This is a genomic window from Streptomyces sp. NPDC001339, from assembly GCF_042895955.1.
Lineage (GTDB): Bacteria > Actinomycetota > Actinomycetes > Streptomycetales > Streptomycetaceae > Streptomyces.
Genome location: NZ_JBIAWT010000004.1, coordinates 171,453 through 395,394, shown reverse-complemented (window position 1 = coordinate 395,394; position 223,942 = coordinate 171,453). Strand labels below are relative to the sequence as shown.

Sequence of the window (223,942 nt, the reverse complement as noted above, 5' to 3'; positions counted from 1 at the left end):
GCAACGGTTCAAGTTCGAAGAACTCCGAGGCGTAGGTGGCCGTACCGAGCGCGATCAATCCCAGGCAGAGGGCGCGGGCGAGCCCCAGTGCCTGCAGCCGGCCCAGCACGGTCCGCGCAGTGCTTCCGCCCATCGGCCGCCTCCCCTTGAGGAATTCACACGTGATTCACCTGCAAATGCGCGCACTCCCCCATATGCCCATATGCCATATGCCTGTACTTACCATCTGACGCACGGCAGTCTTTGTCAACTACACGGAATTTACACCCCAAAACGCCCAAATTGCCGCCCGATAACTTCTGAGGAACGTTCAGGTGAAGGGTTCTCGGATATCGGGGGCGCGCGGAAAGTGGGTGCGGGGTGGTGGGTGCCGGGGAGGGGGTGGAGGGAGGGGCGGGTGCCGGAATTCGGTAGTCGGTATCCGGTAATCGGCCATCGGCCATCGGGTATCGACCATCGGCAATCAGTAATCGGCAATCGGTAACATCGAAAACCGTTATCAGTGGCAATTCCGGGTGCGCGGTCCGAGTGAGGGGAAAGGGGGTCTCTGGAGGAATTCACACCTGGGCGGAGTGGTGCCGCCGGGCATAGGCGACGAGATCGGCCCTGGTGGCGAGGCCCAGCCGGGCGCGGAGAGCGGCTCGGACGCTCTCGACCGTACGGACGCTGACCGCCAGCCGCTTTGCCACCTCACGATTGGTGTGGCCGTCGGCCAGCAGACCGAGAACCTGCCGTTCCCGCAAGGGGAGTTCCTTCTCCTGCCGTACCGCGTGCGCCAGGCCGACTCCCAGTGACGGCTGTACATACTTCCCGCCGGTCGCCACCGTCCTGGCCGCCGCGATGAGTTCGGCAACCGGCGTGCTCTTCAGCAGGTAGCCCGATGCGCCCGCGGACAATGCCGCGCGGACGAGTGCGGGTTCCGCGTACATGCTCTGCACCAGAATCCGTACCCCGGGCGCGGCCGACAGGAGGTCGGGAATCGCATCGAGCGCTGATCCGGATTCCAGCCTCATGTCCAGCATCAGCAGATCGGGGTGCTGATGGGCCGCGACGACGACCGCGGTACGTGCGCAGGCGGCTTCTCCCACTACGACGAAGCCCTCCGGCTCCAGGAGCGTCCGGGTCCCGGCGCGTACGGTCGGATGGTCGTCGACCAGGACCACGCGTAGGGGGCGTAGTGGTTCGTCCATCGCCAGTGCCTCTCCAGAAGTCGCGGGAAAACGCGACTGCCCGTCACCCCCTCACAGGGGTGATCACCATCCGACGGCCCGGCCGGTTTTGTCAACCAAGGGCAACGAAGGGAACCGGCGTTATCCGCACGGTAAATCAAATTTCAACCGTCTGCGGATAACCCGCAACAACGTTGCGGACTTGTGCGGATGCACCGCATCAACCCTCCCGGACAAGATCAGTTCGTCAGCAAAGCGCTGCAAATCCCGGTAGCCGGCCGGTGACTTCCGGTGCTCACTCAGAAAGAAAGGTGTCCGGAGATGCTTTCCAGCCTCCTCCAGCTCGCATCCACCCTCCTGTCCGACCTCGTCAAGTGGGGCATCAGCTAAGTCCTGAACGCGACGGGGACCGGCCCGGCGCCGGCAGTCAAGTCCCCGCACTCGTAAGGGAATGCGCAGGGAACTGGTGACGGAAGGAGGTGTGCGGACGTGGACAAGTGGGTCAACCTTGCGGTGACGCTGTTCGGCGACACCCTCAAGTGGTTTCTGAGCTGATGTCTCGCACAGCGGGAACGTGACGGACGGCAGGGAACACGCGGCAACTCGGGAACTCAGTACCTCGGGTGGGGCGGTTCCCTGCCCTGCCGTGGAATGTCTGCCGCATCGGTGCCGTCGCCTCCGTCCTCCTCGCGGCGAGCAGGTGGTCCGCGTCAGGCCGTGGTCCCGCCGCCGTGTTCGCCGGAGTCCCGGTCGGACTGCTGAGGTCCGGTTCCGGTATCGGGAGCGGCGCCCTGGCTGCCGTCGACGGCGCTCAGCCGGCGTTCGCCGACCTCGGTGGGGGCCGGCGGTTCGACCAGCCAGTCGGGATTGGCCTGCTTGTCCCACCACTTCCAGGCGGCGACCGCCCCGCCGGCCAGGACACCCAGGACCGCGAGGCGCTTGGCGAGCTTGCCGCACTTGGCCCGGCGGCAGTGTTTCTTGTGGAGCTTGTCGATCTCGGCGGTCGTCACCTGACCGCGGAGGGCTGCGAGCGCGGCGCTGCCACGGGCGAGCGCTTCCTCGCGTACCGGCTCGGCCGCGGCCCGGGCGCTGCTCACCGCGTGCTCCAGCCTGGGTGCGGTGTACTCGGCCGCGTGCCGGGCCGCGCTGCGGGTACGGCAGGCCGCCCGGGTCGCCGCGGCGTCGACCTTGGGCGGCAGTGCGCCACGGGCGTGCTCGATACGCGGCTGCAGATGCGCGTCGTACTGCGCGCGGGCCTGATGGGCGGCCTCGGCCACCTTCGGCGCCATGCGACTACGGGCCTCGTGGGCGTAGTGCACGGCGGTGTCCCTGGCCGTACCGGCATACGGAGCCACCACCTCCGCGGCGTGCCGCACGCTGTCCTTGGCCGTACCGGTCGCGGCGCGCACGCTGTCCTTGCGGGTCACGGGATCCTCCTCCTCGGTGGCGTGTCCGGGGCCTGGGGGCCTGGTGGCACAGGTGTGCTGTGCCGCCTGTCCACCCGTTTGGAGATCATGCCCGGTCGCGGCGCGTACGGCATGCGTGGGCAGGCATATGGGTCATCAGGGATATACCGGGATATTTACCCGACTTGAGCTTCCTCTGGACGACACGGCCGGAAGACGAGGCCAGAAATCAGTGCGAAGGTTCCGGTGGCGGTGGTGGCCGGGCGACGGCCAGAGGAGTCCATGCGAGGATCGGGGATCGTCAGCGAAGACTTATGGAAGGTTGATCGTGGCTGAGCAGCTCTACGCCACCCTGAAGACGAACCAGGGCGACATCGAGATTCGGCTTCTGCCGAACCACGCACCGACGACGGTGAAGAACTTCGTCGAGCTCGCCAAGGGCGAGCGCGAGTGGACCCACCCGGCGACCGGTAAGAAGTCCACGGACAAGCTGTACGACGGCACGGTCTTCCACCGTGTGATCAGCGGCTTCATGATCCAGGGCGGTGACCCGCTGGGCAACGGCACCGGCGGCCCGGGCTACGAGTTCAAGGACGAGTTCCACCCGGACCTGGCCTTCAACAAGCCGTACCTGCTGGCCATGGCCAACGCCGGCCCGGGCACCAACGGCTCGCAGTTCTTCATCACCGTCTCGCCGACCGCGTGGCTGACCGGCAAGCACACCATCTTCGGTGAGGTCACCAACGACGCGGGCAAGAAGGTCGTGGACGCCATCGCCGCCACCCAGACCAACCCGCGCACCGACCGTCCGGTGAACGACGTCGTCATCGAGTCGGTGGTCATCGAGACCCGCGAAGGCTGAGCGGCCTCTTTCCCCGGAGGGCTCCGGGGAACCTTTGCGCCCCGCCCGGTCGTATAGCCAAGGCGGGGCGCGAAGCTCGTTGAGGGGCGTTGGCCGGGAGACGGGCGGCAGCGGACGTCCGACGTCCGGACGCTGATGAGGACGAGGGGATCGATGGACGACCAGGTGCCAGGAAGCCCGCAGGAGCCGCGGAACGTGCGGGGCGGGGACGGCCCGCCGGGCTGTTACCGCCACCCCGACCAGCGGACCGGCATCAGCTGCACACGCTGCGACCGGCCGATCTGCCCCGAGTGCATGGTGAGCGCCTCGGTCGGCTTCCAGTGCCCGGACTGCGTACGCGGCGGCAGCGGCACCGGTCATGCGCCGCGGGCGACGGCGCCGCGCACGATCGCCGGCGGCGCCATCGCGGCCGATCCCCGGCTGGTCACCAAGATCCTGCTGGGTATCAACGCCGCCGTCTTCGTCGCCGTCCTGGCGACCGGTGCGAGCACCAGCCCGCTGATCAGCCACCTCGACATGCTGGGGCGCGCGTTCGACCCCGGCAGCCTGCAGCTGGTCGGGGTCGCCGAGGGCGAGTGGTACCGCCTGGTGACCGCGATGTTCCTGCACTCGGAGATCCCGCATATCGCGTTCAACATGCTCTCGCTGTGGTGGCTGGGGCCGCCCCTGGAGGCGGCGCTCGGCCGGGCGCGGTTCATCGCGCTGTACATGCTCGCCGGTCTGGGCGGCAGCGCCCTGTCGTACCTGCTCGCCGCACAGAACCAGCCCTCGCTGGGCGCCTCCGGCGCGATCTTCGGGCTGCTGGGCGCCACCGCGGTGCTGCTGCGGCGGATGAACTACGACATGAAGCCGGTGCTGATCCTGCTCGGCCTCAACCTGGCCTTCACCTTCCTGTGGCCGCACATCGCCTGGCAGGCACATGTCGGCGGGCTCGTCGTGGGCGCCGCGGTGGCGTTCGGGATGGTGCACGCGCCGCGTGACCGCCGGGCGCTGGTGCAGACCGCCACCTGCGCGGTGGCGCTGCTCGCGATCGGTGCGGTGGTGTGGGTACGGACCCTTCAGCTGCTGGGCTGAAGGGCCCGTCCGGTCGTCCGGTCAGAGACGCATTCCGGCCGGGCCGAGGGCCCGTCCCCGTGCGGTGAGGGCCCTTCCCGGTGCGGTGAGGGCCCGTCCCGTCACGTTGTCCACAGTGCGTGGCCGATCTTGTGCATGCTGTGCGGAACTCCCCGCCAGGACGGTTCCGACCGGCGTTTCCGCTGTTTCCGCTGGAAGGGCAGGGGAGGAGGAGTGCTGCGAGTGGGTGCAGCCGGTCACACCGGCGTCAACCTCCGGAAGGTTATCCACAGATCTTCTGAAGTTTTCCCCGACTGTGGATAACTGTGTGGATGGTCTTGGGCAAGGCTTGCCCTCCGCCCACCAGGTGCCCTACCTCGACTGAGTCGGGTGCCCTATTTCCACTGAGTGGAGACGCCGAAGCCGACCGCGATGAAGCCGAAGCCGCAGACGATGTTCCAGTTGCCCAGGGCCGAGATCGGAAGATCGCCCTCCGACACGTAGAACATCACGATCCACACGAGCCCGATCAGGAACATCGCCAGCATCAGCGGTGCCACCCAGCCACGGCCTGTGCTCATCTTCAGGTTGGTGGTCTTCGCCGGCGGCGGCGTGAAGTCGTCCTTCTTGCGGATCCGTGACTTCGGCACGAGGAACTCTCCTGTCGATGTGCTGCTCCCACCCTCGACGTCGCGCGCGGCCGGGGGGTCCGGCCGCTCGGGGGGAGGTACGAGGTGCGCCCCGGCTGCGGACGCGGTGGGGAGCGGACTCCTTACCCGGGCGTCCGTTAGCGTAGTCCTTCCGCGGCGTCGTAAGGAGCAAGGGTACGTTGAGCAATTCCGCTGACTCCCCCGGCCGCAGACTCCGCGCCCGTCTGCGGCCCGCACGGCTCCTCACTCTGACCGTCTTCGCGCTCGCCGGGATGCTGTTCTGGGTCAGCTTCAACACCGCGCGCGGCACCAACCTGCGCTCCGACGACTCCATGCTCCGGCTCTCCGACCTCATCCAGGAGCGCAGCCAGAAGAACGGTGCCCAGAACGACCGCAACGCCACCCTGCGCGAGGAGGTCGACGCCCTCGCGCAGCGCGACAACCGCGGCACCAAGGCCGAGGAGGCCAAGCTCAAGGCTCTGGAGAAGAGCGCCGGTACCGAGCCGCTGTCCGGCCAGGGCGTGACGGTCACGCTCACCGACGCCCCGCCGAACGCCACCGCCAAGATCCCCGGGGTGCCCGAGCCGCAGCCCAACGACCTGGTCATCCACCAGCAGGACCTCCAGGCCGTGGTGAACGCCCTGTGGCAGGGCGGCGCCAAAGGCATCATGGTCATGGACCAGCGGCTGATCTCCACCAGCGCGGTGCGCTGCGTCGGCAACACCCTGATCCTCCAGGGCCGGGTCTACTCCCCGCCGTACAAGGTCACCGCGGTCGGCAACCGAGACACCCTGAACCGCGCGCTCACCGCCTCCCCCGCGATCCAGAACTATCTGCAGTACGTGAACGCCTACGGACTGGGCTGGAAAGTCGACCAGCACGAGGCGGTGACTCTTCCCGGCTACTCCGGCACAGTGGACCTCCACGACGCACAGCCTGTCCGGCGGCCTTAGCTCCTGCCGCGGGGCGGCGGGAGGGCGGGGCGGATGTCGCTGCTGAGCCGGAGGCCGTCGCGGAGGCGGATGGCGCCGCCGGGCCGGGCGACGGTGCGGTGGATCGTACGGACGCTCAGTGAGGTCTGTGTCACCACCGGCGCGCTGCTGCTCCTCTTCGTCGGCTATCTCGTCTTCTGGACCGGCCTGCGGGCCGACAGCGCCATGGACGGCGAGATCGACCGGCTCCAGCAGCGGTGGTCGGCCGGGCCGGCCGCCGCCCCCGATGGGGAGCCGGCCCCGGACAGCGGGCCCGCCCCTGGCGACAGCACCCCGTCTCCCGCGTCTCCCGAATCTCCCGGGGCGTATCCCTCTTCTCCTTCTTCTGCGCCTTCCGCCCCGCCCCGCCGCTATGAACCCGGCGCCTCCTTCGCCGTCATGTACATCCCCCGGTTCGGGGCGGACTGGGCCAAGCCCGTCCTGGAAGGCACCGGAACCGATCTCCTCAAGCGGGGCCTCGGGCACTACGACCGCACCGCGCGGCTCGGCGGGACCGGCAACTTCGCCGTAGCCGGCCACCGCCGCACCTACGGCGACCCGTTCAAGGACTTCCCGCGCCTCCGCCCGGGCGATGCCGTGGTGCTGACCGACGGGACGACCTGGTTCACGTACCGCATAGACAACCGGCCCTATACCACGCTTCCGGGTGATATCGGGGTGATCGACCCGATACCGAGGAAATCCGGCTTCCGCGGCCCGGGACGCTATCTCACCCTGACCACATGCGAGCCGGAGTGGGGTCACAGTCACCGGCTGATCGTCTGGGCACACCTCGACGCCACCCAACCCGTGTCACAGGGAAGGCCACTGGCTTTGACCGGCTGACCCACCGTGCCCGCCCTCGCCCCGTACTCTGGTGTCGCAATCGACATCGTCATCGGCATCGGCAAGGGGACAGCGACAGCATGTACGGCTGGATCTGGCGGCATCTGCCGGGCAACACGTGGGTGAAGACGCTGATTTCCGTGGTGCTGGTGCTGGCGGTGGTCTTCGTACTCTTCCAGTACGTCTTTCCGTGGGCGGAGCCGCTGCTCCCCTTCAATGACGTCACGGTCGACCAAGGGATGGCAGCTCTCCGATGACCGCACGCATTCTCGTCGTCGACAACTACGACAGCTTCGTCTTCAACCTCGTCCAGTACCTGTACCAGCTGGGTGCCGAGTGTGAGGTGCTGCGCAACGACGAGGTCGCGCCGCGGCACGCTCAGGACGGTTTCGACGGGGTGCTTCTTTCGCCCGGCCCCGGGACGCCCGAGCAGGCCGGTGTCTGCGTCGACATGGTCCGGCACTGCGCGGACACCGGCGTCCCGGTCTTCGGTGTGTGCCTGGGCATGCAGTCGATGGCGGTGGCGTACGGCGGAGTGGTGGACCGGGCGCCCGAGCTGCTGCACGGCAAGACCTCGCTGGTCGACCATGAGGGCGCCGGGGTCTTCGCCGGTCTGCCCTCGCCCTTCACCGCCACCCGGTACCACTCCCTGGCCGTCGAGCCGGACACCGTCCCCGACGAACTGGCCGTCACCGCCTGGACGGAGGCCGAGGACGCTCCCGGCGGGCGGATCGTCATGGGCCTGCGGCACCGTGAACTCCCCGTCGAGGGCGTGCAGTTCCACCCCGAGTCGGTGCTGACGGAGTGGGGGCACCGGATGCTGGCCAACTGGCTCGTCGAATGCGGCGACAAGGGAGCTGTGGAGCGTTCGACGGGGCTTGCCCCGGTGGTCGGCAAGGCCGGCGCATGACTGCCCTGCGTCCTGAGCGTGGGGGGAGACCCTACGACCCGTACGAGCCGGGACGGCAGCACGGGTCCCAGGGGCCGTACGGTCCACCGGACCCGTATGCCCAGCCCGATGCGTTCGAAGCCGCGGTGGAGCAGCTCGACGACCCGCTGAACGATCCCCTGCCGGGCCAGGCGGCGCCGGCGGCCGGACGGCCCAACCGGCCCTCGCATCGACGCCCCGACCGCCCCGCACATCGTCCGCTCGACCGGCCCCTCGACCGTCCGGCGGCCGGCCCGCCCGCCCGGCCGGTGACCAGCCCGCTCGACGAACCGGGCCGCGGCCGCCGACGGGGAAAACCGGCCGACGAGGGCCTGACCCATGGCTCGCCGTGGTTCCGCCCGCGCCAGGAGCCGGAGCGGCCCGCCCCGGCCCGTCAGGTCCCCCCGGGACACCGGCCGGTATCGCCTCCCGCTGTCTCGTCGGTCCCCCCACCCACCGTCTCCTCCGCGGCCCCGGTCGAGTCGAAGCCCGCGCTCTCAGCACCCTCCGTGCCCTCCGTGCCCGCGCCCTGGCCGGACGATGACGAGACCATGGCGCTGCGGCAGGCCGAGAAGCGGCGCGCAGATGCTGTTTCACGTGAAACACGGGCAACCGGCGTGGCTGTTTCACGTGAAACCACCGCGGCTGACGCGGCCGTTTCACGTGAAACAGTGCCCGTCCTACCGGCTCCGGCGACCGGGGGCCGTGCGGAGCGCCGTAAGGCCGCTCAGGGGGCCGCCAGGCGCGGCGGGCGGCGCGCACGTCACGGTGGCGCGGCCGGTATCTCCGCGTCCGCTGCCACGGCTTCCCAGCCGGTGTCCGCCACCCTGTCCCGTGTGGAGGCCCGGAAGGCCGCACGCGCCGCCAAAGACAGCCCCAGCCTGATCGTCAGCCGGGCGCTGGGCGAGGTGTTCATCACCCTCGGTGTCCTGATGCTGTTGTTCGTCACGTACCAGCTGTGGTGGACGAACGTACGCGCCGAGCAGGAGGCGGGTGGCGCCGCCAACACCCTCCAGCACGAGTGGGACAAGGGCGGCGGCGAGAAGAAGGACCTCGCGGCCGGTGAGCGCTTCGGGATCATGTACATCCCGAAGCTGGACGTCAAGGCACCCATCGCCGAAGGCATCGCCAAGAAATCGGTGCTGGACCACGGCATGATCGGGCACTACGACGAGGCCAGCGGGCTCAAGACGGCGATGCCCTGGGACAAGAAGGGCAACTTCGCGGTCGCGGGCCATCGCAACACCCATGGCGAGCCGTTCCGCTACATCAACCGGCTTGCCAAGGGCGACAAGATCATCGTTGAGACGCAGAGCGCGTACTACACGTACGAGATGGAGAGCATCCTCCCGCAGACGTCGCCCGGCAACGTCAGCGTGATCGATCCCGTACCGCGCGGCTCGGGATTCACCGGCCCGGGCCGTTACCTCACCCTGACCACCTGCACGCCGGAGTTCACCAGTACCTTTCGGATGATCGTCTGGGGCAAGATGGTCGACGAGCGGCCGCGGAGCAAGGGCAAACCGGAAGCGCTCGGCGGCTGAGTACAAGACAAGAGGGGTGCTACGCGGTGACAGCAACCGGAACCGAAGGGGAAAGCGACCGGTCCGCGCCGCCCCCCACACCGCGCCGGGTACGCAGGGCCATTGCCTCCGTCGTCAGCGTCATCGGTGAGCTGCTGATCACGGCGGGCCTGATCATGGGCCTCTTCGTCGCCTACTCGCTGTGGTGGACCAACGTCCTCGCCGACCGCGCGGCGCACCGGCAGGGCGACGAGATCCGCAAGCACTGGGCGAGCAGCAAGCCGGACAAGAAGCCGGAGGAGTTCGACAGCAAGGACGGCATCGGCTTCCTGCACGTACCGGCGATGACCAGCGGTGAGGTGCTGGTCAAGAAGGGCACCGACGCAGGGGTCCTCAACGAGGGGGTGGCCGGCTACTACACCAAGCCGGTCAAGTCGGCGCTGCCGAACGACAAGAAGGGCAACTTCTCGCTGGCCGCGCACCGCGACGGCCACGGCGCCAAGTTCCACAACATCGACAAACTCAAGGACGGCGATCCGGTCGTCTTCGAGACCAAGGACACCTGGTACGTCTACAAGGTCTTCGCGAAGCTGCCGGAGACCTCGAAGTTCAATGTGGGCGTCCTCGACGAGGTCCCCGAGGGCTCCGGCAAGGACCAGGCCGGCCGCTACATCACCCTGACCACCTGCACCCCGGTCTACACCTCCACCTACCGCTACATCGTCTGGGGCGAACTGGTCCGCACCGAGAAGGTCGACGCGGACCGCACCCCGCCGAAGGAACTGCGCTAGGCCCCTGTCCCCCCCCGTACGCCTCCGGCAGGACCCGCACACACGACGGAGCCCCGGCCACCCTCCCAAGGGCGGCCGGGGCTCCGTCATGCCGTGCCGTCAGTGTCCGAACGGTCCGCCGATGAAGCCGCCGTTGCCTCCGTTGTCACCGTTACCACCGATGGTGGTGAGCGTCACGGTGGTGGCCTTGGGGTCGGCCGGGGTGTTCGGCGCCGGGTCCTGGGTGACCACCCGGGCGTTGTCGTCCGGCGAACTGCCGGCCGCGAACTGGATGTTGGTGAAGCCGGCCTGCTGCAGCGCCTGCTTCGCCTCCTTGACCGTCCGGCCCATCACACCCGGCACCGGCGTCTGAGCCGCCGCCTTGCCGACCGTGAGGTTCACCGTGGAACCGGTCTCGGCCTCGGAGCTGGCCCCAGGGTTCTGCTCGGTCACCTTGCCGACCTGATTCGGGTCGGAGGTCTCCTTCTCGGTCCTGGTGACCTTGAAGCCCAGGTCGGTCAGCTGCTTGTTCGCCGCGTTGAAGTCCTGTCCCACGACGGGCGGGACGGTGACCTTCGGGCTCGCCTGGGCCACGGTCAGCGTGATCTTCGCGTCCTTGGCGGCCTTGCCGTCGGGGTTCTGGCGAATGACGATGCCCGCCTTGCGGTCGGACTCCTCCAGCTTCTGCTCGACGTTGGTGAAGCCCTTGCTCTCGAGCTCCTTGCGGGCGTCCTCGAACGGGATGCCCGTGACGTCGGGGATCGTGATCTGGACCGCGCCCGTACAGACCGTGACGTCGACCTTCTCGTTCTTGCCGATCTCGGTACCGGCCTCCGGAGCCTGCCCGGAGATCTGGCCCTTCTTGACGTTGTCGCAGGCCTTGCGGTCGCTCACGTTGACCGTGAAGCCGCCGTTCACCCCGGACTGCTTGGCATCCGCCACCGTCTTGCCGACGAGGTTGGGGACCGCCGACTTGCCGCCCGTCTTGTTGCCGCTGAACATCGCCTTGCCGATGAAGATCGCACCGACCAGGACCAGTGCCGCCGCGGCGACCAGCAGGATCGTCGAGGTGTGGCTCTTCTTCCGGGCGCCGCCGCCCCGCCGGTCGGCGCGCTCGTCGTAGCCGTAGCCGCCGTCGTCCGGGTTCACCGGGGGGAGCAGGGAGGTCTGGCCCGCCGGATCCTGTGCCCGCAGCATCGTGGTGGGCTGGTCCTGGTCGTAACCGGCCGCGCCCAGGGCGGCGGCTGCCGCGACCGGCTGGCCGTCCAGTGCCGCCTCGATGTCGGCACGCATCTCGTCGGCCGACTGGTAGCGGTAGTCCGGGTCCTTGACCAGCGCCTTCAGGACGATCGCGTCCATCTCCGGCGTGATCTCGGAGTCGAAGGTGCTGGGCTGCTGCGGCTCCTCGCGGACATGCTGATAGGCCACCGCCACCGGCGAGTCACCGACGAACGGCGGCCGGACGGTGAGCAGCTCGTAGAGCAGGCAGCCGGTGGAGTACAGGTCGGAGCGGGCGTCGACCTGCTCGCCCTTGGCCTGCTCCGGTGAGAGGTACTGCGCGGTGCCGATGACCGCCGCGGTCTGCGTCATCGTCATACCGGCGTCGCCCATCGCCCGGGCGATACCGAAGTCCATGACCTTGACCTGGCCGGTGCGCGTCAGCATGACGTTCGCGGGCTTGATGTCGCGGTGGACGATGCCGGCCCGGTGGGAGTACTCCAGCGCCTGGAGCACGCCGATGGTCATCTCCAGCGAGCGCTCGGGCAGCAGTTTCCGCCCGGAGTGCAGCAGCTCCCGCAGCGTGGAGCCGTCCACGTACTCCATGACGATGTACGGGATCGAGACCCCGTCGACGTAGTCCTCGCCGGTGTCGTAGACCGCGACGATCGACGGATGGTTCAGCGAGGCGGCCGACTGGGCCTCACGGCGGAACCGGGCCTGGAAGGACGGGTCACGGGCGAGGTCCGCCCGGAGCGTCTTCACGGCGACGGTGCGGCCCAGGCGGGTGTCATGTGCGAGGTACACCTCGGCCATGCCACCGCGGCCGAGCACCGAGCCCAGCTCGTACCGGCCGCCGAGGCGACGCGGCTCTTCCATAAGCTTCTCCAGCCCTCTCCGTCAGTCCCGACCGCACCCGTGTGTGGTCCGGCGGTGTGCTGTCCGGGCTACCGTACCCGGGACGCCGTGGTGGACCGGGCCGGAGCCGCAACCTGATACATGACCGGTATGGGCATGACCCGGGTCACTTTCCGCTTTCGAGTACCGCCTGCATGACGCCCTTCGCGATCGGGGCGGCGAGCTTGCCGCCGGCGATGTCGTCGCGCAGAGTGTCGGAGCCCTCGATGACCACGGCGACCGCGACCGGGGAGCCCTTGTCCGTCTTCGCGTAGGAGATGAACCAGGCGTACGGGTTGTCCTTGTTGTTCTCGCCGTGCTGAGCCGTACCCGTCTTACCGCCGACCGTGACGTCCGGGATCTGGGCGTTGGTTCCCGTGCCCTTCTCGACCACGGTCTCCATGATGCTCTGGACCTTCTGCGCGTTCTCCGGCGAGAGCGGGCGGCTCATCTCCTGCGGAGTGTGCTGCTGGACCACGTTGAGGTTCGGCGCGACCAGCTGCTCGACCATGTACGGCTTCATCAGCTTGCCGTTGTTGGCGACCGCCGAGGCGACCATGGCCATCTGCAGCGGGGTGGCGCGGTTGGAGGCCTGGCCGATGCCGGCCTGCGCGTTCTGCGGGCGGTTGTCCTTGGGGAAGATGCTCGCCGAGGCCCGGACCGGGGTGTCGATCTTCGAGTCGTTGAAGCCGAACTTCTCCGCCTCGGCCTTCATCTTCTTGTTGCCGAGGTCCGCGCTGACCTTGCCGAACACGGTGTTGCAGGACCAGCGCAGCGCCTCGCGCAGGCTGGCGTTCTCGCAGGGGATGTTGCCCTCGTTCTTCAGCTCGCGGGTGGTGTCCGGGAGCGTCCAGGGCAGCGGGGAGTTCGTCTTGGCGTCGACGTCCGTGTAGAGACCGTTCTCCAGCGCCGCCGCGGCCGTGACGACCTTGAACGTGGAGCCGGGCGGGTAGGTCTGCCGCAGTGCCCTGTTGAGCATCGGATCGTCGGCGTTGTTCTTCTTCTGCAGCGCGTTGTACGCCTTGGCGTCCTTGTCGCTCATCCCGGCGAAGCTGGACGGGTCGTAGGACGGGGTGCTGGCCAGGGCCAGGATCGCACCGGTCTCCGGGTTGATCGCGGCGACCGCGCCCTTGTTGTTCCCCAGCCCCTTGAACGCGGCCTGCTGGGCCTTGGCGTTCAGCGTGGTGACGACGTTGCCGCCCTTCTGCTTGGTGCCGGTGAACATATCGACCGTGCGGCTGAAGAAGAGCCGGTCGTCGGTGCCGGTGAGGATGCCGTCGTTGAGCTTCTCCAGCTGGTTGGCGTCGAAGGCCTGGGAGGCGAAGCCGGTGACCGGCGCCCACATCGTGCCGTTCTTGTATGTGCGCTTGTACTTGAAGTCGCCGCTGTCGGTGGTGGTGGAGCCGGTGACGGCCTTGCCGCCGACGATGATGTTGCCGCGCGGGATGCTGTAGCGCGCGATGGCCACCCGGCGGTTGTTCGGATCGTTCTTGAGCTTGTCACCGTCGACGAACTGCACCCAGTTGACGCGGACCAGCAGGGCGAGGACGAGCAGGCCGCAGAAGATCGCGACCCGGCGCAGCGGCTTGTTCACGGGCGGACCACCTGGGTCATCTCGGCGTCGGTGGACGGGGCGGGGCTGGGCGCCGGGCGGCGCGCGGTGTCGCTGATCCGGAGCAGGAGCGCGACCAGCGCCCAGTTGGCGATCACGGAGGAGCCGCCCTGGGCGAGGAACGGCATGGTCATACCGGTCAGCGGGATCAGACCGGTCACACCGCCGGCGACGACGAAGACCTGGAGGGCGAAGGCGCCGGAGAGGCCGACGGCCAGCAGCTTGCCGAACGGGTCACGGGCGGCCAGCGCCGTACGGATACCGCGCTCGATCAGCAGGCCGTACAGCAGCAGGATGGCCATCAGGCCGGCCAGCCCGATCTCCTCGCCGACGGTGGCGAGGATGTAGTCGCTCTTGGGGGCGATACCGCCGATGAGCCGGGAGTAGCCCTGCCCCAGACCGGAGCCGAGGATGCCGCCGGAGCCGAAGGAGTACATGGCCTGGGCGGTCTCGGTGACACCGCCGTTGGACGCCAGCTCCAGCGGGTTGAGCCAGTTGTGGACACGGGTCTGGACGTGCGACTCGAAGGTGGCCACGCCCACCGCGCCGGCGGCGCTGAGCAGCAGGCCGAAGGCGATCCAGCTGGTGCGCTCGGTGGCCACGTACAGCATGATCACGAAGAGGCCGAAGAAGAGCAGCGAGGTGCCCAGGTCGGTCTCGAAGACCAGGATCATCAGGCTGAGCGCCCAGATGACCAGGATTGGGCCGAGGTCCCGGCCGCGCGGCAGGTACAGGCCCATGAAGCGGCGGCTGGCCAGCGCGAGCGCGTCCCGCTTCACCATCAGGTACCCGGCGAAGAAGATCGCGATGATGATCTTCGCGAACTCACCGGGCTGCAGCGAGCCGACACCGGGGATGGTGATCCAGATGCGCGCGCCGAACTTCGCCGGGAAGAAGACCGGCGCGATCAGCAGGACCAGCGCCACGACCATCGAGATGTAGGTGTAGCGCTGGAGGACTCGGTGGTCCTTGAGGAAGATCAGTACGCCGAGGAAGAGCGCGACACCGAGCGTCGACCACATCAGCTGGCCCGGTGCCATCGGCCCGCCCAGGATCTTGGTGGTGATCTGCGGCTCCTGGTCCAGACGCCAGATGAACACCAGCCCCAGGCCGTTGAGCAGGGTGGCGATCGGCAGCATCAGCGGGTCCGCGTACGGGGCCCACTTGCGCACGATGAGGTGCGTCACGCCCGCCAGCAGGCTCAGCCCGCCCGCGTAGCCGAGCACACCGGCGGGGACGGTCTCCTCCTTGGCGAGCCCGACGTTGATGTAGGCGAACACCGGAATGACCACCGCGAAGAAGAGCAGCGCGAGCTCGGTGTTGCGGCGGCTCGGGGCTCCGATGGTGCCGATTGTGGTGGTGTTGGTGGTACTGCTCATGAGTTGTCCGGCCCCCTACGCCCTCACTGCTGGGTGCTGCAATTCTTTTCCAGCTTCAGCTGGTCCTCGGAGGGGGCCTGGCTGGGAGTGGGTGTGGGAGTCGGGGTCGCGGTCGCCGCGAGGGCTCCGGCCGTGCCCGCCGCGTCGGTGCCACCGGGCTTCGCGCCGGGTGTACCGGGCTTGGGCGGCGAGCCCACCTGCCCCTTGCCCTTGTTGCGCGCCGCCTCGCGCTCGGCGGCCTCGCGCTGCTCCTTGCTGCGGCAGGCGGTGGCCTGCAGGCTCAGCGCGGTGACCCGCTCCACGGCCTCCGTACGGCTGTCGGCGGGGATGGTCGCCTTGATCTGCTTCTGCTGGTACGAGGGCAGGTACTTGAGTTCGATCTCGGGGTGGTCCTGGTCCACGTTGTTCAGCTTGAACCAGGCGAGGTCCTGGCTGATGCCCCGGTAGAGCGCGACGTGGTCGTCCTTGGCGCCGACGAAGTACTGGGTCTGCGTCCAGCGGTAGCCGCCGTAGGCGCCGCCGCCGATCAGGCCGAGCGCCAGCACGATGAGCAGCGACCGCTTGAGCCACGTGCCGCGCCGCCGGGGCTTGACGAAGTCCTCGTCCACGAACGCCCCGAAGGAGCCCTGCGGCGGACCGCCGACCTCCGGGTCACCGCTTCCGGGCGGGCCGAACGCGCCGCCGGGAGCGGCCTGCTGCGGCCCGCCGGGCCGGCCGAGCTCGGCGGCCCGGGCGGCCGGCGTCTGCATCGTGCTGGGGTCGTTGAGCTGGTGCTGGTTCTCCGCGACCGCGCCGACGATCACCGGGGTGTCGTTGAACTGCCCGGCCATCGTGTCGTTGCCGTCCACGTCCAGGACGTCGGCGACGATGCAGGTGATGTTGTCGGGCCCGCCGCCGCGCAGCGCGAGCTGGATCAGCTCCTGGACCGTCTCGTGCGGCCCGTGGTAGCTGGCGAGGGTCTCCTCCAGCGTCTGGTGGCTGACGACCCCGGACAGCCCGTCCGAGCAGATCAGATACCGGTCGCCGGCCCGCACCTCGCGGATCGACAGATCCGGCTCGACATGATCACCACTCCCGAGCGCCCGCATCAGCAGCGACCGCTGCGGATGCGTGGTGGCCTCCTCCTCGGTGATCCGGCCCTCGTCGACCAGCCGCTGCACCCAGGTGTGGTCCTGGGTGATCTGCGTCAGCACACCGTCGCGCAGCAGATAGGCGCGCGAGTCACCGACATGGACGAGCCCGAGCCGCTGCCCGGTCCACAGCAGGGCGGTCAGGGTCGTGCCCATGCCCTCCAGCTGGGGGTCCTCCTCGACCATCACCCGCAGCTGGTCGTTGGCGCGCTGTACGGCGTTGCCGAGCGAGGTCAGGATGTCCGAGCCCGGAACGTCGTCGTCGAGCTGAACGAGCGTGGAGATCACCTCGGAGGAGGCGACCTCACCGGCGGCCTGGCCGCCCATACCGTCGGCGATGGCGAGCAACCGGGGCCCGGCGTAGCCGGAGTCCTCGTTGCCCTCGCGGATCATGCCTTTGTGCGATCCGGCGGCGAAGCGCAGGGACAGACTCATGCGCACCTCACCCGTCGGCTCGGGGTACAGCCGGTCTCGTCGAGCCACACTGCCCACCCTCCGGTCGGGAGCATGCCCCGGTCCGCCGAGTGGACCGCTGCGGCTCGCTCGCTCCGCTCGCTCATTCTCGTACTACTTCCGCAGCTCGATAACGGTCTTGCCGATGCGGATCGGGGCTCCCAGCGGGATCGGTGTCGGGGTCGTCAGTCGGGTCCGGTCCAGGTACGTGCCGTTGGTGGAACCGAGGTCCTCGACGATCCACTGGCCGTCACGGTCCGGGTAGATCCTGGCATGCCTGCTGGACGCGTAGTCGTCGTCCAGCACGATCGTGGAGTCGTGGGCACGGCCCAGTGAGATCGTCTGGCCCTGGAGGGCGACGGTGGTGCCGGTCAGCGAACCCTCCGTGACCACCAGCTTCGTGGGGGCACCACGGCGCTGACGCCCGCCCCGGCCGCTGTCCTGACGGCGCTCCTGGCGACGCTGCTGCTGTTGCGGGGGCGCGGCGGCCTGGCGCTGGGTACGCGCTTCCTGCCCGCCGCGCCGGGCGGCACCGCGCTGAGTGACGCGGGTGCCGAACAGATCGCTGCGGATGACCTGAACGGCCACGATGACGAACAGCCACAGTACGGCGAGGAAACCCAACCGCATGACCGTGAGGGTCAGCTCTGACATTGCCCCCGCTTCACCCTTCGGCTTGCCGGTAAATGATGGTGGTACTGCCCACGAGGATCCGCGAGCCGTCGCGGAGACTAGCGTGGGTGGTGTGCTGCCCGTCCACCACGATGCCGTTGGTGGACCCCAGATCCTGGATCGTGGAGGGCGTTCCGACCCGGATCTCGCAGTGACGCCGGGAGACCCCCGGGTCGTCGATCCGTACGTCAGCGTCGGTGCTGCGGCCCAGCACGAGCGTGGGGCGCGAGATCTGGTGGCGGGTGCCGTTGATCTCGACCCAGCGCCTGGTCTGTGCGTAGGGCTGCGGCCCTGCACCGGACGGTGCCGTACGGGGTGCGGGCTGTGCGCCGCCGGGGGGCGGGGAGGACGGCATCGGGGGCGCGCTCACATGACCGCCGCCCGCCCGGCCGCCGTGCGGCACGGCGGACGCGCGCTGGGCCGCCCCCTGGCCGGGCTGCTCCTGCGAGGTGCTCGAGGCGAGCGTACGGCTGCGCACCCGGTACAGGCCGGTGTCGAGGTCCTCGGCCTTCTCCAGATGGACCTTGATCGGCCCCATGAAGGTGTAGCGCTGCTGCTTCGCGTAGTCGCGGACCATGCCCGAGAGCTCGTCGCCGAGCTGCCCGCTGTACGGGCTCAGGCGCTCGTAGTCCGGAGTGCTCAGCTCGACGATGAAGTCGTTGGGGACGACCGTGCGGTCGCGGTTCCAGATGGTGGCGTTGTTGTCGCACTCGCGCTGCAGTGCGCCGGCGATCTCAACGGGCTGTACCTCTGACTTGAACACCTTGGCGAAGGTGCCGTTGACGAGACCTTCGAGACGCTGCTCGAAGCGCTTCAGTACTCCCACGGGGCACCTCCTTCCCCAGTCCTCGTCCGGGTCGTCCTGCTCGGGCCGGCCTGGTACCGGTCCTGGTACCCGTCCTGATACTGCTTACTGATCGTATCCACGCGTCGGGAAATCGGCTGGTTCCCCTTTCCCGCCTTGAGGACGAGTGTCGCCCCTCACAAGGTTGCCCGGTGCCTGCTTGCTCCTTGTCACTGCTGTTTGCGCACGGTGCCGCCGGTGCGCCCTCCGCGCACTCCGCTGCCCGTGCTCCGCACACTCCACGGCTTCGTTTGCTTCGTTGCACTGCGATCGTAGATGTGCCCCGGTGACAGTGTCCCGCAACTGACGACCGTGCGGACCGCTCGGGGGCCGGAGTCGGACACGGTACGGCCCGCTGCCGCCACCCACGGACGGAGCGGCACCGCACGGTACGGGGCCCGCCGCACGGTACGGGGCCCGCCGCCCGGTCCCGGGTGCCGATGACCGGGCGCCGGGGAAAGGGCGTGTGAACCCACCCCTGCCAGCGTGCTAATGTTCTGGATGTCGGAAGGCGCTCGCACCGGACCGGACAGAACAGCCCGGATCCTGTGAAAGAATCAACCGACAGCACCCATGCGCGGGTGGCGGAATAGGCAGACGCGCTGGATTCAGGTTCCAGTGCCCGAAAGGGCGTGGGGGTTCAACTCCCCCCTCGCGCACAGATGAGGCCCCCGGCTTCCGGAGAAATCCGGAAGCCGGGGGCCTTTTGTTGTGAGGCATTTGTTGACACCTGTGTTGTGGTGTTCACCCGTGTTGTTGCGTTCGTCACGAGCGGGCCGGGGTCGCGCCGGAGCCTCACCCCGGTGAGGTATCCCGGGGTGAGGCTGCGGGCTCTGGCTTCGGCTCCGGCTCTGGCTCTGGCTCAGGCGGCGGCGAGGCGCTCGGCCAGGGCCTTGGCCTTGGCCGCCGCGTCCGCGTGGGCCTTCTCGCGGGACGCCTCGTACATCGGGACGAGCTCGGCCATCGCCGGGTTCTGGGGCGCCATGGTCAGCTCGGGAACGATGAAGTCGACCTCAAGGCCCATACCGCCGTTGAGGACGGCCTCCAGGTAGTTCTGTACGTACTCGAAGGACTCACGGGGCGTGCCTGGCGCGTACGAACCGCCGCGGCTGGCGACGACGATGGCGGGTGTGCCCTTGGCGGACGGCTCCTCGCCCGCGGTGCGACCCATGATGATCACCTGGTCGAGCCACGCCTTGAGCGTCGAGGGGATCGTGAAGTTGTACATCGGAGCGGCTATGACGACCGCGTCGGCCTGCTCCAGCTCCTCGGCGAGCCGGACGCGCAGCGCGAAGGCGGTCTGCTGCTCGGGGGTGTGGGTGGCCGGGTCGGCGAAGCCGGCGGAGGCAGCGACTCCGTCGAGGTGCGGCAGCGGGTCGGCGGCCAGGTCGCGGTGGATGACCGTGCCGTCGGGGTGCTGCTCCTCCCAGGCCTGGCGGAAGGCGGCGGTGACCGAACGGGAGGCGGAGCCGCCTTCGGGGAAGACAGAGGAGTCGATGAGCAGAAGCGTGGCCATGGGGCGGTCCTTCGCTGCGTGGCCGGGCGGTGCCCCGACCGTTGGTTGAATTCCGTACGTTGCTATTGATAGCACAGTAACTTACTTTTCTTCAGTAGCAAACGGGAGGGCGGTACTCTGGGTGTATGGCGGACCACAGTGAGGCGACGTGCAGGCAGGTCGACACGGGCATGGCGCGCGTCTTCGAGCTGTTCGGGAAGCGCTGGACGGGGTTGATCGTCGCCACCCTGATGCCGGGCCCGGTGCACTTCGCCGATCTGCGGCGGGCCATCCCCGGGATCAGTGAGCGGATGCTCTCCGACCGCCTCATGGAACTGGCTGCGGTCGGTCTGCTGCTGCGCGAGGTGGACGCCGGGCCGCCGCTGCGCGTCTCGTACCGGCTGACGGAGGCGGGCCTGGCGATGGAGCCGGCGCTCAAGGAGCTGGGGCGCTGGGCGGAGAGGTATCTCGCCGATGGCGGGCAGTGCCCGGAGCGGTTTCGTAAATAACGCGAGCGGTTCCGGGAATGGTGGGGGCCGCTACGGGAGTTGGGGAGTTACGGAGCGGCTACGGGGGGCCACGGAGCGGCTGCGGGGGTGGCGCGAATGGCTACGGGCGCGAGTGGTTACGGGAGTTGCTGCTGCGCGGCGTTGTAGCGCCGTAGATACGTCGCGAAGCGCTGGAGGTCCTCCTCGTCCCAATCGGCAAGCCGCTCATGGAAGGCCTGGCGGCGGCTGGCGCCGGCGCTGGCGAGCGCCTGGGAGCCCTTCTCGGTGGGGTGGAGGACCTGGACGCGGTGGTCGTCCGGGTCGACGCGGCGTTCGACGAAGCCGAGTTTCTCCAGCGCGGCGATCTGCCGGCTGACCGTGGACTTGTCCAGGAGGTAGTGCGCCGCGAGGTCCATGGCGCGGCATCCGCGCTGGTCATCGAGGTGTGCGAGCAGCGTGTAGGAGACCAGGGACAGTTCGGGGTGCATCCTGGCGGCGGTCGCGCGGGCTCGCCGGGCGAATGCCGTCATCTCCTGCTGGATGGTCTCGACGGAGTCGTCGCGATGAGCCATGGCTTGCCTTCCGTAGGGATGGTTGTATAGTACAACGTTAGTGCGAGGTTGTATTGCGCAACCCTTCGACTCCGCTGGGAAAGCTCCGCACTGGGAAGCTCCACCGAATGGTGTGGCGCTGAGCGCTGCACTGTGAGTTGCATTTGCCAACTGTCGGCTTTCACGGCCGCAGCCGGCACCAGCTGAGCCGACGAACCGAGCGACGTAGCGACGAGCTGAGAAGGCCTGCCCCATGAGTACGGTCCGAGATCCCGACGACCACCGAGGCGCCCAGGGCGCGCCGAGCACAGACCGTTCCGTGCGCTCTGCGCGCGCTGCACGAACGGAACGAACAGCACGAACAGTACGATCTGCCCGCTCGGCGCACTCCGCCCGCTCCGCCCGCTCCACCCACTCCGCCCATTCCGTGCGCTCCATGCGCTCCATGCGTTCCGCGCACTCCGCGGGGCTGCGGCACGTCCTCGCGCACCTCCTCACCCCGCTCCTGATGTGCGTCGGCATGGGACTGGCCTACCTGGGCGCGTTCGCGCACCCCGCGCCGCACCACCTGCCCGTCGCGGTCGTCGGACCGACCCGGAGCGCACAGCTGCTCGCCCAGTCGATCAACGACAAGACGCATGGTGACCTCGAAGTACGGACCGTCGGCGACCGGTCGGCGGCGGTGGAGCAGCTCAAGCGACAGGACATCTTCGGCGCGTATGTGATCGACGCGAAGACGCAGGGGGCGAAGGAGGCTCAGGGCGCGAAGGAGACGCCAGGGGCAAAGGGGACACCGGGGGCGAAGGACGCGCCCGGCAGTACGGCCGGTACGGGCAAGGAGGCGGCCGGTCCCGCCGCGCGGCCCGCGCCCGAACTGCTGGTGGCGACCGCGGGTTCCGACACCAGCGCCTCCGCCGTGCAGAAGGTCTTCACCCCCGTCGCCGCGCGGCAGGGCGCCCCGCTGAAGATCACCGACGTGGTGCCCACCACCGAGGGGGACCCGACCGGCCAGGGCCTTTTCTTCCTCCTGGTGGCGATCAGCATCGGCTCGTACGCCTCGGTCGCGGTGATCGGCGGTGCCGGTGCCGTGCTCCCGCTCCGGCTGCGCGTGGCGCTGGCGAGTGGTACGTCCTTCGTGGTCAGCCTGATCGGCGCGGCATTCGCCGGTCCGGTCTTCCATCTCGTCGACCGTGGCCTGCCGGGTGTGTGGGGGATGGCCTGGCTCTACTCCGCCGGCATTCTGCTGATCGGCACCGGGCTGCACACCTTCCTCAAGCGCTGGACGACGCTCGGCGTGATGGCCCTCTTCGTGATGCTCAACTTCACGTCCTCCGGCGGGGTCTTCCGCCCCGAGCTGCAGAACGGATTCTTCGCGGCGCTGCACTCCTTCTGGAACGGTGCGGGCTTTCTGGAGGGCGCCCGTAGCCATGTCTACTTCGACGGCTACGGCCTGTCCGGACACGTCTGGACGCTGGCGCTGTGGCTGGTCGCCGGTCTGGTGATGGCCGGGGTGGCAGCGGTGGCCGAGAAGCGGCGACGTACCGCGGAGGCGGAGACGGCAGCCCACCTGCCGGGGCAGGTTCCGTCGCGGTCATACAAGTGCACGGGCCCTGTGGACGCGGACGCGGAAACGGACGAGGAGACGGAGGAAGAACTGGAAGAGGCGGTAGGGGTGTAACGACCGGAGCCCCCCGGCGCATCAGGCGATCGGCGGCTCGGCATACGGCCGTTCATGGAGTTGTCCACAGGCCGTGCGGACCGTGACGGGGTGTCGGTAACGTCATGGCTCATCGGCAGGCCGGGACGGCTCGGCAGGCCGAGAGCCGACCGGCACGCCATGAACGATGCGCGGCGGCACGACGAACGGACGCACCAAGGTGCGCAACAGACGCAGGTCGTGAAGGGGGAGGTGGCTCGCCATGTCGCGTGTGCCGTACGTACCGGGGTTCGCGAAGGCCGATGCGCAGGGGCCGTCGGGGCCGTCGCCCAAGGCCGTGGGCCGGGCGCTGCGGGAGCGCTTTCCCCGTGCCGGGCAAGCCGCGCTGTCGATCACGGCCGGGCGGCCGGACGCGGTCGCGGCGGTCGAGGAGTCCAACGCTGGCCGACTGCCCGAGCTGACGCCGATACGGGTCGGCCGGATGGCCGCGAGCCCCTTCGCTTTTCTCCGCGGGTCGGCGGGGCTGATGGCGTACGACCTGATGGGCGGTCCCGTCACCGGTATCGGAACGCAGATCTGCGGGGACGCGCACGCCGCCAACTTCGGTCTTTACGGGGATGCCCGGGGCGGTCTCGTCATCGACCTCAACGACTTCGACGAGACCCTCCACGGGCCGTGGGAGTGGGACGTGAAGCGGCTGGCGACGTCGATGGTGCTGGCGGGCCGAGAGGCGGGGGCCGGTGAGGACGAGTGCCGTAAAGCGGCGCAGGACGTGACGGGCGCGTACCGGCGCACGATGCGGCTCCTGGCGAAGCTGCCGGTGACCGAGGCGTGGAACGCCATCGCGGACGAGGAACTGGTCTCGCACACGGACGCCCGGGATCTGCTGGGGACGCTGGAGCAGGTGTCGGCCAAGGCGCGCAAGAACACCAGCGCGCGGTTCGCCGCGAAGGCGACGGAACAGACGGAGGACGGCGGACGCCGGTTCGTGGATGCGCCGCCGGTGCTGCGGCGGGTGCCGGACGGGGAAGCGGCGGCCGTGGTGGCCTCCCTGGCCACGTATCTGGAGACTCTCCCCGAGGACCGGCTGCCCCTGCTGGCTCGCTATGCGGTGCACGACGTGGCCTTCCGAGTGGTCGGCACCGGCAGTGTGGGCCTGCGGTCGTACGTGGTGCTGTTGCTGGATCACCGGGGCGAGCCGCTCGTCCTCCAGGTGAAGGAGGCACGGGGCTCGGTGCTGGCTCCGTATGTGGAGAAGGCCGGCTTCCCGATGCCGTCGGTGGCGCACGAGGGGCGCCGGGTGGTGCTCGGGCAGCGCCGGATGCAGGTCGTCAGCGACATCCTGCTGGGCTGGACGACGGTGCAGGATACGGATACGGCGCCGCGTGGTTCCGGCGTCGACGCCCGCTACGGCACCGGCGGCGGACTTCCCTTCCAGGTACGCCAGTTCAGAAACCGCAAGGGCAGCGTGGACCCGGCGCAGCTGACCGGCGAGCAGCTGGACGACTACGCCCGAATGACCGGCGCACTCCTGGCCCGGGCCCACGCACACGGTGCCGACCCGCGCCTGGTGGCCGGCTACTGCGGCAAGAACGAGGAACTGGACGAGGCGATAGCCGCGTTCGCGGTCTCCTACGCCAACCGCACAGAGGCCGACCACGCGGCCCTGACAGCGGCCGTCAAGAGTGGACGCATAGCAGCGGAAATGGGGGTGTGAGGGGCCGACGTGGCCGGCGTGCCCAGCGTGGTCGACGTTTCCGACACGGCCGGTGTTCTCGGCGTGTCTGGCGTGGTCGACGTTCCCGACACGGCCGGTGTTCTCGGCGTGCCCAGCGTGGTCGACGTTCCCGACACCGCCGGTGTGCTCGGCTGTGCCTGGCGTGGCCGGGCTGACGGGGAGGGGAGGGGCGGGGGGGGGAGGGGCCCCAGAGGAGAGGGGAAGGCGGCGGAGGGCCACGGCTCCCCATGGCCGTACGCTGGCCAGGTGACGAACTCGCACGCGGAGAACGCGCAGGACGGCCGGCACGGAACGGGCGCACCACAGGGCACATCGGGTGCCCCGGGTGAGCCGGGTGGTGCAGCGGATGAGAGCGGGGCGCACGAGGAGGCGACGCGGCGGTTGGCGAAGGCGGTGCTGGCCGCGGAGCAGGCGCTGATCGAGTTCGAGATCGCCGTCGAAACCTTCCGGGTCGAGGTGGAGAACTTCTCCCGGCTGCATCATCAGCGGCTCGGTCCCATGTACGCGCGGCTGGACGAGCTGGACGCGCAGATCGCCGAGGCCGTGGCGGCGCGTACCGGCGACCCCGAGGACATCCGTAAGGCGCAGGAAGCGCGGGCGTCGGTGCTGCCGATGCCGGGGGTCGAGGAGCTGTTCCACGGCTGGATGGGCTCGGATGGGCTGTTCGACGAGGCACAGGCGATGCTCACCGAGCAGTCGGTGCAGCCGCCGCAGAAGGTGCGGCCCGGCGAGGAGGCTCGCAAGGTCTACCGCGACCTGGTGCGCAAGGCCCATCCTGACCTGGCACGGGACGATGCGGAGCGGGCACGGCGGGATGCCTTCATCGCCCGGGTCAACGCGGCGTACGCCCGGGGTGACGAAGCGGCGTTGCGGGAGTTGGCCCGCGAGTGGGAGTCCGGTCCCGCCCCGGCCGAGGCGCGGCCCAGCGAGAGCGAGGAGCTGTACGCCCGGCTGGAGTGGCTGGCCGCGCGGAAGGAGATGCTGGCCGCCACCGCCGCCGAGCTGGAGGACAGCGCGATCGGCGCGATGATCAAGATGGCGCCGGATGACCCCGATGCGCTGCTGAACGAGATCGCCGAGAAGCTGCTCGCCGATGTCGCAGAGCGTGAGGCGTACCTCGCGCAGCTGGTCGGGTAGCGTCGTCGGTATGCATTTTGGTTCTATGCCCGCGGTCGGTGTGGAGGAGCTCACGTCCGAGGACTTCCTCCTGGACGTGCGCGAGGACGACGAGTGGGAGGCGGGGCATGCCGAAGGCGCGCTGCACATCCCGATGAGCGAGTTCGTCGGCCGCTACGGGGAACTGACCGAGAAGGCGCCCGAGGGCGGCAAGGTGTATGTGCTGTGCCGGGTCGGTGGGCGCTCGGCCCAGGTGGTGCAGTATCTGCTCCAGCGGGGCATTGACGCGGTGAATGTCGCGGGCGGCATGCAGGCGTGGGAGGCCACCGGTCGTCCGGTGTCGGACGGCAAGGGCGGCACCGGCGCGATCATCTAGCGATTCGTGATCGCTGAGGTGCTGCCGCGGCCTCGGCGTCTGTGATCTGTGACGCAGCGGGGACTCTGCCTTCCCCGCGCTCCCTTCATCGCAGCTCAGCTCGCCTCCACCTCACCCCGCCTCACCCCAGCGCGTGTGCCGCCAGCAGGTCGCCGAGGGCTTCTTCGTGGGCGGCCGCGGGGCCGAGGGAGAGTTCGAGCTGTTTGGCCCAGGCGTGGTAGCGGTGCAGGGAGTAGTCGGTGTCGGCGCCGAAGCCGCCGTGCAGATGCTGGGCGGTCTGGACGACGCGGCGTATGCCCTCCGAGGCCCAGATCTTGGCGACCGCGACATCTCCCGCGGGCGGCAGAGAGCCGGGTGCGCCGGTGGTGAGGCGCCAGGCTGCCTGCCAGAGCGTGGCCTCCATGGCGCGGAGATCGATGAAACGGTCGGCGGCCTGGACGGCGACGGCTTGGAACGTGGCCACCGGGAACCCGAACTGTTCGCGTTTGCTGGTGTAGTCGCTGGTCATTTCCAGTACGCGTGTGCCGATGCCCAGGGCGAGGGCGCAGACGCCGGTGGTCAGGAGGTTGCGCAGCGACTCCCAGGCCGCAGGGTCGGTGATCGCCTCCCGGGTGCTGATGTGTACGGAGTCCAGCCGGACCTCGGCGTGCCGCTCCCCGCTGGTGGAGATCTGGTCTTCGAGCGTGACGCCGGGGCGGGCGCGGGGGACGAGGGCGAGTACGGCGTGACCGTCGGAGGTGTGGGCGGGCAGCAGAATCCGGTCCGCCGTCTGGGCCCAGGGGACGGCGGTCTGGGTGCCGTCGAGGATCCAGTCGGGGCCGTCCTGGTGGGCATCCACGGCGCTTTCTGCCGGTTCGTGCCCGGTGCGGCCGGCGGCTGCGACGGTCACGACGAGGTCCCCGGTGGCGATCCTGGGCAGGACCTCCGTACGGAGCTCGTCCGCCGCATGGTTCTGGAGCGTGTGCGCGGCGGCGCCGGATTCCAGCAGCGGCACGCGCGCCAGCACCTTGGCCGACTCGCGCAGTACGAGGCAGAGCGCGAGGGCGTCCAGGCCCGTGCCGCCGTGCTCGGGTGCGATGGGCAGGCCGAGCAGGTCGGCGTCGGCGAGCTTGCGCCACAGGGCACGGTCGAAGTCGTCGGCGACCGCGCCGGGGGTGAGCGCGGGGCTGGGCACACCGTCCGGCGTGACCTTCGCGAAGACGGCCTTGGCCGCTTCGACGGCGGCCTGTTGCTCCTCGGTGAAGGTGAAGTCCACTGGTCCGTCCTCCCGCGCCGCGCCATGACCTGACGAGGCGTCAAGGTAGAACAGGTTTCAGGAATTGGGAATGGCGGCGAGGGCGGAATCGGCCTGCGGGCCGGTTCGGCGGTGGTGGGGCCGGTGCAGAGAGCACGGGGCCGGTTCAGCCGGCCGCGGAGCCGGTGCAGCGATCACGGAGCCGTTCAGCGGTCGAAGTCCAGCTCCACTTTCTCCGTGACCGGGTGGGACTGGCAGGCCAGTACGTAGCCGGCGTCGACCTCATCGGATTCCAGGGCGAAGTTGCGGTCCATACGGATCTCGCCGGAGACCAGGAAGGCCCGGCAGGTGCCGCAGACGCCGCCCTTGCAGGCGTACGGGGCGTCCGCGCGGTTGCGGAGTACCGCGTCGAGCAGGGATTCGCCGTCGTGGACCGGCCAGGTGCCGGAGCGGCCGTCGAGGGTGGCGGTGACGGCGCTGTGCGCGGGTGTGGCGGCGGCGGGGGCGGTCGGGGTGCCGTTGTCTATGTGAAAGATCTCTTCGTGGATGTGGGTGCAGGGCACGCCGAGGGCACGCAGTGCGCGCTCGGCGCCCTGGACCAGGCCGTAGGGCCCGCAGAGGTACCAGCCGTCGATGGCGTCGATCTTCAGGAGGGCGGGCAGCAGGGAGCGGAGCCGGGTTTCGTCCAGCCGGCCGGATGGCAGCCCGGCTTGCTGCTCCTCGCGGGAGAGGGACTGGATGAGCTGGAAGCGCTCGGGGTAGCGGTCCTTGAGGTCGGCCACCTCCTCCAGGAACATCGTCGACGCCGCCGTGCGGTCGCTGCGGAGGAGGCAGAACCGGGCGTCCGGCTGCTGTGCCAGCAGGGTGCCGGCGATGGAGAGCACAGGGGTGATGCCGCTGCCGCCGACGATCCCGACGAAGTGGCCGGGGCGCGGGGCGAGGGTGAACCGGCCGGCGGGGGCCATGACCTCCACCGTGTCGCCCACCGCCAGCTCCTTGAGCGCGTAGGTCGAGAAGGCGCCGTCCTCGACCAGGCGGATGCCCACGCGCAGTACGGGCTCGTCGGTGGCGGGGGTGCAGATGGAGTACGTGCGGCGGATCTCCTGTCCGTCGGCCGTCCTGCGCAGTGCGATGTGCTGCCCGGGAGTGTGCCGGAACGTCGTACGCAGCTCGGGCGGGACCGCGAAGGTGACGGCCACCGCGTCGTCCGTGAGCCGCTCGATCTCCTTGACCTGGAGCGGGTGGAACATCACAACTCCTTGAAGTGGTCGAAGGGTTCGCGGCAGGACTCGCAGCGCCGCAGCGCCTTGCACGCCGTGGCGGAGAACCGGCTCAGCAGAGTGGTGTCGGTCGATCCGCAGTGCGGGCAGCGGATGGTGAGATCGACGGTGACCGGTCCGCCGGCCGGGCCCGTCGGGCGGGGTGGTGCGATTCCGAACTCGGCCAGCTTGCGGCGGCCTTCGGCGGTGATGGCGTCGGTGGTCCACGGCGGGCTGAGGACCGTACGGACGTCGACCTCGGCCATGCCGTGGTCGCGCAGGACCCGCTCGATGTCGGCGGACATCGCCTCGATGGCGGGGCAGCCGGTGTACGTCGGGGTGAGCCGGACCTCGACGCGGTCCGGGGCCGTCAGCCGGACATCGCGCAGTATGCCGAGCTCGGCGAGGGTGAGGACGGGCAGCTCGGGGTCGGGAACGGAGCCGGCGAGCGCCAGCAGTTCCTGTTCGAGGGCGGTGGTGGTCACCATGTCGCTCCCGGGTGGCTGCGGTGGAGGTGCTGCATCTCGGCGAGCAGGCGTCCGAACGGTTCGGTGTGCAGGCCCTGGCGGCCCGCGCCGGCCGTCCAGGCACCCCGTTGGGGGCCTTCGGGGACGGTGAGGGTGGCCCGGGCGAGGATGTCGCCGAGGCGTGCGGTCCAGGCGTCGCGGAGGGCCGGCCAGGGCACTGCCTCCAGCCCCTTCACCGGCTCGAACAGTTCGCCGGTGAAGCGCCACAAGGCATCCAGGGCGCGCTGCATCCGGGTGTGGCTCTCGTCCGTGCCGTCGCCCAGCCGCAGGGTCCACTGCTCGGCGTGGTCGCGGTGGTAGGCGACCTCCTTGACGGCCTTCGCGGCCAGTGGCGCCAACTCGCCGTCGCCTGCGGCGAGATGCTCGTACAGCAGCTCCTGGTAGGTGGAGAAGTACAGCTGGCGGGCGACGGTGTGGGCGAAGTCGCCGTTGGGCTGCTCGACGAGCTGGAGGTTGCGGAACTCCCGCTCCTCGCGCAGAAACGCCAGCTCGTCCTCGTTGCCGGCGAGCGACAACAGCACCCGGGCCTGGCCGAGCAGATCCAGCGCGATATTGGCCAGGGCGACCTCCTCCTCCAGGGCCGGGGCGTTGCCGGCCCACTCGCCCAGGCGGTGGGAGAGGATCAGGGCGTCGTCCCCGAGGGGCAGGGCGGGGGTGGCCGTGACGTCCGGCGAAGGCGATGCCGTCACAGGTGATGCACCCCCTCCGGGATCTCGTAGAAGGTCGGGTGGCGGTAGGGCTTGTCGCCGGCCGGTTCGAAGAAGGCGTCCTTCTCGTCCGGTGAGGACGCGGTGATCTGGGCCGACGGCACCACCCAGATGGAGACGCCTTCCGAGCGGCGGGTGTACAGGTCGCGGGCGTTGCGGAGGGCCATCTCGGCGTCCGGTGCGTGGAGGCTGCCGGCGTGGCTGTGCGAGAGGCCGCGGCGGCTGCGTACGAAGACCTCCCACAGGGGCCAGTCGGTGGCCCCGGCGCCCGGTGCCGCGGAGCCCGCGGGGGTGTCGGCGGGGTGTGCTGTGGTCATCGGCCGGCCTCTCCGTGCTTGGCCGCGTGTGCGGCGGCCGCCTCGCGCACCCAGGCGCCTTCCTCGTGTGCCCTCCGGCGGCGGTTGATCCGTTGTTCGTTGCAGGGGCCGTTGCCCTTGAGGACCTCTCGGAACTCGGCCCAGTCGATCGGGCCGAAGTCCCAGTGGCCGCGTTCCTCGTTCCACACCAGGTCGGGGTCGGGGAGAGTGAGACCGAGGGCCTCGGCCTGGGGGACGCAGATGTCCACGAAGCGCTGGCGCAGTTCGTCGTTGGAGTGCCGCTTGATCTTCCAGGCCATGGACTGCGCGGAGTGCGCGGACTCGTCGTCCGGTGGGCCGAACATCATCAGCGACGGCCACCACCACCGGTCGACCGCGTCCTGCGCCATGTCGTGCTGCGCCGGTGTACCGCGGCTGAGGTGCAGCAGGAGTTCGTAACCCTGGCGCTGGTGGAAGGACTCCTCCTTGCAGATGCGGACCATCGCGCGGGCGTACGGGCCGTACGAGCAGCGGCACAGCGGGACTTGGTTCGTGATCGCCGCGCCGTCCACCAGCCAGCCGATGGCTCCGACGTCGGCCCAGGTCAGGGTGGGGTAGTTGAAGATCGAGGAGTACTTCTGGCGGCCGGAGTGCAGTTTGTCGAGCAGTTCGTCGCGGCTGGTGCCCAGGGTCTCGGCGGCGCTGTAGAGATACAGGCCGTGTCCGGCCTCGTCCTGGACCTTCGCGATCAGGATCGCCTTGCGCCGCAGCGACGGCGCGCGGGTGATCCAGTTGGCCTCCGGCTGCATGCCGATGATCTCGGAGTGGGCGTGCTGCGCAATCTGCCGTACGAGCGTCGAGCGATAGGCGTCCGGCATCCAGTCCCGCGGTTCGACGCGTTCTTCCGCCGCCACGGTGGCGTCGAACGCCGCCTCGTGAGCCGTCTCCTCCGGCGCGATCGTCGTCATGTGGTGCCCCCTCGCTCCCGACCGACCGATCGTTCGGTTCAATGGTGAGTGGGTGGGACCGCGGGTGTCAAGCCTGTGGATAAGTTGGGGGAGGGTGTGCCTGATGCGGTGGCATAGGTACGGTTCCGGAGCGGAGCCGACCGCACGGAATCTGGGAACGGGGCGGGAATGGAGTCATACGGGGACGGAACGCGACCACTGGCCGCGCTCTCGCTGCCCTCGCGGATCGTCATAGGCGTGGCGGCCTGTGCCGTCGCTATCGTCGCCGCGATACATCTGGCGATGATGTTCCTGCACGTGGCGCCGTCGAACACGCTCAGCAAGCAGCAGGGCGCCCTGATCAGCGACTACGTCTACCCCGAGTACGAACAGAACTGGAAGCTGTTCGCACCCAACCCGCTCCAGCAGAACATCGCCGTGCAGGTCCGCGCCCAGGTGCGGACCAAGGACGGCGCCATGCGGACCACCGGCTGGACCGATCTGACCGCACGCGACGGCAGGGCGATACGCCACAACCCGATGCCCAGCCACACCCAGCAGAACCAGCTGCGCCGCGGCTGGGAGCTCTTCCGCGGCAGCCATGACGCGCAGAACCGGCCGATCGGCACACGCGGCGAGCTGTCCGAGCGCTACCTCCGGCGGATCGTGATGCTCCGGATGGGTGCGGAGTGGACCAGGGGCGGCGCCCGGGTCGAGCAGATCCAGGCCCGTTCGCAGACCACGGCGGTCAGCCCGCCGCCGTGGAGCTCCGAGAAGATCAGTGACAAGCCCGCATACCGCGTGACGTCGTGGTGGCCGGTCACCGCAGCCGACCTGCCCGAGGGGGCGAAGAACCAGTGACGTCACCGACGCCTCCCGCCGATGCCTACCGGGAGACCCGGATCGAGCGCGCCCTGGGTCGCGGGTTCGCGCACCTCACCGGCCGGGCGCTGGCCCCGTACCAGACCGCCGTGATCCGGATCGGCTTCGCGGCCACCTGGCTGTTCTTCCTCCTGCGCGAGTGGCCCCACCGCCGGACCCTCTACGGTCCCGACGGCCCCTGGAGCCTGGACATGGCGCGCGGGCTGCTGGACGGCAACCACGCCTTCTCCGTGCTGGTCTGGTCCGACGGGCGCGGCTGGTTCGAGTTCGTCTACGTCCTGGCGATCGCGGCCGCCGCGGCGCTGATGGTGGGCTGGCACACCCGCACCATGTCGGTGCTCTTCATGCTCGGTGTGATCTCGCTGCAGAACCGCAGCGTCTTCGTGGGGGACGGCGGCGACAACGTCATCCACCTGATGTCGATGTACCTCGTGCTGACCCGGTGCGGGCAGGTCTGGTCGCTCGACGCCCGCCGCGCCCGGCGCCGGGAGCCCGCCGAGGGGGTTCCGTCGCCCCGGGATCCGACCGGCATCGTGCTGTGGGCCGTGCTCGGCCTCGGGCTGGCGGTCGCGCAGCTGAACGGCGCCTACGGCCTGCGCTGGTTCGAGAACGGCCCGTTCCCGCACATCGGCTGGAGCCTCGCCCTGTGGGGCCTGTGGCTGGCGCACGGCCTGTGGTGGGTGGTGCGGCGGTACGCCCCCGGGGAGCCGCGCACCGTCCTGGACACCCTCGCCAAGCTCGCCCACAACGGCGCACTGCTGGTGATCGTGGTCGAGGTCTGCCTGATCTACGCCACGGCCGGCTGGTACAAGATCCAGGGAAGCCGCTGGCAGGACGGCACCGCCGTCTACTACCCGATGCACCTGGACTACTTCTCGCCGTGGCCCGCGCTGTCCCAGCTGCTCACCGGCAGCGGCCTGGTGATCATGCTGATCACCTACGGCACGGTGATCGCCCAGGTCGCCTTCCCGTTCACGGTCTTCAACCGCCGCCTGAAGAACGTGCTGCTGGTCGTGATGATCTGCGAGCACCTCTCGATCGCGTTCCTGCTGGGGCTGCCGTTCTTCTCGCTCGCGATGATCACCGCGGACGCGGTCTTCCTGCCGACCAACTTCCTCACCTGGCTCTCCGCACGCCTCTCCGGCCTGCGCGAACGGCTGTTTCCGCGCCGCGGCACACCGGGGCCGGCGGACCGGTCGGCAGGCGGTGGGCCGGAGGTCCATACCGAGCACGGCGGCGGGGGCCATACGCTCGTGGGGTGAGCAGTGAGAAAACCGTCCCCGCCGAGGCCCTCCAGTACGACGAGGGCTACGGGCCCCGGATCGGTGTCGGTCCGCACCCGGAGCCCTGGCCCCAGGGCGACCGTTACGACCCCGAGCTGCTCGCGCACGGCGACCGCCGCAATGTCGTCGACCGCTACCGCTACTGGACGCGCGAGGCGATCGTCGCCGACCTCGACACCCGCCGGCACGATTTCCATGTGGCCGTCGAGAACTGGAGCCATGACTTCAACATCGGCTCGGTCGTCCGGACCGCGAACGCGTTCCTGGCCAGGGAAGTCCATATCGTCGGGCAGCGCCGCTGGAACCGCCGCGGCGCGATGGTCACCGACCGCTACCAGCACCTCCGCCACCACCCGGACACCGCCGATCTCACGGCCTGGGCCGTGGCCGAGGGACTGCCGATCATCGGGATCGACAATCTCCCCGGCTCCGTGCCGCTGGAGACGACCGAGCTGCCGCGCCGCTGTGTGCTGCTCTTCGGCCAGGAGGGGCCGGGGCTGACCGAGGAGGCGCGCCGGCATGCCTCGATGGTCTGCTCGATCGCGCAGTTCGGCTCGACCCGCTCCATCAACGCGGGCGCCGCGGCCGCCATCGCGATGCACGCCTGGATCGGCCGCCATGCCCGGATCGACGAGCCGGGCGCCGTCTGAGCGCTGTCCGACGGACCCCTGGTCCGTCCGTTGGTCCGTTCGTTGGTCTGTCTGTAAGGGGCCGCGGGCCCGGGTAGCGCACCCCGGGCCCGGTGTCCCCCCCTTCTGCTCTGCGCTACGCCGGTCGCCGCACCTCCACCGTCCGGAAGCGGTTCGCGACGAACGCGCTGTCGCACAGCACCGCGTTGGCCGCCGGATTGCCGCCCGAGCCATGGAAGTCCGAGAAGGCGGCGGTCTGGTTCACATAGACCCCGCCGGTCAGATTCAGCGACAGCTGGGCGCACTCCTCCAGGCAGGCCTGCTCCACCAGCTGCTCGACCTCGGGCGAGGTGGTGTACGCGCCGACCGTCATGGCGCCCTTCTCACGGACCGTGCGCCGCAGCAGATCCACGGCGTCGGCCGCGGAGTCGACGGCCACCGCGAACGACACCGGGCCGAAGCACTCCGACAGATACGCCGCCTCGGAGTCCGGCTTGGCGCCGTCCAGCTTGACGATCACCGGTGTACGGACCGTCGCCCCCGGGAAGTCGGGGTGGGTCACCTCACGGGAGGCCAGCGCCACCTCGCCCAGCCGGCCGGCGGTTGCGATCCGCTCCTCGACCTGTGGATTGACGATCGCGCCCAGCAGGGCGTTGGCCCGTGCGTCATCGCCCAGCAGGCCGCTCACCGCGCCGGCGAGATCGCTGACCACCTCGTCGTACGACTTCGGTCCGGCGTCCGTGGCGATGCCCTCGCGGGGGATCAGCAGATTCTGCGGGGTGGTGCACATCTGGCCGCTGTACAGCGACAGCGAGAAGGCGAGGTTGCTCAGCATGCCCTTGTAGTCATCGGTGGATTCGATGACGACGGTGTTGACGCCGGCCTTCTCGGTGTAGACCTGCGCCTGCCGGGCGTGCGTCTCCAGCCAGTCGCCGAAGGCGGTCGAGCCGGTGTAGTCGATGACCCGGATCTCGGGGCGCACGGCCAGGGTCTTGGCCAGGCCTTCGTCGGGCTTGTCCACGGCCAGGCACACCAGGTCGGCGGGGAAACCGGCGTCGTCGAGCACCTCACGGGCCACCTTGACGGTGAGCGCCAGCGGCAGGACGGCCCGCGGATGCGGCTTGACCAGCACCGGGTTGCCGGTGGCCAGGGAGGCGAACAGGCCCGGGTAGCCGTTCCATGTCGGGAAGGTGTTGCAGCCGATCACCAGGGCGACGCCGCGCGGCACGGCCGTGAAGCTCTTGGCCAGCTCCAGCGGCTCGCGCTTGCCCTGCGGCTTGGACCAGGCCGCCTGCTCGGGGACGCGGACCTGCTCGGCGTACGCGTACGCCACCGCCTCCATGCCGCGGTCCTGGGCGTGCGGCCCGCCCGCCTGGAACGCCATCATGAAGGCCTGCCCGCTGGTGTGCATCACGGCCTGCGCGAACTCATGGGTGCGGGCGCTGATCCGGGCGAGGATCTCCAGGCACACCGCCGCGCGCACCTCGGGGCCTGCGTCCCGCCAGACGGGGAGCGTGGCGCGCATCGCCGGCAGCAGCACATCGACATCCGGATGCGGGTAGCTGATGCCCAACTCCGGCCCGTAGGGCGAGACTTCCTGCCCCGTCCAGTCGTCCGTGCCGGGCTGGTCGAGCTCGAAGCGCTTGCCGTGCAGCGCCTCGAACGCGGCCAGGCCGTCGGACGCGGCGCTCTCGCCGTACGCCTTCGGATGCTCGGGGTGCGGGGACCAGTACGCGCGGGTGCGGATCGCCTCCAGCGCCTGATCGAGGGTCGGGCGGTGCTTCTCGATCAACTGCGCTGCGGTCATTTCGGCGGCCATCGATGACCAACTCCTCGTCGAGCTGCGCGGAGAGTGGATGGAGAGTCGGTGAGTAAGGCTGGTGGACAAAGCTGGGTGCGGAAACGTCGACGGAGCTAGAGTAACCGAACGATCGGTCGGGGCAAGGGGGCCCGGCCGCCCTGTGGAAAAGTCGGTCGGAGAGGATCAGCTCGCATGACGGCAATCGGGACCAACAGCACCGTGGCAGTGGTGGGCACCGGCACCATGGGACAGGGCATCGCGCAGGTGGCGCTGGTGGCCGGCCATCGCGTACGGCTCTACGACAGCGCCCCCGGGCGCGCGGAAGAGGCCGCCGGGGCGATCATGCGGCGACTCGACCGGCTCGTGGAAAAAGGCCGGATCCCCGCGCATGACCGTGCTGCCGCCGGTGAGCGCCTCTCCCCCGCCACCTCCCTCGCGGAACTGGCCGACGCGGCGCTCGTCATCGAGGCGATCCTGGAGCAACTGCCCGCCAAACAGGAGCTGTTCGCCGCCCTGGAGGACATCGTGGCGGACGGCTGCCTCCTGGCCACCAACACCTCCTCGCTGTCCGTGACCGCCGTCGCCGGCCGGCTGCGCCGTCCCGGCCGCTGCGTGGGCATGCACTTCTTCAACCCCGCGCCGCTGCTCCCGCTGGTCGAGGTGGTCAGCGGCTTCGCCACCGACGAGGCGGCCGCCACCGCCGCGTACGAGACCGCGGGGGCCTGGGGCAAGAAGCCGGTGCGCTGCGCCGACACCCCCGGCTTCCTCGTCAACCGCATCGCCCGCCCGTTCTACGCGGAAGCGCTGCGCGCCTACGAGGAGCGGGTCGCCGATCCGGCCACCATCGACGCGGTGCTGCGTGAGGGCGCCGGCTTCAAGATGGGGCCGTTCGAACTGACCGACCTCATCGGGCAGGACGTGAACGAGGCGGTCACGCACTCCGTGTGGCAGGCCTTCTTCCAGGACCCGAAGTTCGCGCCCTCTCTGGCGCAGCGGCGACTGGTGGAATCGGGGCTGCACGGCCGCAAGACGGGGCGCGGCTGGTTCGACTACTCCGAGGGCGCCGCTCTGCCCGAGCCGCGTACCGAGGGGCCCCGGCCCGCCCCGGAGGCGGTCGCCGTGCACGCCGCGCTGCCCGGGCCGGCAGCGGTGCTCCGCGAGATGGTCGAAGAGGCGGGCATCAAGATCACCCGTGACCGCACACCAGGGGAGTCGGAGGGCTTCATCAGGCTCCCCGGAGGGGCGTGCCTGGCGCTGACCCACGGCTACCCGGCGACGAGCATCGTCTACGACCGGTACATCCGCTTCGACCTCTCGCTCGACTACCGGGCCGCCGCCCGCATCGCCCTCGCCGCCTCGCAGTCCTGCTCCGAGGCGGACCTCGCGGAGGCCGTCGGGCTGTTCCAGGCGCTGGGCAAACACGTCAGCGTGATCGAGGACGTGCCGGGGATGATCGTCGCCCGGACGATCGCGATGATCGTCGACTTCGCCGTGGACGCCGCGGCCCGCGGGGTGGCGACGCCCGAGGACATCGACACGGCCATGCGGCTGGGCGTGAACTACCCCGGAGGCCCCCTGGAGTGGGCCGAGCGACTCGGTGCCCAATGGGTGTGGGACCTGCTGGATTCGATGTACCACCACAACGCGGGCGGACGCTACGCACCGTCCTGGGCCCTGCGGCGCCGTGCGGACCTCGAGGAATGGGTGCTCTAATCATGACCATGGCCAAGCGCGACACCTATACGCCCGATTCGCTGCTCGCGGTCTCCGTCGAGGTGTTCAACGAGCGCGGCTACGACGGCACGTCCATGGAGCACCTCTCCAAGGCGGCCGGTATCTCGAAATCGTCGATCTACCACCATGTGCGCAGCAAGGAAGAGCTGCTCCGCCGGGCCATAAGCCGCGCCCTGGACGGACTCTTCGGCGTGCTGGACGAGCCGGGCGCACTCCAGGGGAGGGCGATCGAGCGGCTGGAGCACGTCACCAGGCGCGTGGCCGAGGTCCTGATGGACGAACTCCCCTACGTGACGCTGCTGTTGCGGGTGCGTGGCAATACGGACACCGAGCGGTGGGCGATGGAGCGCCGGCGGGAGTTCGACCACCGGGTCGCCGATCTGCTGAAACGGGCCGCCGCCGACGGTGACCTACGGGACGATGTGGACGTCCGGCTCGCCACCCGGCTGCTGTTCGGCATGATCAACTCGATTGTGGAGTGGTACCGGCCGGGCCGGGGCGGCGCCGCAAGCCGCGATGAGGTCGCCGAGGCCGTGGTCCGCACGGCGTTCGCGGGGCTGCGGAAGGCCTGACCGGGCGGCCGGGTGCGGGGTTCCTGTCCGGGGTTCCTATCCGGGCTGCTCCCCCTCGGGACCCAGGTCGGTCTCCTCGAAGACCAGGAGGGTGCGGGTGCTGAGGACCTCCGGGATGGACTGGATGCGGGTGAGGACCAGCTCCCGTAGTTCCCGGTTGTCCTTGGCGTGTACCAGGAGCAGGACATCGAAATCGCCGCTGACCAGAGCGATGTGGGCGGCCCCGGGCAGCGCCGTGAGCTGGGTGCGGACGGTGCGCCAGGAGTTCTGGACGATCTTCAGGGTGATGTACGCGGAGGCGCCCTGACCTGCGCGCTCCTGGTCGATGAGGGCGCTGAAGCCGCGGATCACCCCGTCGTCCAGCAAGCGGTTGATCCGGGCGTAGGCGTTGGCGCGCGACACGTGCACCCGCTCGGCGACGGAGCGTATCGAGGCCCGGCCGTCGGTCTGCAGCATGCGCAGGATCGCGCGGTCGATGTTGTCCAGCGGGCGTGCGGGTGGTGAGGGCGGCGGTGCGGCAGATGACTGTCCGACGGAGTTGGCCATCTGTTCGTCCGGCATATGGTCCCGCCTCCCCTTGGTGGACGCCCTGTCTTCATCTCAAGCTGTGGAGAACCGTTTGTCCACAGGCTTGACCCGCCTGTAGCCAAAATGCATCAGCGACCGAACAATCGGTAGGGAAGGGCGCACCCGCCCCGACCGATTCCATCCTGCCCACCCGCCGTCCGCCCGCCACCCATCTGAGGCGCCATCGCGCCACCCCTTCCCTTACGAGGAGGTGCTCGACATGACGGTCCTTGAGCAGCCCGGCAGCAGCAGGAACAAGAGCAGCCTGGCCGGCCCGCCGCCCGCATGGCGGCCGCGCGTCGATCCCGCGCCCCTCCTGCCGGACTCGGCGCCGTACCGCGTCCTGGGGACGGACGCCGCGGCCCGGATCGACTCCGGGCTGCTGACCCGGCTGTACGCCCAGCTGGTGCGTGGCCGCCGCTACAACGCGCAGGCCACGGCTCTGACCCGGCAGGGACGGCTGGCGGTCTACCCCTCCTCCACCGGACAGGAGGCCTGCCAGGTCGCCGCCGCGCTGGCCCTCGAGGACCGCGACTGGCTCTTCCCCAGCTACCGCGACACCCTCGCCGCCGTCGTCCGTGGCCTCGGCCCGGTAGCGGCGCTCACCCTCCTGCGCGGCGACTGGCACAACGGCTACGACCCGCACGAGTACCGTGTCGCCCCGCTGTGCACCCCGCTCGCCACCCAGCTCCCGCACGCCGTGGGCCTGGCGCACGCCGCCCGCCTCAAGGGCGACGACGTGGTCGCACTGGCCATGGTGGGCGACGGCGGCACGAGCGAGGGCGACTTCCATGAGGCGCTGAACTTCGCGGCGCTCTGGCAGGCCCCGGTCGTCTTCCTCGTCCAGAACAACGGCTTCGCGATCTCCGTCCCGCTGGCCAAGCAGACCGCCGCGCCGTCCCTCGCCCACAAGGCGGTCGGATACGGCATGCCGGGCCGCCTGGTGGACGGCAACGACGCGCCCGCGATGCACGAGGTCCTCACCGAGGCCGTGCGGCGCGCCCGCGACGGCGGCGGCCCCACCCTGATCGAGGCCGTCACCTACCGCATCGAGGCGCACACCAACGCCGATGACGCCACCCGCTACCGCAGCGACGCCGAGGTCGAGACCTGGCGGGCGCACGACCCGATAGCCCTGCTGGAGCGGGAGATGGCGGCACGTCAGCTGCTGACCGACGCATTCGTCGCCGCCACCCGGGAGAGCGCCGAGCAGCTGGCGGCCGACCTGCGGGACGGGCTGAACGCCGACCCGGAGCTGGACCCGATGGACCTGTTCGACCACGTATTCGCCGAGCAGACCGGTCAACTGCGCGCCCAGGCCGCACAGTTGCGCGCCGAGCTGGATGCCGAGGCCGCCGGACACACCGAGGACACCGCGGGCACCGCCGGGCCCGCCGAGGAGGCCAGGCCATGACGACCACCGCTCCGGCGACCGCGCGCAAGCCCGCCACGATGGCGCAGGCGCTGACCCGCGCGCTGCACGACGCCATGGCCGAGGACCCGTCCGTCCATGTCATGGGCGAGGACGTCGGCACCCTGGGCGGCGTGTTCCGGGTCACCGACGGCCTGGCCAGGGAGTTCGGCGAGGACCGCTGTACGGACACCGCACTGGCCGAGGCCGGCATCCTGGGCACCGCCGTCGGCATGGCGATGTACGGGCTGCGGCCGGTCGTCGAGATGCAGTTCGACGCATTCGCCTACCCGGCGTTCGAGCAGCTGGTCAGTCACGTCTCCCGGATGCGCAACCGCACCCGGGGCGCAGTGCCGATGCCGCTGACCATCCGGATCCCCTACGGGGGCGGGATCGGCGGCGTCGAGCACCACAGCGACTCCTCCGAGGCGTACTACCTGGCCACCCCGGGACTCCAGATCGTCACCCCGGCGACCGTCGAGGACGCGTACGGGCTGCTGAGGGCCGCCATCGCCACCGACGACCCGGTCGTCTTCCTGGAGCCCAAGCGGCTCTACTGGTCCAAGGCCGACTGGTCTCCCGACGCGCCCACGCCGGTCGCGCCCCTGGGGCGGGCGATGGTCCGGCGCCGCGGCAGCAGCGCCACGCTGATCACCTACGGCCCGTCGCTCCCGGCCTGTCTGGAAGCCGCCGAGGCCGCGCGCGCCGAGGGCTGGGACCTGGAAGTGGTCGATCTGCGCTCCCTGGTGCCGTTCGACGACGAAACCGTCTGCGCGTCGGTGCGGCGCACCGGACGGGCCGTGATCGTCCATGAGTCCAGTGGCTTCGGCGGTCCGGGAGGGGAGATCGCCGCACGGATCACCGAGCGCTGCTTCCACCACCTGGAGGCGCCGGTGCTGCGCGTCGCCGGTTTCGACATCCCGTATCCGCCGCCGATGCTGGAGCGGCACCATCTGCCCGGCGTGGACCGGATTCTGGACACCGTCGCCCGCCTCCAGTGGGAGTCGGAGTGGGCCGAGGGGCGTGGTGAGTGATGGCTGTGGTCCGCGAATTCACCCTGCCCGACCTGGGGGAGGGGCTCACCGAGGCGACGATCGTGCAGTGGCTGGTCGAGGTCGGTCAGGTCGTGGCCATCGACCAGCCGGTGGTGGAGGTCGAGACCGCCAAGGCGATGGTGGAGGTGCCCTGCCCGTACGGCGGCGTGGTGACCGCCCGCTTCGGTGAGGAGGGGGACGAGGTCCCCGTGGGCTCCCCCTTGGTGACGGTCGCGGTGGGCGCGCCTGCCGTGGAGGACCCGGCGGACCCGGTGGGCGGGCCGGATACGGGGGATTCCGGATCCGGGAACGTGCTCGTCGGGTACGGCACGGGCGCGGCGGCGGCGCGGCGGCGACGGATCCGGCCCGGCGGCGGCGTGGGGCCCACGACAGGCGGTTCCGGCGTGGTCGGTTCCGGCATGGTTGGTTCCGCCGTGGTCGGTTCCGCTGCGGTCGGTTCGGTCGTGGTCGGTGAGACGACGGACGGCGCCGGTGCGGTCGCCGCCAGGCGGACGGTCGCCGTCATCTCCCCGCTGGTGCGCCGGATGGCACGTGAGAACGGTGTGGATCTAAGGGAGTTGACGGGGTCCGGGCGGGATGGGCTGATTCTCCGCAGGGATGTCGAGTCCGCGATCCGGGCACGCCAGGAGCATGAGCGCGTCGGTGCCGGTACCTCGACGCCCGCCGGGCCCGGTGCCGTGCCCGGTGAGGAGCGCATTCCGCTCAAAGGGATGCTCGGTGCGGCGGCTGAGAAGTTCAGCCGGAGCCGCCGGGAGATCCCGGAGGCGACCTGCTGGGTGGACGCCGATGCCACCGAACTCCTCGCCGCCCGTGAGGCGATGAACATCCCGGGCGCTCCCAAGGTGTCGCTGCTCGCACTGCTGGCCCGGATCGCCACGGCAGCGCTGACGCGATACCCCCAGCTCAACGCGACCGTCGACACCGCGACCCAGGAGATCGTCCGGCTGCCCGCCGTCCATCTGGGCTTCGCGGCGCAGACCGACCGCGGCTTGGTGGTGCCGGTCGTACGGGATGCGCAGGCCCGTACGGTCGAGGGGCTGTCCGCCGAGATCGCCCGGCTCACGGACGCCGCCAGGTCGGGCGGACTGTCCCTGGCCGAGCTGACGCACGGCACCTTCACCCTCAACAACTACGGCGTTTTCGGTGTCGACGGATCCACGCCGATCATCAACCACCCCGAGGCGGCGATGCTCGGCATCGGCCGGATAGCCGCCAAACCTTGGGTATACGGAGGGGAGTTGGCCGTCCGCCAGGTCGTCCAGCTCTCGCTCACCTTCGATCACCGGGTGTGTGACGGTGGTACCGCCGGCGGCTTCCTGCGGTACGTGGCCGACTGCGTGGAGCGGCCCGCGCTCCTGCTGCGAGGTCTGTGATCCTTGCCGTGAGGACCCTTGCTGCGCGGCCGACCTGACGTGCGAGGACTGTGACAGCAGGTCCGGCGGCCGGTGATACTCAAGGGGTGAGCGAGTACACCGACCATGACGCCATCGTTCATGACGCCATCGTCCTGGCAGGGGGCGCGGCCCGGCGGCTCGGCGGGGCGGACAAACCCGCCCTCTCCGTCGGCGGCCGCCCCCTGCTGGACCGGGTGCTCGCCGCCTGCCCCGATGCGGCGATCACGGTCGTTGTCGGCCCCGGGCGCCCGGCCGCCCGTGCCGTCGTGCACGCCCTGGAGGACCCGCCCGGCGGTGGCCCGCTCGCCGCGCTCGACGCCGGTATCCGGCACACCACCGCCCCGACGGTGCTCGTCCTCTCCGCCGATCTGCCGTTCCTGACCGTCACGACGGTACGGAACCTTCTGGAGACGGCGGTGCGCACCGCGGCCCGTGACGGTGCGATGCTCCAGGACGCCTCCGGGCGGGACCAGCCGCTGGTGGCCGCCTACCGGGCCGCCGCGCTGCGCCGCGAACTGGCCCGCGTACGGGCCGCCCGCGGCACGCTGACCGGTCTGCCGCTGCGCGCCGTATTGGCCGGGTTGCGGCTCGAGCGGGTCCCGGACGCCGTCTCCGCGGACTCCTTCGACTGCGACACCTGGGAGGACGTCAGCGCGGCACGTGCCCGGATCAGGGAGCATGGACACGTGTTGGACGAATGGATCACCGCAGTCAAGGCCGAACTGGGCATCGAGCTCGATGTCGACACGGCGGCGCTTCTCGATGTCGCACGGGACGCGGCGCACGGGGTGACGCGTCCCGCCGCGCCGCTGACGACCTTCCTGATCGGCTATGCGGCGGGACGGCAGGGCCGGGACGTCAAGGAGCTGGCGGACCGGGCCGCGGCGCTGGCCAACCGCTGGGCCGCGGAGGCGGCGGAGTCCGCGGGTGCCGCCGGTTCCGGTGGCGGCACGGGCGGCGAAGTGAAGCCCGCCGAATGACCGACGGACAGGTCGACGGACCGTCCGGAGAGCTCAACAGGCCGTCCGGGGAGCCGGACGGGCTGTTCGGGGAGCCGGACGGACCGTTCCGCCGGCTCGACGGACCGTCCGGGGACCCGATGAGCGCGGCACAGGACGAGGCCGGTCTGCCGGACGATCCCTTCGCCGATGCGCTGGCGCTGGTCAATCACGCCCGCGATGCCGTGCCGGCCCGTGATGCCGTACCGGCCGACGTACGGGCCACCGGCGGTGGTGGCGGTCGGCCGCCCGCCGACCGTGCGGCCGGATCATCCCTCCCGGATGACCACGCCGCGTCCGGTGCCACCCCGGACGGCCACGCCCTGCCCGGCCCCGCCCCCTCCGGGCCCGGCGTCCCGTGCCACTTCGCCGCCCCCCAAGGGCCCACGGACCCCGGCACCCACCCCGTCGCCGTCCCCTGGCCGACCGCTCGCCGCATCGCCGAGCAGGCCGTACCCGGCCCGCCCCCGCCCGTGACCGAGGCGCTGGGCGAGGCGCTCGGCCGGACGCTCGCCGCGCCGCTCACCGCGCTCACCGATCTGCCGTCGTTCGACACCTCGGCGATGGACGGCTGGGCGGTCGCCGGTCCCGGGCCCTGGCGTCTCGACCACCCCGCCGACGCGCCGGCGGCCGCTGAGTCCCCCGGCATCCTCGCCGGTCACGCCCCCACCGAGGCGCTCCCCGACGGTCATGCGATCCCGATCGCGACCGGTGCGCGCATCCCGGCCGGTGCCACCGCCGTGCTGCGCAGCGAGCGCGGCGAGGTCCGGGTGCTGAGCGACGGCGGGCGGCGGCTGCACGCCCCGCGGCCCGCCCCGCCCGGCCAGGACATCCGCCCTCGCGGCCAGGAGTGCCGGCGCGGTGACCACCTCTTGCCGGCCGGCGTCCTGGTGACCCCGGCCGTGCTCGGCCTGGCCGCCGCGTCCGGTTACGACGAGCTGTCCGTCCATCCCCGGCCGCGGGCCGAAGTGCTCGTTCTGGGCGATGAGTTGCTGGACCGCGGGCTGCCCCGGGAGGGCCGGATCCGGGATGCGCTGGGCCCGATGCTCGGCCCCTGGCTGCGTGCGCTGGGCGTCGAGGCGTCCGCCCCGCGCCGTCTCGCCGACGACGCCGACACGTTGTACGCGGCCCTCGCGGACTCCACCGCCGAAGTGGTGATCACCACCGGGGGCACCGCGTCGGGTCCGGTCGACCATGTGCACCCCACCTTGCGCCGCCTGGGTGCGCAGGTGCTGGTGGACGGCGTGGCGGTACGCCCCGGGCACCCCATGCTGCTCGCCCGGCTCGCCCCGCGCCGGCATCTCGTCGGCCTGCCCGGCAATCCTCTGGCCGCCGTCTCCGGGATGTGCACGCTCGCCGAGCCGCTGCTCCGTACGCTCGCGGCTCGCGGCCCGGCGGCCCCCTTCCGTACGCCGCTGGCCGCCGCCGTCCGCGGGCATCCGCAGGACACCCGGCTCGTTCCGGTGGCCTACCGCGACGACGAACGGCACGGCCTGATCGCGGCGCCGCTGCGGTTCCACGGGCCCGCCATGCTGCGCGGAATCGCCGCGGCCGATGCGCTCGCCGTCGTCCCGCCCGGCGGCGCGGACGCCGGTGCCGAGCTTGAGATGCTGGAACTCCCCTGGTCGGCGGGGCAGTCGATGGGCTGGACCGACCCCGGGACCCGGTATGAACCCACCGGAGGGCTCGCGTGAAGCTCCCGTCCCATGACGCCGCGGCACGCGAGGTGCCGGAGGACCGCTCCCACCGGGTGCTGCTGCCGCGCCGGGCCCCCAAGGGGCCGCTGCGGCAGGTCGGCCGACGGCTGCTGATGGCGCTGCTGGTTCTGCTCGCGACGGTCCTCATCGTCTGGATCGACCGCGACGAGTACCACGACAACGCCGACGGGAAGGTCGATCTCCTCGACTGCTTCTACTACGCGACGGTCACGCTCTCCACCACGGGCTATGGCGACATCGTCCCGTACGGCGACGGCGCACGGTTGCTGAACATCCTGCTCGTCACGCCGCTCAGGGTGGTTTTCCTGATCATCCTGGTCGGCACCACACTGGAAGTACTGACCGAGCGCACCCGTGAGCAGTGGCAACTGAAACGCTGGAGTCAACACTTTGCCGAATGGACCACAAGCGCTCAGGTAGTCCCCTCGCTCGCCACGGCTCGCTGAATGGTGATGAGCCGGTCGGTGAGCTGGAGCGTTGCGGCCTCGGGATGGGTGTAGTCCAGCACCCTGTGCCCCCGTACGACGGCTACGACCAGGTCATCGCACTCACGGGGGGAACGGCCGGCCTCGGACTTGGTCACCGGACGCTCGTTGAGGTCCAGTCCGCTGCCGTGCGTCATGAGGTCTTCCAAGACTGTGCTCGCGTTCGGGCTGGCCATCGACATACCGAGCAGGCGGCCAGCTGAGCTGGAGCTCGTGATGACGGTGTCGGCTCCGCTCTGCTTCAACAAGGGAACGTTCTCGTCTTCCCGGACCGCCACCACGATGGACGCGCGCTTGTTGAGCTGACGCGCCGTGAGGGTCACCAGGGCTGCGGTGTCGTCTCGCTGGGGCGCAATGACGATCTTCAGAGCGCGCTGCAACTCCGCCTTGAGAAGGGTCTCGGAGCGGGTCGCATCCCCGAGGACGCCCACCAGCCCGTCGGCGGTGGCGGCGTCTACCGCCTTCTGCTGCGGGTCGACCACAACGATCTGTTCCCTGGGAACGCCCTGGCTGATCAAGGTCTCGGCAGTGTGTCGGCCCTTGGTGCCGTACCCAATGACAACGACGTGATCTCGCATACGGGACCTCCAGCGGTGAATGCGTACTTGCTGCCGAGTGCGTTCGGTGAGCACTTCGAGCGTGGTGCCGACCAGGATGATCAGGAACAGAATGCGCAGCGGGGTGACCATGAGAATGTTGATCAGCCGTGCGCCATCGCTGACGGGCGTGATGTCGCCGTAGCCCGTGGTGGAGAGGGTGACCGTTGCGTAGTACGCAGCGTCGAGGAGATCGACCTTCCCGTCGGCGTTGTCGTGGTACTCGGCCCGGTCGATCCACACGATAAATGTCGTGAGCGCCAGCACCACGAGGGCCATGACAAGTCGCCGGAGGACTTGTTGAAGCGGGGGCTTCACGCCTTTTGCGGGCAGGCGGATAGTCCGGATGGCCTCGGCGCTTTCCTCGACATGAGGGCGTGAACGTGACCAGACGGAGCGGAGAGCGGAGATCCTTCCGGTGCCGCGGGGCGGCCGCTGCTCTTCCCTCATCTGGCCGGCCTCGCTGGTGCGGCCTGTGCTGTGGAAGTCCGTGCGTGGGGCATGTGGCAATCCTCGGTGATCGGCTGCCTCTATGCCCTGTTCAGAGGGTGTCGCGCTGCACCTGCATCCCGCCGGAGTGCCTGCGCGTGCGGACGGCCCCGGCTCTCTCGGGGGTGAGAAGCCGGGGCTTAACGGTTGCCGGTCCCACGTCCGCTCTGTCGTAACACTGATGGCCCACCGTCCTCCGGGCCTCAACGCTGCCCTGTCGGGGCCGGAGCGGAGTACGTCTTGGTGGACGGCACTTGTGCTACACCGCCGAGCGAGGCGTCACCCGCTTGAAAACCTGGAAGATCTTCCAGCGCACGCGATGCAGCCATCTCTGGCTCACGTCAGTGGCCAGGGCAATCCTCACTCTGGACCGCTACCGCTGAAAAGCTCACTGTGTCAGCAGTTCTGAGCTGACGTACCTGCATAGAATAAAGGACAGCGGACCACCAGTACAAAGCAGCTCCCCAGATCGCCAACGCCCACCCAAATACCTGTGCAACCTCAGCGAAGATTCCATTGCTCTGAGTGAGCAGGAGTAGCGGAAAGGCGTACATCAAATTGAAGGTAGCCGCTTTGCCAATGAAATTGACATGAAGAGGGCCGTAGCCGATCTGGCGTAGAGCCGCGATATTGTATGCCATGAACAAGTCGCGCGCGAGGAGGAGTGCGAGCAGCCACCAAGGGATGATTCCACGTGCAAGCAAAGCAGCCAACGTTGACAGCGTGTAGAGGCGATCGGCAGCTGGATCCAGGATCCTCCCAAGCTTGCTCGTCTGGTTCCAGCGGCGAGCCAATTTCCCGTCGAGATAGTCAGTAACTCCACTGAGTGCCAGCAGGAAAATTGCCCAACCGTCGAGACTGGGTTTACCAAAGCAGGGTTGCAGGACTAGCCACAAAAATACGGGAACTCCTGCAATGCGTGCCGCACTCAACAGATTAGGGATGGTGATTACCCTGTCGAGGTGGTCATCATCCGATCTCTCCTCGCGCAATTTACGCACTCCTTCCCTGGTGGCACCTTAAGTTCGCCGACCTTATCACATTTCTCCTTGTTGGGTGTGCGTAAAAGCCGTAGATATTGCGTGAGGGGAATTTCTTCGCGGGCATCCTATTCATTGATGAGCGGAATCGAGTTTCATCCGCTTGCGGGCAGGGAGAGAATGTTTCGGATCGTGCATCGACAGTAATGTCGAGGTGGGTTCCGTAATGCAACATTAACGACTCCTCGATGCGGCGCCATTTTCATGCGTGAGGTCGGCAGTGCAGCCCTTGTGCCGACACGCACGCGCACGCACGCGCATGCACGCATCGCCTGCGCGACCGGGGTGGCTTGAGTCGCCTGGCGGTAGGCCGTGAACGCTCCCTGAGTACTGCATGAGTTTCAACCACTTGCGCCGAACAAGGGTGAACAAATTTATTTTTTCCTAACAATTCAGGACAAGTGGATCATGGGGGTTGTGTCCCCTGTCTGCTTCCGATAAATTCGCTGATCACGACCAAAAGCCATCAAAACTACGCATAGTGGCGATTTTTAAGTCTCTCGTGCGCCTTCAGGGCTTCGCGTGACGTGATGGTTGATCTTAAATTGGGGAATTGGGGACTTTAGCAATGCGCAAGATTCGGCTCGTGCAGGGCCTGGCAGTTGCTGTGGCCGTTCCGACTATGGTCGTTGGGATGTCCGGCAGCGCTTTTGCGGCAAACTACGGCGGCACGTCGGTCAGCTGGAAGAATGTGGCGACCGGACGCTACCTTATTGTCGAGGGGGGTTCGGCTAAGACGGTTACCAGCAACGCTTATGCTAAGAAGTGGGAAGAGAAGAAGTGGTCCGACGGGGCCTATACGTTCTTCTCTAACCGGGCCTTCAACACGGGTTGCCTGGACAGTAACGCCAAGGGCAGCGTCTATGTGATTCAGTGCAATGGCGGCAATAATCAGAAGTGGTATGAAGTGAAGACGGCCACTGGATGGCGCTTGAAGAACAAGGCGACGGGGCGCGTTCTGGACAGCAACGCCAGGGGGTCGGTGTACACCCAGTCTGACCAGGGAAACAGGAACCAGAGGTGGGTCTGAACCTCTGAGGTTCAATTCTTGTCCTCTGTCTGCTTCGGCTTCAGCTGGGCATTCTAATATCTGTGTGACCCCGTAACTGATCCGGACTTCCTGCTGGTTGCCTTGGACTGGGTGCGGAACAACAATGGCGCACGCGCGTCGGGAGACAGGCGACAGAGGCGTCCTCGGGCGCCTCTGTTGGCGGGACCTGTCTCCCTGACAGTGCGTGGGCGCGGCATCCGTGAAGCGCGCGCATAGCTGCGCTCCGCTGGACAGACCGGGGCAAGGGCTCCGGTCGGGGCAGTCGGATGCGGGCGGGGCGGCCGGAAGGTGTGCCACGGCAGCCCCGCCCAGGTCTTACGCCTTCGGCGGGGTACCGCTCGCCGAAGGGTCGGTCAGGGTGGCGTCGAAGTACTGGAAGGCCCGCATCTCGTAGACGCTGTGCCGTGTGGCGCCCGCGTGCTTCAGGCACCACGTCTGCGCGTCGTTCGGATCGGCGGTGTCCACCGAGTGCTCCCAGCAGATGAGGCATTTGCCGAAGTGCCGCACAACCATGCCCGGGGCGGCCTTCAACGTCCACTCAGCGAACCGATACCGCGCCCTCACGACACGCCTCCGGAGTGCCGTGTCCGCTCAGCCTCGATGCACTCGGCGAGGTGGCGCCGCATCGCTGCCATGTCGGGCTCGGTCAGCTCATCCACCCACGCGGCCCGCGCCTTGCACACCGCCCGTGCCGCATCCAGCCGCCGGTAAAGCTCCCGGTACCTCACGTGCCGGTTCCACGCTTCCTCGGCCCGCCAGCACAGCCAGGGCCAGGCGCTCGTGCTCATGCCCACCTCGCCTTGAGAGCACGGGCCAGCCTCTCGGCCGTGCCGATGTCGACGCGGCCGAGGTTGATACGAATGTCTCCCTCGCCGGTGTCGCTGAGAGCCATCTCAGGGAACGTCATCCCCACGTCCACCAGCGTGAGTTGCAGCTCCAGGTAGGTGTCCGCGGCAGCTTGGTTGGCTGTACGCGCCTTGGGCGTCATTGCCCCTCCTGCTTTCGGTCTACTCGCCGGATGTTGAGGCGCGACCGTAGGACCCAAACCAAAGGCGGACCCGGAAGAAATTTCCAGGTCCGCCAAGTTTCCGTTCGCGGCGCTGTCGATCATCGCCCCGCGGCTCAGGCTGCTTGTGTCCCGCTCAGGGGGCGTGGTGGCCTCGTTCGCCGTTCGGCGGCTCACCGTGTTCGAGGTACTGGGTGTGAGCTTGCCCCCGGGCGGTGATCGCTGCCTTCACGCGGCGTGCAAGTCGGGGGATCAGCAGCTGATCAAGGGCGTCTGCCGGATGGAACTCGGCCGCCAGCAACTCGTCGGGCGCGAGCTTGATCTCGGCAAGTTCCTCTGGGCGCAGCTGCCCGCCATCGAAGACGTACAGCACCTTGTCACCCTCGGCGTCGCTCGGGGCCCAGTCGACCACCAGCAACGGACCGATGCTGGGACTGATATCCAGCTCCTCCATGACTTCGCGTCGGCACGCAGCCAGAGGAGACTCCCCGCGCTCGATGTAGCCGCCCGGGATCTCCCACTTCGGCTTGTAGGAAGGCTTGACCAAGAGGACCTGGTCCTGGTCGTCGAAGAACAGCGCGCCCGCTGCCATCCGGGGGGTTGCCATGCGCTGTTCCTGCTCGTTCTCGGCCATGTCGCCGACCCTAGCGGTCGTCACGTGGCAGGCGAGAGATGCCTCGGCCCCTGTCATTCGTTGTGCACGTCGTGTGACACTCGGTTGGGGAGAGTGAGGGGAGCGCGCCCATGCGCGGCATGACTGACCGTCTTGAGTTCGGCAAGCGCGTGAGGTTCTACCGCAAGCGGCGGGGCATGCACCAGCGGCAACTCGGTGAGCTGCTGGGGCGGTCCGAGGACTGGGTGTACCGAGTCGAGTCCGGCCGGATTCCCGTGAACAACGTCAAGATGCTGGCGGATCTGGCTGATGCCCTGCGGGTGCACCTTGAGGACCTGCAAGGTACGCCGGTGCTGCTGGAGGACAGCGACGGGTTCGCGGCCAGTGTGCCCGCCATCCGGGCCGCGCTGATGCAGTCCCGGAGGTTGGCCGGGTCCCTGATCGCCGGCAGGGAACCGCTGAGGCTCGAACTCCTGAAGATGGAGGTCGGGACCGCGTGGGAGCTGTATCAGGCCGGCGAGTTCGCCGCTCTGGCGGACCGGCTACCCCGCTTGCTGGCTGACGCTCGGTTCTCGATGAACGAGTGGGAGTCGGGAGACGAGCGTCGGGAGGCGCTGCGGCTGTTCGCGCTGGCGTGCCACGTGGCGGCGGCGTTGCTGAGGAAGCTGGGCGAGACCAACTTGGCGTGGACGGCCGCGGACCAAGGTGAAATTGCGGCGCTTGAGTCCGATGACACCGCCGCCATCTTGTCCTTGAGGCGGGGAATCGCTCACGTGCAGCTTGGGGCGAACCTGCCGGCGGAGGCGGCGAAGAGCACTTTGGATAGCGCCGATGACCTGGAACGCGACTGGTGGCAGTCCTCCCCGGTGGCGCTCTCCTTGTATGGAACCCTGTTCCTCAACGGCTCGATTGCTGCTGCCAGGATGCGGAATCACGATCTGACTGCATACATGATCGGTAAGGCGGACGAGGCGGCAGAGCGACTGGGCACTGACGCCAACGAGATGTGGACCGCCTTCGGTCCGGCGAACGTGGACATCCATCGGCTTGCGACCGCCCTTGAGTTCGAGGACTACCAGCAGGCCGTCGACATAGCGCCCACGGTACGGGCGGTGGGGCTTCCCAAGGAGCGCAAGGCTCGGCTACGACTGGATGTCGCCCGGGCCTACGGAGAAGTTGGCCGGACCGATGACGCGGTGGACAATCTGAAGCGGGCCTACACGACCGCGCCGGAGCAGATGAGGGCGCACGAGTTCGCACGGGACCTGGCGCGGAGGCTGCACAAGCGCACACGGCGCCGGGATGCGCAGCAACTCGCCGTTGCCCTCGGGGCGATCGGGTAGCGCGACCCGGAAGAAAAAGACGGACCCGGAATTTTCTTCCGGGTCCGCTCCTGTTTGAAGGCTTACCGTCACGCCATTCGACGTCCGCAGGCGTCTGGAAGGCGGTGAGCGACGGTGAATCGCAGGGTGACAGTCGCCCGAAAACGCACAACCGGGGCTGAGGGGCAGCCGGTGGTGAGCCGCTGGGCTCGGCATCCTCGCTGCGTCGCACTGGCACGTGCTGAGTTGCGCAGGGTGCTGGACCGTTGGGGTCTGGCCGTGGTCGCCGACGATGCCCTGTTGGTGCTGTCCGAGCTGCTGACCAATGCCGTTCGCCACGCTCGTGTCTCTCGTGGCCGGGAGATCGAGACGCGGTATTCCCGGGATCCACAAGGCGTTCGTATCGAGGTACATGACGCTGCCCAGAACTGGCCGCAGCCGCGTGTGCCCGACGTCGACGGCGGCCGGGGCCTGACGATCGTCGCCGCGCTGGCTGCGTGCTGGGGCACGGAAGTGCGGGATGGCGGGATCGGGAAGGCGGTGTGGGCCGTGGTCGCGGTCCCCGGCGGAGGTGAGGCGTGATGGCGCGGTTGTCGGTGTTGAAGGTGCGGGGCGGCGACATGGTGTGTGTCGGTGGTCGGTGGCGAGAGGTCAAGGGTGTCCGGTCCGGCGTTCGTTCGTCGGGGCGCCCTTTAGTGGTGATGACTTTCAAGGACGGGCCGTCGCTCCGCTTCGACGCCAGGGAAGAACTGGCTGTGTGTCGTGACGGGCGGAGGCGGCGGTAATGGCGATCACCAAGATCTGGCGCTTCGCGGACTGGGTGCTGAAGCTGGAAACGTCCAACAGCGTGCCGATGTACGAGATGGAGTGCGTGTCGTGCGACGCCACCTCGGAGACGGCAGAGGAGCCGGGCGGCCCGCGGGACTGGGCACTCAAGCACGCCGGGCGCACTCATCACGAACTGTTCCGTGCCGTGCACACCTGCTTCTTCCGTGCCGTTCCGAAGACGGTGAGGGAGTGAGCACCAGCCCTTTGCCCAGCGCCTCGCGGCCGGGCTCGTAGATCTGTGACCGGACCACCCCACGAACCTTGGCCGGCGGGGGTGGTCCGGCTGGGAGTCCCTGTTCGGACCCCGGAGCCGATGCTACCGGGGCCGTCGCCATGCGTTCACGCTGCGGGCCTTGGTGGTCGGCCTTCTGCCAGCGAACAGCGAAGGGACACAAGCGGATGGACGACTGGGGGGACGTAGGCTTCGAGGGTGCGCAGTTCGACCCTGACGCGGTGCTGTGGGTCCGTGGGGTGGACTACCTGACCGGCTGGCGTGACGCGACGAGGGCGGCGGCAGAGCTGGGTGACGCGCTCTCGGAAGCTGGCGTGGATGTGGCGGGAGTGAAGCTCCGGGCGAGCACGGACGCGGACGGCTCCGGGATAGTGCGGCTGGAGCTGTCGCCCATGACTGCACGGGAGATGGCCAAGTTAGCGCGCGCGGCGGCCGCCCAGCGGCGTAAAGCGGGGTGAGGGACAGCCGGTGTGGGACGCGCGGTGCCCGGGTGGCGCGCTGGAGAAGCGCCGGTGGCCGTCGAGACTTTGGGCGGGAGCTGCCACGGGGCGAGAGAACAGGGGGCCTTACGCTGGCCGCGAATCGGGCTGGCTCCTGGCCTGCCCGCAATGGCCCGATCGGCCCCCTGTTCTTAGAGGCTCGCCCCGTGGTGGCTGCCTAAAGTCTCCACGGCCACCGGCCCCAGCCACAACGCCCCAGGCCCGTACGGCGGTTGTCCGCTGGCGGCGCTCTGTGCGCGGTGTGGTGTGCGGGCGGTGGGCGTCCGCCGGGACCGGCCGCCAGGCCGCAGCCCGGCGGGGCGGCCAGACCGCCCGGCGCGCCGCAGGCGCGCCCTTGAGTAAGTGAAGACAGGTTTCGACAGTCGCCGGGCGGCGGGTTCAGACGGCGTGGAGAGCGCGGGGGTCGTCGGCGGTGAGGTGGTAGGCGAGTTGGGCGCGGTCGGCGCCGGTGCGCAGTTCTTCGAGGATCAAGGGGCGACGGTCGGTTCCGAGGGTCAGGCGTGAGGCGAGCAAGATCGGGGTCGCGTCGGGGACCCGTAGCGCGTCGCGCTCGTCGGGCAAGGGCATACGGGCGCTCACGGTCTCGTCCCAGGTGAGTTGGTGCCCGGCCGCGGTGAGAAGGGCGTAGATCTGCTCCAGTTCGGTGTCCGGGGCTTCACCGAGCTGGCCGGCCTCGTCGGCAGCCGTGGCGAACGGGATGAGCACGCGGTGCAGGGCGCGCGCGTCCGTGTGCGGGTCGGACAGCAGCCGATCGACGGCGAACAGCGCTTCCCCTTCGGCGAGTCCGAGCAGCGGGCCTGTGGTCGCCGTTGTCGTGGTCCGGTAGACGGTGGGGTCCTCGACCTGCTGCCAGTCGTGGTGGCCGGTGCGGAAGGTCTTGCCGCTGCGGGTGATGGTCCGCGCGATGTTCACCGCCGGGGCGGGGAGGGCGCGGACGTAGCTGCCCTTGCCGTGGATCACCTCGATCAGCCCTTCGGCGCGGAGCGCGGCGATGGCCTTGCGCACCGTCGGGCGGCTGACCCCGTACCGCTCGATGAGCTGGGTCTCGGAGGGGAGAGGGGCGCCCGGCTTGTACTCGCCTTCGACGATGCCGTTACGGATCTCGGCCGCCACCTGCTGGTACAGCGCGCCGGGTCGCTGAATCTCTCCCATGCCGGGGTCTCCTCATCACCTGTTGTCGACTGTCGTGACGTTATCTGACGTCACTCGTAAGCATAAGTTCTTGCCCTGACGGGTCAAGGTGTGCATAGTGGATGGCAACTCGTAAGCACAAGTGACGTCACATGACGTCTCATCTCTGTGTGGCCAAGGAGGCCCAAACTCATGCAGTCCATCCCCGTGGACACCTCCCGGCTCGGCGTACTGCGGTGCGCGGTCGGGCCCGAACCCAAGCTCGCGGACTTCGAAACCAAGCAGGTCAAGAAAGACCGGGACGGAAACACCATCTACACCGTCGGTGTCACGGTCCGTCAGGAAGGACGCCGGGTCTCCGTGATCGAGATCGCCGTTCCCGGAGAACCCAAGGGCGTCGTGGAAGGCACCGAAGTGCGTGTGACCGGCATGGAGGCCTTCGCGTGGGCCATGGGCGACCGGCACGGAATCAGCTTCCGCGCCGCCGCCATCACCCCCGTACCCGCCGCGTCTGCTGCGATTGCCGGTTCCGCCGGCAAGGGCGGTGGCGCCTGATGGGAATGCTCCTGTTCACCTGCGTTCTCGCGCTGGTGATCTGGGTCCTGGTCTTCCGCAATGAACTGCAACGGCGGCGGCCGGAATGGCACTGGTACCTCGTCGGCTACCCCACCACCGCGCTGCGCGTGGCGTTCACCTGGCGCCGGGTCGCCTACCTCAACGGCCTGACCGTCTCCCACAAACCGAACAGGCGCGTTCTGGGTGACCTGGAAGTCAAGGGAGAGCCGCTGCGCACACGCACCCCGCGCATCTCGTTCCCGCGTGCCACACCGTACGGGCTGGAAGTACGCGTCCGGCTGCACCCGGGGCAGACCCCGGCCCCCTTCCTCGCATCGTCCGACGCTTTCGCCCACGCCTGGCGTGTCCATACGGCGCGCGTCGTCTCTCCGGAACGCGGCGTCGTGCTGATCACGGCAACGGTCCGTGACCCGCTGGAGAAAACGGACCACCCTGCGGCGGGGGCGGCGGAGCTGCTGTCGGCGACGATCGGCACTCTGGAGAGTGGCCGTGCCTGGGGGATGAACTTCAGGCGTGTGCCGCACTGGCTAATCGTCGGCGCGACGCAATCGGGGAAGTCCACGCTGCTGGCGCGGCTGGTCACCGAGCTTGCTCCGCAGCCGGTCGCCTTGGTCGGTATCGACTGCAAGGGCGGCATGGAACTGGGGCTGCTGGAAATGCGGCTCTCGGCTCTGGCCACCAACCGCAGAGAGGCGGTTGCCGTGCTGGCCGCGCTGGTCACCGAAATGCAGGACCGCATGAGGACCTGCCGTTTCGCGGGGGCCCGCTCGATCTGGGAACTGCCTGCGAAGGCACGGCCCGTCCCGGTCGTCGTAATCGTCGATGAGCTGGCAGAGCTGTACCTGACTAACGGCAGCAAAGAACAGCGCGCCGAAGCGGAGGAGTGCACGACCTACCTCCTGCGGCTAGCGCAGCTCGGCGCGGCCCTGGGCATGCATCTGGTGGTGGCCGGCCAACGAGTCGGCTCCGACCTCGGGCCCGGCGTTACCGCGCTGCGGGCTCAGCTCAGCGGCCGCATCTGCCACCGGGTCAACGACCCCGGCACCGCCGAGATGGCACTCGGCGACCTCAACAAGGACGCGGTGGTGGTCGCCCAGTCCATCGGTGAAGCGGAACGCGGAGTCGCTGTCACCACCGGCGACATGGGCGGCTGGATGCGCGGCCGGTCCCATCTGACCACGCCCGCTGAAGCACGATCGGCGGCAGCAGAGCACGCCAGGATGACTCCCCGCCCGAAGTTCCTGGCGGGCGCTCCCGGAGGAGGGACGGTCGTATGACGGAGCAGTCAGCCGTACTCCTGGCCGTGGTCTTCGGGTTCATCACCGTGCTCCTCGTCCGCTCTCGCGAGATGAAGTGGTGGGAGGCGGCGTTGGCCGGCCTGTTCGGCATGTACCTGGGCCAGACACCCCTCCTCTTCGCGGTGGACGGCCTCGTGCACTGGTTCATTTCCGTCGTCACCCCGCACTAGGAATCCAGGAGACGCCAAGCGATGCCCATGCGCCGCGTCCGCTGCCCCGTCTGCAAAGGGCAGCGCTACCGCAAAACCCCCACCGGCCACCGACGGCGCTGCCGCTGCTGTCGGGGCACCGGAACCATCCGCTAACGAACCCGTCCCTGACCACAAGGAGTGATCGCCGTGGACCCATCCCACCCAACCGCCACCATCCGTGCCGCTTCGGCGGCCCACCCCGGGAGGTCCCCACCATCACCGCCGAGACCACCTCGGCTGACCGGCGCGCCACCCTCGACCGCGCGGCGCGCCTCCGTCAGCTCTCAGAGATCGATCGCGACGCCATCCTGCTGGCCCGGGCTCCGCAGTTTTCCCGCTGGCTCGCACAGGTCACCGCCACTGGTGGCTGCGCCCACCCGATCCACCTCAAGGGCTCGACCACCACCCGCGACGCCGGTACCGGCGAGGTCCTGCATCATTACGACACCGCCCACGAACCCGGCGAACGACTGCTTGTCCGGTGCCGCAACCGACGCGCAACCGTCTGCGCCCCCTGCTCGCGGCTCTACGCCGGCGACACCTTCCACCTCGTCCGTGCCGGACTCCTCGGCGGCAAAAACGTCCCGGCCGATGTACGGGACCACCCCAGGCTCTTCGTCACCCTGACCGCCCCCTCCTTCGGACCCGTCCACCGCACCACTACGGGCAACGAGCGCTGCCACCCCCGCCGTAACGCCGGCCGCTGCGAACACGGTTGGCCGCTCGGCTGCCCGGCCACCCACGACGCCACCGATCCGCTCGCCGGACAACCCCTGTGCCCCGACTGCTACGACTACCCGGCACACGTCCTCTGGCACGCCCACACCGGGTGGCTCTGGAAGGCGTTCACGGACAACCTGTACAACCACCTCGCCGCCCGCACTGGACGTACCCGTTCCGGCCTGCGCCGTGCGGCCCGCATCTCGTACGCCAAAGTCGCCGAGTACCAGAAGCGCGCCGCGGTCCATGTGCATGCGGTCGTGCGCCTCGACGGCGCGACCGGTCCCAGTGATCCGCCTCCGGCGTGGGCCTCGGCCGAAGATCTGACCGCCGCCGTGCGGACCGCCGCCGCAGCCGTCCAGCTGCACACTCCGTATAGCCGGGGCCTGGGAGAACACGAACTGCACTGGGGCTCTGAGCTGGATGTCCGGCCGCTCCGTACCTTTGGTGGGCACGAAGGTCCGACCGATGACGCTGTAGCCGCGTACGTCGCCAAGTACGTCACCAAGGGAGCAGCTGACACAGCCATCGGCTTGGACCACCCGATCACCAGCCCGGACGACATCACCGTGGGCCGGCTGTCGGCTCACGTCCGGACCCTCATCCACACCTGCTGGCGGCTCGGCGGCCTCCCGGAGCTGGAGCCGCTGAGACTGCGGGCCTGGGCCCACACCCTCGGCTGCCGGGGCCACATCCTCACTAAATCCCGTGCGTACTCAACGACTTACACAGCCTTGCGCATCGAACGTGCCGAGCACCAGGGCGCCGTCATCGGGGCCGATGTCGCAAACGTCCTCGATGTTGTAACCGATGCGCACTGGCGCTATGTCGGCTCCGGCCACACACCTGGCGCCGCCTTCATCGCTGCTGGGATCGCGGAAGATCTGCTGTGGAACGGCGAGGTGGCCCGCGTTGCGCTGAGGGAGAGGCGGGCCGATGAAGCTGCCTCTTGACGGCGACGATGACTGGGCGTGGGCTCGTGAACAAGCTCGCAAGGCTCCGGCCTGGTCGGATGCCGACTGGCGGCGGGCGAACGCGATACTCGGCCTCGATGTCGGCTCCCGCGTCGTCCGCCGCTCCCCGGACGTCAGAGAGATCAGCCCTGAGCCTGCTCCCCCTTTGGGCGCCACACCGGTGTCAGGCGCTCCCGCACAGGCTTCCCACGGCCGATTGCGGGGGAGACGAGTACGGTGAGCAGCATGTCTTCGATGTAGCCGCGCTTCTCGCTGAGCGCCAGGCCATCCCACTCCTTCGAGAGGTCTACGGGCGCGCTTTTGGCGGCGGCCTGCTGGCGCTGGACCTTGTTCCGCTCCGAGATGAGCTGGCGCTTCTCCACCTCGTGCTCCGCGAGTTGGGTGAAGTAGGTCTGGGCCGTGATGGTCCGCGACCTGCGTGCGCTCTTCAGGTCATCGATGTCTTCAAGAACACGGGACAGCTGCTCTTCCTTGTCCCACGTGATGAGCACCGACTCACCCTGCCGCTTGGCAGCCTCCTCCTGGTGCTTCGCGATCACCATCATGGACACGGCCTTGTCGGTCTCCGGGCCAGCGATCTTGGATCCTCCGCACCCCGCTGGGGCGCTGCCGCTGCTGGGGCACACGTAGTAGAAGTACCCCTCCGGCTTGTTGCGGCTCTTCTCCGCCTTCATGACCCGCAGCGGTGTGCTGCACCCGTCCCGGTCGCACCGAAGGGTTCCACGCAGCAGGTATTTGCGGGTGTTGTGGCCCGATCCGGGGGCAGGGTTGGCCCCGAGCAGTTCCGTTACGGCCTCCCACTTCTCCACTGAGATCATGCGCGTCCACTGTCCTTTGACCGGCTTCCCTTCGTCGTTCAGGGTGATCTCTTGGCGGGTGTTTTGCATGCCGGTGATCGGGTCGGCGTCGATCACCTGACGGGAGCGGTAGCCGCACATGCGAGGATTGCGCATCACTACCTTGATCGCTTCGCGCGTCCACTCGTGGCCTGAAGCGGTGCGTACTCCGTTGTCCTTCAGGTCCTTGATGATCGCCGAGATCGGCCGGCCTGCCAGCAGCCACTCGACCATCTTCCGGAGCCATTTGGCCTCGTATGGGTCGAGAGTGCGCTTGTCGTCCTTCCATCCGAAGGGGCGCCTGCCGCCCGTCGGGATGCCAGCTTGTTGCAGCGCGCGGTGCTTGCGAGAGACGCGACGCGCAGTGTCGGACGACTGCTTGTTGTTTGTCGCTGTCACGATGCGGGCGACGGTTCGGCCGTTGTCGGTCAGGAGATCAAGAGAACCCGTGATGTCGATGATCGGGCGGCCGAAGTTCTCTACGACCTCGATGGCGTCTTCGAGGTGTCGGTTGTCACGGGTGAGTCGGTCGAGGTCGACGACGATCAAGCCGTCGAGGCGTTCGCCGTTCGGTGCGATTCCTCGTTTGAGATCTTCCAGCGATCCTTCGAAGACTGGTCGGACGACGCGATAGCCGATCTCCCCGTTGGGTAAGCGGACGCGCCTGCGCTTCCACGCGCTCGTGTCCGGCTCCTCGTAGGTGTAGACGTACCGTCCACCGCGCGACTCGATGAACGACCGGCTGTCTTTCTCCTGTTCGTCGCGGCCTTTGATGTCGCGGCCGGTCATGGGCCGGAAGACGGGCCTGGCCTCTGTGTCGTCGGTAGCGTCGTTCTCAGCGGTAGCGGGGCCCTCGTCGGCCTCGAAGGACAGACGGACGAGGCCGGCCCAGTTCTGGCCTTTGAGGTCACCCCAACGGGCCTTCTGCACAAGCTCGTTGTTCATGGGCTTAGGGTACTTTCGTCAAAACGCTGGAGAAACGCCTTGCGCGACCACACCGTCATCGTCGGCTTCGGGACCAAGGGCCGTTCCGCCGTCCAGACCCTCTGTGCGACGGGGCTGCGCCGCGACCGCATCGTCATCGTCGACCCCAGCTCCAAGGTGGTGGACGCGGCGGTGGCCGAGGGGTTCGCGGGGGTGGTGGGCGACGCGACCCGCAGCGATGTGCTGCTGCGGGCCGAGATCCAGCGTGCCCGCCAGGTCGTCATCGCGACCCAGCGCGACGACACCGCGGTACTGGTGTCGTTGACCGCACGTCAGCTCAACAAGAGGGCCCATATCGTCGCCGCGGTACGGGAGGAGGAGAACGCGCCGCTGCTGCGGCAGTCCGGTGCCGACTCCGTCATCACCTCCGCCAGCGCGGCCGGGCGGCTGCTGGGCCTCTCCGTCCACAGCCCCAGCGCGAGCACCGTCATGGAGGATCTGATCCAGCAGGGCAGCGGCCTGGACCTGGTGGAGCGCCCGGTCGTCAAGGCGGAGGTCGGCAAGTCCGTACGGGAGACCGACGACCTGGTCGTCTCCGTGCTGCGCGGCCACCGGCTGCTCGGATATGACGACCCGGAGGCCAGCCCGCTGCAGAGCACGGACCGTCTGATCACCATTGTCCGCGCGGCTTCGGGGGAGGAGCCCGACCTGCCCGGCAGGCCGTCGTCGAAGCCGACGCTGCCCGGCACCGGTGTCTCCCCGATGCGCCGGGCGGGTGAATAGTCCGACCGGGTGCGGGAGCGGGTGACCGGCCCGGTGTCGTCACCGGCTCCCGCACCGTCGCTCCCGGCGCGGACGGCGAGTAGCCTCGCGCCCATGCGAGCGATCACTATCCCGGAGCCCGGTGGCCCCGAAGCACTTGTCCGGGCGGAAGTCCCCGATCCGCAGCCCGCCGAGGGCGAGGTCCTGATCGATGTCGCGGCCACCGCCGTGAACCGCGCCGATCTGCTACAGCGTCAGGGCTTCTACGACCCGCCGCCCGGAGCCTCCCCGTACCCGGGCCTGGAGTGCTCGGGGCGGATCAGTGCGATCGGCCCCGGCGTGCACGGCTGGTCCGTGGGAGACGAGGTGTGTGCGCTGCTGGCGGGCGGGGGGTACGCCGAGAAGGTTGCGGTGCCGGCCGGGCAGGTACTGCCGGTGCCGACCGGGATGGACCTGGTCACGGCAGCCGCGCTGCCCGAGGTGACCTGCACGGTCTGGTCGAACGTCTTCATGATCGCGCACCTGCGGCCCGGCGAGACGCTGCTGGTCCACGGCGGCGCCAGCGGCGTCGGCACGATGGCGATCCAGCTCGCCAAGGCGGTCGGCGCGCGCGTCGCAGTGACCGCGGGCAGCCCGGAGAAACTAGCCCGCTGTGCCGAGCTGGGCGCGGACATTCTCATCGACTACCGCGAGCAGGACTTCGTCCAGGAGATCCGCAAGGCCACCGACGGCCAGGGCGCGGACGTCATCCTCGACATCATCGGCGCGAAGTACCTGCAGCGGAACGTCAAGGCGCTGGCGGTCAGCGGACGGCTGGCGGTCATCGGGCTGCAGGGCGGGGTGAAGGCGGAGCTGAATCTCGCCGCTCTGATGGCCAAGCGTGCCGCGATCACCGGCGCCGGATTGCGTGCCCGGCCGCTGAACGAGAAGGCGGCCATCGTCGCCGCCGTACGGGAGCATGTCTGGCCGTTGATCGTCAACGGTCAGGTCCGGCCGGTCGTGGACCGTACGCTCCCGCTGGCCGAGGTCGCCGAGGCGCACCGGGTGGTGGACGCCGGCATGCATGTCGGCAAGGTCGTACTGACCGTCTGAGCTGCCCCCTGCGCGACCGCCTGCGCCGCCCCTCCCGCCCCGTCGGCGATAACCCGGCCGACAGCCCCGAGATGCCGTGAATCTGGTCACATGTGACGCTGAACAGGTCACCCGACGGCTCGGCACGGGAGGGGCACTGTGGTCGCTCCAGGATTCCGTTCGCGCATCGCCGCCGGTCTGCTGGTCGCCGCTGTCGTCCTGCCCGTTCCCGTGGGGGGCACCCCCGCGGCGGCCTCGGAACGGCGGGACACACCGGCCGACCGCTCTCCCGACCTCATCCGCCATGACGATCCGACGGATCTCCCGCTGCCCGAAACCCTCGGGGCGCTTGGCTTCGGGCCCGATGACTTCGGGGTCGGGGACAGTCTGCGTGCTCTCCGGCCGGTCGGTGGCCGTGCCGGCCACCCCGGGCCCCCGGCGCGCCTCCATGGGCTGCCGGACGGGTTTCCCGGCCTGCCGGATGTCCTGGAGGCGCTCCCGCACGAATTGCTTCATCACCCCGGGCACCGGCACCACCGTTCGCATCACCCGTTCGGCTCTGGCTTCCCGCCGTACGACATCTGGTACCTCGACGACGGCGACCTGGGCCTTGGGGGCTACCACGGACACCGGCATGGCTCGCCTCACAGCAATCGCGCGCAGCCCCGGCCCGGTCACCATGGCACGGCAGCGAAGCGCCGTACCCCCGCGGATCCCGTGCCCGAGGAGCCCATCACCACGGCACGGTCGGCGCCTACGCGTCGCATCGATGGAGAGAAGCGGCGCACCCCGCGTCGCGACAGGACGCTGCCGCCGCTTCCGGCGCCGAGCGCCGTACCGAAGGAGTCCTCTGCGTCGGAGAGCACGGATGATGTGGCGGGTGGGACGCCGGGCCCATACTCCCTGGAGGCGCCGACGGCCCCGGTCGAGCGGGTTCTTCCGATGGGTGCGGGCCTCACCCTGACCGGACTGGGGCTGGCCTTCTTCGGCCTGCGGCTGCGGCGGCGCTGACCTGAGCGGTTGTTTCACGTGAAACCGTGAAACGACGAGGTGGCGCATCGCGGCGGTGATCCCGGATGTTTCACGTGAAACAGCGCTTCGAGCCCGACTGTTTCACGTGAAACAGCGCCCGACGACCCCGTGCGGGAAGGTGGATCATGTTCTCTCGGGGGCACCACCGTTCATAACCCGTCGTACGAGAGAATGGGCGGCATGGATATGCCGATGAACGAACGGTCGCAGGAGAACCCCCACGTCCTGGTTGTCGGCCCGGACGGCATGGCGCTCGGCAATGCCGGTTCCGGCGGCGGGGACGACGGCGAGGAGCCCCGCGAGGTGCCGGTGACGGACATGGTCGAACAGCCTGCGAAGGTCATGCGCATCGGCAGCATGATCAAGCAGCTGCTGGAGGAGGTGAAGGCCGCTCCTCTGGACGAGGCAAGCCGGGTCCGGCTCAAGGAGATCCACGCCAGCTCGGTGAAGGAGCTGGAGGACGGGCTGGCACCCGAGCTGGTCGAGGAGCTGGAGCGGCTGTCGCTGCCTTTCACCGATGAGTCGGTGCCGACGGATTCGGAGCTTCGGATCGCCCAGGCGCAGCTGGTGGGCTGGTTGGAAGGCCTTTTCCACGGCATTCAGACCGCACTGTTCGCTCAGCAGATGGCGGCCCGCGCCCAGCTGGAGCAGATGCGCCGCGCGCTGCCGCCCGGTGTCGCCGCGATGGAACACGAAGACGGCCTGACCGAGCAGCGCGGTGCCCGCTCGGGGCCGTACCTCTAAGGATCCGCACCGGACAGCGAGAAGCGCGGCGCCCGGAGCGCCGCACGCCTGAGCAGCCAGAAGGGGCCGGCACGCACTCCGCGTGCCGGCCCCTTCCATGAGCTACGCCGGTTGCGAGAGCTGCATCGTCCCTCTCGGATCGGCCCTGTCCGTGAGCTCTGTGCCGTCAGTTGCTGCGACCGCTCGCGATGGTCAGCTCGATGGTGTCGTTCCGGCTCGGGTACCACCAGCCGTACGGGTTCGGGTTCTGCTTGATGACGGTGTTCTTGCCCCAGAGCGCGCTGTTCTCCTCGCCGACGACCCGGTACTTCCAGCCGGCGGCCTCGATGCACTTCTTCACCGAGTCGAGGTGCTTGTAGTGGAACGACGGGACCATGATCTTGCCCTTGTCGACGGAGCTCTTGGTCGGGTCGGTGCACTTGGACGTCGGGATCGTCGCGGTCTTGTCCTCGGGCCGGACGTAGCGCGAGTACGTCGGCGTCGGGCTGGCGCGTCTGCCGTTGTCGTCGCTGGAGCCGGCGCTCAGACCGATGCCGACCGCGATCGTGACGACCACGATCACCCCGACGATCGCCGAGACCACGATCACCGGGGTGTTGTTCTTCCGCGGGCCGGGGCGGCCGCCCGACGGCATCGAGGCGGTCACGGGCGGCGGCGGGGTGTACGCCGGAGGTGCCTGGAAGCCGCCGCTGTTGAACGGAGCCGGGCCGGGGACCGGGCCAGGCACGGGGCCGGGTACCGGGCCGGGGGCCGGCGTCGGGTAGGCGTTGTTCGGCGGCGGGGGCGTCTGGGGCCCGTACCCGGCCGTCGGCGTCGGCTGGTACGGCTGCTGCACGTTCGGCGGGACCGGGCTCTGCGGGTTGCCGGAGGCCGTGGGGAACACCGCGGAGGACACCGAGGCGCCGCTGGTGCGCGCCCGCGGGCCCTCGCCGATGATCAGCGGCGTGGCGCCGGACTGGCCGGACCCGGCGATCCGCAGGCACTCGTCCCGCATCGCCTCGGCGGTGGGGAAGCGCTCGTTGGGATTCTTCTTCAGCGCCCGGGCCACCAGCGCGTCCACGGCCGGTGGCAGCGACTGGTTGATGCTCGACGGGACCGGCGGCTCTTCCTGGACATGGGCGTAGGCGATGGCGAGCGGGGAGTCCGCGTCGAACGGCAGCTGGCCGGTCACCAGCTCGAAGAGCATGATGCCGACCGAGTAGAGGTCGGAGCGGGCATCCACCCCGCGGCCCAGCGCCTGCTCCGGCGACAGGTACTGCGGGGTGCCGACGACCATGCCGGTCTGCGTCATGGACGTCACGCCGGACTGCATGGCGCGGGCGATGCCGAAGTCCATGACCTTGACGACGCCGCGCTTGTTCAGCATGACGTTGCCGGGCTTGATGTCGCGGTGGACCAGGCCCATCTCGTGGCTGACCTCGAGCGCGGCCAGCACATCGGCCGTGATCTTCAGGGCCTTCTCGGTCGGCATCGCGCCGTGCTGGGCGATGTCGGCGTCCAGATCGGAGCGGAGCGGCTGGCCCGCGACGTACTCCATGACGATGTACGGCACCATGCCGCCGTCGAGCTCGTCCTCACCGGAGTCGAAGACCGAGACGATATTGGTGTGCGTGAGTTTCGCCACGGACTGGGCCTCGCGGCGGAAGCGCTCGCGGAAGGCCTGCTCGCGGCCGAGCTCGGTGTGCAGGGTCTTGACCGCGACGTCACGGTCGAGCACGGTGTCGTGCGCGAGGTGTACGGACGCCATGCCCCCCGCGCCGAGAAGATCACGCAGCTGGTAACGTCCACCGCCGACTGAACGGCCCCCGCTTTGGCTCTGAGCGCCGTCCTGGCTCATCGTTCCGCTTCCCCCTAGCGCACGGCGCACGACCCGTACGTGCAGCGTCATATCTGGAATTCCGCAGCCAAGTCTGCCCCAGGGCTGGGACACGTCAAGCCGTGTGCCCGTTCCGTGACCAGATGTGCAAGATCAGGTCACGGCGATGAGACGTTCGGCGGCCTTCCACACCCCCGGTACACCCCCACTGAACTTGCGATATAGGGCATCCGGCAGGTTTGATGACCGGTCCGCGACGGACCGGTGAGTGCCACGGAACCTGTAGCGTGCTCTATCGAAGACCGATGACCTTACCGCTCTCATGCGGATTGATTCGACGGCGAGGACCGATGGCACCGACGCAGAGCCCACAGGGCCCGTCCGATCCTGATGCCACCGGCTCCCATGTCCCCGATGCACCGGAGATGTGGGGCAATGGCGGGCTGGTCGGCGACGGCCGGTACCGGCTCACGGGGCGGCTGGGCCGTGGCGGCATGGCGGAGGTGTTCGCGGCCGAGGACGTCCGGCTGGGCCGTACCGTCGCGGTGAAGCTGCTGCGCGCCGACCTTGCCGAGGACCCGGTGTCCAAGGCCCGGTTCACCCGCGAGGCACAGTCCGTGGCCGGGCTGAACCACCACGCGGTGGTGGCGGTCTACGACTCGGGCGAGGACCTGGTCGGCGGCAACACCGTGCCGTACATCGTGATGGAGCTGGTCGAGGGCCGCACCATCCGTGACCTGCTGCTCAACGCCGATGCTCCGCCGCCGGACCAGGCGCTGATCATCGTCGCCGGGGTGCTGGAGGCGCTGGCCTACAGCCACCAGCACGGCATCGTGCACCGCGATATCAAGCCCGCGAACGTGATCATCACGAACAGCGGCGCCGTCAAGGTCATGGACTTCGGTATCGCCCGTGCCCTGCATGGCGCCCAGTCGACCATGACGCAGACCGGCATGGTCATGGGAACGCCCCAGTACCTCTCCCCGGAGCAGGCGCTCGGCAAGACCGTCGACACCCGCTCCGACCTCTACGCCACCGGTTGCCTGCTGTACGAGCTGCTCGCGCTGCGGCCTCCGTTCACCGGCGAGACCCCACTTTCGGTCGTCTACCAGCATGTTCAGGACATGCCTGTGCCGCCCTCCACGGTTGCCCACGGGGTGCCGCCGGAGCTGGACGGCCTGGTCATGCGGTCGCTGGCCAAGGACCCCGACGACCGGTTCCAGACCGCCGAGGAGATGCGCGGCCTGGTCCAGTACTCGCTGCAGATGCTGCACGAGCAGGGCGGACACACCGGCACCTGGAACACCGGCCCGGTCGCCATGCACGAGAGCGCGCACACTCCGTCCATGGGCACCGCCGCGACCACCGCGCTGCCGCACCCCGACGCCGGCCAGACCACCGCGCAGCCGATCCTGCCGCCCGGTATGCGGGAGAACGACGGGGGCTACGACGGCGGACCCCGGCCGGCCCGGCGAAGCGGCCGCGGCAAGATCTGGCTGATCGCGGCGCTCGCGTTGATCGCCATCGCGGTGGGGGTGGCCTTCGCGCTGCAGAAGACCGACGGTGAGCAGCACAAGAAGCCGCAGACCCCGGTCACGCAGTCGCCGACGCCGTCGAAGGACGACGACAAGAGCAGCGAGCCGCCGTCGGACGAGCCGAGCACTCCGGACACCGAGCCCGGCGGCATCGGCGGTGACGACGACGGGACGTACAGCCGCCCGCCGACGTACCGGCCGAGCACACCGAAGACGTCCGAGCCGCCCACCTCGCCGCCGCCCACGACCTCGGAGCCGTCGACCACGCCGCCCACCAGCACGGACGGCGGGACGACCGACGGCGGGACCACGACCGGTACCAACGGCGGCAACACCACCGGCAACACCGCGGACAACGGCACCACGACGCTCGGTACGAACGGCAGCTGACGGACCGGCCGCCGCCGCCCGCCTCAGCGGGTGAACGCGGCCTGTACGGCGCGGTATTCGCGGGTCCACCACACGGCCAGCGCGGCCGCCGCCGGGAACTGCGGATCGGTGCGGCGGTCGCCGAGCCGGTAGCGCCAGGTGAGCATCCAGAAGTCGTTCAGCCGCTCCCACCACACCCGGTGGACGGCTGCGGCCAGCTCGTCGGCGTCGGCTCCGCAGGCGCTGCGGTAGGCGCCCGCGTACGCCGCCACCTTGGCCAGGTCCAGCGTGCCGCAGGGGCGTACGAAGAAGATCGCGGCGGCGCGGACCGCCTCCTCGGCGCGCGGCTGGATGTCCAGCCGGTCCCAGTCGACGATCGCGGTGGGTTCCGCGCCGCGGTAGAGGACGTTCAGCGGGTGGAAGTCGCCGTGCACCCATCCGGCGGCGGGCTCCGCGCCGGCGGCCGGGCGGCGGTGTGCCTGCCGCTCCAGCAGGGCCCGGCGCTCCAGCAGGCGGTGTTCGGCGAGCTCGTCGAAGCTGGTGCGCGGGCGGGCGCCGCGGGCCAGGGCCAGCAGTTCGTCGATCATCTCGAAGGTCCGCGCGGGGTCGGCTCCCGCGTCCGCGCAGGGTGGCCGGGGCGGGGGCGGTTCGTCGGCCATGACCTGTTCCAGGGCGGTGTGCACCAGCCCGAGCAGGGCGCCCAGCCGGCGGGACTGGCCGCGGGTCAGCGCGGCGCCGCCGAGGTGCCGGCCCTCGATCCAGGGGTGCAGGGCGTAGCAGCGGCCGTCGAGGACCGTGACGGTGTGGCCGTCGGCGTCGGCGACGGGCGGGGCGACCGGCAGGCCGAGCGCGGCGAGCCGGCGGGTGGCGCGGTGCTGGCGGGTGATCGCGGCGCGGTCGCCGTCGAGGTGGTGCTTGAGGAAGTAGCGGCCGCGGGTGGTGGCGAGGAAGTAGCCGTGGTTGAGCAGGCCTTCGGCGACGGGCTCGCAGGACAGCGGCGTGCCGGTGCCGGTGTAGTGGCGGAGCAGGGATCCGAGGGTGTCTCTGTCGGGCGTCGCCGCCGTCCGGACTACAGATGAGCGCAGCACGCGCCAGATGTTAGATCACCTGCACCCGTCGGAGTGGGTGATCGGGAAAGCCTTACGCAGAGTGCGCGTAACGGTAGACGGGTACATCCGTGAGGTGGTGCAGCGTCACGAGCTCCGGCTCGATCCGCAGGAACACCGGGTCGAAGGGGGCGTCGTCGGCCAGCCGCGGGGTGGGCCCGAAGAGCTCCCGCTCGGCGGGGGTGGCGGCGACGACCCGGGCGGTGCCGGTGAACTGCACGGACCAGGTGTCGCTGTCGCAGTTGACGTTGTCGGCCTCGTACGCGACCACGCTGCCGTCCAGGGCCTGGTGGTAGTTGTAGCCGCGGTGCAGCCGCAGCATCAGCCGCCCGTCGTCCATGACGAGGTGCCGGGTGACGGTGGTGAAGGGCAGCGCCCGCCGACTGGCCGAGACCCGCCCGTAGGGGGTGCGGCTGAGCAGCTCGATGGCACGGTAGTGGTCGGTGGGCATGTCACCACCTTGCCCAGGGCGCCCGGTGGCCAGTAGGGCACAGCAGCCCGAGGAAACAGGACGATGGTCCCGAATCCCCCTCACCCGGACAGGGCCCGTGCCATACCGCCCGGACCGGCCCGGGAGCCCGCGGCGTCAGTTCCGCTCGGCCTGCATCCGGGCGACGTACGCGGCGGCCTGGGAGCGGCGCTCCATGCCCAGTTTGGACAGCAGGCTGGACACATAGTTCTTGATCGTCTTCTCGGCGAGGTGGAGCCGCTCACCGATCGCGCGGTTGGTCAGCCCCTCGCCGATCAGGTCGAGGATCTTGCGCTCCTGCTCGGTCAGGTTCGCCAGCCGGTCGTCGCCCTTGGCGGCGCTGCCGTGGCGCAGCCGCTCCAGGACGCGGGCGGTGGCCACGGGATCGAGCAGCGACTTGCCGGCCGCCACATCACGCACCGCGGAGAGCAGTTCGTTGCCCCGGATGGCCTTGAGGACATAACCGGCCGCACCGGCCATGATCGCATCGAACAGGGCCTCGTCATCCGCGAACGAGGTCAGCATCAGGCATTTGATGTCCTCGTTCTGCGAGCGGATCTCACGGCAGACCTCGACACCGCTGCCGTCCGGCAGCCGGACGTCGAGCACCGCGACGTCGGGACGCGTCGCCGGGATCCTGACCAGGGCGTCCGCGGCGGTGCCGGCCTCGCCGACCACCTCGATGTCTCCCTCGACGGTGAGCATTTCGTGGACGCCGCGCCGGACGACCTCATGGTCGTCGAGCAGGAATACCGTGATTTTTCCGTCTTCGCGCACAACCCCAGTCTCACACATCAAGTCTTCCCGTGGTCCAGGTCACCGATATAACGTGCCGTTGTCCCGGTGGCCTGCGACGCTGTGACCAGGAGTTGTTCCAAGCCTTCGCGATTTACTTGGAAATCCAAGCAAAATCGCAGGTCAGGGCCGTTTTCACTTCGGCTTTGGCAATGGGTAACGTGCATTGAGCAGGCCACGTTCCGGGAGCTTTGTTCCACCCGGTTCCGCCCGCGTTCGCACACACCCCGTGCGCCGTATCGGAAATCGGGTGAGCCGCAATACGGCCACCGGCGGACCCCGGCGGCCGGACAGACGGAGGAGCAGCACGTGACCGTGGAAGGCACTGCGCAGCGGAAGAACGCCCGCGGCAGCAGCAAGCGCACCACCGCCAAAAAGGCGACCTCGGCAAAGAAGTCGTCACCGGCCAAGACGCGCACCACCGGCCGGCCCGATGAGGCGGAGCAGGACCAGCTCGTACAACTGCTGACCCCCGAAGGCAAGCGGGTCGAGCACCCGGATTACGCGATCGACCTGTCCCCGGAAGAACTCCGCGGCCTCTACCGCGACATGGTGCTGACGAGGAAGTTCGACGCCGAGGCGACCACCCTCCAGCGCCAGGGCGAGCTGGGGCTGTGGGCCTCGCTGCTTGGCCAGGAGGCCGCCCAGATCGGCTCCGGCCGCGCGCTGCGTGACGACGACTACGTCTTCCCGACCTACCGGGAGCACGGTGTGGCCTGGTGCCGCGGCGTCGACCCGACGAACCTGCTGGGCATGTTCCGCGGTGTCAACAACGGCGGGTGGGACCCCAACAGCAACAACTTCCATCTCTACACCATCGTCATCGGTTCGCAGACGCTGCATGCGACCGGCTATGCGATGGGCGTGCAGAAGGACGGCGCGGATTCCGCGGTCATCGCCTATTTCGGCGACGGCGCTTCCAGCCAGGGTGATGTCGCGGAGGCTTTCACCTTCTCCGCGGTCTACAACGCCCCGGTCGTGTTCTTCTGCCAGAACAACCAGTGGGCGATTTCCGAGCCCACCGAGAAGCAGACCCGGGTGCCTCTCTACCAGCGCGCCCGCGGCTTCGGATTCCCCGGCGTACGGGTCGACGGCAATGACGTCCTGGCGTGTCTGGCCGTGACCAGGGCGGCGCTGGAGCGGGCCCGCACCGGCCAGGGCCCGATGCTCATCGAGGCCTTCACCTACCGGATGGGCGCACACACCACCTCCGACGACCCCACGCGGTACCGGGAGGACGAGGAGCGCGCGGCCTGGGAGGCCAAGGACCCGATCCGGCGGCTGCGGACGTACCTGGAGGCCGAGGGGCTGGTCGACGAGGCGTACCTGGCCTCGGTCGACGAGGAGAGCGAGGCCCTGGGCAAGCGGGTCCGCGACGTCGTCCGGGCCATGCCGGATCCGGACCACATGGCGATCTTCGAGAATGTCTATGCCGACGGGCACGCGCTCGTCGATGAGGAGCGCGTGCAGTTCGCCGCGTACCAGGCGTCGTTCGCCGATGGCGAGCTCGTCGCGGAGGGGAACTGACCATGGCCGTCTTCGAGAAGATCACCATCGCCAAGGCGATCAACGCATCGCTACGTGCCTCCATGGAGGCCGACCCCAAGGTCCTCGTCATGGGCGAGGACGTGGGCAAGCTCGGCGGCGTCTTCCGCGTCACCGACGGGCTGCAGAAGGACTTCGGCGAGGACCGGGTGATCGACACCCCGCTGGCCGAGTCCGGCATCGTCGGCACCGCCATCGGCCTGGCACTGCGCGGCTACCGCCCGGTCGTCGAGATCCAGTTCGACGGCTTCGTCTTCCCCGCCTACGACCAGATCGTCACCCAGCTCGCCAAGATGCACGCCCGTGCGCTGGGCAAGGTCAAGGTGCCGGTCGTCATCCGCATCCCCTACGGCGGCGGCATCGGCGCGGTCGAGCACCACTCCGAGTCCCCCGAGGCACTGTTCGCGCATGTCGCGGGCCTGAAGATCGTCGCTCCCTCGAACTCCTCCGACGCCTACTGGATGCTTCAGCAGGCCATCGCCGGCGACGACCCGGTCATCTACTTCGAGCCCAAGCGCCGCTACCACGACAAGTCGCGGCTGGACACCGAGTCGATCCCGGACCCGCTGCACAAGGCCCGGGTCGCCCAGAGCGGCTCCGACCTGACGCTGGCCGCGTACGGCCCGATGGTGAAGGTCTGCCTGGACGCGGCCAAGGTCGCGGCCGAGGAGGGCAAGTCGGTCGAGGTCGTCGACCTGCGCTCGCTCTCCCCGATCGACTTCGACACCGTGCAGACGTCGGTGCAGAAGACCGGCCGGCTGGTCGTCGTCCACGAAGCGCCGGTCTTCTTCGGCGCGGGCGCGGAGATCGCCGCCAGGATCACCGAGCGGTGCTTCTACCACCTGGAGGCCCCGGTTCTGCGGGTCGGTGGCTTCCACGCCCCGTACCCGCCCTCCCGGCTGGAGGACGAGTACCTTCCGGGACTGGACCGGGTGCTCGACGCCGTTGACCGTGCGTTGGCGTACTGAGGGTTTGAGGAGAGTTCGTGACCATGATTGCAGGGACCGCCAACGCGCAGCGCTTCCGCGAGTTCAAGATGCCCGATGTGGGCGAGGGGCTCACCGAGGCCGAGATTCTCAAGTGGTATGTCCAGCCGGGCGACATCGTCACCGACGGTCAGGCCGTCTGTGAGGTCGAGACGGCCAAGGCCGCCGTCGAACTGCCCATCCCCTACGACGGGGTGGTCCATGAGCTGAGATTCGGTGAGGGTGTCACCGTCGATGTCGGCACCGTCATCATCAGCGTGGACACCGATCCTGGAGCCGGCTCCGCCCAGGCGCCGGCGGCGTCCGGTGCGCAAGAGGCTGCCGCTGCCGCCTCGGAGGAGGACGCCGAGCCGCAGGGCCGCCAGGCGGTGCTGGTCGGCTATGGCGCCGCGCCGTCCTCGACCAAGCGCCGGGCCCGCAAACCGCAGGCCGGGGTCCCGGCTCAGCCGGAGCCCGCGAGCGCCGCGCTCCAGGCGGAGCTCAACGGGCGGCCCGCGCCGGCGCCGATGGCGGCTCCGATGACCGAGGCCGCGCCTGTTGCCCCGGCCTCCGCGACACCGGCCGTGAGCGCTGCCGGTGCCGGTGCCGGCCGGCCGCTGGCCAAGCCGCCGGTACGCAAGCTCGCCAAGGACCTCGGCATCGATCTGGCGGCGGTCGTGCCGACCGGGCCGGACGGCATCATCACCCGCGAGGACGTGCACGCGGCAGCGGGCCGGGCAGCGGCCCCGGCTGCTCCGGCCGAGGCTCCCACGCCGATGGCGGCCGCTCCGGCCGTGCCCGGCGTCGTCGACACCGCCGCCCGCGAGCGGCGGGTACCGGTCAAGGGCGTACGGAAGGCCACCGCGCAGGCGATGGTGGCTAGCGCCTTCACCGCGCCGCATGTCACGGAGTTCATCACCGTCGATGTGACCCGCACGATGAAGCTCGTCCAGGAGCTCAAGCAGGATCCGGACCTGGCGGGGCTGCGGGTCAACCCGCTGCTGCTGGTCGCCAAGGCCTTCCTGGTCGCCATCAAGCGGCACCCGGAGGTCAATGCGTCCTGGGACGAGGCGAATCAGGAGATCGTCTACAAGGACTACATCAACCTCGGCATCGCGGCGGCCACTCCGCGTGGGCTGATCGTGCCGAACATCAAGGACGCCGGTGCCAAGACGCTGCCTCAGCTCGCCTCGGAACTGGGCGAGCTGGTCACCACCGCCAGGGAGGGCAAGACGTCCCCGGCGGCGATGAGTGGCGGCACGGTCACCATTACCAACGTCGGTGTCTTCGGCGTCGACACCGGTACGCCGATCCTCAACCCGGGGGAGTCGGCGATCCTCGCCTTCGGCGCGGTCAAGCTCCAGCCGTGGGTCCACAAGGGCAAGGTGAAGGCGCGTCAGGTCACCACCCTCGCGCTGTCCTTCGACCACCGGCTGATCGACGGTGAACTCGGCTCCAAGCTGCTCGCGGATGTGGCGGCGGTGCTGGAGCGGCCGAAGCGGCTGCTCACCTGGGGATGATTCAGGAAGCGGGGCCGGCCGGGCCAGGACGTCGTTTCACGTGAAACGGTGCTTCGGGTCGGAGCTGTTTAACGGTGCTTCGGGTCGGGGCTGTTTCACGTGAAACAGCCCCGGCGGCCGGTTCAGTGGAGCGGCCGCCGCCGTACTGCCCGGTCAGCCCCGGATCAGCTCCACCGCGCGGCTGAAGTGCCCCACCGGGCCGGTCGAGCCGGATTGGTCGACGTGCGTGGCGCCACGGGTCAGTGAGATACCCGCCCACAGGCCGGCGACGATCAATGCCAGTACGACGGTGTTCCGCGCGCGGCGGCCGGCATTCGTCCTGGGCTGCATGGTCAACTCCCCTTTGGTGTCGGAACCTCCTGGCCCCGTGTCTCCATTCACCCATGGGATTCGCGCTGATCCGTACGCGCCAGGTACGGACTCCCGTCAGACTTGAGGTGGACCTTACGTAGGCCATAGGTCCCCCCTCGCGACGGGTCCGGGCCCCGGACCATAAAGGGTTTGCCGCCGCGGGCCGGCGCTGTTTACGGTCGGCGCAATGAGCAGTGACCTGACCATCCGGCGTTATCAGCCCTCCGACCAGCACGTTGTCACGGATCTGTGGTCCCGGGCCGCGCGCCGGGCACATCCGTTCCTCGAGGGGGAGGGCGAGGGCGAGCGGGCCCGTATCCTCCGCGAGACGTATCTCGTCCAGGCGGACAACTGGGTCGCTGAGCGTGACGGCACCGTCATCGGACTGCTCGGGCTTCTGCCGGGTGAGCGCGGGGACGGTCCGGTCGGCGGGCCGAGTGCCGTGGTCGACAAGCCGAGTGCCGTGGTCGACAAGCCGGGTGCTGCGGCCGACGAGCCGGGTGTCGAGGTCGGCGGCCTCTTCGTGGCGCCGGAGGCCCAAGGGGGCGGAGTCGGAGGGCAGTTGCTGGAGTATGCGGCGGCGCTGCACGGTGCGCTGACCCTGGAGGTCTTCGAGGCGAACGCCCGTGCCCGGCGCTTCTACGCGCACCTCGGCTTCACCGAGCGGGGGCGCCGGACCGACGAGGGCACCGGCCATCCGCTGATCAAGCTGGAGCGGGCCGCACCGCTGAAGTCGGTGGGCTGGCTGCATCTACGCGAGGGCCGGCTGCTGAGTGTACGGACGCGGGGGAACGACACGTTCTACCTCCCCGGCGGCAAGTACGAGCCCGGAGAGACCGCGCGGGAGGCGCTGTCGCGGGAGCTCTCCGAGGAACTGGGCCTGGTGGTCCCCGCCGAGGAACTCTCGGAGGCGTTCGTCATCCATGACGTCGCGCATGGCAAGAACGGCCGTCGGCTCCATATGACCTGCTTCACCGGCGGGCCCCAGGACATCGCGCCGGTTCCGGGCCGGGAGATCGCCGAGTACGCCTGGTTCGATCGCCGGGAGGCGGGCGAGCGCTGCGCCCCTGCCCATACGCAGGTGGTGGACCGACTGATCGCACAGGGGCGCATGCGGGCCTGACGGCCGGCCTCCGGGCCCGGGACCTGTCCCGCAGGCAAGATCGTCGGCCAGGTCCCAGGGGCCGAACCCCTCCACCAGGGGAAACGCCCCGCGCGTGTCCGTATCGCGAAACCGGGTGCCGTACGCATACGTGTTGTATCTATCCTGTGCGCATGCCTATCGCGTCCACGCCCACCGCCCCTGCCAGAGAGCCCGCCGCCAAGCAGCCGCCTGCCGCCGAGCGGGTCTATACGCACATCAAGGACGCCGTCCTGGACCGTCGCTACGAGGGCGGGATGCTGCTCACCGAAGGTGAGCTGGCCGACGCCGTAGGGGTGTCGCGGACGCCGGTGCGCGAGGCGCTGCTACGGCTGGAGGTCGAGGGGCTGATCAAGCTCTACCCGAAGAAGGGCGCGATGGTGCTGCCGGTCTCCGCACAGGAGATCGCCGATGTGGTCGAGACCAGGTTGCTGGTGGAGCAGCACGCGGCGGCCAAGGCGGTGCCCGCGAGCGATGCGCTGCTCGACGAGCTGACCGAGCTGCTGGAGACGATGCGGGAACAGGCCGCCTCCGGTGATCTGGCCGCCGTCTCGGTCACCGACCGCGCCTTCCACGCCGCCATCGTGCGCAGCGCCGGCAACCAGATCCTGAATCGGCTCTACGAGCAGCTGCGTGACCGCCAGCTGAGGATGGGCGTCGCGGTGATGCACGCCCACCCGGACCGGATCGCCAAGAACATCACCGAGCATGCGGAGATCCTCGACGCGCTGCGGGCCGGCGACGCGGATGCCGCGACCGCTGCTGTGCACCGGCACGTCAGCTGGGTCCGCCACCTCGCGCAGGGAGAGGCGCGATGAGCGCCGGCCCGGGGGGATCGAGCAGTCCCGGGGGATCGGCGTCTTCCGGCGGCTCCGGCATAGGCAGCGGCTCCACCCGCCCGCCCTCCGTCGATCCGCCCGGCGGCCCCCGGGCCATGGCGGTCTGGAGTATCGGTGTCGCGGTCTACTTTGTCGCGGTCACCTACCGTACGAGTCTCGGCGTGGCCGGCCTGGATGCCGCCGAGCGATTCCACATCAACGCCTCGGCGCTGTCGACGTTCTCCATCCTCCAGCTGCTGGTCTACGCAGGAATGCAGATACCGGTCGGCCTGATGGTCGACCGGCTCGGCGCCAAGAAGGTGCTCACCCTCGGCGTGGTGCTCTACACCCTCGGCCAGTTCGGATTCGCGCTCTCCGCGTCGTACCCGACGGCACTGGGCTCGCGCGCCCTGCTCGGCTGCGGTGACGCGATGACGTTCATCAGCGTGCTGCGGCTGGGTTCCCACTGGTTCCCCGCCCGCCGTGGGCCGATGATCGCGCAGGTCGCGGCCCTGGTCGGGATGGCGGGCAATCTGGTCTCCACCATCGTCCTGGCCCGCCTTCTGCACACGTTCGGCTGGACCCCGACCTTCGCCTACAGCGCGGCCGGCGGCATCGTCGTGCTGGTCGTGCTGCTGCTCTTCCTCAAGAACCACCCCGAAGGCTTTGCGCCGCCGCCCGTGCCCTCGGGGCACACCGGCGCCGGATTCCGCCGACAGATCGTGGACGCCTGGCGCGAGCCCGGCACCCGGCTGGGGATGTGGGTGCACTTCACCACCCAGTTCCCCGCGATGGTGTTCCTGCTGCTGTGGGGCCTGCCGTTCCTCGTCGAGGCGCAGGGCCTGTCCCGTGGCACCGCCGGTGAGCTGCTCACTCTCGTGGTGCTCGCCAATATGGCGGTGGGCCTGGTCTATGGGCAGGTCATCGCCCGCCACCATGCGGCGCGTATGCCGCTGGCCCTGGGAACCGCCGGCGTCACCGCCCTGATGTGGGCGATCGTGCTGTCCTGGCCGACCGATCATGTCCCCATGGGGCTGCTCATCGTGCTGAGTGTGGTGCTGGGCGCCTGCGGCCCCGCCTCGATGATCGGCTTCGACTTCGCCCGGCCGGCCAACCCGCCGGAGCGTCAGGGCACCGCTTCCGGCATCGTCAACATGGGCGGCTTCATCGCGTCGATGACAACCCTGCTCGCCGTGGGCGTTCTGCTCGACGCGACCGACGCCAACTACCGGATCGCCCTGGCCTCGATCTTCGTTCTGGAGGCGGTCGGGGTCTCCCAGATCCTCCGGCTACGCCGCAGTGCCGCACAGCGGGAGCGTGAACGGCTGGTCGTCAGCCGGATCGAGGCGGTGCACGTCCCGGCTTGAGGAGAGGGCGGGAAGTGTTTCACGTGAAACGGTGGCGGGCTGTTTCACGTGAAACACACCTTCGGGACGTCGCCGCCCCGTCCCCGTTCTGCTGCGTTACGGCCTGACCAGGACGTCCACGGCGGCGAACGTCATGGCGGCGAAGATCACGGTGTGACCGCGAAGTTGTTGAGAATCGCCTCGGCCAGCTCGCGGTCGCCGTCGATCTTGATCTGCTCGGCGACGGCCGACGGGCGCACCCGGCCGCAGGCCAACTGGTGGAAGACGTCCCAGTCCAGCGCGAACGTGACGGTCGGGCCGAGGGAGACGCTGCCGTCGATGGTGGCTTTGCCCTGGGTGTCGATACGGACCGTGCGCAGGAACTCCAGTGCTCCGCTGACATCGAACACCACCGCCGAACCAGCGGGCGCCTGGGTCCTCTTGGCGACGACGGTGGGCAGCACCTTCACCAGCAGATCGCGCGTCACCTGCGCACCGGGGGAGTCGAGATTGCCGGGCCTGTCCAGCGCCCGGCGCAGATCCTGCTCATGCGCCCAGAGGTCGAACGCCCGCTGTTGCAGCACGAATTCCAGTGAACGCTCCTCGCCGAGCGGGCTGCGCACCACGGCGTCCGGCTGACGGGACTCGTTGCGCAGCTGCCGGGAACGGCGGATGACGGTGTATTCGAGCTCGCTGAGCATCTCCGGGGCGGTGTGATGCCGCCGGACGTCGACCTGTACTTCCATGCGGCGCGCCGATTCGGTGCGTACGTGGTAGAGATCGCGCGGCAGTGTGTGGATCGGCCGTGGGTCGCCCAGCATCTCGCATTCCAGGCCGATGACATGGGAGACCACATCGCGAACGGACCATCCTGGCAAGCACGTCGCCTTGTTCCATTCGCCTTCGGCGAGCGAAGTCACCAGCTCGGTTATCGCTTCTATGGAGTGTGTCCAGGCATCGATGGAGGGCTGAAGGCTGGGATGGACGGTCACGGGACCCCTCGGACGGTTCGTACGCGGGCTGCTGTCTGTGCAGTTAAGTTACCGCTGCGCACGGGCATCCCGGCAGTGCTTTGGGGGACCAGCGTAGGCCGATGTGGCAAGGCCGTTGGGGGCCGTGGCGCTGCGGCGCCCCACGTGATGCTCCTCGCTCAGTCCTCCCCACGCTCCCGTTCCGCCAGCCGGATCACCCCCACCGCGACGGCGATCAGCAGCGCCGGATCCGCGTCGTCCCGCACGACGTTGACCGCGTAGGTGTCGCGCACGGTCAGCCGGCGCCGGGAGATCTCGGCGAGCAGTTCATCCTCGTACTCGACGGCGAATTCGCGGTCCATGATCTTGCCGCTGACGTCCAGTTCGGTACCGTCCACCAGCTCCACCCGGTAGTGGTTGCGCAGCAGTGAGAGCCGCTTGCGCTTGATGGTGGCCAGTGGCCGGCCGTCCCGCTCGAGCGTCATCGTGTCGCGCAGGGCCAGCATCTTCTTGCGGATGGTGATCAGCACCCGCCGCTCGGAGTCCTTCAGCTCGAAGGTCTCCCGCAGCCGCAGCGCCTTCCCGTCGACCAGGAAGGCGTGTTGTCCGTGCTCGTCCTCGATCCAGTAGTCGTCGCCGATGCCGAAGATCCGGTCGCGGACGAGGTACTTACGGGAGGGCCGGGGCCGTACCCCGGGGGAATGCCACATGGCTGACCTGTTCCCCGGTACCCCTGCGGAATGTGCACGCACCGGAGTGACGTTGAATGTCCACATGGCTTCACGTGCGCGCGTCCGGGCCCCCGAGCTGACCGGCAAGGGCGGCTGGCTGAACACCGGCAACAACGATCTCACCCTCTCCGACCTGCGAGGACGCATTGTCGTCCTGGATTTCTGGACGTTCTGCTGTGTCAATTGCCTACACGTCCTGGATGAACTGCGGGAGCTGGAGGAGCGACACCGGGACACGCTGGTGATCATCGGCGTGCACTCCCCGAAATTTGTGCACGAGGCCGACCACCAGGCGGTCGTGGACGCCGTCGAGCGGTACGGCGTCGAGCATCCGGTCCTCGACGACCCGGAGCTCGTCACCTGGAAGCAGTACGCGGTCCGCGCCTGGCCGACGCTGGTGGTGATCGACCCGGAGGGGTATGTCGTGGCCCAGCACGCCGGCGAGGGCCATGCGCACGCCCTTGCCGCGCTCGTGGAGGAGCTGGAAGCCGAGCACACGGCGAAGGGCACTCTGCGGCGCGGCGACGGCCCATATGTGGCGCCGGAGCCGGTCGCCACCGATCTGCGCTTCCCCGGCAAGGCGGTCCGGCTGCCCGGCGGCAGCTTCCTCGTCTCCGACACCACCCGCCATCAGCTGGTGGAACTGGCCGGGGACGGTGAGCAGGTGCTGCGCCGCATCGGCAGCGGTGAGCGCGGCCTTGCGCCGGATTCTTTCAACGAGCCTCAGGGCCTGGCGCTGCTGCCCGACGGCACGGTGGCCGTCGCGGACACCGTCAACCACGCCCTCCGCGTCTTCGACCCGGAGACGGGCGGGCTGGAGACGGTGGCCGGTACCGGCACGCAGTGGTTCCAGGGCTCACCGACCTCCGGACCGGCCCGCGAGGTGGCGCTCTCCTCGCCGTGGGACCTCGCCTGGTGGCGGGACCGGCTGTGGATCGCGATGGCCGGGGTGCACCAGCTGTGGACGTACGACCCCGCCACCGGCATGGTCGAGGCCGCGGCCGGCACGACCAACGAGGGTCTGGTGGACGGACCGGCCGCCGAGGCCTGGTTCGCCCAGCCGTCCGGGCTCGCGGCGGCCGGCGACCGGCTGTGGGTCGCGGACTCGGAGACCAGCGCGGTCCGCTGGGTGGAGCCCGCCGCGGACGGGGACGGCTATGTCGTCCGTACGGCCGTCGGCACCGGCCTCTTCGACTTCGGGCACCGTGATGGTGCCGCAGATCAGGCCCTGCTACAGCACCCGCTGGGCGTCACCGCACTGCCCGACGGCTCGGTCGCGGTCGCGGACACCTACAACCACGCACTGCGCCGCTTCGACCCCGCGACCGGGGAGGTCACGACGCTGGCGACGGATCTGCGCGAACCGTCCGGCGCGGTGCTCGCCGACGACGACATCGTGGTGGTGGAGTCGGCGAGGCATCGGCTGACCCGGCTGCGGCTGCCGGAGGAGGCGGTACGTGTGGAGTCGGTGGCCCACCGCACCCAGCGCGCGGCCACCGAGGTCGCCCCGGGCGCGCTGCGGCTGGAAGTGGTCTTCCAGCCCCCGGCGGGCCAGAAGCTGGACACCCGCTACGGTCCTTCGACGCGGCTGCTGGTCAGCGCCACGCCGCCGGAGCTGCTCGCCGAGGGGGCGGGCGCGGGCACGGACCTCACCCGCGATCTGGTCCTCGCAGACGGGGTGGCCAAGGGCGTACTGCACGTCTCGGCAATGGCCGCATCCTGCGACACGGCGCCTGACAGCGGCCCCGACGCCGAGTTCTACCCCGCCTGCCATGTCCACCAGCAGGACTGGGGCGTCCCGGTCGAGATCGCCGACGGCGGGGTGGCCCGGCTGGGACTCGTCCTGGCGGGTCTGGACACCGCGTAGCCCCGAGAGCGGCGGCCTCGGGCGGGGCGGGGCTGCCTGCTCGGCTGAGGGAACAGCCCGTGCCGTGGGTCAGTCACCCACACCGGCGGCCAGTTTGGCCCCGGCGAGGCTGCTGTTCCAGTAGGTGACCTGGCTCTTTCCGACGGAGATGTGGTCGCGCTTCTGCGCGAAGTCGAACGTCACCGGTCCATAGGGCCGGGCGTCCTCCGACGAGTTCATGAATTCGATGGCCACCGACTTCTGCTCGGTGCCCTTGGCGGCCGGCGTGTTGGTCGGGATGACGGCGTAGGCGGAACTGCGAGCGCGGAGGGTGACGGTGTGGTCGGTGAGCGCCTCGCCCCCGCGCCTGATCATCGGCAGCGGGTCCTTGGCATTGGCGAAGCGCAGCCGCGGTGCGTAGTTGAGGTAGCAGGGCCGGTCACTGGTGTTCTTGTACTCGATGGTCACGTGGCCCTTCGGCCCGGACTGCTGGGAGAAGCTGAGCCGGGCCGTGGTCGGGTAGCAGCGGGTCGCCCGGCGTGACGCCGCCGCCCCTGCTCCCGCACCCGCCGCGGCGCCACCACCGATGATCTTTCGCTTCTTGCTCGTGGGCGACGACGAGGAGGACTTCTTCGACTTCGACTTCGAGGAGCTGCTGTTGCAGCCGGTCAGCGCGAGCGAGCCGGCCAGGCCGAGGGCCAGCGCGGCGTAGGCCGCGGAGCGGCGGGAGCGACGTGCGGTCATGGGTTCCCCCAGTGGGTCGCTGCGTTCAGCGAGGTGTGTCAGTCATGGCACGGCCACGATAGCGATTACGGTCCGACGCGCCAGGGCGGGTGCGCGGGGCCTGTCGTGGACAGTGGGTCGTCGCTGGTCAGGCAGGTAAGGGCGGGAGGTGTGGGCGGCGGTCAATCGGGACAACTGGGTAATGCGGTGTTTTCGACCTGTTCCGGGCGGATGCGGATACCCGGTACCCACATCGGCTCGCCGTCATGGTCGAGCCGGAACCAGATGCTGCTGTGCTCGCCCACCTCGTCGGTGACCGTGACCCCATCGGCGATCCGGCACACTGCGCGCAGCACATCGCCGTGCCAGGTGTGGCCCACGATGTTGGAGCGTCGATAGGGCCGGTACGGGTCGCGGGCCAGCCCGAGCGCACAGTACGCGGTGCGTGGGCGCTGGCAGACCCGTTCGGCATTGTGCACGGTGATGCGGGCGGATCCGGCGTCGTGAGGTGCGGCCGGTGAGCCCTGGGCCCCGGCACCGGCCCGGGCTCCGCCGCCGTCGTTCGCCGCGCCGCTCCCCTTGGTCAGCGCCGGAACCACCAGTGCGGCACCGGCGAGCACGGCGGCCGTCCCGAGCGCCGCGAACACCAGCCGCAACCGACGCCGCCCGGCCGGCAGGGCGTGCCCGGCGACTCCGCTCTCGGCACCGTCCGGCGTTCCCGGGCCGGATGTGTCACCGTCCTCCGGTGACGGTGACGGTGACGGCGACGGTGACGGCGACGGTGACGGGGCGTCCCTCTGCTCACCGGCTTCCGCCACCTCTTGGGCACGGTGCAGCAGATCGACCAGGGTGGGCAGCCGGTCCTCACCGGTGAAGGAGAGCTTGCACCACTGCACCAGCAGCCGTTCGTCGGGCAGGCTCTGGCCGCGCAGGTAGCGCGAGAGGGACGACCGGCTGGCGGGCAGTCTGCCCTCCAACTCCTTGAGGCTGTAGCCGAGTTCTCCGTGCATACGGCGAAGGGCGGCGGCGAAGTCCCGTACTGGACCCGAGAGTTCATCGGGAAGCGGGGCCAATGGCTTACGGCGTGGGCGAGCGGCGTGGTTCTGGTTGCCAGGCACGTCTGGCATTCCAGCACAGCGGACATGCGCGCGCGAGGGGCACTTCCGCTCCCCTGTGACGGAAGTGCCCCTCGTTGCACGATCCGGACCGGACCCGGATCGGTTGGTGACGTTTCACGTGAAACCGTGAAGGCCCGAGAGAGTTTCACGTGAAACGACGCCGTGCCTTCCAGAGGGCTGTTGCACACCCGGCGTCGCGGGCCGCTCCCTGATCGGTTCCGGGACCGGGTCAGTCCCCGAACTGCACGGGACGGTAGGGCTTGAACTCGGCGTCGCCGCCCGGCAGGCCGTAGGTCAGTGTCCGGTGGTCGGTGCCGTGACCCCCGCGCTGCTCGTATGCCGTGTACGAGGAGTGCGCCGCGTTGTTCCACTTCTCGAAGATGACGACGTGCCGGTTGTCGCTGTCGCCGGCCGCATCGATCAGCAGATCCCCGGGCGTGAGTTCGCCCAGCGAGAGGGGCCGGGTGAGGGTGCGGTTGGTGGCCAGGTCCACGGTGTTGGTGCCGGGTGCCGGCAGCCCCAGAGCCATGGACGCATACCCCGAGCAGTCCTGCCGGTAGCCGTCCTTCCAGACCCTGACCTGGCTGTACGGAACGGGGGAACCCTTGTCGGCGGTCAGCCAGGTGGCGGCGCGGTGGAGCATCTCCTGGCGGGATCCCCCGGGCTGTGGCGGCCCGCCGCTGTGGACCGGTATGCCCGGCAGCCGGTCCTGCGGGATGTCCACCGCGACCACGGTGAGGAATCCCGTGACCGGGCCGGTGATATGCGCCATGAACGTCGAGCAGGCGGTGCCCTCGCACACCTTGTGGCCGGTCTCGACCTGGTAGTCGGCGGTGATCCGGTCCTGCCCCGGCGCCGACGTGTTGATCACCCCGACGGAGGGCGAGTTGAGGTCCGCGGAGGCGTGCACCACCCAACGCGTGCCCCAGGTGGGGAAGCCGGCGGCGGCCGCGTCCGGGCGCAGGGAAGCGGCGCGCGCGGTGCCGTTGGAGGCTCCGGCGATCCCGGCGGCGCCGACCCCTGCCGCGGCCACCGCGGGCAGCACTCTGCGCAGGACGGCCCGGCGGAACGGGGAGTGGGCGGGGAGCGCGCTGCCGTTCGGGGCGGCCGGGTCGTCTGCGGGACGCACGGTGTCCGCGTCTGCCAGATGGCTGCCGCTGTGCTCGTACATGCCGATTCCCCTCCGTAGGCGGCCGGTTGACCGGTTGGCCTTGGGTCGATGGACGGCCGCCGGATGGTCCGGTCGCGGCGACGGGACCATCATGGGGCGGGGCGTGGAGACCACTCGGAGGATGGGTGTCCCATGGGATGTCCCGGCCGTAGGCACGGCTGTGGCCTGCGAAGACAGCAGCGGAATGAGACGTGCTGTGCCGCTGTGTGAGACATGGCGGGACAGCGGGCAGCGGAAAGGGCGCCCGCTGGGGGGAGGCGGGCGCCCTGCTCAGGCGATTCCGGCTCGGCCGGACGGCTCACCAAGCCGTCGCATCACTCATGTTCGACTGCCAGTACGTCACCCATGCGCTGTCGTCGACGTACACCGAGCCACCCGGGAGCGGCACCCGCGTCGAGCCACCGACGCTGCCCTTGCCGTCGCGCCCCGGGAGGCTGATCGTCAGTGAGGCGGTCGTCCGGCCGTTGCGGCCGGAGCCATCCGCGGACGACGTCAGCACACCGGCGTAACCGGACTGCCCCGGTGCGAGGGTGACCACCGCTTGCGGCTTGCTGTCCGGCAGGGCGTTGAGCGGCGACTGCGCGGTGCCGAACCGCAGATTCGGCGCTGCGTAGAGGTCGCAGGTGGTCCCTGAGGTGTTGGTCGCCACCACCAGCAGATGGTTGATCGGTTCCTTCACCGGCTTGGCGACGATACGGATCCGGTTGGCAGCGCATGCGCGGTGCCGGAGGGCGGCGTCGCTGCCGCGCCCGCCCGCACCGTGCGTTTCGGTGCCTGTCCCGCGGCGCGTACCGGAGCCGCTGCCGCTGTCCTGGCCAGGCGCCTGTGCCGTACCGCCGCCGTTGGGCCGGGTGCCGACCGGCTCTGCGGCATCGCCCGCGGCCGGCGTGCTGCCGCCGGTACCGGCGGTCGACTCCGTGGTGTGTCGCGGCGTCGGGTGGTACGGCTTGGCCGCGCTGGTCTTCAGCGGGTTGTCCTCGCCGCATGCGGTGAGGGTGAGCGCGGCGACGGCGGTGAGCCCGGCCGCGGCAATCCTGACAGTGCGGCGGCGGACGCTCCGGGGCGTACGAAGGCTGCTGGTACGGGCCTGGCTGCGCGGCATCTCCGGTCTCCCCGGTGGTTGGTCGGTCTTCCCGTCTGCCCTTCAGACTGCCGTCGGCCGCTGCCGTCTCACTAACGTGTGCCTAACGTCGATATGCGCTGTTCCACCGCAGCTCAGCCGCGCCCGTCCGGCTCGTCACCGGGGTTCCCGCTCCGGCCCTCCGCGGCGCCGGTGCCGGTCCCGCCGTGCCCTCGGACCTGCCCGCGCTCGTCCCGTGCGAAGAGCTGGGTCAGTGTGCTGATCGTGTAGACGTCGGTGGCCTCTTCGTCCACCAGGTGCATCTCCGCCAGCCGGTCCAGACCGTCCTGGGTGCGTTCCTGGTCGTATCCGGCCAGCGCGGCCGCCACCGAGGCGTTGAGATGCCCGTCCGCGCTCCTCGCCAGGGCGCTGAGGAGCCGTGCGTCGTCCGCCGACAGCCGGGCGACGGACATCCGCAGCGCCGCCGCGACACCGGTGTCCTCCGCCGAGAGCAGCGCCAGCCGCCGCCGTTCGTCACGCAGTGCCGCGGCCAGCCGGGCCAGCCGCCAGCGCGGCCGGGCGGTCAGCTGGGCGGCGGCGGCCCGCAGCGCCAGCGGCAGGCCGTCACAGAGGTCGACCAACTCGCGTGCGGCGGCCGGGTCCTCGTCGACCCGGTCCGTGCCGAGCATGGCACCGAGCAGCGCTGCGCCCTCCTCATGGCCGAGCGCCTGGACGCCGACCGGCCGGGCGCAGTCGGTGGCGACCAGGCCGTCCAGCCGGCTGCGGCTGGTGACGACCGTGGCGCAGTGCTGACCGCCCGGCAGCAGCGGCCGCACCTGTGCCGAACTGCGCGCATTGTCGAGGACCACCAGCAGCCGGCGCTCGGCGACCAGCGAACGAAAGAGCGCCGAGGCTGCCTGCGCCGAGCCGGGCACCCGGTCCGGCGGTGTGCCCAGCGCCAGCAGGAAGTCCCGCAGGATCTCCGCCGGCGCCGCCTCATCGCCCTCGCCGAAACCGCGCAGATCGGCGAAGAGCTGGCCGTCGGGGAAGGCCCCGGCGTACAGATGCGCCCACTGGACGGCACAGGCGGTCTTGCCCACACCGGCCGGCCCCACGACCACCGCGACCGGACTCTCCCCGGGTGTACGGCCCGTCAATGCCCCGCTCAGTGCGCCAAGTTGAGGCTCACGTCCGAGAAAGCGGGCAGGCGGCCGAGGCAGCAGCCGCGGCGCCGCACTGGCCCGGCCGGCGCCCGTTCCGGCCCTGGCACCGTGCCCTGACACTGGCGCCGGGCCGGTGCCGCCAGGGACGGGTGGGACCCGCCCCTCACCGCCCTGTTCGACCCGCCCCTCGCCATCCTGTTCGACCTGCCCCGCGCCGCCCTGTTTCACGTGAAACACCGGTGTCCCCGCGGGCCGTTCCTCTGCATCGCGCGATCCCCGCATGGGCCCGGCCGCAGGGCGCCCGCCGTGTGCCGCCTCCGCCCGAAGGATCCCCTCGTACGCACCGCGCAGCCGCTCGCCCGGATCGACGCCCAGTTCCTCGTTGAGCAGCCGCCGGGTGCGGTGGAACCACTCCAGGGCGTCGGACTGCCGTCCCGTACGGAACAGCGCCCGCATCAGCCCGGCGATCAGCCCTTCCCGCAAGGGGTGGTTGACGGCCGCGGAGTAGAGCACAGCGGCAGCCTGCTCATGCTCGCCGAGCATGCCGTGCGCCCGTCCCAGCGCCTCCACCGCCGTCAGCCGCTGCTCCTCCAGGGCATGTGCCGCGGCGGCGAACGGCGGGCTGGTGACCGTGCCGGTCAGCGCGGGCCCGTGCCACAGCCCCAGCGCTTCCCGCAGAAGCGGAACCGCGTCGGCGGGCGCCGTCTCGGGGCGCGCCAGCGACACCAGCTCACCGAACCGGTGGGCGTCGATCAGCTCCTCCGGCAATCGCAGCAGATAGGCCGAGCCATGTGTGGTGAGCTCGATGCCGTATGCCCGTGCCCCGCCCTCGGCGAGCGTGGCACGCAGCCGCGAGACATGCCCCTGGACGACCGTACGGGCATGCTCGGGCGGTGCGTCCTCCCACAGGGAGTCGATCAACTGCTCCAGTGGAACGGTGGTGTTGGGCTGCAGCAACAGCAGCGCCAGCACACTGCGCCGTTTGGCGGGCCCGAGCGACAGCTCTCCGGAGCCGGTCGTCACGGCGATCGGGCCGAGCAGCGAGAACTCCAACTCAGCTCTCCAGGAAGGCTGTCAGGGCGTTCGCGAGCAGATACGGGTCCTCGGCGCCGCACAGTTCGCGCGCCGAGTGCATGGACAGGATCGCCACGCCGATGTCGACCGTCGCGATGCCGTGCCGGGCGGCGGTGATCGGGCCGATCGTGGTGCCGCACGGCATCGAGTTGTTGGAGACGAAGCTCTGCCACGGCACCCCGGCGCGCTCGCAAGCCGCCGCGAAGACGGCCCGGCCGCTGCCGTCCGTGGCGTAGCGCTGATTGACGTTCACCTTGAGGATCGGCCCGCCGTTGGGCATCGGGAGGTGCCCCGGGTCGTGCCGTTCGCTGTAGTTGGGGTGTACGGCGTGTCCGGTGTCGGACGACAGGCAGATGGTGCCGGCGAAGGCCCGGGCCCGGTCCTCGTACGAGCCACCGCGCGCGAAGACCGAACGTTCCAGCACCGTGCCGAGCAGCGGGCCGTCCGCGCCGGTGTCGGACTGGCTGCCGTTCTCCTCGTGGTCGAAGGCGGCCAGCACCGGGATATGGGGCAGCGAGCTGCCGGCTGCGGCCGCGGCGGCGAGGGCCGCCGTGCCGGCGTGCACGGACAACAGGTTGTCCATCCGCGGACCGGCGACCAGTTCGCGGTCGCGGCCGAGGTAGGAAGGCGGCTCGATGCTGTGCACCATCAGGTCCCAGCCCTTGATGCCCTCCGCCGGGACGCCGGCCTCCTCGGCGATGAACGCGATCAGATCGCCCTCGGCGACCTCGCCCAGCCCCCAGATCGGCGTCATATGGCGCTGTTTGTCGAGTTTGAGGCCTTCGGAGTTCACCGAGCGGTCGAGGTGGACGGCCAGTTGCGGCACCCGCAGCAGCGCCCGGTCCACATGGACCAGCCGGTTGGTCCCGTCGGCCAGCGTCACCCGTCCGCTCAGCCCCAGGTCGCGGTCGAGCCAGGTGTTGAGCAGGGTGCCGCCGTAGATCTCCACGGCGATCTGCCGCCAGCCGCGGGCGCCGGTGTCGGGGATCGGCTTGACCCGCAGATTGGGGGAGTCGGTGTGTGCCCCGACGATGCGGAACGGGGTCGCGGCGCTCGCGCCCTCCGGCACGTACCACGCGATGATGGCGCCGCCGCGCAGCACATACTTGCCACCGCTCGCGTTGTCCCACGCGTCGACCTCCGCGACCTGCCGGAAGCCGGCCTCCTCCAGCCGCTCCGCCGCGTTGGCGACCGCGTGGTAGGGCGACGGGCTCGCGGCGAGGAAGGACATCAGGTCGTCGGTGTGGCCGCGATCAAAGCGAGCGGAGTTGGTCATGGATTCAGCATAAAGAGCCGGACGCCGCATTCCCCGTGCGCGTGCACCATGACCCCGCTCCCTTCCGGCCACGAATTCCCCATTCCCGAAGGAAATCCGAAATGGAGTGAACTATTCCGGTCGTGCTCGCACGCTCCCCGGGATCGTGAGCCGGGCCGTCGGCCGGTCATGACGAAGCCCGCCTCCCCGGGGGAAGAGAGGCGGGCAACGATCAGTGTGGACGGCGAAGATGAGAGACCTCTAAGAGCGCCGCACGTTCCGGGCGGCGGACCCCGACCCGGAACGCGCTGTCCCCGGCGCACCGGGAACGAGGCGTGCTCAGAACGAGGCTTCGTCCAGCTCCATCAGCGACTGGTCGACGGACTCGGCCAGTCCGCGCTGGACGGAGACGTCCGGCAGGACGTTGTGCGCGAAGAACTTCGCCGCGGCGATCTTGCCGGTGTAGAAGGCTTTGTCCTTCGCCGAGGCGTCGGCCAGCTTCTCGGCAGCCACCGCCGCGCCCTTGAGGAGCAGGTAGCCGATGACGACATCGCCGGAGGCCAGCAGCAGGCGGGTGGTGTTCAGGCCGACCTTGTAGATGGACTTGACGTCCTGCTCGGTGGCCGCGAGGTCGGTCAGCATGGCGCCGACGATCGCCTCCAGGTCGGCGGCGGCCTTGGCCAGCTCACCGCGGGCCTGCGCCAGCTCCTCACCGCCGGTGTTGTCGGCGAGGAACTTCTTGATCTCCTCGGACAGTGCGGTGAGCGCCTGGCCCTGATCGCGGACGATCTTCCGGAAGAAGAAGTCCTGGCCCTGGATCGCGGTGGTGCCCTCGTAGAGGGTGTCGATCTTCGCATCCCGGATGTACTGCTCGATCGGGTACTCCTGCAGGTAGCCGGAGCCGCCGAAGGTCTGCAGCGACTGCGCCAGCTGCTCGTAGGACTTCTCCGAGCCGTAGCCCTTGACGATGGGCAGCAGGAGGTCGTTCAGGCGGATCGCGGCGCCGGCGTCCTCGCCCGCGGCCTCCTTGATGATGATCTCGTCCTGGACCGTGGCGGTGTAGAGCACCAGGGCGCGCATGCCCTCGGCGTACGCCTTCTGCGTCATCAGCGCGCGGCGGACGTCCGGGTGGTGCGTGATGGTGACGCGCGGGGCGGTCTTGTCGGTGAAGGCCGCCAGATCCGCGCCCTGCACACGCTCCTTCGCGTACTCCAGCGCGTTGAGGTAGCCGGTGGAGAGGGTGGCGATGGCCTTCGTGCCGACCATCATCCGGGCGAACTCGATGATCTTGAACATCTGGCGGATGCCGTCGTGCTTCTCGCCCAGCAGCCAGCCCTTGGCCGGGTGGTTGGCGCCGAAGGTCATCTCGCAGGTGTTGGAGGCCTTCAGGCCCATCTTGTGCTCGACGTTCGTGGCGTAGACGCCGTTGCGCTCGCCCAGCTCGCCGGTCTCCCAGTCGAAGTCGTACTTCGGCACGATGAACAGCGACAGGCCCTTGGTGCCCGGACCGGCACCCTCGGGGCGGGCGAGGACGAAGTGCACGATGTTCTCGGACATGTCGTGCTCACCGGAGGTGATGAAGCGCTTCACGCCCTCGATGTGCCAGGAGCCGTCCTCCTGCTGGGTGGCCTTCGTACGGCCGGCGCCGACGTCCGAACCGGCGTCCGGCTCGGTCAGCACCATCGTGGAGCCCCACTGCTTGTCCACCATCAGCTGGGCTATGCGGTGCTGCTCCTCCGTGCCCTCGTCGTGGAGGACGCCGGCGAAGGCAGGGCCGGAGGCGTACATCCAGATCGCCGGGTTGGAGCCCAGGATGGTCTCGGCGAAACCCCACAGCAGGGAGCGCGGCGCGGTGGTGCCGCCGAGCTCCTCCGGGATGCCCAGGCGCCACCACTCGGCGTCCATGTAGGCCTGGTAGCTCTTCTTGAAGGTGTCCGGAATCGGCGCGGTGTTGGTCTCCGGGTCGAAGACCGGGGGGTTGCGGTCGGTGTCGGCGAAGGAGTCCGCCAGCTCGTTCTCGGACAGCCGGGTGATCTCGGACAGCACGCTCTTGGCGGTGTCGACGTCCATCTCTGCGAACGGTCCGGTGCCGTACACGCGGTCACGGCCCAGCACCTCGAAGAGGTTGAACTCGATGTCGCGGAGATTCGACTTGTAGTGGCCCATGGGTACGGCTCCGTAGGTGTTCGGGAGAGGACCCAAGGCAGGGACCTCAGACGCAATACCGGCTAGTAGCCAAATGATGCTACCCGCGGGTAATAAGAATCAACCCCTTCCCGTCATCTGTGACGAGCGTCCCCCGCGGAACCGCTGACTCAGTACGCTGTGGCCCATGTACGGCTACGACCAGAACGCGGGTGCCGGGCAGCAGTACGGCGCACCACCGCCCCCGCCGCAGCAACCGGCCCCCGGGGGCTACGGCGAGCAGCCGCTGTATCCCGAGCCGTCCCCGCCCTCGCTCGCCGACGCGGTGCGCGCCTTCACCACCGGCTCGATGTCGGCCGAGGACTTCCAGGGCATCTTCTCCACGTCCAAGATCTACTGCCCGCGTGGTGACAACCCCGGCTTCCTGGCGCTGCACAACACCCAGCAGCCGGTGATCCCGATGTTCACCTCGCTCAAGGAGCTGCGGCGGTACGCGGGCAAGGAGTCCAAGTACTTCGTGATCACCGGCGCCGAGGTGCTCGACCTGCTGCCGACCGGCTATGGCTTCGTCCTCGACATGGAGGGCGACCACCGGATGGTCTTCGACGCGAAGGCCGTGGAGCAGATGGTGGACTTCGCGATGCGCCGGATGTACGGGTAGGCGGCTGCGCGCGCGAGTGCCTTGCGGTCGAGTGTCGCCGCAACCCCTTTGCCCTCTTTAATCATATTAATCCGCTTGCAACGCTTTGACCTGGGCAAATGCGGGCGGGAATGCTGCACGCCTTGCCGGTCGTTCACACTTCAACTAAGTTGAGCGAACGACCGAGGAGGCCGTGATGCCCGCAGTGACCGTTGAGAACCCGCTGACCCTGCCGCGTGTGGCGGCCCCCGCCGCAGCGCACACCCGTCCCGTGCTGGCCGTCGCCACCGCTCCGGGCGGATTCGAGGGCGAGGGCTTCCCGGTGCGCAGGGCGTTCGCCGGTATCCACTACCGGCACCTCGACCCGTTCATCATGATGGACCAGATGGGCGAGGTGGAGTACGCGCCGGGAGAGCCCAAGGGCACGCCCTGGCACCCGCACCGCGGTTTCGAGACCGTCACCTATCTGCTCGACGGCACGTTCGTGCACCGTGACTCGCACGGCGGCGGCGGTGTCATCAACGACGGCGACACCCAGTGGATGACGGCCGGCTCCGGCCTGCTGCACATCGAGGCGCCGCCCGAGTCGCTGGTGATGTCCGGCGGTCTCTTCCACGGGATCCAGCTCTGGGTGAACCTGCCCAGGAGCGACAAGATGATGGCCCCGCGCTACCAGGACATCGGCGGTGGCCAGGTCAAGCTCCTGACCTCCGGCGACGGCGGTGCGCTGCTGCGGCTGATCGCCGGTGATCTCGACGGCCACCGTGGACCGGGCATCACCCACACGCCGATCACGATGCTGCATGTGACGCTGAACCCGGGTGCCGAGCTGACCCTGCCCTGGCGCCAGGACTTCAACGCCCTCGCCTACGCCCTGGCCGGACGCGGCTCGGCCGGTACCGAGGAGCGCTCGTTCCGCATGGGACAGGCGGTGGTGTTCGGTTCCGGTGACGCGCTCACCCTCCGGGCCGACGAGAGCCAGGAGTCGCGCAGCCCGAACTTCGAAGTGGTGCTGCTGGGCGGCCGGCCGATCCGCGAGCCGATGATGCACTACGGGCCGTTCGTGATGAACACCCACGCCGAACTGGCCCAGGCCTTCGAGGACTTCCAGGCCGGACGGCTCGGAACGATCCCGGCCGGAGAGCGCTGACGCCACATCGGGCCGCAGCAACGGGCCGGGGCGACGGTACGGCCGCGATCGGGCGGCGGTGGTGCGGTATCGGGCGGCGATAGTGCGGTGGGGTGGTGTTTCACGTGAAACACCGTCCCCCGTGCAACATCGTCCCCGTTTCACGTGAAACACCGTTCGGGCCCGTTCCAGGCCCCGCGTGGGGGCAGCTCGCCATGGTGGACTGTCAGGGTGCGAAAAGACTCAGATCAAGACCGCCGTGGTGCGGGCGGTGAACAGCCGCGTCCCGATAAGCCGTTGCTGCCGGTCGAGGCCCGGCGGGCCGCGGCCTGGTGCGGGGTGATGCTGCTGGTCGCGGCCGTACTGGCCATTGCGGTGTGGCTGTGCATCTACCTGAGCGCGGCGGTCACGCCCGTACTGCTGGCATTGCTCGGCAGTGCGCTGCTCGGGCCGCTCTACCGGCAGCTGGTGGCGATGAAGCTCAACCGTTCGCTGGCGGCCGGGCTGACCTGCGCGGTCCTCGTGGTGGTGGTCGGCGGCGCCGGATATATCGTCGTCAGCGCGCTGGTCGACACCGGTGACCAGATCATCAACTCGCTCAAGGACGCGTCCGAGGGCCTTTCCAAGTACTTCGGAATGGCCGGCGCCTCGCTGGACGATCTTGCCACCAACGCCAAGGGGCTGGTCACCAAGTTCGGCAGTACCGCCGCGTCCGGGCTGCTGGCGGGTGTCAGCGTCGTCGGCCAGTTCCTTGCCGCCTCGGTGCTCGCCCTGTTGCTGACGTTCTTCTTCCTGCGGGACTCCGGCAAGGCCGTACGCGCCCTGCACGACTGGGCGCCCGGCAGTTCCGGGCTCCGCCTGGAGCAGATGGCCCGCCGAGGCTTCCAGTCCATCGAAGGCTTTATGCGCGGCACCACTCTCATCGCGCTGATCGACGCCACCCTCATCACCATCGGACTCTTGATCCTCCAGGTGCCGGGCGCCATCGGGCTGGGCGCGCTGGTCTTCGTCGGCGCGTACATCCCCTACCTCGGCGCGTTCATCTCGGGCGCGGTGGCGATCCTGGTGGCGTTCGCGGACCGGGGCTTCGTGATCGCGCTCTGGGCGCTCGGCGTCGTCATGGCGGTGCAGGTACTGGAGGGCCATGTGCTGCAGCCGATCATCCAGAGCCGTACGGTCCAGATGCACCCGGCGACCGTGATGCTGGCGATCACCGCGGGTGCCAGCGTCGGCGGAATCCTCGGCATGCTGCTGTCCGTCCCGCTGACCGCGGCCGCCACCGGCGTGCTGCACGAACTGCGCCAGCACTACGCGGCGGGCTCGGACTCCGCCTCGAACCCGGGGTCCGGCTCCGGACCGGATTCCGGCGACAGCGGTCCGGCCGCGTCCCCCGCGTCCTCGTAAAGCTCGAACCAGGTCGACTTGCCGTCCCCGCGCGGGTCCACGCCCCACGCCCCGGCCAGCAGCTCCAGCAGCACCAGTCCGCGCCCCGAGGACGCCAGTTCGCCGGGGCTGCGGCGGTGCGGCAGCTCATCGCTGCTGTCGGATACATCTACGCGGATCCGCCGGGCGCCCCGCGCGCCGGAGATCTCGGCGACCAGCAGCGCGTCCCCGTCGGTGTGCATCAGCACATTGGTGACCATCTCGGAGACCATCAGCACCGCTGAGTCGACCTGGTCCGGGTCGGCCCAGTCGTGCAGCACATCGCGGATCTGCCGGCGCGCCTCGGCGATCCGCTGCGGCTCGGCCTGCGCGACGGGGAACACGGTGCGCCGTACGGGCTGATGCGCCAGCAGGCCGGCGCCCACCCCGCAGCAGGCGGCGTCACGGCTCAGCAGCAGTACCGCTATGTCGTCCTCGCGGCGGTCCACCAGCGGCCCGGTGGTGTGGTGCGAGGGAGGCCCGTGCACGGCCTGGACCAGGGCGTCGGCGAGCCGCTCCAGCCCCTGGTCGTCCTCATCGGTCTCGTGGGCCTCGATGATGCCGCGCAGCCGGGCCCAGCCGGTCTCCAGGTCGTGGCCGCCGGTCTCGATCAGCCCGTCGGTGCAGACCAGCATCGTCTCGCCGGGTTCCAGGACGATCCGGGTGGTGGGGTAGTCGGCGTCCGGCACGATGCCCAGCGGCAGTCCGCCCGCGGTCTGCCGGACCAGCATGGTGCCGTCCGCCAGCCGGATCGCCGGGTTCGGATGACCGGCCCGGGCGATGTCCAGCAGCCCGGTCGCCGGATCCACCTCGATGTACAGACAGGTCGCGAAGCGCTGGTCCTCGCCATCGCCCCGGAGCTCGGTCTCGTTGATCCCGGCCAGAAAGCGGGAGGCGCGAGAGAGCACCGCATCGGGGTGGTGCCCCTCGGAGGCATAGGCGCGCAGCGCGATCCGTAGCTGCCCCATCAGGCCCGCGGCCCGTACGTCATGCCCCTGGACATCCCCGATGACCAGCGCGATCCGGCCGGACGGCAGCGGAATCATGTCGTACCAGTCGCCGCCGACCTCCAGCCCGCCGCCGGTCGGCACGTAACGCGCCGCAACCGACATCCCCGGGATATCGGGCTGCACCGTCGGCATCATGCTGCGCTGCAACCCCAGCGCCAGCTCCTGCTGCTCCTCCCGCATCCCGGCCCTGGCCAGCGCCTGGGCCAGCATCCGGGCGACGGTGGTCAGCACCGAGCGCTCGTCAGGGGTGAAGGCGACCGGCTCGGCGAACGCCGCCATCCAGGCACCGATCGTCCGGCCCGCGTTGACCAGGGGCAGGAACGCCCAGGAGGTCCGGCCGAAGCGGGCGGCCAGCGGCCAGGTGCCGGGGTAGCGGCGGCTGTAGTCGTCGGGTGTGGGCAGGTAGATCGCCCGGCCGGTACGGATGACCTCGGCGGCCGGGTAGTCGGTGTCCAACGGCATGTTCAGGAAGGGCTTCTCGTCGCCGGGGCGGTGGCCGTGGTGGCCGATCACCGAGACCCGGTCGCCCGCGATCCCGAAGACCGCCAGCCCGTCCGGCATGAAGCCCGGCATGGACAGCCCCGCCGCCACCCGCAGCACCTCGGCCGTGGAGTGCGCCTCGGCCAGCGCCCGGCCCGCGTCCAGCAGGAACGCCTCGCGGGAGCGGCGCCAGTCGCCGGTTATCGGGGTGTGCGCGGCGGATGTGCCGGGCTGTGGTTCGGGTACTTCCTGGAGCGTGCCGACCATCTCGAAGTCGCCGTCGACGATGCGTGGCCGGGAGCGGGAGCGGACGATGCGCTGCACCCGCCCGCGCTCGTCCACGATGCGGAGCCGGGCCTCGGCCACCGTCTCCTCGGCGACCGCGAGCTGCACGACCCCGTTGATCTCGGCGAAGTCGACGGGATGAAAACGGGAGCGTACGGCGGCCTCGCTCAGCTCCACCGGCTCGGCGGGGAGCCCGAGCAGCCGGGCCGCCTCGGAGTCGAGGGTGACCCGTCCCGATGCGTTGTCCCAGTGCCAGAGGCCGGTCGCAAGGGCGGCCAGGAGGTCCTCGGTGCGCATTGCATCACTTTATGGGTGTTTGGCGTGGAGCGACCAGTGAGCGGAACGTGACCATCATCCCAGCCGGAGTCTCGCTTCTCGCGGAGCCCTCCCCTGGCGAAAACACGGAGCCCTCCCCTGGGAAAACGCTGTTGCGTATATGTCAATGAAGGGGCGGGGGCCGGGACGGTAACCTGGAGCGGTTATGTCCTTCCTGGGGTGGCCTTCCGGGTGATCTACGAGGGGACCGACCGGGCGTCCGAGTCCGGGCTCCGATCCCTTCCCTCCCCGCCCGACAACTCCTCACCTCGACACTCGCGACGACTTGGATGAGCGATGCACCGGTACCGGTCCCATAACTGCGGCGAGCTCCGAGCCGCGGACGTCGGCACGGACGTCCGCCTCAGCGGCTGGCTGCACAATCGACGTGACCTGGGCGGCATCCTCTTCATCGATCTGCGCGATCACTACGGCATCACCCAGCTGGTCGCCCGCCCGGGCACCGCGGCCGCCGAGGTGCTGGACAAGCTGACGAAGGAGACGGTCGTCCGCGTCGACGGCAAGGTCGTCTCGCGCGGCGCCGAGAACGTCAACCCGGAGCTGCCGACCGGCGAGATCGAGATCGAGGCGTCCGAGGTCGAGGTCCTGGGCGCGGCTCAGCAGATCCCCTTCACCATCAACGCGGACGACGGCGTCAACGAGGAGAAGCGCCTGGAGTACCGCTTCCTCGACCTGCGCCGTGAGCGCATGCACCGCAACATCATGCTGCGCTCGGCGGTCATCGCCTCCATCCGCCACAAGATGACCACGCTCGGCTTCAACGAGATGGCGACGCCGATCCTCAGCGCCACCTCGCCGGAGGGCGCCCGCGACTTCGTCGTGCCGTCCCGCCTCCACCCGGGCAAGTTCTACGCGCTGCCGCAGGCCCCGCAGCAGTTCAAGCAGCTGCTGATGATCTCGGGCTTCGACCGCTACTTCCAGATCGCCCCGTGCTTCCGTGACGAGGACGCCCGTGCGGACCGTTCGCCGGGCGAGTTCTACCAGCTCGACATCGAGATGTCGTTCGTCGAGCAGGAGGACGTCTTCCAGCCGGTCGAGAAGCTGATGACCGAGCTCTTCGAGGAGTTCGGCGGCGGCCGCCACGTCAGCTCGCCGTTCCCGCGCATCCCGTTCCGCGAGGCGATGCTGAAGTACGGCTCCGACAAGCCGGACCTGCGTGCCCAGCTGGAACTGGTCGACATCACCGATGTCTTCGAGGGCTCGGAGTTCAAGGCCTTCGCGGGCAAGCACGTTCGCGCGCTGCCGGTGCCGGCCGTGCAGGACCAGCCGCGCAAGTTCTTCGACCAGCTCGGCGAGTTCGCCGTCGAGCAGGGCGCCAAGGGCCTGGCCTGGGTGCGCGTCGGCGCCGATGGCGCGCTGACCGGCCCGATCGCCAAGTTCCTCACCGAGGAGAACGTCAAGGTCCTCACCGAGCGCCTCGGTCTCCAGCCCGGCCACGCCGTCTTCTTCGGCGCGGGCGAGTTCGACGAGGTCTCGAAGATCATGGGCGCGGTCCGCGTCGAGGCCGCCAAGCGGGCCGGCCACTTCGAAGAGGGCGTCTTCCGCTTCTGCTGGATCGTCGACTTCCCGATGTACGAGCGGGACGAGGAGACCGGCAAGATCGACTTCTCCCACAACCCCTTCTCCATGCCGCAGGGCGGGATGAAGGACCTGGAGGAGAAGGACCCGCTGGACATCCTGGGCTGGCAGTACGACATCGTCTGCAACGGCGTCGAGCTGTCCTCCGGCGCGATCCGGAACCACGAGCCCGACATCATGATCAAGGCCTTCGAGATCGCGGGCTACGACCGTGACACCGTCGAGGAGCAGTTCGCGGGCATGCTGCGCGCCTTCCGCTTCGGCGCCCCGCCGCACGGCGGCATCGCCCCCGGCGTCGACCGCATCGTCATGCTGCTCGCCGACGAGCCGAACATTCGCGAGACCATCGCGTTCCCGCTGAACGGCAACGCGCAGGACCTGATGATGGGCGCGCCGAGCGAGCTGGAAGCGGCCCGGCTCAAGGAGCTGCACCTGAACATCTACACGGGCCCGGCGAAGCCGACGCCGTACAAGCCGACGAAGTGACGCAGGCGTACGAGCCGGCCAAGTGACGTAGGCGTACTGGCCGGCCAAGTGACGCAGGCGGGCTGCGGCCGGCCTCGGACACGCCCAGGGGCGGTGTTTCACGTGAAACAGTTTCACGTGAAACACCGCCCCTCGGCCGTGCGGCCCACTGCTCCAACCGCACTACACATGTGGCCGTGACCGTTCACCCCACGCACTGTGGTGCCCATGCACCAAGCCAGCCTTCTCCCCGCCAGGTCCGGCCCGGACGCACGGGCCCTGACGACGCCCTCCGCCCCCGTCCGTGACCTGCGATGGCTTGTCGCCCTCGCCGTCGTCTTCACCGCTGCCCAGGTGTACCTCGCCCTCGCCACCCCCGGCCTGGGCTGGGATGAGACGGTGTACGTCAGCCAGGTCGACCCCCATGAGTCGGCCGCGTTCTTCAGCGCTTCGCGCGCCCGCGGCGTCTCCCTCCTCCTCGCCCCGCTCGCCGCCGTGACGACCTCGGCCGTCGCCCTGCACTGCTACCTCGCGGTGCTCTCCGGCGCCGGATTCCTCCTGAGCCTGTGCGTCTGGCGGCGCCTGCTGCCCGCCCCCGTGCCGGCCCTCGGCGGTGCGCTCTTCGCCGGTCTGTGGGTCACGCTCTTCTACGGTTCGCAGGCGATGCCCAACCTGTGGGTCGGCTACGCCGCACTCATCGCCGTCGGCTGCTTTCTGCTGGCCGTACGGCAACCGTCGGCCCAACTGGCCCCCCGCGCCGGCCGGGGCGCGGCGGCCGGCCTCGCCCTTGCGGTGGCCGTGGCCGGTCTGATGCGCCCCGCCGACGCCGTGCTGCTGGCCGTACCGCTCTTCGCCGTGGCGCTGTGCGTACCGGCGTGGCGGCGCTCCACCGTGCTGCTGGCCCTCCCGGTCGGCGTGTTCCTGGGATGCGCCGAGTGGGTCGTGGAGGCGTATCTGTCGTACGGCGGGCTGTCCGCCCGGCTGCGGCAGGCCGCGGAGATCCAGGGAGGTCTGGGCTGGCATCCGTCCTTCGGCGACCACGTCCGGGCACTCCAGGGCAAGACGCTCTGCCGCCCCTGCGATCTGGACTGGCAGTACCCGGTGACAGCGGCGTGGTGGTTCGTGCTGCCCGTGGCGGTGGTCGGCGCGGTCTGGGCAGCGGCGCGCACCAGCGGGCCCGGCGGCCGACGGCGCGGCCTGGGACTGGAGCCCGTACGGCTGGGTGCCCTCGGCGTGGCCCCGGCCCGCCCGCTCGGCCTGGAACCGGTCCAGCCGTTCGGCGTGGACACGGTCCGGCCGCTCGGCTTCGGCTCGGACGGCACGGCGCCGCACGGCCTCAGACCCGCCGACGCACCGGACGGCTACAGCCCACGGCATCACTACGATCCGCGGCATGGCTACGGCCAGCCGCACGGAGCCGGCCCGCTGCTCGGCTACGGCCCCCCGTGGCCCACTCCGCGCATCGGCGACCCCGTCGGCCCCCGCCACCGCTACGGCCCGGCCGCCGCCGTCACCCTCCCCGCCGTGACCGGTCTCTGCCTCGCCGCCCCGTACCTGCTGATGGTGGACTACGCCGCCCCGCGCTTCCTGCTGCCCGCCTACGCCCTGCTGTTGATGCCCGCGGCCTGGTTCCTGCACTGGCTCACGCGCCTGCCGCGCCGCCGCCACGCCTGGGCGGTGGCCGCCCTGGTCGTCGCGCTCCTCGGCCACGAGGCGATGCAGCTGGCCATCCTGAACAAGCTGCAGCGCGGCACCGTACGCGGTCAGAACGACATCGAGCGGATCGCCACCACCCTGCGCACCGCCGGTCTACGGCCACCGTGCACGGTGAGCGGCGAGGAAGCGGTACGGCTGGCGTACCGGATCGGTTGCGCCTCCCGTCAGCCCGACGGCCACGACGCCAGCATCACCCCCGCCGCCCTGACCCGGCTAGGCACCGACCACCCCGCCGCCATCGTCCTCCCCGCTCACGCCAAACCGCCCCACTACGCCCGCGACTGGCACCCGCTCCCCCTCCCGCCCACGCCGGGCCTGCCGCAGCCCCTGAGCGCCTACGTGTCGCCGGGGGCCCGCCCCGCCGTGCACGAGCGCTCACCCGGCCACGCACAAGCGCCCGCCCGGTCCGCGAAGACCGAGCAGGCGCGCGTACACGTAGCGGAAGAAGGGAGACACGCGGCAGAAGAGGGAAAGCACGCAGCGGAAGAGGGACAGCATGTAGCGCAAGAGGGGAAGCACGCAGCGCAAGAGGGAAAGGGCGGGCCTTCCTCCTCCGGGCGCGACTTCCCTCCCGAGCCCACCTTCCCCGCCGAGCCCACCTTCCCTGCCGAGCCCGGCTCTCCTCCCGAGCCCGAATTCCCCGCCGAGCCTGAAGAGCCTTACTCCTCCGAGCCGCCGAACCGCTCCCGGTAGGACTCCAGGTCCTCCTCCGTGATCTTCGCGAAGAGCACCGGCGGCACCGTGAACGGCGTCCCGGCCGGCACCGCGGCCAGCGCCTTCGCCTCATCCTGCGAGACCCACACCGCGGTGTCGTTCTCCAGCGCGAACGCGCTCCGCATCGCCTTCGCCGACGCCGGGATGAACGGCTCGGAGACCACCGCGTACAGGTGGATCAGGTTCATCGCGGTACGCAGCGTCAGCGCCGCCGCGTCCTTGTCGGTCTTGATCTCCAGCCACGGGGCCTTCTCCTCCAGGTAGGAGTTGCCCGCGCTCCACAGCGCACGCAGCGAGGCCGCCGCCTTACGGAACTGCAGGGCCTCCATGTGGCCCTCGTACTCGGCCAGCAGCCCGGCGATCTCCTCGCCCAGCTTCTGCTCCGCGGCCCCCGCCTCGGCGCCCGCCGGCACGTCGTCCCCGAACCGCTTCCGCGAGAACGACAGCACCCGGTTGACGAAGTTCCCCAGCGTGTCCGCCAGGTCCTTGTTCACCGAGGCCGAGAACAGCTCCCAGGTGAAGGAGGTGTCGTCCGACTCCGGGGCGTGCGCCATCAGGAAGTATCGCCAGTAGTCGGCCGGCAGCAGCTCCAGCGCCGCGTCCGTGAAGATCCCGCGCTTCTGCGACGTGGAGAACTTCCCGCCGTAGTAGTTCAGCCAGTTGAAGGCCTTGAGGAAGTCGACCCGCTTCCACGGCTCACGGGTTCCCAGCTGCGTCGCCGGGAACATCACGGAGTGGAACGGCACATTGTCCTTGGCCATGAACTCCGTGTAGCGGACGTCCTCGGCCTCGTACCACCACGACTTCCAGTCGCGGTTCTCCGGGGCGACGTCCGCCCACTCCTTCGTCGCCCCGATGTACTCGATCGGCGCGTCGAACCACACGTAGAAGACCTTGCCCTCGGCCGCCAGCTCCGGCCACACATCGGCCGGCACCGGGACGCCCCAGTCCAGGTCACGGGTGATCGCCCGGTCCTGGAGTCCCTCGGTCAGCCACTTGTGCGCGATGGAGGACGCCAGGACCGGCCACTCCTTGCTGCCGTTCCCCTCCAGCCAGCCCTCGACCTCGTGCTGGAGCTTCGACTGGAGCAGGAACAGGTGCTTGGTCTCCCGCACCTCAAGATCACTGCTGCCGCTGATCGCCGACCGCGCGTCGATCAGGTCGGTCGGGTCCAGCACCCGGGTGCAGTTCTCGCACTGGTCACCGCGCGCCTTGTCGTAGCCGCAGTGCGGGCAGGTACCGACGATGTAGCGGTCCGGCAGGAAGCGTTCATCGGCGTTGGAGTAGACCTGCCGAATGGCTCGCTCCTCGATGAAGCCGTTCTCGTGCAGCTTGCGCGCGAAGTGCTGCGTGAGCTCCACGTTCTCCGGCGACGAGCTCCGCCCGAAGTGATCGAATTCCAGCCCGAAGCCGTCGTAGATCGCCTTCTGCCTGCCGTGCTGCTCACCGCAGAACTCGGCGACCGACTGCCCGGCCTCCTTCGCGGCCAGCTCGGCCGGCGTCCCGTGCTCGTCCGTCGCGCAGATGTAGAGGACGTCGTGCCCCCGCTGCCGCAGGTACCGGGCGTACACATCCGCGGGAAGCATGGACCCCACCATGTTGCCCAGGTGCTTGATCCCGTTGATATACGGAAGGGCGCTGGTGATGAGGTGTCGAGCCATTGCCGGCTGCTCCCAAGTCGCTACGGTGAGTGAGGATTTGCTTTACGGAACGTCAATATCGTACTGGACGGGGTGGGGGCGACGGGTTGGCCATCCAGGCGCGCCACGGCCTCGTGATCACTTCCCTGTAGGTGTGATGCGAGGGGTTCCGTCCGGCATGCCGCAACGTCCAGTCCTGCGCGTCAGCGAATACCTCCCCCACGGGCGAGCCCGCCCCGCACACCGCGCACTGCATCCCGTACGTCACCGGCTCCGCATCCGGCTCAAGATCCGGCCACAGCGTCCACGTCCCGAAAAGGATCACGGTGTGCGCCCGCCGCCCCCTCCTCCCGAGGCTCTCGTTGCTCTCGCCGCTCACACCTTCCACCCGCTCTCCGCATTCATCCGCGTCACATCCGCCCGCAGCGCCTCGGCCCGCGTCGCCCGCCGTACGAGATCCGGAGGGCAGTCCCACTCCCGTCCACCACCCGGCGGCCGCAGCTGTACGGTCCCGCCGTGGCGGTCCATGACCCGCCCGATGCGATCGGTGCGGGTGTCGACGGCGTACGAGCCCGCTGGCGGCGGGGGCTGGTCCGTCAGCGGGGGCTGGTCCGGGGGAATCTCGCTGTTCATGGCATCACGGTCGCGGACGCGCGCCTACTCTGCGAGTGATGAGACGCGTACGCAGCGTGTGTACGTGGTGCGTGGGAGGCGGGACAGGGTCATGGCGAACGAACCTCAACTTCCGGTTCCGTACCGCTACTTCGGCAGCCAGTTCCAGCTGTGGCGCAAGGGCGCGGGCGTCTCCCGCGCGGAGGTGGGCGAGGCCGCCCGCTACTCCGCGTCCACGGTGGAGTCCGTGGAACTCGGGAAGCGCCCGGTACCGCCGAAGCTGGCGGAGGTGGCGGACGAACTCTTCGGGGCGGGCGGAAAGTTGAAGGCCGGGCTGCCGTATCTGGAGAGGGGGAAGTTCCCGGAGCGGTCGCGGGACTTCTTCGAGTTCGAGGCGGATGCGGTCAGCGTGTGGTCGTACCAGCCTCTGCTCGTCCCGGGGCTGTTGCAGACCAAGGCTTACGCTCGGGCGCTGATCGGTAAGTCCACTCCACCGCTGGACAACGAGACCGTTGAGGAGCGGGTGAAGGCGCGCTTGAACCGACAGCTGCTACTCACGCAGACGCCACCAGTGGCTTTCAGCTTCGTACTCTTCGAGCCGGTACTTCGCTGTCCTGTGGGTGGTCCCGACGTGCACCAGAAGCAGCTGCTTCACCTGCTAGAGATCGGGAAGTTGCGCAACGTATCCCTGCAAGTACTCCCGTACGACCGGATCACGCCCGCCGCGCTCAGCGGGCCGATTGTGTTGCTGGAGAATCAGGACCACGAACGCTTCGCCCTGTCGGAGGGGCAGGAGATGAGCCAGTTCACCTCGGATCCGGCCGACGTCAGCTCGCTTACCTTGCGCCATGGCCTGATCCGTACCCAGGCCCTTAGCGTTGAGGAGTCAGCAACTTTCGTCGAACAGATGGTGGAACAGCTATGAGTGCCGAACTCTCCTGGTTCAAGTCCAGCTATAGCGACGACCAGGGAAGTGAGTGCGTCGAGGTGGCCACCTGCCCCGACACCATCCACGTCCGGGACTCGAAGTGCGCAACCGGGCCCCAGCTCGCCTTCTCCGCCCCCGCCTGGACGGGCTTCCTCGTGCTCGCCACGAACCACTGACACGAGCCCCGGCCCCCGAGTCTCAAGTCCCGAGTCCCGAGCCCCAAGCTTTGGTTTGGTTGGGTTCTGGTTTGGTCATCCCCCAACCCCCAACTGGGCTGCTTACCACCGCAGATGACTTTTCGTGACCGGCTTGCCACGGCGCGTTCCGCTCGTCTAGCGTTCGCCGCAGCTACCCACGACAACTAAAACGACCCCGGCCGGTGCGCCAACACCAAAGCCAGGGTCTAACCACCAAGATCCATCTCTCAGCAGGAGATCTCGTGGCTATCGCGCAGCCTATCGCCGCCCTGCCCATCCCCGCACTGCCCGCCCACCCCATGGCCCGACCAGGCTACGGAAAACGGACGGTGGCTGACGACGGCGAACCGGCCCAAAACACCTCCCCCGACGGGCTCTTCGCGCACCTTCCGGCCCGTGAGGCGTACCTCGCCACCCTCATCGACCAGCTGCCCGAAGGCGCCGCGATGAGCATCAAGGTCCTCGCGGACGCGCAGCCGTACTACGGCCAGCAGGCCGTCGCCACCGCCCTGCGCACCCTCTCCACCGCAGGCCACCTACGCCGCGTACGCAGCGCCCCGGCCGCGGGCAACAGGCTCGTCACGCACACGTTCTTCTCCCGTACGCCCCGCCCCGACACCTGGTGGACGACGTACCTCAACAACCAGCCAACGCCCCACCCCACCAAGCCGCGTACAGTCACCCGCCCGACGAACACGCCTGATCCGGGAATCGCCCCTCGCTCCCGTTCTCACACCCACACCCACACCCACACCCGTGCCTACGCCACCCTCGCCGGCATCGGCCACGTGGACGACCGCGTCACGCTCTCCGCATCCGAATGCACGGCCCTCGAAAGCCTGGCTTCCCAGTGGCTGGATCGAGGCGCCACCGAGGACCACCTGGTCCGCTCCCTCACCACCGACCTCCCGGGAGAGATCCACAGCCCAGGCGCCTTCATCCGCACCCGCCTGACCGCCAAACTCCCTCCAGAGCGCAGCCGTGAACCGAAGAAGGCCGCCACTCCACCCCATCGCTGGCTGGTGGAATGCACCCACTGCGGGGCACCCGGCCGCCCCGAAGCTCTTGCCGGCGGCCTCTGCCGCCCTTGCCGCGACGACGCGCCACCGCCACCCACGGGCCCCCTCACCCCAACCGAGATTCACGCCCGAGCCGCGACCCTCCGCGCCGCCGCCGGGCTCCCTGCGCCGCTCGCGGATGCTTCCCGCTCTGCATAGTGGTGGTGCCGGGTGCGATGAGCACCGCGGAAAAATGCTGAGCTGTTGTGCTCGTGCGGGGGCCGGCCGGGGGATAGGCAGGCGGCCTCCTCCGCGAGTGCCGGAACACGTGATCCGCAGGTCTTGACAGTAGCTCCGTTGGCCCCGTCTCGGTAGGCATGTCGAAGCGGATTCCTTCAGGCTTGAAGTACAGAAGAGGTTAGCCCGGGAAGGTCTACCTGTGACGCATCAAGACGTCGAATTCTCTGTAGAAGGCTATGGAGACCACAAGACCGATTTCAAGGAGTTGTTCGACGCTTTGAATTCGGGAATTCAGAATTTGATCTTCGATGAAGTTGTGATTCCAGCAGCTTCAGCGGAGTCCGAGGCGGCGGGCCGGTTCTGTGTGGTCGTGATCCTCGGCCACTCAGACCGTGTCGACACGCCCGGGCGCACTCCTGAGCAGCGTCGCGCCGACGAGTTGACTGTCAGTACAGGCCGTGCCGAGAGCGCCAAAGATTGGCTGTTCGGCCAAATCGCCGAACTCGTGCTGGCGGCAGGCGGAATCGTCCCGGCCGACATCGCCTCCCTGCAGAATGTTTCTTTGCGGACCGCAGCATGTGGCTCCGCCGACCTGAAACACCTCATTCCGTCGGATCCGGCCCAGCGAGCCGAGAACCGTCGAGTGCAGTTCATGGTCTCGACTTTCTCCTCCCCTTCACCGTGAGCCGAGGCACGGTTCGCCGCTGTGTGCCCTTACACCTTCAGTGGCCTGAAGGGTGGACACACCTGCTCCGTTCTGCCACCTGGACAGCTGGCGACACCACGCCGCCCGACCAGCATTCGAACGGCACGTCGCGTCACGTCACGACGGGGCAAAGGTTGTCCGATGCAGCACTTAACTACCTGGCAAGCGGTCAATCACGTCCGTCCACGATGGCGTGCAGGTCGGCCAGGTAGGCGGCGAAGCGTTCGCGCCCGGTGTCGGAGAGGCGGACGTGGGTGACGGCGACACGTTTGACGCGGAGTTTGGCGACCTCGACCATCCCCTCCTTCTCCAGGATCGCGATCTGGCGGGAGAGTTCGGGAGTGGTCAGGTGGAGGCTCTCGCGTAGGTCGGCGAACGCCACGTGCTGGACGCGGTTGAGGGTGGCCAGGATGGCCAGGCGGTTCGGGGAGTGGATGAGATTGGCCAGCACATCGCGCGGCTGCCGTGGCGCAGGGGCCGCCTCGGCGCCCTCAGCGTCTTCACCGTCCTCAACCATCGGTCACCGCCTCCAGCGCAGGATGAGGTAGACGGCGTAGCCCACGGTGGGGAACGCGGCAGCGCCGAGATGGCCGACGAAAGTGCCGGCGCCGGGGTCGAACATGATCTGGCTGCAGGGAATCCCGAGCCACACGACGCCAAGGAACCGCGTGACCTTCTCCAGCCGCGTGTGGGGTCGCCTGCGGGCAGCGCGGTCGTGATGCCCGCTCCAGGAAAGGACGAGCACCAGGGCAGCGACGTAGACGCCAATTCCGGCGACGGCGGGGAGATCGCACTCCATGGCGGCGACAAGGCCGGCGTACAGCACGGCGAGCGTGACCAGGCTGACGACGCGTTCACCGCCGGACGCGGGACGGGAAAGGTCGGGGGCAGCGTCGACCACGGCCAACTGCTCGGCGGGGCTGGGCCGGAGTGCATCGGACGTCATGCTTGCCACACTGTCAACTAGTTGCGAAAAACGCAACTACTCGGAGCGACTACGCGGCACGACTGCTGGAAGCGACTAACTACTCGGGCAGTACCGCGTACGCCTCGATCTCCATCAGGAACTCCGGCCGTACCAATGCCGCGACCTGCACCGCGGAGCTCGCCGGCAGCCGCTCCGGGTCCAGATACGCATCCCGTGCCTCCCGCACCGCGGGCAGATACGCCATGTCGGTCACGAAGTACGTCAGTTTCACGACGTGCTCGAAGTCCGCGCCTGCAGCAGCGAGGCAGCGGCGCAGATTCTCGAAGACCTGCCGGGCCTGGGCCGCCGGGTCGCCCTCGCCGACGAGCTTGCCGTCCTCGTCGAGGGCCAGTTGACCGGACACGGCGATGAAACGGCCCGTGCCGATGACGACATGGGTGTAGCCCGTCGCCGGTGCGACTCCCTCAGGCGCGGGAATACGGCTGACGTGACTGCTCCTCATACCTATATCCTCACTCATAGTCATTTCCCTGACACATAGTTCAGCCGTGGCGGCTACTCCCGCAGAAGAAACCCGACCCAGGAACCTGCCCGAATGCCCGAACCGCCAGACCGGTGGCAGGTGCTACATAGGTACTGCAACGGGTCTCAGCGATGCTCTCAGCGATGCAGCGGGCGGAGGCACAGGCGCAATTGGGTGTATCTGAGGCGGCCGCCAGTTTCCTTGTACTCGTCGAATTCAGAAGGGCATGTGCCCTGGTAACCCGGATTCATCGCGATCATGTACTCGGCCTTGGCGTCCTTGCAGTCGATGGTGAAGAGCACGGGCTTGGCATCGGTGCCGCGGTTCTCCAGGCACTCTCCGACACTCGCCTTGTCGGCGGTCTTCGCCGGGGGCTTTCCGTCGTCAGTGAGGACGGACAGAGCCCAAAACCCCGTGAAGGCAACCGCCACGGCACCGAGGGCGATGAGTGGCCGCAGCCACGGCCGCCGCGCAGGCACCCCCGTCGGCGTGAACATCGGCGTGCCGGGCTGCTGTGTCTGTGCCCACGGTTGATGCCCGGGCTGCCCGTACGCCGGGGGCTGCCCATACGCCGGCTGCTGGCCGTACGGGCCCGTCGGCCCGACCGCGGGTGGGCCATAGGGAACATTGCTGCCATGCCCCATGGGCGGCCCGGCCGGTGGGCCGTACGGGCCGGGGCCAGGCTGGCCGTGCGGCGGTGGCGAGTACGCGGACATGCAGTTCCCCCTGTCGTGCTGCGCTGCTGAGCGAGCGCGCCAATTCTTTACGTTCGGTACAGCAGCCTACGAAGGCCCCGACATAGGCCGCACAGGGGCATGGACAGCATCAGGACCGGGATCCGAGCGCCACCTGGACCGTAGACCGTATCTTGCCCACCCTATCGGCAAGCACCTGCAGATCGACTGATTTCGGATCCTTCCCCAACTACGCGACATCGGTCTCAGCGACATTGACCGTCGTACTGGAGGTTCCTCAGGCGCAGAAGGGCACCGTAATTTTCTGTCCGGCCGGCGCCTCTTTACATCCACCCCGAAGGTCAGCGGCTACCCGCCACTCCTGGGCGTGTACTACTTCTCAGGGGCGGTAACTTCGGTGTCTGGAGACTTCGTCATTCCACGGATCATGCGGTCGCAGCTCTCTCCGGGATCATCAAACGTGCCATTCATTCCCATCATCACTAGCGACTTCGTGCCCCGGTGTACTGGGCACCCGCGGTGCGCACACCATGAGCATTCACCCCGTCATGCGGCACCTGAGAATCCATCTGCTGAGATATCTTTGGCGAGCGTGTACTCCCCACCAACCAGCGGCTGCGGCACCACAATCTTGTATTTCGGCGCGGCAGAGGTCCTGCTCGAGATACTGCTACCGCCATCGCCCCCGATAACCACAGCCGAAGCCACGCTCCCGACCACCAGTACCGCAGCAACCGCCCTGATGATCCCCACGCCTTTCCGGCATTGTGCTTGGGCGGAGGAGGTGGAACCATTTCCGGCCCGCCGTATCCATACGGTGCCTGCTGCGGCACTCCGTGGGCCCTGCGCCGGAGCCCCATGAGTGCCTTGCGGTCCAAAGACTCCAGGAACTGGCGGTACTGGCCCGCCCGGCACTTGTGACGGACGCCCAGCTGGTGGCCCAAGGCTGTGGCCCACCTGAGAGTGCCCCGTATCCCGGCGCATCTCCAAACCTGCCTGGCGGCTGCTGCGGCGTGCTTATGTCGATTCGCCCACTGGTCTGGATCCTCGGTACGACTTAGTTGGTTTTGGGTTATTTCGTAATTCTGATCACTCGATGAGGGTGATGGATTCCCAATCTCTGACCGAGTCGCCACTGCCCATGAATTCGCTCAGGTATAGCTCGGTAGCATCATCGATGCAATTCTTGTCGAGCCAGACGGATTCGCACTCGGGGCACATGTGGAAGACCTGACCCGTATCCGCTCGCTTGTACTCTTTTACCCAGTCCTGTCCGCAATGGGTGCAGGCTTTCTTCTCTCTCATTGCCAGCTCCTAGGGAATGCGGTGATAACTTCGTTTCCATGTTCCACGGTGATTGACACGTAGTTTTCGCCCGGGTTGAAACCTACCTGTCTCTCCATGGGTATTATATATGTGCTGCGTGCGCCCTGATGATTCACCGAGACGGCGAGATCTCGTCTCGCCCAGGCGTTGTCGACTGTCTCCAGGATTCCTCGTCGTCCCGTATCGAATACGCCGTGTCTTGGTTTCGCAGGGTTTTCGTGGGCGTGCTGCATTACATGGTTGATTCGGTGCCCCTCGGCTGATCCAGGGCCATAGTCAAGTCCTTCCCGGGAGCGGTACCAGCCATCACCCAAGTCATGAAGAGAGCACGGGCTCAAACCAAGAGGATCGGCCAGAGCATTGGGGTTGTGGACGTAAGCAGCAGGGTTGGGAGCGGGTTCGAGTCCGAGTGGATCTGGACTGAGGTATCGCGCCGTGGTGGGGTCGTAGGCGCGGAAGTAGTTGTAGTGGAGCTGGGTTTCGGGGTCGAAGTATTGGCCGGGGAAGCGGAGGGGGGTGTAGGCGGTGGCGTCGCGGTTCCAGGTGGTGGTGCCCCAGAGGGTGGTGCGGGTGCGCCAGGCGATGGTGCCGGAGGGAGCGACGAGTTCGGTGGGGGAGCCGACGAGGTCGGTGGCTATGGCGAAGAAGCGCTGGTCTATTACCTGTTGAGGGGCATTGGCCAGAGCGGTGGTTTTGCGTTCGGTTTGGGTGAGGGGGGTGAGACCCTGGTGGTCCCAGGTGAGGGAGAGGGATTCCTGGCGGTGTGGTGCGTGGGTGGATTGTTCGGTGAGGGTGGGGCCGTCCCAGGTGAAGTCCGTCTGTTCTATGACCGTCGCGGAATCGGCTGCGAGGCGTTGTTTGGCTATTCGGCGGCCGGAGGGGTCGTAGAGGTAGCGCCAAGTGGTGCCGTCGGGGGTGGTGACGGTGGTGAGGCGGTCCTCCGTGTTCCAGGTGTAGTGCCAGGTGTCTGGTTTGCGGGAGAGGCGGGTTTTTTGGCGGAGGGTTACGCGGCCGAGGGGGTCGTGTTCGTAGCGGATGCGGCCGGCGTGGGTGATGCGGGTGCCGACGTACGACCTATCGCCTCGGGCTGAGGGGGTGGGGTGGTGGTCGGGCCAGGTGGCGTGGGTTTGGTTGCCCGCTTCGTCGTAGGCGTAGGTCTCGGTCCAGTCGGCGGCGTGGACGGCGGTGACGCGGCCGGCGCGGTCGAGGTCGAAGGTGCGGTGCCCTGTGTGGGAGTCGTCGATGGTGGTGAGATGGCCGTCGGGGCGGTACGCGTAGGCGCGGTGGAGAAGTTGCAGTGCCTCTGCGGCGGGGTTGGGGGCCTGGGCGGCGCCCGTGGGTACCTGGACGGTTCCGGTTCCTGTGGTGGTGAGGGATTGGGTGGCCAGGCGGCCGGTGGGGTCCCAGGTGTGGGCCAGTTGGAGGGTGTCGCCGATGGTGCGGGTGAGTTCTTGGCCGGCGGCGTCGTGGTCGAAGGTGAGGGAGTGGCCCGCGACTTCCATCGCGGTGCGGTTGCCGGCGGGGTCGTAGGTGTAGGTGGTGGTGTGGCCGGTGGGGGTGGTGCGGGAGGTGCGGCGGCCCAGGGCGTCGTAAGTGAAGGTGAGGGTGCGGCCATTGACGGATTCGGCGGTGATGCGGCCCAGTACGTCTCGGGTGTACGTGATGGTGGCGTCGTCATTGGTGGCCTGGTGCAGGTTGCCGTTGGCGTCATGCCCGTATGTGGTGAGCAGGCCTGCGGCGTCTTTGCGAGTGATGCGGCCCGCGACGTCGCGGGTGTAGGTCGTGACCTCGCCGAGGGCGTTGGTGCGGGTGGTGAGTTGGCCGGCGAGGTCATGGGTGTAGGTGAGGGGGCGGCTGTCGAAGTCGGACTCGGAGGTGAGGCGGCCTGCGCCGTCGTAGGCGTAGTTCCAGGTCAGGCCCTGGGGGTTGGTGACCTGGGTGAGGCGGAGTTCGGTGTCGTGAGTGAAGGAGTAGCGGACGCCGTCGGGGTTGGTGCGGGCCGTCAGCAGGTCGAAATGGCCGTATTCGTAGTGGGTGGTCTGGCCGATGGCGTCGGTGTGGGTGAGGCGGTTGCCTTCGCCGTCGTAGGTCCATTCTTCGGTGGCGCCGGTGGGGTCTATGCGGGCCGCGAGTTTGCCTTCGACCGTCCACACCATGTGAGTGGTTTCGCCGACGGGATTCGTGACGGATGTGGTGCGGCCGAAGGCGTCGTGGCGGTAGTGGGTCTTGGCGCCGAGGGGGTCGGTGACGGTGAGCGGGAGGCCGGCCTTGTTGCAGTAGATGCGGGTGGTGTTGCCGAGGGCATCGGTGAGGGAGGCGAGGTGGCCGAGGGGGTCGTGGGTGTACGTCGTGGTGGCGCCCGTTGGGTCCGTGGTCGAGGTGCGGTTGCCCTTGGGGTCGTAGGTGTGGGTCCAGGTGGTGCCGTCCGGGCTGGTGACCCTCAGGGGGTGGCCGTCGGCGTTGTAGGTGGTGGTGGAGGTGGTGCCGTCGGGGAGGGTGACGGTGGTCGGGCGGCCCTCGTCGTCGTAGGTGAGGTGGGTGGTGCGGCCGAGAGGGTCGGTGGTGGAGAGGACGCGGTGGGCCGCGTCGCGGACGGTGCGGGTGGTGGCGCCGGTGGGGTCGGTGGTGGCGACGATCTGGTGGTGGTCGTTGACCTGGTAGGTGGTGGCCTGGCCGAGGGAGTTGTGGTGGATGTTGGTGCGCAGGCCGGTGACCGGGTCGGGGTCGCCCCAGGTGAAGTGGGCGCGTAGATGGCCTTCGGTACCGCCCTGGTGGGTGCAGCGGTCCTGGTCGTCGTAGGCGTAGTGGTAACTGCTGTGGTTGGTGTCGGTCCAGGACGTGATGCGGCCGGCGTCGTCGTAGGTGAAGCGGAGGGGTAGGCCGGAGGATTTGGTGACGGTGGTGAGGTTGCCGAAGTCGTCGTAGCCGTAGGTGACCAGGAGCTGGTCGGTGCCGTCCGGGGCGGCGCCGGCGAGGTGGAGGGCGGTGATGCGGCCCTGGTCGGTGGTGAGGAGGAGGCGGTAGCCGGCGCTGTGGGTGAGGGCGGTGGGGGTGCCGTCTTCGGTGTAGTCGAAGGTGATGTGGTTGCAGCGGCGGTCGTCGGATATCTCGTCGAGGACGGCGAGGTTTTCGGTGTAGGTGGTGAAGTAGCGGCGGAGTCCGGTGAGCGGGTCGGTGAGGAGATAGTCGCCGTCGGGAGTCAGCTCCAGGGGCGCGCCGTCGCCCTCGACGGGGAGGGTGGGGACGCCGACGGCGGGGTGGGGGTAGAGGAGGAAGTTGCCCTCTTCACCGATGAGGATGACGCCTTCGGAGTCGATCTCCAGACGCTGGTCCACCGTGCTCATCCAGGCCGGGCCGAACCAGCGGCCGGTGCGGTAGGACGATTCGAAGGTGCGGGTGAAGGTGAGGGGAAGGCCGGCCGGGAGCGCGATGTCGGTTTGCGGCAGGTGCATCCGGCCGGTGGCCATGTCGATGGGGTCGCTGCCGAAGGTTTTGCACCAGGCGGTGCGCAGACGGTCCCGGACGGTGCGTTTGCCGCCTTCCTTGGCGGCGGTCCGCGCGGCGCCCTTAGCGGCGTTCCGGGCACCGGCTTTGGCCGCCCCCTTGGCCAGTCCGCCCGCGCCCTTGCCGCCCACGAGGTTGCCGAGCATGGTGCCGAGCGAGTCGGCCGGGTCGCTGCCCCAGCCGGTGCCGAGCATGCCCTTGGCGGTGTCGATGGGGTGGAGCGGGGCGGAGGCCAGCCCCATGAGTGTGGTGCTGGTGTTGGAGAGGTACTGCCAGGGGTGGGTGATGTTGTAGGGGTCGAGGGGGTTGACCATCCGGGCCAGCTTGAGGGTTTCGGCGCCGGCCTTCACGACGCCGCCGGCCAGGTGCATATGTTCCAGGACGAAGGCTTTGCTGCCGTCCTTGAGGGCCGCGCCCGCGAGCTCGGTGAAGGCAGGCTTGTCGGGGGCGTGGGCCAGGGCCTTCTGGAGGGCGTTACGGGCCCGCTCGGCGGCTTCGCTGCGCTGGCTGCGGGCGTCCTTGAGGATGTCCTGGGCGGCCTGGCGGCCCTCGTCGCCGGGGTCGCTGAACGCGCCGGGCTCGGTCGGTTTCGGGCCCGGGTCGGAGCCGCTGTCCACCGCGGCGTTGTAGGACTTGACCTTCGCGTTGTAGGAGTCGACGGAGGTCTTGTAGGTGTTGACGGCGTTTTGAGTCGCTTCGCAGGCGGTGCGGTACTTGTCGATGGCGTCGGCGGCCTTGCCCTGTGCCCAGGTGACCGTCGCCGCGTAGGACTTGAGGGCTTTTGAGGCGTCCGCGCAGGCGTCGGCGGCGCGCATCCACTGCTTGGGGTGCATGTCGAACGACTCGCGGAAGGCCTCGGCGGCCTGACCGGTCCAGCCGCTGTGCGAGCCGATCTTGCGCATCCCGTCGGCCACTCGGTCGAAGGCGGCCGAGAAGTCCTTGAGGTGGGATGCGGTTTCGTTGATCTTTTCGGCGTCGCCGTGGATGAGCTGCTTGGGGTCGTCGGACTCGCCGAGTCGGCGTTCGTCGACGTGGGCGCCCAGCGCGCCCGCGAGCTTGTCGCCACCTGAGCGGACGGCATCGGCGGCGCCGTCGGCCCCGATCGCGTCCAGGCCGTCACCCAGCTTGTCGGCGCCGAACTCCACGGCCTCACCGGCGCCGCGTTCCACGGCGTCCGTGAGCTTGTCGGCCGCGTCGCCGACCTTGTTGACGGCGTCTCCCAGCCAGTTCACTTGCTGTTGCCCCCGTTGCTGCTCTCCCCGTTTCCGTTACCCCCGTTTCCGTTACCCCCGGTGCCGGTGCTCCCGTGCCCTTCAGGCTTCTTCGGCTCGTGGAACTCCGTGGTGACCTCGGCAGGGTCGTCGAAGGGGTGGGTGACGCGGTCGGGGATGGAGTGCACGTCCTGGAGGAACTGCCGGCCTGCGGCTGTCACCTTCTGCTGCCCTTCCAGGGAGGCTGCGGACGTCGGGTCGAAGTCGGCGTTCTTGACCTGAGTGATGAGGTTGTCGCCGAGGACGTCACCCCAGGACGTGTCGTGCAGCTTCTCGGCGGACTTGGCCGGGTCGCCCATCGCGGCGTTCACGGTCTGCTTGAGCGTGTCCGAGAGGTACTGCTCCTGCTCGTAGTAGAGGCCTGCCGTGAGACCCAGCCGCTGGGAGAAGCCATTGGCCTCTTGCATCAGGGTGCGGACGCCCCAGCCCCAGCGCTCGCAGAAGGAGTCGAGGACGGTCGCCAAGCCGTCGTCACCGCATTCCACGCTGTCCAGCGCCAGATTGTCGAAGCCACGGCCGAGCTGGGCCTCGATGTCGAAGCCCAGTTCTTTCAGTTCGGCGGTGGCCGCCTTGATGCCCTTGGTAATCGCCTCGAAGGCCTCGGGTTCGAGCTGATATCCGTCGCCGCCTATCAGGCCCATTTCTGCGCGTCCCCCCTGCGCGGTGCGTTATTCGATATGTCGCTTGGTCTGTCACTTGGCGGTATGTCGCCTATTGGCGCGTCGCTTGTGGATATGTCGCCTGTCGGCACGTCGAGTGCTGCGCTGTCGAGTGCTGCGCTGGTGGGGACGATTCCGGCCACTGGTGGGAAGAGCGCGCCCTGTTCGCTGCCCGCGTCCAGGGCCACTCCCGTCGGCCCTTCGATGGCGGGAATCAGTACGTCGAGGATGCGGGCGCCGGACGCCGTTACGTACTGCCACTCCGCTTCCGTACCGGGCTCACAGCCGCGGGAGCGGGCAAAACGGGAGAGGGCTGCTTCGTCGGTGAAGGCGTACAGCCATCGAATGCCGTTCATTTCGGCCGACATGAGGGTGTCGTGTGAGGTGGGGAGGAGTACGTGGGTGCGGCGGAATTCGCCGATCAGTGCGGCTGGATTTGGTTGTCCTGCATGAACTGCCGCTACCTCGTCAACCAATGACATGACGGATCGGCCCCTCCCCCGATGTGCTGATGATGAACTGCTCAATCGTCGTGCTGTTGAGCTGCTGATGAGCTATCGAACTGTTGCGCCCAACTTTGGCATACGGCACTGACAATGAGGGGTGAGCGGGCGTGCTGCGGCGCAAAACCGGCCGGTGGTTGTTTTTTATTTCAACGGGTGTAAATGGCACCGGCCGCGGACGGGCCGAGGGGCCCGGCCACGGCCGGTGGGGCGGAACTGAGGGTGGGGGTAGGGGTTTGGGTGGGGGTGGGGTCAGTTGTCCTCGAGGGCGTCGGTGTCTTTGAGGACGCCGGCGATGCGGGCCTCGGTGAGCCACTCGGGGAACTCGACCATCAGCTGCTGGTAGAGCTCGTCGTGGGAGAGGGCGCGGGGGTCGCGGCCGGCGTGGAAGAAGCCGGCGTTGTCCACCACGCGCTTCTCCGGGACGGCCAGGTCGTCGAGCTTGCGGAGGAAGTCGAAGCCCTTGCCCTCCGGGTCGCCGAAGCCGATGAACTGCCAGAAGATGGGGAGTTCGGCCGCCTCGCACAGAGCCCGTTCGGCGGCCGGCTTGGAGGTCGGGGCGCCGTCGGTCTGGAAGATGACGAAGGCGGGGGCGGTGCTGCCGGAGTTCTTGTAGTGCTCGACGACGGCGTTGATGGCCCAGTGGTAGTTGGTACGGCCCATGTGGCCGAGGCCGGAGTGCAACTCCTCGATGCGGCCCTGGTAGTTGGTGAGGTCGAGGTCGGCGGAGCCGTCGACGTCGGTGGAGAAGAAGATGACGGGGACGATGGCGTCGTCGTCGAAGTTGGCGGCGAGGCCGAGGGCCTGCTCGGCGAGGTGCTGGACCGTGCCGTCCTTGTAGTAGTTGCGCATCGAGCCGGAGCGGTCGAGGACGAGGTAGACGGCGGCGCGCTGGGAGCCGAGGCCGTGCTTGTCGAGGGTGACGCGGGCGGACTTGTAGAGGCTGACGAGGGCGGGGGCGGTGGCTTCCAGGTCGGTCCTGGGTTCGGGATCGGCCCCAGTGCTGGGTGCGGGAACCGTTCCGGTGCTGGGTGCGGGAACCGTTCCGGTTTTGGGCTCGGCCTCGGTCTTCGGCTTGCTCTCGGGCTTGCTCTCGGTCTCGGGCTCGGGCTTGGTCGTCGCCGGCGTCACGGCGGACTCGACGGTCGCGGTGGGTGCCGGGATCGGGGTGTCGAAGGCCTGGCTGACGAGGTCGGCGACGGTGTCACCGGACTTGGCGTGAGCGTCTGCCTTGATCTCGGCTTTGATGTCGGCATTGACCTCGGTTTTGGCCTTGGCCTTCACCGTGTCCTTGATCTCGGCCTTCACCGTGTCCTTGGCCTCGGTCTTGGCCTCGGCCTTGACCCCGTCTGTGGCCGTGCCGGTGGCCCGTTCCGCGTCAGGCTCCCGGGCCGGCGGTTCGCCGCGGTCCACCGGACTGCCCTGGGCCGGCAGGGTGGCGGTGGCCGGAGCGGTCGTCGGGGTGGGCGTTGAGGCGGTCGTCGAGGCGGTCGTCGGGTGCGGGTCCGTGTCCGGCCCCTCCGAGGGGGCCGTGCGGGCGGCCGGGACCTCGGCCGCAGGGGCAGAGGCGGAGGAAGCGGCAGAGGCGGAAGCGGAGGCGGAAGCAGAAGTGGAGGTTGAGGAAGGGGCCGGGGTGGGCTCCTCGCGGGCCTCCGGGATGGTCGCGGACTCCGGCTTGTCGGCGCCGCTCGGGGCTGCGCCGGTTCCTTCACGGGTCGCCTTGGAGCGACCGAAAGCGTTGCGCAGCAGACTCCGAATGCCCATCGGCGAACCTCTCTTGTGTGTGGTGGGTGCGGCGTTTGTCCGTGAAGCACAGACATGTCCCTGACCAGGACGGATACGTAAGCGTAGCGGCCGGGACCGGCCCCATCGTGGGACCCCGCGCCTTGCGGAATGGGCTATCCGGGGGGTCTGGTGAGGTATGTGGTTTTGCGGCTTTGGTCACGGGGGCGGCGTTGCGCTGACGGGGTCCAGGGGGCCGTCCCGTATCACGGCACGGAAACGAACTGGCAAGAGGCGAGTGCGAACCGGCGCGAGGCGAGTAAGAGGGAAGAAGCACGAGGCGAGCAAGAGGCACGAAGCAAGACGCACATAGCAAGACGCACGAGGCAGGAGGCAGGAGGCACGAGGCAGGAGACAAGGGCCACAAGGCAGGAGAAGGGCGGGGACTGGGCCGCTCAGGTGTCCGATGGGCAGGTGTGCTCGCCCTCTCCGGTGACCAATGTCCCGAGCCGCCGTTGTGCCTTAGGCGGCCGGTAAGCCGGTAAGAAGGCGAGAACCCGTAAGAAGGCGAGAACCCTTTCCGAGGGTGACGGGAGATGTGGGCGCATGGGGCTGACCAGTCAGTCGCTCGAATTCACGGTGGTCGTGCTGGCGCTGGCCTGCGTGGCCGCCACGGTGTGGTTCTGGCCCCGGCTGGCGAAGCCCGGGGCTCGGGCCGTGCTGGGCAGACTGGGAGCCATCCTCGTCACCCAGCTGTCGATCGTGTGCGCGTTCGCGCTGGCCGTGAACGCGAACTTCGAGTTCTACGGCAGCTGGGACGAGCTTCTGGGCAACAACGACGAGGCGCCGGTGTCCGTGAACCAGGGCGGCGGGCAGTACGCCTCGGTCGGCGACACCAAGAACGGGCTGGTCCAACCGGCCGGTCCCCAGGGGCTCGATCGGGTGACCGGTCTGCCCCAGGGGCCCGCCGACAAGGTGGGCAAGGTCGAGTCCGTACGGATCACCGGGCGGCGGAGCCGGGCCATCAACCCCGGCTTCGTCTATCTGCCACCGCAGTATTTCCAGCAGCAGTTCCGCCGCCAGCGGTTCCCCGTCATGGTCGTCATCAGCGGCTATCCGGGCGGGATCATGAACCTCGCGCAGCATCTGCAGGTGCCGCAGAACGCGGGCCGGCTGATCGAGCAGGGCAGGATGCAGCCGACTGTGATCGTGATGGTGCGGCCGACGATCGCGCCGCCGCGGGACACCGAGTGCGTGGACGTGCCGGGCGGGCCGCAGGCCGAGACGTTCTTCACCCAGGACCTGCCGGAGGCCATGAAGTCCGCCTACCGGGTGGGACATGACCCCAGTGCCTGGGGTGCGTTCGGGTACTCGTCCGGTGGTACGTGCTCGCTGCAGCTGGTGTTGCGCAACCCGAAGGCGTACACCTCTGCGGTCTCGCTCTCCGGGGACTACGCGGTCAAGGACGATCTGACCACCGGCAGCCTCTTCGGCAGCGGGCCGGCGGCTGCCCAGCGGCAGCGGGAGCACGATCTGCTGTGGCGGCTGAGGCATCTGCCCACGCCGCAGATCTCCGCGCTGGTGACCAGCAGCCGCCAGGGCGAGGGGAATTACGGTGACACGATGCGGTTCATCCAGGCGGCCAAGTCGCCGATGCGGGTGGACTCGATCATCCTGCCGCGGGGAAGCCACCAGTTCGCGACCTGGCGCCGTGAGCTCGTGCCCGCCCTGGAGTGGCAGGGCCGGCAGCTGACGTTCCCGCAGGACACGGAGCCCGGTGTGCTGCCGCCGCCGCGGAACAAGCCGCACAAGGAGGCTGCCAAGGCCGGGCGGCCTGGTTCCCAGGGGGGCGGCGTGAGGCCGTAGCGCGTTCGGTAGCCGTGAGCCCGTAGCGGCGTCTCCGGCAGGACCCGATTGGACGCCGTGGACGCGACACTCCCGCCTCCGCCGGGATGGACTCGTACCGTGACCGCACCGCCGCCGGACGACTGCCTGGCCCATAACGACTGGATCTGCGGCGACTACCTGACCACCCGCCGGCAGATCCTGCTCGACGCGGTCGCCCAGCACGTCCAGCTGACGGTGGTCTCGGTGGCGCTCGGGCTGGTGATCGCGGTCCCGCTCGCGCTGCTGGCCCGTCGCCGACGCTGGACGGCCGGGCCGGTGCTCGGCATCACCACGGTCGTCTACACGATCCCGTCGCTGGCGATGTTCTCGCTGCTGCTCCCGGTCTACGGGCTGTCCGCCACCCTGGTCGTGGCCGGACTCGCGCTCTACTCACTCACCCTGTTGGTACGGAACATCCTGGCGGGGCTGAACGGCGTGCCCGTAGAGGCCAAGGAGGCCGCCCGCGGGATGGGCTACGGGCCGATGCGCCAACTGCTCACCGTAGAGCTGCCGCTGGCAGTGCCTGCTGCCATGGCCGGACTGCGGATCGCCACGATCTCGACGGTCGCGCTCGCCACCGTGGGGGCGATCGTCGGGTACGGCGGGCTGGGCAATCTCATCTACTCCGGGATGAATTCGTTCTTCAAGGCGCAGGTGCTCACCGCGTCGGTGCTGTGCGTGTTCATCGCGACGGTCTTCGATCTGCTGTTGCTCGGGGCGGAACGGCTGCTCACACCCTGGCGGCGGGCGGGCCGGAAGAGGGGCGTGCGGACCCGGGCGACGGCCGGGTTGAAACGGCTGGTGACGGCGGCGGCACCCGGACGGCGGACATGACGGCGGACATGAGCGCCCTCGTGGCGCGGGGACCTGCGGACACGGGCACGCGCACGGACACGGACACCCTCTCCGCGGTCTGGACTTGGCTGTCCACCGCCGCCAACTGGTCCGGTGAGAACGGCGTCTGGCACCGTCTGGAGCAGCACCTCGCACTCACCTTCGCCTGCCTGATCATCAGCGCCCTGATCGCGCTGCCGGTCGCACTGACCCTCGGGCACCTCGGGCGCGGCGGTGCGCTGGCGGTGAACCTGGCCAACGTCGGGCGGGCGGTGCCGACGTTCGCCGTCCTGGTCCTCCTGCTGCTCACGCCCCTCGGGCGGCATGCACAGTGGCCGACGGTGATCGCGCTGGTGCTGTTCGCCATCCCGCCGCTGCTCACGAACGCGTACGTCGGGATGCGGGAAGTGGACCGGAACGTGGTGCGGGCCGCGCGCGGTATGGGGATGACCGGGGCGCAGCTGGTGTGGCGGGTCGAGGTGCCGCTCGCCTTCCCGCTCGTGCTGACCGGAGTACGGATCGCCGCCGTGCAGCTTGTGGCCACTGCCACGCTCGCCGCGCTGGTGGGTGGCGGCGGGCTCGGCCGGATCATCACCGCAGGGTTCAATCTGGCCAGCACTTCGCAGGTGGTGGCCGGTGCGGTGCTGGTTGCGGTGTTCGCGTTGCTGATGGAGGCCGTGTTCGAGCTCGTGGAGCGGTACGCGCCTCGGCGGGTACGGGGGCGGAGCCGGTGAGGGCCGCGGTGGGTACGGGGGCGGAGCCGGTGAAGGCCGCGCCGCCGGCCTTCGTCGCCGTGCCCACCGCTGTCGTCGCCCTGACCGCCCTCACCACCGTCCTCACCGCCCTCGGGCTCGCGGGCTGCAACCGCGGCCCTTCCCTGGAGACCCGCCCCGCGATCACCGCCTCGCCAGGGGACCACCGCGACCTTGCCATCGGCTCGGCCGGCTTCACGGAGAGCGAGTTGCTCGCCCAGATGTACGCGGCGCTGCTCGCACACGCCGGCTACCGGACCCGGGTCCTCACCGTCGGCAACCGCGAGCTGTACGAACCCGCGCTGGAGGCCGGGCAGATCGATGTCGTCCCCGAGTACGCGGCCACCTTCGCGGACTGGCTCAACGCCAAGAACAAGGGCTCCAAGGCTGCCCCGGTCGCCTCATCCGACCTCGGCGCGACCATGGCCGTGCTGCGCAGGCTCGCCACGGACCGGGGGCTGACCGTGCTTCCGGCCGGCCGGGCCGTCGACCAGAACGCCTTCGCGGTGAGCGCCGCATACGCCCGTGAACACCGGCTCAAGACCCTCAGCGACATGGGGCGGGCGAAACTGCCGGTGCGTCTCGCGGCAGGCGATGAATGCGTCCAACGGCCATTCTGCGCACCTGGGTTGAGGAAGACGTACGGGATCGACATCACCGCCATCGACCCCAAGGGCGTCGGCACGATCCCCGCCAAACAAGCCGTGCAGCGCGGACAGGACCAGATGATGGTGACCACCAGCACCGATGCCACCCTCGACCAGTTCGGGCTGGTACTGCTCGCCGACGACAAGAAGCTGCAGAACGCCGACTACGTCATCCCTGTCGTCAACCGTGCCCGCGCGGGCGGCGCACGGGTGGCCGCCGCCCTCAACCGCCTCAACAAGGTCCTGACCACCTCCGATCTGGCGCATCTCAACGAGCAGGTGGACAGCTGGCGGCGGCTGCCGGCCGACGTGGCGCACAACTATCTGGTGTCGAAGAGGCTGCTGCCGAGGGGCTGAGGGGAGTGAGGGGGCAGACCTGTGGGCGGGCGGAGGGGCGATGTTTCACGTGAAACAGTGAGCCTGCGGCCAACGTTTCACATGAAACGGTGAGGCTGCGGCCGACGCCCGGCCTGTGTGAGCCGCGAGCCCTGCCCTGTGTTGTGAGCCGTGAGCCGTGAGCCGTGAGCCGTGAGCCGTGAGCCGTGAGCCGTGAGCCGTGAGCCCTGCGCCGTGTGACGTATGTGACCTCTATGGGTCGTATGCAGGGGATGCATGCGAGAGTGTCACCCCCGGGGGACGGGTCTGGTACGAGGGGGCAGACGACGGTGATGGTGCGCGGGGCAGGCAGAGTGCGCAAGGGGAGAGGGCGCAGGGCGGTTCTGGCGGTCCTGTTCACCGCGGGCGCGGTGCTGCTGCTCGGGCCCGGTGCCGGTGCCGGTGCCGGCGGACCCGGCTCGGTGCGCCAAGACGGTGAGAGGCCGTCTTTCAGGCTCCGCACTCACGAGCCGCACACCATCACCCCGGACGAGGGCGACAGCATCCCGCCCCTCACACCCGCGTTCGGGAACACCGGGCCAGTCGCGGCGCCTCTCGGCGTGGCTCTGCGCGTCACGGTCACCGACGCCAGGTTCGACACCATCGCCCTCGACACCATCCCCAGGAACTGTTACCTCGCGAAGTACCACCGCACGCTCATCTGCGAGTTCTCTGACGCCGTGCCCGCCGGAGCCGCGTACGAGCTCGCCGAACCTCTCCCGAAAGTCAGTGGCGACTACTACGCCGTCAACGGGTCATACACGTACTCCGTCTGGCCGTTGGGGGACCCGCCCGCGCATACCGAGGACTACACAGCGCAGTACGAACGGGGCAAGGACACCGCGGTCGGTCTCAAACCGGTGGCCATGAGCACGCTCAAGGGCGACGGAGAAAGCACAGGCGACGGAGAAGATACGGGCGACGGAGAAGGCACGGGCGATGGGGAAGCCAAGGGCGGTGGGGAAGCCAAGGGCGGTGGTGAACTGCGCTTCGTCTCGGACGGCTATGCCGACAGAGCGGACTGGGGCATCGAGGGCATCAAGCTCCGCGGCAGGATCGGGGAGTACGCCGAGGCGAGCATCCCGGAACCCACCGGGGCCGCCCAGCGAGTGCGGGTGGAGGTGCCCGAAGGGACGAGCTTTGCCCCGCTCACGCGGCAGGAGCGGGAGGGGCTTCCCTCCGAAATCGACTACTGCACACGGGATGCGGAAGACGGGAACATCTACTGCAGCAACCCCAGGTGGTATGTCACCCTGCGCGTGCGGATCGACCGACGGGTCGAAGGTGCCGAAGGCAGGATCTCGGTGGCCGAACCCGGCAACGGAGACACCAACCCCGGCAACAACACCGCGCCGATCAAGCTGGAGGTCGAGGACGGTCCGACCTCGATCGACCGCTGGGTTCCGCCCGTTTCCGGTTTCCCCGTCGAGCACGACGTACCCCTGGAAACCGCCGGTTCCGACGATCTCGCCAGCCCACCCGAGCCATCCGTGATCAGCGTGGACGGCCGCACCGGCGTCATCCTGCTCGTGGCAGGCGCTTCGGCTGTCACGCTTGCCCTGGAGGCCTTCCGCCGTATCCGCCGCGCACGTAATCGGGGAGGCAGGCGCGTCACTCCGTAGGCACGGTGCGCACCTCACTCCGTAGGCACGGCGCGCGCACCTCACTCCGTAGGCACGGCGCGCGCACCTCACTCCGTAGGCACCGAATCCACTTCCGCCCGCTCCCGGGGCACCCCCCGCTCGTCCACGCCGATCGTGCGACGCAGCGCCTCATGGAGCGTGGTCGGGGTGAGGACGCCCAGGAACCGGTGGCCGTCCAGGACCGCGATCCAGCCCGCGTCGTGCTGAAGCATCTCGCTGAAGGCGGCCTTGAGGGTGGCGGTGACCGGCACCCAGGCCTCCATCCGGCGGGCGTGTCCGGCGACCGTGCCGCCGGCCCCGGCGAGTTCTTCCGTGCCCACCCAGCCGTGGAGTTCGCCGTCCTCGTCGAGCACCACCGCCCATCGGGCGCCCTCGGCCCGTAGCCGTGTCACCGCCTCCGCGGCCGGTTCGCCGAGGCGGGCGAACGGCGGGCGTTCAAGGTCGCCACGGTCGATGCCGGTGACCGAGAGCTGCTTCAACGCCCGGTCGGTGCCGACGAATTCGGCGACGTAGGGTGTCGCCGGAGTGCCGAGGACGCTCGCCGGGGTGTCGTACTGTTCGATCCGCCCCGCTCCGTACACGGCGATCCGGTCGCCGAGCCGGATGGCCTCCTCGATGTCGTGGGTGACCAGCAGCACCGTCTTGTGCATGGTGGCCTGCAGCCGCAGGAACTCCTTCTGCAGCCGGTCGCGGACGACCGGGTCGACGGCTCCGAACGGTTCGTCCATCAGCAGGACGGGCGGGTCGGCGGCGAGCGCCCGGGCCACCCCGACCCGCTGCCGCTGGCCTCCGGAGAGCTGGTCGGGGTAGCGGGAGCCGTAGACGGCCGGGTCCAGGCCGACCCGGTCCAGGAGTTCGGCAGCCCGCTCGCGGGCCTTCGTCTTCTTCCAGCCGGTCAGCACGGGGACGGTGGCGGTGTTGTCGAGTACGGTGCGGTGCGGGAAGAGGCCGGTCTGTTGGATGACGTAGCCGATATGGCGGCGCAGCCGGACCGGATCGACACCGGCGATATCGGCGCCGTCGACGAAGATCTGTCCGTGCGTGGGGTCGATGAGCCGGTTGACCATCATCATGGTCGTCGTCTTGCCGCAGCCGGACGGGCCGACGAGGGTCACCAGCTCACCCTCCCTGACCTCGAAGGAGAGGTCGTCGACGGCGAGGGTGCCGTCCGGGTAGCGCTTGGTGACGGACTCGAACCGGATCATGGAGCCGGTCGCAGGGCCGGTGACGGGGCCGGTCGCGGAGCCGATCATGGAGCCGGTCATTGGGCCATTGAATCCCGCGGTCCGCTACCGGTCCTGCCATGTGGGCAATCGGGTGGGCCCGTCGGCCGGCGTCCGGTCAACGGGTATTCGGTGGTCAACGGATCTTCGGTGGTCAATGGGTCCTCGGCGGTCAACAGGTCTCCGGTCATCCGGTATCCGGCGCCCGGTACGGTCTCGATCAGCGGCGGGTCCCCGAGCTTGGCGCGCAGTGTGCCGAGCGTGACCCGTGCCGCGTTGGCGCGGAAGCTGGTGTGCTCCTCCCAGATCTCCTCGATCAGGTCGTCGCCGCTGACCACTGCACCGTCGGCACGTAGCAGCACCTCCAGCGCTCCGAACTCCGCTCGCGAGAGCGTCAGCGGCCGTCCGTCGCGGTACGCGAGCCGGTGCGCGGTGTCGACGGCGACGCCGAACCGCTCGATGACCGGCGGCAGGGCACTGGGCCGGGCCCGCCGGCCCAGTGCCCGCACACGGGCGAGCAGCTCCTCGTACGCGAACGGCTTGGCCAGATAGTCGTCGGCACCCAGCCCCAGCCCCAGCCCCGGTCCCGGGCCCGAGGCGGTGAGCATCAGCACCCGGGTCCCCTGCATCCCAAGCGTCCTGCGCAGCCCCTGTAGCCCGTGTGGCCCGTGTGGCCCGTGTGGCCCGTACGGCCCGTGCAGCGCGGGCAGGTCGAGGTCCAGGACGAGCACGTCGTACCCGCCGAGCCGCAGCTTGACCATCGCCTCCCGGCCGTCATGGGCGATATCCGTCGTGATCGCCTCGCGGCGCAGCCCTGCGATGACCGTGTCCGCCATGTCCGCGAGGCACTCCTCGCCCGCCGCCACCAGAACGCGCATGGGGACATATGTACCCAGAGAGGCGCCGGCCCCAGCCGGATACACCCCGGCTGGGGCCGTACGAGTTGCTTCCGCGGCCCGGCCTCGGGGGCCGTACGAGTTGCTTCCGCCGCACCGCCTCTCCTCCTGCCGCATCCGGCCCGTCCGGCGTGCTTACGATCCACCTCGGCCACCGGTCCCCAGGGTGGAAGGGAAGCCACGATGAGAGCCGTAGCAGTCAACGCATTCGGCGAACAGCCGCAGCTCATGGAGTTGCCGCAGCCCGAGCCAGGGCCCGGCGAGGTCCTGGTGCGGCTGGCCGCCGCCGGGCTCAACCCCGTCGATTGGAAGCTTGCCGACGGTGATTTCGGGGACGCCGTGAAGGCCTCCTTCCCCCTCGTCCTGGGGACGGACGGTGCGGGTGAGGTACTCGCGGTCGGCAGCGGCGTACGGCGGTTCACGGTCGGGGACGCGGTGTTCGGCCAGTTCCAGCGCGCCGAGCAGGGCGGGGGTTCGTACTGCGAACTCGCCCTCGCCGACGAGGACCGCATCGCGCACGCCGCCCGCAGCGTCACCTACGCGACCTCGGCCGCGGTGCCGACAGCCGGGATGACCGCGTACAACCTGATCGAGGAGACCCGGACCAGCGAGGGCAAGTGGGTGCTCATCGTCGGCGCGACCGGCGGCGTCGGTACCTTCGCCACCCAGCTGGCGGCCGGCCGCGGAGCCGAGGTGATCGCCACCGCGCGCCCGGAGATGGCGGAGCTGATGCGCAATCTGGGCGCCTCGGAGACCGTCGACCACACCGCGGGCCCGGTAGCCGACCAGGTCCTGGCGGCCCACCCGGACGGCGTGGACGTCCTGATCGACATGATCAGCGGCCCCGCCGAATTCGCCGAGATGACCCGTACCCTCCGTGATGGCGGCACCGCCGTCTCCCTCATCGGCTCCGCCGACGCCGACGACCTGACCGAACGCAATCTCCGCGGCTTCAACTTCGTCAACCGCCCCTCCCCGCAGCTCCTGGAAATCCTGGCCGGCCACCTCGACGCGGGCCGGCTGACCGTTCTGGTGGGCAGCGAGGTCCCCCTGGAGGAGGCACCGGCGGCGATCGCCGCCAGCCGCACGGGCCGTGCCCGGGGGAAGACGGTCCTGGCCATCTGAGGTCGTTCTGGCTGTCCGAGCTGGTGCTATCTGAGCCGGTCTCCTCGGCTCTGCGCGACCCGGACCATGTCACGCAGTGATCCGGTGAGACACCGCGCGAGGTGCGCCACCTCGCGTGCGGAGAGCGGCCGTTGAGCGAGCAGGTCATCGCTGTGGCCGATCAGCTCGATGGCCATCTGGAGTTGTACGGCCTCGGCGTCATCGGCGGCACGGGCGAGGCGGCCGCCAGTGGTGTGGTCCGTGGAGAGGTAGAGGCTCTTGTCTCCCTGCCCGGCCCAGGGCAGCAGCCGGAGGGGTTCATCGTCGCCGTCGTCGTGCCTCATACGGCCGCCTCCATCCGCCGGCCCGTCTGCCGTTCGTATGCGATGAGGTACGGGCGGATGAGGGGGGTGTCCCAGAGCGGCGGCTCGGCCTGGACGACTGGGGGCGGAGGGGCGGGGAGGGGGATACGGCGGTGACGGCCGTGGCCGGGGATGAGCGCTCGTAGCAGACGGGTGAGCAGTTGCGCGGTACGGTTGCGCATAGATCAGCTCCTCTTAGGTGCTGGTTGTTGGCCCCTGTGGCCGGGTTTTCTGTGGAAGGTCAGCCCGGTCGCGGGGGTTTTGTCATGCCAATCGCCGTGCACGGACGGTGACTTGGTGGCTACTATCCCGAACATCGGTCGATGTCGCAACAGGGTCGGTGTGACATTCCTGTCGGTGTTTGGAGGCAACATGGGATACAGAGGGATTCCCACTGCCCGGAAGCGTCTGCTCGGCAGTCAGCTCCGAAGGCTCCGGGAGCAACGGAAGCTTTCCGTCGAGGCAGTGGGGGAGCAGCTGGGCGTAGGCCCATCGAGTGTGCGCAGGCAGGAGTCCGGCCACACTGCGATCAGCGTTGCTGACGCCAAGGCGTACCTGGACATATACGAGTTGGAGGACCAGGAACTGCGGCGGAAGCTCCTGGAGCTCGCCCGGTACAGCCGTGTCCGGGGCTGGTGGGCCGCATACGGGAAGACCGTGGGGCCGACCGCCGTCGACGTCGCAGACATGGAGGATCTGGCTACTGAGATCCGAACCTTCCAGCCCCTCCTCGTGCCAGGAATCATGCAGACCCAGGCGTACAGCGAGGCAATGGCCAACTTGGGGGCTGGAATCGAGGACAGGGGCTGGGATCTGGAGAAGGTGGTCGCGGTCCGCGAGCGGCGCAAGGCCATTCTGGACCGAGAGAAGCCACTACACGTGTGGGCGATCATCGGCGAAGCGGCACTGCTCACCGCTGTGGGCGGGCCTGAGGTGATGGCGGAGCAGATCGGGCATCTCCTGTTGCTGGGACAACGCAGCAACATCTCATTGCAGTTGCTTCCCTTCGCGGCTGGTGCGCACCTCGGGATGAGCGGTGCTTTCGTGCTCCTCGACTTCGCTGATGCCGACACGACGGACGGGAGCATCATGTACGTCGAAGGCGGAGGTGCCTTCAGTGATGACCCCGGCCGCGTCCGGTCGGCTATCAGCCGGTTCTCCAACCTCCAAGCCCAGGCGCTCTCGACCGGAGACACTCAGCGATACTTTGCGCAGACCGCCAAGGAGTGGCGAGACAGAACTTGATCAGACAGGGAGGGCCTGTGTCCCGGAACCTTGACCAGGGCGCGAGTGGCTGGCGCAAGTCCAGTTACAGCGCGGAGCGGGACGAGTGCGTCGAGACCGGAACCTTCCCTGTCACCCACCCCGCAGGCCCCACCATCGCCGTCCGCGACACCAAGCACCACCGCACCGGCCCGGTGGTCGCCTTCACCGCCGACGCCTGGTCGGCCTTCCTCGCCGAGATCAAGAAGACGTAGCGCTTGCCCTGCCGGATGATGGAGGCGGCGTCCTCCGCATCCAGGAGGCGACGGCGAAACGAGGTGTGATGGCATGAGTGACGACCACGGGGTCGGCGAGAAGGCGTCGGTCGCCCCTCAGTACAACGTCGATGTGCAACTCACGGTCAAGGACGACCCCAGCAGAGTCCAGTTCGTCAACATGACCATCAAGACCGTTACCACCGGTGCGGACCAGTTGGATGGCGAATGGCGCGGGGCGTCCGTCTTCGTCCCGTCCACCGGGGGTACCTTCCACTGGGACGGCAGGGCGGGACAGGAATTCACCGCTCACCTCGACAGCGCGACTGGCAAGCTGGTCCTCACTCTTGATCACTTCATTGGGTCGCCGCGCAAACTCCCTGGTAGGGGCGCCTCCGGCGAGGGCTTCGTGCTCGACCCGTTCAACCCGGGTTTCCGCGAGGACATCCTCTGGAAGATCACCTGACCGCTGCGCGCCGGGCCAGCCAGGCCCGGGCCACCGGCGGGCCTGCTGCGGCGAGCACGGCGGTCAGGGTGCCGGTGGCCATGACGAGCCAGAACCCGCTGCGTAGAGGACCGGTGAGCGCATCGGCGTACGCGTCCGCGGCCGGGCGGGAGATCATCGGCGGCAGGGCGTCCAGGGCGCGGCCGCGGAGCAGCGCAAGTGCTGCGGCCAGCAGGGCGGCCGTGGCCGCGCAGCCCGTGCCGGTGCAGATCAGTGCCCGTCGGCGGCGGTGTGCCAGGAGCAGTCCGCCGCCCAGGCACAGGGCTGCGGCCGGGGGCAGGAGCAGCGCCCCGTGGCGTACGGCTTCGTAGAGGGCCCGTACACGGGGTACGTACGGGGCCTTGAGCAGGACGACTTCCACGTCGGAGTGCGGTACGCGGTGGACGAGGTCCAGGCCCATGCTGTTGTGGGAGAGCTGGTGCTTGACCCGTTCCAGGACCGGTGTGAGGTCGAGGGTGACTTCCGATTGGACGGGGCCGGGGCCGGCGCCGGGGGCGGCGAGGGTGTCGTCCAGGGTCCGGTGGGCGGTCCGGTGCACGCCGTTCCACATGATGGGGAAGCCACGGTCGGTGACGACCTGGCGGACCTGTTTCGCGACGGACTCCCGGATGCCATGGGTGAAGTGGCGGCGCAGGGCTGGGCGTTCGGCGTGGGGTACGGCCTGGAGGAGGCCGTTCAGCAGGCCGTCGAGGGGGACGTGGGTCATGACCCCGTCCGTCACGTCGTCGACGACGGCTTGCTGTACGGCGGTGTTCTCGGCGAGCGGTGCCACTGTTGCCACATAGCTGTCGGTCTCGGTGAGTTGGGCGTGTGCCCAGGTGGCGGTCAGGCCCAGGGGCAGCAGGAGCGTTCCGGTCAGGAGGAGCGCGGTGCTTGCCGCCGACCGTACGCGGTACCCCGGCCCCCGGCTGCCCGGGTGTGCCGGGCGTACCGGGTGTGCCGGGCGTACGGGTGGGGTCGCTGGCATCGCGCCGCCCTCCCGTGAGTCCTCGCCCTGCCGTACGGCCACCTTCCACGTAAGTCCGTGGGGCCGTGGCTCGCGAGTGGGGCCGGTGCCAACGGGTGACCGGGGTCGGGGCGGGGCGGGGTGGGGCGGGGGAGTGTTTCACGTGAAGCGGGCGAGTGTTTCACGTGAAACGGTGGCGGGCTCAGTGCTCGTGGGGGCCCGGGCGGTGGACCGGGCCGTGGGTGTCCTCGCAGTGATGGGAGGCGGGGGCCGTCGCGTTGGGTGCCGGGTCCGTGGCGTCGGGGTCGGGGCGGGGGCCGAGTATGAGGACGTCGTCCGCGTCACCGCTCTCGCCGACGTGATCGACCTGGAGGGTGGCGTGGGTGATCCCGTACCGCTGGCTCAGCAGTGCCTGCAGGCCGCGGCGGACCTTGTGGCAGTCGCCGCCGGGGGCCACCAGGATGTGTGCGGAGAGCGCCGGCTGGCCGGAGGTGATCTGCCAGATGTGCAGGTCGTGGATCTCTACGACCTGGTCCTGGGCGACGAGGTGATCGCCTATCGCGTCCGGGTCGATACCGGCCGGCGCGGCTTCCATGAAGATCCGGCCCGACTCGCGCACCAGCCCGGTACCGGCCTTCAGCATCAGGGCGACGACCACCAGCGAGGCGATCGCGTCGGCCTGGGCGAAGCCCGTCGTCATCACGACCAGACCGGAGACGGCGGTAGCGATGAAGCCGAACAGGTCGGTGAGGATGTGCTGGTAGGCGCCCTCGACGTTGAGGCTGGCGCGGTTGGCCTTGGAGATCAGCCAGACACAGATCAGATTGACGACGATCCCGGAGAGCGCGGTGACCAGCACCAGCCCGCCGGCCACCTCGGGCGGCTCGATCAGCCGGTTCACCGCCTCGTACGCCAGCCAGACCGACAGCAGCAGCAAGGTGATGCCGTTGGCCTGCGCGGAGAGGATCTCGGCGCGCTTGAGCCCGTACGTGTAGCCGCCGCGGGCCGGGCGGGCCGCCAGTCGCATCGCGATCAGGGCCAGCACGATCGAGACCGCGTCGGTGAGCATATGGGCGGCGTCCGAGATCAGCGCCAGGGACTGGGCGATCACGCCGATGGCGACCTCGACCGCCATGTACGCGGTGAGGAGGATGAGCGCGGCGCGCAGCCAGCGCCGGTCGGCGTTCGGTGAGACGCCGTGGGCGTGCCCGTGGCTGTGCCCGCTGCCGTTGGCGTGGCTGTGGCCGCTGCTGTGTCCGTGGCTCTGGCCCTGGCTGTCCGCGTGGCTGTGCGCGTGCTCGGTCATGAGCGCGCTCCTTCCCGGCTCCTCGGTCCCGGCGCCTCGGAGGTCCCGACGCCTCGAAGCGAAGCAAACCGCACTTCGGTGAAAGATCCAAAGGCTGCATCGGTGACCGTTGTCATTACCGTCGAACGGCGCATCGTGCCTGGTCAGGGCAGTGTGGAGCCCGAGGCGTTTCCGGGATCAGCAGTCGGCGCTGCCGTCCCATTTCCACGATGACGGGTACGGGGCGTGCCCGCTCCCAGGGCGGGTCCGCATACGTCCCGGTCGCGGGCCTACAGCGCCCGGTCAGTAAAGTGCGGCTTCCGTCACCAGGCCCGTCTCGACGTAAGAGGTACTCGGCAGTGAGCCCCGCACCCTCGGCCCCGGCCGCCGCTCCTGAACCCCTCGCCGTCGTCGGCATCGGAGCCGATGGGTGGGACGGGCTGTCCGCCGCCTCCCGGGGCGTTCTGCGGGACGCCGAGGTGCTGATCGGCGGGGCCCGCCAGCTCGCGCTGCTGCCCGCGAAGTGCCCCGAGTTCCCCGGCGAACGCGTCCGGTGGCCTTCGCCGCTGCGTCCCGCCGTCCCCGGGCTGCTCGCCAGGTATGCCGGGCGCCGGGTGTGCGTACTGGCCAGCGGTGACCCGATGTTCTACGGGATCGGGCGGACGCTGGGCGAGGTGGCCGGGCGGCCCCTCCGGATCCTCCCGCACCCCTCCTCCGTCTCCTACGCCTGCGCCCGCCTCGGCTGGCCGGTGGAGGAGACCGAGGTCGTCACGCTCGTCGGACGGCCCGCCGAAAACCTCGCCCGTGTGCTGTACGACGGCCACCGCGTGCTCGTACTGTCCGCAGGCGCCGGCACCCCGGCCGAGGTCGCCGCCCTGCTGCGTACCCACGGCTTCGGCCCGACCCGTATGCGCGTACTGGAACAGCTCGGCGGTGACCGCGAGCGGACGGTCGAGGGGGTGGCCGCCGACTGGGCCGCGCCGCCCGCCGATCCCCTCAACGTCATCGCCCTGGAGTGCGCCCGCGAGCCCGGCACCCCGCCCCTTTCCACCGTCCCCGGCCTCCCCGACACCGCGTACGAGCACGACGGCCAGCTCACCAAGCGCCATGTCCGCGCCGCCACGCTCGCCGCGCTGGCCCCGGCCCCCGGTGAACTCCTGTGGGACATCGGCGGCGGCTCCGGTTCCATCGCCATCGAGTGGCTGCGTGCGCACCGTGGCTGCCGGGCCGTCAGCATCGAGCGCGACCCCGTACGGGCCGAGCGCATCGGCCGTAACGCGCGCGGGCTCGGCGTACCGGAGCTGCGCGTCGTGCACGGCCCCGCGCCCGCCGCGCTGTCGGGCCTGCCGGCGCCGGACGCGGTGTTCGTCGGCGGCGGCCTGACCGCGCCCGGCCTGCTGGCCGTGTGCTGGGAGGCGCTGCCGCCGGGGGGCCGGATCGTCGCCAACACCGTGACGCTGGAGTCCGAGGCGCTGCTCACCGACTGGTACCGGAGGCACGGCGGCGAACTGGTGCGGCTCGCGGTGGCGCACGCGGTGCCGGTCGGCGGCTTCACGGGCTGGCGGCAGGCGATGCCGGTCACGCAGTGGGCGGCGGTGAAGCCGATGGCGCGGTAGCCCATAGCCCGCACAGCCCACCAGGAGACGAACCCCCAGGAGACCGACCACCCATGACCGTTCACTTCATCGGCGCGGGCCCCGGCGCCGCCGACCTGATCACCGTCCGCGGCGCCCGTACGCTCGCCTCCTGCGGAGTCTGCCTCTACGCCGGCAGCCTGGTGCCGCGTGAGCTGCTCGCCGAGTGCCCGCCCGGCGCCCGGCTCATCGACACCGCACAGCTGGACCTCGACACCATCACCGCCGAGATGGTCCGCGCACACGAGGAGGGCCACGACGTCGCGCGCCTGCACTCCGGCGACCCCTCCGTCTTCAGCGCGGTCGCCGAGCAGATGCGCCGCCTGGACGCGGTGGGGGTGCCGTACGACGTGGTGCCGGGCGTTCCGGCGTTCGCCGCGGCGGCGGCCGCGCTCAAGCGCGAGCTGACCGTGCCGACCGTCGGCCAGACCGTCATCCTCACCCGCGTCGCCCAGCGCGCCACGCCCATGCCCGAAGGCGAGGACCTCGCCACCCTCGGCCGTAGTGGCGCGCTGCTCGTCCTCCACCTGGCGGCGATGTACGTCGACCGGGTCGTGGCCGAACTCCTGCCGCACTACGGCGCCGACTGCCCGGCCGCCGTCGTCGCGATGGCCTCCCGCCCGGACGAACTCGTCCTGCGCGGCACCCTCGCCGACATCGCCGGGCAGGTGAAGGCCGCGGGCGTGGTCCGTACGGCCGTCATCATGGTCGGCCGCACGCTGGGCGCCGAGCAGTTCCGCGACAGCCATCTGTACTCGCCGGACCGGGAGAGGCAGTTGCACGGGGCTTGTGGTGATTGACGGCGTTCTGCGGTAGTTGACGGTCGTACCGGGTTTGTTGACGGCCGTACTGGGGTGATTGACGGTCGCCCTTGGGTGGTTGACAGCGCATTGCAGTGCCCCCCCCGTGTCGTCTGACGGCGTATTGCAGTGCCCCCACGTCGTCTGACGGCGTATTACCACGCCCTCTGCATCGTCTGACTGATCATGCGGCCCCATCGGGGTGAATATCGGTTATTAGGTCGTTCGGTCCCGGTATGGAAGGTCCGAACCTCATGGGAGACCGAAGCTCGACTCACGACCGAAACGACCGAATAAACCGCATAAGAAGGAGCACGCCACGATGCGCACCAGACTGGCCGCCGGAACGGTTGCCACCGCAGCTCTGCTGACACTCCTCGGCGGCGGCATCGCCGGCGCCGACGCCCCGAAGCACCACCCACGGCCATCCGATCCCTCGCCCTCCCGCACCCATTCGGAACGCCCGGAGTGGATGAACGACAGTCCCGTACGGCTTCTCGCCTGTTCCCTCGGTACGGCGATCGGCGCGCTGACGGAAGGGGCCGACTGCGTGGCGGATCGGCTGGGCTACAGCTACCGGGGCGAGCACAGCTCTCAGCGGGATGTCGGCCGGCACAAGAGCGAGAACCGGGCCGTGCGGGACAACGACCGATACCGGGACGACGACGATGTCCCCGGCTTCCGGGACCTCGACGAGGGTGACCGTGACGAGGGCCGGAACCGTGACGACGAGGCTTCTGGTGGCGAGAGCCGGAAGAAGCGTGACGATGAGGCTTCCGGTGACGAGAGCCGGAAGAAGCGTGACGACGAGGCTTCTCGTGACGAGAGCCGGAAGAACCGTGACGACGACGAGGCCTCGCGCGACGAGAGCCGCAACCGCGACGACGACCGGGGCTCCCGGGACGAGGCCGACCAGGACTCCCTGCGCAGCAAGAGCAAGCGGTAATTGCGACGACCGCGGATATCAGCGGGACCGCCGATATCAGTGGGACCGCGGATATCAGTGGGACCGCCGATACCAGGGACTGCGGATGCCAGTGGACGACCGCGGATACCAGTGAAAAAAGACGGCCGGTGAGGAACTGACGGGGCCCCTCACCGGCTCATGCCCCCGGGCCCGAGCGCGGGCCCCCGCCCCGATCCGTGACGGCGCCCGCGCCCCGATCCGTGACGGCGCCCGCGCCCGGCCTCGGCCCCGGCCCCCGCGGCTCCGCCCGCCCCACCACCATCCCCGCCCGGTCGATACAGATGACATCGACCGCGACGGGCGCCCCCCGCAGCACGGCCAGCGCCTCGTCGCGCGCCGTCGCCGCCACCAGATCCCCCAGTGGCACCCCGGCCGCCGCACACAACTGCAGTGCCGCCAGCCCGGTGTTGGCCACCGCGACCTCCTCCGCCAGCGCCTCATCGGCGCCGCCGTGCCGGGCGAGTTCGGCGAGAAAGCCCTTGTCCACCTGGGACCGTGCCGAATGCAGGTCCAGATGCCCCGCCGCCAGTTTGGACAGCTTGGCGAACCCGCCGCAGATGGTGAGCCGGTCCACGGGGTGCCGCCGCAGGTACTTCAGTACCGCCCCCGCGAAGTCCCCCATGTCCAGCAGCGCGTCCTCGGGCAGATGGTGCAGCGCGACGGCGACCTTCTCGGACGTCGATCCCGTACACCCGGCCACGTGCGTACGCCCCGCCGCGCGCGCCACGTCCACCCCGCGCCGGATGGAATCGATCCATGCCGAGCACGAGTACGGCACCACGATCCCGGTAGTCCCGAGAATCGACAGCCCGCCCAGGATGCCCAGCCGCGGGTTCCACGTACTGCGTGCGATCTCCTCCCCGTGATCGACGGAGATCTCCACCTCGACGTCGGCCGTTCCCGCCGTTCCAGTCGTCCCCGGCGTTCCTTGTTCCCTCGCCGAAGCCGAAGCCGAACGCGAACGTGACCCCGATCCCGATCCCGACCCCGATCCCGACCCCGAACCCCGGCCATACCGCTCCGCGACACGCACCAGATGTTCCCGGATCATCTGCCGCGGCACGGGGTTGATCGCCGGCTCGCCCACCTCCAGCGGCAGCCCCGGCCGCGTCACGGTCCCGACGCCGGGCCCGGCCTTGAACACGACACCCGACCCGGGCGCCAACTCCCGCACCCGTGCCCGGATCAACGCCCCATGCGTCACATCCGGATCATCCCCGGCATCCTTCACCACCCCCGCCATGGCGACGCCGCGCTCCGCGTCCCACTCCCCCCACTCCTCCCACTCCTCCACCGCCAGCGCGAACGACGGCGTCTGCCCCTTCGGCAGCGTGATCGTCACCGGATCCGGGAACTCCCCGCTCAGCAGCGCCGTGTACGCGGCCGTGCTCGCCGCCGTGGCACATGCACCGGTCGTCCACCCGTGCCGCAGCCCGGTGTGCGCGAGCTGCGCGCTCCGCCCACCAGCGGCCGCCCCCGTGCTCGCCCTCCGTTGTCCCGTACCCTTCGTCTGCTCATCAGCCACGGAGGAATCCACACCCCATGCCCGACGCAGCCCGCCCGGTCCGTCCGGTCCGCCATGTCCTCATCCTCGGCGGTACGACCGAGGCCCGCCGCCTGGCCACCACCCTGGTCGCGGACCCGTCCCTGCACGTGACGAGCTCACTCGCCGGCCGGGTCACCACCCCGCGCCTGCCCGCCGGGGAGGTCCGCATCGGAGGATTCGGCGGCCCCGAGGGCCTCGCCCGCTGGCTGCGCGAGCACGCGGTGGACGCGCTCATCGACGCCACCCATCCCTTCGCCGGCACGATCAGTTTCCATGCGGCCCAGGCGGCCGCCACCGCCCATGTTCCCCTGCTTGCCCTCCGCCGGCCCGGCTGGGTACCGGGACCGGGGGACGTCTGGCACCCGGTTGCCTCCCTCGACGAGGCCGCCGAGGTCCTCCCCACCCTTCCAGCCCTCCCCACCCTCTCCGGCACCCGCCGCGTCTTCCTCACCACCGGCCGCATGGGCCTCTCCCACTTCGCCCACCTCACCGACCACTGGTTCCTCGTCCGCTCTGTGGACGCGCCCGAGCCGCCGCACCCACCCCACATGACGACGCTCCTGGACCGCGGCCCGTTCACCCTGGAAGGCGAACGCGAGCTCCTCCACACCCACCGCATCGACGTCCTCGTCACCAAGGACAGCGGCGCCGCGGCAACGGCTCCCAAACTCACCGCCGCAAGGGAGGCCGGCGTGCCGGTGGTAGTCGTACGCCGCCCCCCGACCCCAACAGGCATCCCAGAGGCAGCAACCCCAGAGCAAGCCGCCACCTGGCTCTACGACCTTTTCAACGGAACCGACAACCGACCCGGGGCCATCGCATAGGGTGGCAGGCTGTCAATCTACGGGGAATCCACGGGGAATCGGGGGAGCTTTGTCGACCAACAAAGTCGATCCGGCAGCACTGCGCACAGCCGCCACCCATGGCGAGGAGATGTACGCCGGCCTAGGGACCGCCCTGGACAGCCTGAACGCGCATCATCAGAGTGTGCCGGGCCAGACACAGGGCTTTGAATTCGCTGCGGAGCTGCTGAGAACTCACCAGAGTTGGCATGACCGGCTCAGCGATGTCCGCAAGGAGTGCGGCCAAGTCGCGCAATCGCTCCGGGCTTCTGCGGACAACTACCAGAAGAACGACGAGGAGACCGCGCGGTCGTTCACTCGCCCTGCCGCCGGAAGCTCCGTCTCCGTCCGCCCCGCCGCGCAGAGCGCTGCCCGCTTCGACAGCCCCTTTGGATGATGTCCCGATGACGCTGACTGTACGAGACGTGCAGAACCTCAACTTCTCCGCGCTGGAAAGCGCGAAGGAAGAATGGGCGCAGGTCGCCCGGCGACTCGGGGGCTACTGCGACCGCACGGACGCTCACATGCTCCGGCCGCTGAAGCATGAGTGGTCCGGGGAAGCAGCTGACAAGGCGCAGAAGCGCATGAGCAGGCTGAGCGAGAACTTTCAGTTCAGCAGCCAGGAATGTGCACTGATCCAGGCGACCCTGGACGGAGCCATTACCGAACTCCGCCAAGAGCAGAAGATGCTCCATCAGGCAGTGGACGAAGCCACTCGTAAGGGATACAAGGTGGCTCCGACCGGTGAGGTCCTGTACGCCGATGAGGGGGACATACCCACCGGAGACCCGGACGCGGGACCGCCGGCGAAGGAGCGGGAGAGGCTCAGCGTTGAGAATTACATTCTGTCCTCCCTGCGCAGAGCCCAGGAGATAGACGCCCGATATCGAGTCGCACTTGCGAGACTCCGTGTCGGTAGAGGGCTTGACGTGGACCGTCTTGAGTCTCAGAGAGACGCCTCGGACATCTCCAAGATTGCCGGAGAGGCTGTGGGGCTGCAGTCCGCTCCTGCCAAGGGCACAGATCCGAAGAAGGTCCGGGACTGGTGGAACGGCCTGAGCAAGGAGGAGCAGGAGGAACAGCTGGCGCTCAACCCGGACGTCGTCGGAAACCTCGACGGGATACCGGCGAAGACTCGCGACAAGGCGAATCGGGTTAATCTTGACCGGCTGATTGCCACGTATCCGGAGCCTGTGCCGGACGAGGTGAAGGAACAACATGACGGCTTCAAGGCAATTAGAAAGCGCCTGGACGACGACGAGGGAAAGAAGCCAGAACCGCTTCTGCTCGGCATTGGCCCAGAGGGGCAGGGGCGTGCCATCCTGTCGTACGGTGACCCTGATACTGCGGATAATGTCGCCGCCTATGTGCCTGGTCTGGGCACTACCCTCTCAGGAATAGGGGGAGAGGATGGTGAGCGAGCCAAGAACGTCTGGAAATCGGCGGACGCTGCTGACCGCGGGCAACGCAAGACGGCTTCAATCGTCTGGCTTGGATACGACGCGCCGCAGATCGGCTCGGGCGGGCCCAGTGACTTTGCGGTTGCAGGCGAGGAACGAGGCAAGAGAGGCGGGGCGGACTTCGGGAATTTCTTGGACGGCATCCAAGCGACCCATCAGGGGGATCGACCGCACGTCACGGCGATCGGCCACAGTTACGGGTCGTTCACGGTGGGTCAGGCGGCTCAGCGTGAGGGGGGAATCCCTGCTGACGACATCGTCCTCGTGGGCAGCCCTGGGACCGGCGCGGAGAAGGCCGAGGAGCTTGGGGTCGGCGCCGGTCATGTATGGGTGGGAGCGGCCGAGAGTGATCCGGTTACCCACGCGCCTTCCAAGGGTGAATCCGGTGCCGCCGCCATCGGTGGCCCTATCGGTGCCGGAATAGCTCATCTTGTCGATCCGCATGGATTGTGGTTCGGTCAGGATCCGGCCAGCGAAGATTTTGGCGGAAATCGGTTTGCAGTGGATCCCGGTGTACCTTGGAATTCGCATTCCAGCTACTTTGATCCGCCCGATGAGGGTGATCCCCGGTCATTGAACAATATGGGGGCGATAGTGGCCGGCCACCCGGAGAAGGTTACCTTCCAGGCGAGGCGATGAATCTGATGATTCGACGGAAGTTTTGCTTGACGGTCGTTGGCGTAGTGTTGGTATCTGGGTTGCTGGATGGGTGCTCTCTCTTGCGGGGTGACGACCCCGAGCCCACCATTAGTGTGGAACAGGCAGTCAAGCAAGTCGACTCGCTGCTGAATGAAACTTTCAAGATGGTGAGCCCTCGACTCAAATGGCGCGACGACCCCGCTCACATGTCGCAGCGCAGAAATTCTTTCACGAATAAATCCGATGGGGAAGTGAGAGTTGGCAGGCAGCGTCATGTGCGTACCAAGATATCGAAGGCGAAGCTGACCAAGCTTCTCGCGGTCGTCGAAAATTACTGGAGGGGAGAGGGGTTCAAGATCACTATGTTGGATCCTCGTGAGCCTTCGATTTCCGGGAAAAGGTCGGATGGCTGCGTTGTCAATCTTTCGGTAACTGGCTTCGGTGACGTCTCCATTGCTGCTAGTGTTGGTGCCCTATCCGACGGGCCCAGCGGTGACGTTGAGGGCGAAGAAGGCGACAAATTCCCCGAGGCGCCCGGCGGCGGACCGGACTACACGCCTGACGCGCCTGACCCCTATTGGTCCAAGTGACGCTGTGTGGCCCCTGCCTGCCGCAGGGGCCACTGCCCGTCCAATACCGCGCTACTGCTCCGGATACGTCCGTGGCGTCCAGACCACGTCCCCATCCCTCCCGTCTTCACGCCGTACGACCTGCGTCTGGGACGAGCCGATGATGAGGAGGGTGCGCATGTCGATCTGGGTGGGGTCGAGGTCGGTCAAAGCGACCGTGCGGAGGGATTCCTCGGGGCCGCCGATGTCGCGGGCGAGGATGACCGGGGTGTCCGGGGAGCGGTGTTCGAGGAGGAGTTCGCGGGCCTTGGCGACCTGCCAAGTGCGCGTACGGGAGCCGGGGTTGTAGAGGGCCAGGGCCAGATCGGCGGTGGCGGCGGCGCGGAGGCGGTCGGCGATGACTTCCCACGGCTTGAGGCGGTCGGAGAGGGAGATGACCGCGTAGTCGTGGCCGAGCGGGGCGCCGGCGCGGGCGGCGGCCGCGTTGGCGGCGGTGACGCCGGGGAGGACCCGTACGGGAACGGAGCGGTACGGATCCTGGGAGGCGACCTCCAGCACGGCAGTGGCCATGGCGAAGATGCCCGGGTCGCCACCGGAGACCACGGCGACCCGACGGCCGCGCCGGGCCAAGTCGAGGGCGAATTCCGCGCGTTCGGACTCGACCTTGTTGTCGGATGCGTGGCGACGCTGGCCCGGGCGTACCGGGACGCGGTCGAGGTAGGTGGCATAGCCGACCAGATCCTCGGCGGCGGCGAGGGCGCCACGTGACTCCGGGGTGAGCCAGAGCGGGCCGGCCGGGCCGGTGCCGACCACGACGACCTCGCCGGTGTCGGAGGAGGCGGTGCTGCGCTGGGCGGCCTGCTCACCCTGGCCGGTGGGGTCGGAGTCGGTGGACTGAGTGGACTGAGTGGGCTGGGTGGACTGGGTGGGCTGAGTGGACTGGGTGGAATCGGTCGATGTGGCGGACAGAGTCGAGGTGGCGGGTGTGGGCAGCGCTGCGATGCGGCTGGGCACGACGGCGACCGAGAAGTAGGGGACGGTGTCGGTCTCGGTGTCGACGGTGGCCAGGGGGGTCGTGCGTTCGCCGGGCATGGTGGCGCGTTCGACGTAGTGGGCCTCGGGGAGGCGGCCGGAGCGTTCCATGGCGCGGCGGACGGTGGGGAAGGTGCGGCCGAGTTTCATGACGACGGCGGTGTCCGTGGCGGCGAGACGCGCCGTCAGCTCCTCCTCGGGGAGCGTGCCGGGGAGGACGGTGAGGACCTCGTCGGCCTCGGCGAGGGGCCTGCCCAGGCGGGCCGCGGCGGCGCTGATCGAGGTGACACCGGGGATCACCTCGGTCGGGTAGCGGTGCGCCAGCCGCTTGTGCATGTGCTGGTAGGAGCCGTAGAAGAGCGGGTCGCCCTCGGAGATGACGGCGACCGTGCGGCCGGCGTCGAGGTGGGCGGCGAGGCGGGCCGCGGCGGCCTCGTAGAACTCGTCCAGCGCACCCCGGTAGCCACCGGGGTGATCGGTCGACTCGGTGGTGACCGGGTAGATCAGCGCTTCCTCGATGTGGTCGGTGCGCAGGTGGCTGGCGGCTATCGCGCGTGCGATGGAGCGTCCGTGCCGGGCGCTGTGGTACGCGATGACATCGGCCTCGGCGATGACTTCGGCGGCCCGGATCGTCATCAGGGACGGGTCACCGGGGCCGAGGCCCACACCGTAGAGGCGGCCGGTGGCGGCCGTCGCTTCTTCCTGCTGCTCCCGCTGCTCTTGCTGCTCGCTCACGGTCACGGTCACGCTCATTCTTCCTCGCTCGCGATGGCGTTGATCGCGGCCGCGGCCATGGCGCTGCCGCCGCGGCGCCCGCGCACCACGATGTGGTCCAGCTTCGACGGATGGGCGATCAGCGCGTCCTTGGACTCCGCCGCGCCGATGAAGCCGACGGGAATGCCGAGGACGGCGGCGGGGCGCGGTGCCCCCTCCTCGATCATTTCGAGGAGCCGGAAGAGGGCGGTGGGCGCATTGCCGATCGCCACCACCGCGCCGTCCATACGGTCCCGCCACAGTTCGAGCGCGGCCGCGGTGCGGGTGGTCCCCATCTGGGCGGCCAGGTCCGGCACCGACGGATCGGTGAGCGTGCACAGGACGTCGTTGCCGGCCGGCAGCCGCTTACGGGTGACGCCGCTGGCGACCATGGTGGCGTCGCAGAGGATCGGCGCACCGGCGCGCAGGGCTTTCCGGGCGCCGGCCACCACGCCGGGCGTGAAGGCCAGGTCGGGTACGAGGTCGACCATGCCGCAGGCGTGGATCATGCGGACCGCGACCCGGCTGACGTCGGCGGGCAGGCCGGCGAGGTCCGCCTCGGCGCGGATGGTGGCGAAGGACTGGCGGTAGATCGCCGCACCGTCCCTCTCGTACTCGAACGCGGTCACTGTGGCCTCGTTTCTTGTGTTGCTGGTGGTGCGTGTGGTGGCCGTACGACCGATACCTGGTAGCCGTCGGGTGTCGCCAGGACGTCGATCCAGGTGCCGTGGGGGTGGCCACAGCGGCGTTCGCAGCCGGACCAATGGACGGGCAGATCGCGCAGGGCGGCGACGCGTGGCTCGTGTGGGGGGAGGGGGACGGGGTGCTCGGGTGTGGCGAGAGGCGCGGTGAGGGCGGGGGCGTCGCCTGGCGTGGGGGTGCCTGTCCCGATGGCGGCTGCGGCGTCGGCGCGTACGTCCGTACGGGACTTGGCGCAGCCGGGGCGGCCGGTGCAGGCGCCGAGGCGGTACCAGGGGGAGGACGGGTCGGTGACCAGCCCGGCGGCGGACAGGGCGGCCAGCCGGGCGTCGGCCGTGGTGGCCGCCAGGCCGGGGACGACGATGCCGCGCCAGGGTGTGAGGCGCAGTTCGCCGGATCCGTGGTGGGCTGCGGTGGCGGTGAGCAGGCGCCATTGGGCGGTGCTCAGCCGGCCCAGCGGCGCCAGGACGGAGAGGGCGACGTGGCGCCCATCGGGGCCGTCGGAGCCATCGGGGCCATCGGGACCTTCGACGATTCCCGGAGCGGAAGAATCTGCGGAGGGGGCCGCGGATGCGCCCGCGGATGGGTCCGCAGCGTCGGCCGTGTGTGCTCCCTGCGCCGCGTGCGCCATGTGCCCCGCATACGCCGCATACGCCGCATCAGCGACGTACTCCGCCGCGATGCCCGCCGTCCGCAGCCGCTCCGCCACGTCCAGGGCTGTCAGCCCCTGTCCGGCCGGGAGTTCGCGGACTCGCCAGGCGCCGCTGCCGTTCGCCTCGGCGGCGGCCAGGAAGGTCTCGGCGGCGATGAGCGCAGCACGTGCCGCGTCCCGGCCCGCGATCCTCAGCGCCGCCGGATCCTCGCCGACCCGCAGCAGCGCCCCGCACCCGGACCTGCTTCCCCTCCCGTTCCCGGGGCCATTCCCGCCCCCCGGCCCACTCCCGTTGCCGCGCCCACTTCTACCCCCAGGCCCACTTCCACTCCCAGGCTCACTCCCGTCGCCCGGGCCACTCCTGTCGCCAGGTCCACTTCCGCCCCCGGTCCCCGCCGGACTCGCGGAAGCCGCAGCTCCGCCCCGTTCTGCGACCAAGGTCACATCCCCGCCGAGCGTTGCCACATCCCCCCGCCCGTCGTCCAGGACGAAGAGGAAGCGGCCCGAAAGCGCGGTCGCGGACGTGCTCGCGCACAGCAGTGCGTCCAGCTCCCGGGCCCACGACCGCACGTCAGCAGGGGTGTTGCGGTCCAGCCCGGCCAGCGGGGAGGCGAGGATGTTGCGGATCCGCTCATGGCGTTCCGAGGGCAGCAGGCCGGCGTCGCGGAGCAGGGCGGCGAGCCGGGCGCCGCAGTCGTCCGGCAGGCCGCGGAGTTCGATGTTCCCCCGGGAGGTCAGGGAGAGGTGCCCGTCGCCGAGACGGTCGGCGGCGTCGGCCAGCACAGATGCCTGACGTACCGTCAGATCACCGGCGGGTACCCGCACTCGGGCGAGGCAGCCATCGGCGGCGGAGTGCAGCCGCAGCGCTCCCGGGCAGGCGTCACCGCGATCCCGTATGGGCGGTGCGGCCTCATGGGGCCGTATCGAGGGGGAGGGCGGCATGGCGGCGAGCATACCGACGACGGTGAGTGGCCGATCCGGGGCGATCCGGCCACCGGCCGTGCCGCGGCGGAGGACGGGGCACGGCCCGGGAGGCAGGTGCACAGGCCCGCTTACGCACCCCACCCGCTGCCCCTTACTATGCAGGTCGGTGGGTCGGCTGGCCCGCCGGACGCCAGCGACGGCGCCGGGCTCTGCGGCCCGAGGGAGGAAGCCCGGTGAGACTCCGGCGCGGTCCCGCCACTGTGAACCCGGCCCATGCCGGGTGAGCCAGGAACTCCCGCCGTCCTTACGACCACCCGGGGCGCGGACACCCCGAGGAAGGCCTGCGCTCGCATGTTTCTGCTGCTGTCGACCTCCGACACCGACCTGCTCAGTGCCCGCGCGGCCACCGGCCCCGTGCCGTACCGGCTCGCCAACCCCGCCCGCCTCGATGTCAGCGAACTGCCCGCGCTGCTGGAGGGCACCGACCTCGTCGTCGTACGCCTTCTCGGCGGCATCCGCGCCTGGCAGGAGGGCCTGGACATCCTGCTCGCCGAGGACCAGCACCGGCCGGTCATCGTGCTCACCGGCGAACAGGCCCCCGACGCCCAGCTCATGGAGCAGTCCACGGTCCCCATCGGCATCGCCGCCGAGGCGCATGCCTACCTGGCCCATGGCGGCCCCGCCAACCTCGACCAGCTCGCCCGCTTCCTCTCCGACACCGTGCTGCTGACCGGCCACGGCTTCGAACCGCCCGTGGCCGCGCCCACCTGGGGCCCCTTGGAGTGGGAGACCCGCAATGAGCACGGTCCCGCCGTTGCCGTGCTCTACTACCGCGCCCACCACATGAGCGGCAACACCGCCTTCGTACGGGCCCTGTGCGAGCAGGTCGAGGTGGCCGGCGGACGGGCCCTGCCGCTCTTCGTCGCCTCCCTCCGCGCCCCCGAACCCGAGCTGATCGACGCCCTCCGCGCCGCCGACGCCATCGTCACGACCGTGCTCGCGGCCGGCGGCACCAAGCCCGCCGAGGCCTCCGCCGGCGGAGATGACGAGTCCTGGGACGCGGGCGCGCTGGCCGGCCTGGACGTACCGGTCCTGCAGGCGCTGTGCCTGACCGGGCCGCGCAGCGCCTGGGCGGAGAACGACGAGGGGCTCTCCCCACTCGACGCCGCCTCGCAGATCGCCGTCCCCGAGTTCGACGGCCGCCTGATCACCGTGCCGTTCTCCTTCAAGGAGGTCGATGAGGACGGCCTCCCGGTGTACGTCGCCGACCCCGAACGCGCCGCCCGGGTCGCCGGTACCGCCGTACGTCACGCCCGGCTGCGCCACATCCCGGCCGCGGAGAAGCGCCTCGCGCTGGTGCTGTCCGCCTACCCCACCAAGCACTCCCGGATCGGCAACGCGGTCGGCCTGGACACCCCCGCCAGCGCCGTCGCCCTGCTCCGCCGCCTCCGCGCCGAGGGCTACGACTTCGGCACCGAGGACGTCCCGGGCCTCGCCTCCGGCGACGGCGACGAGCTGATCTACGCCCTCATCGAGGCCGGCGGCCACGACCAGGAGTGGCTCACCGAGGAACAGCTGGCCCGCAACCCCGTCCGCATCCCGGCCGCCGACTACCGGCGCTGGTACGGGGCCCTCCCGCAGGAACTCCGCGACGCCGTCGAGGAGCACTGGGGGCCGCCGCCCGGCGAGATGTTCCTCGACCGCAGCCACGCGGGCGAGCCCGGCCGCGACCCCGACGGCGATATCGTGCTCGCCGCCCTGCGGCGCGGCAATCTGCTCATCCTCATCCAGCCGCCGCGCGGCTTCGGCGAGAACCCGATCGCGATCTATCACGACCCCGATCTGCCGCCGTCGCACCACTACTTGGCGGCCTACCGCTGGATCGCCGCCTCCCAGGAGGACGGCGGCTTCGGCGCGGACGCCATGGTCCACCTGGGCAAGCACGGCAACCTGGAGTGGCTGCCGGGCAAGAACGCTGGGCTCTCCGCCGCCTGCGCCCCGGACGCCGCCCTCGGCGACCTGCCCCTGATCTACCCCTTCCTCGTGAACGACCCGGGCGAGGGCACCCAGGCCAAGCGCCGGGTGCACGCCACCCTCGTCGACCACCTCGTCCCGCCGATGGCCCGCGCCGAGTCCTATGGCGACATCGCGCGGCTGGAGCAACTCCTGGACGAGTACGCCGCGATCTCCGCCATGGACCCGGCCAAGCTGCCCGCCATCCGCGCCCAGATCTGGACCCTGATCCAGGCCGCCAAGCTCGACCACGACCTGGGCATGGACGAACGCCCCGACGACGACGGCTTCGACGACTTCCTGCTGCACGTCGATGGCTGGCTGTGCGAGGTCAAGGACGCCCAGATCCGCGACGGACTGCACGTCCTGGGGGCCGCCCCGGCCGGCGAGGCCCGCGTCAACCTCGTCCTCGCCATCCTCCGCGCCCGGCAGATCTGGGGCGGCACCACCGCCCTGCCCGGCCTGCGCGAGGCGCTCGGGCTGGACGAGTCCGCGGCCACCCGTACCACCGCCGACCAGGCCGAGGACACCGCCCGCGCTCTCGTCCAGGCCATGGAGGACGCCGACTGGGACCCGGCCGCGGTCGCCCGGGTCGCCGACGGCCACCCGGCCGCGGTCGCCGACATCCTCGACTTCGCCGCCCGCCAGGTCGTCCCGCGCCTCGCCGCCACCACCGACGAGATCGACCACGCCGTCCACGCGCTCAACGGCGGCTTCGTCCCGGCGGGCCCCTCCGGCTCCCCGCTCCGCGGCCTGGTCAACACCCTGCCGACCGGCCGCAACTTCTACTCCGTCGACCCCAAGGCCGTCCCCTCCCGCCTCGCCTGGGAGACCGGCCAGGCCCTGGCCGACTCGCTGCTGGAGCGCTACCGCACCGACAACGGCGAGTGGCCGCAGTCGGTCGGACTGTCCCTGTGGGGGACCAGCGCGATGCGCACCAGCGGTGACGACGTGGCCGAGGCCCTCGCCCTGCTGGGCATCCGCCCCGTATGGGACGACGCCTCGCGCCGCGTCACCGGCCTGGAGCCCATCCCGCTCGCCGAGCTGGGCCGCCCCCGTATTGACGTCACCCTGCGCATCTCGGGCTTCTTCCGGGACGCCTTCCCGCACGTCATCGGCCTCCTCGACGACGCCGTACGGCTGGCCGCCGGACTCGACGAGCCGGACGACCAGAACTTCGTCCGCGCCCACACCCAGGCGGACCTGTCCTCCCACGGCGACGAACGCCGCGCCACCACCCGGATCTTCGGCTCCCGCCCGGGGACGTACGGTGCGGGCCTCCTCCAGCTGATCGACTCGCGCGACTGGCGCACCGACGCCGACCTGGCCGAGGTCTACACCGTCTGGGGCGGCTACGCCTACGGCCGTGGCCTGGACGGGCGTTCGGCGCGCGAGGAGATGGAGACGGCCTACCAGCGCATCGCGGTGGCGGCCAAGAACACGGACACCCGCGAGCACGACATCGCCGACTCCGACGACTACTTCCAGTACCACGGCGGCATGGTCGCCACCGTCAAGGCGCTCAAGGGCAAGGCCCCCGCGGCGTACATCGGCGACTCCACCCGCCCCGAGACGGTCCGCACCAGGACGCTGGTCGAGGAGACCTCCCGGGTCTTCCGCGCCCGGGTCGTCAACCCCCGCTGGATCGAAGCCATGCGCCGCCACGGCTACAAGGGCGCCTTCGAACTCGCCGCCACTGTGGACTACTTGTTCGGCTACGACGCCACCACGGGTGTGGTCGCCGACTGGATGTACGACAAGCTCGCCCAGACCTACGTCATCGACCCGGAGAACCGCGCCTTCCTCCAGGAGGCCAACCCCTGGGCCCTGCACGGCATCGCCGAACGCCTCCTGGAGGCCGAGTCCCGCGGTATGTGGGAGAAGCCGGACGCCGAAACGCTGGCCGCGCTGCGGGAGGCCTTCCTCGAGACGGAGGGCGAACTGGAAGGGGAGGACTGACGGCGGCGCGGACGGAGGGGCGGAGGGAGAGCTGAGTGGCGGCTGCCCTGGAACTCTCCCGCTGCCAGGCAGCCCGCCGCCCGCCGGGCGGATCGGCAGGCGGACCGTCAGGCGGACTTCGCGGTGATGCTGCCGTTGGTGGTGGTCAGGTCGAGGCGATAGCGCCCCGCCGGGGCGTCGGGCACGGTGATGTCCTTGCTGCCGTTGGTGGTCCGGGTGGCTATTCGATAGTCGCCCTTCGGCACCGTCACGGTGATACCGCCGTTGGACGTCTTCGCCCGGACGTTCTGCGCGGTGGCCGGGGTGAGGTCGATCTCCCCGTTGGAGGTTTCGGCCGTGATGTGCGTGCCCGACAGGCCGCGTCCGGCGATCCGGCCGTTGGAGGTGTGGACGTCGACCGTGCCGGATACGTCGTCCAGCTCCACGGCCCCTGAGCTGGTGGTGACGTCCACCGCACCCACCTTCGTCAGATTCACCGCCCCGTTGGAGGTCTCACCGCTCACCGGGAGACCGGCCGGTACCTCGACCGTGTAACTCGCCGAGCAGTCGTCGCCGCAGTCGCCGAGCACCAGCACACCGCCCTCCACCCGGTGCGTCGCGCCCTCCGGACGGTCGCCGCGGTAGGTGACCGAGCGGTGGACCGACGCCGTGGCGCCGTCCGGCCCGCCGCTCTTGCCGCCGCGCACCGTGACACTGCCCGATTCGCCGTCGATCCGGATCGCCGTGATCTTCTTCGAGATCTTGGCGTCGTCCGTGAAGGTCTCGCCGGGCAGCAGTCCGCAGCCGCTGAGGCCCCCCGCTCCGATGCAGGCCAGCGCCACGGCCCCGATGATGCAGGCGCGCTTGTTCATGAAGTCCCCCCGATATGCCCAGAAGTTTCCGAGGCGGCCGGGCGTCTCCCTGCCCTGCGGCCACGGAGATCAGATTAGGGCGGGCACCGCGGGCCGGGGTATGGGGGAAACCCCCCATTTCCTGGTGCCACAACCCGGAGATCCGGCCTCTGAGCTGCGGTCTCTGAGCTGCGGTGCGACGATTTGTATGGGGGCAGGTCCTGTGCTGCGTGTGGGAGGTACGAGGAGGCTTCCGGTGACCACGAAGACATGGAACGCCGAGATCACCATTACCGAGAAGGGCAGCGAGGTCAGCGCCGAGGCCCGGCTGCGCGGCAAGGAAGGCGGTCAGATGGTCGGCCAGGGGACGGCTCGCTGCAACCCCACCGATGAGAACGTCCCGGCCATCGGCGACGAGTTGGCGGTGGCCCGGGCGATGTCGCACCTCAGCCACCAGCTGCTGCAGCGGGCCGCACACGACATCGAGGTGCACACGGCCCAGCCGGTGGAGCGACTGCACGCCTGACGGAGACGGCAGGGGCTATTCCCCTGCCTCCGCCGGAAAGTCCGGCCCGATCGTCAGCGTCACCATGCCCGGCGCCGCGGTGGCCGACTCCGCCGCCTTGGTGCCGGGCAGGCGCGCGGCGAGCACCTCGCCCTGCGGCCCGAGCCCGGCGGGGTAGGTGAGGGCGGTCTTGTCCGTCGCGGGGGCGTTGCCGGTGCCGACGACCGTGAAGCCGAGCTTGCGCAGCCGCTCGGCGGCGGAGGCGGCCTGGCCGGGGGTACCGGTGCCGTTGAGGACACGGACCCGGACGGAGCGCGCGGTCACCGGGTTCTTCGCGGCCTCCTCGAACTTCTTCTTCCCCGCGGCGCCGGTCTCGCGGTCGTGGGCGAGGCCGCTGAACAGCTCGCCGGCCTGCGGGTATTGCCAGACCACATTGGCCTTGTCGGTGGGGACATCCGCCTCGCGCGGGTAGTTGGGGACGGTGAGGAAGGTGAGGCGGTCGGAGGGGATGTCCTTGACCGTCGAGGCGAGGTCGTAGAGCGGCTTGAGCCCGGCCAGCTCCTTGTCGGTGGTGAGGGACTTGGTCGCCGAGTCCAGGAAGCCGTAGAGATCGCCGGGGCTGGTGAGTTTGGACTGTGCCTTGGCGGCCAGGGCCTTCATGAACTCCTGCTGGCGGCCGATGCGGCCGAGGTCGGAGCCGTCGCCGACGCTGTAACGGGTACGGACGTAGCCGAGCGCCTGCTCGTCCTTGACGGTCTGGCAACCTGCGGCCATGTCCAGGTGGGCCTTCTTGTCGTGGATGGCGTGTCGGGGGCAGACCTCTATGCCGCCCAGGGCGTTGACCATGCCCTTGAAGCCCTGGAAGTCGACCGAGGTGAAGTGGTCGATGCGCAGACCGGTGTTCTTCTCGACGGTCTTGATCGTGCAGGCTGCGGCCTTGGAGATGTCACCGGTGTCACCGCCGATCGAGAACGCCTCGTTGATCTTGAAATGGTGCGGGGCCGAGGGCGAACCGTTGCCCTGGGTGCAGGCGGGAATCTGTACCCAGGAGTCGCGGGGGAAGGACACCGCGGTGGCCCACTGATGGTCGGCGGAGATGTGCAGCACCATCAGCGTGTCCGACTGCATGGTGGTCAGGTTCCGGCCGTACTTGGCGTTGGCGCCGGCACGGCTGTCCGACCCGACGACCAGGATGTTCTTGGAGCCGGGGCTGAGGTTGACCGGCCGGTCGCCGTCCAGACCGATGTTCGCGCCGTTGATGTTGCCGTCGAGATGCTGGTAGACCCACGCGCCGACGCCGGCCGTGCCGAGCAGCAGGACGCCGAGGATGCCGCCGGTCCAGGCCACGATGCGACCGCGCCGGGTCATCCGCACGCCACCGGAGCCGCCCGGACCACCTGAAGCGCCCGCACCGGATGGCCTTCGCGCACCACGTGATCTGCTCGGCCCACCCGCCCTAGCGGACCCGTCGGGTCGAGGGGAGGGGCCGGAGGGCTTACGGCGGGCGCCGGTGCCGGCGGGACGTGCGGTGTCGCCGGTACGGGACGAGCGGGGCGTGCCGCTGCCTCGTCGGGCCGACTGCTGATGCGTCTGCCTGTCATGCACGCCGGAGGCCCTTCTGGTGCTTGCTGCTTGCTGCTTGGTGCTTGTTTCACGTGAAACCGCGCTCATGAGCGGCGACAGCGGTGACCGGCACGGGTGCGGGTCAGATGCCGTCGCTGGGCAGGAGCCGGATGGACTCGGGATCGTAACGGTGCCACTGGGGGCCGTCGCCACCGGGCAGCGTCCGCAGCCGGCACCACACGTCGCCGGCATCGTCTGTCCACCAGGCGCTGATCCGCCCCAAGTCCCAGCTGCCGTCCGGGTATTGGACCTCGACAGGCTGATAGACCCACCGCACCTCCGTCTCTGGAGGCGGGCAGTCCCAGCTCAGGAGTCCGCACCTCGTCGCCATCTCCCCCTTCGGCCGCGCCCGTTGCGCATGTGCGACAACTCTACCGGGAACTTCTACAGGTGTGTAGAAGTTGGCTGCCATGAGACGTCCTGGCGATCAGTGTGCCTCCCTGGCAGCCCCATTGCCCCGGGAACGCGAAACCGGGCGACAGTGGGGGCCGGGCGTCAGTGGGGCCGGGGATCGGATGGAGCCGGGCGTCAGTGAAGGCCGGCGTCGGCAGGCGGCAGGCGGCAGGCGGCAGGCGGCGGGCGTCGGCGCGGGCTCGGGGTGTCGGCGGGAGCCCCCGGGCGGGCTCGGGATGTCGGCGGGAGCCCCCGGGGCGCCGTCGGGACGTCAGAGCGGTGTCGCCGCCTTGAGGACGAGGAACAGTGCCACCGCCGCGTTGAGCGCGGAGACCGCGGACGCGGCGGTTCCGGCGGCGGCCATCAGCGCGGCCAGCCCCGCCCGGGTCAGCGCCGGCGGCCACTGCCGGGCCGGCGGTACTGGGCCGAGCAGCGCCGCCACCCGGCGCGGTACCGGCCCCGGTTCCGGCGCCGCGAAGTGCGCCAGCTCCGGAGCGGGCGCGGGCCGCGCGATCAGCGCCGCCTTGCCCACGGCCCGGGCGGTCAGCCGCCGGTCGCCGACCACCCGCGCGGCCTCCTCGTCCGCCCAGCGCTCGGTGGCGAAGGCGACCGCGGAACGCAGCGGCAGCAGCAGCGGGTTGACGCAGCCGGCCAGGCGTACGGCGAGCAGATAGCGGTGATGGCGGCAGCGCAGATGCGCGTGCTCATGGGCGAACAGCGCGCGCCGCTCGTCGCCGTCCAGGCTGCGCAGCATCCCTCGGGAGACCGCGATCCGGCCGGGCCGCGCGGGCCGTCCGGGGCGGGCCGGGGTGCCGGGCACGGCGTAGGCGTACGGCTCGTCGTCCGGCAGCACAGCGGGATCGGCGCCGGCCGGCAGTGCGTCCAGGGCGTGGTGCGTACGGGCCCGCACCCGGCGGTGCCGGCGCAGTGCGGCACCACACGTGAGGAGGGCGGTGGTCAGCAGGGGAATCGCGGCGGAGCCGGCGACCTCGGCGTACGGGACCGCGGCCCGCACCTCCGGATCGGACCACCCGTCCGGCAGTGGATTGCCGGGCAGTTGGGCGGTGCCCACGACCATCAGCAGTGCCAGGCAGAGCGTGCTGCACAGGCCGAGGACGGCGCCGAGCAGGGTCAGCAGGCGGGTGGTGGCGCGCGGGTGGAGGTGCTGCTCCGCGAGCCGGGCGATCGGCAGCGCGGTGAGCGGCAGGACGAGCGGCAGGAACACGAAGACGCCCACCGGTCAGGCTCCGTCTCCGTGTGCTTCGCCCTCGGGCCGGCCCTCGCCGACGGGCCCGGCGGCCGTGGCGTGGCCGGGCCCGGCTTCGTGGGCGCCGTCGTGGGCTTTGGCTTCGGCTTCGGCCTGGGCTTCCGCTTCGGCCTGGGCTTCGGCTTCGTCGGCGCGGTCCAGGAGGGCGCGCAGCAACTGCTCGTCGTGCTCCGAGAGCGCGGAGACGAAGCTGGTCAGTACGGCATCCCGGTCCGGTTCACCGTCCAGGACGCGGCGCATCCGCAGCGCGGCGAGCCCCGCCTCGTCGGCGGCCGGCGTCCATACGTAGGCGCGGCCGGACCGCTCGCGGGTGACGGCCTGCTTGGCGTGCAGCCGGGAGAGGATCGTCATCACGGTCGTGTACGCGAGGTCCCCGTCGAGTCGTTCCTGCACCCAGGCGGCGGTGACCGGGCCCGGCGCATGGTGCAGCGCGGCCAGCACCTGAGCCTCCAGCTGGCCCTGGCCGCGTCGGCGGGCGCGCTCGCGACCGGTGCCGCCGAGGTCGCCCAGCCTTGCCCGGCCTGGGGTGCCGCCGACGCCCAGCGCCTTGCCGAAGGGCGTGCCGCCCATGCCGTCGCCTCCCAACGCGCGGTGTCCCCGGGCAGGGACGTCGGCGCATTTTACTGAGTGGCCGGATCCATGCGGTCGCAGCCGGGCTTGTCGCCGGACGCCGCAGATTCCGGACCCATATTTCTACACTCCTGTAGATTTTGAGCCAGACCCGGAACACAGGCAATACCTGGAGGGAAGCCATGGGAGTCTCGCTGGCCAAGGGCGGCAACGTCTCGCTGTCGAAGGAAGCGCCCGGACTGACCGCGGTCACGGTCGGCCTCGGCTGGGACGTACGGACGACGACAGGCGCCGATTACGACCTGGACGCCAGTGCGCTGCTGTGCACCGAGTCGGGCAAGGTCGCCTCGGACGCACACTTCGTCTTCTACAACAACCTCACCAGCCCGGACGGTTCGGTCCAGCACACCGGCGACAACCTGACCGGTGAGGGCGAGGGGGACGACGAGTCCATCAACGTCAGGCTGGCCGAGGTGCCTGCCGAGATCGCGAAGATCGTCTTCCCGGTCTCCATTCATGACGCGGCGAGCCGCGGGCAGAGTTTCGGCCAGGTACGCAACGCTTTCATCCGCGTCGTCAACCAGGCGGACGGGGCCGAGCTGGCCCGCTACGACCTGAGCGAGGACGCCTCGACCGAGACCGCGATGGTCTTCGGTGAGCTGTACCGGCACGGTGCGGAGTGGAAGTTCCGCGCGGTGGGCCAGGGGTACGCGTCCGGCCTGGCGGGCATCGCCGCGGACTTCGGCGTCAATGTCTGAGTTCTGAGGTCTGAGTCAACGTCCGAGGTCTGACTTCGGCGTTGATGTCTGAGGGTTGGCCTGGTTCTGAGGGCTGACCTGGTTCGGGGGCGGGTCGTCGGCTGACGGCCCGCCCCTCCCCGCGCTCGGGTCTCAGAGGTCGAACTCCGCCGGCGCGACGCCCAGCGCGAAGCACGCCTCGCGCACCACTGCCTGCTCCGTCTTGTCGAAGTTCCCGTCCGCGCCGCCGATCACGATGCCGATCTGGATCACGGCACGCGCCTCGGTCGGCTTCTTCTTCACCTTGCCCACCTCCTGCAACACGCTCACCTTGCCGAAGTCGAAGTCCGCGGTGAGCTTGTCGAGGTAGCCGTCGAAGCGGCGCTGGAGATCGTCCGCCGCGAAGTTCTGCAGCACTTCGTTGGACGCGATGAGCTGCGCCACCCGTCGGCGCTCCGACGGGTCGATGGTGCCGTCGGCGGCGGCCACCAGCGCGCACATCGCCATGCTCGCGTCGCGGAAGGCGCCGCTCTTGAGCTCGTTCTTCGTGGCGACGAGCTGGGACTGCATCGTCTGCGCGGAATCCTTGATCCGGTCCCACAGGGCCATGGGAATCTCCTCCGTCGATGAAGAAATGGTCAGGCAGCAATGGTCATGCGTAAGTAAAATCTACAGTGTTGTAGATGTTTGCCTTCGATGGCCCCCGCTGAGACCTCCGGTGCCCCCCGCTGGGAGTGGCGGGGGGAGCGGTACGGGGCGCATCGAGAGGTATTGGCGTCGGCAGGAAGTATCGACGTGGGAAAGAAGTATCAACGTCTATAGGGGGGTTTGCGGGGGCGCTGCGGGGTACCGTGGAACCACCGGACCGTGGAAACCACCGGTACACCGAAGAAGGCCGAAGAAGGCCGCAGGAAGCCCAGGGACACCGAGGCGAGCCGAGGCATACCGAGGGATTCGGTGAGGTGAGCACCATGCAGACTCTGTTGACCGTGGTCGTGCTGCTGGCGCTGGTTGCGCTGGGCGTGCTGTTCATCCACCGGGTCAATGCCCAGACAGCCGGTCGGATGGCCACCCATCACCGGTACGCGGACTGGAAGCGGTCGATGCGGCAGCGGGTGCACGGGCGGCCGTACGACGGAGCCCGCCCCGGCCCCCGTACGACCGGTCCGCCGTCCCCTTCCGGTGCCGGTACCGGCACCGGTAAGGGCAAGGACCGGTGACCACGACCGGGTAGCGGCCCGCCGTATCAGGAGCCCCCGCATGACCACCGACCCCGACCCCGCGGACCGGGCCCGCCCGGCCTGGCCCCCGCACCACGCTCCGCCGCCCATCGCCCGCCTGGCCATTGCCCCGCACGCCGACACGGTGCGGCGCATCGACGGCGCCTGGTGGCCGCACTCGGCCGACCTCCTGGACGAACTCCCCGATCTGCTCAGCGCGTTGCCGTTCGACTGGCCGCGGATCACCCATGCCACCGTCAACGGAACCGGCTGGCCCGCGTTCCCCGCCCACATCCTCGTCTCCGGCCATGTGGTCCGCCTCCGCCGGACCGCCGCCCGCCGTCCGGGGCCGGACACCATCTGCCTGGTCTCCACCGGCCACGGCCGGTGGGACCTCGCGATCATCCCGCCCGATACCCCCGAAGCCGAGGCCGTCCGCCTCATGGCGGAAATGGCCCGCACAGGGCAGCCGACGCCCGCTTGAACCGGCGGGCGGCCTGACGTGATCGGTTCACCGCCCGGCGGTCTGACGAGGCCGGTTCACCGCCCGGCGGTCTGACGAGGCCGGTTCGCCGGCTGGGGAAGGGGCGCCCGGGGGAGGGGCACCTGGGGGCAGGGCGGCCGTAACCCGAGACTCCGCTGTGCGCATCCGCCGGTGCCCTGCCCAGTGCGCTCGCAGCGGCCTCACCGCTCCGTCGACCGCCGCTGACGGTCACCCCTACCTGCGGATTGACCGCGGTGGCTACTGCGGACGGGTGGTGTTCATCGGAAGAACGCCGATCCGGGGGCGTCGGTCCGTGAATCCTCCCATTGCGTACTCATCATAAGAAAACGCAACAGAAGCGGCGCACCGTAGCGAGACGAGCGGAGCGGTGCAACTGAGGCAGCGCAACGGAAGTACGCGCATACGGCGAGAAGCAAGCGCTGGCGTAGCAGCGCAGAGGAAGCAACGGATCTCTCGGGGAGATCCTGACCGAAAGCGAGGGACCATGGCTGCGACCAAGGTCATGAAGTTCTGGGCGATGTGCCTTGCCCTGCTCGGCAAGCTGCTGGCAGCCCTGGGTGTCTCCGCGCCGGCGTCGGCCGCGCGTCGTGAGGCCGCGCTGTACGAGCGGACCTTGGGCGACGGGACCACGGGCACCGGCACCCCCGGAGACGAGGTCCCCGAGGCGGTGCGCCGCGCCGAGCCCGAACCCGACCGTGACCCGGACGCAGGCACTCCTGTGGTGCCGGCCGCGCGAGCCGTGCCCCGCGTTCCCGCGCCACGCTCCGTACCGCTGTACGGCCAAGGCTGGCCTGTGGGCTGGACGTTCGCTCGGCCGGAGCTGCCGCCGACGATCAAGCAGCGCATCAGCGCCGAGGCGCACGGAGCCTCTCCGGGCCTGCGCAGCCGCCGTATCCGCGGCATCGAGCCGCTGTCCACCGCGCGTGGCGGAGCCAAGCGGCACAGCGGTACGTATGCGGACGCGCGTGCCGCGATCATCCCCGCGGCCCGTCGCCACGCACCCACCGCCCGCACCATCTGAGCGGTACCCAGCGGAGCGGTACGCGCCTGAGCGGTGCATGCCTGAGCGGTATACGCCTACGGCGCGGACGATGCGTACAGCGCGGATGATGCGCAGTCACGGACGATGCGTACGGAACGGACGACGTAGCGGTGTTTCACGTGAAACACCGGCCGACGTGAACCACCCATAAAACGTCCGGAGTTGAACCTCCGGAGATCGCCGCAGGAGTTTCCCCGGAGTCCCATCCCCCGGATTTCTAACTGCGCGCTGCCGCGCGCCGTCGTGTGCCGTCGTGCGCCGCTGTCCCACGTCATCGCGTGGAGGGAAAAACAGCCGGTGTGCGGCGCCGATATGCGTTCCAGGGCCATTCTGGTACTGCCCGGAACACGCATAGTGGCCAAGGCCCGTACCGCAGAAGGGCATGGGCCGGACGGAGCAGAATCCATGACGACGGAGCGGCAAGCGGTGACGACGACCCGAGCGACGGACGCGGCGCAGACGACGAAGACAGCGGAGACAGCGGAGACGGCGGAGACGGCGGATACGGCGGATACGGCGGAGAAGACGAAGAAGGCGGAGAAGGTCAGGGAAGCGGAGGAGGCGCATCACGCCCTCCGCAGGGCACTGCGGCACGCGGGTATCCAGCTTCCCGCGATGGACGTCCGCCCTGTCCGGCGCCTCGACGGTGACGGCTACGCGCTGTTGAACCTCGGCGAGTGCTCCGCCCCGGTGGCCCGTGCGCTCGCGGACGTCATCGAGAAGGGCTCGGCCCTGCCGGGCGAGGTGGTACGGAATTGCGAAGGCACGCCGTGACCGAGGGGAGAGCTCAAGCAGCTCAAGCAGCTCAAGCGGATCGGGCGGCTCAAGCAGCTGGGGCAGATCCGCGCACCGCCTCCCCTGGGCTCCCCTGCGCCCACCTGGGTGAAACACGCGCATGTCGCACCGCGCGGGAGAGCTGAAAAGCCTATTGGCGGGTTAGTTGGGGCGTGACCCCGGCCGTGGCGGCTGGTCCGCCACGGCGTTGCCGGAGCACTGCGGAGGATTCCCGTGATGCCGTCACACCCCCCTGAACGTTCCCTGCCGCACCCCGCCGAACGGTCCCCCTCACCCCTCGCCGTACGGCCCCCGCCGCACCCCGCCCCCTGGTCCCCGTCACCCGTCATCAGGCGGCCCGCCGGGACGCTGCTGTGCCTGCTGCTCGTCCCGCTGGCCGCCCTCGGCCTGGCCGCCCCGGCCGCTGCCGGCCCGTCCGTGTCCGGTGGCCCGTCCCTGTCCGGTGGCCCAGCCGTATCCGCCGGCCCGCCGGTACCCGACTGGGAGCGCATCGCCTTCTGCGAGTCAGGCGGCCGCTGGCACATCAACACCGGCAACGGCTACCACGGCGGCCTGCAGATCGACCCCGCCACCTGGCGCGCCTACGGCGGCGACCGCTACGCCCCGCGCGCCGACCTCGCCAGCCGCGAGGAACAGATCGCCATCGGTGAGCGCATTGTCCGCGAGCGCGGAATGTCCGCCTGGCCCAACTGCGCCTACGTCAGCGCCGCCCTTGCCGACCGGGCTGCCGCCGCCTCAGCGCACCGCCACCAGGATGTGGCTGTTGCCGAACTGCCAGACCGCGCCGATCTGCGCGAAGCCGGCCTCGCGCAGCAGGGCGGTGTGGCCCGAGAGGGTCAGGTCCTCGCCTGCGCTGGTGGGCAGGGGACGGCTGCGGCGTTCGTCGAGCAGGGCGGCCAGTTCGGGGTCGGTGCCGGCGGCGGCCCACCAGGAGTCCCAGTCCTCGTGCGTGAAGGCGCGTAGCCGTTCGGCGCGGCGGTGGCCGATGGTGCGGGCCAGCTCGGTGATCCGCTCGGCGTCCTGGCAGAGATGGTCGCCGTTGACGAGGACGCCGCCGGGGCGGAGGCGGTCCGCCAGGTCCCGGTAGACCTGGCGGAGGGCCGGTTCGTCGAGGTAGTGCAGCGCCGTGGTGGAGACGGCCGCGTCGAGCGGGCGGTCCAGGGCGAGGGCGTCGAGCCAGCCGGGGCGGCCGATCACGGCTTCGACGTAGCGAGCGGCGGAGCCGTAGTGCGAGCGGCCCAGTTCGAGGAGGAGGGGGTCGGCGTCGACGGCCACGATCTCGGCGTGCGGCAGCCGGCCGGCGAGACGGGCCGCCAGGGCGCCCGGACCGCAGCCGAGGTCGACGATGAGGGGGGCGGGGCGGCCGGCGGTGATGTGCTCGACCACATCGGCGATCACGGTGAGCCGCTCGTCGCGGTCGACCGCGTACCGCTGTTGCTGCTCCTCCCAGCGGTGCACCCAGCGGGCCGCGGTCGCCATACTCACGCCGGAAGTGCCCACCCTCACGCTGGAAGTGCCCGCACTCACGCCGGAAGGACCCGTACTCACGCCGGAAGTCCCCACCCTCACGCCGGAAGTGCCCGCACTCGCGCCGGAAGCGCCCACGCTCACGCCGGAAGTGCCCCGTACCTCCGGCGTTCCGCCCGGCCCCTGTCCCATCCCCGTCGCCGTCCCCGACACCGCAGCATCACACCCATGGTCACAACGATGATCGTCACTGATTGATTGTGAAAATCATTGCAGACTGGTGAGGGTGGAGAGTAGCGCGTCCACCTCCTCGGGGGTGTTGTGCACGTGCAGGCTCACCCGTACGGAGCCGTCCTTCGCACCGGCGTCCGTGCCGGCCTGGCAGTGGTGGTCGGAGCGGACCATGAAGCCATGGCTGTAGAGGATGAAGCCCAGGTCGTTGGAGCTGATGTCGCGGTGCCGGAAGGTGACGATGCTGCGGCGGCGCTGGACCTCGGATGCGGCCGGCAGGCTCGCCCGGCAGCCGAGGATCTGGTACGGAGCCAGCCGGCTCAGGCCGTCGGTCAGCCGGGCGGCGAGCGCCACCGTCCAGCGTTCGATACGGTCCGGACCCGCCGCGTCCAGCCAGTCCAGGGCCGCCGCCAGCCCGGCGATACCGGCGGTGTTGGGGGTGCCCGGCCAGCCTCCGGGGCGGAAGGCGGGGCCGCGTGCCCCCCGGGACCAGAGGGCGCCGGTGCCCGGCGGGGCCAGCGCCTTGTGCCCGGAGAACACCACGAAATCCACGTCGAGTTCGGCCAGGGAGACCGGGAGATGGCCGACGCTCTGGGCGGCGTCGAGGCAGATGGGGATGTCCGGGCCGGCCGTCTCGCGGAGGCGGTGGACGTTCATGTCGCCGCCGTAGACGTGGTGGACGTGGGTGGCCGCGATGAAGCGGGTGTGGGGGGTGAGGTGGGCGGCGAGCGCCGCCGGGTCGTAGTCGCCGGAACTTGTCTGGTAAGGGAGTTGGCGGACCTGGATGTGGGTGCCGCGCCGGCTCAGCAGCTGCTGGGCCTCCAGCCAGGGGTCGAGATTCGCCCGGTGGTCGGCGAACGGGACGATGATCTCGTCGCCGTCGGTGAGGAGGGCGGGCAGCCAGTCGAGGGCGACGGTGCGGAGGCCCTCGGTGGTGCCGCTGGTGAAGTGGACGGCGGAGCGGCCGGGGTCCGGGTCGTGGAGGAAGCGTTTGACCTGGTCGCGGGTCCGCTCGACCAGGGCCGTGGTGGCGTTGGCCCAGGGGTACGTGCCGCGGCCGGCGTTGGCGTTGGAAGTGGTGAGGTAGGTGTGCACGGCGTCCAGGACGGCCTGTGGCTTCTGCGAGGTGGCCGCGTTGTCGAGGTAGGCCAGCTCCGGGTGAGCCGTGATGATCGGGAACTGGGCGCGCAGCGGCGCCTGCCACGATCGCAGGTCTGCCAGGTCGTCCGAAGTGCCGTCCGAGGTGCCGTCCGGGGTGCCGTCCGGGGTGTCGTCCGAGGTGCCGTCCGAGGTGCTGTCCATAGGGCGACCTGTGCCCCCCATGTCAGTCACGCACCAGGGGAGCGCCGGCGTCGCGCCAGGCGATGATGCCGCCCGCCAGGCTGCGGACATCGGGGTGGCCCATACGGGTCAGCAGCGCCGCGTACCGCGCGGACTTCTCGCCGACCGGACAGGCCAGCAGGACCGGCTGCCGCTTGCTGAACGGCAGGCCGCCGCGGAGGAGTTCGTCGAAGAGCTCGTCGACGATGTTGACCGAGCCGTCGATGTGCAGTGCGGCGTACGCGAACGGGCCGCGCAGGTCCACCACCAGCGGATGTTCGGTGGCGATCCACTTCTGGGCGTCGGCGGTGTCGAGGGCGGTGGCCGCGCGCACCTCGGCATCGGTGAGGGTGGCCACGGAGTTCTTCACCGGCGGGCGGCCCAGCAGCTCGGGGCGGCGCTCGCGGATGTAGCTGAGGTAGCTCTCGACGCGGTCACAGATGATGAAGACGGCGGTCCGGGGGGCAGGAGGCCGGGGAGCGGACCCGGTCAACTCGGCCTCCACCGCGCGGAGATGACGTACCGCGCCGTGGTACGCGGCGCCGCCCGTGGGGCCGGAGAGCAGACCGCAGCGGCGGATCAGTGTCAGCATCCCGTCGATCGCCTCGTCGGCGTCGACCGCTTCGATCGTGTCGTACGTGGCCGGGTCGAACAGGCCCACCTCGTGCACCTCGTCGACATTGCGGATGCCCGGTATGAAGTCGGACTTCTGGCCGACCAGCCCGACCACCCGTACCGCCGGGTCGTGGGCGCGCAGCACCCTGGCCACCCCCGTGGACGATCCGGCGGTGCCCACGCAGGCGAAGAACCAGTCCGGGGCCCGGCCGCCGAGGTCGGCCAGGATCTCCGGCCCGGTGCCGGTCGCGTGCGCCTCGGTGTTGAGGGCATTGAAGTACTGGTCGGTGTGCAGGCTCGGGCTGCCGGGCCGGGACAGCTCCTGGTGGAAGAGGGTGAGCGGGTCCTCGGCGTCGGTGGGGTCGAGGCACTCGGTCTGTCCGGGCAACTCCTCGATCTCCGCGCCCAGCAGCAGAAGCAGCTCCTTGATCTCCGGGACCCGCATCCGGTTGGTGACGCTCTTGAACGACAGGCCGTGCATGCCCGCGATCACGGCCAGTGCCTTGGCGGTGTTCCCGCTGGACAGCTCGATGACGGTCGCACCGCGCTCGACCGCGTCCGGCAGCCCCGGCCGTGCCATATGCCAGGCCGCCCGGTCCTTGACCGAGCCGAACGGGTTGAGCATCTCCAGCTTTGCGTAGAGGTCGATATGACGCAGACCGTGCACCGCCGGATCGATACGGACCAATGGGGTGTCGCCGATGGCGTCGGTGATGCTGTCGTACCTCATGCCTGAAGTCCCCCTGACGGTGAGATCGGCCAGTACCGCTCATCGAGGCACCAGCGCCAGGAACCGCCCTCCTCCCAGGCGGCGGCCTTGCGTGCGACGGGCTGTCGCTGCGCGCTGGTGGCGCTGAAGTCCATGCAGTATCCGGCGGTGTTGGCGAACGCGAGCAGATCGCCCGGGCGCGGAAGACGGGGCAGGAAGACGGCTCTGCGGGTGATCAGGTCGGCCTCCAGGCAGAGGCTGCCGGCGAGGTACACGGCGGACGGCTCCGCGCCGGACGGGGAGTTGGCCCCGGTGTCGGCCGGTGTGCCGTCACGGGGTACCAGCACCGGGTCCATCAGGACCCCGTGTTCCTCCAGCGCGACGTCGCCGGCCGTCATGGCCAGCCGTACGATCCGGTCGCCGGTGTCCGTCCGCCGCACCTCCAGCACCCTGGCCAGGGACAGTCCGCACTGGTCGACCAGCGCCCGGCCGGGCTCGCTGTAGAGGTCGTAGAGGTTTTCCAGCAGCAGGGTGCCCAGCGGGCGGCCGTCGAGCGCCGCGGCGGGCCGGGACAGCAGCGCGTCCAGATAGGCGGCACCGGAGAGCGGGCGGTGGGCGGGGTACAGGCTCAGCGCGCCGCGCAGGGTGCCGTTCTCGACCCGCAGGCCGTAGCCGTGCCCGTGCCAGGTCAGGGGCGGTCGGCGGCCCAGTACGGCGTGGGTGAGGGCGGTGGTGTAGCGGTCCCAGTCCTCGGCGCGGGCAAGGTAGTTGGTGCCGAAGCCGCCTCCGATGTCGATGGCCCACGGCCGGGCACCCCCCTTGCCCGCCGGGCCTGGGAGGTCCCCCCATCGGCGCCGTAAGACGTCCAACGCCCGCAGACAGCCTTCGAGCGCGATCGCCTTCTCGTCGAGGCTGGTGGTGTCGAGGTGGTAGGCCACTCCGACCGGTTCGATGACGTCCTTGTGCCGCACCAGCTCGTCCAGCAGCCCGTCCAGCGCCTTCGCGGACGTCCCGAAGCGGCTCTGCCGTGAGCGCACCGTGATCCCGGACGCCGCCTCGAATCCCGACAGCCGCAGCAGGACCCGCAGCCGGGCCAGGCCGCGGCCGCGGACGAGGGCGGCGAGTTCGGCCAGCTCCTCCTGGCCGTCGACGCCGACGGTGACCCCGCTCAGCGCGGCGAGCCAGCGGAACTCCGGATCCTTGGGCCCCGTTGCCATGATCCGGTCCGGCGCGAAGCCGGCTCCCAGCGCGTGCTGCAACTCACCCAGCGACGCCACATCGATACCGGCGCCGGTCGCCGCGAGCCGGCGCACCAGGGCGCTCGAACGATTCGCCTTGTGCGCGAAGAACACCTGGCCGGCCAGGCTGTGCCGCCGGTGCACGGCGCGGAACCGCTCGACGTTCCCGGCCAGCCGCTCCGGGAGGACGACATTGAGCGGCGAACCCAGTGCGTCGACGAGCGAGTGGAGGAACGCCGACGCGCTCAGCAGCGACGCCAGCGGCGGCTCCAAGTGCGGTCGCAGAAGCAGCGGTTCCGGACGTATCGGTTCCGGGTGCAGAGGGGCAGCGTTCATCGCGGACGGTCCCTCCCCTGCGCGGAATGCGCGTCATCGAACGGGCCGCAGTCCCACCTGAGCGGCCCTAGGGCCTATCCGACCCTGACCCATCGGACAGGCCCTAAAACCCTTTCCATCAGACTTTCTTTCGAGGGGACCGTCGGCTTTGGCCGGTGGGGGAATCGAATCCTTGGATCGGAGCCGCGAAGCGGCGGAGTTCCCTGCGTTGTCAGTGGCGGTCAGTAGGGTGATCGCATCAGCCGCGACCAGGCGGAACCGAGGGGGTGGGCCGGGTTGATGCGTGCGTACAAGTTCCTCATGCGGCCCACCGCTGGGCAGGAAGCCGCGTTGCGGGCGATGCTCGCCGATCACTGCTCCCTGTACAACGGCGCCTTGCAGGAACGCCGCGATGCCTACCGGCACGTCTCCAAGACCTCGGTCAGGTACGGGGACCAGTCCGCGCAGCTCAAGGAGATCCGTGCTTTCGACCCGGAGCGTCAGGGCCGCTGGTCGTTCTCCTCGCAGCAGGCCACCTTGCGGCGGCTGGACAAGGCGTTCCAAGCGTTCTTCAAGCGGGTCAAAGCCGGTCTCACGCCGGGGTACCCCCGCTTCAAGGGCGTCGGGCACTTCGACACCGTCACGTTTCCGAAGGACGGGGACGGGTGCCGTTGGGACTCCACCCCGCACGACAAGCAGACCCGTGTACGGCTGCAAGGCGTCGGCCACGTCCGGGTGCACCAGCACCGGCCGGTGAAAGGCCGAGTCAAGACGATCTCGGTGAAGCGGGAAGGGCGCCGCTGGTATGTCGTCCTCGCCTGCGACGAGGTGCCCGCCGAACCTCTGCCGCCCACCGGCTCGATCGTCGGCATCGACATGGGCGTCACGCACTTCCTCACCACCTCGGGCGGTGAGCACGTCGAAAACCCCCGCTTCCTGGAGCGGTCCGCCGAGGAGCTGGCCGAAGCGCAGCGGCGACTGTCGACGTTTCCCCATCGCGTCCGGCGCCGTACGAAGAGGCACCGTGCCGCAGCCCGACGGGTTGCGAAGCTGCACGCGAAGATCCGGCGGCAGCGACTGGACCACCACCACAAGGCCGCCTTGGCGCTCGTGTGTGAGCACGACGTGATCGGGCACGAGCGGCTGAACACGGCGGGCATGACCAAAGCGCCCGTGCCCAAGCCCGACCCTGAGCAGGACGGTGCGTTCCTGCCGAACGGGGCTGCCGCGAAGGCCGGGCTGAACAAGAGCATCCTGGATGCGGGTTGGGGGATCTTCCTCGGAATCCTGGCGCAGAAGGCTGAGAGTGCCGCTCGCCGCGTGATCCCGGTGGACGCCCGCAACACCTCCCGCATGTGCCCGCCAGCGTTAGGCGGATGCGGGCACGTCGCGAAGGAGAACCGCATCACCCAAGCAAAGTTCGAGTGCGTCAACTGCAGGTTCGTCGAAAACGCCGACCGCGTGGGCGCGCTGAACGTCCTGCATAGGGCCGGGCTGGTCCTCTGCGGCGCTGCATAGCCAGCGACGCAGGAAGCCCGCGACTCCAGTCGTGGGCGGAGTCACTCGCGAGCTGTTTACCCCGGGAAGGGAGACTTCTATTCGGTCAACAAGTGTTCAGCAGGGTGAGGCGAGAACTGCCGGGCCCTGAACGCGGCAATTGAAGCTGGGGACGTGGTGGACGTCGACGTGGACTCTGTGGCTGCGGACTCAGTCGGGGCTCGCCGTAACTCCCGCATGGCGCTGCATGCGGCCGCAGCCGGTGACGTGCGATCGGTCCTGGTGACCGACGAGCAGATCATCACCGCCCGCGAGATGCTCTGGGATCACCGACGCTTGGCCGTCGAGCACGCCGCGGCAACCGCGTGGCCGTCCTGACCTCCGGCGCCTACACGCCCGCCCCCGGCGAGTCCGTCGCTCTGGGGCTCTGTGGAGCCAACACTGACCCGACGGACCTCGTCTGAGCTCACATCCCGCATCCGATGGCGCTGCGCGGTATTGACGTAGGCCCTGACACGATCCACGGGGTGCGCGTCCGCCCCGGTAGCCGCACGCTGCGTGCGGCGGTGGGCTGAGCTGCGGGCTCAGATCACCAGTCGCTCCGGCATCGGGTGCTCCACGCCGTCCATCAGCAGGATGCAGCGGGGCACCGAGGGGATGAGGCGCGGCTGGCGGAGCAGGATGCGGAAGGGGTGGGCGGGCTCGTCGGGGAGTTCGCCGGTCAGGACGTTCATCCCCGGCTGGTGATCCTTCTGGTACGCGACGACCTTGCCGTTGACCAGCAGCTCGATCTCACCGTCCCGGCCGGGGCCCACGTTCACGGTGATCGAGTGTCCCCCCTGGTCCAGGTGGAAGTGGTGGCTGTTCCCCATGGCGCACCTCCGGTCGTCCGGGCATGGCAGCCTCCGTCACCGTCCAGCGTAGGACAGGCCCTGGATGTCATGAGCGACAATTGTGGTGGGTGAGGAGGAAATGAACGGCTCTGTCCGGATCGGACGTGTGGTCGGGGTCCCGCTGCGCATGCACTGGAGCGTGCCCCTGCTGGTGGGCCTGTTCGCGTTCGGACTCGGCAGGCAGGCCCTGCCCGCGTGGATACCCGGACGCTCGGACCTCGTCTACGCCGTCGGCGGCGTCGCCGGGGCCGCGCTGCTGACCGGCAGCCTGCTGCTCCATGAGACGGCCCATGCGGCGACCGCCCTACGGAAGAAGATCTCGGTCGAGGACGTCACGCTCTGGGCACTGGGCGGGACGACCCGCATGGGCCGCCCGCAGACCGCGGCCGCGGCCCTGGCGGTGGCCCTCAGCGGCCCGCTCACCAGCATGATCATCGGCGGCGTCGCGCTCGGCGCCGGCATCGGGTTGCGGTATCTCCCGGGCTGGGCGGAGCTCCCCGCCGTGATCCTGCTCTGGCTCGGCTGGGCCAATCTCTTCCTCGCCGTCTTCAATCTGCTGCCCGCCGTACCGCTCGACGGCGGACGGGTGGTGCAGGCGGTCCTGTGGTGGCGTACCGGAGACCGCGAACGGGCCGATCTGGCGGCCTCCCGCGGTGGCCAGATCATGGGCCTGCTGATGACGGCCGCCGGCTGGATCTCCGTCCTGCGCGGTGCACCGGGCGGACTGTGGATCGTCTTCATCGGCCTCTTCATCGTGATCGTCGCCGGGGCGGAACGGCGCCGTGCCGTGCTGACCACCTCGCTGCGCGGCGCACGGGTCGCCGACGCCATGTCCAGCCCGGCGGACACCGGCGCCGACTGGCTGACTGTCCAGCGCTTCATCGACGAGATCGCGGCGACCACCCGCCACTCGGCGATTCCGCTGCTCGACTTCGAGGGCCGCCCCAGCGGTCTGGTGCAGCTCGGCCGGCTCGCGGCCGTACCGCAGGCAGACCGGGAGACGCTGCGGGTCCGCGAGGTGGCCGCACCGCTGTCCCAGTGCGCGGTCGCCGCCCCGGACGAACCGCTGGACGAGGCGCTCAACCGGCTCACCCTGCGCACCGGCCCCCGCATTCTGGTCGTCGACGGCGGCCATCTCGTCGGCATCGTCACCGGCCGGGACATCTCCCGGCTCATGCAGCGCCGGAGCCTGGGCGGTACGGGCACGGGCACGGGTACAGCCACAGGCACGGGTACAGCCACAGGCACGGGCACAGGCACAGGCGACGGCCCGGCCGACCGCTGAGGAAGAGGAAAGGGAGGCGGACCCGCCATGCCGTACATCACGGTGACTGCCCTCAGCCACCCCGGCCTGCTCCGTGACCACAACGAGGACAGCCTGGTGGCCGGCCCCTGGACGCTGTGCGGCACGGTCACCGAGAACCCGCAGACGCTGATCTTTCCGCTCGGCACACCGCTCGTTGTCGCGGTCGCCGACGGCATCGGCGGCCAGCCCGGCGGCGAGGTCGCCAGCGCGCTCACCGTCCGGCAACTGGCGTCCTGCGGTCCGACGCTCGACAGCGAGCAAGCCGTCCGGGACGCCCTTGACCTGTGCAATCACACGTTGTACGCCGCCGCTGACAAGGACCCGGAACTGCTCACCATGGGCACCACGGTCGCCGGCGCGGTCGTCCTCGCCGACTCCCTCCTCGTCTTCAACGTCGGCGACAGCCGGGTCCTCGACGCGACCCAGGACGGCCTGCGGCAGGTGAGCGTCGACGACAGCCCGCCGCTGCCCCCGGGCCGCCGCACCACCTCCCTCGTCACCCAGGCACTCGGCGGGGCGCCCCAGTTCAGCGCCATCACCCCGCACGTCACCACCGCCTCGCTCACCACCGGAGACCGCTACCTGATCTGCACCGACGGCCTGACCGACCCCGTCCCGGAGGAGGCTCTCGGTGAACTCCTCCGCGTCCATGACAACGGCCGCGCCGCCTTCGAACTCTGGAAGTCCGCGATCGAGGCGGGCGGCCCGGACAACATCACCCTGGCGCTGCTCGGCGTCACCGGGTGATGGGGACCCGCCGCGCCCGCACGAAGGTCAGGCCGAGCACAGCACCAGGGTGGCCACCGCGCCGCCGTCGGGAGCGTTCGAAAAGGTCAGCGTCGTGCCCAGGACGCGGGCCTGCCCGGCCGCGATGGTCAGGCCCAGCCCATGACCCGTCCTCCGGCCGTCGCCCGAGCTGGTCTTGAACCGCTGGGGGCCGTGAGCGAGCAGCTCGTCCGGGTAGCCGTCCCCGTGGTCCCGTACGGTGACGACCGGGCCGTCGACGGTCACCACCACCGGCGGGCGGCCGTGTTTGTGCGCGTTTGTGATCAGGTTGCCCAGGACGCGTTCGAGCCGGCGCTGGTCGGTCTCGACCCGGGCGTCCCGTACGACCCGGACCTCGGCCGCCAGCCCCGTGGCCCGCACCGCGCGCTCGGCCAGCGGCCCCAGCTGGTGGACGCCGAGGTCGGCGCGCTCGACCTGGGCGTCGAGCCGGGAGATCTCCAGCAGGTCCTCGGTGAGCCGGCGCATGGTCTGGATGCGCTCCTGCACCATCTCGGTCGGACGGCCGGGCGGCAGCAGTTCGGCCGCCGCGTGCAGCCCGGTGAGCGGGGTGCGCAGTTCGTGGGAGACATCGGCGGTGAAGCGCTGCTCGCTGTGCAGCTTGGTCTGCAGGTTGGCGGCCATCGCGTCGAGCGCGGCCGCCACCGCCGCGGCTTCGTCCTGGGCGAGATCGGGCCGCTGGGCACGCCGGTCGCGCACTCGGGCGTCGAGATCACCGGTGCTGATCCGGCGGGCGACCTGCGCGGTGTGGTGCAGCCGGCGGGTGATGCGGGAGACCGCGACCAGCCCGACGAGCAGCGTGACGCCGATCGCGGCGGCCGAGGAACCGATGATCGCCCGGTCCAGTCCGCGGAGGGCGGCGGCCCGGCGGCTGTAGTCCACGCGCAGGGCCAGCGCCCGGTTGCCGTCGACCGGGGCGACGGCCCACATGGTGGGCGTTCCCTGGTAGTCCGCGAGCTGCGTGCCGCGCTGCTTCTTCCGTACGGCCATCTCGCGGAGGTCACGGGGGAGGCCGGGCGGATCCACCGCGGCATCCCGGCCGAGGGACTCCCCGGAGACGTAGGTGTCCACCGTCCGCTCCAGCCTGTCCAGTGCGTAGGAGCGGGCCTGGCTCTCGATCTGCTTGCCGACCAGGACATGCACCAGGATGCCGAGCAGTGCGGCGAGGGTGCAGCACATGACCGTGATGAAGACCGCGAACTTCCAGTAGAGCGTCGCCGTCCAGGAGGGCAGCCGCAGCGCGGCCCGCCGCCGGGCGGTACGGCTCATGGCGTACGCCTCGGCGAGGGGGAGCCGGACGGGGACGGGCCCGGCGATGGGGACCCGGACGATCCAGGTGACCCCGGCGATCCAGGTGATCCCGGCGATCCGGATCCGGATGAGGCGGAGCCCGCCTTGGAGGCATCCGGTTCGGAGGCGCCCGGCTTGGAGGCGCGCGGCGAGGGGGAGACTGCCCGGTCGAACTCCATGACCCGGATTTCCATGATCTGGTCGTCATCGTTCCACGAGTGGACCGTGCGGGACTCGTACCCGGGCTTGTCGGTGGGCTCCCGCATGATCACATCGCCGTCCGACACCTCCATCGACAGCGGGGTGCCGCCGGTGTCCAGGATCCGGTACACGACCCCGCCCTTGATCGTGTAGGCCCAGACGGTCAGGGTGTGCTCGTTGCCCTCGATGCCGACGATCAGCTCGTTCTTCCCGTCGTGCGTCAGGTCCTGGTACTGGGGGGTCCGTACGGGGCAGTGCCGGCGATCGGTGGCGCAGCGGGTGATCTTGCGGACGTCGGCGTCTTCGAAGGTCGGCATCTCACTGCGGGCGTCCTCGGCGATCTGCGCTTTGACGACGTCCAGCACGTCCAGCCTGCGGATGTCGCCGGACGGCACCCGGGGCAGCCCGGAGAGCCGCGAGGGCCGGCCCGAGACGTTCTTGTCCGGCGAGGGCGGCGGCGCGGGCGACCGCTCGGGCCACAGCCGCGCCGGGGCCGACGCGATCTTCGTCCGCCCGGCGCTCTTGGGCTCACCGGTTCCGTTCCCGGTGCACCCCGCCACCAGCGCCGCGATGACGCCCACCGTCGCCATGACACATCCGGCTGCCCGTGCCGGGAGGCGGAGCGGCAGGGAGCGACGGAGGGGCACAGAACTTCCAGACGGCGCGATCGGCAGGGTAGGGGCACGATGACACGATGATGCTCCATGACCCGCATGACAGCCATCTCACAGTCATGTAACGAGTGTCCATAGATGGGGACGCAGCGCCCTGCGGGGCGCTGATCGACGCGTGCGCCGCGAGTGACGCACGTGCTGTGAGTGCCACACGTGTCGTGAGTGCTGTACGCGCTGTGAGCGGCGTACATGCTGTGAGTGGCGTACGTGGGGCGCGCGCCACTCACGGTCGGGGCGGCCACGGCCGGGGCGGCCGGATCTCTGTCACGGACGCCCCGCCCAGGTCTCATGTCACGGACGGTGCACGGCCCGCCACTGGATCGATGAGGGTGGCGTCGAAGTACTGGAACGCCGCCGTCTCATAGCTGGTGTGGCCGGTGGCGCCCGCGTGCCCGCTCTCATGACCGCGCCACCTTGTCGTGAGGGTGGTTGCGGATCTCGACGCTGTAGTCGGTCGCCTTCGACTTGTCGCCGCTGGCGTAGGCTGCGGCGCGCTGACGGGCCAGGGCTCCGCACACATCGCACCCGACCACCGGCACGGGGCGCGGCACCGGTTCCTTCAGGTGCACGGGGCGGGACATGCTGGCCATCAGCCCATAAGCCCATCAGCCCATCACCGCCACGCCATGAATCCAGCGCGGTCCCGCGTCGACGCCGTGGGACGCGAACCACAGCGCGCGCCGCCGCCCGCGTTGCGCCCGGCGTTCTTGCCGCTCCTCTGGGGTGAGGACATACGGCCGGATCAGAGCTGGGTCTTCCGCACGTAGCAGTGGAACGGGCCGAGGTCCCGCGGCCAGCTGTGGGAGGGCTGGCATGCCCACGGCTGCTGATACGGGGGGAGTTACAGCCGCGCGATGGCGGCCCCGAGCGGGGAGCAGTAGTGGCAGCACCCATTCGAAGATCGTTCGGATAGTGCCGGGCACGTTGTCAACCTCCTTGGGGTTGATGGCCACGCCCCCGGACGCAGGCACCGCGTTGCGGGGGTCTTTGCGTGGCTTGTGGTCGGTTCCCGAGCCCAAACAGTGCCGGGCTACGTGCTGGGTCAGTAATGGAATCCGAGGTGAATCACCCACTGGTCAGAAAGTGGCAGATGCCAGGACTGACGCAACGACTGGTGTGGTGAACCGTTGCCGTGCCATGCTGCACATGTCGCCTGAAAAACAAGGCAGTTGAGGCGGAAAGGCGGGCACATGGCCGCGCCACACAGGCCAACCGCACGACGCATCGCGCTCGGCCATGAACTGCGTGAGCTGCGCAAGCAAGCGAGACTCAGCCTTCAGGAGGCTGTGCAAGGCCTCACGTTCAGTGACACCAAGCTGCAACGGGTCGAGACCGGGCTTCAGGACCTGCGGAGCGCGAGTGACTTGCGCACGCTTCTGACGCGCTACGGCGTCACCGACGAAGAAGAAGTCGACAGGCTGGTGGCGAGCCAGCGGGAAGCAGCTAGTCGCGAGTGGTGGATGCACGACGCCACGGAACTGACTTCAGGCATGCCACGGTTCCTCGGAATCGAGGCTGCGGCGCAGGAGATCCGGGCGTACAACCCGACACTCGTCTTCGGACTGTTGCAGACCGATGCATACGCTCGCACGAGGCACGAGAACGCCAAGTTCATCGACGAGACCACGAGCGAGTTCGTTGATCACAGCGTGCGGGTGAGGATGAGACGAAAGGAGGCCCTGACCCGTGACGAGGACCCGCTGAGGCTGTGGGCTGTCCTTTACGAACCGGCCCTGCGGTACATCGTCGGCGACGCCGACCTGATGCGCGAGCAGTATGACGAGATCGCCAAGCTGGCAGCGCTGGACAATGTGACCGTACAGGTACTTCCCCAGGCGATGCGCGGGTACCTGTTCGCGCACAACTTCACCATCCTGATCCTCGGCGACACCATGCCGACGACAATCCAGGTGGACACGCCTTTCGGTACATCGTCTATCTCGGACAAGCGCCGGGAAGTCGGACGGTTCTCCAGGCAGTTTGAGGCGCTGTCGAGGTCTGCTCTGCCTCCCGAGGACACTCCGAAGTTCCTTCATCAACTATCCCGAGAGATCGCAGAATGACCACCAACGCACCCACCCTGATGACCAAAGACCTCGCCCATGCCCACTGGGTCAAGTCTTCCTACAGCGACAACGGCACCAACTGCGTGGAAGTCGCCCATGGCTTCCCGGGCGCAGTCCCTGTCCGTGACAGCAAGGCCCCCCAGGGCCCGGCCCTGGTCTTCCCGGCGGACGGCTGGTCGTCGTTCGTCGCTGCCATCAAGGGCGGCCACTTCCTCGCCTGAACTGTCCAACGGCACCCCAAGAGCGGCCCCGTCACCTGGTGAATTCGAGGGGTCGTTGCACGGTCGATTCACTTAGGGGAAGGCAATGGGTAGGCGAGACTACGAGGACGACCCGAACGCCCCGGCTGCGAATAGCTTGGTTCCCGCCGCTTCCGCCATTGTTGTTGACGAATTCGGACGCATCCTGCTCCAGCGTCGGCGCGATAACGACATGTGGGCACTTCCTGGGGGTGCTATGCACATTGGCGAGTCGTTGCCTGACTGCGCGGTTCGGGAGACATACGAGGAGACTGGGTTCGATGTCGAAATCGTCGGCATCGTTGGCACTTACACCAACCCCCGTCATGTCTTCGCCTACGGCAATGGCGAGGTGCGGCAAGAGTTCTCCGTCTGCTTCCTGGCGCGTCCTGTCGCCGGGCAACTGGCGATGTCCGAAGAGTCCACAGATGTTCGCTGGTTTGAGGCCAGAGAGGTGGACGCGCTCCCGATGGTTCCCAGCATCCGGAAGCGAGTGAACGACTGGCGGGACGGGAACATGCCCGCCGTCCGGTAGCCGGCACGCGTGGGCACGTCGGCCCCCGTCATCTGACGGGGGCCGTTGCACGGTCGTCTTCACCTGGCCTGCCAAGGCCGGTAGGTGAAGACGACCGTGAGGGGCTGGCTATGTGCCTGCTGGGCAGAACACCGGCGAACGCCGATCAGCCGCCGCTGCCGTAGTTGTCTCCGAAGAAGCCTTCGGAGTGCGAATGCGCGGCAGCGCCGTAGTTGTCTGTGGGGGCTGCGCTGGCGACGCTTCCGCCGAAGAGTGTCAGCAGTGCTGCGGTGGCAACCACTCCGGCGGCCAGTCTGATACGCCTCATGGCGTGTTCCTTCCTTTGGGCTGTTTCGGTGGTGAATCAGGCTTCGGCCTCCGTGAAGTCCAGGCATCAGCCGCGTGCGGCTGGGAAGAAGCCCTATCGCCATCATCCGGTGGCTTGCGGCGGATACCACCTGGTGAGTGCCATCTGGGTGCCTGGTGCCATTGAGCTGGTGTGAATGCGGTGTCCCGGTGTGCATGCGGTGGCACTGCGGCTCAATTCCCCGAGGGGCTGAGCGCCGCATAGGGACGTGACGTATCGGTGCGTACGGGGGCCTCAGCAGCCGTGTGCGGCCCCGTCGCTCTCGGACGGTGCGCGGCGGGCTGCCAGGGTCGCGGCGGCCGCGGCGACGAGGTAAATGAGGGCGGCGGCGCCGAAGGCACAGGCGTATCCGGTGACCACATCGGGCTGGGTGGCGGCGACGGCCATCAGTGCGGCCAGGCCGACCGTGGGGCCCAGCTCCATCGCGGTGTTCATCACGCCGCCCGCCAGGCCGACTTGGTGCGGGGGCACGTTGGTGGTGGTGAGGACGGCGGTGCCGGAGAAGATGAACGAGGTGCCGGCGGGCAGCAGGATCATGCCCGGCAGGAGGCCGAGGACGAAGGAGCTGTCGGGGGTGATGCCGACGAGCAGAGCGAGCCCGACCGCGCCGGTGACCAGGCCGGCGACGGTGACCTTCACCGCTCCGAAGCGGCCGACCAGCGGCCCCGCCGCCCGGTTGGTCAGGAGCAGCACGACGGTGTACGGGACGAACGCGCCCGCGGTGGCGAGTGTGGACCAGTCCCGCTGCTGCTGGAGGTAGAGCGAGACCAGGAAGGTGACGAGGCCGCTGGCCGCGGCGGCGAGCAGGATGCCGACGAGTCCGACCAGGCGGCGCGGTTCCAGGGCGAAGCCGGGCGGCAACAGCGGTCGGCGGACCCTGCGTTCGACCGCGAAGAACGCGCCGAGCAGCACCACACCGACGGCGAGCGGAACCAGCACGGCGGCCGTGCCCCATCCGTAGTCGCCGCTGGCTATCAGGCCGTAGCTGCCGATCGAGATGCCGAGCGTGGCGAGGACCGCGCCGACGGGGTCGAGCCCTGGCCGCCGGTCCGAGGACGTGTCGACGGCGACGGCCGGTCCGGCCGGGAGCAGCCGGCGGGCGGCGGCCAGGCCGAGGAGCGACACCAGGACAGGGACGGCGAACATCCACCGCCACGACACCCAGGTGGTGACCGCACCCGAGGTGAGGGTGCCCACGGACGCACCGAGCACGGACACCCCGCCCCAGGTGGCCATGGCCCGGCCGAAGCGGGCCGGCTCGGGGAACACCGCGCGCAGCACCGCGAGTGCCGCGGGGGCGGCCAGCGCCGCACCGACACCCTGGGCGAAGCGGACTGCCACCAGGCCCTCGAAGCCGGCCGCCAGCGCGGCCGTCGCGGACGCCAGGCCGAAGAGCGCGAGCCCCGCCACGAACATCGGCCGGCCGCGGTACCGGTCCGCGAGCCGTCCGCCGAACAGCAGCAGTCCGCTGTAGGGCAGCCCGTACGCGGCGTTGACCAGCACCAGTTGGGCCGAGCTGAGGCCGAACTCCCGCCCGATGTCCGGCAGGGGCACGGAGATCAGGGTGATGGTGAAGATCAGGGTGGCCTGGACGACGGCGAGTATCGCGAAGACGGGGCCGGTTCGGGGAGCGGCGTCGCGTTCGGCGTTACGTCCGGCGCCTGGGCCGGTGGCGGCCGCTGTGCCCTTCGCGGGCGCGGGCGGTGGTGTGGGCGGGGGTGAGGTCGGCTTGGTGGCGACCTGTCCGGTGGCTGAGGACGAGGGCGAGGACATGAGGGGGGTCTCCTTGTCGCGGGCGATGTGCTGGTGCGCGCGCTACTGCCGACCGGTGGTGGCGGCGAGGGCCGGGGTGAGGGAGTGCTCGTCGGTCGCGTGGTGTGTCTCGATGGCCGCGCGGTACGCGTCGACGGCCTGCTCGATGTCCTCGTCGACCAGTCCGTGGTTGAGGGCGAATGCGGCGGCGGCGCCCATGCCTGCGGCGCTGACCACCTGGGCCCGCGGATCGACGACATTGCCGACCGCCCAGACGCCGGGCACGCCGGTGCGGCCGGTGCGGTCGGTGGTCACCCAGCCCTTGTCGTCCCGCTCGCAGCCCAGCTCGGTCAGCAGGGCGTCGTTGGGCACCATCCGCGGGACGACGAAGACCGTGCTGCGGGGCACCGCGTGGCCCTCGGCCAGCTCGACACCGCGCAGCCGGTCGTCCTCCACGACCAGCCGCTTGACCGTGCCTTCCATGATCCGCACGCCGCGGGCGGCCAGCCGCTCGCGGTCCTCGGCGGCCAGCTCCAGCGCGTGCGGGAACAGGACGATGTCGCTCGACCACTGCCGCAGCAGCAGCGCGTGCTGCACCGCGGCCGGGGAGGTGCCCAGCACGCCGATCGGCTGGTCCCGGACTTCGTAGCCGTGGCAGTACGGGCAGTGCAGCAGGTCCTTGCCCCACCGCTCCCGTACGCCGGGGATCTCGGGGAGCTCGTCACGCAGACCGGTGGCGACCAGCACCCGGCGGGTGGTCAGGACGGGGCCGCCGGACAGGCGGACGTCGAAGCGAGGGACATCGGAGGCGGGGGCGGGGGCGCGGTCGGCCTTGCTGTCGGGCTTGCCTTTGGGCTGTCCGGTGCGGTCGATGCGGTCCACCTGGGCGTTGATGATCTCCACGCCGTACCCGGCCAGTTCGGCCCGGCCGACCTCCAGCAGGGCCTTCGGTGCCATCCCGTCGCGGGACAGGAAGCCCTGCATGTGTGCGGCCGGGGCGTTGCGCGGCGACCCGGAGTCCACCACCGCCACCCGGCGCCGGGCCCGGGCCAGGACCAGGGCCGCGTTCAGGCCGCCGGCCCCGCCGCCGATCACGACGACGTCGTAGGGAGCGTTGCCGTGCGCGGCCTCGCCGTGCGGAGCGTTGTCGTGCGCGGCCTTGTCGTACGCAGCGTTGTCGTGCGTGGCTTTGTCGTGCGGAGCGTTCGGAACCTTGTCGACTGCCATGATTCTTCCGCTTCCTCTCATTTCATTTCCCTGTTTCAGGCGTATGCCGGACAGGGTGTGAGCGGTGTGCGGGGAGGGCAACGTTTGTTGCCATTTCCGGAACGGGTCCCGGGGCGAAAGCTAGGTGTCGCAGCCCTTGATGTCGTCAGGGCAGTCCTCGACCGCGTCCTTGTCGATCGTGCTCAGCCGCCAGTGGATGAGGCCGGTGGTCCTGCTGTCCGGTGTGCTGATGGTGGCGGTGAACGGGTCCTTCGCGGCAGGGATGTTGAGCTGGTCCGCCTCGCGGTCGTTGCAGGTCACGGTCCAGTCCTGGACCGCGGTGCCGCGCTCGAGGCGGAGGGTGATTTCGTGAGCTCCGGGGGTGGCGCAGCCGATGTCGAGGCGGTAGGGCCGGCTGCCGGGTGTGACGAACGTCCGGTTGAGGCCTTCCATGACGTTCGGGTAGCCCTCGTCGACGAGGTCAGCGTCCCTGTCGTGGACGGACCGGGCGAGGCGCTTCATCGCTTTCAGGTAGTCGCCCTTGCCCCACTCGACGGAGGCCGGATCCGGCGAGGGATCGCTCGACGCCGACGTGTCGACCGGACTCGGTTGCTCTCCGGAGCCACAGCCGCTGAGCGTGACAGCGCCGACGAACAAGGCGGCGGCTGCGATGAGGCATTTACGCATGCCGGTCATCGTATGGCTGGTATGGCTGGTATGGCTGGTGTGGCTGGTGTGGCTGGTATGGCCTGATGTGGTCCCGTACGAGCGGAGCGGGATCAGCCGGTGCTGCCGAGGCCGTCGATCAGGCGGTTGAGGAACCGGGCGAAGAGGGCTTCGGGGGTGAGTGAGCGGCCGGGCGCGGCGAGGGCTTCGGCGAGCTCCGGGTGGTGGCCGTCCGCGGCGACGGCCGCGAGGTAGGCGGCTTCGGCCGCGGCACGGCCGGGGGACCGTGCACCGGCGGCCTGAGCGATCTCGTGGGCGACGTACCCGGCGACGAACCCGGTGAGCTGCGCGAAGCCCTCCAGCTTCGCTGCGCCGTCCAGTCCGGTGGGCCGCAGGGCGGCGAGTGCGCGTTCCAGGAAGGCCAGGCTGTTGGGGCCGAGTACCCGGCGGGTGGACAGGGCGGTGGGCAGCCAGGGGTGCCGGAGCATGAGGCTGCGCTGGTCGTGGGCGAGGGCTGTCAGGTCGGCGCGCCAGTCCCCGGTGGCGGGGGCGTCCGTCGTGGGCAGTTCACCGCTGACGTGGTCGACCATCAGCTCCAGCAGTGTCTCCTTGTCGGGGGCGTAGCTGTAGAGGGACATGACACCGGCGCCCACCTGTGCCGCGACGCGCCGCATGGTGACCGCGTCGAGGCCTTCCGCGTCCGCCAGGGCGACGGCGGCCGCAGTGATCGCCTCGCGGCTGAAGGCGGGCTTGCGGCCCTTCCCGGACCGGGCCGGGCTCAGCCAGAGCTGTTGCGGGTCGACGCCTGTGGTGCCGACACCTGTGGTGCCGACGCTCGTGGTGCCGACGCTCGTGGTGCCGACGCCTGTGGTGTCGTCGCCCGTGGTGCCGCCGGCCCCGCTGTCGCTGGTCACGATCGTCGTCCTCCCTTCTCCCTTGCTCGTGCGGATCCCTTGTCCGTGCGGATCGTGCGGATCCCTTGTCCGTGCGGTTCGTGCGGTTCGTGCGGACGTCATCCAAGCATGGTCTATTCTCGTACATCGTACGGAAATGGAGCGCGGGAAGGGACGGGAAGGGGAACGATGACGTCCAGGAAGTTGCCGCTGGTCGCGCGGATGATGAGAGCGAGCTGGCGCCGCATGCCGGTCAAACGGCACGACGCCGGATGGGAACCGGGGCTTGTGGTTCCGGCCGCTGACGGCAGCCCGTTGGTCACGGACCACTACTTCCCGCGCGCGGAGGGCGACTTCCCCACCCTCCTCGTACGCTCGCCCTACGGCCGGGGCCTGCCGTGGTCACCCATGTACGGGGTGCTCTTCGCCGAACAGGGCTTCCACGTGGTCCTGCAGAGCTGCCGCGGCACCGGCGGCTCGGGCGGCCGGTTCGAACCCTGGCGCAATGAGCCGGCCGACGGTAGGGCCACGGTGTCCTGGCTGCGCGAACAGCCCTGGTTCAACGGCACGTTGGCCACGATCGGCCCCAGCTACCTGGGGTATGCGCAGTGGGCACTCGCGCTGGATCCGCCACCGGAGCTCAAGGCGATGGTGATACAGGTCGGCCTGCACGATCCCCATGCCTTCTTCCATGCGGGCGGTGTGCTGCATCTGGAGAACGCCCTCGCCTCTGCCGCCGGCATGACGTACCAGAGCCGGGGGACGGCATCCCTGGTGAGGGCGATGCTCCGCCTGAAGCGCCGACTGGGCGAGATCGCCGTCGCGCAGCCGCTCCGCGGGTCGTATGTGTCCGCCATCGGGGAGGAAATGGCCTGGCTGGACGATGTGTTGACGTGCTCGGACGCCGATGACCCGTACTGGCACGGCATAGATCTGGGAGAAGCGGCGGATCGGCTGCGCGTACCCACCGGCTTGATCACCGGATGGCATGATGCGCTGGTCGACCAGACCCTCCAGCAGTACGGTCGGCTGCGTCGGGCCGGCTGCGAGACCGCTCTGCTCGTCGGCCCTTGGACACATACCTCGGCGTTCCAGCAGGGCTGGCCCGAGGTGGTCGCCGAGAGCCTCGCCTGGTTGCGCGCGCACCTCTGCGCCGATCCCTCCGGTCTGCGCCCCACCAGGGCGCGCGTGCACGTCGGCGGCGAAAACGCCTGGCGGGACCTCGACGACTGGCCCCTGTCCCCGGCCACCACCGCATGGTTCCCGACCTCGGACGGGCACCTCGTCCCACAGCCCCCCACCGGCTCCGCCCCACAGTCCCCCACCGGCTCCACCCCGCTGGCGTCCTTCCGCTACGACCCGGCCGACCCCACCCCGTCCGTCGGCGGCCCGCTGCTCTCCCACGCTGCCGGCCCCCGGGACAACAGCGCCCTGGAAGCCCGGAACGACGTCCTCACCTTCACCGGTCCACCGCTGGCCGAGCCCCTGGACGTCCTCGGCCCGGTCTCTGCCCGGCTGATCCTTTCCACGGACACCGGATACACCGATGTCGTCACTCGCCTGTGCGATGTGGATCCACAAGGCCGTTCCACCAACGTTTGTGAGGGACCGGCGCGACTCCGTACAACCGGGATAGCCGGGATAGCCGGGATAACCGGGGTAACCGGGACGACGGGGATAGCCGGGACGACCGGGCAGGCGCCCACGGAGCTCACCGTCCCGATGAGCTCCACCGCGCACCGCTTCCGCGTCGGCCACCGCATTCGCTGGCAGGTCAGCGCAGGTGCCCACCCGCGATACGCCCGCAACCCCGGCACCGGCGAATCGCCACTGGACGCAACCCACTTCACCCCTGTACGCGTCACCCTCCACACCGACTCCGCATTGCTGCTTCCTTCGGGAGGAGTCTGATCAACCCTTGGCGGGGGAGAGATCGGCGGCGCCGAAGGAGACCGAGAACCGCTGGCACCAGAGGACGGCGCTGCGGAACTTCGACAGATCCGTGCCGGCCGGGACGGCGTAATTCTGGTTGCCCAGATTGCCCTTGAGCTTCCCCAGCTCCAGCGCGCCGTCTCCGAGCCCAGTCTTCACCGCATCGGCTTCGCGGGTGGACAGGTAGACCCGTACATCCGGGCCGTCCGAAGTCTTGAGGTCTTCCAGGCGGAGGACGTGACCGCCGTCGGCCAGCCGGACGGTGCGGGCGGTGCCGCTGGTGGCGTGTTCGTGGGTGACGAAGCGGCCTTGGGCGAGTGCGTTCCTTGACAGGTCGGCGTTCCTTGACGGGTCGGTCTGCCTCGACGAATCGGGCTGCTTCGGCGACCCGGCTGGCGCTGAGGGCGCGGTGGCTACCGGCAGCGCCTCGTTCACCTCGTTCTTGGTGAACGCTTTCCAGGGCTGGAAGAGATACAGCCCGATACCGGCGGCGACGATCAGCACGAGGAGGACTGGTACGACGGTACGGCGGGACAGTTGGATACTGCGGGACCGGGACATGAGGGCCTCCCTCAGGCATACGAGCAATGCGGCCGGAATCGCCCGGCCGGTCATCAGCATCATCTGCCAGGAAGCGGGCGCGGGTGCTCGGCCGAGGCACTTTGAGGGGGCACCGTAAGACACTGGTAATCAGTGATACTCGGCAGTACTCGGCAGTACTCGGCAGTACTCGGCAGTACTCGGCGGTACTCAGCGGTGATCACTCGTAATTCGGTGGTGATCCCCGGTAATGGCTGGTGATCGCGAGGAATCGTGAGGAACCGCGGGGAATTACTGGTGATCGGATGCGGCGGCCCGGTCGTCCAGCCAGCGGCGCAGCGCGGGGCGGTCCACTTTGCCGTTCGCGTTCACCGGCATGGTTTCGACGAAGTGGACCGATGTGGGGATCATGTAGGGCGGCAGGCTGTCCGCGGACGCGGCGGCCACGGCGGACGGGTCCGGCGCACCGGAGAGCACGGCGGTGATCGTCTCGGGATCCGGCCACATCAGGCAGACGGCTTCCACCGCTCCGGACCGGCGCAGCACCGCCTCGATCTCACCCAGTTCGATCCGGTAGCCGTCGACCTTGACCTGCTGGTCGTTGCGGCCGATGCAGACCAACTGGCCGTGGTGCATCCGCACCAGGTCGCCCGTGCGGTAGTACCGCTTGCCCTCGCGTGCGAAGAAGCGCTCGGCGGTCAGCTCGGGTGCCTGCCAGTAGCCGGGGGTGGTCTGGGGGCCGGCCACGCAGAGTTCGCCGGTCGCCCCGTCCGCCGCGACGGGAGCCAGGTCCTCGTCCACGATCAGCGTGTGCAGGCCGGGGTACGGCAGCCCGATCGGCGCGTTGTCGTGCACGCACTGCGCGGGACTGGTCTGCGGGTCCCAGCGGTGGACCGTGCAGGCGATGGTCAGCTCGGTCGGGCCGTACAGGTTCTCCACGGTCGATCCGGGGGCGGCGGCCTGCCAGGCCTCGGCGGTGGCCCTGGGCAGTGCCTCGCCGCAGAACAGGCTCCAGCGCAGGGTGGGCATCGATCCGGGGGTGAGCACGCCCTGTGCGCGCAGGGCGGCGGCCACCGAGGGCACCGAGAACCAGACGGTGATCCCGTTGCGCTCCACGTACTCCGGATAGTCCGGGTAGGAGAAGGGCGCCGACGGGTCCGGGGGGCCCGGCGCGCAGACCCGTGCCCCGTTCTCCCAGGCCATGAAGAGGTCGAAGACCGACAGATCGAAGGTCAGGTCGCCGATCTGGGTGAGCCGGTCGTCGGGTGTCAGCCGATAGCGGTCCTGGTTCGTATCGAGAAAGGACCGGACGTTGGCGTGGGTGACCGGGACGCCCTTGGGCGCACCGGTGCTGCCCGAGGTGAAGAGCAGATACGCCGGGTCGTCGGGGGCGACCTCGGGCAGCTGCTGGAGCGGCGGGGCGGCGGCGAGATCGGCCGCGTCCAGGATGGGGCCGTCGCTGGGGTGTGGGTCGTCATGGGGGGCCGGGCCGTCGCCGAGGTCCGGGGCGTCACCGAGGTCCGGGGCGTCGCCGAGGTCCGGGGCGTCGACGTGCAGGCTGTCGGGCAGCAGGACGGCCGGGCGGCGCGGCAGGTCCCGGAGGAGGCCGGGCAGCTGGGGCAGCGATGCTTCGTCGACGATCAGTGCGTCGACCTCGGACTGCGCCAGCATGGTCCGGGTCCGCCGTACGGGGAGCTCCCGGTTCAGCGGGACGAAGGCCGCTCCGGCGAACAGCGCGGCGGCCACCCCCAGGTACGCGGCCTCACTGCGCGAGGCCAGGACACCGACCCGCCGTGGCCGGGGGCCGGCCGCTTCGACGAGCGAAGCCGCCCACCGACGGGCGGTGTGCGCGGCCTCCTGGTAGGTGTACTCGCGCCGGCCGATGGTCAGCGCGATGCGGTCGGGAGAGGCGTGCGCGTGGTGCAGGAGGCCGGCGCCGAGACGTCGGTTCAGCGCCGTGCCGGTCTCCGCGCCGATTTCCGTGCCGGTCTCCGCGCCGATCTCCGTGCCGGTCTCCGTGGCCATCGTCGTGGTCACCCTCTCCGTGGTCATCGTTCGGTGTGTCCGTCCTGCCGACGTCTCCGTCCTGCCGACGCGATGTCTCGGCTCTGCTGACGTCTCGGCTCTGCCGACGTTTCCACCCTGCCGACCACGGGCCTTCGGCGCCTGTTGGCGAGCTGCGGTCGGGGGATGGGGGATGCATGCACCGGCACCGACGGCATCACTGGCACACCATCGGCACCACCAGATCCACCAGATCCACCAGACCTACAGGACCTACAGGACCTACAGGACCCACAGGACCCACCGGAGACTGCGCTCAGCGTGGGGCGGCGAGGTCCTGGGTCCACCAGGGGCCGCCCGCGCCGTGGACGACACCGATGCCGACCACGGTGAACCGGCAGTTGAGCAGGTTGTCACGGTGTACGGCGTCGCTCATCCAGTCGCGTACCGCCGCGGCAGCCGTACGCGGGCCGCGGTGGAGGTTCTCACCCCAGCTGCTCCACGCGTACCCGGCGGCGGTGATGCGCTCGCCCGGGTCGGTGCCGTCCGGTGTGTCGTGTGCGTAGAAGCCGCGTGCCGCCATGTCGGCGGAGTGCTGCTGGGCCGCGGCGCGCAGCTTCCGGTCGATACGGAGCGGGCCGCAACCAGCCTCGGTACGGCGGTGGTTGATGAGGGTGGTGGCTTGTTCCTCGAGGTCGGGCGGGGTGGCCGACGGGGTGGGGGTCGGCGGGGCGGACGAGGTGGGGGGTGTGGTGGTGGGGGTGCGCGAAGGTGTGGGGGTGGGGGAGGGGGTGGGCGTGCGGGGTGATGCCGAGGGGGAGGCGGCCAGGGTGGGTGCCGCCTTCGGCTCGGACTGCTGCTCTTCGCGGGATGGGCCGGGGAACCACCAGAGGGCGGTGATGACGGCTGCTGCGACCGCCGCGGCCCCGGTGACCGCCGCGGCCTTGGCGGCCTTGGCGACCTTGGCGCTCCGGCCTGCGCCGGCCGTGACGGTGGGGCGGGCGGAGGCAGCGGGACCGGCGGAGGCGGTGGGGTCGGTAGAGCCAGCGGGACTGGTCGAGGCGGTGGGGTCGGCGGAGGCAGCGGGACTGGTCGAGGCCGTGGGGTCGGCGGAGGCCGTAGGAGCGGTGGAAGGATCGGTGGAAGGATCGGTGGAAGTGGCGGAGGCGGTGGGGTCGGGCAGGGCGGCAGTGTGCGGGGCGAGGCGCGCGGGCAGCGGCAGCAGGGCGAGGCCGGCCAGCAGCCCCTCGGCGGGCAGGAGGTCGTTCCAGTGCTCCGAGCAGTTCGGGCACCGGCGCGCGTGCCGGGCTATGCGTTTGCGCCACAGGGCGCAGGGCGTGTGGTCCCAAGCGGCGGTCACCTCGGCGAGTTCGGGACACGGGGGGTGCCCCGCGAGGGCGCGGACCACGACACGTCCGGCCGCCAACTGCTGCTTCATCCGCTGTACGCGGACCGCCGTATGCCGCGTACCGCTGCCGATGGCGGCAGCGAGCTCCGCCCTGCTGATCTCCCCGGCGGCTTCCAGCCACCACAGGGAGAGCAGGGCCCGGTCCCCCTCATCCAGCCAGCGGGTGGCCGCGGCGACCTCACGGCGCTGGCCGGTCAGCCCGAGTTTCAGGATGGTCAGGTCCACGAAATCGGCTGACCGGTCGGCGCGTTCGGGCGTCTGGTCGAGGCCGACGACGGGGGCCGTGCGATGGACGGTCCAGCGGCGCCGTACCTGGTTCATGGCGATCGCCACCAGCCAGGAACGGAAGGAGGCCGGCTCCCGCAGATCCGCCAGCGACTCCAGGACGCGCAGCATGGTCTCCTGCACCACGTCGTCCACGTCCGGGTGGCCGTCCAGTGCCCGGCCCACGACGTTGTAGATCAGTGGCAGGTATGCGGCGACCAGTTGCTCCCGGGCACGTTCATCCCCGGCCTTGGCAGCCTCGACGGTTGCCGTACCGCTGTCCTGCTTCACGCCTCTTGGTCCTGTTCGTCCGCGTGCACATCGCCATCCGTCCGGGTGCACATCCGTGGCCCCGTACTCAGGTGACCTGACGGACCCATCGGGATCACAGAAAAACCTACGTGCTTTTCGTTATCCGCGACCGAGGCCGGGGTCTCCCATGTACGGACCGTCCGTCTGCACGGCGGACCACATGCACCCACAGCCCTCAACCACACGCATCCACAGCCGCCCACCACGTGCACCCACAGCCCCAGCCACACGCACCCACATTCCCCTCCCGCACGCACCCACCCACGTCCCCCACAGGAAGCGGAACCATGAACAACCACGGCCACGACCACGCCCACGACCACGGCCACGACAGGCCCGCCTCGCACCGCCGTTCCGCCGGCTCCGCCCGTAAGGGGCGGAACGGCGGCACCCACCGCGCCGGTGCCTCCCGTCCCCGGTGGAAAACGATGCTGCCGGCGGTGACGGGTGTGATCGCCGTGGGCTGTTGCTCCCTGGTACTCATACGGCTGGGCTCCGGCCCCGACCAGGAACTCGCGGCGCACCCGTCCCTGCCGCTCCCGCCCTCGGCGGCTCCGTCCGCTCCTCCGGTATCGCGCGGTGCTTCACCCGCACCCGCCGCCTCACCCTCGTCCTCGCCGCACGGCCAGGAGTCGTCGGCTGCCACCGCCCCCTCCGATGCCGAACAGCACGGTAAGCGGCACACATCGCCACGGAAGCAGCAGGCCCGCCCCGACAGCGGAGGCAGCGGAGGCAGTGGAGGCAGTGGATCGACGACGGAGGGGGACACGACGTCCAGCGGTTCCCGCACCGAGGCCGGATCGGGAGACACCGGAGGCACCACCTCTGACGGGGCGAGGGCTGTGACCGGCACCGCCGGGGAGTTCGCCCGGAAGGTCGTCGAGCTGGTCAACGCCCAGCGGGCCCAGCACGGCTGCGGCCCGCTCACCGTCGACAGTCGGCTCCAGCGTGCGGCCCAGGCCCACTCGGACGACATGGCCGCCCGCAACTACTACGAGCACGACACCCCCGAAGGCGTCGATCCCGGAACCCGTATGACCAATGCCGGGTTCCGGTGGGGCAGTTGGGCCGAGAACATCTTCAAGAGCCCCAAGGACCCGGCCACGGCGCTGAAGGGCTGGATGGACAGCCCCGGGCACCGGGACAACATCCTCAACTGCTCCTACACATCCACCGGCGTGGGGGTCAACCTCAGCTCCAATGGTCCTTGGTGGACCCAGGAGTTCGCCACCCGCTCCTGACCTGTCGGACTGGCCGGCCCATCGGACTGGCTGACTCATCGGACAGGCCCTGGTACCGGGTGTCATGCGGCGAGGCGGCGTTCCAGAGGGGTGCGGTAGCAGGGGGTGACGCGGGAGCCGTCGAGGAAAGCGGTCAGGCGGGTGATCTCCTTGCCGATCGCGGCGCGGGCCGCGCGGCCGGGGTCGGTGAGGAGGTGCCAGTTGAGGGTGGCGTCCGGGCGCTGGGCCCAGGCGCCGACGATCCGGCCGTTCCACCAGATCGTGGGGCCTATGTTGCCGTTGCGGTCGAAGAGCGCCTTGGTGTGTCCGGGGTCGAGGTACCAGTCGCGGTGCCGCCAGCCCATCGGGGTGGGGTCGAGGCCGGGCAGGAGCACCGCACCGGATGAGCTACCGAATGCGCTGCCGGATGTGTTCTCGCTGACGGAGGCAGCGGCGGCTTCAAGGTCCTCGGGAAGGAGGTAGCCGGTGCCTTCGTCGAGTTCGACGGCCTGGGCGCCGGTGGCGGCGAGGGCCTTGCGGGTGTCGGTGGCGGTCCAGCCGGTCCACCACTTCAGGTCGTCCTGGGTGACCGGGCCGAACGCCTTGAGGTAGTGGCGGGCCAGTGTGGTCTTCGCCGCGGCGGCGGGTACGTCGGGAAGCGGCCGGGCGAGAGCCCAGCGGAACTGTGCGGACGTCCAGGAGCCGGCCGGGCGGGCCCGGCGGATGCGTCCCTCGGCGGCGAGGACTCCCAGCACCGGCGTGCTGGCGCGTTGCCGCGACTCGTACGGTTTGCCGGGGTAGGTGACGATCTGCTCGCGCAAGTCGGGGATCGCGGCGGCCAGTTCGGCGGCCGTGACCCCGTCGCGCGCGCCGGACAGCACCTCCAGGACGGCCTGCTCCACGGCCGTATAGCGGTGCTCGTCCCAGCCGAGGGCGTCACGGAGCCGGGCCAGGGCCTCGGGGCGATGGCGGTGGGTATGGGCGCCGGCGGTCGCGGCGTGGACCGCCGGGGCGAGGTGGGCGGGGACGACGAACATGGTGCGGCGCATGCACCGGATACGTGCCAGGGCGGGGACACCCGCCGGTGTGCCGACGGCGGGTCTGCCGGGGTAGGTGAGTTCGGCAGGTTTGAGGGGGTAGGTGAGTGTGGCGGGTTTGAGGGGGTTGGCGGGGCGGCCCACCGGGACGGGGCCGGCGGGGTTGTAGAGGGCCGCGTCGATGGCGGCGACGGTGGGCGCGTGCATCCGGGCCGCGGCCGCGAGAAAGACGGTCGCGGGGTCGGTGGCGTGCAGCCCGACCAGGGCATCGGCCACCGCCTCCGGCGCCCTGGTGCGGACGGCGGGCGCCAGGAGGTGGCGTTGCATGAGGCGGGCGCGGCGCTGGGCCGCGGTGATGCGCGGCAGGGCGGCCGGGCGGGGCAGGGCGGTCATGCGTGCCTCTCAGGCGGTCGGTGCCGGCGTCGGCGTCGGTGTCAGGGGTCGGTGTCAGGGTTGGTGTCGGTGTCAGGGGTCGGCGTCAGTGGGCGCCGTGGATACAGAAGGGCTGGCCGGAGGGGTCGAGCAGCACGGTCCAGTGCTTCCCGCCGGGCTGGTGGGACGGCTTGGTGGCCCCCAGCTCCAGCAGCCGTTCCTCCGCCGCCTGCACGTCGTCGAAGACGAAGTCCATGTGGAAGGGCAGATCGTCCTTGGGCCAGTCAGGGGCGGTGAAGGCGTCGGACGTGTAGAAGAGGTACATCGCGTTGCCGACGTACAGGGCGAAGGCGACCTCGTTGCCCTGGTCGTCGGGGAAGGCCTGGGCGACCTCGGTGCCCAGAGCGGCGGCGTAGAACTCGGCGAGTTCACGGCCGTTCCGGGCCCACATGGCGTGACACATGATCTTTCCGGCCAGGGGCTTGGGGCTGCGGGTGCTGGTCATGGCTCTCTTCCTCCGCTTTGCGGTTGCGGGTTGCGGGTTGCGAGTTGCTCGGACGTTGTCGTTGGCAGACGTTGTCGAGGCGTTGTCGTCGGCAGGCGTTGTCGTCGATGGCCCGCTTCAGCGCACGACCTTGATGCCGAAGTGGCCGCCGAACTGCTGGCCGAGTCCGAAGCCGATGGCGGAGTGCATATGGGCGTACATCTCCATGCCGCGGGCGCAGACCAGGGGGCCGAGGTCGAGGATGTCGCTCCAGCCGTAGGACTTGAGCAGGTCGGTGGTCTGCTGCTTGGCGTCGGCGTGCTCGCCGGCGACGAACATGGTGTGGTCGCCGCCACCGATGGCCCGCGGGTTGACCACGGTGTCCTGCTCCTGCGTGACGAAGGACTTGACGACCTTGGTCCGGGGCAGGGCGCGCTGGATCTGCTCCCCGAGGCTGTCGGTGTCGCACGGGTCGAGCTTCGGCATGACGCCCCACGGCGTGGGCCAGGGGTGCTCGGTCTCGTGCTGGTAGATGAACGGCACGGCGTAGTCGATCAGGGTCTTGCCGGCGAGCTGGTCGGCGATGGCGGTCAGCGTCGCGAGGGCGTTGTGGCCGTCGATGCCGTTGATGACCAGATCGGCGGCGGCCGCGGCCTCGCCGAAGGTCAGCAGGGTGAGGCCCGGGTGGTCGGCGAGGAACTCCTTGTACGGAGGGTTGCCCATCATGTCCGGTTCGGTACGGGCCAGGGTGGCCTGGGGGTCGCGGGTACCGACGAACACCTCGTGGCCGAGTTCCGCCAGCTTGGCGGCGTGGGCGCGCCCGCCGCCACCGGTTCCGAGGACTGCGATCTTCATAAAGAATCTCCCGATTCGTTCCGTTTTGATCCATTCGGACGGGTCCACGGTACGGGGACTTCAGGACAGACTGTGTCCTTTAACTGCGTCATAGTGGAATTCATGGCGACGGAATTCAGGGCGACGAAATCCGTGGCGAGCCGGTCGACGAAGGCAACGAAGGCGACAAGGACAACGAAGGCGACAAGGGCAACGAAGGCAACGAGGTCAACGAGGGCAACGAAGGCAACGAGGGCAACGAAGGCAACGAGGGCGACGAGGGCGACGAAGGTGAGGTGGAGTGCATGACGAGCGATATGACCGTGCGGATGCTGCGGCTGCTGTCCCTGCTGCAGACCCGGCGGGAATGGTCCGGCGCCGACCTCGCCGACCGGCTCGACGTGACCGTCCGCACAGTCCGCCGCGATATCGACCGGCTTCGCGAGCTGGGCTACCCCGTCGACAGCGCCCGCGGACACGCCGGCGGCTACCGCCTCGCCCCGGGCAGCGACCTGCCGCCCCTCCTCCTCGACGATGACGAGGCCGTCGCCATCGCCGTCGCCCTGCGCACCGCCGCCGGCGGTCTGGCCGGCATCGAAGAGACCGCCCTACGGGCCCTGGCCAAACTCGAACAGGTCCTCCCCCGCCGCCTCCGCACCCAGGTCACCGCCCTCCAGACGTCCCTGGCCGGTATCGCCTGGGAGGACCGCGGCCCCCGCACCGACCCGGGCCTCCTCGCCGCCCTCGCCCTCGCCTGCCGCGACCACGAGATCCTCACCTTCGACTACACCACCCGCCACGGCAGCTCTGCCGCGCGCCGCGTGGAGCCCTGCCACCTGGTCGTCTCGGGCAACCTCTGGTACCTCCTCGCCCACGACACCGACAAGGACGACTGGCGCCTCTTCCGCCTCGACCGCATCAGCCACGCCACCCCCACCGGCCGACGAGTCCCGCCCCGCCCGGTACCCGGTGACGACCCCGCAGCCTTCGTCGCCACCCGACTCTCGGCAGCTCCCACCCGCTACCGCGCCATCGCCACCGTCCACGCCCCCGCCGAACACGTCCTCGCCCGCACCCCCGCCCTGGCCACCCGCATCCGCCCCCTCGGCGAGCACACCTGCCGCGTCGACGCCTCCGACGACGCCCTGCGCCACATCGTCCACACCCTCGCCGCCCTCGACGCCGACTACACGCTCGACGCCGACCCCGACGTCCTCAACCACCTCCGCGACACCGCCCACCGCGCCTTGCGTGCCATAGGCGACCCGGTGAACAGGGAGGCACTGAAGGTGAGTTGGAAGGCGAGTTGACGTTCCCGCGCGCCGGCCGAGTGGCCTGGTTCCATGGCTCGTCCGGCTCGTCCGGCTCGTCTGGCTCGTCTGGCGCGCCTGGCTCGCCGGGGTGGCCTACGGCTCGTGGCCCGCGGATGCCGCGAGCCGCCGCACCCCGTACCAAGCGGCCCCGGCGGCGAGCACCGCGGCACCGGCGACGACCGACGAGAGCGGCAGTGCGCAGGCCAGTACCAGGCAGCCGGCCAGGCCGAGTACGGGGACGATGCGCGGCGGGCGGCCCTCGTCCGGGGTGAGTGTCCACGCGGAGGCGTTGGCGATGGCGTAGTAGGCCAGTACTCCGAACGACGAGAAGCCGATCGCTCCCCGCAGGTCCACGGCTGCCGCGAGCGCCACCACCACGGCACCGACGGCGAGTTCGGCCCGGTGGGGCACCCCGAATCTCGGATGGACGGCGGCCAGGGCATGCGGCAGATGCCGGTCCCGGGCCATGGCCAGCGTGGTACGGGAGACGCCGAGGATCAGCGCGAGCAGCGAGCCGAGTGCGGCCATCGCCGCACCCGCCCGGACGGCCGGCACCAGCCAGCCGGCCCCGGCGGCCCGGACCGCCTCCGACAGCGGCGCGGCAGCATCGGCCAGCCCCTTCGCGTCGAGCACGGTCAGGACGGCCGTCGCGACGGCGGCGTAGACGACGAGGGTGATGCCCAGCGCGATCGGGACGGCCCGGGGGATGGTGTGCGTCGGGTCGCGGACCTCCTCGCCGAGGGTGGCGATCCGCGCGTACCCGGCGAAGGCGAAGAACAGCAGGCCCGCCGCTTGCAGTACGCCGCCGGGCGTCGCGTCGCTCCCGACGTCCAGCCGGGCGGTGTCCGACGCGCCGGAGGCCAGTGCGGCGATCACCACGGCCGCGAGTACCGCCAGGACCACGGCCACGATCACCCTCGTCATCCAGGCGGACTTCCGCACCCCCGCGTAGTCGACCGCGGTCAGCGCCACCACGGCCGCGACCGCCACCACATGCGCCTGCCCGGGCCACACATACGAGCCGGCCGTGAGCGCCATGGCCGCGCAGGAGGCCGTCTTGCCGACCACGAAGCCCCAGCCGGCCAGGTACCCCCAGAAGTCCCCCAGCCGCTCGCGGCCGTAGACGTAGGTGCCGCCCGAAGCCGGGTAGCGGGCGGCCAGCCGCGCCGAGGAGGTCGCATTGCAGTACGCCACCACCGCGGCCAGGGCCAGGCCGATCAGCAGCCCGGAGCCGGCGGCGCGAGCGGCCGGGGCGAGCGCGGCGAAGATCCCGGCGCCGATCATCGCACCCAGGCCGATCACCACCGCATCGGTCACGCCGAGGCGCCGCCGCAGCTCACCGGGGTGACCGGCGGCGATTGCCGGATCGCGCATGGACCCTCCCTGGGAGGCGAGACCACCACAATCACCACACCATCGTGAACCATCGTGACAAGGCCAAGGAGAAGACGCCAGGGAGAAGAGAGGGAGAGCCTCCATGACCGACCACCCGAACCCCGACCACCCGAACCCCAACCACTCGAACTCCGGCCACCCGAACTCACAAGACCTGACCAGCAGTCAGCACAGAGACATGACCAGCATTCAGCACACCCACTGGCAGCACACCTACACCACCCACCCCGCCATGTACGGCTGGGAGCCCTCCGCCCCCGCCCGTCACGCGGCCGAGGTGTTCCGCGCGGCCGGCGCGCAGGACGTCCTGGAACTGGGGGCCGGACACGGCCGCGACACCCTGTACTTCGCCCGCGCGGGCTTCACCGTCCATGCCCTCGACTTCAGCGCCGTCGGCCTGGAACAGCTGCGGCGCGCCGCCCGCGATCAGAACCTGACCGACCGGGTGACCACCACGGTGCACGACGTGCGCGAGCCGCTGCCCCTGCCGGACGCCTCCGCGGACGCGGTCTTCGCGCATATGCTGCTGTGCATGGCCCTGTCCACCGCGGAGATCCACACCCTGGTGGGCGAAGTGCGCCGCGTCCTGCGCCCCGGCGGCACGTTCGTCTACACCGTGCGGCATACCGGCGACGCCGATTACCGCACCGGCACCGCCCACGGCGACGACATCTACGAACACGGCGGCTTCGCCGTCCACTTCTTCCCCCGCTCGCTGGTCGACACCCTCGCCGAGGGCTGGGAGCCGGCCGAGGTCCACGCCTTCGAGGAAGGCGCCCTGCCCCGCCGCCTGTGGCGCGTCACCCAGGTCCGGCCCCGGTGACCGCCGCCCCGATACCCGCGGCGGACCTCACCGTCGACGGTACCGGCCTGCTCTGCGTCAGCCTCCTGCTCCGCCTCCGCAAGCGGATCGACGGCGCACCGGCGGGCACGGTCGTGTACGTCATCACCACCGACCCGGCCGCCCCACTGGACCTGCCCGCCTGGTGCCACATGACCGGGCACCACTACCTCGGCCCGGTCCCCGACGCGGCGGGCGGCCGGGCGATCTACGCACTCCGGCTGGCCGCCGACGCCCAGCCGACCCGCCCCGACGCACCCTGGCACCCGGCCGGTCCGACGGAGCACTGACCGGCCGCAGGGCAACCGAGCCACGGTCGCCTTGCCGATGTATCGCCTCTCTCCTCTCTCCTCTCTTCGCTCTTCACTCTTTACTTCTCTTCTCTTTTCTGGTCAGCCGGCCCAGCGACCCGACAAGTAGGTGACGGTGAAGACGGCGGTCAGCGGGATGGCGACGCAGAGGTAGGCGGAGTGGAAGCGCGGGGTGCGCAGACTCCGGGCGGCCAGGGCGATCCACAGTGGCCACCACAGGAGGGTGGCGCGGGGGATGGACATGTACCAGTACGAGGTGCCCAGGGCGCAGAGGCTGAGGCCGATGTAGAGGGCTTCGGGCCAGCGGCGTTGACGTACCAGGAGGCCGAGCAGGAGCAGGCCGACGAGCATGGCGGCGAGTTCGGCCTGGAACATGAAGGCGTATCCCGTGCTCTGGGTGTGACCGAACGCGCTGTGCCAGGTGTGCGTCCAGGCCTCCCAGGGCGCGTGGAAGGTGCGGAACCAGCCGCGTTCCTGGGCCTGTTTCCAGGCCATCCAGTCGCCGGTGTGGGCGTACAGGTACCAGCTGTAGAGGAGGGCCGGCAAGGCGGGCAGCGCCAGCCAGGGCAGTGGGCGCAGGTCCCGGCGCGTACGGGCGGAGAGCAGGAACTGCAGGGCGAGCGCGGCGGCGAGGAACAGTCCGCTCACGCGCACCGCCGTGGACAGGGCGGCCAGTGCGGTGGCCAGGGGCCAGTGGTGGCGCCGGGCCGCGAGCCAGGCGGGCAGCGCGAAGGCGAGGAAGAGGGCTTCCGTGTATCCGACGGCCAGGAAGATCGCGCAGGGGGAGACCAGGAAGAACAGCACGGCGCGCCGCCCCGCGCCGGTGTCGGGCAGGTGGAGGCGGGTGATACGCGCCAGGGCCACCACGGCGACGGCTCCGGCGGCGAGGGAGATCAGCAGCCCGGCCAGTGTCCAGTCCGGCACGAGGACGTGGACGGCGCGGAGCAGGAGCGGGAAGCCGGGGAAGAACGCCTCACGGTTGTCCCAGCCGCTCTGCCAGGGCCCCGCGCCTCCGGGGAAGTAGCCGTCGCGGGCTATGTGGAGGAAGTGGTCCCAGTCCCAGTGCGCGAAGGGGGCGAGGAGCGGTCCGGGGGTATGGGTGCCGGGGGCGGGAGGGAACAGCCATCGAGCGCTGTAGGCGGTGATCCAGATACTTATTCGGGTCAGGAGGTACAGCTGGAGCACGTCCCGATCGGCCGGGCCCAGACGTGGGGCGGCCCGGCTGCGGTATGCGCTGCGCACACGGCGTACCGCCGAAGCCGAGCGCCGACGCGCACCTGGCGGCGGAGACGGAGGGAGTGGTCGTGGTGAGCAGCCAGGGTGCCCGGGAGCGTCGGACGGCCGTCCCGGAGCATCAAAGGGGCGCTCCTGCAGACTAGACGGCATTGCGGACATATTGGATTCCTCGGGGTGTGGGGGGTGGGGGGAGTGCGTGATCACCCGATGGCACCCCACCGTGTCATGGCAGCAGCAGTGCTGCGCTCAGGGGCGGGTCGTACTCGCTCCTGGGGAAGGGGCTGAGGAAAGCGCTGTGGAAGGAACCGGCGGAGGCAGTGGGGACGGCACATGCGGGCGCCGGGAGGTCGGCTCCGGCAACGGGCTGCTCGGCAAGGGCCTGGGGTTCGCGGGGGACTTCGGCGGCTGGCCGGTTGGGCAGCATCGTGACCGCGGTGGCCACCCCGCCGTCCTGCGCCTCGTGCAGATCGCTGAGCATCACGTACAACTGCCCGGGTCTTCACGGAACCGCACGGCGACGGACACGCGTCGACGGCCCCGCCACGGCCCTCAGCCGCCGAGTGGTCGAGTGCCGAGCACCCAAGTGCCTAGCCCCCAAGTGCCCTGTTGGAGGCGGCCTGGTGAAAGGGTCACGGTTTCGGGGATTGCAGGCGGCTGCTGATCCACGAGAGGGTGCCGGGTATCTCGCGGCGCCAGGTGTTGAAGTTGTGACCGCCGCGGTCGAGGATGATGGAGGAGACGCGGGAGGGGGATTTGGTCTGCGTGATGAATCTCAGCGTGTCCTGGTAGTTGTGCTCGCCCTGTTTGCTGGTGGTGACGAGGAAAGACGTGGGCGGTGCCGGCACGTGCTGCTGGCGCCATAGCAGGTTGCTCCGCTGCTCCAGCTGTTTGTCGCCCTTGTAGAGGTCCCCGGTGGTGGGATCTGTGGCGGGTTTGAAGTAGCCGGACAGAGATCCCGCGGCGGAGAAGACGTGCGGGTATTCCATGGCGAGCTTGAGTGCACAGAAGCCGCCGGTCGAGTTGCCGATGATGCCGAGGCTTTCGCGCTGTCGGCCGATGCGGTAGTGGTTGCGCATCTCCTTGGGCAGGTCGCGGGCGAAGAAGGACGCAGCCTGCGGACCGCCGGGGACATTCATGCACTCGGTGTCCCACTGCCCGGTGACGGAGGGGCGCAGCATGATCAGGATCATGGGCTGCGCCTTCTTCTGCCGCGCCAGCTTCCAGGCGGTCTGCGGGTAGCGCAGGCCCTTGATGAGTGCTTCGGCGGTTCCTGGGTAGCCGGTCAGGACAATGGACGTGGGGAACGTGGTGTTCTTGAATTCCGGTTGGAAGTATTCCGGCGGAAGGTAGACGTAAGCGGAGCTGGATATCTTCGATCCGGCCCCGCGCACATCGACTTTGTCGATTCTCCCGCCCTTCTCGGGAACCGAGCCTCCAGGGACGTTCACGCTCTCGTGCCCCAGGACCCGCAGCCCCGCGGCGGCCCGGCCGGCGGGAGGGTCCTCCTGACTCCTCTGGAAGACGCTCGCCAGGTCGGACCATGAGGTGAAGAAGCCGAACGTGTTGTTGGCGGTCAGGCCGCCCACGGCGAGAATGGCGAGCTGACCTGCGAGCACCAGACCCACGCGTCGGACGGCGGCACGCCACCCCCGCCGTGACAAGCGCGGCCACAGCCAGACGGCCAGAGCGAACAGCGCCACCATCACGAAGACGGCAAGGAACAACACGGTCTTGCTGGTGAGGCCCATGGCCAAGAACTCCCGGAGCCCGGTATCGGTCAGCGGTCACCGCTGAGGCTTTCGGCGGCACCAGCGGCACCAGAAACCTAGAAGCCGGAGATTGCGGCGCATCATCGGGCCTGTAACAGCTGTGCGGAGGTGGGCGCACAGTGGCAAAAAGAAAAGGCAAGGAGGTCAGCCACTCCTTGCCACTCTCAACATATAGCGCACTGGGGGCCTTGCGGCAAGGCCCCCGTCATGCCGCAGAATCCTCGCCCTGGGCCAGAAGCGACGGAAATCGGAGATTCACCAAGTGAGTCTGCTGCGCCAAGTGCGTCTGCTGCGCCCGGGAGAAGCCGCAACAGTCGCCGATGCCCGCGTGAACAACGAGCGGTCCGCATGAACAACGAGCGGTCCACGTGAACAACGAGCAGTCCGCTTGAACAACCAACGGCCCGCCTGAACAACCAACGGCCCACTTGAACAACCAACGGCCCGCATGAACCACGAACGTCTTGTCCTGCCGTACGCCACGGTCGCGAGCGACCCGAGATCGGAGCCCATACCGTGAACCCGCTGACCACCAGCGTGTTTGACCTTCCCGACCACCTTTCCCCCAAGGCCGCCCCGACGCTGATCGCCGACGACGAGAAGCACTTCGCCGCCATCGCGGAGAGCCTCGACCAGGCGATCACCGAACTCTCCGACCGCCTCGAAGCCGAGCGCAGGGCGCCCGGTGGCATGGGCCGGCAGGCGATGGACCGGGACGCGGAGATCCACCGGCTGACCGCCCGCCTGCGCGCCCTGCGACGCTTCGGCCTGGACCTGTGTCTCGGACGCATGGTCGGCGAGGACGACCCCGAGCCCGTCTACGTCGGACGGCTCGGCCTCACCGACAGTGCGGGCCGTCGGCTCCTCGTCGACTGGCGCTCGCCCGCGGCCGAACCGTTCTTCGGCGCCACCCATGCCCACCCCATGGGTCTGCGGAGCCGCCGCCGGTACCGCTGGACACGGGGCCGGATCAGCGACTACTGGGACGAGGTGTTCGCCCTCGACGGTCTTGTCGGAGAGGAGCTGACCGGTCGCTGCGAAGGGCACGCCGCACTCGACGACCAGTCCGCCTTCATCGCCGGCCTGGGCGGCAGCCGGTCGGCCCGGATGCGTGACGTACTCGGCACCATCCAGGCCGACCAGGACGCCATCATCCGCGCGGGCTCCCGTGGCGCACTCGTCGTGGACGGCGGTCCCGGCACCGGCAAGACCGTCGTCGCCCTGCACCGTTCCGCCTACCTCCTCTACTCCGACCCGCGCCTTCGCCACGACCACCACCGCAGCGGCGGCGTACTGTTCGTCGGCCCGCACCGTCCCTACCTGGACTACGTCGCCGACGTCCTGCCCAGCCTCGGCGAGGAGGGCGTGCAGACGTGCGTCCTGCGGGACCTCGTCGCCGAGGGAGCCACCGCAGCGGTCGAGGAGGACCCGGAGGTGGCCCGCCTGAAGTCGTCCGCGGACATGGTCAAGGCGATCGAGAAGGCCGTCCGGTTCTACGAGGAGCCGCCCGCCGAGGGGATGACGGTCTCGACCGACTGGTCCGACATCTGGCTGAGCGCCGACGACTGGGCCGAGGCGTTCGAGGCACCGGAACCCGGTACTCCGCACAATGAGGCGCGCGAGCAGATCTGGGAGGAGCTGACCGCCATCCTGCTGAACAAGGCAGGCGGCGACGGCAGCGGCGACGGCAGCGACGACGGCGGTGGCGGCGGCGACATACCGGCCGAGGTCTTCCGGCGTTCGCTGCGGCAGGACGAGGAGCTGGTCACGACCCTCCACCGCGCGTGGCCGCTGATCGAGGCGGCCGACCTCGTCGGAGACCTCTGGTCGGTACCCGCCTACCTTCGGCTGTGCGCCCCCTGGCTCAGCCCCGACGAGGTGCGCAAGCTACAGCGCAAGGCGGCTCCCCAGGCCTGGACGGTGTCCGACCTGCCACTCCTGGACGCGGCACGACAGCGGCTCGGCGACCCGGAGGCGGCCCGGCGCAAGCGCCGGCACGCGGCCGTCCTCGCCGCCCAGCGCGCGCACATGGATCAGGTCGTCGACAACCTGATCCAGGCCGCGGCCGCCTCCGGCGCCGACGGTGACGACGGCGAAGGCCTGGTGACGATGCTGCGCGGCGAGGACGCCCGGGTCAGTCTGGTCAACGAGGCCGAAATACCCACCGTGGAACCGGACATGCTCGCCGGGCCGTTCGCGCACATCGTCGTGGACGAGGCCCAGGAACTGACCGACGCGGAGTGGCAGATGCTGCTCCTGCGCTGCCCGTCCCGGAGTTTCACCATCGTCGGGGACCGCGCCCAGGCCCGGCACGGGTTCACCGAGTCGTGGCAGGAACGGCTCCAGCGGATCGGGCTGGACCGGATCGGCGTGGCCTCCCTGACCATCAACTACCGGACGCCGGAGGAGGTCATGGCGGAGGCCGAGCCGGTCATCCGGGCCGCACTCCCGGACGCCAACGTGCCGACCTCCATCCGCAGCGGCGGCATCCCCGTCGTCCACGGATCCGTTGCGGACCTGGACTCGATCCTGGACGGCTGGCTTGCCACCCACGCCGAGGGGATCGCCTGCGTCATCGGCGCGGGTGAGGTCGGAGACGGCACCTTCCGGCCGACGACGGCGCGCCGTGTCCGTACGACGACGACGTCCCGCGTTCGGTCGCTGACTCCGGAGCTGTCGAAGGGGCTGGAATTCGACCTGGTCGTCCTCATCGACCCGGAGGAGTTCGGCGAGGGCATTGAAGGAAATGAAGGAATTGAAGGAGCGGTCGACCGCTATGTCGCGATGACCCGAGCGACCCAGCAACTCGTCATCCTCACGAACCCGTGACATCGGCCGGCTTCCATTCCATGAACAGGGCGTCGGCTTCAGCTGGCGGGCTTGACGGTCTTGACGGGCTTGACGGTCTTGGCGGGCTTGGCGGTCTTGGCGGGCTTGCCGGTCTTGGCGGGTTTGCCGGTCTCGGCGGGCCCGGTGGTTCGGCGCTGCTTGGCGCGGTGGGAGAGCACGTCGAGGATCCGTTGCCACGCCGGTGATGCCTCGGTAACCCGGGAGAAGATCAACGCCATGTTCCCCGGCTGGCTGCTGTCGCGTTCGTGCTCGGTCTCGAAGGTGTCCAGCTCCTCGATGAGCTGGTCCACGCGTGGGTCGTGCGGATCCCAGTCAACTGATTGATCACAGAGGAGATACAGGCGGGTCGTCTTGGGGTCGTCGAAGCTGGCGGTCTTGTCCCGTATCGCCTGCGGCATGGAGTGCGGGTCCAGCGCCTGCATCAGGATCCATACGTCCCGCTCGAGCCGTACCGTCCGTTCGCTGACCCCGAGGCTGCGCATCCGGTTCAGGTTGGCGACCACCCCGGGGGGCAGGACAAGCCTTTCGCCGCTGTCGAGTTCGGCGATCCGGCGGCGGCTCTCGGTGAGTTGGTCGATCTTGCGCTGCAATTCGGCGTCGATGTCGGTGAGAGCTGCGGCGAATTCGGCCGGCTGCGCATGCAGCAGCGCGTCGATACGGGCCAGCGGCACCCCGGCATCGGCGAGGGTCCTGATCCGGATGAGATCCACCGCCGCTTGCGCGCTGTAGCGGCGGTAACCGGAGGCATCGCGCTCGGGCTCGGGCAACAGGCCGACGTGGTGGTAGTGGCGAACGGCGCGCACGGTCACGCCGGCGGTCGCCGCAAGCTGGCTGATCGTGAGCACCGTTCTCCTCCGGTCTTCGGGAAACATGGCCGGGCGGGCCTTCGGAAACGTGGCCGGCCAGGTCTTGGAAAACGTGGCCGGCCAGGTCTTGGGAAACGTGGCCGGCCGGGTCTTGGGAAACGTCGCCCGTCCGGCACCTGGCCGGGCAAGCTGGGCCGATTCTAGGCGTCGACGGATCTACCGGGCGGTTTCCGTCCAGGTGACCGGGAGTTCGTGGACGCCGTAGATGTGCATGTCGGTCCAGAGTTTCACCTCGTCGGCGGGGATGGCGAGCTGGAGGGCCGGGAAGCGACGCAGCAGTCCGTCGAAACCGGCGCGCATCTCGATGCGGGCCAGTTGCTGGCCGAGGCATTGGTGAATGCCGTGGCCGAAGGACAGGTGACCGCGAGCCTTGCGGTGGATGTCCAGGGTGTCGGGGTTGTCGAAGCGCTGGGGGTCGTGGTTGGCGGCCAGCAGGGAGACAACGACCGTCGATCCCTTGCCGATTGTTTCACCGCCGAGTTCGATGTCCTCCGTGGCGTAGCGATAGAGGACGTCGACAACGGACAAGTAGCGCATGAGTTCCTCGACGGCATCGGGGAGCAGATCCGGATGTGCGCGTAGTTCGGCCAGCTGCTCGGGGTGCTCCAGGAGTGCGAAGGTGCCCAGGGCCAGCATGTTGGCGGTGGTCTCGTGGCCCGCGAGCAGCAGCAGGAAGGCGGCGCCGGTCAGTTCCTCGATGGTGAGGTCGTCATGGCGGGCCAGGTCGGACAGGATGTCGTCGCCGGGTTCGGTGCGTTTACGCGTGACCAGTTCGGCCAGGTACGTGGTCATCCCGCCGTACGCGGCCATCTTTTCGTCGAGCGCCACGTCCTTTTCCAGGAACTTGGCGGAGTTGACCTGGAAGGTCGCTCGGTCCGCGTACGGGACACCGAGCAGCTCGCAGATCACCAGCGAGGGCACCGGCAGCGCGAACTCCTTGACCAGGTCGACCGGCGGGGTGAGGCGTGCCAGCTCGTCCAGTTGCTGCTCGACGATCTCGATGATGCGCTCTTCGAGCTGCCTCATGCGTTTGACGGTGAAGGCGCCGGTGAGCCTGCGCCGCAGCCGGGTGTGGTCCGGCGGGTCCATGGCGATGAACAGGCCCGGCGTCTGCGGGGACGGTTCGGTGGCGGCGGGCATGCCGGGGGTCTCGTACGGCACGTGGATGATGCCGATGTCCTGACGGGAGCTGAACCGGGTGTCGGCCATGAGCCGGCGGACCGCCTCGTAGCCGGTGACGATCCAGCCCTCGTGACCGTCGGGGAAGACCATGGGACTGACAGGACGAGCCTCGCGCAGCCGGGTGAGGTCGCGAGGCGGGGCGAAGGGGCCCGCATCGCGCTCCACGGGGAGGCCGTGGGGGAGGGGAACCGTTTGACTCGTCGGAGCCGCCCAGTCGACGACGTCGCGGATCGCCTGGACCACGATGCCGGGGCGCTCGAAGCAGAGCTGGCTGTGGCCGACGTCGGAGATGATGCGCTGCTCCCCGCGCGAGACCGCGTTCACCAGGGACGCGTCCAGCCGCCTCTTGCCCTCGTGCATCTCCCGCAACGTCTGCTCCGGCATCAGCGCCTGCTGGCCGGGGTCGATGCCCTCCGCGGTGAGCGCGATCACCGGGACGTCGGGAAGGTCCGGCCCAGGCCGTAGTTCGTCGGCGAGTACGGCCAGGTTGCCGCGCTCGGCGAAGCCGACATCGATCCATCGGTCACTCACGTGGTAATCGATCAGCGCATGCCGCATGTGCTCCGGGTAGTCCGCGAGCAACGCGGCGCCCATCTCGCGTATGGCCGGACGTGCCTGTCGGAGCTGTTCCAGAGAAGGCGCCATCCGTTCGCTCGCGGCCAGGCTCGCCTCGGGAGGCAGGAAGTCGTCCCAGTCGCGATGGAAGGCGTCCAGCCAGACCAGTCCGGCAACCTCCTGCGGGTACAGCTGCGCGAACCGGTGCGCGTACGCGCCGCCGAGGGAGTGCGGCACGAGCACGTACGGGCCGGGGATGTTCTGGGCGTGCAACAGCTCGTGCAGTTCCGTGGCGACCGCGGTGGCGGTGCGCGGCAGCGGGTGCGGGAGCGGGTCGCTGTAGCCGGTGCCGCCACGGTCGTACACCACGGCGGTGGTGAACTGCGAAACCTTCTGCTGGATGAGGAAGTAGTCCAGGCCGATCGCGCTCGCGCCCGGCAGGAACACGACGGCCGGTCCGCCGCTGCCCGACCGATGCACGAAGACGCGGCGGCCGTCGATCTCCTGGAACCCGCCGATCGGCGGAGCGAGCCGATCCGAGGAAGTGCTGTGGGTGAAAGTGCTGTGGGTGGAGGCGCTGTTGGGTGAATGGCTGTGGGAGGAAGTGCTGGTGTTCGTCATGCGGCAAGGCTCCAACCTTGACGCACGGTCAGGGTCAAACGCGGATGGGTTGGGGCCGCTGGGCCCGTGAGCACCGGATGCGACGTGGCTAGCATGACGGCATGAGCGACGACACGTCCGGCGACGCCCCCAACCCCTCACCCGCTTCGCGGTCGGGGAGCCCCGGGTCCCTGGACACGCTCAGGCGTGCGGCCCGGTGGGAGACGTTCGCCGTTCTCCTCGTGCTGCTCATCCTCGCCTTCGCCTTCGCCTAGCTAGCTAGGGCCTTCTGCGCTAGCTAGGCCCTTATGCCCGTCCATCCGTACGTACGGCGCCTTCGGCACCTGGTCGGGCACCACGTGTGGGAGCCCGACCAGGGACTCAGGCTCAGGGACTCAGGCTCGGGGACTCTCTCGGCTACAGGTACGGGCGGGTGATCAGCTCGATCGCGTGACCGGCTGGGTCCTTGAAGTACACGCCTCGGCCGCCATGCTCGTTGTTGATCTCGCCGGAGCGTCGCATCTGCGGATCGGCCCAGTGCTCGATGCCGCTGTCACACAGTCGCCGATACGCCCGGTCGAACAGCTCGTCGTCGATCAGAAACGCATAGTGCTGCATCTGGATCTCCACCGGCGGTTCGGCAAATTGAAGCAGCACGCCGTCGTTGAGCTGGATATTGGTGAACGGGCCCCAGGACGGTGCTTCCGGAAGTTCGAAGAGCTCTCGGAAGAACCGAGCCGACTCGTTGCGATCCTTGGCGGCGATGATGGTGTGGTTGAACGTGACTGTCATTCGGCTGACCTCGCTGTAGCTCGACACGAAAAAGGGACTCGCGATGCACGAGCGTGAGGAGGTCCGCGTGCCGAACTGGCCGAACTGAGGGGGAGGGGGAGGGCGAGAGGGAGGGGGTGCGCTGTTCGCACCCGCCGTGCGATCAGCCCACCACCGGATAGCCGATCTGTGTGTGGCGTAGCGCCGGTCCGGTGTTCACGTTGGGTGACCTTACTGGATGAGGCTGGTCGCGACAACAGAGGAACGACCGGCCGTCAGCAGAGAAACAACCGACCGTCAGCCGAGCCCTGGCCGAGAGGCCGGTTGCCAGCCGAGGGCGCAACAGGCACGGAGGACGACGGACGCCGAGGCCGACCGAGCTCCCGTACGTCAGGCCGCTGTTGGTCCATTCCGCCCCGCTGGACCTCATCCAGCGGGGCGGAATCTCTTGCGGCACGCGTACCCAGAGTGACGAAGAAGGCCAAACGAGCCACCTTCGACGTGTGAGTGATGGTCAAGGGATGGTTTTATTTCGCTTCTCCCGGCGGACGAGTGCTACTGCGCGGTAAGCAGTATCAAATCGGTTGCTATGCCGCCGCATTGATCACTCAGCGTGGGTGGCCAATGCGGTGGTGTAGCGCTTCCTCTCGCCCTACTCCCGAGTACTCCAAGGCAGTTGGGGAACGGGCGTTGCTTTGGCGGCTTCAAGTGTTGTACGAATTCCCTGGCTCGGGGCACACACTCCGCTTACCCGGTCCGTATCGCATTACAGGTGAGTGCGATTGCGACTGCGACTGCGTCTGTGGCGTGCCTTGGGAATCCCCCACGCGAAAGAGCTCAGATATGCACGCACGTCGATTCTTCACGCGAAGGAGGGCCCTGGCGGCAGCTGCGGCAGCCGCGCTCGGCACCGGACTCCTCCTCAGCGCCGGAAACTTCGCCCAGGCAGGCTCCACCACCGGAACCATCACCGCCGGCAAGGGCAACTACCGCTCCATCAATGAGCGCAAGGCGCCCAACCTTTCCGCCCACATCGTGAGCAAAGGGAGCATCGGCGGCACGGTCTCCATGACCTGCCGGGTGCAGGGTGACAACGTCGAAAACGACTCCCGCTGGATATGGTCCGATTCGGGACACTTCTACATAGCCAACGCGTTCATCAAAGAGAACACCGATCGGCTGCCGGAATGCTCTGACTCGTCCGCCGCCTCCGGACGAGTCAGTCTCAACATCTCCATGCAGAAGCAGGTCCAGGACCAATGGTGTTGGGATGCCTCTGGCCTGACCATCGCCAAATTCTGGGGATACAACCAGTACAGCCAGGACGACTTCTGCCGGCTCGCCGCCAAGAACAGCTCCCTCAGCTGCCAGAACCAGCCCGCCACGCTCGACGACATGGCCAACGCCTGGGCCGGTATGGGCCTCTCCAACACCGGAAACGGTCTGTCCCGCAACGCGTCCTTCTCGGAGACGGGCAACGAGATCAGCGGCGGCCGCCCCTTCGCCACACGCATCGGATGGAACTCCGGCGGCGGCCATATGAACGTCATCTACGGGTACGACCCCTCGTCACACACCGTCGCGGTGGGTGACCCCTGGCCGTCCACCCAGACCTACACCTGGTGGAACTACGACGAGTACGTCAACAACTCGTCGTTCCGGTGGACCCATTCCCGTATCGGCATTCACAAATAGGGCGGGCAGCGCAATGCACAGCAACAAGAATTCCATAAGGCGGGGTGCCGCTCGTCTCGCGGGAATCACCCTCGGTACGACGCTCTGCGCGTCAGTGTTCCTCTGCGCCCAGGCGCAGGCCGCCGACGGCCCGGCGGGCGTACCGGACTACCAAGGCGCACGCCAGGTGCTGCGGTCAGCACAGGTCCATGACACCATCAACCGCTTCCTCAACGCCACCGATTCCGCAGGCAAGTCAGGAGCGGACGGCGGCCAGCAGGACGCAGCTCCCATGGACGCCGGATCAGGCGAAAACGCGCAGGACTTCAGCCTGAAGGACCCGGTCGCGCTGTACGAGGTCACCCCCGAGTTCATCTCCGGAAAGGCGAAGCCCGCCCCGGACGGCGCGGTACGGCTGTCGTATCTGGCCTCCGAGGTCGCGGGCGCGAACGGTCAAAGTGCCACGGCCCTGCTGGCGGGCCGGACGCCCGCCCCCGGTGGTGGGGAAACCTCCGCCTCCGCGGGTGGGAAGACGTCCGCCTCCGAGGGGCAGAAGTGGCATCTGGCCGGAGTCCGGGACGGCACCACCGACATCGGTTTCGCCAAGCGGGCCACATCGGATTCGACAGTGTTCAGCGAGCCGCAGATCCACGCCTGGTACCAGCTCAAGAACGGCACGGTCCAGCCCCTCAACAAGGAAGCGGTCTCCGGCCTCGGCGGTAAGCAGACGATGTCGCTCGCCGCGTACCAGCACCTCGTTCACGGCCGCTACGCCGACAAGCTGCCGGGCTCGACGTACGACCGCAAGGGCCTGGCCGGCGCCTACGGACCCGCCGCTCCACCGGCACAGAACACCCCGGCACACAACACCCTGGCGCAGAACACCACGGCGCAGGGCACCTCGCCCTCCGTGCCGATGCTGCTCGGTGGTTCGGCAGGGCTCGCGCTCGTCCTCGCGGGCGGTGCGTACGGGGTCCGTGCCCGCCGCAAGCGGTCGCACTCCCAGGTCAGTTGACGCACCCGCAGACAAGTTGAGCGTCTGTCCATGCCCCGCCGTCTGCACGACGGCGGGGCATGGTGCTTGGCGTATGACGTATGGCGTATGACGTATGACGCGGCGCATGGCACCGCCATACAGGCAGACCTGCCGAAAGAAAGAAGGCTCTAAAGAAGGCCCTAGCCCTAGCCGTCGAGGGGCGTGCACGGTGTCGTCAAGGAGGTCTGCCGCCACTCTTCGGCGGCCTGTACCAGGGCGCGGCTGACGTGCTCCAGGAACTGGCCCATGTGCTGCAGGCGGGCGCCGGCAGGGGTGGCGGCTCCGAGCGTCGCGGCGCCCTGGCGGACGGTATCGGCCAGGGCGGCATTCGCGCGGGCGCTGGTCAGCCATGCCCGGTACCAGACGTCACCGTCGATGACATAGTGCTCGCGCCGTCGCCGGGGATCGCGTTCTCGCCGGATAAGTCCCTGCTCTTCCAGGTCGCCGACGGCGTTGGAGACCGATGCCGGGCTGACCTGAAGACGCTGGACCAGGTCGGCGGCAGTAAGGCTGCCGGTGTCGCTGGTGTAGAGGCAGGCGAGAATCCTGGCCGTCATCCGCGGGAGCCCTGTCCTTGCCATCAGCGCGGCGAACCGCTCCTCGAATGCCTGCACTGCTCGGGGGTCACGACCGTGTGCGACGGTGTCGGCCGGTGGCGTCGGAGCCTGAGGCGGAACCTGGGCGGCCCGCTTGCGCCGGCGCGCTCGCCCTTGGGCTTCCTGGTGCGCTTGGTCGGCCTGGTAGGCGTCGCGCCCGCCGTTACGGGCCACCTCCCGGCTGATGGTGGACACCGGTCGTGCCAATTGCCCGGCGATCTCGGTGTAGTTGAGGCCCTTGGACAGTCCCGCAGCGATCTGCTGGCGGTCCTGCAGGGTCATCCTGCTTCCTGGCATCTCTCGTCTCCCGCTGATCGCCGTTCGCGTCCGTCCGATACGGATCCGCCCGGGGCGCCAGTGTGCATTCATCTACATCTCATTGCAAAATCAAGGAGAGCCGTAATTGCGTTTATCGCCAATGTCATTGCAAATGACGCGGTACATATCTACATCGAACGGGAATTGTGCGGGTAGTCGATTGACTAAATCCTGAATGCAACTTAGCTTTCACTCCTAAGTGAACGGCGAGCGTGGACGGGGCGATCGCTGCTGACGCCGATCCCCCTCGTCCAGAAGGAGTCGAAATGACCAAGTCCCTCCCCGTCCCGGCGAGTACGCCCCGGCTGTTACGGGCACATGCGACGCGAGCAGGCATCGGCCTGCTCGTCCCGGCGATCGCGCTTATGGGGTGCGCCGAGGCCAGTGGCGCGCCGGCTTCCCATGACGTCAAGCCAATGGCCTCGAACGTCTCACTGACGGCCCACCCGGGCCATGCCAGGGTCCAGCACGCCCTCGATCAGGCCGTGGCCAAGGGCGGTGTTCCCGGCATGATCGCCGAGGTGCGCAACGGTCGTGACGCATGGTTCGGTTCGGCAGGTGTGGCCGACATCAAGACCGGCCGTAAGCGGCAGCCGCAGGAGCGCTTCCGCATCGGCAGCGCCGCCAAGGCGTTCACCTCCACGGTGGTGCTGCAGCTCGCGGGCGAACACAAACTGAGCCTCGACGACACCGTGGACAAGTGGCTGCCCGGTCTGGTCAGGGGCCACGGCAACGACGGCCGCAAGATCACCATCAGGCAGTTGCTCAACCACACCAGCGGCCTGTTCAACTACGGTAACGACGAGAAGCTGTTCCCCCTGTTCAAGGGCGAGGCGTTCCTCAAACACCGCTTCGACACGTTCCGGCCCGAGGATCTGGTGAAGGTCGGCATATCCAATCCCCCGTACTTCGCGCCGGGCAAGGGGTTCAGGTATTCCAATACCGGCTACTTTCTCGCCGGGATGATCGCCGAGAAGGTGACCGGACATCCGCTCACCGACGAGATCAGACGGCGGATCGTCGTCCCGCTAGGGCTGAAGGGGACGTACCTCCCCGGCGAGGACACCGCGATCCGCGGACCACACCCACGGCACTACTCGACGCTGTTCGAGACCGCCCCCCATGCCAAGGTCTACGACGTGACCGAACAGAACACGTCCTATGCCTGGGCGGCGGGCGGTGTGGTCTCCACGGCCGGCGACCTCCACCGGTTCGTCGGTGCGCTGCTGAACGGCCGGCTGCTCAAGCCCGCCCAGCAGCGGGAGATGTTCACCACCGTCTCGACCAAGGGGTCGGGCTGGATCCCGAAGTTCAAAGCCAGGTACGGCCTCGGTGTCTTCTCGCACGAGCTGCCGTGCGGCCGGAAGGTCTGGGGCATCGGCGGCGCCATCAGCGGCGGGTACACCTGGGCGATGGGCACCCGCGACGGCAAGCACATGATGGTGAGCAACATGAACGGTGACTGGAACGAGCCGCTCGACGCGCTGTGGAATGTGTACCGGGCGGAGTTCTGCCCAGCCGGTTCCCCGGCACCGAAATCGGCTTCGCCATCCGCCGCCACCCACTGAACTACGGACGTACCGGCGCGCCCGTCCCTCAGGCGCGACGCGGCCCTGCCCGCCGCGCCCCCCTCCCCGCACGGGGCGCCACCCTCGTGATGAACAGTGAACAGTGAACAGTGAACAAGGCCCAGGTCGTTGACCTGGGCCTCAACTCGTGAGCGGGTGAGAGGAATCGAATCCCCGCCCTGAGCCTGGCCTTCTCGGTGACGCTCAGGCCGTGGGTTTCACATCCGGATCCCTGATTACCACTTGTAATCGGGGCGGCACAATTTTGCCCATAGCGCGCTGTTATGGGAATCCGGTAGCTTTCGGCGTCGCCGCCGCACCCGCATTCTGTCCCCACGACGGTCCCCACGTAATTCCCTGGCAGGCAACAGATTGCCATGCCCGCATCACTCACTGCGGGCTCTCCCCTCACGGAGGCACACCTCTCCCCACGGAGGAATGCTTCTCTCCCCCCCACGGAGGCAACACCATGAGATCCTCGCACGCATTGCGGCGCCCGCGCGTCGCGGTGCCCGTACTCGTCCTGTCCGCCGCCTTGCTCGCCTTGCTCGCCCTGGCCATTGTCCCCGCCAGTCGCGCCCATGGGTCCAACGACAGCACCTCGGCATGTGCGCTCCAGGGGACGTCCGGATACACCGATGAAGGCCAGAACACCGACTACAACCGGTTCCAGAAACCGGAGGGCACCAAGCGCGTGGGCGTCATCTATGTGGACTTCCCCGACGCCGTCGGGACCACCAAGCCGCTCGACCGCTACTACGACCAAATATCCGGCGCTGACGGCTGGATGCAGAAGGCGTCCAACGGCAGGGTCTCGCTGGATATGAAGGCCCCGTACGGCAATTGGGTGCGTATGCCGAAGAATTCCACCGAATACCACTGGGAGCGCGGCTTCTCCTGGGACACGCACCGGGTGTATGTGAAGGACGCGCTCGCCGGAGCCGCCAACGCAGGCGTCAACCTCGCCGATTACGACACGTTCTACATTGTGCCGACCAGCACCGCGGCCGCCATCACTCACACCCCCACCTGGGTCCAGAATCCCTCCAACCCGACCCAGGTCTGGAACAAGGCGACCGACGCCTGGGTGACGATCAAGTGGGCGGTGACCTTCGGACAGGACATGTGGCACTGGGGCTACAAGGTCGCCGACCACGAGACCGCCCACACCTTCGGCCTGCCCGACCTCTACGCGTTCAACGGCGAACAGCACCAGTACGTCGGCGGCTGGGACGTCATGGGCAAAGTGAGCGGCCATGCCCCGCAGTTCCTCGGCTGGCACGCGTGGAAGTTCGGCTGGATCAACGACAGCCAGGTCTCCTGCCTGTCCGCGAACGACACGTACTCCACGACCCTGAACGGGGTGGAGCATGGAGGCGACGGCTACAAACTGGCCGTGGTCAAGACCAGCAACACCACGGCCTACGTCGCCGAGTCCCGCAAGGCCGCCGACAACGACTCCGACGCCTGCGCCACCGGGGTGCTGATCTACAAGGTCGACACCTCGGTCGAAAGCGGTAGCGGACCGGTCCGCGTGGTGAGCAACCCCAAGGCCGCCGCTCCCACCGGGAACTGCGCTGCGCTGGACATGCAGACCTGGCAGCCGGGCCAGACGTTTCAGGACGACAACGCCCGCATCCGGATCCACGTGGACAGCTCCGACTCGGACCACGACACGGTGTGGACCTACAAGTGGTGACCGCACAGTGAACCCGTCGGCGCGGCGGAGGCGCGGCAGTTGCGGATGCTCTCGGCGCGCGGGTGTCGGTGGGCGTGGTTAGCGTGGGGCTATGGCTTACGACGAGGTGCTGGCTGAGCGGATCAAGGAGCGGCTGGAGCCCGAGGGGGTGACCGCGAAGAAGATGTTCGGCGGGATCACCTTCCTGCTCCAGGGCAATGCGCTGGCCAATCTGTACGAGGAGGGCCTGATGGTGCGCATCGGGCCCGACGGGATGGACGAGGCCCTGGCCCGCCCCGGCACGAAGCAGCTGGTGTTCCGCGGCAAGGAGCAAAAGGGCTGGGTGGTCCTTGCCGAGGAGACCCTCGACGACGACGTCCTGGACGACTGGCTGAAGTGGGCCATGGAGGTCACCACGGAGCTTCCGCCCAAGTGACCTGGTCTGCCCGGTGGTCCGGTGCGCCCCGACCGACTGCGGCGCCGGGGACCAGTGCTCGGTGATCAGTGATCAGTGATCAGTGGTCGGTGCTCACTGGTCCCAGGCGCCGTTCTTGTCGGTCTCGTCCTGGGTGGTGAGGGCATGGGCGGCGCGCAGCAAGCGCCGTCCGAGCTGCTCCAGGTAGGGGGCGAGGCCGGGGGTGCCGTGGATGGTGTGGGTGGGGCCGAGGTCGACGGCCAGGAGTTGCTCGGCGATGCGGTGGGGGTTGTCGGCGGCGAGGTCGAGGGTGCTGGTGTGGTCGTCGAGGGGCTGTACACGGCCGGGGAGGGAGTAGGTGCGAGCGCGGACGGTTGCGGCGTCGGCCAAGGCGGTGGCGTGGAAGGTGTAGCGGCCGGGGGCGGTGGCCAGGCGGGCTGCGACGTAGGCGGCGGCGTCCGGGGCGGGCAGCTCGCGGGGGGTGACGCGGCGGCCGGTGGGGGTGGGGCCGGTGAGGCGGTCGACGCGGAACAGGCGCCATTCGTCGTGCTCGGTGTCGTAGGCGACGAGGTACCAGACGGGGTCGGCGGCGACCAGGGCGTGCGGTTCGGCGCGGCGCGGACCGGTGGTGCCGCTGCTGGTGGTGTAGGTGAAGGTGACGATCTCGTGGTCGCGGCAGGCGGCGGCCAGGATGACGAGGGTGGAGGGGTCGGTCTCGGGCCCGCCGGCCCAGGGCACGGGCAGCGGGGCGGTGGCGGCCTGAACGGTGGCGACCTGGTGGCGCAGGCGCGCGGGCAGAACCTGCTCCAGCTTGGCCAGGGCGCGTACGGCGGTCTCCTCGATCCCCGCGACACCGGCGGCCGCGGTGCGCAGGGCGACGGCGATGGCGACGGCCTCCTCATCGTCCAGGAGGAGGGGCGGCAGCTCGGCACCGGCGGCCAGGCGGTAGCCGCCTGCCTGGCCGGTGGTGCCCTCGACGGGGTAGCCCAGCTCACGCAACCGGTCGATGTCGCGGCGGATGGTGCGCAGGGTCACGCCGAGGCGGTCGGCGAGTTCGGCGCCGGACCAGGTGCGGCGGGTCTGGAGCAGGGAGAGCAGGCGCAGCATCCGGGCGGGCAGGTCCTGGCTCATGGTGTGTCCTGGGACGTCGTGGACGCCGTGGACGTCATGGCGTGTCCTCGGTCATGTCTTCCAGACTGCCAGGCGATGGTGACGTGAGGTGTCCTAAAGGGGTCCTACGGTCGATGTCATAAGCGGTCATGGACCGCCTGGCGCCCCGGCGCCGGACTGGCAGACGCGCGTCGCAGGGGGCAAGCCCGCCCCGCGGATCCCTGCCCCTGCCCTCTGCCTCCCTCCACTCTCCTGAAAGGAAAACGTCATGGGCCTCATGGACTCCGGCAGTGTCGTCTGGTTCGAGATCGACACCGCCGACCTCGAGAGCGTCAAGGACTTCTACGGCTCGCTGTTCGGCTGGAGCTTCCAGACCGTCCCCGCGGCCGAGGACCGTTCGTACACCCTGGTCACCGCCCAGGGCGCGGCGATGCCGATGGGCGGTATCTGGGCGCCCGGCGTCGGTGCGGAGGAGACGGCCGTCCTGTCCGTCCGCTCTGCCGACGTGGCCGCTGATGTGGCCCGGCTCAAGGACCTGGGCGCGACGGTCGTCGTTCCGCCTGGCCCGGCTGCCGACGGCGGGGTCGTCGCCCGGCTGAAGGACCCGCGCGGCACCCTCTTCGCTGTCTGGCAGGCCCCCGAGCAGGCCCCCACCGGAGTCGAAGGCGGGCTGCAGGGCGCCGGTGTCCCGCTGCCCGGCACCCTGGGCTGGTTCGAGATCGGTACCGGCGACCTGGAGGCGAGCAAGCGCTTCTACGCGGACGCGTTCGGCTGGAACTACGTTCACGACACGGGTGTCACCAGCAGGACGTACTTCGCCGCCGTCACCCCCGGCGATGAGCGGGGCAGCGGCGGCCTGGCCGACACCGGCACGGACAAGGACGGCACGAGCGTCAAGGACTACGCCATCCCGCAGTTCGTCGCCCCGGACGTGCCCGCCGCCGTCACCAAGGCCACCGAGCTCGGCGCGAGCGTCGAGTCCGGACCCGAAACCACCACCTACGGCCTGACCTTCGCCCGGCTCAAGGATCCCCGCGGCATCCGTTTTCTGATTTTCTCCCTCCCCTCGCAGGGCTGAGCACGCATCCGGGGTGGCGGTGTCCCCAGGGCGTCCCCAGGGCGTCCCCAGGGTGTGGACAGCCGCCGGAGTTGAGCTTCCGCTTCCAAGACCTCCGCCGCACCGGCCACAGCCTGTCCGCCCGGTCCGGCGCCACGCTCAAGGACACGAGGGTCCGCGCCGGGCAGTCCTCGGAGAGGGCGCCCCTCAGGCGTAGGGCTTCGGGGATCACGGCTGCGCGGGCTTTCCTCCGGGAACTGTCACGGGCTGTGACCGGTACGGCATGCGCTCGTTGAACGTGGGCGGCGGCAAGGCGTGGCGGGATGGGGGAGCGGGGTGCGGTCGCGATGGGGTGCTACCTGGGCGGTCTGCGCGGTGACGGCCGGGGGGCTGCTGCTGGCGTGGATGCAGCGTGGGCGCGATCAGGCGGAGACGCTCAGCTCTGTCCTGGCGACGGTCCTGGGTCTCTTCGGCGTGCTGGCGGTGTGGGCCGGGCGCACGAGGCCGGGGAGGAGCTGTTCGAGCACGGGGCAGCTTGACGAAGCAGCAGAGGCCCTGGCGCGGCTCGTGCGGCGGCAGTGGGAGGAAGAAGCTGTGCTCCGGCAGTTGTTCGACCCTGCGCCGCTGCCCGTGGCCTGGGCCGAATGCCCACGCGTGGGGATGTCCGATCATCGGCGGCTCATCGGCGGTCCGGTGTCATGCTGTGCCGACGCTCCGCAGGAGCTCGCCGCCGCTTTTCGCGGTCTTCCTCGGAGGCGCCTGGTGGTGCTGGGCCCTGCGGGGTCGGGCAAGACCACGTTCGCTGTCCTGCTCACCCTCGCGCTGCTGCGCGATCGGCGCGCCGGTGAGCCGGTCCCCGTCCTGTGTCCTCTCGCCTCCTTCGACCCCTCGCGCGAGAGCGTGCAGCAGTGGCTGGTGCGCCGCATCGTCTCCGACTACCCAGCCCTGGCCGATACCCAGACCTACGGGGCAAGCGCGATCGAGGACCTGGTCGGCGCGCACCGGGTCCTTCCTGTCCTCGATGGGCTCGACGAACTGCCCGCGCCCGCTGTCGGTTCGGTGCTGACCGCCCTCGGCAGCGCCCTCGACGCTCATGCTCCGCTCGTGGTGACCTGCCGTACCGGCGCCTATGCCGCCGCCGTGGCCTCGTGCGGTGTTCTGGCCGGCGCCGCGGTCGTCGAACCGTCCCCCCTCCGCGCCCGAGAAGCCATCGCCGTCCTGCGCCTTGCCGCACCACCGGGAGCACGTCAGCGGTCGTGGGACGTGCTGGCCGAGCACGTGGACCGGTACCCGAACGGGCCGGCCGCCCGGGCGCTGACCAACCCGCTGGTGGTCGCCCTCGCTCGGACCGTGTACGCCGACGCGGCCGGTGACCCGGGTGAACTGGCCGACCGTGAACGCTTCACGACCCCGGCGATGGTCGAACACCACCTGCTGGATGCCCTCGTCCCGACTCTGTACGCGCGGGCCCACCAGCGTGACCCCATGGGCCGGCGGCACTGGGACCCGGGCAGGGCGCATCGTTATCTCATTCACCTCGCGTCCGGGCTGCACAACCGTGGTACGTACGACCTGGCCTGGTGGCAGTTGTTCCCGTGGATGCCGTTCCGGGGCCGTTCGTGGCACCGGGGTGTGGTGTGGAGCCTGGGGGTCGTGGTGCTGTGCCTGCTGGTCGACGCGGTGCAGCGGCTGATGGTGGGTGATCCGGAATGGACGTTCACCGATGGGGTGGCGGTCGCCGGCCTGAACGCCGCAGCCATGTTCGTCATGCAGTGCGTCGGCGCGTCGCTGGCCGGCCGCCGCTCGCGGCCGTCCCCCGGTCCGGTCGGCAGGGTCGCGGTCACGGCAGTCACCGGCGGTCTGGCCTTCGCCGTGCTCGCCGTGACGGTGGGCGCGGTGAAGGTGAGCCCGAGCGCCCATGGCCTTGCGCGTCTCTTCGTGTACGCGACCACGGTCGTCTTCATGTTCCTGGTCGTCATGCAGAGCGCGGGGCTGCCCGTGCCACCGTGCATGCCGAGCCGCGGGAACCTCACCGTGCGGCACTGGCGCCAGCGACTGCCCCGGGCCGGGGCCACCCTCTTCGGCATGGCCGCTCTGGCCACGGCAGGCTTGAACATCTACGTGCTCGCCAGTACGAGAGACTGGTCCGGGACGGCGACCGCCTGGACGTACGGTCCCACCATGGGGGCCCTGGCCGGCGCGGTACCCGCCGTACTGCAATGGGTGCGGAGCACAGCGACTGTCCACGACCTCACCACGGTCGAGGTCTCCCTGCGCAGCGACAAGGTGGTCGCGCTCGTTCACGGCGCGGTAGCCGGACTCCTCATGGCGCTCTCGGACTTCACGCTCGAAATCGTGGACAAGACCATCACAGCAAGTCCCGCGAAGACGGCCCTGGAACCGATTTCGTCGTCGCGGCTGGAGCTGCCCCTGATCGCCGTCTGTGGCTTCATGCTCGCCCTCATGGCGCACTCCTGGCCGCAGTACACCGCTGCCCGGTCCCTGCTCGCCCTGCGGGGAACACTGCCGTGGCGGCTCCAGCCGTTCCTGGCCGACGCCCACCGCCTCGGCATCCTCCGCCAGGTCGGTGCCCTCTACCAGTTCCGGCACGCCCGGCTGCAGTACCACCTCGCCGTCCGGACGCCGCGGCCCTCACCGGAGTGACGGGCCCGTCCGCCGGAGGCCCCGGCTCGCCTTGTTCATAGGGGCCTGATTCATAGGGGCCTGCGGATCCGGGCGTTGGTTCAAGGCCGATTGCTTCAAGGCCGAAGGGGCGAGAATCCCACCTGGCGCCACGGGGCGCGGGCGGCGGAGTTCGGCGCCCCGGCTGGGCTGTCCGCGGTGTCCCAGACATGGTGGGTCGGTGCTGGGCCGTTGAGGGGGGACCAGCCAGGGTCACCCGTGGTGGCGAAGCCGACCCACGCTTCCCTCATGCGCCGGGACAGTTCATGGTCGGCGGTACTGGGTGGACCTCCGATGAGGAACTCGACGCTTTTGAGGGTCAGGTTGCCGAAGGCGAAGGGGATGTCCGAGCAGTGCCAGGCGCGTACCACGCCCTGGGGGCTCGTGCGGTGGCGGGCGAAGCAGGAGGTGAACGCTCGGCCACCGGCCTGAGCGTGCCGCTCTGCCAGCCGGCGGGTGTGCTCGCTGAACAGCAGGTCGCCGAGGATCGCAAGGTAGATGTCGGGAACAGGGGCATGGGGCATCAGCTTCCGGTATCCCGGCACCAGGTTGTCGGGGAGGTGGAAGGCCTTTGCGAAGCCGGCAAGTTGCTCGTCCGTGGTGACCTTCGGAGTGCTGCCGACGGCGTCCATCAGCCAGTACTCCTGAGTGGTGTGGCACACCAGAAGATCCACCGCCGCCGAGGCGTCCGTCACCGAAGCGTCCGTCGCCGAAGCGTCCGCTGCCGTCGCGGACAGGGGATCGCTGGGCAGGACGTCTCCGTCGACGACCGGGCCGTAGATCACAGGGTTGTAGTGGCGGGGTCCGGAACCCGGATCCTGCCGGTAGCTGTCGACGACGCGATCGGAGGCCGCGACCAGTGCGTGCGGGGGAGCGGACCTCAGGTGCGTGGAGGTGGCGGGGATGCCGGCCGCCGAAGCAACCCTCCGGGTGGTCTCAGCTGCGAGTTCCCTGGAATAGCAGGGGCCGACGACGCTGTGGGCGATGACGCGACGGAACAGCCCGCGTGCCTGGTCCATCCTCATCAGGCAGGCAGCCGAGGCCGCCCCGGAAGACTGCCCGGCTATCGTGACGTTGGCCGGGTCGCCACCGAAGGCGGCGATGTTCTCGCGCACCCACCGCAATGCGGCGATCTGGTCGAGCAAGCCCCGGTTCTCCGGGTACGGCGGCTCGGCACCGGGCGGGATGTGACCGAACCCCTCAAAACCCAGCCGGTAGTTGAAGGTCACCACCACGAGCCCGGCATCCGCCAGGGCGGTGCCGTCGTAGTCGGGCTGCGCGGAAGAGCCGAAGGTGTAGGCACCACCGTGGATCCAGACCAGAACCGGCAGGCCGTCGGCGGAAGCCGGAGCCCAGACGTTGAGCGTGAGGATGTCCTCGTCGCCGGGTGACCAGTGCGGTGCCCCTGGAAGCCGCGCCGATTGCGGGGCTATCGGCCCGAAGTCCTGGCACTCACGGACGCCCTTCCATGCTTGAACCGGGCGCGGCTCTCTGAAGCGGTTGACCCCAAAGGGCGTGGCGGCATAGGGAATTCCGAGGAACGCCACGACATCGGGGGTCGGCCGACAACCCCGGACCGGACCGTTCTTCGTTGTGCGGATCTCCACGAGCTTCACACGTTTCCGAGGTGGGCGGACACGGTGGAGGTCGGGGTGTGGAGGATGGCGTCGAACGCCTCCAGGACAGGGGTGTGCAGGTAGGCGCTCTGTATCCGGATGCGGTCGGGGCCCGGAGCAAGGCCGGCGCTCCCACCGGTCTCCCGGCGTGCCTGCTGAAGGTCCGCGATGCTGAGCCGGAGTCCGGCATCGGCGAAGGCGGCTTCGATGCTGCCCGGCTCGGGCGGCTCCAGCGCCGTGGCCTCGATGGTGAAACCGAAGCGCGCGTTCTCGTCACGCGGCATGTCCGCGGTGTGACCGGTGGTACTCGTCAGGCCGAGGGCGACGTAGTCGTCCCCGAGTGCGCGGTGCAGGTGCTGTCCCATGGGGAGCCCGGTGAGGTGGCCGTTGAAGGAGACCGGCGTTTTCTGGATGTGGGCGTTGTGCGCCACCAGTACGACGCGGGCCCCCGGTTCGAAGCGCTCAAGGTGCCACAGGACCGACTCTGCCATGTAGACATCCCGGGCCGAGGTGTCGGCGGTCAGCCCTTTGCCGACGAAGAGATCGGCCATGGCGCGGAAGGTGTAGTCGGCGTGGCAGGCGCCTTCGAGGCGGCGCAGGGCGATGTCGTAGCCGTGCTGGTCGCTGCGGGAGACATACAGCGGTTCGATGGAGCGGAACCGGATGAGCAGGCGCGTCAGGGTCGCGGTGAGGGTGTCCTGTTCGGTGGTGGACAGGCGCGCCCACGCGGGCGCGGCATCGGCAGCCGAGCCGCGGGCGAACGATTCGGCGATCCGCGTCGCGGTCTGGAGCGCGGGCAGGGTTTCGGGGTCGACTTGGCGCAGGTAGTCGGCGACCGGGGCCAGGGCGGGAAGCAGGGATCCGCCGGCCGCGGGGATGTCGATACCGGCGAAGCGCACTGGCGGTGAGGCGGTGCGGTTGTGCCGACGGAGCCGGCGCAGCGGTTCGTCGACTCCCACGGGGATCGCGGTGGCGAGGTGGGCCACCAGGTCGTCGTCCGTTCCGTCCCCTTGCGCCCAGGCGTCGAGCGGGATGCCTTCGCTGAAGCCGTATTCGAAGGCCAGGGCGGTGAAGCCGCAGCGTTCGACGAGGAACCGCAGGATGCGCTCGCGCATGAGGGCGAACTCGTCGATGAAATGGGAACTTTCACCGACCGCGACGACGCGGGCGTCGCCGACGATGGCGCGCAGCGGCTCCAGGTCATCGAGCGGCGCCTCGGGGTCGAGGTGGGTGAGGGGGACGGCGTGGGTGCGTAGCCAGTCGGCGAACGTGTGGTGGGGCGGCGAGGCAGGCATGCTGTCAGCTCGATTCCGGAGTGCTGGAGACCTGGTGAAAGACGCGGGACGCGGCATTCATGCGCATGGTCAGGTGGTGTTGTCCGTCGGGGCGATGCGGGCGATGCGGGCGAGTGCGCCGATCTCCAACGCTGTCCACACGGCGCCGTCGGGACCGGGGGCGATGCCGTGCGGTTCGGAGTGGGGGGTGGGCAGATCGTGGACGGTGAGGGAGCCATCGGGGGTGATCGTGCCGACGCGGTTGCCTCCCCATTCGGTGAACCATGCGGTGCCGTCGCCGTCGACGGTGACGGCGTGCGGCCGGGCGGTGCGGTCGGGCAGCGGGAACTCGGTGATCTGTCCGTCGGGAGTGATCCGTCCGATCTGACCGGCGGCGATCTCGACGAACCACAGCGCGCCGTCGCGGCCTGCGGCGATCCCCACCGGCGCGGCCGCCTCCGTCGGCAGGGGATGGATGGTGACCGCGCCGTCCATGCCGATCCGGCCGAGGGCGTTTGCCTGGTTGAGGGTGAACCACATCCCGTCATCGCCGCCGGCGGTGATCGCTGAGGGGAACGCGCCTGTGAGGGGGAGCGGGAACTCGGTGACGCGGCCGTCGACGGTGATGCGGCCGATACGGTCGGCGGCGGTCTCGGTGAACCACAGCGCACCGTCGGGTCCCGCCGCGATGCCGAACGGCCCGCAGCCGGGGGTGGGCACGCCGAATTCGTCGATGACGCCGTCGGTGGTGATCCGTCCGATCCGGTCCGCCCGGTACTCGGTGAACCACAGCGCGCCGTCGGGGCCGGGTGTGATGACGGTCGGCCCGCAGGTGGGGTCGAGCCGGTGGCTCGTCGGCTCCTCGCCGGGGACGAGCCTGCCGATCCGGCCACTGTGGACGAGGGTGAACCACAGCGCACCGTCCGGTCCCGTAGTGAGGGCGTAGGGGCCGGCCGCGCTGTCGGCCACCGTGTGCTCTTCGATGGATACCTTGGTCACAGGGGCTTCCTCAAACCGTGCTCGGTGGTGATGCGGGCGATGCGGGTGATGCGGGCGATGTCGTCCGGGGTTCCGGACATGAGGGTGCGGGCGCCTTCGGGATGAGGGCGCCCGCGGCTTCGCGCGGAGTGGTCGGCGCGGAATGGTCGGCGCGGAGTGGTCAGGCAGGTTCGGAAGGGGTGACCCACTCCACGAACTGGATGACCACTCCGTTCGGGTCCGTGATCTGGAACAGTCGCTCGCCCCAAGGCTCTTCACGCATCGGCATGGTGATGTCGACACCCTCGGCGCGCAGCCGCTTCTCCTCGCCCTCGATACCGGTTCCGGTGAAGGCGAGAATCAGACCGGCGGCGTGCTGGTCACGCTGGTCGGCCGGCAGCACTTCGGTGCCACGTGCGAGCAGGACGATGTCCACCGCGGCGTCGTCGCGGGTCAGGGAGGCGAACCCCTCGGCGGCGGCCTGCTCGACATAGCCGAGGTGGCTGGTGAAGAACCGCTGGGACGCGGCGACGTCGTCGACGGTGAGCGAGACGGTGGATGCGGTGATCTGCAAGGCGGTTCTCCTCATGGATTCTTCGAATCTTCGCGGGGCCTGTCGCCGCTGGTGGGCGAGGCGGTCGGGCGTGATCGTCGGTGGGGCGGGTCAGTGGCCGCCGCGTTTCGCGGCAGGCTGCGCGTGGCGGTCGGATCGTCGGGAACAGGAACAGGCGGCATCCGCGCAGGAAACGTCAGCCATCGGTGATCGGCTTTCGTCCTCAGTAAGTGCTGAACTCAGGGAGTGCCGAACCAACCGCTGAGCGCTTCTCGCAGCGCGGGTACGGCGCTGTCGGCTGGTTCGTCGATGGTCGCCGCCCAGGCGATGTGGGCGTCCGGACGGATCAGCAGGGCGTCGGCCGGCCGATCGCCGGTTCTGGCGGTGTGGACCTCGACGCGCTGTTGCCAGTCCTGGGCGGTCCCTCGGAGCTCCGGGCGGTCGGCGAGGTCCAGGAAGAGGGGTCGGGCAGTGTGCATGAGTTCGGCCACGCTGGTGGTGCCCTGGTCGGTGTGCAGCGTGAGGTCGGCTGCGAAGGCGCCCGCCAGCGTGTGCTGGTTGGCGCCAGGCATCGGGTAGCGGAGGTCGGATCCGGCGACAAGAGCTCCCATGCGGCGCAACGGCTGCTCGTCCACGAGCAGTTCCTGGAAGACCTCGCGAAGCGCTTCGGCGGCCGGATCGTGCCCGCGCCGCAGCGCCACCTGGGCTTGGGTGTGCAGCATGGTGCGGGCCCCGGCGAGATGGCGTTCGTCGTGGTAGGTGTCCAGCAGACCGGCCGGTGCCCAGCCGTGGACGTCGGCGGCCAGCTTCCAGGCCAGGTTGACCGCGTCGAGCATGCCGGCGTTGAGTGCGACGCCGGTGGCGGGGAACAGATGCGCCGCATCGCCGGCCAGCAGGATCCGCCCGTCCCGGTAGCGCTCGGCCTGCTGCGCCTTGAAGGTGAACCGCGACAGCCGAAGCGGTTCCCCCAAGGGCAGGTCCGCGCCGAGCACGCGGCGGACGCTGCCCTGGAGTTCGGCCACGGTCATGGGGATGTCGTCGTCGTATTCGGTGCTCTCGTCTTCGATGGTGTAGAGGGAGACGACCTTGGAGTCCGGCGACGCACCGAGTCCGAACAGCCCCTGGTCGGTCCGAGTGAAACCGGCGCGGATCGTACCGAAACCGGGAACGTCGAGATCGCTGTTACCGAGCACGGTCACCGTGTCGGGCAAGGCGATCTGGGCCAGTCGGTTGACTTCCGGGTAGGTGGTGCCGGGGAACGGTATGCCGGCCCGGTCGCGGACCCGGCTGCGTGCACCGTCGCACGCCACCAGGTAGCGGCCGGTCACCCGGTATGGCCCGTCCGGGCCACGGACGTCCACGATCACTGCGGCGTCGTCCTGGCTGACCCCGGCCACCTCGTGTCCACGGCGGACGTCGACACCGAGTTCGCCGGTGCGGTCCTCGAGCAGTCGCTCAAGCCGAGGCTGCGGCAGCGGCAGGGCGTGCATCGGCGGATCCGTCAGCTGGGTGAGGTCCAGATGCACACCGCCGAACGGGAACCGGGGAGCCGGGACGGGGTCGGTGCAGGCCGCCGCGAAGCGATCCAACAAGCCTCGGTATCGCAGCAGTTGAAGGATCTGCCCGCCGAGGCCACCGGCCTTGGGGGTGTTCCGGCGCTGCGGCTGTCGCTCCAGCACCAGCGGTCGCACACCGGCCAAACGCAGTTCAGCGGCCAACATCAGGCCGGTCGGGCCGGCACCCACAACGATCACATCGGCGTCCATCACTGGGCCACTTCTCTCGCAGTCTTTCGTCGCAGTCTTTCGATGGCTGACTCGGCAGGCTGATCGGCACGGCACAGAACGGAAACGGCACGGCACGGTCCGTGCCGCAGTCGGAAGTGTGATCAACAAACAGCCTTCTGTCAATACGGCACGTGCCGTGCCGATAGGGTGGTGTCATGACTGATAGCCGCGCCAGTCGTCACGACAGCCGAACCGAAGCGATCATGAAGGCCGCACTCGACGTGGCCCTGGAAGTCGGCTATGCCAGGCTCAGCATCGAGGCGGTCGCGACCAGGGCCGGCGTCGGCAAGCACACGGTCTACCGCCGCTGGTCCTCCCGTGGCCTGCTCTTCCTCGACGCGGTCCTCAGCCTGAACACCGAAGGCCTGAGCCACCCCCACACCGGCGACGTCGTGGCCGACCTGCGCGAGACGATGACCAAGGCCGTCAACCTGCTGGCCCAACCCCCTTGGGGTCCGCTGTATCAGGCCCTCATCGGCGAAGCGCAGCACGATCCCGAGGTCGCCGCCGCGCTCAACCGGCGTTTCATCGAGCCGCAGACCGCCGACACCCTGGCACGCCTCAAGGCGGCCAAGGAGCAGGGGGAAATCGCGCCCGACTTCGACCTCGACCTGGCCTTCGACATCCTGTCCGGCCCTCTGTACTACCGACTCCTGATCACGCAGCAGCCGATCACGGACGACTACATCGACTCCGTCCTACGAGCGGTCTTCGCCGGGATGAGCCCCAGGAGCCCCAGGAGCCCCAGGTCACAAAGGCGATAGAGGTCACGCCGCCCTGCCTCGCTGTCGGGTCAGCGCGACGCCACCATTGCCGCTAAACGAGACACCACCATTGCCGCTAAACGAGACACCACCATTGCCGCTGAACGACTTGACCGGTGAACGCGGAATCCGGCCGGTCCACCACCGATCACGATCACGTCCCTCACGAAATCCCCCTTCACGAAATCCCCCTTCGCCCCCTGATCAGGGAGTAGGGACCATCTTGCTGGTCGGAAGTCGGAGGCGGCAACGAGGAGTCCGGCAACGCAGCGTTAAGCGATAGGTTTATGTTCGAGGGAGGGGTGAGGGGAGGGCTGATGGAGCTCAGGGACATCGAGATCTTCTTGGCACTCGCCAAGGAACTGCACTTCGGCCGGACGGCCGAGCGGCTGCACATCACCACTGCCCGGGTCAGCCAGTCGATCCGCAAGGCCGAGCGCCGCGTCGGCGGGCGGCTGTTCGAGCGCAACAGCCGCACCGTACGGCTCACGGTGCTGGGCGAGCAGCTCCAGCAGGACCTGTCAGCCGGCTATCGGCAGATCGCAGAGGGCATCGCGAAGGCGCGCGCCGCTGCGGGCGCCGTGTCGGGGACGCTGACGCTGGGAACCATGGGTCCGATGGCACACACCATCAAGCCCGTCCTCGACCTCTTCGCGTCCACTCACCCGTACGTGAAGCTACGGCACCGGGAAGTCCAACCATCCGCACCGCTGGACCTGTTGCGCTCGGGCGATGTCGACGTGGCGCTGTTGTGGCTTCCCGTCAACGAGCCGGATCTGACCGTCGGCCCCGTCGTGCACGTCTCCGACGTCCTCCTGATGGTGTCAACCGGTCATCCGTATGCCCAACGCGAGTCCCTATGCATGGAGGACCTCGGCGACCACTGCGCGTTCCTGCCCGGACGGCTCCCCGCTTCCATGCAAGCCGCCTTCCAACCGTTCCATACTCCCTCCGGCCGCCCGATCCCCCGCGGCCCGCTGCCCTCCACCTGGCACGAGATCCTCGGTCTCGTCGCCGCCGGACAAGGCGTTGTGGGCGTGGCAGAGGATGCCGCGCTCTTCTACCCCTGGCCTGACCTCACCTTCATCCCCGTCCGGGACATGCCACCCGTACGTTGGGCTCTCGTATGGCGGACCGCCTACGAGAGCCCGCTCATCAGCGCCCTCCGCCACGCGACCATCACGTCGCACCGGAGTACCGAGGCATAGACGCTCCGCGGCGGAATCAACGACGCGCCCACGGAGCAGATGCCGACGTCGCTGCGAACGCCCGAGGCATCGGAGGCATCGGAGGCGTCAGAGGCCGGCGCGAGCCTGGTCGAGGTCTTCTGCCGGACCGACCTCGACCAGGCAAGCAAGCCAGGCAGCCAGCCAGCCAGCCAGGCAGGCAAGCAAGCCAGGCAAGCAAGCCAGGTCAGTCGTCCATTGCCTGGTAGAGCGTGGTCCAGAAGTCGTGGATGGCCCGCGCTGAATCCGGAGTGGACGTCCCGGTCTGGGTGAGCAGGATGCCGACGAGCTGGTGTTCCGGGTCGGCATAAGTGGTGGTGCCGGATCCGCCGTCCCAGCCGAACTGGCCGACGGGTGCGAAGTCGCCGCGGTAGGTGCGCACAGTCATCCCGAAGCCCCAGCCGCCTTGCTGGCTCAGGCCGTATGCCAAATGGACGGCGTTGCGGGCCTGGGCCTCTCGGGCGGCGAGCTGCTCGGGCGTGAGGCGGTTGGTGGTCATCAGCTCAACGGAGGGCCGGGACAGGATCCGTTGAGTGCCGTGCATCCCGCCGTTGAGCAGCATCCGGAAGTAGGCGTGGTAGTCGTCGACGGTGGAGTCGAGCCCGCCGCCGCCCGACGGGAACGCCGGAGGACGACTGTGGTGTCCCCCTTCGGCCTCGTCCTCCACGATGAACTCCCCGGTCTGCGGGTCGGGGGCGTACAGGGGCGGCAGCCGGTCGATCTTGTCGGCGGGCACATGGAAACCGGTGTCCTTCATGCCCAGCGGATCGAAGATGCGCTCGCGCAGGAACGTCTCGAACGGCTGGCCGCTGACCCTGGCGACGAGCACGCCGAGCACGTCGTTGCTGATGTTGTACTGCCACCGCTCTCCGGGCTGGTACATCAGCGGAAGCGTGCCAAGGCGGCGCATCCACTCATCCGGCTCCAGTCCCGGCAACAGCCATCCGTCCTCCTGGCCGTAAACCCCCTGCTCGAAGAGCGCGGTCAGGATCGGATATCTCTTCGCCGTCATATCGATGCCGAGCCCAAAGGTGGAGGTGAGCAGGTCCCGTACGGTGATCGGCCGCCGCGCCGGCACGGTGTCGTCCAGCGGGCCGTCGGGCCGCTTCAGCACCCGCCGGTCGGCGAGTTCGGGCAGCCACTGATCCACTGGGTCGTCCAGCCGCAGTCGGCACTCATCCAGCAGGACCATCGCCGCCGCCACCGCGACCGGCTTGGTCGTCGAGGCCATCCGGAAGATGGTGTCCCGGCGCATCGGCGCGCCACCGTCATGGCGCATCGTCCCGATCGCTTCGACGTGCGTCTGGCCGCCCCGGCTGACCAGGGCGACGAGTCCGGGAATCTTCCCGGACCCGACATGCCGTGCCAGCACCTGGCGCATCCTGCGCAACCCTGCTTCGGAGAAGCCGCTGTTGCCTGTTCCCATCATGAATCCCCCTGCATAAAGTGTTGTGTTCGATACACACGGTTTTCGATCTTGTGAGACCCGTCCCGGCGCTCGCGGGCCGGACGACGGCATGGAACGAGGGGCGGGCGCCGGCTACTTCGGGTCGCGTGTGACCGCCCCCTCATGCTGGATGTGGGCATGACAGATGAGCCCATGAGGGTCTTCCCTTTGAAGGCTGAGGTGATGGAGGAAGTCGGAGCCGGCCCCAGTGGGTCAGCAGGCCCTGGTGCGCGGTGGCATCACGCGCAGTGGACCCGCATCCGGGAGCTGTAGTAGACCCGCATCTTGGAGCTGGGGTCGTCGAGGTCGATGGGTGTTACTTCTCGGCCGTGCCGGGTTTCCCGCTGATGGACTCCTGATAGACGTCCGCATAGGTGCGCGAGTCCTTGATCAGGTCGTCGCAGAACGCAGCGATGTCTTCGCCGATGAGCCCCAAGACCCCCTTGCCCGCGGCGACACCCTCCTCGAAGAAGTCGACGATCCCGGGGAGCAAAGGCCCGTCGGACAAGTCGATCGGTCCGACCTTGAACAGGTACCTCTGCATCTCCTTGTAGACGATCTGGTAGTCCGGCGGGAGCGCCTTGACTCGAGCCATGTGCGCCCGCCACTGCTTCTTGCCCTCGATGATGTCTCGGATGCTCACGTCAGCCCTCCAGCCGGCTCAGTTTCCTTGCGACGTTCCTGTTCAACTGCTCGCGCCACCGGTCGCGATAGGTGGGAGCCGCGTCTCCACCTGCCAGCGCCGCACAAAAGCCTCGGATGTCGTCGCCGAGCACCTCGCGGACGCTCTGCCCGTCCGCCGCGGTTTCTTCGAGCAGCGCCAGAGCGGCGTCGAAGATCGGCATCAGGTTGCGGCCGGTGAAGTCTCCATGAGGAAGGAGGTGGCCCTTGATCTGTTCCCACGCCGCCCGGTAGTCGCCGGGCAGGGCCTCGGCCCGGGCTTCGAAAGCCTTCCATTCCCTGGTGAGATCGCTGCCTGTGATGGTCTGCCAGAAGTTCATCTCCCGCCCTCCTTGAGCCTGTTGATGCGTGATGAGACGTACTGCCATTTCGCCCAGAACTTCGCGAGTTCCTCGCGGCCGGCGTCGTTGAGCGCGTAGAACTTGCGGGGCGGACCGACCCCGGATGGTCGTTTCGTCACCTGGACGAGTTTGTTCCTCTCCAGCCGCAGCAAGATGGTGTACACCGTCCCCTCGACGACGTCGGCGAAGCCGAGTTCGTTCAGTTGACGGGTGATGGCGTACCCGTAGGTTTCCTCGCTGCTGATGATTTCGAGCACGCATCCTTCGAGCGTGCCCTTCAGCATCTCCGTCAGGTCGTCCATTGCCAGCCCACCTCAGTCCTCTCGGTACTGCGTGCTACCGAGTACTGCTACAAAGTATCACCGAGTAGTGGAGGGTGCCAGCGAGCGGC

The 223,942-nt window shown here is 69.5% G+C and carries 202 protein-coding genes, 1 tRNA gene, 9 pseudogenes and 1 riboswitch (1 of these 213 running past the window's edge); of the genes and pseudogenes, 104 read left to right on the top strand and 108 right to left on the bottom strand.

The window, feature by feature from the left end:
• The 3 genes from ACFY12_RS14020 to ACFY12_RS14010 all read right to left on the bottom strand — a co-directional run.
• Positions 1–133, bottom strand: the 5' end (the start) of a protein-coding gene (locus ACFY12_RS14020; protein WP_390716025.1) for a sensor histidine kinase. It extends 935 nt beyond the left edge of the window; only the first 133 of its 1,068 coding nucleotides appear in the window; the start codon lies at positions 131–133; its stop codon lies beyond the left edge, outside the window.
• A gap of 424 nt (positions 134–557) precedes the next feature.
• Positions 558–1,190, bottom strand: coding sequence for a response regulator (locus ACFY12_RS14015; RefSeq protein WP_390716024.1), 633 nt, complete (start codon positions 1,188–1,190; stop codon positions 558–560).
• A gap of 689 nt (positions 1,191–1,879) precedes the next feature.
• Complete coding sequence (locus ACFY12_RS14010; protein ID WP_390716023.1) at positions 1,880–2,596, bottom strand: DUF5324 family protein; 717 nt, start codon at positions 2,594–2,596, stop codon at positions 1,880–1,882.
• Between the two features lie 307 nt (positions 2,597–2,903).
• Here ACFY12_RS14010 and ACFY12_RS14005 point away from each other — a divergent pair, with 307 nt between their 5' ends.
• Both ACFY12_RS14005 and ACFY12_RS14000 read left to right on the top strand, forming a co-directional pair.
• On the top strand, positions 2,904–3,437 hold the full coding sequence (locus tag ACFY12_RS14005) for a peptidylprolyl isomerase (protein WP_390716022.1): 534 nt from the start codon (positions 2,904–2,906) through the stop codon (positions 3,435–3,437).
• Between the two features lie 153 nt (positions 3,438–3,590).
• Positions 3,591–4,511, top strand: coding sequence for a rhomboid family intramembrane serine protease (locus ACFY12_RS14000; RefSeq protein ID WP_390716021.1), 921 nt, complete (start codon positions 3,591–3,593; stop codon positions 4,509–4,511).
• Positions 4,512–4,885: 374 nt separating this feature from the next.
• Here ACFY12_RS14000 and crgA read toward each other — a convergent pair whose 3' ends face one another.
• Positions 4,886–5,140 carry a cell division protein CrgA gene (gene crgA, locus ACFY12_RS13995; RefSeq protein WP_390716020.1) on the bottom strand — a complete coding sequence of 85 codons (255 nt, stop codon included), beginning with the start codon at positions 5,138–5,140 and terminating at the stop codon, positions 4,886–4,888.
• A 179-nt stretch (positions 5,141–5,319) separates the two neighbouring features.
• Here crgA and ACFY12_RS13990 point away from each other — a divergent pair, with 179 nt between their 5' ends.
• The 6 genes from ACFY12_RS13990 to ACFY12_RS13965 all read left to right on the top strand — a co-directional run bounded on the left by ACFY12_RS13990 (position 5,320) and on the right by ACFY12_RS13965 (position 10,199).
• Positions 5,320–6,093, top strand: coding sequence for a DUF881 domain-containing protein (locus tag ACFY12_RS13990; protein WP_390716019.1), 774 nt, complete (start codon positions 5,320–5,322; stop codon positions 6,091–6,093).
• Between the two features lie 69 nt (positions 6,094–6,162).
• Positions 6,163–6,957, top strand: a complete 795-nt coding sequence (locus ACFY12_RS13985) for a class E sortase (protein ID WP_390716018.1) — start codon at positions 6,163–6,165, stop codon at positions 6,955–6,957.
• A gap of 80 nt (positions 6,958–7,037) precedes the next feature.
• Positions 7,038–7,214: a hypothetical protein gene (locus ACFY12_RS13980; RefSeq protein ID WP_181690299.1), complete on the top strand. Its 177-nt coding sequence runs from the start codon at positions 7,038–7,040 to the stop codon at positions 7,212–7,214.
• The gene (locus ACFY12_RS13975; protein WP_390716017.1) at positions 7,211–7,867 is read left to right on the top strand and encodes an aminodeoxychorismate/anthranilate synthase component II; all 657 of its coding nucleotides are present in this window, start codon (positions 7,211–7,213) and stop codon (positions 7,865–7,867) included. Before ACFY12_RS13980 ends, ACFY12_RS13975 begins: the two co-directional genes overlap by 4 nt.
• The gene (locus ACFY12_RS13970) at positions 7,864–9,429 is read left to right on the top strand and encodes a class E sortase (RefSeq protein WP_390716016.1); all 1,566 of its coding nucleotides are present in this window, start codon (positions 7,864–7,866) and stop codon (positions 9,427–9,429) included. Before ACFY12_RS13975 ends, ACFY12_RS13970 begins: the two co-directional genes overlap by 4 nt.
• Before the next feature lie 26 nt (positions 9,430–9,455).
• Positions 9,456–10,199: a class E sortase gene (locus tag ACFY12_RS13965; protein WP_390716015.1), complete on the top strand. Its 744-nt coding sequence runs from the start codon at positions 9,456–9,458 to the stop codon at positions 10,197–10,199.
• A 99-nt stretch (positions 10,200–10,298) separates the two neighbouring features.
• Here ACFY12_RS13965 and pknB read toward each other — a convergent pair whose 3' ends face one another.
• From pknB to ACFY12_RS13935, 6 genes are all read right to left on the bottom strand, one after another.
• Complete coding sequence (gene pknB, locus ACFY12_RS13960) at positions 10,299–12,275, bottom strand: Stk1 family PASTA domain-containing Ser/Thr kinase (protein WP_390716014.1); 1,977 nt, start codon at positions 12,273–12,275, stop codon at positions 10,299–10,301.
• A 145-nt stretch (positions 12,276–12,420) separates the two neighbouring features.
• Entirely contained in the window at positions 12,421–13,887 is a 1,467-nt protein-coding gene (locus ACFY12_RS13955) for a peptidoglycan D,D-transpeptidase FtsI family protein (protein ID WP_390716013.1), read from the bottom strand.
• Entirely contained in the window at positions 13,884–15,284 is a 1,401-nt protein-coding gene (locus ACFY12_RS13950) for an FtsW/RodA/SpoVE family cell cycle protein (protein WP_390716012.1), read from the bottom strand. The genes ACFY12_RS13955 and ACFY12_RS13950 overlap by 4 nt, the downstream gene beginning before the upstream one ends.
• 23 nt (positions 15,285–15,307) lie before the next feature.
• Positions 15,308–16,849, bottom strand: a complete 1,542-nt coding sequence (locus ACFY12_RS13945; RefSeq protein WP_390716275.1) for a PP2C family protein-serine/threonine phosphatase — start codon at positions 16,847–16,849, stop codon at positions 15,308–15,310.
• Between the two features lie 132 nt (positions 16,850–16,981).
• Entirely contained in the window at positions 16,982–17,521 is a 540-nt protein-coding gene (locus ACFY12_RS13940; protein ID WP_066929118.1) for an FHA domain-containing protein, read from the bottom strand.
• Between the two features lie 10 nt (positions 17,522–17,531).
• On the bottom strand, positions 17,532–18,365 hold the full coding sequence (locus ACFY12_RS13935; protein ID WP_390716011.1) for an FhaA domain-containing protein: 834 nt from the start codon (positions 18,363–18,365) through the stop codon (positions 17,532–17,534).
• 593 nt (positions 18,366–18,958) lie between these two features.
• Between ACFY12_RS13935 and ACFY12_RS13930 the strand changes: the two genes are divergently transcribed.
• Positions 18,959–19,042 (top strand) — tRNA-Leu (locus tag ACFY12_RS13930).
• A gap of 203 nt (positions 19,043–19,245) precedes the next feature.
• Here ACFY12_RS13930 and ACFY12_RS13925 read toward each other — a convergent pair.
• On the bottom strand, positions 19,246–19,899 hold the full coding sequence (locus tag ACFY12_RS13925; protein ID WP_390716010.1) for an FMN-dependent NADH-azoreductase: 654 nt from the start codon (positions 19,897–19,899) through the stop codon (positions 19,246–19,248).
• A 125-nt stretch (positions 19,900–20,024) separates the two neighbouring features.
• On the opposite strand from ACFY12_RS13925, the gene ACFY12_RS13920 reads away from it, so the two are divergent.
• Positions 20,025–20,387, top strand: a complete 363-nt coding sequence (locus ACFY12_RS13920) for a winged helix-turn-helix transcriptional regulator (protein WP_390716009.1) — start codon at positions 20,025–20,027, stop codon at positions 20,385–20,387.
• 116 nt (positions 20,388–20,503) lie between these two features.
• Here ACFY12_RS13920 and ACFY12_RS13915 read toward each other — a convergent pair whose 3' ends face one another.
• Complete coding sequence (locus ACFY12_RS13915; RefSeq protein ID WP_390716008.1) at positions 20,504–20,938, bottom strand: MarR family winged helix-turn-helix transcriptional regulator; 435 nt, start codon at positions 20,936–20,938, stop codon at positions 20,504–20,506.
• 424 nt (positions 20,939–21,362) lie between these two features.
• Between ACFY12_RS13915 and ACFY12_RS13910 the strand changes: the two genes are divergently transcribed.
• The 4 genes from ACFY12_RS13910 (at position 21,363) to ACFY12_RS13895 (ending at position 25,804) form a co-directional block, all read left to right on the top strand.
• Positions 21,363–22,595, top strand: coding sequence for an ABC transporter permease (locus ACFY12_RS13910; RefSeq protein WP_390716274.1), 1,233 nt, complete (start codon positions 21,363–21,365; stop codon positions 22,593–22,595).
• 241 nt (positions 22,596–22,836) lie between these two features.
• Positions 22,837–24,291, top strand: a complete 1,455-nt coding sequence (locus ACFY12_RS13905) for a DUF2252 domain-containing protein (RefSeq protein ID WP_390716007.1) — start codon at positions 22,837–22,839, stop codon at positions 24,289–24,291.
• Positions 24,292–24,558: 267 nt separating this feature from the next.
• Positions 24,559–25,449: a J domain-containing protein gene (locus ACFY12_RS13900; RefSeq protein WP_390716006.1), complete on the top strand. Its 891-nt coding sequence runs from the start codon at positions 24,559–24,561 to the stop codon at positions 25,447–25,449.
• A 10-nt stretch (positions 25,450–25,459) separates the two neighbouring features.
• Entirely contained in the window at positions 25,460–25,804 is a 345-nt protein-coding gene (locus ACFY12_RS13895) for a rhodanese-like domain-containing protein (protein ID WP_390716005.1), read from the top strand.
• 121 nt (positions 25,805–25,925) lie between these two features.
• On the opposite strand, the gene ACFY12_RS13890 is transcribed toward ACFY12_RS13895, so the two are convergent.
• The 6 genes from ACFY12_RS13890 to paaA all read right to left on the bottom strand — a co-directional run bounded on the left by ACFY12_RS13890 (position 25,926) and on the right by paaA (position 30,795).
• A complete protein-coding gene (locus ACFY12_RS13890) occupies positions 25,926–27,059 on the bottom strand; it encodes an acyl-CoA dehydrogenase family protein (protein ID WP_390716004.1) in 1,134 nt (377 codons plus the stop codon).
• A 185-nt stretch (positions 27,060–27,244) separates the two neighbouring features.
• Positions 27,245–28,288, bottom strand: coding sequence for a 2Fe-2S iron-sulfur cluster-binding protein (locus ACFY12_RS13885; protein WP_390716003.1), 1,044 nt, complete (start codon positions 28,286–28,288; stop codon positions 27,245–27,247).
• The gene (gene paaD, locus ACFY12_RS13880) at positions 28,288–28,785 is read right to left on the bottom strand and encodes a 1,2-phenylacetyl-CoA epoxidase subunit PaaD (protein ID WP_066929014.1); all 498 of its coding nucleotides are present in this window, start codon (positions 28,783–28,785) and stop codon (positions 28,288–28,290) included. Before paaD ends, ACFY12_RS13885 begins: the two co-directional genes overlap by 1 nt.
• Entirely contained in the window at positions 28,779–29,513 is a 735-nt protein-coding gene (paaC, locus tag ACFY12_RS13875; RefSeq protein ID WP_390716002.1) for a 1,2-phenylacetyl-CoA epoxidase subunit PaaC, read from the bottom strand. The genes paaD and paaC overlap by 7 nt, the downstream gene beginning before the upstream one ends.
• Positions 29,510–29,848, bottom strand: a complete 339-nt coding sequence (paaB, locus tag ACFY12_RS13870) for a 1,2-phenylacetyl-CoA epoxidase subunit PaaB (protein ID WP_390716001.1) — start codon at positions 29,846–29,848, stop codon at positions 29,510–29,512. Before paaB ends, paaC begins: the two co-directional genes overlap by 4 nt.
• Positions 29,845–30,795 carry a 1,2-phenylacetyl-CoA epoxidase subunit PaaA gene (gene paaA / locus ACFY12_RS13865; protein WP_390716000.1) on the bottom strand — a complete coding sequence of 317 codons (951 nt, stop codon included), beginning with the start codon at positions 30,793–30,795 and terminating at the stop codon, positions 29,845–29,847. Before paaA ends, paaB begins: the two co-directional genes overlap by 4 nt.
• Positions 30,796–30,963: 168 nt before the next feature.
• Between paaA and ACFY12_RS13860 the strand changes: the two genes are divergently transcribed.
• From ACFY12_RS13860 to ACFY12_RS13850, 3 genes are read left to right on the top strand one after another with little or no spacing between them, the layout of a single operon-like run.
• Positions 30,964–31,635: a DUF5819 family protein gene (locus ACFY12_RS13860; protein ID WP_390715999.1), complete on the top strand. Its 672-nt coding sequence runs from the start codon at positions 30,964–30,966 to the stop codon at positions 31,633–31,635.
• A complete protein-coding gene (locus ACFY12_RS13855) occupies positions 31,632–32,918 on the top strand; it encodes an HTTM domain-containing protein (RefSeq protein WP_390715998.1) in 1,287 nt (428 codons plus the stop codon). The genes ACFY12_RS13860 and ACFY12_RS13855 overlap by 4 nt, the downstream gene beginning before the upstream one ends.
• Positions 32,915–33,589, top strand: coding sequence for a TrmH family RNA methyltransferase (locus ACFY12_RS13850; protein ID WP_390715997.1), 675 nt, complete (start codon positions 32,915–32,917; stop codon positions 33,587–33,589). The genes ACFY12_RS13855 and ACFY12_RS13850 overlap by 4 nt, the downstream gene beginning before the upstream one ends.
• Positions 33,590–33,704: 115 nt before the next feature.
• Here the strand turns inward: ACFY12_RS13850 and paaN are convergent, their stop codons facing one another.
• Positions 33,705–35,387: a phenylacetic acid degradation protein PaaN gene (gene paaN / locus ACFY12_RS13845; RefSeq protein ID WP_390715996.1), complete on the bottom strand. Its 1,683-nt coding sequence runs from the start codon at positions 35,385–35,387 to the stop codon at positions 33,705–33,707.
• A 174-nt stretch (positions 35,388–35,561) separates the two neighbouring features.
• Between paaN and ACFY12_RS13840 the strand changes: the two genes are divergently transcribed.
• Positions 35,562–37,082 carry a 3-hydroxyacyl-CoA dehydrogenase gene (locus tag ACFY12_RS13840; RefSeq protein WP_390715995.1) on the top strand — a complete coding sequence of 507 codons (1,521 nt, stop codon included), beginning with the start codon at positions 35,562–35,564 and terminating at the stop codon, positions 37,080–37,082.
• 2 nt (positions 37,083–37,084) lie between these two features.
• Positions 37,085–37,675, top strand: a complete 591-nt coding sequence (locus tag ACFY12_RS13835; protein WP_390715994.1) for a TetR/AcrR family transcriptional regulator — start codon at positions 37,085–37,087, stop codon at positions 37,673–37,675.
• A gap of 36 nt (positions 37,676–37,711) precedes the next feature.
• Here ACFY12_RS13835 and ACFY12_RS13830 read toward each other — a convergent pair whose 3' ends face one another.
• Positions 37,712–38,236, bottom strand: coding sequence for an Lrp/AsnC family transcriptional regulator (locus ACFY12_RS13830; protein ID WP_390715993.1), 525 nt, complete (start codon positions 38,234–38,236; stop codon positions 37,712–37,714).
• A gap of 226 nt (positions 38,237–38,462) precedes the next feature.
• On the opposite strand from ACFY12_RS13830, the gene pdhA (ACFY12_RS13825) reads away from it, so the two are divergent.
• The 6 genes and pseudogenes from pdhA (ACFY12_RS13825) to ACFY12_RS13800 all read left to right on the top strand — a co-directional run.
• A complete protein-coding gene (pdhA, locus tag ACFY12_RS13825; RefSeq protein WP_390715992.1) occupies positions 38,463–39,656 on the top strand; it encodes a pyruvate dehydrogenase (acetyl-transferring) E1 component subunit alpha in 1,194 nt (397 codons plus the stop codon).
• A complete protein-coding gene (locus ACFY12_RS13820) occupies positions 39,653–40,687 on the top strand; it encodes an alpha-ketoacid dehydrogenase subunit beta (RefSeq protein ID WP_390715991.1) in 1,035 nt (344 codons plus the stop codon). Before pdhA (ACFY12_RS13825) ends, ACFY12_RS13820 begins: the two co-directional genes overlap by 4 nt.
• Positions 40,687–42,081, top strand: coding sequence for a dihydrolipoamide acetyltransferase family protein (locus tag ACFY12_RS13815; RefSeq protein WP_390715990.1), 1,395 nt, complete (start codon positions 40,687–40,689; stop codon positions 42,079–42,081). Before ACFY12_RS13820 ends, ACFY12_RS13815 begins: the two co-directional genes overlap by 1 nt.
• 86 nt (positions 42,082–42,167) lie before the next feature.
• Positions 42,168–43,082 (top strand): NTP transferase domain-containing protein, encoded by a 915-nt coding sequence (locus tag ACFY12_RS13810; protein WP_390715989.1) that lies wholly within the window; start codon positions 42,168–42,170, stop codon positions 43,080–43,082.
• Complete coding sequence (locus tag ACFY12_RS13805; RefSeq protein WP_390715988.1) at positions 43,079–44,794, top strand: molybdopterin-binding protein; 1,716 nt, start codon at positions 43,079–43,081, stop codon at positions 44,792–44,794. The genes ACFY12_RS13810 and ACFY12_RS13805 overlap by 4 nt, the downstream gene beginning before the upstream one ends.
• Positions 44,791–45,222: pseudogene (locus tag ACFY12_RS13800) on the top strand (potassium channel family protein); the annotation flags it as partial. The gene ACFY12_RS13805 and the pseudogene ACFY12_RS13800, both read left to right, overlap by 4 nt.
• Before the next feature lie 8 nt (positions 45,223–45,230).
• Here ACFY12_RS13800 and ACFY12_RS13795 read toward each other — a convergent pair.
• Positions 45,231–46,349, bottom strand: a complete 1,119-nt coding sequence (locus tag ACFY12_RS13795) for a potassium channel family protein (protein ID WP_390715987.1) — start codon at positions 46,347–46,349, stop codon at positions 45,231–45,233.
• Between the two features lie 308 nt (positions 46,350–46,657).
• Here ACFY12_RS13795 and ACFY12_RS13790 point away from each other — a divergent pair.
• Positions 46,658–46,771, top strand: a pseudogene (locus ACFY12_RS13790) (IS5/IS1182 family transposase); the annotation flags it as partial.
• Here the strand turns inward: ACFY12_RS13790 and ACFY12_RS13785 are convergent.
• Entirely contained in the window at positions 46,730–47,380 is a 651-nt protein-coding gene (locus tag ACFY12_RS13785; RefSeq protein ID WP_390715986.1) for a CDP-alcohol phosphatidyltransferase family protein, read from the bottom strand. The pseudogene ACFY12_RS13790 and the gene ACFY12_RS13785 overlap by 42 nt on opposite strands.
• A 616-nt stretch (positions 47,381–47,996) precedes the next feature.
• Here ACFY12_RS13785 and ACFY12_RS13780 point away from each other — a divergent pair.
• Positions 47,997–48,458, top strand: a complete 462-nt coding sequence (locus ACFY12_RS13780; RefSeq protein ID WP_390715985.1) for an RICIN domain-containing protein — start codon at positions 47,997–47,999, stop codon at positions 48,456–48,458.
• 336 nt (positions 48,459–48,794) lie between these two features.
• On the opposite strand, the gene ACFY12_RS13775 is transcribed toward ACFY12_RS13780, so the two are convergent.
• The 4 genes from ACFY12_RS13775 to ACFY12_RS13760 form a co-directional block, all read right to left on the bottom strand.
• Positions 48,795–49,043, bottom strand: a complete 249-nt coding sequence (locus tag ACFY12_RS13775) for a hypothetical protein (protein ID WP_390715984.1) — start codon at positions 49,041–49,043, stop codon at positions 48,795–48,797.
• Entirely contained in the window at positions 49,040–49,267 is a 228-nt protein-coding gene (locus tag ACFY12_RS13770; RefSeq protein WP_390715983.1) for a hypothetical protein, read from the bottom strand. The genes ACFY12_RS13775 and ACFY12_RS13770 overlap by 4 nt, the downstream gene beginning before the upstream one ends.
• Complete coding sequence (locus tag ACFY12_RS13765) at positions 49,264–49,467, bottom strand: hypothetical protein (RefSeq protein ID WP_390715982.1); 204 nt, start codon at positions 49,465–49,467, stop codon at positions 49,264–49,266. Before ACFY12_RS13765 ends, ACFY12_RS13770 begins: the two co-directional genes overlap by 4 nt.
• A gap of 154 nt (positions 49,468–49,621) precedes the next feature.
• Positions 49,622–50,119: an NUDIX domain-containing protein gene (locus tag ACFY12_RS13760; RefSeq protein WP_390715981.1), complete on the bottom strand. Its 498-nt coding sequence runs from the start codon at positions 50,117–50,119 to the stop codon at positions 49,622–49,624.
• Between the two features lie 110 nt (positions 50,120–50,229).
• On the opposite strand from ACFY12_RS13760, the gene ACFY12_RS13755 reads away from it, so the two are divergent.
• The 4 genes from ACFY12_RS13755 to ACFY12_RS13740 all read left to right on the top strand — a co-directional run bounded on the left by ACFY12_RS13755 (position 50,230) and on the right by ACFY12_RS13740 (position 52,938).
• Positions 50,230–51,441, top strand: a complete 1,212-nt coding sequence (locus tag ACFY12_RS13755; protein ID WP_390715980.1) for a helix-turn-helix domain-containing protein — start codon at positions 50,230–50,232, stop codon at positions 51,439–51,441.
• A 114-nt stretch (positions 51,442–51,555) separates the two neighbouring features.
• Positions 51,556–52,002: an ATP-binding protein gene (locus ACFY12_RS13750; protein WP_390715979.1), complete on the top strand. Its 447-nt coding sequence runs from the start codon at positions 51,556–51,558 to the stop codon at positions 52,000–52,002.
• 202 nt (positions 52,003–52,204) lie between these two features.
• Positions 52,205–52,441, top strand: a complete 237-nt coding sequence (locus tag ACFY12_RS13745) for a hypothetical protein (protein ID WP_390715978.1) — start codon at positions 52,205–52,207, stop codon at positions 52,439–52,441.
• A gap of 206 nt (positions 52,442–52,647) precedes the next feature.
• A complete protein-coding gene (locus ACFY12_RS13740) occupies positions 52,648–52,938 on the top strand; it encodes a hypothetical protein (protein WP_390715977.1) in 291 nt (96 codons plus the stop codon).
• A gap of 420 nt (positions 52,939–53,358) precedes the next feature.
• On the opposite strand, the gene ACFY12_RS13735 is transcribed toward ACFY12_RS13740, so the two are convergent.
• Complete coding sequence (locus ACFY12_RS13735; RefSeq protein WP_390715976.1) at positions 53,359–54,132, bottom strand: GntR family transcriptional regulator; 774 nt, start codon at positions 54,130–54,132, stop codon at positions 53,359–53,361.
• A gap of 171 nt (positions 54,133–54,303) precedes the next feature.
• Between ACFY12_RS13735 and ACFY12_RS13730 the strand changes: the two genes are divergently transcribed.
• The 4 genes from ACFY12_RS13730 (at position 54,304) to ACFY12_RS13715 (ending at position 57,849) form a co-directional block, all read left to right on the top strand.
• The gene (locus tag ACFY12_RS13730) at positions 54,304–54,666 is read left to right on the top strand and encodes a hypothetical protein (RefSeq protein ID WP_390715975.1); all 363 of its coding nucleotides are present in this window, start codon (positions 54,304–54,306) and stop codon (positions 54,664–54,666) included.
• A complete protein-coding gene (locus ACFY12_RS13725; protein ID WP_390715974.1) occupies positions 54,666–55,964 on the top strand; it encodes an FtsK/SpoIIIE domain-containing protein in 1,299 nt (432 codons plus the stop codon). Before ACFY12_RS13730 ends, ACFY12_RS13725 begins: the two co-directional genes overlap by 1 nt.
• A complete protein-coding gene (locus ACFY12_RS13720) occupies positions 55,961–56,155 on the top strand; it encodes a hypothetical protein (RefSeq protein ID WP_390715973.1) in 195 nt (64 codons plus the stop codon). Before ACFY12_RS13725 ends, ACFY12_RS13720 begins: the two co-directional genes overlap by 4 nt.
• Before the next feature lie 311 nt (positions 56,156–56,466).
• Positions 56,467–57,849, top strand: a complete 1,383-nt coding sequence (locus ACFY12_RS13715; RefSeq protein WP_390716273.1) for a replication initiator — start codon at positions 56,467–56,469, stop codon at positions 57,847–57,849.
• Between the two features lie 143 nt (positions 57,850–57,992).
• Here ACFY12_RS13715 and ACFY12_RS13710 read toward each other — a convergent pair whose 3' ends face one another.
• Complete coding sequence (locus tag ACFY12_RS13710) at positions 57,993–59,651, bottom strand: recombinase family protein (protein ID WP_390715972.1); 1,659 nt, start codon at positions 59,649–59,651, stop codon at positions 57,993–57,995.
• Between ACFY12_RS13710 and ACFY12_RS13705 the strand changes: the two are divergent.
• The 4 genes and pseudogenes from ACFY12_RS13705 to ACFY12_RS13690 all read left to right on the top strand — a co-directional run.
• Positions 59,613–60,413, top strand: a pseudogene (locus ACFY12_RS13705) (potassium channel family protein); the annotation flags it as partial. The gene ACFY12_RS13710 and the pseudogene ACFY12_RS13705 overlap by 39 nt on opposite strands.
• A 93-nt stretch (positions 60,414–60,506) precedes the next feature.
• Positions 60,507–61,484: an NAD(P)H-quinone oxidoreductase gene (locus tag ACFY12_RS13700; RefSeq protein WP_390715971.1), complete on the top strand. Its 978-nt coding sequence runs from the start codon at positions 60,507–60,509 to the stop codon at positions 61,482–61,484.
• Positions 61,485–61,622: 138 nt separating this feature from the next.
• Complete coding sequence (locus ACFY12_RS13695) at positions 61,623–62,474, top strand: hypothetical protein (RefSeq protein ID WP_390715970.1); 852 nt, start codon at positions 61,623–61,625, stop codon at positions 62,472–62,474.
• A gap of 201 nt (positions 62,475–62,675) precedes the next feature.
• Positions 62,676–63,239, top strand: a complete 564-nt coding sequence (locus ACFY12_RS13690) for a bacterial proteasome activator family protein (RefSeq protein ID WP_390715969.1) — start codon at positions 62,676–62,678, stop codon at positions 63,237–63,239.
• Between the two features lie 166 nt (positions 63,240–63,405).
• On the opposite strand, the gene ACFY12_RS13685 is transcribed toward ACFY12_RS13690, so the two are convergent.
• Positions 63,406–65,076, bottom strand: coding sequence for a protein kinase (locus ACFY12_RS13685; protein ID WP_390715968.1), 1,671 nt, complete (start codon positions 65,074–65,076; stop codon positions 63,406–63,408).
• A 329-nt stretch (positions 65,077–65,405) separates the two neighbouring features.
• Here ACFY12_RS13685 and ACFY12_RS13680 point away from each other — a divergent pair, with 329 nt between their 5' ends.
• Complete coding sequence (locus tag ACFY12_RS13680) at positions 65,406–66,980, top strand: protein kinase (protein WP_390715967.1); 1,575 nt, start codon at positions 65,406–65,408, stop codon at positions 66,978–66,980.
• Between the two features lie 23 nt (positions 66,981–67,003).
• Here the strand turns inward: ACFY12_RS13680 and ACFY12_RS13675 are convergent, their stop codons facing one another.
• The 3 genes from ACFY12_RS13675 to ACFY12_RS13665 form a co-directional block, all read right to left on the bottom strand.
• On the bottom strand, positions 67,004–68,047 hold the full coding sequence (locus tag ACFY12_RS13675; RefSeq protein WP_390715966.1) for a phosphotransferase: 1,044 nt from the start codon (positions 68,045–68,047) through the stop codon (positions 67,004–67,006).
• Positions 68,048–68,099: 52 nt separating this feature from the next.
• The gene (locus ACFY12_RS13670) at positions 68,100–68,516 is read right to left on the bottom strand and encodes a pyridoxamine 5'-phosphate oxidase family protein (RefSeq protein WP_390715965.1); all 417 of its coding nucleotides are present in this window, start codon (positions 68,514–68,516) and stop codon (positions 68,100–68,102) included.
• A gap of 135 nt (positions 68,517–68,651) precedes the next feature.
• Positions 68,652–69,311: a response regulator gene (locus ACFY12_RS13665; RefSeq protein ID WP_390715964.1), complete on the bottom strand. Its 660-nt coding sequence runs from the start codon at positions 69,309–69,311 to the stop codon at positions 68,652–68,654.
• Between the two features lie 327 nt (positions 69,312–69,638).
• Here ACFY12_RS13665 and pdhA (ACFY12_RS13660) point away from each other — a divergent pair, with 327 nt between their 5' ends.
• Genes pdhA (ACFY12_RS13660) through ACFY12_RS13650 form a run of 3 tightly spaced genes read left to right on the top strand, consistent with a single transcriptional unit; the run spans position 69,639 to position 73,359 of the window.
• Positions 69,639–70,856: a pyruvate dehydrogenase (acetyl-transferring) E1 component subunit alpha gene (gene pdhA, locus ACFY12_RS13660; RefSeq protein ID WP_390715963.1), complete on the top strand. Its 1,218-nt coding sequence runs from the start codon at positions 69,639–69,641 to the stop codon at positions 70,854–70,856.
• 2 nt (positions 70,857–70,858) lie between these two features.
• A complete protein-coding gene (locus tag ACFY12_RS13655) occupies positions 70,859–71,842 on the top strand; it encodes an alpha-ketoacid dehydrogenase subunit beta (protein ID WP_390715962.1) in 984 nt (327 codons plus the stop codon).
• A gap of 23 nt (positions 71,843–71,865) precedes the next feature.
• The gene (locus tag ACFY12_RS13650) at positions 71,866–73,359 is read left to right on the top strand and encodes a dihydrolipoamide acetyltransferase family protein (RefSeq protein WP_390716272.1); all 1,494 of its coding nucleotides are present in this window, start codon (positions 71,866–71,868) and stop codon (positions 73,357–73,359) included.
• Between the two features lie 153 nt (positions 73,360–73,512).
• Here the strand turns inward: ACFY12_RS13650 and ACFY12_RS13645 are convergent, their stop codons facing one another.
• On the bottom strand, positions 73,513–73,689 hold the full coding sequence (locus tag ACFY12_RS13645) for a hypothetical protein (RefSeq protein ID WP_390715961.1): 177 nt from the start codon (positions 73,687–73,689) through the stop codon (positions 73,513–73,515).
• Between the two features lie 208 nt (positions 73,690–73,897).
• On the opposite strand from ACFY12_RS13645, the gene ACFY12_RS13640 reads away from it, so the two are divergent.
• The 3 genes from ACFY12_RS13640 to ACFY12_RS13630 all read left to right on the top strand — a co-directional run bounded on the left by ACFY12_RS13640 (position 73,898) and on the right by ACFY12_RS13630 (position 77,036).
• Positions 73,898–74,833: a GNAT family N-acetyltransferase gene (locus ACFY12_RS13640; RefSeq protein ID WP_390715960.1), complete on the top strand. Its 936-nt coding sequence runs from the start codon at positions 73,898–73,900 to the stop codon at positions 74,831–74,833.
• 152 nt (positions 74,834–74,985) lie between these two features.
• Complete coding sequence (locus tag ACFY12_RS13635; protein ID WP_390715959.1) at positions 74,986–75,669, top strand: GntR family transcriptional regulator; 684 nt, start codon at positions 74,986–74,988, stop codon at positions 75,667–75,669.
• Positions 75,670–75,785: 116 nt separating this feature from the next.
• Positions 75,786–77,036, top strand: a complete 1,251-nt coding sequence (locus ACFY12_RS13630; protein WP_390716271.1) for a nitrate/nitrite transporter — start codon at positions 75,786–75,788, stop codon at positions 77,034–77,036.
• A 146-nt stretch (positions 77,037–77,182) separates the two neighbouring features.
• On the opposite strand, the gene ACFY12_RS13625 is transcribed toward ACFY12_RS13630, so the two are convergent.
• Together ACFY12_RS13625 and ACFY12_RS13620 are read right to left on the bottom strand one after the other, a co-directional pair.
• Positions 77,183–78,007: a maleylpyruvate isomerase family mycothiol-dependent enzyme gene (locus ACFY12_RS13625; protein ID WP_390715958.1), complete on the bottom strand. Its 825-nt coding sequence runs from the start codon at positions 78,005–78,007 to the stop codon at positions 77,183–77,185.
• A 158-nt stretch (positions 78,008–78,165) separates the two neighbouring features.
• Entirely contained in the window at positions 78,166–78,696 is a 531-nt protein-coding gene (locus ACFY12_RS13620) for an LURP-one-related/scramblase family protein (protein ID WP_390715957.1), read from the bottom strand.
• 64 nt (positions 78,697–78,760) lie between these two features.
• Here ACFY12_RS13620 and ACFY12_RS13615 point away from each other — a divergent pair, with 64 nt between their 5' ends.
• Entirely contained in the window at positions 78,761–80,584 is a 1,824-nt protein-coding gene (locus ACFY12_RS13615) for an NHL domain-containing thioredoxin family protein (RefSeq protein ID WP_390715956.1), read from the top strand.
• A 69-nt stretch (positions 80,585–80,653) separates the two neighbouring features.
• Here ACFY12_RS13615 and ACFY12_RS13610 read toward each other — a convergent pair whose 3' ends face one another.
• The 7 genes from ACFY12_RS13610 to ACFY12_RS13580 form a co-directional block, all read right to left on the bottom strand.
• Complete coding sequence (locus ACFY12_RS13610) at positions 80,654–81,307, bottom strand: DUF4232 domain-containing protein (RefSeq protein ID WP_390715955.1); 654 nt, start codon at positions 81,305–81,307, stop codon at positions 80,654–80,656.
• Positions 81,308–81,468: 161 nt separating this feature from the next.
• Positions 81,469–82,413 carry a helix-turn-helix domain-containing protein gene (locus ACFY12_RS13605; RefSeq protein ID WP_390715954.1) on the bottom strand — a complete coding sequence of 315 codons (945 nt, stop codon included), beginning with the start codon at positions 82,411–82,413 and terminating at the stop codon, positions 81,469–81,471.
• Positions 82,414–82,633: 220 nt separating this feature from the next.
• A complete protein-coding gene (locus ACFY12_RS13600) occupies positions 82,634–83,575 on the bottom strand; it encodes a hypothetical protein (RefSeq protein ID WP_390715953.1) in 942 nt (313 codons plus the stop codon).
• 298 nt (positions 83,576–83,873) lie between these two features.
• Positions 83,874–84,677, bottom strand: a complete 804-nt coding sequence (locus ACFY12_RS13595) for a DUF4232 domain-containing protein (RefSeq protein ID WP_390715952.1) — start codon at positions 84,675–84,677, stop codon at positions 83,874–83,876.
• A 113-nt stretch (positions 84,678–84,790) separates the two neighbouring features.
• Entirely contained in the window at positions 84,791–86,851 is a 2,061-nt protein-coding gene (locus tag ACFY12_RS13590) for a BTAD domain-containing putative transcriptional regulator (RefSeq protein ID WP_390715951.1), read from the bottom strand.
• 1 nt (position 86,852) lies between these two features.
• The gene (locus tag ACFY12_RS13585; protein WP_390715950.1) at positions 86,853–88,148 is read right to left on the bottom strand and encodes a M18 family aminopeptidase; all 1,296 of its coding nucleotides are present in this window, start codon (positions 88,146–88,148) and stop codon (positions 86,853–86,855) included.
• A 318-nt stretch (positions 88,149–88,466) separates the two neighbouring features.
• Complete coding sequence (locus ACFY12_RS13580; protein ID WP_390715949.1) at positions 88,467–90,293, bottom strand: acyl-CoA dehydrogenase; 1,827 nt, start codon at positions 90,291–90,293, stop codon at positions 88,467–88,469.
• A gap of 166 nt (positions 90,294–90,459) precedes the next feature.
• Here ACFY12_RS13580 and ACFY12_RS13575 point away from each other — a divergent pair, with 166 nt between their 5' ends.
• The 3 genes from ACFY12_RS13575 to ACFY12_RS13565 all read left to right on the top strand — a co-directional run bounded on the left by ACFY12_RS13575 (position 90,460) and on the right by ACFY12_RS13565 (position 93,445).
• Entirely contained in the window at positions 90,460–90,933 is a 474-nt protein-coding gene (locus ACFY12_RS13575; protein ID WP_390715948.1) for an SseB family protein, read from the top strand.
• Between the two features lie 175 nt (positions 90,934–91,108).
• Positions 91,109–92,062 carry a pirin family protein gene (locus ACFY12_RS13570; protein WP_390715947.1) on the top strand — a complete coding sequence of 318 codons (954 nt, stop codon included), beginning with the start codon at positions 91,109–91,111 and terminating at the stop codon, positions 92,060–92,062.
• 210 nt (positions 92,063–92,272) lie between these two features.
• Positions 92,273–93,445 (top strand): AI-2E family transporter, encoded by a 1,173-nt coding sequence (locus tag ACFY12_RS13565; RefSeq protein ID WP_390715946.1) that lies wholly within the window; start codon positions 92,273–92,275, stop codon positions 93,443–93,445.
• Here the strand turns inward: ACFY12_RS13565 and ACFY12_RS13560 are convergent.
• On the bottom strand, positions 93,349–95,535 hold the full coding sequence (locus ACFY12_RS13560; RefSeq protein WP_390715945.1) for a SpoIIE family protein phosphatase: 2,187 nt from the start codon (positions 95,533–95,535) through the stop codon (positions 93,349–93,351). The genes ACFY12_RS13565 and ACFY12_RS13560 overlap by 97 nt on opposite strands.
• A gap of 315 nt (positions 95,536–95,850) precedes the next feature.
• Between ACFY12_RS13560 and aspS the strand changes: the two genes are divergently transcribed.
• Complete coding sequence (aspS, locus tag ACFY12_RS13555; RefSeq protein ID WP_390715944.1) at positions 95,851–97,638, top strand: aspartate--tRNA ligase; 1,788 nt, start codon at positions 95,851–95,853, stop codon at positions 97,636–97,638.
• 207 nt (positions 97,639–97,845) lie between these two features.
• Positions 97,846–100,026: a hypothetical protein gene (locus tag ACFY12_RS13550; protein WP_390715943.1), complete on the top strand. Its 2,181-nt coding sequence runs from the start codon at positions 97,846–97,848 to the stop codon at positions 100,024–100,026.
• Here ACFY12_RS13550 and metG read toward each other — a convergent pair.
• Complete coding sequence (metG, locus tag ACFY12_RS13545; RefSeq protein ID WP_390715942.1) at positions 99,993–101,708, bottom strand: methionine--tRNA ligase; 1,716 nt, start codon at positions 101,706–101,708, stop codon at positions 99,993–99,995. The genes ACFY12_RS13550 and metG overlap by 34 nt on opposite strands.
• A 354-nt stretch (positions 101,709–102,062) precedes the next feature.
• Positions 102,063–102,320 carry a hypothetical protein gene (locus ACFY12_RS13540; protein ID WP_390715941.1) on the bottom strand — a complete coding sequence of 86 codons (258 nt, stop codon included), beginning with the start codon at positions 102,318–102,320 and terminating at the stop codon, positions 102,063–102,065.
• Positions 102,321–102,411: 91 nt separating this feature from the next.
• Here ACFY12_RS13540 and ACFY12_RS13535 point away from each other — a divergent pair, with 91 nt between their 5' ends.
• From ACFY12_RS13535 to ACFY12_RS13520, 4 genes are all read left to right on the top strand, one after another.
• Positions 102,412–103,224 carry a helix-turn-helix domain-containing protein gene (locus tag ACFY12_RS13535; RefSeq protein ID WP_390715940.1) on the top strand — a complete coding sequence of 271 codons (813 nt, stop codon included), beginning with the start codon at positions 102,412–102,414 and terminating at the stop codon, positions 103,222–103,224.
• Positions 103,221–103,403, top strand: a complete 183-nt coding sequence (locus ACFY12_RS13530) for a DUF397 domain-containing protein (RefSeq protein ID WP_390715939.1) — start codon at positions 103,221–103,223, stop codon at positions 103,401–103,403. Before ACFY12_RS13535 ends, ACFY12_RS13530 begins: the two co-directional genes overlap by 4 nt.
• Positions 103,404–103,666: 263 nt before the next feature.
• Positions 103,667–104,641 (top strand): hypothetical protein, encoded by a 975-nt coding sequence (locus ACFY12_RS13525; protein WP_390715938.1) that lies wholly within the window; start codon positions 103,667–103,669, stop codon positions 104,639–104,641.
• A gap of 220 nt (positions 104,642–104,861) precedes the next feature.
• Entirely contained in the window at positions 104,862–105,347 is a 486-nt protein-coding gene (locus ACFY12_RS13520) for a hypothetical protein (protein ID WP_390715937.1), read from the top strand.
• 190 nt (positions 105,348–105,537) lie between these two features.
• On the opposite strand, the gene ACFY12_RS13515 is transcribed toward ACFY12_RS13520, so the two are convergent.
• The 9 genes from ACFY12_RS13515 to ACFY12_RS13475 all read right to left on the bottom strand — a co-directional run bounded on the left by ACFY12_RS13515 (position 105,538) and on the right by ACFY12_RS13475 (position 116,541).
• On the bottom strand, positions 105,538–105,885 hold the full coding sequence (locus ACFY12_RS13515) for a transcriptional regulator (RefSeq protein ID WP_390715936.1): 348 nt from the start codon (positions 105,883–105,885) through the stop codon (positions 105,538–105,540).
• Positions 105,886–105,888: 3 nt separating this feature from the next.
• Entirely contained in the window at positions 105,889–106,314 is a 426-nt protein-coding gene (locus ACFY12_RS13510; protein WP_390715935.1) for a hypothetical protein, read from the bottom strand.
• Between the two features lie 79 nt (positions 106,315–106,393).
• Entirely contained in the window at positions 106,394–106,798 is a 405-nt protein-coding gene (locus ACFY12_RS13505; RefSeq protein ID WP_390715934.1) for a RidA family protein, read from the bottom strand.
• A gap of 158 nt (positions 106,799–106,956) precedes the next feature.
• Positions 106,957–107,316 carry a hypothetical protein gene (locus ACFY12_RS13500; protein WP_390715933.1) on the bottom strand — a complete coding sequence of 120 codons (360 nt, stop codon included), beginning with the start codon at positions 107,314–107,316 and terminating at the stop codon, positions 106,957–106,959.
• A 1,287-nt stretch (positions 107,317–108,603) separates the two neighbouring features.
• Positions 108,604–108,819 carry a hypothetical protein gene (locus tag ACFY12_RS13495; protein ID WP_390715932.1) on the bottom strand — a complete coding sequence of 72 codons (216 nt, stop codon included), beginning with the start codon at positions 108,817–108,819 and terminating at the stop codon, positions 108,604–108,606.
• The gene (locus tag ACFY12_RS13490; protein WP_390715931.1) at positions 108,816–113,576 is read right to left on the bottom strand and encodes a putative T7SS-secreted protein; all 4,761 of its coding nucleotides are present in this window, start codon (positions 113,574–113,576) and stop codon (positions 108,816–108,818) included. The genes ACFY12_RS13495 and ACFY12_RS13490 overlap by 4 nt, the downstream gene beginning before the upstream one ends.
• A complete protein-coding gene (locus ACFY12_RS13485; protein WP_390715930.1) occupies positions 113,573–114,256 on the bottom strand; it encodes a hypothetical protein in 684 nt (227 codons plus the stop codon). Before ACFY12_RS13485 ends, ACFY12_RS13490 begins: the two co-directional genes overlap by 4 nt.
• Positions 114,247–114,756 (bottom strand): SseB family protein, encoded by a 510-nt coding sequence (locus ACFY12_RS13480; protein ID WP_390715929.1) that lies wholly within the window; start codon positions 114,754–114,756, stop codon positions 114,247–114,249. Before ACFY12_RS13480 ends, ACFY12_RS13485 begins: the two co-directional genes overlap by 10 nt.
• Positions 114,757–115,029: 273 nt before the next feature.
• On the bottom strand, positions 115,030–116,541 hold the full coding sequence (locus tag ACFY12_RS13475; RefSeq protein WP_390715928.1) for a VWA domain-containing protein: 1,512 nt from the start codon (positions 116,539–116,541) through the stop codon (positions 115,030–115,032).
• A 564-nt stretch (positions 116,542–117,105) separates the two neighbouring features.
• Between ACFY12_RS13475 and ACFY12_RS13470 the strand changes: the two genes are divergently transcribed.
• From ACFY12_RS13470 to ACFY12_RS13450, 5 genes are all read left to right on the top strand, one after another.
• Positions 117,106–118,365 (top strand): alpha/beta hydrolase, encoded by a 1,260-nt coding sequence (locus ACFY12_RS13470; RefSeq protein ID WP_390715927.1) that lies wholly within the window; start codon positions 117,106–117,108, stop codon positions 118,363–118,365.
• 99 nt (positions 118,366–118,464) lie between these two features.
• Positions 118,465–119,220 carry an ABC transporter permease gene (locus ACFY12_RS13465; protein WP_390715926.1) on the top strand — a complete coding sequence of 252 codons (756 nt, stop codon included), beginning with the start codon at positions 118,465–118,467 and terminating at the stop codon, positions 119,218–119,220.
• 8 nt (positions 119,221–119,228) lie between these two features.
• Positions 119,229–119,954 (top strand): ABC transporter permease, encoded by a 726-nt coding sequence (locus tag ACFY12_RS13460; RefSeq protein WP_390715925.1) that lies wholly within the window; start codon positions 119,229–119,231, stop codon positions 119,952–119,954.
• Between the two features lie 80 nt (positions 119,955–120,034).
• Positions 120,035–120,976: an ABC transporter substrate-binding protein gene (locus ACFY12_RS13455; protein ID WP_390716270.1), complete on the top strand. Its 942-nt coding sequence runs from the start codon at positions 120,035–120,037 to the stop codon at positions 120,974–120,976.
• Between the two features lie 332 nt (positions 120,977–121,308).
• Complete coding sequence (locus ACFY12_RS13450; protein WP_390715924.1) at positions 121,309–122,616, top strand: hypothetical protein; 1,308 nt, start codon at positions 121,309–121,311, stop codon at positions 122,614–122,616.
• Positions 122,617–122,684: 68 nt separating this feature from the next.
• Here ACFY12_RS13450 and ACFY12_RS13445 read toward each other — a convergent pair whose 3' ends face one another.
• Both ACFY12_RS13445 and ACFY12_RS13440 read right to left on the bottom strand, forming a co-directional pair.
• Positions 122,685–123,842: a betaine/proline/choline family ABC transporter ATP-binding protein gene (locus ACFY12_RS13445; RefSeq protein ID WP_390716269.1), complete on the bottom strand. Its 1,158-nt coding sequence runs from the start codon at positions 123,840–123,842 to the stop codon at positions 122,685–122,687.
• 206 nt (positions 123,843–124,048) lie between these two features.
• Positions 124,049–124,738, bottom strand: a pseudogene (locus ACFY12_RS13440) (response regulator transcription factor); the annotation flags it as partial.
• 201 nt (positions 124,739–124,939) lie between these two features.
• On the opposite strand from ACFY12_RS13440, the gene ACFY12_RS13435 reads away from it, so the two are divergent.
• On the top strand, positions 124,940–125,881 hold the full coding sequence (locus ACFY12_RS13435) for an NADP-dependent oxidoreductase (protein ID WP_390715923.1): 942 nt from the start codon (positions 124,940–124,942) through the stop codon (positions 125,879–125,881).
• Between the two features lie 26 nt (positions 125,882–125,907).
• On the opposite strand, the gene ACFY12_RS13430 is transcribed toward ACFY12_RS13435, so the two are convergent.
• Both ACFY12_RS13430 and ACFY12_RS13425 read right to left on the bottom strand, forming a co-directional pair.
• On the bottom strand, positions 125,908–126,204 hold the full coding sequence (locus ACFY12_RS13430; protein ID WP_390715922.1) for a hypothetical protein: 297 nt from the start codon (positions 126,202–126,204) through the stop codon (positions 125,908–125,910).
• Positions 126,201–126,404 (bottom strand): hypothetical protein, encoded by a 204-nt coding sequence (locus tag ACFY12_RS13425; RefSeq protein WP_390715921.1) that lies wholly within the window; start codon positions 126,402–126,404, stop codon positions 126,201–126,203. The genes ACFY12_RS13430 and ACFY12_RS13425 overlap by 4 nt, the downstream gene beginning before the upstream one ends.
• A 115-nt stretch (positions 126,405–126,519) precedes the next feature.
• Between ACFY12_RS13425 and ACFY12_RS13420 the strand changes: the two genes are divergently transcribed.
• The 3 genes from ACFY12_RS13420 to ACFY12_RS13410 all read left to right on the top strand — a co-directional run bounded on the left by ACFY12_RS13420 (position 126,520) and on the right by ACFY12_RS13410 (position 128,166).
• Positions 126,520–127,467: a helix-turn-helix domain-containing protein gene (locus ACFY12_RS13420; RefSeq protein ID WP_390715920.1), complete on the top strand. Its 948-nt coding sequence runs from the start codon at positions 126,520–126,522 to the stop codon at positions 127,465–127,467.
• A gap of 17 nt (positions 127,468–127,484) precedes the next feature.
• The gene (locus ACFY12_RS13415) at positions 127,485–127,700 is read left to right on the top strand and encodes a DUF397 domain-containing protein (RefSeq protein WP_390715919.1); all 216 of its coding nucleotides are present in this window, start codon (positions 127,485–127,487) and stop codon (positions 127,698–127,700) included.
• 73 nt (positions 127,701–127,773) lie between these two features.
• Positions 127,774–128,166, top strand: coding sequence for a hypothetical protein (locus ACFY12_RS13410; RefSeq protein ID WP_390715918.1), 393 nt, complete (start codon positions 127,774–127,776; stop codon positions 128,164–128,166).
• On the opposite strand, the gene ACFY12_RS13405 is transcribed toward ACFY12_RS13410, so the two are convergent.
• Together ACFY12_RS13405 and ACFY12_RS13400 are read right to left on the bottom strand one after the other, a co-directional pair.
• A complete protein-coding gene (locus ACFY12_RS13405) occupies positions 128,159–129,172 on the bottom strand; it encodes a hypothetical protein (RefSeq protein WP_390715917.1) in 1,014 nt (337 codons plus the stop codon). The genes ACFY12_RS13410 and ACFY12_RS13405 overlap by 8 nt on opposite strands.
• 181 nt (positions 129,173–129,353) lie before the next feature.
• Positions 129,354–130,457, bottom strand: coding sequence for a cation diffusion facilitator family transporter (locus tag ACFY12_RS13400; RefSeq protein ID WP_390715916.1), 1,104 nt, complete (start codon positions 130,455–130,457; stop codon positions 129,354–129,356).
• 338 nt (positions 130,458–130,795) lie between these two features.
• On the opposite strand from ACFY12_RS13400, the gene cbiE reads away from it, so the two are divergent.
• The 3 genes from cbiE to ACFY12_RS13385 all read left to right on the top strand — a co-directional run bounded on the left by cbiE (position 130,796) and on the right by ACFY12_RS13385 (position 133,816).
• Positions 130,796–132,052: a precorrin-6y C5,15-methyltransferase (decarboxylating) subunit CbiE gene (cbiE, locus tag ACFY12_RS13395; protein WP_390715915.1), complete on the top strand. Its 1,257-nt coding sequence runs from the start codon at positions 130,796–130,798 to the stop codon at positions 132,050–132,052.
• 53 nt (positions 132,053–132,105) lie between these two features.
• Positions 132,106–132,870: a precorrin-4 C(11)-methyltransferase gene (gene cobM, locus ACFY12_RS13390; RefSeq protein WP_390715914.1), complete on the top strand. Its 765-nt coding sequence runs from the start codon at positions 132,106–132,108 to the stop codon at positions 132,868–132,870.
• Positions 132,871–133,192: 322 nt separating this feature from the next.
• Positions 133,193–133,816 carry a hypothetical protein gene (locus ACFY12_RS13385; RefSeq protein WP_390715913.1) on the top strand — a complete coding sequence of 208 codons (624 nt, stop codon included), beginning with the start codon at positions 133,193–133,195 and terminating at the stop codon, positions 133,814–133,816.
• A gap of 247 nt (positions 133,817–134,063) precedes the next feature.
• Here ACFY12_RS13385 and ACFY12_RS13380 read toward each other — a convergent pair.
• Positions 134,064–135,362: pseudogene (locus ACFY12_RS13380) on the bottom strand (cobalt-precorrin-5B (C(1))-methyltransferase); the annotation flags it as partial.
• Positions 135,363–135,379: 17 nt separating this feature from the next.
• Between ACFY12_RS13380 and ACFY12_RS13375 the strand changes: the two are divergent.
• The 4 genes from ACFY12_RS13375 (at position 135,380) to ACFY12_RS13360 (ending at position 138,914) form a co-directional block, all read left to right on the top strand.
• Positions 135,380–136,207 carry a cobalt-precorrin-6A reductase gene (locus ACFY12_RS13375; protein ID WP_390715912.1) on the top strand — a complete coding sequence of 276 codons (828 nt, stop codon included), beginning with the start codon at positions 135,380–135,382 and terminating at the stop codon, positions 136,205–136,207.
• Between the two features lie 49 nt (positions 136,208–136,256).
• Positions 136,257–136,622, top strand: a complete 366-nt coding sequence (locus ACFY12_RS13370) for a type VII secretion target (RefSeq protein ID WP_390715911.1) — start codon at positions 136,257–136,259, stop codon at positions 136,620–136,622.
• 7 nt (positions 136,623–136,629) lie between these two features.
• Positions 136,630–138,324, top strand: coding sequence for an alpha/beta hydrolase (locus ACFY12_RS13365; RefSeq protein WP_390715910.1), 1,695 nt, complete (start codon positions 136,630–136,632; stop codon positions 138,322–138,324).
• A 113-nt stretch (positions 138,325–138,437) separates the two neighbouring features.
• Positions 138,438–138,914: a hypothetical protein gene (locus ACFY12_RS13360; RefSeq protein ID WP_390715909.1), complete on the top strand. Its 477-nt coding sequence runs from the start codon at positions 138,438–138,440 to the stop codon at positions 138,912–138,914.
• Positions 138,915–138,965: 51 nt separating this feature from the next.
• Here the strand turns inward: ACFY12_RS13360 and cobJ are convergent, their stop codons facing one another.
• The 3 genes from cobJ to ACFY12_RS13345 all read right to left on the bottom strand — a co-directional run bounded on the left by cobJ (position 138,966) and on the right by ACFY12_RS13345 (position 142,971).
• Positions 138,966–140,561, bottom strand: a complete 1,596-nt coding sequence (gene cobJ / locus ACFY12_RS13355) for a precorrin-3B C(17)-methyltransferase (protein WP_390716268.1) — start codon at positions 140,559–140,561, stop codon at positions 138,966–138,968.
• Positions 140,562–140,674: 113 nt separating this feature from the next.
• Positions 140,675–141,307, bottom strand: coding sequence for a precorrin-8X methylmutase (locus tag ACFY12_RS13350; protein WP_390715908.1), 633 nt, complete (start codon positions 141,305–141,307; stop codon positions 140,675–140,677).
• Positions 141,304–142,971, bottom strand: coding sequence for a cobalamin biosynthesis protein CobG (locus ACFY12_RS13345; protein WP_390715907.1), 1,668 nt, complete (start codon positions 142,969–142,971; stop codon positions 141,304–141,306). The genes ACFY12_RS13350 and ACFY12_RS13345 overlap by 4 nt, the downstream gene beginning before the upstream one ends.
• 204 nt (positions 142,972–143,175) lie before the next feature.
• Positions 143,176–143,248, top strand: a riboswitch (cobalamin riboswitch).
• A gap of 56 nt (positions 143,249–143,304) precedes the next feature.
• Here ACFY12_RS13345 and cobN point away from each other — a divergent pair.
• The gene (gene cobN / locus ACFY12_RS13340; protein WP_390715906.1) at positions 143,305–146,925 is read left to right on the top strand and encodes a cobaltochelatase subunit CobN; all 3,621 of its coding nucleotides are present in this window, start codon (positions 143,305–143,307) and stop codon (positions 146,923–146,925) included.
• Between the two features lie 107 nt (positions 146,926–147,032).
• On the opposite strand, the gene ACFY12_RS13335 is transcribed toward cobN, so the two are convergent.
• Complete coding sequence (locus tag ACFY12_RS13335) at positions 147,033–147,776, bottom strand: DUF4097 domain-containing protein (protein WP_390715905.1); 744 nt, start codon at positions 147,774–147,776, stop codon at positions 147,033–147,035.
• A gap of 187 nt (positions 147,777–147,963) precedes the next feature.
• Between ACFY12_RS13335 and ACFY12_RS13330 the strand changes: the two genes are divergently transcribed.
• Positions 147,964–148,281 carry a DUF1876 domain-containing protein gene (locus ACFY12_RS13330; protein WP_079123842.1) on the top strand — a complete coding sequence of 106 codons (318 nt, stop codon included), beginning with the start codon at positions 147,964–147,966 and terminating at the stop codon, positions 148,279–148,281.
• A gap of 15 nt (positions 148,282–148,296) precedes the next feature.
• On the opposite strand, the gene ACFY12_RS13325 is transcribed toward ACFY12_RS13330, so the two are convergent.
• The 4 genes from ACFY12_RS13325 to ACFY12_RS13310 form a co-directional block, all read right to left on the bottom strand.
• Complete coding sequence (locus tag ACFY12_RS13325) at positions 148,297–149,628, bottom strand: LCP family protein (protein ID WP_390715904.1); 1,332 nt, start codon at positions 149,626–149,628, stop codon at positions 148,297–148,299.
• Positions 149,629–149,965: 337 nt separating this feature from the next.
• Positions 149,966–150,214 carry a hypothetical protein gene (locus tag ACFY12_RS13320; protein ID WP_390715903.1) on the bottom strand — a complete coding sequence of 83 codons (249 nt, stop codon included), beginning with the start codon at positions 150,212–150,214 and terminating at the stop codon, positions 149,966–149,968.
• Between the two features lie 333 nt (positions 150,215–150,547).
• Positions 150,548–151,513, bottom strand: a complete 966-nt coding sequence (locus tag ACFY12_RS13315; RefSeq protein WP_390715902.1) for a M56 family metallopeptidase — start codon at positions 151,511–151,513, stop codon at positions 150,548–150,550.
• 3 nt (positions 151,514–151,516) lie between these two features.
• Positions 151,517–152,113 (bottom strand): BlaI/MecI/CopY family transcriptional regulator, encoded by a 597-nt coding sequence (locus ACFY12_RS13310; RefSeq protein ID WP_390715901.1) that lies wholly within the window; start codon positions 152,111–152,113, stop codon positions 151,517–151,519.
• Between the two features lie 182 nt (positions 152,114–152,295).
• Here ACFY12_RS13310 and ACFY12_RS13305 point away from each other — a divergent pair, with 182 nt between their 5' ends.
• A complete protein-coding gene (locus ACFY12_RS13305) occupies positions 152,296–152,871 on the top strand; it encodes a TerD family protein (protein ID WP_390715900.1) in 576 nt (191 codons plus the stop codon).
• A 132-nt stretch (positions 152,872–153,003) separates the two neighbouring features.
• On the opposite strand, the gene ACFY12_RS13300 is transcribed toward ACFY12_RS13305, so the two are convergent.
• Positions 153,004–153,459, bottom strand: coding sequence for a tellurite resistance TerB family protein (locus ACFY12_RS13300; RefSeq protein WP_390715899.1), 456 nt, complete (start codon positions 153,457–153,459; stop codon positions 153,004–153,006).
• A 362-nt stretch (positions 153,460–153,821) separates the two neighbouring features.
• On the opposite strand from ACFY12_RS13300, the gene ACFY12_RS13295 reads away from it, so the two are divergent.
• From ACFY12_RS13295 to ACFY12_RS13275, 5 genes and pseudogenes are all read left to right on the top strand, one after another.
• Entirely contained in the window at positions 153,822–154,070 is a 249-nt protein-coding gene (locus tag ACFY12_RS13295) for a hypothetical protein (RefSeq protein WP_390715898.1), read from the top strand.
• Between the two features lie 40 nt (positions 154,071–154,110).
• The gene (locus tag ACFY12_RS13290; protein WP_390715897.1) at positions 154,111–154,554 is read left to right on the top strand and encodes a DUF5994 family protein; all 444 of its coding nucleotides are present in this window, start codon (positions 154,111–154,113) and stop codon (positions 154,552–154,554) included.
• 505 nt (positions 154,555–155,059) lie between these two features.
• Positions 155,060–155,596: a DUF6344 domain-containing protein gene (locus ACFY12_RS13285; RefSeq protein WP_390715896.1), complete on the top strand. Its 537-nt coding sequence runs from the start codon at positions 155,060–155,062 to the stop codon at positions 155,594–155,596.
• Between the two features lie 447 nt (positions 155,597–156,043).
• Positions 156,044–156,391, top strand: a complete 348-nt coding sequence (locus tag ACFY12_RS13280) for a hypothetical protein (RefSeq protein ID WP_390715895.1) — start codon at positions 156,044–156,046, stop codon at positions 156,389–156,391.
• Positions 156,392–156,628: 237 nt separating this feature from the next.
• Positions 156,629–157,093: pseudogene (locus tag ACFY12_RS13275) on the top strand (transglycosylase family protein); the annotation flags it as partial.
• Positions 157,094–157,147: 54 nt separating this feature from the next.
• Here ACFY12_RS13275 and ACFY12_RS13270 read toward each other — a convergent pair.
• From ACFY12_RS13270 to ACFY12_RS13255, 4 genes are all read right to left on the bottom strand, one after another.
• Positions 157,148–157,891, bottom strand: a complete 744-nt coding sequence (locus tag ACFY12_RS13270) for a class I SAM-dependent methyltransferase (RefSeq protein WP_390716267.1) — start codon at positions 157,889–157,891, stop codon at positions 157,148–157,150.
• A gap of 255 nt (positions 157,892–158,146) precedes the next feature.
• Entirely contained in the window at positions 158,147–159,412 is a 1,266-nt protein-coding gene (locus ACFY12_RS13265; protein WP_390715894.1) for an aminotransferase class V-fold PLP-dependent enzyme, read from the bottom strand.
• 22 nt (positions 159,413–159,434) lie between these two features.
• Positions 159,435–160,775 (bottom strand): pyridoxal-phosphate dependent enzyme, encoded by a 1,341-nt coding sequence (locus ACFY12_RS13260; protein WP_390715893.1) that lies wholly within the window; start codon positions 160,773–160,775, stop codon positions 159,435–159,437.
• Positions 160,772–162,328, bottom strand: coding sequence for a Y4yA family PLP-dependent enzyme (locus ACFY12_RS13255; protein ID WP_390715892.1), 1,557 nt, complete (start codon positions 162,326–162,328; stop codon positions 160,772–160,774). The genes ACFY12_RS13260 and ACFY12_RS13255 overlap by 4 nt, the downstream gene beginning before the upstream one ends.
• A 276-nt stretch (positions 162,329–162,604) precedes the next feature.
• Between ACFY12_RS13255 and ACFY12_RS13250 the strand changes: the two genes are divergently transcribed.
• Positions 162,605–163,825 carry an RNA-guided endonuclease InsQ/TnpB family protein gene (locus ACFY12_RS13250; protein ID WP_390715891.1) on the top strand — a complete coding sequence of 407 codons (1,221 nt, stop codon included), beginning with the start codon at positions 162,605–162,607 and terminating at the stop codon, positions 163,823–163,825.
• 111 nt (positions 163,826–163,936) lie between these two features.
• Positions 163,937–164,268, top strand: a pseudogene (locus tag ACFY12_RS13245) (pyridoxal-phosphate dependent enzyme); the annotation flags it as partial.
• Positions 164,269–164,388: 120 nt separating this feature from the next.
• Here the strand turns inward: ACFY12_RS13245 and ACFY12_RS13240 are convergent.
• A complete protein-coding gene (locus ACFY12_RS13240) occupies positions 164,389–164,676 on the bottom strand; it encodes a hypothetical protein (RefSeq protein ID WP_390715890.1) in 288 nt (95 codons plus the stop codon).
• A 100-nt stretch (positions 164,677–164,776) separates the two neighbouring features.
• Between ACFY12_RS13240 and ACFY12_RS13235 the strand changes: the two genes are divergently transcribed.
• Together ACFY12_RS13235 and ACFY12_RS13230 are read left to right on the top strand one after the other, a co-directional pair.
• Positions 164,777–165,982 (top strand): site-2 protease family protein, encoded by a 1,206-nt coding sequence (locus ACFY12_RS13235; protein ID WP_390715889.1) that lies wholly within the window; start codon positions 164,777–164,779, stop codon positions 165,980–165,982.
• A 27-nt stretch (positions 165,983–166,009) separates the two neighbouring features.
• Positions 166,010–166,750 carry a PP2C family protein-serine/threonine phosphatase gene (locus ACFY12_RS13230; RefSeq protein ID WP_390715888.1) on the top strand — a complete coding sequence of 247 codons (741 nt, stop codon included), beginning with the start codon at positions 166,010–166,012 and terminating at the stop codon, positions 166,748–166,750.
• 27 nt (positions 166,751–166,777) lie between these two features.
• On the opposite strand, the gene ACFY12_RS13225 is transcribed toward ACFY12_RS13230, so the two are convergent.
• From ACFY12_RS13225 to ACFY12_RS13215, 3 genes are all read right to left on the bottom strand, one after another.
• The gene (locus ACFY12_RS13225; RefSeq protein ID WP_390715887.1) at positions 166,778–168,055 is read right to left on the bottom strand and encodes a sensor histidine kinase; all 1,278 of its coding nucleotides are present in this window, start codon (positions 168,053–168,055) and stop codon (positions 166,778–166,780) included.
• The gene (locus ACFY12_RS13220; protein WP_390715886.1) at positions 168,052–168,867 is read right to left on the bottom strand and encodes a hypothetical protein; all 816 of its coding nucleotides are present in this window, start codon (positions 168,865–168,867) and stop codon (positions 168,052–168,054) included. Before ACFY12_RS13220 ends, ACFY12_RS13225 begins: the two co-directional genes overlap by 4 nt.
• 482 nt (positions 168,868–169,349) lie before the next feature.
• A complete protein-coding gene (locus ACFY12_RS13215; protein WP_390715885.1) occupies positions 169,350–169,541 on the bottom strand; it encodes a hypothetical protein in 192 nt (63 codons plus the stop codon).
• Positions 169,542–170,141: 600 nt separating this feature from the next.
• Here ACFY12_RS13215 and ACFY12_RS13210 point away from each other — a divergent pair.
• From ACFY12_RS13210 to ACFY12_RS13200, 3 genes are all read left to right on the top strand, one after another.
• The gene (locus tag ACFY12_RS13210; RefSeq protein WP_390715884.1) at positions 170,142–171,014 is read left to right on the top strand and encodes a helix-turn-helix domain-containing protein; all 873 of its coding nucleotides are present in this window, start codon (positions 170,142–170,144) and stop codon (positions 171,012–171,014) included.
• Positions 171,011–171,238 carry a DUF397 domain-containing protein gene (locus tag ACFY12_RS13205; protein ID WP_390715883.1) on the top strand — a complete coding sequence of 76 codons (228 nt, stop codon included), beginning with the start codon at positions 171,011–171,013 and terminating at the stop codon, positions 171,236–171,238. Before ACFY12_RS13210 ends, ACFY12_RS13205 begins: the two co-directional genes overlap by 4 nt.
• Before the next feature lie 85 nt (positions 171,239–171,323).
• Positions 171,324–171,791 carry an NUDIX domain-containing protein gene (locus tag ACFY12_RS13200; protein WP_390715882.1) on the top strand — a complete coding sequence of 156 codons (468 nt, stop codon included), beginning with the start codon at positions 171,324–171,326 and terminating at the stop codon, positions 171,789–171,791.
• A gap of 145 nt (positions 171,792–171,936) precedes the next feature.
• On the opposite strand, the gene ACFY12_RS13195 is transcribed toward ACFY12_RS13200, so the two are convergent.
• The 5 genes from ACFY12_RS13195 to ACFY12_RS13175 all read right to left on the bottom strand — a co-directional run bounded on the left by ACFY12_RS13195 (position 171,937) and on the right by ACFY12_RS13175 (position 176,543).
• Positions 171,937–172,098, bottom strand: coding sequence for a hypothetical protein (locus tag ACFY12_RS13195; RefSeq protein WP_390715881.1), 162 nt, complete (start codon positions 172,096–172,098; stop codon positions 171,937–171,939).
• A 273-nt stretch (positions 172,099–172,371) separates the two neighbouring features.
• The gene (locus ACFY12_RS13190; RefSeq protein WP_390715880.1) at positions 172,372–173,910 is read right to left on the bottom strand and encodes an MFS transporter; all 1,539 of its coding nucleotides are present in this window, start codon (positions 173,908–173,910) and stop codon (positions 172,372–172,374) included.
• Positions 173,911–173,952: 42 nt separating this feature from the next.
• Positions 173,953–175,116 (bottom strand): NAD(P)/FAD-dependent oxidoreductase, encoded by a 1,164-nt coding sequence (locus ACFY12_RS13185; protein ID WP_390715879.1) that lies wholly within the window; start codon positions 175,114–175,116, stop codon positions 173,953–173,955.
• A gap of 120 nt (positions 175,117–175,236) precedes the next feature.
• Positions 175,237–175,782 (bottom strand): hypothetical protein, encoded by a 546-nt coding sequence (locus tag ACFY12_RS13180; protein ID WP_390715878.1) that lies wholly within the window; start codon positions 175,780–175,782, stop codon positions 175,237–175,239.
• Positions 175,783–175,874: 92 nt separating this feature from the next.
• Positions 175,875–176,543, bottom strand: a complete 669-nt coding sequence (locus ACFY12_RS13175) for a TetR/AcrR family transcriptional regulator C-terminal domain-containing protein (protein WP_390716266.1) — start codon at positions 176,541–176,543, stop codon at positions 175,875–175,877.
• A 300-nt stretch (positions 176,544–176,843) separates the two neighbouring features.
• On the opposite strand from ACFY12_RS13175, the gene ACFY12_RS13170 reads away from it, so the two are divergent.
• Entirely contained in the window at positions 176,844–178,565 is a 1,722-nt protein-coding gene (locus tag ACFY12_RS13170; protein ID WP_390715877.1) for a CocE/NonD family hydrolase, read from the top strand.
• Here the strand turns inward: ACFY12_RS13170 and ACFY12_RS13165 are convergent, their stop codons facing one another.
• From ACFY12_RS13165 to ACFY12_RS13155, 3 genes are all read right to left on the bottom strand, one after another.
• Complete coding sequence (locus ACFY12_RS13165) at positions 178,566–179,147, bottom strand: DM13 domain-containing protein (protein WP_390715876.1); 582 nt, start codon at positions 179,145–179,147, stop codon at positions 178,566–178,568.
• A gap of 270 nt (positions 179,148–179,417) precedes the next feature.
• Positions 179,418–181,178 (bottom strand): amino acid adenylation domain-containing protein, encoded by a 1,761-nt coding sequence (locus tag ACFY12_RS13160; RefSeq protein ID WP_390715875.1) that lies wholly within the window; start codon positions 181,176–181,178, stop codon positions 179,418–179,420.
• A 268-nt stretch (positions 181,179–181,446) separates the two neighbouring features.
• Positions 181,447–183,093 (bottom strand): sigma-70 family RNA polymerase sigma factor, encoded by a 1,647-nt coding sequence (locus ACFY12_RS13155; RefSeq protein WP_390715874.1) that lies wholly within the window; start codon positions 183,091–183,093, stop codon positions 181,447–181,449.
• Between the two features lie 308 nt (positions 183,094–183,401).
• Between ACFY12_RS13155 and ACFY12_RS13150 the strand changes: the two genes are divergently transcribed.
• Positions 183,402–184,355, top strand: coding sequence for a CAP domain-containing protein (locus ACFY12_RS13150; protein ID WP_390715873.1), 954 nt, complete (start codon positions 183,402–183,404; stop codon positions 184,353–184,355).
• Between the two features lie 62 nt (positions 184,356–184,417).
• On the opposite strand, the gene ACFY12_RS13145 is transcribed toward ACFY12_RS13150, so the two are convergent.
• From ACFY12_RS13145 to ACFY12_RS13135, 3 genes are all read right to left on the bottom strand, one after another.
• Complete coding sequence (locus ACFY12_RS13145) at positions 184,418–185,764, bottom strand: winged helix DNA-binding domain-containing protein (protein ID WP_390715872.1); 1,347 nt, start codon at positions 185,762–185,764, stop codon at positions 184,418–184,420.
• Between the two features lie 85 nt (positions 185,765–185,849).
• Positions 185,850–186,248, bottom strand: coding sequence for a VOC family protein (locus ACFY12_RS13140; protein WP_390715871.1), 399 nt, complete (start codon positions 186,246–186,248; stop codon positions 185,850–185,852).
• A gap of 117 nt (positions 186,249–186,365) precedes the next feature.
• Entirely contained in the window at positions 186,366–187,082 is a 717-nt protein-coding gene (locus ACFY12_RS13135) for an NADPH-dependent F420 reductase (protein WP_390715870.1), read from the bottom strand.
• A gap of 284 nt (positions 187,083–187,366) precedes the next feature.
• Between ACFY12_RS13135 and ACFY12_RS13130 the strand changes: the two genes are divergently transcribed.
• Positions 187,367–188,371, top strand: a complete 1,005-nt coding sequence (locus ACFY12_RS13130; protein WP_390715869.1) for a helix-turn-helix transcriptional regulator — start codon at positions 187,367–187,369, stop codon at positions 188,369–188,371.
• Between the two features lie 96 nt (positions 188,372–188,467).
• On the opposite strand, the gene ACFY12_RS13125 is transcribed toward ACFY12_RS13130, so the two are convergent.
• Positions 188,468–189,748 (bottom strand): APC family permease, encoded by a 1,281-nt coding sequence (locus ACFY12_RS13125; protein WP_390715868.1) that lies wholly within the window; start codon positions 189,746–189,748, stop codon positions 188,468–188,470.
• 199 nt (positions 189,749–189,947) lie between these two features.
• Between ACFY12_RS13125 and ACFY12_RS13120 the strand changes: the two genes are divergently transcribed.
• Positions 189,948–190,592 (top strand): class I SAM-dependent methyltransferase, encoded by a 645-nt coding sequence (locus ACFY12_RS13120; RefSeq protein ID WP_390716265.1) that lies wholly within the window; start codon positions 189,948–189,950, stop codon positions 190,590–190,592.
• Positions 190,589–190,900 (top strand): sulfurtransferase TusA family protein, encoded by a 312-nt coding sequence (locus ACFY12_RS13115; RefSeq protein ID WP_390715867.1) that lies wholly within the window; start codon positions 190,589–190,591, stop codon positions 190,898–190,900. The genes ACFY12_RS13120 and ACFY12_RS13115 overlap by 4 nt, the downstream gene beginning before the upstream one ends.
• A 102-nt stretch (positions 190,901–191,002) precedes the next feature.
• Here the strand turns inward: ACFY12_RS13115 and ACFY12_RS13110 are convergent, their stop codons facing one another.
• The 3 genes from ACFY12_RS13110 to ACFY12_RS13100 all read right to left on the bottom strand — a co-directional run bounded on the left by ACFY12_RS13110 (position 191,003) and on the right by ACFY12_RS13100 (position 193,905).
• Positions 191,003–192,163, bottom strand: a complete 1,161-nt coding sequence (locus tag ACFY12_RS13110; RefSeq protein ID WP_390715866.1) for a mannosyltransferase family protein — start codon at positions 192,161–192,163, stop codon at positions 191,003–191,005.
• Positions 192,164–192,380: 217 nt separating this feature from the next.
• A complete protein-coding gene (locus tag ACFY12_RS13105; RefSeq protein ID WP_390715865.1) occupies positions 192,381–192,644 on the bottom strand; it encodes a hypothetical protein in 264 nt (87 codons plus the stop codon).
• 142 nt (positions 192,645–192,786) lie between these two features.
• A complete protein-coding gene (locus ACFY12_RS13100) occupies positions 192,787–193,905 on the bottom strand; it encodes an alpha/beta hydrolase (protein ID WP_390715864.1) in 1,119 nt (372 codons plus the stop codon).
• Positions 193,906–194,442: 537 nt separating this feature from the next.
• Here ACFY12_RS13100 and helR point away from each other — a divergent pair.
• On the top strand, positions 194,443–196,755 hold the full coding sequence (gene helR / locus ACFY12_RS13095) for an RNA polymerase recycling motor ATPase HelR (protein ID WP_390715863.1): 2,313 nt from the start codon (positions 194,443–194,445) through the stop codon (positions 196,753–196,755).
• 38 nt (positions 196,756–196,793) lie between these two features.
• Here the strand turns inward: helR and ACFY12_RS13090 are convergent, their stop codons facing one another.
• From ACFY12_RS13090 to ACFY12_RS13080, 3 genes and pseudogenes are all read right to left on the bottom strand, one after another.
• A complete protein-coding gene (locus ACFY12_RS13090) occupies positions 196,794–197,621 on the bottom strand; it encodes a MerR family transcriptional regulator (protein ID WP_390715862.1) in 828 nt (275 codons plus the stop codon).
• A 177-nt stretch (positions 197,622–197,798) separates the two neighbouring features.
• A complete protein-coding gene (locus ACFY12_RS13085) occupies positions 197,799–198,989 on the bottom strand; it encodes a cytochrome P450 (protein WP_390716264.1) in 1,191 nt (396 codons plus the stop codon).
• Positions 198,990–199,517: 528 nt separating this feature from the next.
• Positions 199,518–200,000: pseudogene (locus tag ACFY12_RS13080) on the bottom strand (alpha/beta fold hydrolase); the annotation flags it as partial.
• Positions 200,001–200,101: 101 nt separating this feature from the next.
• On the opposite strand from ACFY12_RS13080, the gene ACFY12_RS13075 reads away from it, so the two are divergent.
• Positions 200,102–200,254, top strand: a complete 153-nt coding sequence (locus ACFY12_RS13075; RefSeq protein WP_390715861.1) for a hypothetical protein — start codon at positions 200,102–200,104, stop codon at positions 200,252–200,254.
• A 142-nt stretch (positions 200,255–200,396) separates the two neighbouring features.
• Here ACFY12_RS13075 and ACFY12_RS13070 read toward each other — a convergent pair whose 3' ends face one another.
• A complete protein-coding gene (locus ACFY12_RS13070; RefSeq protein WP_390715860.1) occupies positions 200,397–200,771 on the bottom strand; it encodes a VOC family protein in 375 nt (124 codons plus the stop codon).
• A gap of 822 nt (positions 200,772–201,593) precedes the next feature.
• Between ACFY12_RS13070 and ACFY12_RS13065 the strand changes: the two genes are divergently transcribed.
• Together ACFY12_RS13065 and ACFY12_RS13060 are read left to right on the top strand one after the other, a co-directional pair.
• Positions 201,594–202,445, top strand: coding sequence for a papain-like cysteine protease family protein (locus ACFY12_RS13065; RefSeq protein WP_390715859.1), 852 nt, complete (start codon positions 201,594–201,596; stop codon positions 202,443–202,445).
• 13 nt (positions 202,446–202,458) lie between these two features.
• On the top strand, positions 202,459–203,439 hold the full coding sequence (locus tag ACFY12_RS13060) for a hypothetical protein (RefSeq protein ID WP_390715858.1): 981 nt from the start codon (positions 202,459–202,461) through the stop codon (positions 203,437–203,439).
• A 167-nt stretch (positions 203,440–203,606) separates the two neighbouring features.
• Here ACFY12_RS13060 and ACFY12_RS13055 read toward each other — a convergent pair whose 3' ends face one another.
• The gene (locus tag ACFY12_RS13055; RefSeq protein ID WP_390715857.1) at positions 203,607–204,338 is read right to left on the bottom strand and encodes a MarR family transcriptional regulator; all 732 of its coding nucleotides are present in this window, start codon (positions 204,336–204,338) and stop codon (positions 203,607–203,609) included.
• 302 nt (positions 204,339–204,640) lie between these two features.
• Between ACFY12_RS13055 and ACFY12_RS13050 the strand changes: the two genes are divergently transcribed.
• From ACFY12_RS13050 to ACFY12_RS13040, 3 genes are all read left to right on the top strand, one after another.
• Positions 204,641–205,942, top strand: a complete 1,302-nt coding sequence (locus ACFY12_RS13050) for a serine hydrolase domain-containing protein (protein ID WP_390715856.1) — start codon at positions 204,641–204,643, stop codon at positions 205,940–205,942.
• Between the two features lie 469 nt (positions 205,943–206,411).
• Complete coding sequence (locus tag ACFY12_RS13045) at positions 206,412–207,641, top strand: M6 family metalloprotease domain-containing protein (RefSeq protein WP_390715855.1); 1,230 nt, start codon at positions 206,412–206,414, stop codon at positions 207,639–207,641.
• Between the two features lie 91 nt (positions 207,642–207,732).
• A complete protein-coding gene (locus ACFY12_RS13040) occupies positions 207,733–208,056 on the top strand; it encodes a TfoX/Sxy family protein (RefSeq protein ID WP_390715854.1) in 324 nt (107 codons plus the stop codon).
• Positions 208,057–208,149: 93 nt separating this feature from the next.
• Here ACFY12_RS13040 and ACFY12_RS13035 read toward each other — a convergent pair whose 3' ends face one another.
• Positions 208,150–209,166 carry a helix-turn-helix transcriptional regulator gene (locus ACFY12_RS13035; RefSeq protein ID WP_390715853.1) on the bottom strand — a complete coding sequence of 339 codons (1,017 nt, stop codon included), beginning with the start codon at positions 209,164–209,166 and terminating at the stop codon, positions 208,150–208,152.
• Positions 209,167–209,413: 247 nt separating this feature from the next.
• Here ACFY12_RS13035 and ACFY12_RS13030 point away from each other — a divergent pair, with 247 nt between their 5' ends.
• The 3 genes and pseudogenes from ACFY12_RS13030 to ACFY12_RS13020 all read left to right on the top strand — a co-directional run bounded on the left by ACFY12_RS13030 (position 209,414) and on the right by ACFY12_RS13020 (position 212,866).
• Positions 209,414–210,223: a VOC family protein gene (locus ACFY12_RS13030; RefSeq protein ID WP_390715852.1), complete on the top strand. Its 810-nt coding sequence runs from the start codon at positions 209,414–209,416 to the stop codon at positions 210,221–210,223.
• Between the two features lie 74 nt (positions 210,224–210,297).
• Positions 210,298–210,498 (top strand): annotated as a pseudogene (locus tag ACFY12_RS13025) (hypothetical protein); the annotation flags it as partial.
• Positions 210,499–210,964: 466 nt separating this feature from the next.
• Positions 210,965–212,866 carry an NACHT domain-containing protein gene (locus ACFY12_RS13020; protein WP_390715851.1) on the top strand — a complete coding sequence of 634 codons (1,902 nt, stop codon included), beginning with the start codon at positions 210,965–210,967 and terminating at the stop codon, positions 212,864–212,866.
• Positions 212,867–212,961: 95 nt separating this feature from the next.
• Here the strand turns inward: ACFY12_RS13020 and ACFY12_RS13015 are convergent, their stop codons facing one another.
• The 5 genes from ACFY12_RS13015 to ACFY12_RS12995 form a co-directional block, all read right to left on the bottom strand.
• Positions 212,962–214,491, bottom strand: a complete 1,530-nt coding sequence (locus ACFY12_RS13015) for a carboxylesterase/lipase family protein (protein ID WP_390715850.1) — start codon at positions 214,489–214,491, stop codon at positions 212,962–212,964.
• A 5-nt stretch (positions 214,492–214,496) separates the two neighbouring features.
• The gene (locus ACFY12_RS13010; protein ID WP_390715849.1) at positions 214,497–215,795 is read right to left on the bottom strand and encodes an erythromycin esterase family protein; all 1,299 of its coding nucleotides are present in this window, start codon (positions 215,793–215,795) and stop codon (positions 214,497–214,499) included.
• Positions 215,796–215,864: 69 nt separating this feature from the next.
• Positions 215,865–216,773 (bottom strand): virginiamycin B lyase, encoded by a 909-nt coding sequence (locus ACFY12_RS13005; protein WP_390715848.1) that lies wholly within the window; start codon positions 216,771–216,773, stop codon positions 215,865–215,867.
• A gap of 160 nt (positions 216,774–216,933) precedes the next feature.
• Positions 216,934–217,326, bottom strand: a complete 393-nt coding sequence (locus ACFY12_RS13000) for a VOC family protein (RefSeq protein ID WP_390715847.1) — start codon at positions 217,324–217,326, stop codon at positions 216,934–216,936.
• A gap of 218 nt (positions 217,327–217,544) precedes the next feature.
• On the bottom strand, positions 217,545–219,071 hold the full coding sequence (locus ACFY12_RS12995) for an FAD-dependent monooxygenase (protein WP_390715846.1): 1,527 nt from the start codon (positions 219,069–219,071) through the stop codon (positions 217,545–217,547).
• Positions 219,072–219,247: 176 nt separating this feature from the next.
• On the opposite strand from ACFY12_RS12995, the gene ACFY12_RS12990 reads away from it, so the two are divergent.
• Together ACFY12_RS12990 and ACFY12_RS12985 are read left to right on the top strand one after the other, a co-directional pair.
• Positions 219,248–219,856: a TetR/AcrR family transcriptional regulator gene (locus tag ACFY12_RS12990; protein ID WP_390715845.1), complete on the top strand. Its 609-nt coding sequence runs from the start codon at positions 219,248–219,250 to the stop codon at positions 219,854–219,856.
• A 317-nt stretch (positions 219,857–220,173) separates the two neighbouring features.
• Positions 220,174–221,064, top strand: a complete 891-nt coding sequence (locus tag ACFY12_RS12985; RefSeq protein WP_390715844.1) for a LysR family transcriptional regulator — start codon at positions 220,174–220,176, stop codon at positions 221,062–221,064.
• A 205-nt stretch (positions 221,065–221,269) separates the two neighbouring features.
• Here the strand turns inward: ACFY12_RS12985 and ACFY12_RS12980 are convergent, their stop codons facing one another.
• The 4 genes from ACFY12_RS12980 to ACFY12_RS12965 all read right to left on the bottom strand — a co-directional run bounded on the left by ACFY12_RS12980 (position 221,270) and on the right by ACFY12_RS12965 (position 223,853).
• Complete coding sequence (locus ACFY12_RS12980) at positions 221,270–222,508, bottom strand: serine hydrolase domain-containing protein (RefSeq protein ID WP_390716263.1); 1,239 nt, start codon at positions 222,506–222,508, stop codon at positions 221,270–221,272.
• Positions 222,509–222,845: 337 nt separating this feature from the next.
• Positions 222,846–223,172 carry a DUF1048 domain-containing protein gene (locus ACFY12_RS12975; protein ID WP_390715843.1) on the bottom strand — a complete coding sequence of 109 codons (327 nt, stop codon included), beginning with the start codon at positions 223,170–223,172 and terminating at the stop codon, positions 222,846–222,848.
• A gap of 1 nt (position 223,173) precedes the next feature.
• The gene (locus ACFY12_RS12970) at positions 223,174–223,530 is read right to left on the bottom strand and encodes a DUF1048 domain-containing protein (RefSeq protein WP_390715842.1); all 357 of its coding nucleotides are present in this window, start codon (positions 223,528–223,530) and stop codon (positions 223,174–223,176) included.
• A complete protein-coding gene (locus ACFY12_RS12965; RefSeq protein WP_390715841.1) occupies positions 223,527–223,853 on the bottom strand; it encodes a PadR family transcriptional regulator in 327 nt (108 codons plus the stop codon). The genes ACFY12_RS12970 and ACFY12_RS12965 overlap by 4 nt, the downstream gene beginning before the upstream one ends.
• Positions 223,854–223,942: the final 89 nt, after the last annotated feature.

What these genes read in the sequence shown, in the direction of transcription:
- ACFY12_RS14015 (WP_390716024.1), bottom strand. Translation starts at nt 1,190, where the DNA reads ATGGACGAACCACTACGCCCCCTACGCGTGGTCCTGGTCGACGACCAT.
- ACFY12_RS14000 (WP_390716021.1), top strand. Translation starts at nt 3,591, where the DNA reads ATGGACGACCAGGTGCCAGGAAGCCCGCAGGAGCCGCGGAACGTGCGG.
- ACFY12_RS13985 (WP_390716018.1), top strand. Translation starts at nt 6,163, where the DNA reads ATGGCGCCGCCGGGCCGGGCGACGGTGCGGTGGATCGTACGGACGCTC.
- ACFY12_RS13980 (WP_181690299.1), top strand. Translation starts at nt 7,038, where the DNA reads ATGTACGGCTGGATCTGGCGGCATCTGCCGGGCAACACGTGGGTGAAG.
- ACFY12_RS13975 (WP_390716017.1), top strand. Translation starts at nt 7,211, where the DNA reads ATGACCGCACGCATTCTCGTCGTCGACAACTACGACAGCTTCGTCTTC.
- ACFY12_RS13970 (WP_390716016.1), top strand. Translation starts at nt 7,864, where the DNA reads ATGACTGCCCTGCGTCCTGAGCGTGGGGGGAGACCCTACGACCCGTAC.
- pknB (WP_390716014.1), bottom strand. Translation starts at nt 12,275, where the DNA reads ATGGAAGAGCCGCGTCGCCTCGGCGGCCGGTACGAGCTGGGCTCGGTG.
- ACFY12_RS13950 (WP_390716012.1), bottom strand. Translation starts at nt 15,284, where the DNA reads ATGAGCAGTACCACCAACACCACCACAATCGGCACCATCGGAGCCCCG.
- ACFY12_RS13945 (WP_390716275.1), bottom strand. Translation starts at nt 16,849, where the DNA reads ATGAGTCTGTCCCTGCGCTTCGCCGCCGGATCGCACAAAGGCATGATC.
- ACFY12_RS13940 (WP_066929118.1), bottom strand. Translation starts at nt 17,521, where the DNA reads ATGTCAGAGCTGACCCTCACGGTCATGCGGTTGGGTTTCCTCGCCGTA.
- ACFY12_RS13925 (WP_390716010.1), bottom strand. Translation starts at nt 19,899, where the DNA reads ATGGCCACGCTTCTGCTCATCGACTCCTCTGTCTTCCCCGAAGGCGGC.
- ACFY12_RS13920 (WP_390716009.1), top strand. Translation starts at nt 20,025, where the DNA reads ATGGCGGACCACAGTGAGGCGACGTGCAGGCAGGTCGACACGGGCATG.
- ACFY12_RS13915 (WP_390716008.1), bottom strand. Translation starts at nt 20,938, where the DNA reads ATGGCTCATCGCGACGACTCCGTCGAGACCATCCAGCAGGAGATGACG.
- ACFY12_RS13910 (WP_390716274.1), top strand. Translation starts at nt 21,363, where the DNA reads ATGCGTTCCGCGCACTCCGCGGGGCTGCGGCACGTCCTCGCGCACCTC.
- ACFY12_RS13905 (WP_390716007.1), top strand. Translation starts at nt 22,837, where the DNA reads ATGTCGCGTGTGCCGTACGTACCGGGGTTCGCGAAGGCCGATGCGCAG.
- ACFY12_RS13895 (WP_390716005.1), top strand. Translation starts at nt 25,460, where the DNA reads ATGCATTTTGGTTCTATGCCCGCGGTCGGTGTGGAGGAGCTCACGTCC.
- ACFY12_RS13885 (WP_390716003.1), bottom strand. Translation starts at nt 28,288, where the DNA reads ATGTTCCACCCGCTCCAGGTCAAGGAGATCGAGCGGCTCACGGACGAC.
- paaD (WP_066929014.1), bottom strand. Translation starts at nt 28,785, where the DNA reads ATGGTGACCACCACCGCCCTCGAACAGGAACTGCTGGCGCTCGCCGGC.
- paaB (WP_390716001.1), bottom strand. Translation starts at nt 29,848, where the DNA reads ATGACCACAGCACACCCCGCCGACACCCCCGCGGGCTCCGCGGCACCG.
- paaA (WP_390716000.1), bottom strand. Translation starts at nt 30,795, where the DNA reads ATGACGACGATCGCGCCGGAGGAGACGGCTCACGAGGCGGCGTTCGAC.
- ACFY12_RS13860 (WP_390715999.1), top strand. Translation starts at nt 30,964, where the DNA reads ATGGAGTCATACGGGGACGGAACGCGACCACTGGCCGCGCTCTCGCTG.
- paaN (WP_390715996.1), bottom strand. Translation starts at nt 35,387, where the DNA reads ATGGCCGCCGAAATGACCGCAGCGCAGTTGATCGAGAAGCACCGCCCG.
- ACFY12_RS13840 (WP_390715995.1), top strand. Translation starts at nt 35,562, where the DNA reads ATGACGGCAATCGGGACCAACAGCACCGTGGCAGTGGTGGGCACCGGC.
- ACFY12_RS13835 (WP_390715994.1), top strand. Translation starts at nt 37,085, where the DNA reads ATGACCATGGCCAAGCGCGACACCTATACGCCCGATTCGCTGCTCGCG.
- ACFY12_RS13830 (WP_390715993.1), bottom strand. Translation starts at nt 38,236, where the DNA reads ATGCCGGACGAACAGATGGCCAACTCCGTCGGACAGTCATCTGCCGCA.
- pdhA (WP_390715992.1), top strand. Translation starts at nt 38,463, where the DNA reads ATGACGGTCCTTGAGCAGCCCGGCAGCAGCAGGAACAAGAGCAGCCTG.
- ACFY12_RS13820 (WP_390715991.1), top strand. Translation starts at nt 39,653, where the DNA reads ATGACGACCACCGCTCCGGCGACCGCGCGCAAGCCCGCCACGATGGCG.
- ACFY12_RS13815 (WP_390715990.1), top strand. Translation starts at nt 40,687, where the DNA reads ATGGCTGTGGTCCGCGAATTCACCCTGCCCGACCTGGGGGAGGGGCTC.
- ACFY12_RS13805 (WP_390715988.1), top strand. Translation starts at nt 43,079, where the DNA reads ATGACCGACGGACAGGTCGACGGACCGTCCGGAGAGCTCAACAGGCCG.
- ACFY12_RS13795 (WP_390715987.1), bottom strand. Translation starts at nt 46,349, where the DNA reads ATGAGGGAAGAGCAGCGGCCGCCCCGCGGCACCGGAAGGATCTCCGCT.
- ACFY12_RS13780 (WP_390715985.1), top strand. Translation starts at nt 47,997, where the DNA reads ATGCGCAAGATTCGGCTCGTGCAGGGCCTGGCAGTTGCTGTGGCCGTT.
- ACFY12_RS13770 (WP_390715983.1), bottom strand. Translation starts at nt 49,267, where the DNA reads ATGAGCACGAGCGCCTGGCCCTGGCTGTGCTGGCGGGCCGAGGAAGCG.
- ACFY12_RS13765 (WP_390715982.1), bottom strand. Translation starts at nt 49,467, where the DNA reads ATGACGCCCAAGGCGCGTACAGCCAACCAAGCTGCCGCGGACACCTAC.
- ACFY12_RS13760 (WP_390715981.1), bottom strand. Translation starts at nt 50,119, where the DNA reads ATGGCCGAGAACGAGCAGGAACAGCGCATGGCAACCCCCCGGATGGCA.
- ACFY12_RS13755 (WP_390715980.1), top strand. Translation starts at nt 50,230, where the DNA reads ATGCGCGGCATGACTGACCGTCTTGAGTTCGGCAAGCGCGTGAGGTTC.
- ACFY12_RS13745 (WP_390715978.1), top strand. Translation starts at nt 52,205, where the DNA reads ATGGCGATCACCAAGATCTGGCGCTTCGCGGACTGGGTGCTGAAGCTG.
- ACFY12_RS13740 (WP_390715977.1), top strand. Translation starts at nt 52,648, where the DNA reads ATGGACGACTGGGGGGACGTAGGCTTCGAGGGTGCGCAGTTCGACCCT.
- ACFY12_RS13735 (WP_390715976.1), bottom strand. Translation starts at nt 54,132, where the DNA reads ATGGGAGAGATTCAGCGACCCGGCGCGCTGTACCAGCAGGTGGCGGCC.
- ACFY12_RS13730 (WP_390715975.1), top strand. Translation starts at nt 54,304, where the DNA reads ATGCAGTCCATCCCCGTGGACACCTCCCGGCTCGGCGTACTGCGGTGC.
- ACFY12_RS13725 (WP_390715974.1), top strand. Translation starts at nt 54,666, where the DNA reads ATGGGAATGCTCCTGTTCACCTGCGTTCTCGCGCTGGTGATCTGGGTC.
- ACFY12_RS13720 (WP_390715973.1), top strand. Translation starts at nt 55,961, where the DNA reads ATGACGGAGCAGTCAGCCGTACTCCTGGCCGTGGTCTTCGGGTTCATC.
- ACFY12_RS13710 (WP_390715972.1), bottom strand. Translation starts at nt 59,651, where the DNA reads ATGAACAACGAGCTTGTGCAGAAGGCCCGTTGGGGTGACCTCAAAGGC.
- ACFY12_RS13700 (WP_390715971.1), top strand. Translation starts at nt 60,507, where the DNA reads ATGCGAGCGATCACTATCCCGGAGCCCGGTGGCCCCGAAGCACTTGTC.
- ACFY12_RS13690 (WP_390715969.1), top strand. Translation starts at nt 62,676, where the DNA reads ATGGATATGCCGATGAACGAACGGTCGCAGGAGAACCCCCACGTCCTG.
- ACFY12_RS13685 (WP_390715968.1), bottom strand. Translation starts at nt 65,076, where the DNA reads ATGAGCCAGGACGGCGCTCAGAGCCAAAGCGGGGGCCGTTCAGTCGGC.
- ACFY12_RS13680 (WP_390715967.1), top strand. Translation starts at nt 65,406, where the DNA reads ATGGCACCGACGCAGAGCCCACAGGGCCCGTCCGATCCTGATGCCACC.
- ACFY12_RS13670 (WP_390715965.1), bottom strand. Translation starts at nt 68,516, where the DNA reads ATGCCCACCGACCACTACCGTGCCATCGAGCTGCTCAGCCGCACCCCC.
- ACFY12_RS13655 (WP_390715962.1), top strand. Translation starts at nt 70,859, where the DNA reads ATGGCCGTCTTCGAGAAGATCACCATCGCCAAGGCGATCAACGCATCG.
- ACFY12_RS13650 (WP_390716272.1), top strand. Translation starts at nt 71,866, where the DNA reads ATGATTGCAGGGACCGCCAACGCGCAGCGCTTCCGCGAGTTCAAGATG.
- ACFY12_RS13645 (WP_390715961.1), bottom strand. Translation starts at nt 73,689, where the DNA reads ATGCAGCCCAGGACGAATGCCGGCCGCCGCGCGCGGAACACCGTCGTA.
- ACFY12_RS13640 (WP_390715960.1), top strand. Translation starts at nt 73,898, where the DNA reads ATGAGCAGTGACCTGACCATCCGGCGTTATCAGCCCTCCGACCAGCAC.
- ACFY12_RS13635 (WP_390715959.1), top strand. Translation starts at nt 74,986, where the DNA reads ATGCCTATCGCGTCCACGCCCACCGCCCCTGCCAGAGAGCCCGCCGCC.
- ACFY12_RS13630 (WP_390716271.1), top strand. Translation starts at nt 75,786, where the DNA reads ATGGCGGTCTGGAGTATCGGTGTCGCGGTCTACTTTGTCGCGGTCACC.
- ACFY12_RS13620 (WP_390715957.1), bottom strand. Translation starts at nt 78,696, where the DNA reads ATGTGGCATTCCCCCGGGGTACGGCCCCGGCCCTCCCGTAAGTACCTC.
- ACFY12_RS13615 (WP_390715956.1), top strand. Translation starts at nt 78,761, where the DNA reads ATGGCTTCACGTGCGCGCGTCCGGGCCCCCGAGCTGACCGGCAAGGGC.
- ACFY12_RS13610 (WP_390715955.1), bottom strand. Translation starts at nt 81,307, where the DNA reads ATGACCGCACGTCGCTCCCGCCGCTCCGCGGCCTACGCCGCGCTGGCC.
- ACFY12_RS13605 (WP_390715954.1), bottom strand. Translation starts at nt 82,413, where the DNA reads ATGCCAGACGTGCCTGGCAACCAGAACCACGCCGCTCGCCCACGCCGT.
- ACFY12_RS13600 (WP_390715953.1), bottom strand. Translation starts at nt 83,575, where the DNA reads ATGTACGAGCACAGCGGCAGCCATCTGGCAGACGCGGACACCGTGCGT.
- ACFY12_RS13595 (WP_390715952.1), bottom strand. Translation starts at nt 84,677, where the DNA reads ATGCCGCGCAGCCAGGCCCGTACCAGCAGCCTTCGTACGCCCCGGAGC.
- ACFY12_RS13585 (WP_390715950.1), bottom strand. Translation starts at nt 88,148, where the DNA reads ATGACCAACTCCGCTCGCTTTGATCGCGGCCACACCGACGACCTGATG.
- ACFY12_RS13580 (WP_390715949.1), bottom strand. Translation starts at nt 90,293, where the DNA reads ATGGGCCACTACAAGTCGAATCTCCGCGACATCGAGTTCAACCTCTTC.
- ACFY12_RS13575 (WP_390715948.1), top strand. Translation starts at nt 90,460, where the DNA reads ATGTACGGCTACGACCAGAACGCGGGTGCCGGGCAGCAGTACGGCGCA.
- ACFY12_RS13570 (WP_390715947.1), top strand. Translation starts at nt 91,109, where the DNA reads ATGCCCGCAGTGACCGTTGAGAACCCGCTGACCCTGCCGCGTGTGGCG.
- ACFY12_RS13560 (WP_390715945.1), bottom strand. Translation starts at nt 95,535, where the DNA reads ATGCGCACCGAGGACCTCCTGGCCGCCCTTGCGACCGGCCTCTGGCAC.
- aspS (WP_390715944.1), top strand. Translation starts at nt 95,851, where the DNA reads ATGCACCGGTACCGGTCCCATAACTGCGGCGAGCTCCGAGCCGCGGAC.
- ACFY12_RS13550 (WP_390715943.1), top strand. Translation starts at nt 97,846, where the DNA reads ATGCACCAAGCCAGCCTTCTCCCCGCCAGGTCCGGCCCGGACGCACGG.
- metG (WP_390715942.1), bottom strand. Translation starts at nt 101,708, where the DNA reads ATGGCTCGACACCTCATCACCAGCGCCCTTCCGTATATCAACGGGATC.
- ACFY12_RS13540 (WP_390715941.1), bottom strand. Translation starts at nt 102,320, where the DNA reads ATGAACAGCGAGATTCCCCCGGACCAGCCCCCGCTGACGGACCAGCCC.
- ACFY12_RS13535 (WP_390715940.1), top strand. Translation starts at nt 102,412, where the DNA reads ATGGCGAACGAACCTCAACTTCCGGTTCCGTACCGCTACTTCGGCAGC.
- ACFY12_RS13530 (WP_390715939.1), top strand. Translation starts at nt 103,221, where the DNA reads ATGAGTGCCGAACTCTCCTGGTTCAAGTCCAGCTATAGCGACGACCAG.
- ACFY12_RS13515 (WP_390715936.1), bottom strand. Translation starts at nt 105,885, where the DNA reads ATGGTTGAGGACGGTGAAGACGCTGAGGGCGCCGAGGCGGCCCCTGCG.
- ACFY12_RS13510 (WP_390715935.1), bottom strand. Translation starts at nt 106,314, where the DNA reads ATGACGTCCGATGCACTCCGGCCCAGCCCCGCCGAGCAGTTGGCCGTG.
- ACFY12_RS13505 (WP_390715934.1), bottom strand. Translation starts at nt 106,798, where the DNA reads ATGAGGAGCAGTCACGTCAGCCGTATTCCCGCGCCTGAGGGAGTCGCA.
- ACFY12_RS13500 (WP_390715933.1), bottom strand. Translation starts at nt 107,316, where the DNA reads ATGTTCACGCCGACGGGGGTGCCTGCGCGGCGGCCGTGGCTGCGGCCA.
- ACFY12_RS13495 (WP_390715932.1), bottom strand. Translation starts at nt 108,819, where the DNA reads ATGAGAGAGAAGAAAGCCTGCACCCATTGCGGACAGGACTGGGTAAAA.
- ACFY12_RS13485 (WP_390715930.1), bottom strand. Translation starts at nt 114,256, where the DNA reads ATGGGCCTGATAGGCGGCGACGGATATCAGCTCGAACCCGAGGCCTTC.
- ACFY12_RS13480 (WP_390715929.1), bottom strand. Translation starts at nt 114,756, where the DNA reads ATGTCATTGGTTGACGAGGTAGCGGCAGTTCATGCAGGACAACCAAAT.
- ACFY12_RS13475 (WP_390715928.1), bottom strand. Translation starts at nt 116,541, where the DNA reads ATGGGCATTCGGAGTCTGCTGCGCAACGCTTTCGGTCGCTCCAAGGCG.
- ACFY12_RS13470 (WP_390715927.1), top strand. Translation starts at nt 117,106, where the DNA reads ATGGGGCTGACCAGTCAGTCGCTCGAATTCACGGTGGTCGTGCTGGCG.
- ACFY12_RS13460 (WP_390715925.1), top strand. Translation starts at nt 119,229, where the DNA reads ATGAGCGCCCTCGTGGCGCGGGGACCTGCGGACACGGGCACGCGCACG.
- ACFY12_RS13445 (WP_390716269.1), bottom strand. Translation starts at nt 123,842, where the DNA reads ATGATCCGGTTCGAGTCCGTCACCAAGCGCTACCCGGACGGCACCCTC.
- ACFY12_RS13435 (WP_390715923.1), top strand. Translation starts at nt 124,940, where the DNA reads ATGAGAGCCGTAGCAGTCAACGCATTCGGCGAACAGCCGCAGCTCATG.
- ACFY12_RS13430 (WP_390715922.1), bottom strand. Translation starts at nt 126,204, where the DNA reads ATGAGGCACGACGACGGCGACGATGAACCCCTCCGGCTGCTGCCCTGG.
- ACFY12_RS13425 (WP_390715921.1), bottom strand. Translation starts at nt 126,404, where the DNA reads ATGCGCAACCGTACCGCGCAACTGCTCACCCGTCTGCTACGAGCGCTC.
- ACFY12_RS13410 (WP_390715918.1), top strand. Translation starts at nt 127,774, where the DNA reads ATGAGTGACGACCACGGGGTCGGCGAGAAGGCGTCGGTCGCCCCTCAG.
- ACFY12_RS13405 (WP_390715917.1), bottom strand. Translation starts at nt 129,172, where the DNA reads ATGCCAGCGACCCCACCCGTACGCCCGGCACACCCGGTACGCCCGGCA.
- ACFY12_RS13400 (WP_390715916.1), bottom strand. Translation starts at nt 130,457, where the DNA reads ATGACCGAGCACGCGCACAGCCACGCGGACAGCCAGGGCCAGAGCCAC.
- cobM (WP_390715914.1), top strand. Translation starts at nt 132,106, where the DNA reads ATGACCGTTCACTTCATCGGCGCGGGCCCCGGCGCCGCCGACCTGATC.
- ACFY12_RS13385 (WP_390715913.1), top strand. Translation starts at nt 133,193, where the DNA reads ATGCGCACCAGACTGGCCGCCGGAACGGTTGCCACCGCAGCTCTGCTG.
- ACFY12_RS13375 (WP_390715912.1), top strand. Translation starts at nt 135,380, where the DNA reads ATGCCCGACGCAGCCCGCCCGGTCCGTCCGGTCCGCCATGTCCTCATC.
- ACFY12_RS13365 (WP_390715910.1), top strand. Translation starts at nt 136,630, where the DNA reads ATGACGCTGACTGTACGAGACGTGCAGAACCTCAACTTCTCCGCGCTG.
- cobJ (WP_390716268.1), bottom strand. Translation starts at nt 140,561, where the DNA reads ATGACGATCCGGGCCGCCGAAGTCATCGCCGAGGCCGATGTCATCGCG.
- ACFY12_RS13345 (WP_390715907.1), bottom strand. Translation starts at nt 142,971, where the DNA reads ATGCCGCCCTCCCCCTCGATACGGCCCCATGAGGCCGCACCGCCCATA.
- cobN (WP_390715906.1), top strand. Translation starts at nt 143,305, where the DNA reads ATGTTTCTGCTGCTGTCGACCTCCGACACCGACCTGCTCAGTGCCCGC.
- ACFY12_RS13335 (WP_390715905.1), bottom strand. Translation starts at nt 147,776, where the DNA reads ATGAACAAGCGCGCCTGCATCATCGGGGCCGTGGCGCTGGCCTGCATC.
- ACFY12_RS13330 (WP_079123842.1), top strand. Translation starts at nt 147,964, where the DNA reads ATGGGGGCAGGTCCTGTGCTGCGTGTGGGAGGTACGAGGAGGCTTCCG.
- ACFY12_RS13325 (WP_390715904.1), bottom strand. Translation starts at nt 149,628, where the DNA reads ATGACCCGGCGCGGTCGCATCGTGGCCTGGACCGGCGGCATCCTCGGC.
- ACFY12_RS13320 (WP_390715903.1), bottom strand. Translation starts at nt 150,214, where the DNA reads ATGGCGACGAGGTGCGGACTCCTGAGCTGGGACTGCCCGCCTCCAGAG.
- ACFY12_RS13310 (WP_390715901.1), bottom strand. Translation starts at nt 152,113, where the DNA reads ATGGGCGGCACGCCCTTCGGCAAGGCGCTGGGCGTCGGCGGCACCCCA.
- ACFY12_RS13305 (WP_390715900.1), top strand. Translation starts at nt 152,296, where the DNA reads ATGGGAGTCTCGCTGGCCAAGGGCGGCAACGTCTCGCTGTCGAAGGAA.
- ACFY12_RS13300 (WP_390715899.1), bottom strand. Translation starts at nt 153,459, where the DNA reads ATGGCCCTGTGGGACCGGATCAAGGATTCCGCGCAGACGATGCAGTCC.
- ACFY12_RS13295 (WP_390715898.1), top strand. Translation starts at nt 153,822, where the DNA reads ATGCAGACTCTGTTGACCGTGGTCGTGCTGCTGGCGCTGGTTGCGCTG.
- ACFY12_RS13290 (WP_390715897.1), top strand. Translation starts at nt 154,111, where the DNA reads ATGACCACCGACCCCGACCCCGCGGACCGGGCCCGCCCGGCCTGGCCC.
- ACFY12_RS13285 (WP_390715896.1), top strand. Translation starts at nt 155,060, where the DNA reads ATGGCTGCGACCAAGGTCATGAAGTTCTGGGCGATGTGCCTTGCCCTG.
- ACFY12_RS13270 (WP_390716267.1), bottom strand. Translation starts at nt 157,891, where the DNA reads ATGGCGACCGCGGCCCGCTGGGTGCACCGCTGGGAGGAGCAGCAACAG.
- ACFY12_RS13265 (WP_390715894.1), bottom strand. Translation starts at nt 159,412, where the DNA reads ATGGACAGCACCTCGGACGGCACCTCGGACGACACCCCGGACGGCACC.
- ACFY12_RS13260 (WP_390715893.1), bottom strand. Translation starts at nt 160,775, where the DNA reads ATGAGGTACGACAGCATCACCGACGCCATCGGCGACACCCCATTGGTC.
- ACFY12_RS13255 (WP_390715892.1), bottom strand. Translation starts at nt 162,328, where the DNA reads ATGAACGCTGCCCCTCTGCACCCGGAACCGATACGTCCGGAACCGCTG.
- ACFY12_RS13240 (WP_390715890.1), bottom strand. Translation starts at nt 164,676, where the DNA reads ATGGGGAACAGCCACCACTTCCACCTGGACCAGGGGGGACACTCGATC.
- ACFY12_RS13235 (WP_390715889.1), top strand. Translation starts at nt 164,777, where the DNA reads ATGAACGGCTCTGTCCGGATCGGACGTGTGGTCGGGGTCCCGCTGCGC.
- ACFY12_RS13230 (WP_390715888.1), top strand. Translation starts at nt 166,010, where the DNA reads ATGCCGTACATCACGGTGACTGCCCTCAGCCACCCCGGCCTGCTCCGT.
- ACFY12_RS13225 (WP_390715887.1), bottom strand. Translation starts at nt 168,055, where the DNA reads ATGAGCCGTACCGCCCGGCGGCGGGCCGCGCTGCGGCTGCCCTCCTGG.
- ACFY12_RS13220 (WP_390715886.1), bottom strand. Translation starts at nt 168,867, where the DNA reads ATGGCGACGGTGGGCGTCATCGCGGCGCTGGTGGCGGGGTGCACCGGG.
- ACFY12_RS13215 (WP_390715885.1), bottom strand. Translation starts at nt 169,541, where the DNA reads ATGGCCAGCATGTCCCGCCCCGTGCACCTGAAGGAACCGGTGCCGCGC.
- ACFY12_RS13210 (WP_390715884.1), top strand. Translation starts at nt 170,142, where the DNA reads ATGGCCGCGCCACACAGGCCAACCGCACGACGCATCGCGCTCGGCCAT.
- ACFY12_RS13205 (WP_390715883.1), top strand. Translation starts at nt 171,011, where the DNA reads ATGACCACCAACGCACCCACCCTGATGACCAAAGACCTCGCCCATGCC.
- ACFY12_RS13200 (WP_390715882.1), top strand. Translation starts at nt 171,324, where the DNA reads ATGGGTAGGCGAGACTACGAGGACGACCCGAACGCCCCGGCTGCGAAT.
- ACFY12_RS13195 (WP_390715881.1), bottom strand. Translation starts at nt 172,098, where the DNA reads ATGAGGCGTATCAGACTGGCCGCCGGAGTGGTTGCCACCGCAGCACTG.
- ACFY12_RS13190 (WP_390715880.1), bottom strand. Translation starts at nt 173,910, where the DNA reads ATGTCCTCGCCCTCGTCCTCAGCCACCGGACAGGTCGCCACCAAGCCG.
- ACFY12_RS13185 (WP_390715879.1), bottom strand. Translation starts at nt 175,116, where the DNA reads ATGGCAGTCGACAAGGTTCCGAACGCTCCGCACGACAAAGCCACGCAC.
- ACFY12_RS13180 (WP_390715878.1), bottom strand. Translation starts at nt 175,782, where the DNA reads ATGCGTAAATGCCTCATCGCAGCCGCCGCCTTGTTCGTCGGCGCTGTC.
- ACFY12_RS13170 (WP_390715877.1), top strand. Translation starts at nt 176,844, where the DNA reads ATGACGTCCAGGAAGTTGCCGCTGGTCGCGCGGATGATGAGAGCGAGC.
- ACFY12_RS13165 (WP_390715876.1), bottom strand. Translation starts at nt 179,147, where the DNA reads ATGTCCCGGTCCCGCAGTATCCAACTGTCCCGCCGTACCGTCGTACCA.
- ACFY12_RS13160 (WP_390715875.1), bottom strand. Translation starts at nt 181,178, where the DNA reads ATGACCACGGAGAGGGTGACCACGACGATGGCCACGGAGACCGGCACG.
- ACFY12_RS13150 (WP_390715873.1), top strand. Translation starts at nt 183,402, where the DNA reads ATGAACAACCACGGCCACGACCACGCCCACGACCACGGCCACGACAGG.
- ACFY12_RS13145 (WP_390715872.1), bottom strand. Translation starts at nt 185,764, where the DNA reads ATGACCGCCCTGCCCCGCCCGGCCGCCCTGCCGCGCATCACCGCGGCC.
- ACFY12_RS13140 (WP_390715871.1), bottom strand. Translation starts at nt 186,248, where the DNA reads ATGACCAGCACCCGCAGCCCCAAGCCCCTGGCCGGAAAGATCATGTGT.
- ACFY12_RS13135 (WP_390715870.1), bottom strand. Translation starts at nt 187,082, where the DNA reads ATGAAGATCGCAGTCCTCGGAACCGGTGGCGGCGGGCGCGCCCACGCC.
- ACFY12_RS13130 (WP_390715869.1), top strand. Translation starts at nt 187,367, where the DNA reads ATGACGAGCGATATGACCGTGCGGATGCTGCGGCTGCTGTCCCTGCTG.
- ACFY12_RS13125 (WP_390715868.1), bottom strand. Translation starts at nt 189,748, where the DNA reads ATGCGCGATCCGGCAATCGCCGCCGGTCACCCCGGTGAGCTGCGGCGG.
- ACFY12_RS13120 (WP_390716265.1), top strand. Translation starts at nt 189,948, where the DNA reads ATGACCAGCATTCAGCACACCCACTGGCAGCACACCTACACCACCCAC.
- ACFY12_RS13100 (WP_390715864.1), bottom strand. Translation starts at nt 193,905, where the DNA reads ATGGGCCTCACCAGCAAGACCGTGTTGTTCCTTGCCGTCTTCGTGATG.
- ACFY12_RS13075 (WP_390715861.1), top strand. Translation starts at nt 200,102, where the DNA reads ATGAGCGACGACACGTCCGGCGACGCCCCCAACCCCTCACCCGCTTCG.
- ACFY12_RS13070 (WP_390715860.1), bottom strand. Translation starts at nt 200,771, where the DNA reads ATGACAGTCACGTTCAACCACACCATCATCGCCGCCAAGGATCGCAAC.
- ACFY12_RS13065 (WP_390715859.1), top strand. Translation starts at nt 201,594, where the DNA reads ATGCACGCACGTCGATTCTTCACGCGAAGGAGGGCCCTGGCGGCAGCT.
- ACFY12_RS13060 (WP_390715858.1), top strand. Translation starts at nt 202,459, where the DNA reads ATGCACAGCAACAAGAATTCCATAAGGCGGGGTGCCGCTCGTCTCGCG.
- ACFY12_RS13055 (WP_390715857.1), bottom strand. Translation starts at nt 204,338, where the DNA reads ATGACCCTGCAGGACCGCCAGCAGATCGCTGCGGGACTGTCCAAGGGC.
- ACFY12_RS13050 (WP_390715856.1), top strand. Translation starts at nt 204,641, where the DNA reads ATGACCAAGTCCCTCCCCGTCCCGGCGAGTACGCCCCGGCTGTTACGG.
- ACFY12_RS13045 (WP_390715855.1), top strand. Translation starts at nt 206,412, where the DNA reads ATGAGATCCTCGCACGCATTGCGGCGCCCGCGCGTCGCGGTGCCCGTA.
- ACFY12_RS13040 (WP_390715854.1), top strand. Translation starts at nt 207,733, where the DNA reads ATGGCTTACGACGAGGTGCTGGCTGAGCGGATCAAGGAGCGGCTGGAG.
- ACFY12_RS13035 (WP_390715853.1), bottom strand. Translation starts at nt 209,166, where the DNA reads ATGAGCCAGGACCTGCCCGCCCGGATGCTGCGCCTGCTCTCCCTGCTC.
- ACFY12_RS13030 (WP_390715852.1), top strand. Translation starts at nt 209,414, where the DNA reads ATGGGCCTCATGGACTCCGGCAGTGTCGTCTGGTTCGAGATCGACACC.
- ACFY12_RS13010 (WP_390715849.1), bottom strand. Translation starts at nt 215,795, where the DNA reads ATGCCTGCCTCGCCGCCCCACCACACGTTCGCCGACTGGCTACGCACC.
- ACFY12_RS12995 (WP_390715846.1), bottom strand. Translation starts at nt 219,071, where the DNA reads ATGGACGCCGATGTGATCGTTGTGGGTGCCGGCCCGACCGGCCTGATG.
- ACFY12_RS12990 (WP_390715845.1), top strand. Translation starts at nt 219,248, where the DNA reads ATGACTGATAGCCGCGCCAGTCGTCACGACAGCCGAACCGAAGCGATC.
- ACFY12_RS12985 (WP_390715844.1), top strand. Translation starts at nt 220,174, where the DNA reads ATGGAGCTCAGGGACATCGAGATCTTCTTGGCACTCGCCAAGGAACTG.
- ACFY12_RS12980 (WP_390716263.1), bottom strand. Translation starts at nt 222,508, where the DNA reads ATGGGAACAGGCAACAGCGGCTTCTCCGAAGCAGGGTTGCGCAGGATG.
- ACFY12_RS12970 (WP_390715842.1), bottom strand. Translation starts at nt 223,530, where the DNA reads ATGAACTTCTGGCAGACCATCACAGGCAGCGATCTCACCAGGGAATGG.
- ACFY12_RS12965 (WP_390715841.1), bottom strand. Translation starts at nt 223,853, where the DNA reads ATGGACGACCTGACGGAGATGCTGAAGGGCACGCTCGAAGGATGCGTG.